The organism is Vibrio sp. CB1-14 (assembly GCF_040412085.2).
Taxonomy (GTDB): domain Bacteria; phylum Pseudomonadota; class Gammaproteobacteria; order Enterobacterales; family Vibrionaceae; genus Vibrio; species Vibrio chaetopteri.
Genome location: NZ_CP115920.1, coordinates 2,018,501 through 2,249,186 on the forward strand (window position 1 = coordinate 2,018,501; position 230,686 = coordinate 2,249,186).

A 230,686-nucleotide genomic window follows, 5' to 3' on the forward strand; every position below is an offset into this window, starting at 1 on the left:
TAACGTCGGCGACGTCGTTCTCGTGGTCGATGTGGGCGGAGGTACGACCGACCTTTCATTGGTTGCAGTGACAGAGCAAGATGGCAATCTTAATCTAGAGCGTGTTGCTGTTGGTGAGCATATCCTTCTTGGCGGCGACAACATGGATCTTGCCCTTGCCTACCGTTTAAAGATGAAGCTCGCACAAGATGGCAAAGAGCTTCAGCCTTGGCAAGTTCAAGCGATGACACACGCTTGTCGTGACGCCAAAGAAGCGCTGCTTAACGATGCTGAACTCCAATCGGTACCAATCGTCGTTCCAAGCCGTGGTTCAAAACTGTTGGGAGCAACGCTAAAAACTGAACTCACTCAGCAAGAAGTTCAACAGACACTTGTTGATGGCTTCTTCCCACAAGTTGCAGTCAATGAGCACCCAGTACAACGTGCTCGCGGCGCTCTGACTCAAATGGGTCTGCCTTACGCGCAAGACGCTGCAATTACACGCCACATCGCCGCGTTTTTGAGCCGTCAAAGCAGCGCAGCAGACAACGCATTTTCTGGCATGCCAGGCATGGAAGCGCCTGCCGAGTTTATTAAGCCGACAGCACTACTATTTAACGGTGGTGTACTTAAATCGAAGCTACTTTCTGAACGACTGTTCAACACCATCAATGCATGGTTAGAAACAGCGAATGCTGACAAAGCAAAAATGCTCTCTGGCCTTGACCTTGACCTTGCTGTTGCCAGTGGCGCAGCCTATTACGGCTGCGTTCGTCGCGGTCAAGGTGTACGTATTCGAGGCGGCATCGCCTCTAGCTACTACATCGGAATTGAAAGTGCTATGCCAGCTATTCCAGGCATGGCGCCACCAATGGAAGCGCTATGTGTTGCTCAATTTGGTATGGAAGAAGGCAGCAGTGTTCAGGTTCCAAGCCAAGAGTTTGGTCTCGTTATCGGTCAGCCAGTGCACTTCCAATTCTTTGGTTCGACTACGCGTCGTGAAGATGAAGCGGGTGTTCACCTAGATTACTGGAAACCGGAAGAGCTAGAAGAGCTTCCAGAAATTCAAGTAACACTGCCAGTTTCTGAAGGCCGTAGCATCGGAGACGTTGTGCCAGTTACCCTATCATCACGCGTCACAGAACTTGGTACACTTTACCTAGAGGCCATTGCTTCTGACAACGGTCAAAAGTGGCATGTAGAGTTCGACGTTCGCGAAGACGTGTAATCGCAAAACTAAACGGCACCTCTGGTGCCGTTTTTTATCTCCAGTATCTGCGCTATTAGCTTTATAAGTATTCTAAATGGAGCGTGTTATGGCATCCGCACAATATTTGGTCGGCATTGATTTAGGTACAACCAACACGGTTGTCGCATTCTGTGAAATTCAGGACGACCTCTCAAACTCCCCTGTTGAACTGTTCGAAATTGACCAATTAGTTGGCCCTGGCGAAGTGGTTCGTAAACCTCTTCTACCCTCTTTTCGCTATCACCCAGCCAAGCAGCAAGTTTCTGAGGCTGACTTAACCCTCCCTTGGGAGCATCAACCTGTTGTAGGCGATATCCGTAACATTATCGTTGGTGAGTGGGCTCGTGAGCTCGGCGCTAAAGTCGAAGGCCGGCAAGTCTCCAGTGCAAAAAGTTGGCTATCACACACAGCCGTAGACCGAGAAGATGACATTCTTCCTTGGGCTGGAACTCAAGATGTAGAAAAAGTGTCGCCAGTCATTGCCAGCGCAAGCTATCTCAATCATATCCGTCAAGCTTGGAACCACAGACACCATTACAACAAATTAGAAGACCAAGATGTTGTCATTACAGTTCCCGCTTCTTTTGATGAAACAGCTCGCAAGCTGACGCTGCAAGCGGCGAAGCTTGCTAGTTTACCAAAGGTTCATCTACTCGAAGAGCCACAAGCCGTATGTTACGACTGGTACGCACGCCATAAAGAAAGTGCATCGCAAGAGCTTGCTCAAGTGCCTCTTATACTCGTATGTGATGTGGGTGGTGGTACCACTGACCTTAGCCTTATTGAAGCTAAACACCATGACGATGAGTTAGAGCTTAACCGAATTGGAGTTGGTGAACATCTAATGCTGGGCGGCGACAACTTGGATTTAGCACTCGCCCACATGGCTGAACAGCGGTTCAATGAGTCGAAAAAACTCAATGCAGCAAGCCTCACTAAACTGATTCAACAGACTCGCAAAGCCAAAGAGGCATTGCTTTCTTCTAATGCACCCGCAGAAATGAAGATCACCATGCTCGGCAGTGGCTCGCGTCTAATTGGCGGAACCAAGAGTGTGGCACTCAGTCAACAAGAGGTTCATCAGATCACTCTTGAGGGCTTTTTCCCTAAAACAGATTTTGGTACGCGACCAGACAAGAAACGCAGCGCCGTGGTTGAGTTTGGCCTACCGTATGTAGCCGACCCTGCTGTTAGTAAGCATGTTTCTGAGTTTCTCCACCTTCACCAAGAAGTAGCGAAAGAGGCGCTTGGAACCGATGCAGAACCCGCAATCCCGGTCGGTTTGCTGCTGAACGGTGGTGTTTTCAACAGTGACTTAGTCACTCGCCGACTCGTTGATATTGTCGAAAACTGGAAAGGTGCGCCAATATCACTACTTTCCAACCCTCACCCGGATTGGTCTGTCGCACTAGGTGCTGTAGCGTTCGCTAAGGCGAGACGCGGCGCGCAGCTTAAAATTGGTGGTGGAAGTGCCCGCTCCTATTTCTTGCACCTCCAAGAAAAAAATAAGCTTGGTCAAGCGCTGTGTTTATTGGCGAAAGGAACCGATGAAGGACAAGAGATCCGTCTAACAGGTCGACGTTTTGCACTCACGCTTGGCGAGCCAGTAAGGTTCAATTTACTAACCTCTACGCATGATGTGTTCGGTGAGCAGCAGAAAGTACAGAATGGTCTGATGGTCAATATCGATCCGGATCAGTTTACACCGTTGCCGCCCTACATCAGTACGTTACAGGGTAGCGAATCAAAACTCCAGGCGAATCAAAAAGAGCGTGTTGAAGTGCAGTTAGCGTGTCAGCTCACTGAAGTCGGCACATTAAAAGTCGAATGTGTCAGCTCAGAAGATGAACAGCAGCGATGGGAACTTGAATTTGAAGTGCGTAATCAGCAAGGTGCTCAGGAGACGGTTAAGGCTCACCCTGGATTAGATTCGAGTAAAGAATTGGTGTCTCGCTTATACAGTGGCAACAAAAACAGTGCAGACAGCAACGAAATAAAACTCTTGTCTAAAACGCTGGAGAAAAACCTAGGTAAGAAAGACGAATGGGACTTTCATACCCTTCGCTCCTTGGTCGACAGCTTCTCTCTTGGTAGAAAACGTCGCCGTCGCTCTGAACAACACGAGAAAAACTGGTTGCGTCTGACTGGTTTTTGTATGCGTCCGGGCTTTGGAGATGCAACAGACTCTTGGCGTATGGAGCAGATTTGGGGTTTGTACCAACAAGGTATTCAATTTCAGAACGCACAAGGCTGGAGTGACTGGTGGACATTTTGGCGACGTGTCTCTGGTGGCCTAAATGAAGAGCAGCAAGAAGTGATTCTAGGTGACATTGCCAAATACCTTCATCCTGGCGCAATGAAAAACGCAAAGACCTTCCAAGGTGCAAAAGACAAGGGCTATGAAGCCATGGTAAGGCTTTCCGCCAGTCTGGAAAACCTGTATGTCGACGATAAGGTGCTCCTAGCGAACTGGTATCTGAGTAAAGCCATCAACCAATCTCAATTCGAGCAAGCTCACTGGTGGGCATTGGGTCGCCTTGCTTCTCGCACGCCCCTGTACGGCAGCCAGCACAATGTGATTCCTCGCGAGCAAATCGAACAGTGGCTACCTAAGTTACTAGAGCAAAACTGGCTCAAAGAGCCGATGGTTGCCTTTGCTTGTGTACTTATGTGTCGAAAAACCGGCGATCGCTCGTTGGATATATCTGATGACTACCGAGAGCAAGTGTCAAACAAGCTGAAATCTTCCAAGGCGCCATCTAGCTGGCTTGAATTAGTTTCAGAGGTCAAATCGTTGTCTGAAGCAGACTCCAAAAAGCTGTTTGGTGATGCGTTACCTGCTGGACTTCATTTACTTAAAGAGTAGCGAAATATGTATTTCAGCTTTTGCTTTAGGAATAACTGATATTCCAAGCAAAATACGAGACTTGGGTGTACATTGCCCGCCGAAAACATTTATAAAACAGGCGGGCTAATAATGAAAAAAATCGTCGTTGAGTTTCAACCTTTAGGGATTGGCGATTGGGTACAAGTGAAAGTCACTGCAGAAGTGGCTAGAGTGCTTGCCAAAGAGTACACCGAATACGGTTGGCCCGTGAGGGTTTATAGTTACCTTTATAGTGGAAAGACTAACGGGCTCAAATGAGCTCGTTTTTTTAATTTTTACAACACCTTACGCAGTTTGTTAGTCTATCCTTTATGTGATAAGCGTTGTTAGCAACACTAATGCTAACGCTTCATTTGTACAAGGATAGGCAATGAAACCATCGGCAATCACCACTTTTATACTCACTTCACTGATTTCGTCGGCTAGTATCGCGGACAGCTATGACGCTAACAACAAAACAACAAGCGACGACGAGTGGCAGTTCTTACTCGTATTCCCCATGATTTGGATGCCGAGTATCTCTGGTACAGCTGGTGATACAGATGGTCGCACTAATATCGATATTCCGTTCTCTAATATCGTCAGTAACCTAAACTTTGGCATCATGGGCGACTTTTACGCACAAAAGAACCGATGGCTTTTTGGGTTCCGTACCAACTACCTCCATATCAAAAGCGACACTAGCGCCACTTACACACCCAAGTTACCAATCTTTCCAGAAATAAGTGCCAACGTTGATGTGGATGCAACAATGTCACTCAATGACTTTTTTGGTGGTTATGAGGTAACGAATGGATTAGTACTGCTCACTGGGGTTCGCCATACTTACAGTAGTTTTAATGTTGGAATCAATATCAACAGCTCCCCTATCACACCTATTGAATCAACAGAGCATCAGTTTGATTGGCTGGTTGGGCTCAAATACGCGCATTATTTCAATCAAGACTGGGGATTAAGCCTAACCGTAGATACCAATATCGCTGGCGACAATGACGTCAATCGAGGTCTGAATTTAGCTGGAATTTATAGGCTGAGCGAACTTAATAATATTTGGTTTGGTTACCGGTACTTAAACCTTAAAAATGAATCTGTCCCCACTACGGTCGATGTGACGCAACAAGGGCCAATGGTAGGCTGGGCATTTAGCTTTTAAGTGTCCTAAGTTTCATCTGCAAGCTTGTCGCTAGATCTACATGTAGCCACAGCTCTTGTATGTCTTGAACACGGAAATAAACAATCATAGTGCTCCTAAGTGTTATCTCATGACGACGATGTCACAAGCCAAACTATCATTCTTGGAGCTCTATGATTTACCTATCTGCGCCACCCAATCAAAAGACGTGTATGTTTCCGGTTAGAACTGATATTTAAGGCCTGTTGATTCGAGCAGGTTGTAGATCTCTCTTTGACTTTCTGACGTTCTACCTTTAGTCCCTCCGGCTTCACGAAGTTTATTCCTCATCGAAATCCACTCTTCACTTCCCCAAAGTAATGAGTCCTCCTTAAGTAGTTCAAACTGTTGATTTAGATCTGCAATGAGCTCCTCTCCAGATAGGAAAAAACCGACTTCGTTGTTGTAGAGTAATGAACGGAAATCGAGATTGGTTGTACCAACAAAAGCGTTGTCGTCAATGATGAGAAACTTCGCATGCAACTTACCGTAGAACTGGTCGCCACCCAGCAACACTGAGTCTGGCTTACCCAATTGATAGAACTTGATTCGTGGATGATTGATGGTTTTCTTCCACGCTTCAGAGTTTAAATACGCGCGGTTTAGCTCATTCTTTTCGAGGTCATCATCCAACCATTGCTGCTTCAAAGCATCGTCAGTCATTATCATCGATGGCACAGTGTGCATGTCGATTACAGACTGCGTGAAGAAGTTATCACTGGTTAGCACTGAGTTGGTAATGATTTCAATCTTACGCTCCGGATCTTGTTCTAACCACGTAAGGGTGGTGTTGAGATCTTTATCCAAGACTCCTTCGTCTTTTAATAAATCAGATTGAAGGAAAAGATAGGGAGAGACGACACGAATGGTCTTGAGGTTACTGTTGCTGTATGCGGTTTTCGCCAGAATACCGCTAATCGAGTTAGCGTTGGCGCTTTTGTTTGTGCTGTAGCGGGATGCGACATCTTCAGCGTTGAGATTATCTAGCTCGTGCGCAAACTTTGTATCGGTAACTCGATAGCCTTGATTCACATAGCGATGAATATCAGCATACGCTTCGCTAAACTCCGAGTTGGCTTTAAGTTGATCCAGTGCGCTAAGCAGTAAGCCGCGATCACGATTGTAACTCGCCCACGTATCGAGCTTTTTGTTTCCGGGTTTGGTAAAGAGCACTGTAAAGTAATACTCACTAAGCTGCGTCGGAGATTGCTCTGGTGTCGCATCGAGCTTTGGCCTCACTAAGATTTCAATATCACGAAATGCACTGAAATCTTTTTCGCCATCACTGTCGATCCCGTAGTAATGAAGTGACATATTACGGCCACCCGTGATCAAATAAGCATACTCATTGTAGAATCCATCGACGATAAACAGTTTATCATGTGAACGTCGATTCCAGCGGGAGTCACTATCTGTCAATGCGTTGAAAACCACTGCTTGTACACGCGCTTTTTGAGTTGTCGCTTCGCCTTGTCTATCTTTGACGTACCCAGCATTTTCCTCGCACTGCATTAGCCCTTTCAAGTTGCCATTATTTGGGCTGTATGAACCAAGACTATCCACCATAATACGAATATCGACCCCACGCTCTACAGCTCGACACAGCGCTCCTAGCGTTGCTTTACCAGCCAAGTCATCAGCAAAGATGTAGTAAGTCATATCTATAGTGTGTTTGGCATTTTCGATAAGATATATCTTTGCCGCTAAACTCTTGATGGCATCTTGCTGCTCCGTGCCAATCACTTTCACATTGGCCTTTTGAACTGGAAGCAACGTTTCTGAGGCAAGTTTGAGGTAATCTTTATCGAGCTCGTCCGCCTCTCGCCAGTGGCGAGACTCCATAAGATCAGACGTCCATCCATCATTCGAGGTGACAGGAGGATGAGCGTTAGATGCACAGCCTCCCAATAAGACTAGAGAAGCTAAAACTGAGATCCCTTTCCACATATTGGTTGCTAACTACGTAACTATTTGATTAACCGGCGGACTAGCGCAATTCCATCTTCTGCATAGAGCCTAATTTCTGCACAAATCGATAGCCAACATAGCGCTGTAGAATGAGCTTGCCGCCAAATCTGATTTGATATCAAAGAAGACGTCTATTACTTCGACGCCATCATTTGCCCTTTAAACTGAAGTACTTTCCATTGACGAGTCTCGATAAAGAACGCCGCCACAACCATGTACACCGCCACCAATGCAAGCAGCCCTAGACGTATCCACATCTTTTCATCTATCACACCTGAGCTCATCAATGTGGTGCCAATTAGCACCAGCGCAGTATTGAGCGCCGTTGCATAGATAGGTGCCTTGGCGGATTCAGTGTACATTTTCTGCCCGAGAAAAATCGCCAACAACGCTATGAATAGCGTGTAAAAACCGATGTTTGGTACCAAAGCAAGGAAGCCAAACACTATGATGGCTATTACCCCACCAATAGCATTGCTAATCAATAGAAACACACTTAACTTCACCGACTTCTCGCCTGTGATCATCAGTGACAACAAGGCGATGAATATCATTGACAGCAAAGCTTCGGAAATCTGGAATACAAAAAAGACGCATACCACAGGAAAAGCCATAATCAGGGCGCGCACCGCTGAAAACCAACGAAACGAATCCGACAGTTCAACGGCTTTATGGCTTTGATACGTCTCCTCGCGCTCAGGAAGGTAGACATGCATAAGTGCAAAAATGGCGACTGAAATCGCACCAGATAAACTCAGCCCTACGGCTAAGAAGATGGTTGTTCCTGTGCTTTGAATGGCCATAAATGGCAACATCAACGTCGACATTAGTAGGATGGTCGCGAACAAATTCCATTTCGGATTAAGGAACAGGTAGTAACCCACCAGCATCAAAGCCGCGACACTGAGCAGCATCGGAATTGGATACTGCGCAAACCCAACACTCAGCACCACACCAATGGCCACTGTAACGATCATGGCTAGCAGCAGTTCATAGACAATATCAATGTGCAGCACACGTTTTTCAAACAAAAATTTTGCAGTAAAAATCGGTGCGACAAAGGCTAGAGGCCAATCTATCCACGCTGCCAAAAACGTCGCTAAAGCGATGCCAATTGTGAAACGCAATATACGAGTTTGAGTAGCATCGGAGAGCTCAGATGTTGCAACGCTCTGAGCTTCATCAATGGAACTATCTGACATAAGACATCCAACTTAATAGACGGATCCAAACTTTACCCAGAAGATTAAAGATCCCATTGTCACTGGTATAAACAACCACATCGGCTTGTCCACCGATTCTCAACAAACCCGTTGCATCTGTAGTATCAAACTCAATGGTAACCGGCAGCATCTGAGTTTGTCTCAACCAGCCGGTCTGGTTATTCGCTTGTGCCAATTTACCTGCTTGATTGCTTTGCCCCCAATCAACACCCCAATCGACACTCGAAATACGCCCCTTTACTACCTTACCCGGCGCAAAATCTAATGCAACTTCCACCTCGTTCCCTGGTTGGATATTACCTAGACTGTTCTCGCGAAAGTACGCTTCAATCCAGATACTGTCACTAGAAACGAACGTCATGATGGGTTGACCTGCACTGGCATAAAAGCCCTCAGAAAGACGGAAGTTTGATACCCCGCCATTGGTCGGCGCGCGTACGACTGTACGCTCTAGATCGAGCTGCGCTTTTTCTAATGCCAGTAGCGCTGCTTTGATTTGACTGTTTTCTTCACCTTCAGCGCCAAGTTGGCGACTTGCACGTTCTAGATCGGCTTGAGCATTAGTGACGTTAGCTCTCGCTGTCGCGAGATTGGCGCGTGCTTTATCCGCTTCAGAGTCAGACACTACGCCTTTGTCAGCTAGCCCCAACACTCGTCGAGTTTGCAGTTCAACGTTATCACGTTCAACGACTGCACTGGTGAGTCTCGCCTGAGCCGAAGCAATACTCGCCGTCTGTGCACCGACATTCTGCCCCGCAATTTCCAGATCTTGCTCAGCTTTCTTAACCGCAATCTCATAATCCACTGGATTTAGAGAAACCAAGATATCACCCTCAGAGACCAACTGATTTGGCCGCACTTGAATATCAATGACTTGCCCTGACACTTGCGGTTTGACTGGCACGACATAACCTTGAACTCGCGCGTTATCTGTTGAAGGGACAATTCTGTCAGAAACGATACTTACACCAAGGCTAACCGCAATGGCAATGATGAGGCCATTGGTTACCTTCTTGACTTTGTTCTGCTTAGCGTTTGCTTGTTGACTATCCAACTCTTTTTGCTCAGCGTTATCCGTGGGTGAGATAGCCGGTTCGCTTTTATCACTCATTGTGTCGCCCTTGTTAACAATTCTTCGACTTTAGTTTACTTAGTTATAGACTAAATAAACGGAGATTAAAAACTAATTACGTTATAAATTAGTATTTTAGCTTCATCGATCATGCATTCTATTTTCATTCTCAATCGTTGATAATGTTAACGGGCACGATATCTAAAAGTTGCCATTTCACGCCAAATGACTAAGCTAAAAACAACGCTTTTCAAGAGATTGAATCATGCCTACACCCCAAGAGCCCGCCAATCGACTGATCAAATCGAGTTATGCTCGTATCTTGGTCGAATTATTTCGTGAGTACGGAGAAGATCCACACCAAGCGATCCGCGACTCTGGATTGCCACCCGATCTGTTTGATTTAGACCAAGAGTTCTTGCCGCAAGAGCCAGTTAAACGACTGTTATATTTACTTGGCAATCAACTTGGTATGACCAACTTTGGTGATTTAGTAAGAACCGCCATCAAGCAAAAGTCACTACCAAATCTGTTAGGGCAATTCTCTGAGTGCAGTACAGTGCGAGACGCCTTGGAGCACTCGCGTGATGTGTTTACTTATGACGCTACCAACGTTAGCGTTGGACTTGAAACCGTGCACGGAAGAACCTGGTATTGGTGTAAGCGGGAGAATGATGGCAGTGACCCGTTTATTAGGTCTGAAGTCTGGGCTGTGTTGTATGCGATTGAGTTAGTGCGAGCACTGACCAAGAGTCAATGGACACCAAAACAGCTTAAAATCCAGATTGATGAAATCGAGCTTTACCAAGCGATCATTGGCAAATCGACTCAATACATCGTCAGTAATGATCGTATCGAGTGGCTAATCGAAGATGAGATTTTAGATCAGCAGCCCAACATCACGGCCAAAGATACCGAAACCCAGGCTCCACTTGTCACCTGGCATGCCAACTTTACCGACCAAGTTTTTACCGCACTGCTACCCTATGTACGAGAACATAACTTAACACTCGAAAACGCGGCCAAACTCCTTAAACTGTCCCCACGAACATTACAAAGGCGCCTCAAAGAGGAACGTACCAACTTTCGTCATATCAAAGACAACTTGGTATTCACCGTTGCCGTAGATATGATGAGTGAGGAGCTGTCTCTTACTCATATTGCCAGTCAACTTGGATTCTCTGATATTTCCCATTTCTCACGCTCGTTTAAACGCATTAGCGGCCTAACGCCCAAGCTCTACCAAAAAACGGTGTTGAACCTTAACCACAACCATAGAGCTCAGTAAGATTACATGGCAATCCATTACTAACTGTTACACATCGAGAATGAAAACTATAATTAGGACATATACATAACCGACTCATGCTGGTAGCGTGTCGGCGGTATTGAATAATGAGTTTTAGAGGTTGTTACTGTGCGTATACTTGCTTGGTTTTTTGCTGTTGTTTCGGTGAGTTCGTATGCCAATGATTGGAGTTGGCAAGATCTAGCACAGGAGATAGACGCACCAAGTTACAGCAATCATTTTAAAGACTACGACATCAGAGCCCGCTACGATTTAATGATGATTGTTGACTATCAAAATAGTCATGATGAAGAAAAATCAACGCGCGAAGACGATTATAGACAAGCCCTACTTCGCTTTGCTGAGAAAGGCATCAACATCCTTGATCTGATTGAGGAGCAAAAGCTAATCGACGAAGATCATTCAGACTGGAACATGAAGGTAAACAATGATCTGATTGGCAAACAAGGACGACTCCCGGGGTTTATCGTTCCACTTGAATTCGATAACTTAACAGTCACTGAATTTATCCTGGTACCCACTGCCGGTGCCTGTATCCACACCCCGCCCCCACCAGCGAATCAAATGGTCGTCGTTAGCTTTCCTCAAGGCGTTAAATTTAGAGGTTTGTATACCCCAGTCTGGGTGGAAGGCACGCTGGCTCAACAAACCAACTCATCTAATATTGAGCTGTCAGACGGTGCCACGGATGTGACCACCGCCTATACAATGGAAGCTCAGTCAGTAGAAGTGTACGAGTAAAACCCTAAGCGAAATTATTCGCTCCCTGTTTCAATCGTTCGTGGACGCTGACCAAGACGATAGATCTTTTCAGCGCGCGTACCGAAGAACCAAAAGCTTGCTGCGAGTACGGCAAAAAACAGTGCTTTATGCGTGCCTTCCCAAAAGTATTCAACGAATCGGGTATACAGGTTAATAAACACAAAAATGAGACCAAAGCCACGGTTTAGCTCATCGTCAAACTTAATACCATGATAAAGCGCTGCAAGCGAAGCGATCAGTAACAATACCGACCAATGGATGAGGGAAAACTGGCTCACATCCCCCCACTCTGCGAAATCGGCGTAGTTGCCAAAAATGGAGACAACCCAAAGCGACAAGAAAAACAGAATCAACCCATACGCGCGAGTCGTAATGGAAAAGTCTTCAAACTGTGGCCACTTGCGCTGCGTTACCATCCCTAACGCAACCAGAATTGCACTAAACAACACAAACCTCAGAGGCAGCGTCATGCCAAGAAAGTAACCAGACTCATCCCACTGGTAGGTTTCAATGCCAAACCAAATGCTCAGACTAAGCAAGGCACACGCCCACACCAACAAGGATGGTATCCAAAATCCAAGTAATCCATAAACAATGGATGCAAGTAAGATCAGTTTCGTTAAGTTATTGGTTTCAATGACTTGACCAATAAAATAGATAGAAATAGCGGTACTGATGATACCCAATACGAATAACGCTTCATTACTGAAGGTTTTATCTGGAGCGCTCGTCTTTCTTCTTACACCGTAGAGATAAAAGCCCGCGGCTACAACAGCAAAAAATCCACTCTTAGCGATATCAGGCGCACTAAAAATTTGTTCGATAAGCTCAATTAACCACTTGTCGAGCAAGACTGACAAGACTGAGAGTACGATACATAAAATAGCGACCCAGAATGAGTACTTAGCAATCAGTGACCAGTCAATGCTTGCAACTTCATAACTGCCTTTGAGTTTGCTGCGATCGTCATCAGTGATCACACCTTCTTCGTGCCATTGGTCAATCGCACTGCTTACCACGCGACTTTCTCTTTTTGACAGTTTCATCGCTCTATTCTTCCGTTCATTTACTTGAGGCTAACCCTCAAAATTTGTCGTCACACTATACAAATAGCTGAGACTTCGCAAACAAAACAGCGTCTCCAGATATCAGAACTTTGTCATGTTTTAGTAAGCCATAGAGAACGCCCGTTCGCGCTGAGGCTTGCAGCGCAGTTAAACTTGTCTTGTTCAACCTTTCGCCCCAATAAGGCATGAGGCCAGCGTGAATCGATCCTGTCACAGGATCTTCGTCCCCTCCATTTGCTGGCCAAAAATATCGGGAAACAAAATCATAGTGATCATCATCACTTAACGCTGTTGCGACCACATCGAAAGGCGCCAAGCGCTTTAACTGTTCATTATCTGTTTCCAAATCGAGCAAATCACTGGCTTGGTCATACACAGCAAAATAGGCTTGCTCACTTCGTAAAATATGTTTGGGTTTTATAGAAAGACCGTCTAGGAGAGGCGTTGGAATTTCTGCTACCGGGTATGGAGCGTAATTGGGAAAAGTCATTTCGATTTTTCCCTGCTCACCTTTTGATACGACTAAGTCACCGACCTTTTCCGTAGAAAACGTGATTTTGCCTGTTAGTTTGAATTGCTCAAACAGCACATATGCCGATGCCAACGTCGCGTGACCACAAAAATCGATTTCCATCATGGGGGAAAACCAGCGGATGAAGTAGTGGTTGGTACCAAGGTGTTTTAAGAAGGCTGTTTCGGACAAGTTATTCTCGATTGCGACGTTTTGCATCCAAGTTTCATTCTGGTAATCATCAACGACGATGACAGCGGCACTATTGCCTTTAAATGGAACTTGGGTAAACGCATCAACAATCCATTGCTCAGTCATTGGTATCCTTCCCTTACTTTGCTGATCCCCGCTCAACTAGCTCGATTGGTGTAGGCAATCCGCTTGCGGTAGATTCGATAAACTAGAGCAAGTAGTATACAAACAATAGCAGGTACAACAAGCGCCAAAAATTCCAAGCTCTTGAAAAGTAAAGCACCAACAATGCCGCCAAGAATAAAGCCAAGCAAAATTGTCACAAACAGCTTCGCTTTACGCTTATCGAATGTCTCTCCACGCAACGTAGAGCCAATCATAATCCCAAGATCAGTGACAATCCCAGTCACGTGCGTTGTACGAACAACCGCACCGCTAAATGTCGTTGCGAGCGCATTCTGCAGGCCACACGCCGCCGATGCAAAATAGCTACCGGCTTGCGAGCCACTAAGCAAAAAGTATGTCGCAGTGAATAAAAATAGGCTCTCGATACAAAGTAGCCATTCGTACTGTCGACCAAGCTTAAGTGATACGTTCGAAATGAATAGCCCAGAAATGGCCGACCCAACAAGAAAACTCACAACAATGGCCGACAAGTGCCCTGCCGCTGACCAATCATTGATTAGCTGAGTTCCAAGTAGCGTTGCCGTCCCTGATAGGTGTGAAATAGCTTGGTGTTGAAATCCTAGTAGACCGATAGCGTTTACGGTTCCCGCAAGCAACGCTAGAACAAAAGCTCCAGATTCAATCCAACGTGGTAGTTTAGAGATCACCTGAGTACCTCACGACAACAAAATAGGTTAACGACAAAATAGACTAGCGACGATTAAATCGAAGCGTGCATCATAGTCCTATCGAGCGGGTTTTCTTTGATTTGAAGCACATAATGTGTTGCGGACCGGCTTCTCCCCCTAAATAGAGGTCTCCAGTGTCATCAAAACCGACTTTTTGATACAACTGGTAAGCGACGGTGTTTTTGCAATTGACGGTCAGATACAAATCACAGGGCGCTATGTTAAGCCAAGAATGAAATTGTCCGGTAATGAGGTTCAGAGAAGCTTTGGCAAGCCCAAGTCCTTGATAGCGTTTATCGATAAAGTAGGCTCTTAGCCCTATCGCGCCGCTAGGTGCATCGCTCATAGTGCTTGCATAGCCTTGATCGAGTAAAAAGAATCCTACCGCTATGTCATTGGAATAAATGACCCATTGGGTCTCTAATGGCTTGGTGAGACTTTTATGAACAATTTCCGACGTGATACCCACAAATGGGAGTTGGCTGTCTTCTACCGAAAGATTGACTAACTCCTCGGTAACTGGAACGTCTATTTTTCTAATCGTTAACGTCATAAAACCAATCCATGTTCATTCCAATCAAACTCCATTTGTTTCGCCGTTTTTAACGCCACCTCTCTGCCCTTTAGCTTTTCAACCAACCTTAGGCTCATATCGATGCCCGCAGATATCCCCCCAGAGGTCACTATGCTGCCAACATCCACCCAACGTACTCCAGACTTAACCGTCAAATTCGGAAACTTCGCTTTTAAATCATCTTGGTCTTCCCAATGAGTAGTGACCGCTTGATTGGTAATAGCCCCAGCTTTGGCTAACAAAAAAGCACCGGTACACACCGAAGCGACGAAATCCGCCTGTTGCGAAACTTTGGCAATCCAGTCCATAGATTTGTCATTATTCATCTCTGGTTCGTGAATACCGCCGGGAATAATGACAACGTCAAGTTTTGGATGACTTAGAATCGAGTGATCAGACTGAACGTTAAATCCGCCGCGCGCACTTACCGTACCGTGGTTATGTGATAGCAAACTGACGCTCCACATGTCTTCATCAGACAAAAAGCGGTTTGCCGTAGAAAACACCTCAAACGGACCTGCGAAATCCAATACCTCGACGTCCCTATAGATATAAATCCCAATGTTCATGGCACCCGCCCTTTGTTAATACTCTGTTACCCACACTATTCAGATCTAACAAAAATATCAACTTCTGCGCGCACACTATTGTTTGCTGAACAAAGTGTTTGCTGAACAAAGTGTTAACTAGAGTTGAAGTCACGCTTTACGACAAACGCTTATACATCACATAACTATCAACATAACCAAGGCGACCATGGTTATAAGCTCTAGGTATCGTACCTATGATCTCGAAACCTAACCTCTTCCAAAGCTCTACCGCAATCTTATTGGACGATACAACACTGTTAAACTGCATCGCTTCAAACCCTAGCTCAATTGCTACTTGCTGAGAGTGCTCACACATTTGCCTTGCTATACCTTTACCTCGAGCATTTTCTGAAACCATGTAACCACAGTTGCAAATATGACGACTTGGTCCAGCAGCATTTGGCTTGATATAGTAGGAGCCCAATATCTCACCTTCAACAACATAGACAAAGGTCTTTAAAGGTACCTCGCACCATATTTCACGTGACTGCTCTAGCGTCATATGTGGTTCGAACGCGTAGGTTTCTTGAGCGGCGATGATTTGTGAAAAGGTAGGCCAAAATGCGTCAAAATCCTCTTTCGTCATTTCACGTAACATAGACTCTTCCTTGTCTCTAATATAAATCGGTTCAAACGCGCTCGAGATGATTCAACGGCGACCAACCCATTGCATCTTTGTCGCTGGACTTTGCACACCAAATCCAACCGTTGAGTTCAAATTCTGCAACAAGTAATTCACCCACAGATAAGCGATGCTCAATAGCCTGGTAGTCTTTCTGAACGGTTGCAATATCACTCTCTATGATGAGAATTTGCTTAGGAACCCAGCCCTTTTTGTCTTCGCCACGACAAAATATCCAATTCGGCCAATCACCGTGAGCGTCAGACTCTTCGATTACCTTGAGCTGCTCTCCTTTTGTGATGATGATTGGTTTCTCAGGGGTGTCTGTGTAGTCTTTAACGACCTTGTATTGCATATTGCATCCTTTCTTTTTCATGCGCGACCTAGATACCCTAAGAAACAAGATAAGCCAGCAAGTCTACTACTTGTTTCGGTGTCGTCGCCCATGCTTGCGCCGCACCATCGACCTCTTTCAGAGCGTGCACCAAGCTGTCGTCGTGTAATGTAAGGTTTGCCAAGTGCTGCGCAGTAACCTGCATCAAAAGCGGCGTTCCACTGTTTGTACTTATCGCCAAACCGGATAATCGCAACGTCACACGCTTTGATGGCTGTTTGAATGCGTATTGCGTTTACTTTGGCAGACTTATGATCGCGCCAAAACTGCTGAGACTCGACACCTAAGCCGTCGCCTGCAGCATCACTTGATTCATGATGGGTATTGGCAGAGGTGAAGCTGATATCAAGGCTCTTCGCTTTGCATCCCTCAATGATCTGCTCTCGCCAGTCGGTATGAATTTCACCTGATAGATAGACTTTCAACACGTACTCCATTAACACATTGATTTTTAAGTCAGTCTACCCTCAACACACGGGCTGAGCAATGATGTTATTACTTACAGAAAGTATCGATGTAGAGCGCTTCTACCTTTTCTCTCGCCCACGGAGTTCGGCGCAAAAACTTTAATGAAGATTTAATTGAAGGGTTGTTGTAAAAGCAGTTGATCTGAATTTCCGCATCCAAACCTTTCCAGCCGTAATGCTCTTGAAGACGGACTAATATTTTTTCTAACGTTAGACCATGTAATGGATTGTTGGGCTGCTCTTGACTCATGTTTTGTACCTGAAATTAGTTAACGGGCGGCAGTGTAACAGATTGTGCTTTCACAAGCCGCAGATTCATCATCGGAGTTACAAGCAACTACTTTAGTGAGTAGTTCGCATAGCCTGAACAGCTTCTTTGATCGAATTGAATCCAATTTTGATAACACATACTTGAGCCAGTGCAAATTCATGGGCTTGTACCAACGATGTCACCTCTTCAAGTGTCAGAGTTTTATACTGAGCTTTGAACGAGATGTTATGACTGGAGTCCAATTCTACCTTGAAAACCTCTCCGCTAGAGTCGATCAATATGTCTTCGTCACTGGCAATGAGTGACTCCAACTCATTAACTAAGTCAGCTTCCAATGCAAGGAATAGCAATTCATCATCACCTTCGAGTTTAAATAGACATGGCCATTGGATCATAATTGTGTTCGTTAATAACTAAAGGTATTTATACGCATTATTGTACGCTTCAATCTCTATTGGCGATTCTTGATAACCAAATATCTTTAACTGCAAGAAGTATTCACGAGTGATGCCCTCTAGGCTTAGCTCCTCAGCTTGACGCACATGGATTAATTCATGAGACAGCAGCAGTTTATCACCTTTTGCGGCATGCTTAATGTAAATGCCATAGCCATAAGTCATCCCTACTAAGTATGGCGAATCTAGCCCCAACTGCTCCATTTGAAACTTAAGAGATTCATTCTTGGGCATAGGTAATTCATCAACATACAATACCCTAACCCTCTCGGGATGCTTTATACCGACGCGCTGAGCAATGTCCATATACTGCGGCAATAATGGGACACCATTTTCTAGCGCGCGCCTTTCATTATTCTTAACAAACTCAAGCGCTAACGGCATATAAGGGTCAATTTGATCCGTGATGTATTGCGGTGGGTTTTGGTACAACTCGTGGTTGTCTTTACAACCGACTAGGCCACTAAAAAGTAATGGGATAAAGAGTACCGTTGTATACTTAAGCAATGAAAACCTACCTTAACAGATTGATTAAAAGCCATATTTAAGTCAAACAACGCTACCACAACTGTTTGAATAGCCGGAAAGGTAGGTGTGTTTCTATACTGTCTCTCGCAATTTTGGCACAAAAAAACGCGCTAGCTTAACTAGCGCGTTTTTCATCAAAATTCAATTACGCTTGAGCTGGGCGTAACATAAACCAGTAAGGGAAGTTTTCACTCTTAGAAAGGACTTCAAAACCACGTCGTTCAAACGTCTTCACGACCTTTTCACTTGAGGCAACAACATACGTTGGCTTGCCTGCCGCATCGGCTTGATCAGTGACCGTTTTAATAAGTGCACTTGCTAAACCTTTACCACCTGCTTTCGGAGATACTCCCAAGCCCCATAGCCAGTAGCAGTCTTGCATTGGAGGTACGGCAAGCATTTGTTCGCATACTTCTTTGGCAATCTCGATTCGGTTAGAACCCATCATGCGAGTAACGATAGATAACACTTCCATTTTCTGCATGACATCGGGTTGATGAGTGCCTGGCGGGCGCATGATAACGCAGCCATCCCTTTCAGGTGTTGTGTAAACTTCTCCACCAGCAAGTCCCCATTCACCAACGGCCCAACGCCAGTAACAATCATGGGCAAAATCTGCCACTTCATCTTGACGCAGTGCGGCTTGCATTGCTTCGTTGTCTGCGTATGCATCTAAGAACATGGCACATAAATCAGACACGGCAGTGTAGTCGGCTTTAATAATTTGTAATTCAGACATGCTACTTCCTCTTGGCTAATATGGGTTAGCAAGTACAACTTTCCGCTTGCTAGTCTTGAATTGTCACCTGTTTAGGTTACTTACGTGCAAAACACTTTGTCAATCATCCGACGAAGCATTTGACTACTCGCTAACCAAATCACAACACTATTTCAATATTAGCCAATGCTCTACCTTTTGTTACTAAATGTATCATCAGGACTTATAGAGATTCATTTGCAACAATAAGCAGCTATTCCGCTTCTAACAAACAGCCGTTATATCTGCTCCTGAGAGCGTTTAAGGAAAATAGCAACGACAGCCGCAATCGCGAGAGCAAAACAATAGTAAGAGTTCGCGATGACATCCAATGGCGACAAGTTAAATACCGAGCCTAGCAATAGTACCTGAGCACCGTACGGAAGCAGCCCTTGGATTACACAAGAGTAGATATCTAGTAGACTTGCCGAACGTTTTGGCTCGACTTGATACTCATCGGCCAACTCTTTAGCCACACTGCCCGACACAATAATCGCCACGGTGTTGTTCGCAGTACATAGGTTGACCATTGAAACTAAACCAGCGATACCAAACTCACTTGCTCTTCGGCTTGACGTTTTATCATGGGTCGAGCCAAAAGTGCGAATAGCTCGACTCACTAGCTTAGTTAAAAATGCCAACCCACCTTGCTGGCGCATCAGCTCACTTAAACCACCAATTAACATCGATAACAGGAAAATTTCCTGCATATTACCAAAACCAGTGTAAATATCTTGGCCGAGTGTCGTTAGACTGTAGTCATCAACAGATAGCAAACTCACTCCACCAGCAAGCAAAATACCGACAGTCAACACAACGAACACATTCAAACCAGATACCGCAAGAACAAGAATGGCCAAATAAGGCATTACTTTCAGCCACTCAATATCGCCAGTCTCAGGTAAAGGCGTCGCCGAACTATTGAAAGCAAAAATAAGCATCGCAACTAACGCAGCGGGAATCGCGATTTTGACGTTCTCTTTAAACTTGTCTCTCATGTGACACCCTTGAGAGCGCGTCGCTGCAATAGTGGTATCCGAGATAATCGACAAGTTGTCGCCAAACATCGCACCGCTAAGCACTACACCCGCTGTCAACGGAATGCTTATTCCCGCTGACTGGGCTATTCCAAGAGCAACCGGAGCAACTGCTGCGATTGTTCCCATTGACGTCCCCATTGCAGTGGCAATAAAGGCAGAAATAAGAAAAATGCCTGGCAAAATCATACTGGTTGGGATGGCCGAAAGGCCAAGATTTACCGTTGCATCTACGCCGCCCGAGGCTTTAGCGACCGCAGCAAAAGCACCAGCCAACAAATAGATCATGCACATTGCAACGATGTCTTGATGGCCAACACCACGTAAAAACTGCTCAATAGCACGGTTAAGCTTCTCTTTACTCAGCAAGACTGCTAATACCACAGCTGGAAGCGCTGCAATCGGTGCTGGTAGCTGATAGAAAGCAAATTCAACCCCTTGCCAAGATAGGTAGCTACCTACTCCAATAAAAAGAGTTAAAAAAAGCGCAAGAGGTAACAGAGCTACGCCAGAAGCTTGAACTAATTGAGAGGTTTTATGTTGTGTAGACATACTAAAAGTCGCGTCGATGACAGAAAGGCGAGCAGACTAATCTCAACCAATAGACTTGTCAACGTCTAGACGTCCAAATGGCCGATAATTAATTACGAAACGAAATGAGTTGCGTATAAGTCATTAGAGCGCTGTGGAATAGTGGTCATAGTGCCCAAGCCAAGCGATCGCCTCATTCATTGGCATCGCTTTGGCATAATAGAACCCTTGTGCAACCTTAATTCCGTACTCTCTTGCGAAAGCCTGCTGCTGTGCCGTTTCTACCCCTTCAATAACAATATCAAAGCTGAGCTCCTTAGAGAGTACAGTGATTGCTTTAATAATAGCTCTTGTTTCTGGCTTATTCGCTGCCTCTTTAGTAAAGGAGCTATCGATTTTAACGGTCGAGAATGGGAAGTTTTTCAGTAAATCTAGCGAGGCATTACCAGTGCCAAAATCGTCCAACTGCAATGAAAAGCCCATTTCATTAAGTCGGTCTAAAGAAAGCAGTGTTTCTTGCTTATTTCGAAATATCGCGGTTTCAGTAAGTTCGAGTGGAAAACGGCTCGCACTCAGTCCTGTTTCAAGCACCCTACGTTTCATAAATGGAATAAAGTGCTCATGTTCAAGTTGTACAGCAGAGATATTGATCGACACCGTATGATTGAAACCGCTGCTCTCCAACCTACGTTGAAACTCAATGCATTTTTCAAACACAAACTCGCCAACCCTTATAATATCGACGGTTCTTTCGAGCATTGGTACAAAGACAGCCGGACTCACGTAACTGCCATCACTTTGTTTCCAACGTAGCAAAGCTTCAAATCCTGTCACATTCAAGGTACCTACTTCCACTTGAGGCTGAAACCAGACTTCGAAACTGCCCTGCTCAACCGCTCTGCGGAGTTTATGGTATAAACTGAATTTACGTCGGCTCGCCTCACCAATATCAACCGTGAAACGCTGAATGCCTGATGTACTCACAGGATTACGTTTAGCAAAATACATTGCAGTATCTGCGCAGGAAAGTAGCGACTTGATCTCTACGCCGTCATCTGGAAAGCGTGCTATCCCAATAGAGCAATCAATCCGGAGTTGAGTAGATTCAAAAGTCACGGGAAGACGCACGAGCGCTTGTAACTCACGAGCAAACAACAATGCTTCTTGCTCACTATCTGCGAAATGCAGAATAGCGAATTCGTCTCCGCCTAAACGAGCGATACTGTCACGCTCATCAGAGAGCTGTGAAATAGCAGCGCTCACCGTTTTCAACAGTGTATCACCGGCTAAATGGCCTAAGTTGTCGTTCACAGACTTAAAGTTATCGATATCTAAAAAAAACAAGAACGCGCTACGGTTGTTTTCAAGAAGGACTTTAAAGCGCTCAAAAAAGCTCAATCGATTAGGAAGACCGGTAAGAAAATCGGTTCGAGCGAGAGAAACAGCGTTGCTTTCTGCCTCTTTACGCATCTCGACTTCTGCGACGAGCGCTTTTTTACTCACGGTTGTCACTTGTAGCTCCCGGTACATCTCCTCAAGGCTTTGAAACAGTTCATGCCATTCTCTAATTCGAGAGTTTTTTGATTGGGTTGCGTCATAATTGGCGTAATCCTGGCCGATTTTCTTCATTTCATGGCGCACAGTTTTAAGCGGCACAATCAACGCTGTATACAGCACAATCAAAACGACAAGTGAGAGAAACGTGGTGCTGCCCACCGCCACTGTTTGATACCAAGATAGTCGCGATACCTCGAGCGTCGCGAGCTGTCTCGCCTCTTCACTCAAGTTATGCAGTTGCGTAATCAGATTCTGACTGTAAGCGTTCAGATTGATGGTGATCCACTGAATATCCTTGTCAATCGTTGCTTCGCTCAATCGCTCAAATTGCATTCGAATCCTAGATATATCGGTAGACAGACGCTTGGCCAACATCTTCTCTTCTAGCTGAGTGATGTTGAGTAGTTGACCTGCTTGCTTCTCAATCTTGTCGAGGGTATCCGACCACTGGGTTAAAGAATCAGAACGACGATAGAGGTTATAATCAGCGACGATTACATTTAAACGTGATGCTTGTTGGCTGATTTCAAAAGCCTGTTCATCCAACGACAGTACTTCATCTCGCACCGCGTTTTGCTTTTGGGATAGGTAGGCCGTGGTTAGCATGAAAGCGGCAACCAAAGTAACAAACAGGGTTAAGATTTGTTTAATACTCGTTTTCATAGTCTAAAATCGTCTGTCTAAGCGGCGCTGCATCACGAAGCGGTTTTGGTCTTAATAGGCTTTTCGTATCTGTCGTTGAGTCTGCTGACAGTCCATGCGACTGCAACCACACGAACTCTCGATCAAACAACGCGATGAGTGGCTGGTAAAGTGACACCGATAACACGCTGTCTGCGAGAAGCTTTTGCACTTGTTTGGCATCAGCATTAAAGCTGTCCATCAGCACTTGCTTGGCATAATCAGGCTGCTCTTCAAGGACAGATTCTGCGTCAATCATCGCAAGCAGCAATCGCGATACGTCTTCATCGGAAAGGCGTCGATGCGCCAGCATCAATTCATATTGCAGGAACGTTCCGGGAAAGTACTTCACAAAGCCGGTCTGGTTTGTTTGAGAAATAAGCTCTGAAACAAAGGGCTCTCGAATGGTTATATAGTCGCATTCACCTTCAATGAGGTGACGATTGAGCTCAGAGACGGGCACAAATTTAAAGATGACATTTTGCGCGCCACTTCGTTCAGTCAAAGCTTGTCCAAAAAAGTGCAGCGCCGATACATATTGCGTACAAAGCACCTTATTTTCGAGATCCGCGAGGCTCGAAAATGGTTGCAGGCTTGCAATAGCATTGGAGTTATCTGAATCAAAGACCGTCGCCACTACACGATAATCCGGTAGTAAATTTTGACGTGCGAGATAGGCAATATCCGCGGCGAATATGACGTCAGCATCGACTTTACCATCAATCACTGAACGCAGCGCTAATGTTCCACTGGGTCTAGGTTCGATTGTCAGGTTCAGATTTTGTTTTTCAAACCTTTCCGCGGCATGGGCGAGATACAACAAGCTTGCACCGGGCTGAAGACCCGTTACCACGGTGACATTTTTAGGTAGAGATTGCGTTGTTTCCTTCTCGCCACAGCTCAAAAGCAGTGTGGCGCACAACATCATAATCGGCACACGTCCCATGTAATGTACCTCGCCTTTTTCTTTTAATATAGTAAACAATTGGCCGTATTGTATATTTCCTTCAGAAGTACAAAAGAATGAGCAATTAGGCAGCAACAATATCTTAAAAATAGATTGTTGATTGCCATGCTTTGGCAGCGGTGGTCTAATATGGACTCAACGGAAAGCCCTGATTGTAAAGGCTCTCTCTCAGAACAAAGGAAGCATGCCCCATGTCTCAGCACCAACCCACTTTTTTCTTCTTCGATTACGAAACTTGGGGGGTGAGCCCGGCGAAAGACAGGCCTTGTCAGTTCGCTGGGGTAAGAACGGATGCAGACTTTAATATCATTGGCGAGCCTTTGGTCATTTATTGCCAACCACCCGCCGATTACCTTCCTTCACCAGAAGCCGCGCTCATTACCGGAATTACGCCTCAGCTATGCCAAGAAAAAGGGCTCTCGGAGCCTGAGTTCATCGCCAAGATTCATGAACAATTAGCGACGCCAAATACCACCAGTCTCGGCTATAACAGCATTCGCTTTGACGATGAAGTGACTCGATACACTTGCTACCGCAATTTCATCGATCCTTATGCTTGGAGCTGGCAAAACGGAAACTCTCGTTGGGATCTACTCGATGTAATGAGAGCGTGTCACGCACTGCGCCCAGATGGTATTGAGTGGCCAGAAAATGAAGAAGGATTTACCAGCTTCAAATTGGAGCACCTTTCTGTTGCCAACGGTATTGAGCATGAAAATGCTCACGATGCGATGGCCGATGTCATCGCTACTATTGAGCTCGCGAAAAAAGTTAAAGCGGCTCAGCCTAAGCTGTTTGATTATTTCTATTCAATGCGCCAAAAGCGCAAATTGAACGAGTTGGTTGATATCGTCAATATGACGCCACTAATGCACGTCTCAGGAATGCTCGGGAAAGAGTGTCAGTACACTAGCTGGGTCGTACCAATTGCTTGGCATCCTACCAATCAAAACGCAGTTATTGTCGCGGATTTAGCGAAAGATCCTCAGCCTTTGCTCGATCTTGATGTTGAAGCGCTGCACCAAAGACTCTACACCAAGCGCGATGAACTCGGTCAAGATGAGCTTCCGGTGCCACTCAAACTTATTCACTTAAACAAGTGCCCAATTCTAGCGCCGGCCAAAACACTCACTGCCGAAAATGCAGCGAACATTGGTATTGACCGAGAGCAGTGTTTAAAGAACCTTGCGCTTATTAAGCAGCATCCAGAAGTTCGTGAGAAGTTGATCGGCCTCTACAGCATTGAACGTGAATATGCAGAAGACAATGATGTCGATACTCAACTCTACAGCGGATTCTTCACTCCTGCGGATAAAAGTGCGATGGATATTATTCGCGAGACAGATCCGAATAATCTGTCTGCATTAGACATTAGTTTTAGTGATCCTAGAATTGAACCTCTGCTATTCCGATATCGCGCGCGCCATTTCGCTTGGACGCTTGATGAGTCGGAGCAGGCAAGGTGGACAAATCATTGTCGTGAGTTTTTCGAAAGTCGTATTGAAGACTACATGCTAAATATGGAAAACTTAGTTCACGAACATGAGTCTGACGAGAAAAAGCTCGCCATACTAAAATCCGTCTACCGCTACGTGGAGCGTCTCGTTTCTTAACACCTTCATCCACGTAGTCGAAGGCAGCCTAATTATTCTATGTTTAGGCTGCCCACTGTATGAACACTCTATTTTTTACTAAGAGGAAGCCATGCTAAAAACCGTGCTTCGCTATGTAGCCTCTTTTGCCATTATTTTTGTTTCACTTTGGTTAGGTAACGCCCTTCAAAGCCTACTCGACGTATCCATTCCCGGAAGTGTGTTTGGCATGTTGCTTCTATTTGCCGGCCTCGCCAGCGGCGTTGTCCCGGTTCGCCTAGTGCAACCCGGAGCTCATGTGTTTATTCGCTATATGATTTTGCTATTTGTGCCGATAAGTGTCGGCCTGATGAATCACTTCGATATGCTAGTGAGCAACGCACTCCCTATTCTAGCTAGTGCTGTGGGTGGCTCTTTGATCGTATTGATTGTGCTTTCGGTGTTCCTTGATCGCTTTTTAAAGAAGGGAGACAAATAATATGTGGCTTCCTGTCACCGTTATCGTGTTTTTTATTGCTCGCTTTATCGCCATAAAAGCGAAGAATCCCATTTTCAATCCGCTTTTACTTAGCATCGCAATGCTAATCCCTCTGCTACTGATACTAAATGTACCGTTTGATACCTATTACGCAGACAACGAGTGGATTAGCTACTTGCTTCAACCTGCGGTTGTTGCCCTAGCCTATCCCTTGTATGAGCAACTTCCTCAGATACGCCAAAACTGGCGCATCATTGCCCTTGCCTGCGGTGTGGGAAGCATCGCGTCAATGTTTACAGCATCGATAATCGCCGTATCGCTAGGTGCAGACACGGAGCTTATTGCTAGCTTACTCGGTAAGTCCGTTACTACTCCTATAGCGATGGAGGTTTCTAGTCATCTCGGTGGCGAGCCTGCGATCGCAGCCATCCTTGTGTTACTTGTTGGTCTATTCGGTGCCATAATGGCCTATCCAATTTACCAACTATTAGGCGTCACCCATCCGATTGCGAAAGGCCTCACGATGGGAACGGTATCTCACGCTCTAGGCACAGCTACGAGCGCTGAAAAAGATCCTCGCGATGCCGCGTTTAGCTCTCTAGCACTGGTAATATGCGGTGTTATTACCTCCGTACTAGCCCCCTCTATGTTCGCCTTTTCAATTTGGTTAAGCCATTGGCTTGGCTAATACCTATTGCGGGTTGTCGATTCTAACAATCCGCAATTTTGTGTGACCTCACTCTTATATTGCAATATTTACAATTGTTGCACTCACACATGTGATCGGCATCACCTTTAGTTCCTTGAAACTTGCTTAGAATGTAAAAAAACACTTAATCACATAGGAAACCGCATGACTGATCGTTTTGATTCTGCGTTGGCCGACACTCCAGAGCATATTGCCACCTTTTTAAAGCCTATTTTAACGGCTCCAGATTTCGATGCGACTTTATCTAAAGAGCAGTTTGAAAAGCTCCAGGCATTGTCTGGTCTTGACGATAGCGAATTGCGTGTCGCCCTTTTACCTTTTGCAGCAGCGTATTCCTATGCGCCCATTTCAGAGTTTTTTGTCGGCGCAATCGTTCGTGGGTTATCCGGACGCCTTTATTTTGGTGCCAACATGGAAATCATCGGCGCTCAGCTTGGTCAAACCGTCCATGCCGAGCAGTCCGCTATCAGCCACGCTTGGATGAAAGGTGAAAATGGTCTGAAAGACATCACTATCAACTACAGTCCTTGCGGTCACTGTCGTCAGTTCATGAACGAACTCACCACCGCAGATTCTTTGGTTGTGCAATTACCACAACGTGATGAAATGACGTTACAAGAGTACCTACCAGAATCCTTTGGCCCTAAAGATTTGGGTATTTCTGACGCGCTAATGAGTCCTAAACAACACGGGCTAACAACCGATGAGACAGACACATTGGTTCTAGCTGCTGTCGACGCGCTTAATCAAAGCCACTCGCCATATACTAAGAACCTTAGCGGCGTTGCTATTAGCACTAAAGACGGCAATACCTACAACGGTGCTTATGCGGAAAACGCCGCATTCAACCCTAGTCTGCCTCCGCTTCAAGTTGCTTTCATGCAGCTATTACTCGCAGGGCAATCGTTCGAAGATATTAAACTCGTGGCTCTTGCAGAAATGGCCTCCGGCAAAATCAGCCACCTTGCTGATACACAAGCGACGCTTGAAGCGATCGACCCAGATATTCCATTGGAATATATCGCTTTATAGTCATCGGTTTTATTGAACAAAATCATAGCCTCGCCCTATTGCGAGGCTATTTTTTTAGCGATTCTAGTAACTCAATTAATTTTAGGCGCAAACGTTTGCTTTTTGAGGATAATCCAGTATGATCCTCGGCAATTCTTCCTCATGAACGTCAAGGATTTTATATGTTTGGTACAGCAACTCGTGAAAACGCTACACGTGTATTACTGTTGGGCTCTGGTGAACTAGGTAAAGAAGTCGCCATCGAATGTCAGCGACTTGGTTTAGAAGTCATCGCCTGCGATCGCTACGAAGACGCACCAGCAATGCAAGTCGCTCACCGTAGCTATGTACTTGATATGTTGGATGGGGAAGCGCTAGAAGCCATCATCGAGAAAGAGAAACCAAGCTATGTGGTTCCTGAAATTGAAGCCATCGCAACGGACAAGTTAGTCGAGCTTGAAAGCAAAGGACTCAATGTCGTCCCTACTGCGAATGCGACCAAGCTCACCATGAACCGTGAAGGGATCCGACGCTTAGCAGCAGAAGAACTCGGGTTGAACACCTCCCCTTACCAGTTTGCAGACAACTATGACGATTTTAAAGCAGCCGTTGAACACGTTGGTGTTCCTTGCGTCGTTAAACCAGTAATGAGTTCGTCAGGCAAAGGTCAGAGCGTTGTCAAAACCGAAGCGGACATCGAAAAAGCGTGGAGATATGCTCAGGAAGGCGGCCGCACTGGTGCTGGTCGCGTAATTGTAGAAGGTTTCATCGACTTTGATTACGAGATTACATTGCTGACAGTACGTGCGGTTGACGGCGTTCACTTCTGCGCACCTATTGGCCACCGCCAGGAAGATGGCGACTACCGCGAATCTTGGCAGCCACAAGTAATGACTGAAAATGCACGCAAAGCAGCGGAGTACACAGCAGAGCAAGTGGTTAACGCACTTGGCGGCTACGGTATTTTTGGCGTAGAACTGTTCGTTAAAGGTGACAAAGTGATTTTCAATGAAGTATCACCACGTCCCCACGATACGGGCCTAGTCACACTGATTTCTCAAGAAATGTCTGAGTTTGCACTTCACGTACGTGCATTCACTGGTATGCCAGTCAATAGCATTGCTCAATATGGCCCTGCGGCTTCAGCGGTGATTCTTGGTCAAGGCACCTCTAATAACATTCGTTTTGAGGGTCTAGATGAAGCATTGGCACTGCCACAGACTCAGGTGCGCCTATTCGGTAAGCCAGATATCGATGGTCGTCGCCGTTTAGGTGTGATTTTGACTAAACGCAAATCGCTTGAAACAGCGGTAGATGAGGCAGTAAGCTGCGCGAAGAAAGTGAAAGTCATTTACTAAACACACACGTTCTATCAATGCCAGAAAGCAGGCTCTGGAATGATTCAGTGCCTGCTTTTTATTCTCTTTCCTTTACTCCGCATTTAACGTGACGCAGACCAAACGGCGAACTCGTTGCCACTGGGTTCAGTAAAATGGAAGCGGCAACCGCCGGGAAAATCAAAGATTTCACGAATAATCACGCCTTGGTTGGCTTCGACCTTTTTGTATGTTGCCTCTATGTCGGCGCTGTAGAAGACTAGCAATGCACCGCCATTTTCAGCCGTTGAACATAGCTCTGCACGATAGAAGCCGCCATTTAAGCCTTGATTTTCAAACGCTGTATAGTCATCACCATAATCCTGAAAAGACCAGTCAAATACAGCCGTAAAGAAACGCTTTGTTTTTTCTAAATCACCGGCCGCGAATTCAACGTAGTCCAGTTTTACTTGCTCACTCATTTCAGCTCCATTGTTTGAGTCATCAATTACCGTTCATAGTAAAAGATCTATCCCTTTAGGTTTGTGAGAAGATAGGCATTTATCTCAAACCTCCTACTGATCAGCTATACACTAGGATTACGTAACAGGTAATTGAGACAAACAAAATGTTCACTCGAACCATAGGGAATCAGGTCTAGCGTGCGCACTAAAAAGATTTCGCATTTAAATAAACTTTTCGCCAAGCCACCATTACTGCTTTTTATTGCAATGATGACAGGTTGTTTTGGTGATACACCGAATGCGCGCTTTCTTGATTACCAGAAACGCATTGTCAACATTCAGCAAAGTGAACTAATCCCTGCCCCAGTTCTTAAGCCGGTCGAGCTTCCCGCAAAGCGTCAGCTTACCAAAGAAATACCACGGACGACTCTAGGTCTAGTGGATAGCTACCAGCTAAGAAAATGCAATCTATTTGGCTTAATTGCAGAGCACAACTCAGTGCTTGGTAAAGTTCAGGATCAGTTTAGAAACTTCGACTACCAGTTGCAGCTTATTGATGGGCTTGAGCGATGCCTAACCTCAAATCAAATTGAGCCAGAGCTTAAAGAAAGTCTACAGAAAATATTGGATGTGAAGTACCAGTACTTACCTGACTACTTTTTTAATCTTGTTTACACCAGTGATGCCATGCGGCTGCAACTAAGTGGTTCGGATTGGATTGTGATGCGCGATGCCAGCCATGCATTACAAATAAGGGAGCCATTGGAGGCGTTCAATACTGTTGCCAAATTCATTGCTACCAGCGAACGAGGAACACTTGAGCGCCCTCCACTACTGACTGACTATCAAGAAACACTTGAAAAACAGAACGTGATTGGGCGTTTGGCCTTTTCTTTGGAAGCGAGTGAGCGATGGTTAAAAACGGTCACAGCTCAACTGCATCAATATGACGATAGCATTCCTTGTGGTAAAAACCGCGACATGTCACGCTTTAATTATCTCGTCAACGTCTTCAACGATGTCTTTGTCAAAGAGCTTCAACCCTACCTCTCTTACCTAGATTCTGAATATCAGGCATTGTCGGCTCAAACCCTGTTTGTATCGGCGCTGCTTCACACCAAGGATAACAGCGGTTACAGTCTTGAGGCGAAGCATCTCGCCTTCAAGCAAGCAAACCGTGCACATGTCGAGTACTGGAAACGTCTTTTTAGACGCTGTGGTCGCGACTTGTCCTCAGTGGTGAATCGATAAAAGCCATATCTTTGTTACTCCGTCTCTCGTATACGATGGTATCGCGCAAAGCGCGGTATGCCGTTTTCAGTCCACCCATTATGCTTAAACGTGACCGTCTTTCCTATTGCTGGAGGATTGGCTCTCTCTTCGTCGGTAAAACCCGTACCGATATAGAGTCGAACACCATCATTTATCTCCACCAATATTGCCCCCATCATACCGTCGTACTTTCCTTTGCCAGGTTTATATCCAACGACAATTCCTTCTGTATCTTGAACCGTTTTTACTTTAATTAAGCTATTGTTTCGTCCAGGGTGATAAATTTCATGACGCTTTTTCAGCATTAAGCCTTCAGCTTCATCGTGGGTTACTTGCGTAAGTAAAGCTTGTAGATCTTTGTGCGTCTCTACTACCTTTTGTTCAACACACTGAATATGCCTATACGGCAGCGACTCACAATAGTTTTTAAGGTAACCATATCGCTGTTCAAATGAACCTAAGTGACCTGGCACATCAAACAGCATAAAAGTAATTGCTTGCCACTGTGATGAATCAGGTACTTTATCAAGTACCGTTTTTTGTACTTGTCCAAAGCCACCTCTTCCTGCCCACAACTCCCCTTCAATCGTTATCTCAGGTAAGTCCTTAATGAACCACTTGGGCGCATTTAAAATACGACCGGATCGCGTGACCAACTCCTTCCCTGTCCAAATTGCTCGAATGCCATCGAGTTTTTCGCTGACATAATAGCTTACAAGGTCGATATCTTGATGGTATTCCAAAGCGTTGGTGACGTTGGGAGCTTGATCGAGAAATTGAATACCGTGCGCGTCCACTTTTGCCACTAGTGCAGCAAAAACAACGAGTGTAGATACTTTTTCCATCGGCTTATACACGTTAACTGCCTCTCCACTCTTTCCACTTAAAATGGCGTTGAATTAGATGTTAACGACAGTCTAGAAGTTTGAAGTAAGCGAGCCACGTACGTCGATAGAAATTACGAGTTAGGTGTGAAGAAGATTCGCAGAGAGACGTATCAATTACATTAAGATTTGATGCAGCCCGAAATTGCGAGGAATACGCTTCCTTTTACTTGTTGTTACTCAAAGTAAAAGGAAGCGAACTGAAGACTACTGTATACCCAGTTCAGTTTTAAGGGTAGCAATATGGTTAAGATCCATATTGTGTACTTTGAGCATCTGTTCAATCTGGCTCAGTGATGCAGTCGCAGAATCATATCGTTCGCACGAGTCTGATTTCGCATCCCATGATGTACCCTCAAGATACAAGTCACAGTCTTGTTTCAACCTTTGCAGGTTCGGAGTAATTTGAGCACGTTCTTGCTCCAGCTTAGCAACTTCAGCTTTGAGCTGAGCCTCGCGCTTAAATAACTCTTGAGACTGTTCAAACATCGAGCTTTGAATGTCATTCTTGCGCACTAGCTGGGTGTTTTCGTTCTCTTGTTTTACCAATTGCTGCTTTTTGCTCGACAACTGATTTTGCAAATCGGTTTTGTCTTGTTCGAGCTTAGAAATTGTCTCCTCAAGAGCGGCAACTTGTTCTTGGTGTTCCGCAATCTTCTCCTCTACGGCTTTACGAAGTTTAAGCTGTGCTTGCGACTCTGCCATTGATAGCTGCTCAGTCAACGTTTGCTCATGATCTTCGGTTTGAGTTACGGTTTGTTGATAGCGAGATTCCAGTTCAGCGTAACGCTGCTGCCAATCATTTTGAGTCACAGAGGCGCCAATCAGACCACCAGTTGCAATACCAAGCACCGCAGCTATCCCTATATAGAGCCTAGCTCGATTGTCTTTTTGCTCGATGACAACAACGTCATCATTCTCGGCTTGTTGGTTTTGTTGTTGCTTATCCACACCTACTCCTGAGAGTGACCATTACTATCGTATTAATTCTGAAATCACCAGCGTCGTCACGTAGATCGCAAACGCTGATAAGGCAGTGACTATGACCACTTTCTGGACTTTTTCATTGGTCCGATAGCGAAACAGCATAAAGGCAAGCACGACAAGAAAAGCGATCGCTAACAGTCGAGTCATATACATCTCCTTGTATTGGGGGAATTCCCGAAAGCCAGATAAAACACCCTTTATGCTCACTGCACAAAGCGCCACTCTACCTCACTTCAACGAGTTTTACGTCAGAAACATTTCAAATATACCAAATGGTTGACTTTGCTACCCTATTTGCTCAAATTAAATTGTAAATTTATTCATGACATCGCTATTTAAATACGCTACGATTGCGCTCACAGATTATCTAGAATCTAGATATTTGTTCCGATGAAGACTGCAGGAGAGTGGTAATTAACCAAAATTTAACGTTTGGTTAAAACTACCCGCCGAAGAAGTAAATCTTTCAGGTGCTTTATTCTGATAAATCAGAGCTTATCAATTGGTAAGGATAAAGTGAGGACTGTAGTTGGAGGAACCTCTGGAGAGAACCGTTAGATCGGTCGCCGAAGGAGCAAGCTCATTTCTAATGAGTGAAACTCTCAGGTACAAAGGACAGAGGAGAGAATAGCAACATTGATACACTCAATTCAGTAACTGGCTCTATGCCAGTGTATAGCGATACGAGTAGTCCTCTTCGATCATGCCATGCTTGATCGTGCGTACTGCCCTTTCTCTCTTCTCCTTAAGTTTTGTTTTATTAAGGGGAAATCATGAACAATCTTCAATCTACATTGCAAACCATTGACTCATTCGTTTGGGGACCACCACTGCTTATTTTGTTGGTCGGCACCGGCGTTTACTTCACGTTTAAATTGGGTCTTTTACAGTTTCGCCACCTTCCGACCGCATTAAAGCTTATATTCACCAAAGACAAATCCGGCCAAGGTGATGTGTCTAGCTTCGCTGCACTTTGTACCGCACTCTCTGCCACAATTGGTACGGGTAATATCGTCGGTGTTGCAACGGCCATTAAACTTGGTGGTCCCGGCGCACTATTTTGGATGTGGCTAGCAGCGCTTTTTGGTATGGCGACCAAATACGCTGAATGTTTGCTAGCGGTTAAATACCGTAAAGTCGATGACAAAGGTCAAATGCTTGGTGGTCCTATGTACTACCTTCGAGATGGTGTGGGCTCCAAGTTTCTCGCCACCATGTTCGCAATATTTGCTCTAGGTGTAGCATGCTTTGGTATTGGTACTTTTCCGCAAGTTAATGCCATTCTTGATGCCAGCGAGATCTCCTTTGGCGTATCACGTGAGCTTTCAGCAGCAGTACTCACGCTGTTAGTCGCTTTCGTTACCCTGGGTGGTATTCAGTCAATTGCCAAGGTGGCTGGTAAAGTCGTACCAACCATGGCGGTATTCTATGTGTTGGCATGTCTTAGCGTCATCATCATGAACGCAGATAAACTTGTGGATGCGGTGCAACTTGTCGTTGTTTCAGCGTTTAGCAGTACGGCTGCAACTGGTGGCTTTGTCGGCGCGAGCATCATGCTGGCGATCCAATCAGGTATCGCTCGTGGCGTATTCTCCAATGAAAGTGGTCTTGGTAGTGCACCAATGGCAGCAGCGGCAGCGAAAACTGACAGCTGCGTACGCCAAGGGCTTATCTCGATGACAGGTACCTTTATCGATACCATCATCATTTGTACCATGACGGGTCTTGCATTGATTCTCACTGGAGCATGGCAAAGTGACTTTGCTGGCGCCGCAATGACCACACACGCGTTCGCGACCGGTCTTAACGCTGAGTACTTTGGTCCAATGCTGGTATCGATTGGTTTGATGTTCTTTGCCTTCACAACGATTCTGGGCTGGAACTATTACGGTGAGCGCTGCGTGGTATTCCTGATGGGCACGAAAGCAGTACTGCCCTACAAAATCATCTTCGTAGGTTTGGTAGCCTCTGGCGCATTCCTACATCTCGATATGATCTGGATTATCGCCGACATCGTTAATGGTCTGATGGCAATACCTAACCTGATTGGTTTAGTGCTTCTTCGTGGTGTCGTCATTGAAGAAACTAAGCTCTACTTTGCCGCGCAATCTCGCACAAACAAAGTCGCTGCAACGGCATAATTTCGTTAGATTGAACAAAAAAGGTCTGAATAATCAGACCTTTTTTTACATAAACATAATGTCGGCTATGCCATCTAACGTAGCATCAACTGCGCCGTTTAACTGTACTGCTACGCTAGACATAAACGCCGAACAAGCTGCAATCAAAGCGATAATCATAAAAACCTCCTCGCTAAGTCAGTCTTTATTTTATCTCTAGATTTCTATCGGTAGTTACCCTTTTACGCCACGACCTTGATGATCTTGGTTTCTAAACAGCACCATAACTAAAGCCGGAACCAGAATGAGTACGGGCGTAACGAATACTTGAAGCAACAACGAACCTATCCCGCTGTGAGATACCACGTTTTCCAACTGAAAATACCCAAGGAGTACAATAAGGATAAGAACCAGCGATAACAGCAACTCTTTTAAACACATGGTAGATCGCGGCAGTCGAACTCGACTTGCCAGTGTAAACAGTAGCATACCTAAACAGAGTCCAAACCAGCTTAAAAATGTTGGGAATGGCCAAACATAGCAGAGCGTCGCTGCCACTGTCGTAAGCACCAACCAGACTCGAGTTCGGGTGAATGTATACACTTCACTTACGGCCAAACTCAGCGAATGGCGTACAAAGTGCCAGCCCACTAGCGCACCCAACAAGGCGCCAGCCAACATATCAGAAAGGAATGCTCCACCACTGATAAACTGATAGAACACCAACACGACACTAACAGTTATAAACGCAGACAGGAACAAGGTTCGAAATCTCGTGTGGATCTGACTCATCACGATAGTGGAAATCGATACCCAGTTTGCAATAAGTAAATCCGGAAAACTGTACCCACTTCGATCAGTGTAATTGATAGAAGGTAAATAAGCATGGGGAACCGCAAAACCAAAACCCTGTTTAGCTACCAAAATAAACAAAGAGGTGGCAGTCACTGCGAACATCAACTGACCGGTAAAGTGACGCCCCCATAGCCAAATAAACAGAGGTAAGAACGCCATTAAAAACAGAGGCTGAACGAGAACATATAAAATTCTTCCCCCCCACACTACCATCTCTCGAATATGTAAAGGCGCTTGCATTAAGATCTCTTGAGCGCTCTCTAACCAACCTAGTTCGATCTGGTGAATCGTCGGTGCTGATTCAATGAGGTTATCGATGAACTGGATCGGTTGGTTACCAGCCGTCTCGTACATCGTTTTTACCAAAGGCCACTGTTGTGGGTAACGGTAGTCTTTTGGTGCAACAGACTTGGGCTGTATCAATGTTGCACTGCGAACTTCTACACCAAAGTGAGGAGCGAAATAGATAGGTAACTCAATCCCTTTTGAGAACTTTGTCGCTTCATAAGCAATAATTGCCGACTCAACATGACATTCAAAAAATACGGCTTGGCGGGTACGTCCAAGTTCTCTACCAACATCAACAACCAACCCTGCTTCTTCCCATGTTTCTCGTTGAGCAGTCAGGCGTGGATCTTCGTTATTTTCTATCGTTCCGCCAGGCAGCGACAACTTACCCGTGATGATCTCATCCACGAGCAACAACCGATCTTTACTTCTGACGATACACAAAGACCCGCGAATAGAAGGTGCAAGTGGTGCTAGCGGCAATGGGTTTTGACTGGCTTTAGGTACGGCTTGCCCTATCGCTCCCTTAGTAGATAGCTCGGGAGATGATACTGAAGATGCAGCGAAACTCAGATTTGCAGTAAAAAGCGCAAGCAAGCACAAAAAAAACCAATGGCTCAACAATTGAGTCACGAATAATCCTAATTTATATTTTTTTCTAAGACAATGAATATGAGGGAAAAATCCCTGCTTTTTATAGAGATTCAACGCTGACTGATTGAAATCCCACACTTCAACCATAAGCTGCGTTGCACCGAGCTGTTCTAGGCGTATTTGCGCCTCGATAAGTAACGCCTCAGCGATACCGTGTTGTCTCCACGATGGCGTCACAAACAGCTCATCGATATTGCCGACGAAACACGGCTTGCTAATGGGTGAAGTCAGTTCACAAAATTGAGCGGTAACGAAGCCGACAATCTTTGGGTCGTCACTTTTAGTTATAGAGGATGCAGCAACAATATTTTTTGCGGTTGCAACCAACACCAAGCAATCGGGTGAATCCAAATAGCGAGCGATACTTTTTTCTTGTTGCACTTCATCCGCGGATTTGAAGTCTGTCGGTACCGCACTATGGTGGTGATTATGTAATTCAAACATTAAATCATTAAGAATATCGAGATCTTGAATAGTCGCAGAACGAAGTGAGATGCGAGGTGAAGTCATCGGTATACGCTCGATTTAGTGGTTAAACAAACAGGTCACAAATGTGCGCATAGTGTGAGGGTTTTGTCAGGGATGTGCAAATAAAAAAACCTAACAATTGGGCGCGCCCGTCAAGCTTAGGGAAATTCTCACTATACTTGGGTATATATATAAAATTAAAAGGATTGGTTATGACACTTTCTCGTTTTTGGTTACTTGCCGCTATGCTTCCCACCGCAACCCTGAGCGCTGAACTACCGTTAAAATGCCATTTAGACACATCGGCTGATCAGTTTTGGTTCTACCAAGACCAGCTCGTCTTCAAGAGTAACCAATTTATTATTTTTCAGAACTTCAAAGGCCGTGTAGTCACTCAAGTAGACGTTAAAACTGGAAAGTTCAGCCGTACCACCCACATTGGCGAACCTTTTGTCCCAAAGTATCAAATGTTATTTGGCACATGCGAAGAACCGAACCATGTCCTAAAAATGTGGCACATGAGTTCGGTTCAAATGGATGAGAGGTAGTTTCCTAGCTCTCTAATTTACTGATTAACTCGGATGAAGCGCTTTTTCAATCTCAGATAGGCTCGAAGGATCATCTATCGTTGAAGGCACCGTGTAGGTTTCACCATCAGCGATTTGCCTAATAACGCGACGTAAGATCTTACCTGAGCGTGTTTTTGGCAGTCTGTCGACAACCAGTGCATGTTTAAAGCACGCTACAGCACCGATTTCGGAACGCACTTTACCAACAAGCTCATTTTCAAGCGCCCCACTGTCCACTTTCACGCCGTCTTTAAGCACCACAAGACCCAGTGGTAGCTGACCTTTTAAGTCATCATGGACACCGACAACGGCACATTCGGCAATCGCTGGATGACCACCAACAATCTCTTCCATTTCGCCGGTTGAGAGGCGATGCCCTGCCACATTAATCACATCATCTACCCTACCCATGATAAACAAGTAACCATCTTCATCGAGATAGCCGCCGTCACCCGAGACGTAGTAACCTTCAAATTGACTTAGGTAACCAGAATCAAATCTATCGTGATTGCGCCATACCGTGGTTAGACAGCTTGGTGGAAGTGGGCGTTTTAGTGACACAAAACCTTGCTGATTGGCACCAACAGGCTCTCCTAACTCATTCAAGATTTCGACTTTAAAACCAGGACTTGGCATGGTTGAAGAGCCTGCTTTAATTGGCATGGACTCGAGCCCCACAGGATTCGATGAGATTGCCCATCCTGTTTCTGTCTGCCACCAGTGGTCAATCACAGGTTTGTTGGTGTGGCTTTGTACCCACTCTAAGGTTGGAGGATCGAGTCGCTCGCCAGCCATAAAGATGCTGTCTAAGGTGCTTAAATCATACTTATTTAGCTCTAGGCCTTCAGAGTCTTCTTTTTTAATCGCTCGAAACGCAGTCGGAGCAGAAAACAGCACCTTCACCTGATACTCTTCACAAACGCGCCAAAACGCACCCGGATCTGGTGTTCGTACCGGTTTGCCTTCAAACAAGATTGACGTACAGCCATGAATCAGCGGCGCATAAACAATGTAAGAGTGCCCCACTACCCAACCAACATCGGATGCTGCCCAAAACACCCCATCAGTTGGCATGTTGTAGATGGCATTCATGGAGTATTTCATCGCCACAGCATGACCGCCATTATCGCGTACCACTCCTTTCGGTTTACCCGTTGTGCCAGAGGTATACAGTATATAAAGGGGATCGGTAGCTAATACAGGGACACAAGCATGAGGTAGAGCGCGTTCATATTGCTCTGCCCAATCAAGATCGCGCTCTTGGTTTAGCTCAGCTAAGCACTGCGGTCGTTGTAGCACCAGTACCTTATCTGGTTTCCAGCGGCTATCCATTATGGCCTGATCCACCAGCGGTTTGTATGGCAAAACCTTGTTGATCTCGATGCCACAAGACGCGGTCATAATGACCTTAGGCTCGGCATCTTCAATTCGAACTGCCAGTTCGTTGGGTGCAAAACCGCCAAATACCACAGAGTGAATGGCACCAAGACGGGCACACGCTAGCATTGCCATCGCCGCCTCTGGGATCATCGGCATATAGATAATGACCCTATCGCCTTTCATCACGCCTTGCGATGCAAGCATTCCTGCAATCTTCGCCACCTTGTCACGCATTACATTGTAGCTATAACGCTCTTTAATCCCTGTAACAGGTGAGTCATAAATCAGCGCGGTATTGTCACCTCGGCCTTGTTCACAGTGATAATCCAAAGCTAGCCATGCGGTATTCATGACGCCATCAGGAAACCAGCGTTCAATGCCGTTGTCGTCTTTCGCTAAGATGGTTTTCGGCGCTTCAAACCAATCAATCTTTTCCGCTTGATGCTGCCAGAAGGATTCCGGTTGTTGCTCTGCCCATTGGTACTCTTTTTGATATGCAGACATAATGCGTCCTCCAATATGTCTTAAATAGTTTGAAACGTCGTTAACTCGCTATTTCATCGTTGAGCAAGGTATCCGACGGTACACGCACCCAGCCTTCCATAAGGATCCGCGCACTTCGACTCATAATGGCTCTTTCGACCGTCCAGCCTTGCTCAGACTGGGAAGCCACAGCACCCACCTTGAGCGTTCCCGACGGGTGCCCAAAGGTCACTCCTTCACGAGCGCCACCGCCCGCGGCCATATTGACCACCGTACCTTCTACGCTCGAAGCGCATGCGATAGCAACGGCTGCCGTTCCCATCATGGCGTGATGAAGCTTACCCATCGACATTGCTCTTACTAATAGGTCAACGTCTGCTGTCTCGATAGTTTTGTTGCTTGAAGAGCGATAAGGTTTAGGTTTAGAAACAAAGGCAACTTTGGGGGTGTGCTGGCGAGTTGCCGCTTGCTCAATATCGTCAATTAATCCCATTTTTAATGCCCCATGAGCACGAATGGTTTCGAACTTTTCAAGCCAGTCAGCATCACTATTGATGTCTTCTTGCAGCTCAGTACCTTCCAGACCAAGTTCGGCAGCATCGATAAAGATCGTTGGAATGCCCGCGTTGATCATCGTGGCATTGAACACGCCAACGTCCGGCACATGAAGGTCATCGACCAAGTTCCCCGTTGGAAACATCGAGCCTCCACTGCTGCTCGGGTCAACAAACTCCACTGCAATTTCAGCCGCAGGAAATGTGACGCCGTCGAGAAGGAAATCGCCAAGCTCTTGGACTTCTCCATCCACCATCAGCACTTTAGCCACAATGGTTTTCTCGATGTTGGCTTGCCAGATCTTAATCTCTGCTATGCCATTTTCAGGCAGCACGCTTGGATCAATTAAGCCACTATGAATGGCAAACGGCGCTACTGCAGCTGATAGGTTTCCGCAGTTGCCGCTCCAATCGACAAACGCCTTATCAATGGCGACTTGACCGAATAAGTAATCGATGTGATGGTCAGGGCGGCTACTTGTCGACACAATCACCGTTTTACTGGTGCTCGATGTTGCCCCTCCCATACCATCAATCTGCTTGGCATAGGGATCAGGGCTGCCGATGACACGCATCAACAGTTGGTCACGAACTACGCCGGGCTGCTTTGCTGCTTCTGGCAAATCTTCGAGGCTAAAGAACACTCCTTTACTCGTCCCACCGCGCATATAAGTGGCAGGCACCTTGATTTGTTTGCTCATGCTACGTCCCCCTATTTCGCGAGAAAGTCTTGTGCGAATCGCTGCAGTACACCGCCAGAAGAATAAACGGCAACCTCGTCTTCAGTGTCTAGTCGGCAAGTCACCGCAATATCGAGCTTCTCACCATTGGCGCGCGTGACCACTAGGGCTAAATCACAGCCGGGGGCAATATCGCCCACGACATCGTAAGTTTCAGTGCCATCTAGACCTAAGATGTTTCTATCGGTGCCGGCTTTGAATTGCAGTGGTAATACACCCATACCAACGAGATTCGTCCTGTGTATTCGCTCGAATCCCTCGGCAACGATTGCCTCGACACCCGCTAGGCGAACCCCCTTAGCTGCCCAATCTCGTGAAGAGCCTTGTCCATAATCCGCACCAGCGACAATGATCAAAGGCTGCTGACGCTGCATGTAGGTTTCAATCGCTTCCCACATGCGCGTGACCTTGCCTTCTGGTTCAATTCGAGCCAATGAGCCTTGAACAACATTGCCATTTTCCGTGACCATTTCATTGAACAGTTTGGGGTTGGCAAAGGTTGCTCGCTGAGCAGTTAAGTGATCCCCGCGATGGGTCGCATAGGAGTTGTAGTCTTCCTCGGGTACGCCCATGCTAGTGAGGTACTCCCCTGCGGCACTGGACGCTAAGATAGCGTTAGATGGCGACAAATGGTCAGTGGTAATGTTATCTCCGAGAATGGCTAGCGGTCTCATGCCGCTCAGTGTTCGAGGCTTAGCCAGCGCTCCTTCCCAATATGGTGGTCTGCGAATGTAGGTGCTCATCTCACGCCAATCATAGAGTGGACTGGAGCTTACTGCTTCATCGTTTAGCTTGAACATTTGCAGGTAGACTTGATTGAACTGTTCTGGCTTAACGTGCGCATTAACGACCGCATCGATTTCTTCATCGCTTGGCCAGATATCATTGAGGTAGATAGGCTTGCCTTCGGCATCAACACCCAGCGAATCTCGCTCGATATCAAAACGAATCGTTCCCGCTATCGCATAAGCAACCACTAGAGGTGGTGATGCTAGAAATGCTTGCTTCGCATAAGGGTGAATACGTCCGTCAAAGTTACGGTTGCCTGATAACACTGCGGTTGTATACAAGTCGTTGTCGATGATTTCTTTTTGGATCTCAGGGTCAAGCGCACCACTCATGCCGTTACAGGTCGTGCACGCGTACGCAACAATGCCAAAGCCAAGCTTCTCGAGTTCTGGCAGCAATCCCGACTCTTGCAAGTAGAGCTTGGCAACCTTAGAACCCGGCGCAAACGAGGATTTCACCCAAGGCTTGCGCACCAAACCTAACTCGTTAGCTTTTTTGGCAATCAATCCAGCAGCTACCACATTTCGCGGGTTACTGGTATTGGTACAGGATGTGATAGCGGCAATGATTACTGCGCCATCCGGCATGGTGTCAGATTTTTGCTCCCACGTACCAGCAATGCCCTGCTCGCTAAGCTGCGCGGTGGGTAATCGGCGATGAGGGTTAGACGGCCCGGCCAAGGTGCGCTCAACGCTTGATAAATCAAACTCCAGCACGCGTTCGTATTCTGCGTTAACCAACTCATCAGCCCAAAGCCCGGTTTGTTTGGCGTATTGTTCCACCAATCTAACTTGTACATCCTCGCGGCCAGTGAGTTTTAGGTAGTTGATGGTCTGCTCGTCGATGTAAAACATACCCGCCGATGCGCCGTATTCAGGCGTCATGTTCGAGATTGTTGCACGGTCACCAATGGTTAGCTGTTTGGTGCCCTCGCCAAAAAATTCCAGATAACTAGACACCACTTTTTGACTGCGCAAAAACTCGGTTAATGCGAGCACAATATCGGTCGCGGTAATACCCGGTTGACGCTCTCCTGTGAGCTTAACACCGACAATATCCGGTAAGCGCATCATTGAGGGTCTACCCAGCATGACCGTTTCTGCCTCAAGACCACCGACACCAATGGCTATCACGCCTAGCGCATCTACATGAGGCGTATGGCTGTCCGTGCCGACACAGGTATCAGGAAACGCGACGCCGTTTTTCACTTGTACCACTGGGGATAATTTCTCAAGGTTGATCTGGTGCATAATGCCGTTACCAGCCGGCACCACACTGACATTCTCGAACGCGGTTTTACACCACTCAATAAAGTGGAAACGGTCTTCATTACGGCGCTCTTCAACGGCGCGGTTTTTTTCAAAAGCATCCGGGTCAAAGCCAGCATGCTCAACAGCGAGGGAGTGATCAACAATTAGCTGAGTCTCTACCACTGGGTTTACCGCAGCCGGATCGCCCCCTTGCAGTGCGATAGCATCACGTAGACCCGCTAAGTCTACCAATGCGGTCTGTCCCAAAATATCGTGGCATACCACGCGCGCTGGGTACCAAGGGAAATCTTTATCACGTTTTCGATAAATCAGCTGAGACAAGCACGCTTCTAGCTCAGACGGCTCGCAGCGGTGCACTAAGTTCTCAGCCAGTACTTTCGCCGTGTAAGGCAAGCGCTCAAAAGCGCCTGGCTCAATATCATTAACGGCCGCTTGCGCATCAAAGTAATCAAGCTGAGTGCCAAGAAGCGGTTTGCGATATTGATAATTCATAGTGTTATTCGACATATTCACATCCTTCCCTAGCACTAATCACGCGCTTCGATCGGCGTCCACTCTCTAGCCTCAGGACCATCATAATCAGCACTAGGGCGAATGATGCGGTTGTTAGCACGCTGCTCATAAACGTGTGCAGCCCAGCCTGTTAAACGGCTCATTACAAAAATGGGGGTAAATAGCTTAGTTGGGATATCCATGAAGTGATAAGCAGAGGCGTGGAAGAAGTCCGCATTACAGAACAGCCCCTTTTCACGCTTCATTACCGATTCAACACGCACAGAAACGTCATAGAGGTAAGTATCACCGACCGTCTCAGACAGCTCTTTTGACCAGCGCTTAATCAGCGCGTTACGCGGATCGCTTTCCCTATAGATGGCATGACCAAAGCCCATGATTTTGTCTTTATTCGCAAGCATCTGCATGATGTTCGCCTCTGCTTCATCGGCAGTTCTCCAATCTTGGATCATGTCCATTGCTGCTTCGTTAGCACCACCGTGAAGTGGTCCTCGAAGCGTACCGATAGCGGCAGTGATACACGAATGAATGTCGGATAGTGTGGAAGCGCAGACTCGCGCTGCAAAGGTAGAGGCATTAAACTCATGCTCGGCGTAAAGAATGAGTGAGCAATGCATGACTTGCTTGTGAAGTGCAGATGGTGCTTTATCGGTAAGCATTTTCAAAAAGTAGCCACCGATGCAATCTTCACTTTGATCTTCGGTATCGATGCGCACGCCATCATGACTAAATCGATACCAATAACAGATGATCGCCGGAAACAACGCAAGCATTCGCTCTGTCGCTTGTTGTTGCTGGGAAAAGTCCAGCTCTTGTTCAAGATTACCCAATACCGAACAGCCAGTTCGCATCACATCCATTGGATGCGCATCGGCTGGGATTAACTCAAGCGCTTGTTTCAGCGCCTCAGGCAGACCGCGAAGCCCGACAAGGATTGTTTTGTAATCATCCAACTCCTTTTGATTGGGTAGATGTCCACGCAGCAGCAAATGCGCGACTTCTTCGAACTGGGCATTGTTTGCCAGATCGGTAATGTCATAACCTCGATAGGTTAACCCGGTTCCAGATTGACCTACAGTACATAGCGATGTGGTACCTGCACTTTGGCCTCGTAGACCTGCTCCACCAATGGCTGAATTTGGCATATTGAACTCCTTTTCCCGCATGTCGCCCTTTCTGGGTCTTTTATAGCGGCGTTTCGTTATTGGATTAAATGTGTCTTTCTAATTTTTGGCGTTTCGATTTTTAACGGACAAATCAAGATTTGTTGTCAGCAAACAGCTGATCCAATTTGTCTTCGTAACTGTGATAATTCAGATGCTCATAGAGCTCTGCGCGGGTTTGCATTTGCGATGTCAACGCTTCTTGATTGCCCTCGGTGAGCAAGTGCTGGTAAACGTTCTCTGCAGCTTTGTTCATCGCTCTAAAGGCTGATAATGGGTAGAGAACCATATCCACACCGACACGGGCGAGTTCTTCGCAACCAAATAATGGCGTCTGCCCAAACTCAGTGATGTTGGCAAGAATAGGTACATCTTTGCCCGTCGCGCTTGAAAGTGCTGATTTGAACTGTTTGTAGTGGTCTAGCGAAGTCATCGCTTCAGGGAAGATCATATCTGCACCCGCTTCCACACACGCAATAGCGCGCTCAATGGCGTTATCCATCCCCTCTACGGCAAGTGCATCCGTACGCGCCATGATGACAAAGCTTGGATCGGTTTTGGCATCTACAGCGGCTTTTACGCGATCAACCATCTCTTGTTGAGTAACAATCGCTTTATTGGGTCTGTGGCCGCAGCGTTTTTGAGCTACTTGGTCTTCAATATGAACAGCGGCAGCACCTGCTTTTTCCATCGCTTTGATAGTGCGTGCAATGTTGAAAGCACCGCCAAAGCCTGTGTCAATATCCACCAGCAATGGCAAATCACAAGCGTTAGTAATCCTCTCTACATCCACTAACACATCGTTGAGCGTTGTAATGCCAAGATCTGGTAGACCGTAAGATGCGTTGGCAATGCCGCCACCAGAAAGATAGATAGCTTGATGGCCGACATTCTTCGCCATCATCGCGCAGTACGGATTAACCGTGCCCACAACTTGAAGCGGACTGCCATTAGTGACCGCGTCACGAAATCGTTGCCCTGGGGATAATAGTTGAACTGGTGAAGATGACATACGTGTCTCCTTGTCCGTTTGTTTTTGTGTGCTCATGGCTTGCTATGAAACTCAGGCACATCGATATTCACGTCATTGAATTAAGATTTTGTTCTATCAGGGCTTTGCTTCTTGAAATGTGTCTTCTCATCAATAGCTCGGCCAATTCCTGGTCACGATTTTTAATCGCATCCAAGATAAATAAGTGTTCTTTCAGCGCAGCCTCTGGTCTTGATTGGGTTCGTGGCGACTGATAACGGTACATGCGTAGCAAGTGGTAAAGTTCATTGCAAAGCAAATGAACCAGTTGGCTATTTTGACTCGCTTTAATAATTCGATAATGAAAGTCAAAATCACCGTGCTGATGAAAGTAAGAGGCGCCAGCGACTTCATCAATATGCTCGGAGTGGCGAGCCAATAAGCCTTCTAGCTCCGCTAGTTCTTCATCACTAATATGTGCAGCTGCTAGGCGAGCCGCCATACCTTCCAACGCTTCTCGAACCGAATACAGCTCAACGAGTTTTTGCTGACTCAGTGTGATAACTCGCGCTCCTACATGAGGGATTCGCTCAATCAGCCCCAACCCTTCGAGTCTCATGATCGCTTCTCTAAGCGGGCCTCGGCTTACCTCAAATCGCTTAGCAAGCTCTGGCTCAGAGATCTTACTGCCAGACTCAATTCGCCCTTCGACGATTTCCTCTATTAGTTGCTCTGTTAAATTTTCGGATTTCGTTGCCTCTTTAGAAGCGGCCACATCACCGATCGCAAACTCTACACTCATCTCTACACTTACCCACTCGCTCAACAATATTGTTGACAATAAATAGTAACTGATGACTATTTAAGCAACTCAGCGTCTAAATATCAATCATATTGTCGACAATGTAGACTAATGTCTAACGTTAACGTCAAGCTGTGAACTTTATGAACAAAATTGAGCTAATGCACTTTATCCTCAATATCGACGCTTTATTGAAGAGTCATTAACAATTACGTAACCTTTCGACTAACCCAAAGAGGTCACGCCAGATCCCTCCAAGCTGGCAGACAATAAAGTCAACATAAGGAACGTGAACATGTTTAACGCATTGAAACCTACCCTCGCGGCGTCTATCGTCGCTGCTACTCTCTCTTTTGGCAGCTATGCTGCGGATCTGGATAAGATTCACTTCTTGATCCCTGGCGGCGCTGGTGGTGGTTGGGATATGACCGCACGTGGCACGGGTGATGTGTTAGTGAAAGCAGAGATTGTCGACAATGTCTCTTTCCAAAACTTATCCGGTGGTGGCGGCGGCAAAGCCATTGCTCACTTAATTGAAACTGCAGAGCGTCAAGAAGATACCTTGATGGTTAATTCCACCCCGATTGTGGTTCGCTCACTCACTGGTGTATTCCCACAGTCTTTCCGCGATCTAACACCTGTTGCTGCGACTATTGCTGACTACGGTGCGATTGTCGCGCATGCGGATTCTCCCTATAACACGTGGGAAGATGTGGTCGCTGACTTCAAAGAAAACCCACGTAAAGTCAAAATCGCTGGTGGCTCGGCACGAGGTAGTATGGATCACTTAGTTGTCGCTGCTGCGTTTAAAGGCGAAGGTTTTGATGCTAAGAAAGTTCGTTACATCGCTTATGATGCAGGTGGCAAAGCCATGGCTGCGCTACTTTCTGGTGAAACACAGTTGTTGTCGACCGGTCTTGGTGAAGTGCTTGAGATGTCTAAGTCTGGACAAGTAAAGGTACTTGCCGTTACTGCTCCCAAACGCCTTGAAGCCGCTCCACACATTCCAACGCTAACGGAATATGGTAACGAAACCGTATTTGCTAACTGGCGTGGTTTCTTCGCCGCACCTGGCGCAAGTGAAGAAAAAGTCAAAGAGTGGAACGCTGCGCTGACCAAAATGTACAGCACCGATGAGTGGGCAGTAGTACGTGACCGCAATGGTTGGATTGACAACTACAAACCTGATCAAGACTTCTACAAATTCCTAGAAGACCAAGAGAAGCAAATGGGTGCGCTCATGACTGAGCTTGGTTTCCTTAATAACTAACAGTAACGGAGGGGTTCGCCCCTCCTCGATTCAAATACGTTACGTATATTCAACGTACACCAATTTTCGCCGTATATAAGCGACAATCTCGACTCCTTCAATTCTGGATTGTTCACGTTAGTAGTACTGACCCCTTAATCTCCTGGGGAAAGATTTATTCGGGTAAACGCTCTTTGTCCTGAGGCAATTTGCCCACTTGGTCGCCGCTCATCGACCCTTATATACGGTCTTTTCTTTATTCACTATTTGGAGTGAGTTATGTCCAATTTCACCTCTAAGCTGTTCACGAAAGAGAACTTGCTGTCTCGTGATCGTGTAGGTGCAATGATATTTTTGATCCTGTGTTTGTGCTACGGCTACCAAACATCGCTGATCCCAATGTTTCCAGGTGACGAATACGAACCCTTCACCGCACGTACCTTGCCTACTATCTTAACGTTTGTCGGCGTTGGCCTCTCTATTTTACTGCTGATTACCGGCCAGCCAGACAAAAAAAATGCTGACGAGCAACGCTTCAACTGGAAACTACTCATTGGCTTTTTAGTCTTGATGGCTGGATACGGGTTGGGATTAACCTATCTGGGATTTGTACTCGCGACAAGCTTCTTCCTTTTGGCAGGGTTCTATCTGTTGGGCGAGCGTCGCAAAGCAGTATTGTTTGGCGCTTCATTCCCTTTTGTTATCGCATTTTATCTATTACTCACTCAAGGTTTGGAAATCTACCTTGAGCCCGGGCTCATCTTTACGATCTGGTAGGACACCATTATGTTAGACGGAATTTTACAAGGCCTTTCCACGGCCGTGATGCCAATGAACATCATGATGGTGATCGTTGGCTGTTTTGTCGGTACCTTTATCGGCATGCTCCCAGGACTCGGCCCGATTTCAGCTATCGCGCTGATGATCCCTATCACATACGGACTTGACCCTTCATCGGGACTCATTCTCATGGCAGGCGTGTATTATGGCGCCGTTTTTGGCGGTTCAACCTCCTCCATTTTGATTAATGCCCCTGGCTGTTCGTCGACAGTGGTCACTGCTTTCGATGGCTATCCTATGGCGCAAAAAGGTCAAGCGGGTAAAGCATTGGCGCTTGCTGCTTACTCCTCATTCACGGGTGGTACATTATCCGCCATTATGTTGCTGTTTGCTGCTCCAGCATTGGCAAAAGTCTCTCTGAGTTTTCAGTCTTCCGACTATTTTGCACTGATGCTGCTTGGTCTATCTGCCGTTGCAGCGTTCGCTGGCAAAGGCCAAGTGCTGAAAGCTTGGATGATGGTGGTACTCGGACTGATGCTGTCTACAGTGGGGATCGACAAAGGCGTTGGCGTTGAGCGTTTTACCTTTGGTCTGACTGATCTTATGGATGGTTTTAGCTTCCTGTTGCTCGCAATGGCGACATTTGCGCTTGGCGAAACCTTGATGGGTATCCTAAAGCCAGAACAAGATACACGCCAAGATGAACAGAATAAGCTCAGTGACATCGGTAGCATGAAAATTACCAAAGAAGAGGTCAAAGAAGTCGCGCCTGTTTCTATTCGCTCATCTATTCTTGGCTTCTTTACAGGCGTCCTTCCGGGTGCTGGTGCAACAATCGCTGCGTTTCTCTCATACGGTATGGAGCGTAACCTTGCGCCAAAAGAGAAACGTGAAGAGTTTGGTAAAGGCAGTATTCGCGGCTTAGTCGCTCCCGAATCGGCCAACAATGCTGCGTCTAGTGGCTCATTCGTTCCACTGCTAACACTCGGTATTCCGGGTTCAGGTACAACCGCAATTATGCTGGGTGCACTGATCGCTTATGGTATTCAACCTGGCCCACGATTGTTTGTAGAACACCCCGATGTCTTCTGGTCAGTCATCATTTCGATGTACTTTGGTAACATTGTGCTAGTGATTTTGAATCTACCTTTGATTCCTTATATCTCTAAGCTGTTAGCGGTTCCAAGAACCGTGCTGCTTCCAATGATTTTATTCTTCTCTATCACTGGTGTTTATCTCGTTTCATTCAACACTATGGATGTCTTTATCATGCTGTTGATTGCAATGGGTGCGATAGCACTAAGACTGGCTAACTTCCCGCTTGCCCCGCTACTACTCGGCTTTATACTTGGTGGCTTGATGGAAGAGAACCTTCGACGTGCGCTTATGATTAGTGATGGTGAACTAAGCTTCTTATGGGAGCGCCCTATTACGCTTACCTTTACTGTGTTGGCTGTGCTGGTGTTAATCGGGCCGTCCATTTTCTCGTTGATGAAGAAGTGGTTCCATCAGCCGAAGAAGGTTGAGTCTTAATAGTACGCTTCGCCAATGGAAACATAAGCGATGCGTAGCAAGCCCTTAGCTCCTCCCCTTTATAAGGGGAGGCTGGGAGGGGTGCTCTTTTGCTCTATAGCCTTTTTAAGTTACTAGTAAAGAGCCAAGAGCACCCCCTCTAACTCCCCCTTATAAAGGGGGAGAACTACAGGCTAGCGTCTATCGCCGCTTCGCCTGAGATTATATTACCGATGCATAGCGAGCCTATTACTAACAATGCCTCCGATAACAACGCTCCGGCCTACCCACCGACCCATAACTCACATCAGCCTCAAGCTCTCCAGTACCAACCAAAAACTCCAAATACCGCCTTGCCGTCGTTCGACTCGCACCAATGCTATCCCCTGCCTCATCCGCAGTAAAACGGCTATCTTGTTTAAACAGGCCGCGAATTTTCTCCAAGGTAACACCATCAATCCCTTTCGGCAGGCGTACTTCAGAATTGCTCTCCGCACTATTGTTCTGCTGCATCATTTCATCAACGAGGGATTGATTAAGATCGTCAGCATGATGAAGCTGCTCTGTACGTTTTTGATACTTTTTAAGCGCCGCCTCCAACCTTGGGAACATGACCGGCTTTAGTAGATAGTCGATCACACCACCGCGCATCGCATGCTGCAAGGTCTCGACATCTCGCGCAGCGGTAATCAAAATCACATCGCACTCTTGGTTAAGACTGCGAATATGACCAAGTATTTCAATCCCGGTGCCATCTGGTAAATATACATCCAGCATCACCAAGTCAGGTTCCAATACTTCAAGCTGCATCTCTGCTTCTAGTTTTGAGGTAGCAATACCTACGACCTCGAAACCGCCAATCTGCTCTAAATAGCGACGATGTAGCTCTGCGATCTTGAGATCGTCTTCTATTATCATGACTCGAGTAAAGTCATTCATACTAGTCCATCCTTCGGAATGTATACGGTAACACGGGTTCCCATGGTGTTGTTGTCTACCATCTCTAACTGCCCTTGATAACGCTCCGTCAGCTGTTTGACCAAAAACAAACCCACACCTCGATTTTGGGCTGATTTACTTGAAACTCCGCGGGTGGTTAAGGCATCAACATCAAGGTGCTGTGGCAGCCCACAGCCACTATCGGTAACCTCTAGGATGACTTCGTTACCAAAATCACTGACCGATACGTCGACTTTTGAGCGCTCTGCTCGCTGATTCGGGGTTTGCTTGATAGCAGATAAGCTTGCCTCAAACGCGTTGTCGATCAAGTTACCCAATATGGTCACCAGGTCGTCAGCATTGATGCTGTCAGCCAAAGGTTCCAATCGAGATTCTTCATCAACAGTCAACGTCAAACCTAACTCACGAGCTCGCTCGGTTTTGCCCAATAACATTCCTGCTATCAGAGGGTCTTTGACTGTCTCTCTTAAAAATTCTATTAGGGATTGATAGTGCGCAGTTTCTTGTCCAATTAGGTTTTGTACTGCATCCACTTCACCCATTTGCACCAAACCACTAATCGTATTGAGTTTGTTGCGATGTTCATGAGTTTGTGAGCGCAGCATCTCTGCATAAGCTTTGGTTTGCGACAGTTGGTCAGTCAGCTCACTAATTTCATCCCTGCGACGGAAACTTGAAACGGCGCCAACCACCTTATTCTCAACAACAATTGGGCTTCTATTTGCAACGATACGCTGTTGATTGAGATAGAGTTCTATGTCGTGATCCGCCTCTTGATTATCAATCAACGACTGGAGATCGGAATTAGGTAGCGCTTTACTCAGCGGTTGGTTAAGCACCTTCCCTTTATCCAACCCTAAGATGTCACAAGCACTGGTATTGATGGAACGCAGCACCCCATTAGTATCGATACTGATGACCCCTTCTTTAATGGTACTCATGGTCACATCGAGTTCACCATATAAGCGGCCTATCTCTTCCGGTTCAAAGCCGAGAATAGCTTTTTGAAAACGTCTGGAAATGAAGTACGAAACAATCGCATTGGCTATGAGCACTAATACCGCCATTCCTAATAAGAACAGCAAGTAAGGCTCAATGCGATCTTGCAGTCTATCTAACAAATAACCGACAGAAACTACACCAATAATGTTACCGTCTTGATCAAATACAGCCGCTTTGCCGCGAACGGATTTACCTAGCGAGCCTTCTGCAAAGGACACATACGACTGACCGTGAACCAGAGCCTGGTCGTTGTCGCCCCCTTTCATAGGCAGGCCAATACGCTCATCCACTGGGTGTATTAAACGGATGCCTTGCTTGTCACCAATCACAATAAACGCCGCGCCGATCATCTCAGTGAGGCCACGATAGCGATCTTGCATAAGCGAAGCCGTGTCGTACTCAATCATGTGGATAACAGCAGAAGACTGAGCAAGAAATGTCGCCACGCCTTTGGCCTTCAAGCCCACTTCCTGCTCTTGAGATTGTTTAATATAGCTAAAGCCTGCGAGCGTTAAGACAAGCAACTGCAACAATCCCGACACTGTCATGATGATCAGCATTCGGTATCGAAAACTTATCTGGTTCCATTTCATTTACACACTCCCCCAAACGGCAATGTAACAGTATTGCAATATGCCAGCATCCATACCGAGAGCGAACTGTGAACTGCCCAACTGTTTTGACATGGTTATCATTGTGTTGTCTATTTTTACATCAGTTTACACACTCGTGATGTTGCAATCGTGTTCATTCTGTAACCTGACTAAGATCACACCGTTTTTAGGTTAAATTTAGAACTCTTGACTACCTCTTTCGTATAGTATGAAAGGTGCCTCAGTACAAAGCAGAAGAACAAGCATGTATTTATGCCCAAGACTCTAATCATACTGGTTGGCGCAACAACAAAAACAATAAGCAATGAAGCAGTAGTACCCGTAACTAATAGCAATATTAGGTATCTGATAAGGGAATTATTATGGAACGTGACTGTTTTGGAATTTGCCTTGATAAGGCTTTGCTGTCGCAACACCGACGAGCCACCTTTACTCACGTAAGGGCTTATCAAACTGCCACCTCTTTGGAAGACGATTTGGAGCAAGACGTTGTCGTCTCGTTCTCATCGCCTCAAATGTCAGGCAACGAAGTACTTAAGGTGCTGAAACAATCAAAACACTTGTTGTGGCGAGCGGGCTATCTTTGCCCTTCTCATGACTAGTGTAGTAACGAGCATCTAACGGTAACTAACAACAATAGCTAGGTAAAAAGCAACATCTCCCCAGATGTTGCTTTTTTTTCGCCCCTTCAACACACATTAATAAATACTGAAAAACAAACACATAGATGCGTAGTTTTCGCCAAAGCATCTATAGTTAAGTTATTGCACACCATTTTATTAGAGCATATACTCTAGAAAGATTTTATAAACACCTGTTTGGAGCATTCATGAAGATCAAGTCCCTGCCATTGGTCATGGGCGTTTTACTAGGATCACTTTCATTTAGTACCGTAGCCGCAGAGGTCTCTTTTGATGAAGCATGGCAATTGCTTCAGCAGAACAACAACTCCCTAGCGGCTCAACGTGCTAATGTTGAGCGATATGGCCATTTAAAAGACGCTTCAAGCAGTCTCAACCTCCCTAAAGTAACGGTGGGAGCAAACTATACGCGCCTTGACCAAGACGTCACGCTGAGCGGCCAACAGTTCGCAGACAGTTTGAGTGGCGTACCTAATATTCCCATCCCTGGTTTGGGGCAGGCTCTTGGTAATTTGCTTGGTGGCGTGACTTCTACCCTAGAGCACAAAGACATTTTCAGTTCCTCTATTCGTGCTGTCTGGCCTATCTTCACCGGTGGTCGTATTACGGCTGCACAAACTGCGGCTGAAGGTAAACAAGAAGAAGCACAGAGCCAGCTCGCGATGGAAGTCCAAGCGCGATATGAAGATCTCAGTAAATACTATTTCAGTGTCATTTTGGCCAAAAACGTCGTCGATACACGTGTGGCGGTTGAAAAAGGGCTGACTAAGCATCGCGACTTTGCCCTAAAGATGGAAGAACAAGGACAAATCGCCCGAGTGGAGCGCCTCCAAGCAGAAGCTTCATTGGATAAAGCGGTCGTTGAGCGTAAAAAAGCCGAACATAGTCTAAACATTGCTCAAGCGGCATTGACTCAAGTACTTGGGCAAATCGAGAAAGTCGAACCACGTGATGAACTTTTCATTAACCGAACTTTGCCACCGCTGGATGCTTTTATCGACCAAACACTTGATACCTACCCTGGCCTTGCGATTCTCGATGCCAAAGAGAAGCAAGCCAGCAGCTTAATCAAAGCTGAAAAAGGTAAATACTACCCAGAAGTCTATGCGTACGGTGACTACAGTCTCTATCACGGTGACTCTTTAACTAGTCAGCTTAAACCTGATTGGCTGGTTGGCATTGGCGTCAGCGTGCCACTACTGGAAAACTCTGGCCGTAGCGAGCAAATGAAAGCAGCCGGTAGCGCCGTCTCTCAAGTACAGTTTTTGCGTAAGCAAGCTCGCCAAGATTTGAGCGTGTTGGTTGAAAAAACCTATCTTGAAGCACAGCAAGCCCTTGATGAAGTTCAAGGGCTAAATTCCAGCATCAAACTGGCGCAAGAAAATCTGAAGCTGCGTCAAAAAGCCTTCTCTCAAGGGCTAGGCCGCTCTCTCGATGTGGTTGATGCAGAGCTCTACTTGGCCAGTATCAAAACTCAACAAGACGCAGCGAGTTTTCAATATCTGCTGTCTTTAAACAAACTGCTCGCGCTTTCTAGCGAGATGAACAATTTCTCCAGCTACAAATACAACGCTATCACCCCTGCCCAATTACGATCTGAGGATGCATCATGAACAAGGTAAAACCCACTTTAGTTACACTAGGCACCGTTGCCGTTATTGGTTGGGTTGGCTATAAGTTTTTCGATGCTTACCAAGCCCCGGCAATGCATATTCAAGGCCTAATAGAGTCACAGCAATACAGCATTTCATCAAAAGTACCTGGTCGTATCGATGACGTACTCGTCCGAAAAGGTGACGATGTCACTGAAGGTCAGCTCATCTTCACTATCCACAGCCCGGAAATTGAAGCTAAGCTGGAACAAGCGGTTGCAGGCGAAAAAGCCGCTGGTGCTCTCGCAAAAGAAGCAGAAATTGGCGCGAGACAACAACAAATTAAAGCCGCAGAAGACCAATGGCGTAAAGCGAAGGCCGCTGCTTCGCTAATGGAAAAGACCTACCTTCGTGTTAACAACCTCTATAAAGATGGCGTTGTGGCCGAGCAAAAGCGTGATGAAGCGCTAACCCAATGGCAAGCAGCGAAATACACTGAAAGCGCAGCGTTTCAAATGTTCCAAATGACCAAAGAAGGCGCACGAGACGAAACCAAACTTGCAGCGGCAGAAAAAGCACGTATGGCGGCTGGCGCAGTTGCGGAAGTGGAAGCGTATGCTGCCGATACTAAAATCCACTCGTGGTTTGACGGTGAAGTTTCGCAAGTGCTCCTACATAGTGGTGAGCTTGCCCCGCAAGGTTTCCCTGTAGTGACTGTTATTGATACCAAAGATACTTGGGCTGTGCTCAATGTTCGTGAAGATGCGCTGCGCCAGTTTGAAAAAGGCAGCGAGTTTGACGCTTACGTCCCTGCTTTAGACGATACAATCACTTTTAAAGTCACTCATGTGGCAGTGATGGGCGATTTTGCAACTTGGCGTTCTACCGATGCCACGCAAGGGTTTGACCTTCGTACGTTTGAAGTAGAAGCTCGTCCGGTGGATGAGGCTCCGCTTCGAATGGGTATGAGCTTGGTTGTGGAACTATAGGAACAACTATGCCACAAGAATCATCCCATACTTCAGCTAAAACCCTAGAGCAAACTCACGCTCTAGGGAAGATAGCCACAAGGCGAAAGTTGGTCAAAAGCCATTTTCGGAGTCAGTGGCATCTACTTAGGCACGACAAATGGTTATTGTCGTGCCTTACTTGGCTGCCCATCGTTTTGTGTTTATCCATCTACTGGATATTCTCTCAAGGGATAGCACATAGCCTTCCTATTGGCGTTGTCGACCTTAGCCAAAGTACACTGTCACAAAGACTTGTCCGTAATTATGATGCGACGTCGATGTTAAGCGTCGATCATCAATACAGCGACATAGGCCAAGCCAAGACAGCAATGATAGACGGCGATATCTACGCCATTTTGTACATTCCACATGGCTTTGATAAGTCGGTAATGAAATCTATGCCGCCGCAAGTAACGCTGTTTTATAACAGTCAATATATCTTGGTTGGTCGGCTAATTAATTCTGCCGCACTGCAGGCGCAAGGGACATTCAACGCACAGGTCGAAGTGGTTAAAGCGCTTGCCAAAGGCAATACCACTAGCGCCGCTGCAGTGGGTAAAGCCGTTTCGGTAAGAACGCAAATCACGCCGCTGTTCAATAAAGGCATGAACTACGCTCAGTTCTTAGTGACGGCAATTGTGCCAGCCATTTGGCAAATCGCTATAGTCTCCTTTACGGTATTAGTGCTCAGTGCCAACTATCGAGTCGCCGGAATTAAACCTTGGCTTGGCGAAACCAAACTGGTTCGTCACCTTGCAGCGACACTGATGCCCTACTTTGTTTGGTTCTCTACGCTCGGGCTTGCCTTCTTGATTTGGTTCTATGACATCATTGGCTGGCCGATGGAAGGGAGCTGGATAGTGCTGATCATCGCGCAATTGGTCACAACGGTTGCTTGCATGATCATGGGCGCGCTGTTCTTTTTCCTTACCTGTGATGCGGCTCGTGCGATGAGCTTTGCGGGCGCGTTTACGGCACCTAGTTTTGCTTTTATGGGTATCACTTTTCCTGCCACTGACATGAGCCCACTGGCGTTGTTCTGGCGTGAGCTTCTACCCATCAGCCACTATATTGAGGTTCAAGTAAGCCAAGCAAGCTACGGCGTACATGCTGCTCAATCTCTGGTGCATCTGGCTCCAATGTTGGGCTATGTACTACCTCTTGCGCTTACCGTGTTACTGATCAAAAAGCATCTCAGTAAGGAGTTGTCAGCATGACATTACTGGAGCACATCAAGCTCGAACTTCGCGCTATTTTAACCAATCCAGTCGTGGTATTGACTGTGTTCGGTGGCGTGATTTTTTACTCGTTCCTATACCCACTTCCCTACAGCCACCAAACGCCGCGTGAGCAGCCTATCTCAGTGGTCAACCTCGATAAAAGCCAAACCAGTTACCAGCTTGAACGAATGGTAGACGCTACTCCGAACGTCCATGTCGTCCAGCGTGACTACACAATAGAAGCCGCTAAACAGGCCTTTCTAAAAGGTGAAATTACTGGCTTTTTGGTGATCCCCGAGCACTTTTATAAAAATTTGATGCTCGGTAAAAGCCCTGTGCTGGCCTACGCTGGTGACGCGTCACTCTTCCTAGTTTACGGGACGGTTGTTGAAGGTTTGGCACAAGCCGGCGGTACGTTGGCCGCCAAAGCTAAGGTCTCTAAATTACTTATTGATGGTGTGCCGCTCGAACTGGCTAGTGAGCAATATTCGGCAACTAAGCTGAATTCTAAGCCCACGTTCAACCCTCGGATGGGATATGTCGATTACGTCGTGCCTGCGGTATTTGTCCTAATTCTTCAACAAACACTGGCTATGGCATCGGGTTTGGTTGGCGGTACACAGCGCCAAGGTAAAGGATATTGGAGCCTACGCCCTGTATTGAGCGTCGTCTTAGTGCGAACTTTAGTGCTCACCGCTATCTATTACTTGCTTGGTATGTTTTATTTCGGTGCCAGCTTCGATATGTACGGGATCAGTAAGCTCGCCAACCCGTTTGAAATGCTGACGTTGATGCTACCTTTCTTTTTGACGTCTTGCTTTATCGGCATTTTTCTTGGTGCCATCACGCCAAGGCGAGAGCTGGTTACCGTGCTGGTACTCATCAGCTCGATGCCTCTTATCTTCTCTGCGGGCTTTATATGGCCAGTAGAAATGTTACCTGTACCGATGCAGTGGTTTGCAGCATTATTCCCTACTCAGGCTGCTATCAGTGGCTTTTTGAAGCTAAATCAAATGGGTGCCGAATGGTACCAGATTCGAGAGCATTGGAATCATCTGTGGTTACTAGCTGCGGTTTGGGGTGCACTCGCCACTTACTGCTTTAGTAAGTACCGTAGCCAACCTACTGGCTAAGATAAAATAGTGACAATAACAAAAGGGGTCAGCGCATATAGCGCTGACCCCTTTTTGATTTTTATCGCTTATTGACTCTGTAGTTTATTGATTTAGAAACTTAGCTACGCGCCAACTCCACTTTTTCTTCTTTCTCACCTGCAGCTGGGTCATTGAATTTCTCAAGATCCAATGCACCTTCTGACTTAGCAACAATACAAGTTACTGCACTGTCACCAGTGATATTTACAGCAGTACGAATCATATCAAGTAGACGGTCAACACCCATGATTAGTGCAATACCTTCAAGCGGCAGACCGACTTGGTTAAGTACCATAGCTAGCATGATAAGACCTACGCCAGGGACACCTGCAGTACCGATTGATGCTAGCGTTGCCGTTAGAATCACTGTCAGGTAATCACCCATAGTTAGATCGATGTTGAATGCCTGAGCAATAAATGCAGTCGCAACACCTTGCATGATAGCCGTACCATCCATGTTGATGGTCGCGCCAAGAGGAATGGTGAAAGACGATACTTTATTGTCTACACCCAAACGGTTTTGCGCAGTTTCCATCGTCACAGGGATGGTTGCGTTTGATGATGCGGTCGAGAACGCAAACATCACCGCATCTTCCATCTTCTTAAGGAAGGTGATTGGGCTTAGTCCAGTGAAAGACTTAAGCATCACGCTGTAAGTAACCAAACCATGTAGCAGTAGTGTCGCTGTAAGCACTAGGAAGTACTCAGCTAGATTTAAAATGGCACCCAAGCCAAGACCTGTGAACAATTTTGCCATTAGGAAGAACACACCGTATGGGGCGATATTCATCAATAGCGCAACAAGCTTCATGATAACGTCATTCAGGTCGCGGAATGTCGCAGCAATGCGCTCACCTGGCTCACCAGCTGCACTGATCGCGATACCGAATAGCACGGCAAACACGATAACTTGAAGGGTCTTACCTTCAGCCATTGCGCTGATTGGGTTCGTTGGGAACATATCAATGATGACTTGACCCAGCGATGGCGCTTCTGTCGCCGCAAATGAACTTGCTGCAGTTAGGTCAGCGCCCGCACCTGGCTGGAATACCGTGCCCATAGTCAATGCCAGTGTAATGGCAACTGCTGTGGTAGCGACGTAGAATAGAACTGTCTTTCCACCTAAACGGCCTAGAGTGGTGACATCTTTAAGAGAGCTGGTGCCGCATACAAGCGATACGAAAACCAGTGGAACAACGAGCATTTTCAAGCTGGCGATAAAGACTTGACCACCAACCTCAAAAAGGCCGTTTACAATGTAAGCGTCTACAAATCCGTTCTCAGCAAATAGACCTCGAATAGCGAAGCCCGTCAAAATACCTGCAACCATACCGATAATCACGCGACTCGTCAGTGACATTGGTTTCTTGGCATTAGTCATAATTACTCCTTTTTTTATATTGCTTGTTGATGGAGACATCAAAAGCCGGAGCAGATTAGCAGTACCCTTTAGGCGATTAGAATCACAAATTTGTTTTCCGATCACACGACGTGACACAGATCACCAAACTTGTTATAAAACGCAAGCCACAACCAACATAAAACCCACAAAATGGTCACACGATAAGTTAAAATACAACTTTTGATAACTTATTGAGCATTATATTCTTTTCATCTTCAGATAAGTTTTATTTATAACTAAAGATTATGTAAAAATTGAATGTCAGCCAAAACGAAAAGGCCAGCATTAAATGCTGGCCTTGTTAGCTACATAGACGTTTATACTATTGTGCCTTTATCGACTCTAACTTGATATCAAAGATAACCGCAGTTTCCGCTGGAACCGTCGGGTGAGCGTCTTCTTGGTACGCAAGATGCGCGGGTACGTAAAGGCGCCAAGTCGCTCCAACTGGCATTTCTTTGAGTGCGACAATCCACGCAACAGGCGCTTGATGCAGCATGACACTCATCGGCTCAGGAAGATGAGCTGACCCATCCACCTGCTGACCATTCAAAAGCCAAGTTTTATGACGAATAAGGAACTGGCTGCTAGGATCAGATTCTTGTCGCTCTCCACCCTCATCAATGATCTCAATTTGAATGCCAGAGCTGTGAATCGTCACTTGTTCACGGGCGGCGTTACGCTCAAAGAATGTTGCTTCAAACTGTTGTTTTTGCTCAATATGCTCAGCTTGCGCTCGTTTGCGTTGCTCTTCCATTTCCTTTTTCAGCGCTTCCGCTTCACTAGGGTCAAAAGGCCATGGCTTTTGCATAAACGATTCCATGATCGCTTCTTGAATGATCTTGATGTTCATTTTTGGAAATGATTTTTGAGCAAGCTCTTTAGCAATTTCTCGGCCGTAGATATAGCTTACTTTTTGTTCTAGTGTTTCGATTTCCATAACAACCTCTTGGATTCTGGTTATGGGGTTATGATACGTATCAACCCAGAAAAGAAAAGTATGTTACGGATACTCGAAATCATCAGAAAAAGCTAAGAGCCACAATGGACCCTTAATGATTTACGCTGTTTGAGATTCAGATGCACCTGACTCGGTTTGCTCATTCACATCAATGGACTCGATGATTGGCAGGGTTTGAGCAACGTACTCACCTGGTGCCGCACCCAGAACTGGATAGTCATCATTGCCTACTGGGAATGGGTCAACTTGTTCTTCTGGAATGTATTGAGCAAGCCACTCATTCCAGTGTAACCACCAAGACCCTTTGTGATGATCGGCATTATTAATCCACTCTTCCGCTGACTCATCCAGCGTTGAGTTTGTCCAAAAGCCATACTTCTCTTTTTTGGGATGATTAACGATACCGGCGATATGCCCTGACTCACCAAGCACAAAAGTCTTGTTGCCACCCATTTTCAAAGCACCGCGATACGTGCCTTGCCACAGAGCAATATGGTCTTCTTTTGTAGAGATGAAATAGCTTGGAATACGAATCTTATCTAGGTCAATCCAAACACCGCCAATTTTAACCCCTTTGTCTGCAATCAACTTATTCTCTAAGTACAGCTGGCGTAGTAAGAAGTTGTGCGTAGCTGCAGCAACGTTCGTACTATCACTGTTCCAGTACAACAAATCAAAATCGACTGGGCTATTTCCCTTGAGATAGTTATCAACGTAGTAATTCCAGTACAAACTGTTCTCACGCAGTAGACTGAAGGTCACACTCAATGAGCGGCCGTCCATGTAACCCAGAGAATTATTCTGAAGTTCTATCGCACGAATAATAGTATCGTTGATGTAGGCACCGACTTCACCAGGCTGGCTGAAGTCTAGTAACGTCGTAAAGAAAGACGCTGATACAATGCGCTTCTTCATACGTTTAGCGGCATAGTAAGCCACGGTAGACGCCAACACCGTGCCACCAATACAGTAGCCCGCAGCATTGATCTGATCTTTACCTGTAATCGACTCAATCGCCGCTACCGCTTTGACAACCCCTTCCGTCACATAGTCGCCAAATTCTACTTTAGCTTGTGATGGACCAGGGTTTCGCCAAGACATCATAAACACCGAATGACCTTGCTCTAGAAGCCATTTCACCATCGAGTTTTTCTCACGAAGATCGAGGATGTAATACTTATTAATGAACGGCGGAACGATCAGTAGCGGTGTTGCATTCACCTTTTCAGTCAGCGGGCGGTATTGAATAAGCTCAAACAACTCATTTTTAAATACCACATCTCCAGACGTGTTCGCGACATGCTCACCAACCTGGAACGCTTCTGTATTCGTCATGCGAATTTTCAGTACATCCGCGCTCGCTTCCATGTCCTCCTGAAACTGCTGTAAACCTGCAAGCAAGTTTTCACCGTTTTGCTCAAGCGTAAGCTTTAGAAGCTCTGGGTTGGTTGCGATAAAGTTGGTTGGCGATAGTGCGTTTAAAGTTTGACGGGAGAAGAACGTGAGACGCTCTTTGATTTTCTCGTCCACACCTTCAACGGAGTTGATAGTGTCGAGGTACGTTTTACTGAATAAAACGTAAGACTGTTTGATGAAGTTGTAAAACGCTTCTTCTTTCCACGCGTCGTCTTGGAATCGACGATCGCCTTTTTCAACGTCAACAACTTGTTCTTTACTGGATTGCAGCGCGACACGCTGCCATATTTCGAGTTGCTGCATCCACCACTTGGTTTGCATATCCAACATAGCGGCGGGTTGCTTGGATGCCTTGTCCATAAACTCTGCAGTGTCCTCAGCATTGAGTTCCTGCATCGCTTTTGTCAGAGGGCTATTTACGGCTGCCTTGCCTTGCTCGAAGTCTTTCCACCATTGCTGGTTGCTCTCCTGCAGTTTCACAAGGTAGTCCGAAAAGAAGTTTTGGAACATAGCTAAAACCCTTTTCTTGGAAACAAAAAAAGGTTGCGGGAACGAGTGCCCCCGCAACCCTCTATCTATATAGGTACTGAATCTACCTAAAACTGATATTAAGCCGGTGTGCTCGCTTTAACAGCGTCAGTAGTGATAGTTTCTAGGTCTTCTTTGAACTCTTTTGCTACTTGCTGAAGCTTGTTGCTGTCATCCATCATTTGTTGTGACAGACGAGACATCGTGTTCAGTTGCTGGCTGTTGAAAACCGCCAGAGATGAAACATCTTTAATTTCTGTTGCCGCTTTCATTTGGCTAACACCCAACTCGCTGTATGCACGCATAGCATTTAGTTGAAGTTCAGTGAGTGTTTCAACATTTTTTGTCATGAGCTTGTTGAACTTTGCGTAAGGTTCAAACGTTTTTTCAGACTGCTCGTTGATTACTTTGAAAATATCCGTGTACATAATCATTTCTCCTAAGAAATATACATTCCAGTTTCTAGATCAAATCTATCCCAGTTAGTTGGGCTTCCGACAACACAATTAACAGCGCTTAACAACGACTGCAGTTCCCATGCCACCACCAATACATAAAGAGGCGACACCTAGATCTTTATTTTCTCGTAGCATCTCGTGAATCAAAGTCACGATGATGCGGTTACCTGAAGCACCCAGAGGATGCCCTAACGCAATCGCGCCCCCATTTGGGTTTGCACGTTGCAAAATTGACTCTGCACAAACGCCGTGTTCAGAGGCTAAGTTACGAATAACACCAAGGGCTTGTGCCGCAAATGCTTCGTTTAGCTCAAACACATTCACATCAGAAATTGTCAGCTCAGCTTTGGCTAATGCACTGGTCACCGCTTGCACCGGACCTAAGCCCATCACTTGAGGATCTAGACCTGTTTGAGCACTCGCCAGCAGTTCGCAAAGTGGTGTCAAACCCAAACGATTTACCGCAGATTCTGACGCTACAACCAGAGCACTTGCACCATCATTGATCCCAGATGCATTACCAGCGGTCACTGACCCTTCACGGTCAAATGCAGGTCTTAGCTTGGCAAGACCTTCCATTGTTGCATCCAATTTTGGATACTCATCCGTAGCAAACTCAACCACATTACGACGGACTTTGACTTCTACAGGGACAATCTCTTGTTCAAACTTACCCGCTTCGATAGCTGCGACTGCTTTTTGCTGACTGCTTAGCGCATAAGCGTCTTGATCATCGCGTGATATATCGACTTGCTTTGCGATGTTCTCTGCCGTCACACCCATGTGATAAGCATTGAAAACATCCGTCAAACCATCCGAGACCAACAGGTCTTTTGCAGTCATGTCACCCATTTTGTGACCACTGCGCGCTGTCGGCGGCATCGCAAAAGGTATTTGTGACATCACTTCAACACCCGCCGCAACAACCACATCGGCTTCACCAGCTTTAATATGAGAAGCAGCATCCATTAAGGTTTTCATTCCACTGCCGCACACCATATTTAACGTATAAGCTGGAACTTGTGCCGGAATACCTGCTTTAATTGAAGCTTGACGACCAATGCCCATTCCTTGATTTGCACTGACCACATTACCAACAATAACTTCATCAATGTCTTCGACTGATATCGCGGTTGACTCCAGTGCGCCTTTTATTGCCGCCGCCGCTAAGTCACCTGCTGATATATTTTTAAGGGTACCGCCAAAACTACCAATTGCAGTTCGTTTTGCTGCAACTATAAATACTTTTTCCATTGTTATCCCTTATTAGCCTTACGCCATGTATAAGCCGCCATTAATAGCGATTGTTTCACCCGTAATATAACCCGCTTCTTCACTTGCCAAATAAGCAACTGATGCGGCAATTTCTTCTGGTTTAGCTAAACGCTTTAATGGAATAGTACTCTTAATTGAATCCAATACTTCTTCACGCATAGCTTCAACCATAGGAGTACCTGTATAACCAGGAGCCACAACATTCGCGGTCACACCAGAACGAGCACCTTCCGCAGCCAAAGCTTTAGTAAAACCAATCATGCCCGCTTTCGCTGCGGCATAGTTGGTCTGACCAAACTGACCTTTTTGTCCGTTGACAGATGAAATGTTAATGACACGACCATTACCTTTTTCGCACATGGCCGCAAAGAGAGGTTGTGTAACGTTAAACACGCTATTTAGGTTGGTATTGATGACATCAAACCAGCTGTCTGAGGTCATTTTTTTGAACTGGCCATCGCGAGTAATACCGGCATTGTTTACAACAAGGTCAAAAGTACCTTCTTCTTGTTGCAGCAATCCTAGTTTTTCCTTGCACTCCTCGGTATTCGTCACATCGAGTTCGAACAAACGAACCTGATCTTCTGTAAAGCCTTTTTCATCAAACCAGCGCTTAGCACACTCATAGTTCCCTGTGCTGTACGTTGCAATGAGACGATAATCTTGCTGAACAAGTTTCGAAGAGATAGCAGAACCAATTCCGCCTTTTGATCCCGTAATTATTGCGAGCTTTTTCATTGGTGACTCCATTCCTAGCAACTAGCTTTATTAGCTATTTTTTTAAAATTATAAATAAGACGACTTAGTACGCTTTTTTACTTAGCTGAGCTGACTTTTATTATTGAAATTACATAGCTTTTATTACGATTTAAGTTTTAAATATAAATTTAAAGGAATCTTAATATTTCACCATCGAATATTTAAGTAACACGCCATAAAGTTGATCGCCATCACAAATGATAATGTAACTGACAACAAACAATGTAAACAAACATTAAAATCATCCACAACAACGCAACCCACTGATTTGGCGAATTAATTTATTTAATCGACACTTCTATAAATAAATTCTAACAATCAAATGCGCACTAAAAAAGTGCACTCACTTGTGAATTAAGTATCAACATAATAGCGTATTTTTGAATGCTAACTATCAGTTAATTTTATTAACTCCCTGAAATGCCACAGTATTAAAATAGAGCCAATAATTTAATACATCACACAATCGCAACATTAGTTAACATAAAAACAACACCCACCCCATAACAAGTCGCAATACGTCTCATTGTGGTGCTTTGCAAAATAACGTGAGCAAATTCACCCACAAAAGGCAAGGTCAATCAGAGAGGAAACTTTAGAGGATAGTCGCAATTACAAATATGTACAGAGATTGGCCATCTACACGTCAAGGTAGATAACCAATTCTTTTGGAGAACCACAGATAGTAGTTGTGACCGATGGTCACTAAATGTCCAACAAACGCATTTGAGCTTGATTGAGTCTTAGTGCTGTATGCGGTAGCAACCATTTCTTTTGATCTTGCTGTTGAATGCCGTCACGTGAGACATAAAGGCCGTGTAGCACCCGTCTTCTAGTACCGACATGGTTTATGGGAGGGATGCTACTTTTCTCTTAAACCACTAATAAAAAAGGAAAAAGAGCATAAGAGCACCCCCTCTAGCTCCCCCTTATAAAGGGGGAGAACTACTTGGCTCGCTACGCATCGCCCTATGTTTCAATTAAACGTCCCAATACGTCCTTTCTAAACCCTAAACTGCCCCACCACATCATCCAAACTCTGGCAACGCTGCTCAAGGCCAACGCAAGACGCTTCCGCACGCTTAATAATCTCTGCCATTTTATGGCTGTCTTCAGCGATTTTTTGAATACTCGCGTTTAGCTCACCACTTACCGAAGTTTGTTGCGATGCCGCCGTGGCAATGTGCGTGTTCATCTCGTTGATAATGCCGACAGAGCTTGAGATCTCGCCTAGAGCAGTCGACGCGCTTTGTACCAATGAAATTGTTTTCTCGCTCGTTGAACGGCTGGATTCCATGGCATGAACCACAACGCTGGTACCTTCTTGAAGCCGCTCAATCATAGTTTGAATATCACCGGTACTTTCTTGAGTTTTACTCGCCAAAGAGCGAACTTCGTCAGCTACTACCGCAAACCCACGTCCCTGTTCACCTGCACGTGCGGCCTCAATTGCAGCGTTAAGCGCAAGCAAGTTGGTTTGTTCGGCAATACCACGGATAACATCAAGCACAGAGACAATATTGGTCACATCTTGATTCAGTCGTTGAACACTTTCTTCAGCAGCAGAAATTTCTGTTGCTAGCCCTTGAATAGAAGTTACCGTATCACCTATACCCTGATTCGCCACAGCGGCTTCTTCAGAGCTTCTGTCCGTCGCCTGTGCGGCTTCTTGAGCATTTTGACTGACGTTCTCACTGGTCACACGCATTTCGTTAATGGCAGTCGCCACCATGTCACTTTCTTGCTGCTGAGATTGAGAAGATTCGGTGATTTCAGACGCTAGCTTAATTAAATCTTGAGTTTGTTGTCTGACTTGCGAGGTAGACTCAATGACCTCCGTCACGGTAGTTTGAATTTTGCCTACAAACAGGTTAAATGACTGACCCAATCGGCCGATTTCATCAAAGGAAGTCACATCAACACGACGTGTCAGGTCGCCTTCGCCTGAGGCTATATCAGCCATTGATTGCTCAAGACGCTGGATTGGGCTCACGATCAAACGCGTCACCCAAGCGGCCAGTGCCAGTGCAATCACAATCGCCACTAGTGTACCCACTTCAATAGCAAATTCAGCTTCTTTGACCGCTTTATCGCTATCAACGCGAGCTTGATCTTGGAGCCTCTCCATTTCATCAAGAATGACTTTCAAGTCACTTCGCATAGTCGTGAACAAGTCTACCAATCGACCTTTATCTTGAGAGAAAGCTGCCATAGACTGCTCATGATCAGCAAACATCGCTTCATAGCCGGCAACAAACTGCCTAGTGTTGCTCAGCAGCGTGTCCAAGTACGGCTGGAAACGTGAATCAAGAATACCTTGATCGATAAGCTGCTGAACAATTTCAACCCTTGGCACTGCGTTGTAAGCATTATCTTCAAATTCGAACTTTTGCTTATCAAACTCAACAGGGTCGCCATTAGCTACTAGCATCGCATAACTTGCGCCCACAACTTGGTAGTAGTCACGATAAGCATCTTCTAACGAGTTCATGACTGGGGTGATCTGGTCGTTGAGCTGATCATTTATTGCGGCTTGCTTGTTAAACAACAACACGTTGTAAACTGCGAGACCACTGAATATCACCGCCATTAACAGCACGGGCAACAGCATTTTTAGCCTTAGGCTGGTATTATCAAACCATTGCATACATTACTCCAATTATTAGACTTAACTTTATTTTTATTTCTCTGTTATCGCCTAATAATTGACGACCTTTAGAACATAGCGTGCCCTATGTTAGATTAGTCGCACTTATTTATGAAAACATAAGGATAATCCGACAACTAACCGTCTGATTTATAAATAGCTCTCATTGAATGTTTCATTTTCGTTACACCCTACAATGCGCTAAACTGAAACCTGTTTGCGGTTATTACAAGGATGTTGGGTTATGCCAGACCGTCGTTCAGACACCTCTCAATCCCTACGAAAGATTCTAATATCAGGTGGTTGCGCCATTATGGTGCTGCTCGCAATTTTCTTCTACATCGAACGCTCATTTGATCAAACCAAACAGCAACTCATCGAGCTCCAAAAAGATGTACTAAAAGCGGCAAACTCAATGCTTATGATGCGCCGTCATGAGAAGGACTTTATTGCGCGAGTTGAAAATCAATATGTCGAAAAAATGGAGTCTGAGTACCAAAGCATTCTGTCCCAAATTGGACAAATCAATACAGGAGTGATGGAATCTGGCATCAACATTGATTACAACGGACAACAAGCACTCGCCAATGTAGACGCGTATACCCAACGATTTTTCATACTCGGAGAGTTAGTGGTAGTCATTCATGGCGCAGACCAAGGACAAGGTCTGATTACGCATTTTAAAGATAAGGTTCTTGCGCTCGAACACGCGCTCATTCGCGCCAATTCAAATAACGTCGACCAGATAGCACTTGTCACTAAAGACCTTATGTATCAGTTCTTCAGCGATCTTGACCCTAGCATTTTACCGCGCATCGATCGCAATCTCGCACAGCTTCAGCAAGCGATTACTCAAGAGCAGCTAGACTTTGAAACCTTTAGCCAATTTCAAGAATTCCGACTTGCCTTTTACGCGTTGCAAAGTGCCTATGAAGAGTTTGGCTACACACATCAGCAAGGCGAACTTGGCAAACTAAGAGCCACCATCCACCAGTTGGAGCAATCACTCAATAGCTTGTTTAATGATTTACCGCCATTAATTACGGCCAAGCTCAGCGACTATGAATCCTATCGCATCCTGTCGGCGATTGCTTTGGTCACCGCTATAATCTTAGTCCTTCTTAGTGTTACGCAGCGAGTGACTGCACTTGAGAAGCAACTCATCCAAGCACGTAAGGACGAAGCGCAAGCTAGCAAGGCGAAGAGCGCCTTTCTTGCCAATATGTCCCATGAAATTCGTACTCCGCTTAACGGCATATTGGGAATGACAGAGATACTTTCTGATACTAAGTTATCCGCTAGCCAAAAGGACTACCTAGAGACCATTAACGCGTCTTCACAAACTCTGTTGATGTTGATTAATGACATTCTCGATCTATCCAAAATTGAATCTGGGCACCTTGAGGTTTGCCCTCACACCACAGCCATCAAAGAAACTATTTATGATACTGCCGCTCTTATAGCTCCCAAAGCGCAGAAAAAGTCACTGGATATCATTATCGACATAGACCCAGACGTGCCTGATTACGTTCAAGCGGATGAGCAAAAGGTGCGTCAGACCCTGATGAATCTGGCATCCAACGCAATCAAGTTTACCGATACTGGGAGCATCTCCTTTGCGTTAAAAGCCATTCAATCCAGTGACACTGAGGTCTCCATCGGTTTTAGCGTCAAAGACACTGGCATTGGTATTGACCTAGAAAAGCAGCGCCACGTATTCGAAGAGTTCAAGCAAGAAGATGCAGATACGTCTAAGCACTATGGTGGAACCGGTCTGGGTCTCGCCATCTGTGCAAAAATGGTTGAGATGATGGGCGGCGAGATTGAGCTTCAATCTAAGAAAGGTTCTGGTAGCCAGTTTAGTTTCACATTGACTTTCAAGCGTGATGACCATGAAGTTAAAAACGAAGATAGTTTGAGCATCGCCTATATTTCTCAAAAGCCGAGTTCCTTACTTACTAACGAGTTACAACGCTTTGGTTGTAACTTAATTCAACTCTCCGATGTACGCGACGAACTCTTCCATCTCAGCACAACAACCATCATTATTTCAGATGACGCACAACATCTTGCTGGGCTACAAAAAGCAGGTGCCCCTTGTCGTTTAGTGTTGCTGCGTGATAATAAGCAAGGGCAAGAAAACTCAGATATCAACGTCGATGGCTACCTGACCGTCCCGCTTTTCGGCAAAAGGATGATGAACACGCTTCGACAGATTGCAGCCGACTCCAGGGAAAACGTTAGTTCTAACAAATGTACCAGCGACAACGCTGATGATTGTAGTACAACCGTTGTTACTACCGCCGCCGAGAGTGAGAACACTTCAGCGGCTGACACATCAACAGAAAACAATGAAGAGCTAAACAGACGCCACTTCAAAATTTTGGTGGTTGAAGATAATAAGGTGAATCAGCAAATTGTCAGCCTTAATTTAAAGAAGTTGTCTATTGACTTTGTCATTGCTAATAATGGACAAGAAGCCGTCGATATTTATCAGCATCAACACGACTCTATTGGCCTTATCCTTATGGACTGCATGATGCCTGTACTGGACGGTTTTGAAGCAACGAAAGCCATTCGAGATTATGAAAAGAGTGAGGGAATTAAACAGACTCACATCATCGCACTGACCGCATCCGTACTCGACGATGACATTAAACGATGTTACGACAGTGGTATGGATGACTATCTGCCTAAACCATTTAAGCGCGATATCCTTATGGAAAAGCTCGATGCTCGTATTCAAGCCTCTTAAAACTTAATTAAGATGCTTGAATACCTAAAGTAGGCACAATCGTTAAAACTAAAAAGGGAGGCGAACATCGCCTCCCTTGCCGTTTACTAGTAGGTCACTATGCACCAATCACGCCACCATCTTTACGTGTAATCATCACCACCGATGAACGCGGCACTGCATTCCCACCTTCAGGGAAATGCGAAGGCGCTAGATCTTCACCTGGGTGCTGAACGCCAACAAACATGGTTTTGTAGTCGGGCGAGAAGGTCAAGCCAGTGATCTCACACGCAATAGGCCCGGTTAAGAAACGGCGGATTTCGCCCGTCGCTGGATCGCTACACAACATTTGGTTGTTACCCATACCTGCAAAGTCACCTTTGTTTGAGTACTTACCATCTGTTTGTATCCACAAACGACCTGATTTATCAAAACCAATGCCGTCTGGGCTGTTAAACATGTTGTCTTTGTTGATGTTGTCCGTGCCTGCCATCAAGCCAGACTTGTGGACTTCTGGATTACCCGCAATCACATAAATGTCCCACTCAAAGGTATCTGACGTATGATTCCCTGCTGTAGGGTTCCAGCGGACAATATGCCCATAAGGATTTTTTTCTCGCGGGTTAACCGCATTGATCGGCTGCGACTCTTTAACACCACGATATTTGTTGTTGGTAAGTGTACAGAACACTGACAGATTGTCAGGGTGGACGGTTACCCACTCTGGGCGATCCATTGTCGTCGCACCGACTTGCGTTGCAGCCATACGAGCAAAAACCATTACTGACGCCGCATCCGGAAAGCCATTCTCTGGCGTTAAGCCATTTTTGCCCCAAGTCAGTTCAAGCCACTGACCTTTACCTTTGAGTTCACCTTGCGTGCCTTCAAACTTAGCAACATACAATGTGCCCTCTTCCAATAGGTCACGATTCGATTCTGCACCTTCAACATACTTATTCTTAGAAACGAACTTGTATAGGTGCTCGCCGCGTTCATCATCACCCAGATACACCACAACATGGCCATCACCGTTGACAGTTAGCGCCGCATTTTCATGCTTAAATCGGCCTAGTGCACTGCGTTTTTTCGGTGTTGAATTAGGATTCATCGGATCAATTTCAACAACCCAACCGTGACGGTGAGGTTCATTTGGCTCTTTGCCCATGTCAAAACGAGCATCGTGCTTGTACCAATCGTAACCACGATCTTTCGTGTTTAGCCCATAACGTGCATAGCTTTCACCAAGCTCCGTGCCTTTAGTATCGGCAAAATAACCATTGAAGTTTTCTTCACAAGTAAGGTATGTACCCCATGGCGTTTGGCCATTCGCACAGTTGTTAAATGTACCTAGAATCTTCTTGCCTGATTTGTCTGCGCTTGTCTTTAGTAAGTCATGACCCGCGGCAACGCCTGTCATTTCCATCTCAGTATACGCGGTCACGCGTCGGTTAAGACGCCCGTCTAGGTTTACTTGCCACTGACCAAAGTTCTTTTTAAGTTCAATGACAGATACGCCGTGTGCTGCTTGCGCTTTGCGAGCATCATCGGCAGTAATACTTTTACCTTGGTGAGGATACAAATATTCGTTATTGGTGTACTCGTTATTGACCACCAACACTGCGCGATCATTATCAATTAAGAAAAATGTCATGCCATCATTGTTGTCACCAAACTGCATTTCTTGTGCTTTGGAGTCATTGTTCTGACTGAATGCAGGCGCGCCATTTTTAATCGCATCTCCCCATGAAATAAGCACGTTCGCTTGGTAACCTTCTGGAACCGTGACAGCGTCTGAAGTTGAAATCGGAATAGCATCAAAACCCATCAAAGCAGACGACGCTGGTTTTACACTTGCTACCGCTTGACTTAAAGGCGTAGCAGCAAAAAAACCAACGGTGGTAGCCGCTCCAGTCCCTTTTAGAAAACCTCGGCGCGACATCGCTGCATCGACAAACTTATTAAATTCTGGTTCTTGATCGAGTGGACGCTGATCATCGTCGTAATTAAATTGGCTCACGTTGACTTCCTTTTATACTAAACTTCGTAACTGGTCAGTTACTGTAATAATTTACGCACAATAATGATCCAGAGTCATGACAAACGCGTTACATTTCGTTGGCAAATAGATGTCAGTAACGTATTTTTATACCTTAAGCATTCAGTCAAAATTCCACATCTATAAGGATAGTTTATGGCGCATCAGCTAAAGCGGCTTGTCCCCCTTGTGACCTTATTTACTTCCCTCTCGGCTTTCGCAAATTCTCAAGCCACAGATGCATTTGCTCCAGAAATCGCCACTGGTTTAGACAAGAAATCACTCGTCGTCAGTCAAGATTGGATGGTGACAGCCGCGAACCCCACAGCAACTAATGCAGGTGCTAAGGTGCTTGAACAAGGTGGCAACGCCATTGATGCGATGGTCGCCATTCAACTTATGCTCGGGCTTGTTGAGCCTCAATCGAGCGGCATTGGTGGCGGGTCTTTTTTGGTGTATTGGGATAGCAAACAATCAAAGCTAACTACTTATGATGGCCGAGAAACGGCGCCAGCTGCCGTCGATGGCGATCTATTTATTGGCGAAGATGGCAAACCGATGGGCTTTTTTGACGCCGTCGTTGGTGGTCGATCGGTGGGCACGCCTGGCACCGTAAAACTACTCTGGGACGTACATCAGAAATACGGTAAGTTGGATTGGAACCAAATCATCGAACCTATTGCAGAGCAAGCAGAACAAGGCTTCGTGATTAGTGCCCGACTCGCCAAACTGATAGCAAATGATGTTACCTTTCTTGGCAAGCATCCTGATACTGCTCGCTATTTCTTGCAAAGTGACGGCTCACCGAAAATGGAAGGCACGCTACTCAAGAACCCACAATATGCAGAAACTCTGCGACTCATGGCGGCTAAAGGTAGTGATGGCTTCTACAAAGGCGCCGTGGCCGAATCTATGATTAATGCTGTTAAAAGTCAGTCGAAGACCAATCCTGGGCTGTTAACGCACGACGATCTAACTCGCTATCAAGTTGCTGAGCGCAGCGCAGTCTGTGCACCTTATAAACAGTTCGATATTTGTGGAATGGGTCCACCGAGTAGTGGCGCATTGACACTCGGACAAATTATGATGCTCACCGAACCACATAAGCTCGATAGACTCGGCAGTGACAACCCGGTGAGTTGGCAGATTTTAGCCGACGCTTCAAGGCTCGCCTTTGCTGACCGTGGTTTATTTATGGCGGACAGCGATTTTGTTGATGTGCCTGTAGCGGGCTTACTTGATTCCAACTATATGCGCTCACGCAGCGAACTCATTACACCAAACCGTGCGTTGGGATCAGTGGCAGCCGGTACTCCACCTTCTGTTAATACAAGCAGCCTTTCGGCCGATCAAAGTCTTGAGCTACCTTCAACGACTCACTTTAATGTGGTCGATAGCGAAGGCAATGTAGTATCGATAACATCTTCCATCGAGAATGTGTTTGGTTCACGAGTCATGGCTAGCGGCTTTCTGCTCAACAATGAACTTACCGATTTTTCATTCGTGGCCGAAAGCAACGGCAAACCCGTTGCCAATCGCGTAGAGCCTAACAAACGACCTCGCTCATCAATGGCACCCACTATTGTCATGGAGCAAGGAAAGCCTTACATGGCCATTGGCTCACCGGGCGGAAGCCGCATCATAGGCTATGTCGCTCAAACTCTGATAGCGCATTTAGATTGGGGGATGACTATTCAACAAGCGATAGATCAACCGAGAATGATCAATCGATTTGGTGAAATGGATATTGAAGTCAATACACCGCTGGCAGAGTACGCACAGCAGTTTGAGAAGATGGGCTTTAAAGTTAAAGCTCGTGAACTCAACTCAGGTTTGCACGCGATTAGGATTACTTCTGAGGGGCTTGAGGGAGCGGCCGATCCGCGAAGAGAAGGTATCGCTGTCGGGAAATGATGTATTGAGCGTTATGTTAAGGCGTTAACAAGCATTCGAACTGAGCTAGATGCAATGTTCTACCATTGACTCGCACTGGTTCAGTTCGTTCCGAGACTCTGTTGAAACCTGACTTTTCTAATACTCGTGCCGACGCAGGATTGTTAGTCGCGGCTTTCGCATAGACAAGCTGCACACCGTAATCTTTATGAAGAAGTTGCATCACTCTAGCAACCGCAAAAGAAGCGACGCCTTGTTGTTGGTAGTCTTCCGCTACTCGATAGCCTAACTCACACTCTCTAGAAGCGCACGCTCTATGAGTGGACTCCCCTGCAGTCAGTTGGGTCGCATTTATCCGCGCAATAATTTTGTCCGAGTCAACAACAACAAAAAATAGACTGGTTTCCTGCTCATGTTCGTCAAGTAGTCCTTGCTGAGCCTGACAGAACGAAACGAAATTAGAGTAGCTAGCAGGCCTTGCTGGAACAAACTGTTCAAACCAGGCTTTGTTCTCTTGTTCAAAATCGAACAACGCATCGAAATGCTGTGTATTGAGTCGCTCTACATCCATTTCTGCTACTCCACATCTCAATAAGCGCTAATAGCACCTTGGCTTCGTTTTTTTAGCTGGCTTTTTTAACGAACTTAGCGGTGATCATCATTTCACCCGCACCGTCAACTTTGCAATCCAGCTGATGGTCTTTGCCCTCAACGATACGCCTTACCACCGCTTTGGTGCCGATTTTTAACACCAGCGAGCTACCTTTGACTTTCAAATCTTTGGCTAACGTGACACGGTCACCTTCTTCAAGCTTTGTGCCGTTCGCATCTTTGATGTTCAGTTCACTATCCTCTGCAAGCTCTACAGGATTCCACTCATGAGCACATTCAGGACAAATCAATTGGTTTTGGTCTTGATAGACATATTCAGACTGGCAATTTGGACAAGGAGGCAACGACATAACTTCATCAATTCTTTAGCAAATAATGCGGGGCATTCTGCCTTATTACCAGTTACCTGTCGACCTTCTCCCCCTATCAAGCAACTCAGAAAGAATAGCTCCAACAGCTATTTTCTATTGGAACCGGATCCGCTTCACAGTTATCGCGTACCAAGTCTGGTGTGACGAACTACACTGGATTCAGCTTCGTACTCTATATAGCCCCTGCGGGGAACTATCGTTAGAACAAACAACAAGGAACCACGTTATGATTCAACAAGGTCAAACATTACCCGCCTCGACGCTAAGTGAACTCACATCTGATGGCATGGTTAACCATGAAGTAGAAACCCTATTTAAAGATAAGAAAGTCGTTTTATTTGCCGTTCCGGGTGCGTTTACACCAACCTGTTCGGAAGCGCATTTACCAGGATTTATTGTTCTAGCTGATAAATTAAAAGAGAAAGGCGTGGATTTAATTTGCTGCGTTTCAGTTAATGACGCGTTTGTGATGAAGGCATGGGGCGACTCCCAAAATGCCAGTGAACTGATGATGCTCGCTGATGGCGATGGCGCATTCACCAAAGCCATTGGCCTAGATATGGATACCGCTTCGTTTGGTGGAGTCCGCTCTCAGCGCTACGCAATGATTGTTGATAACGGTGTGGTAACCCAACTTAATGTCGAAGCACCGAGCCAGTTTGAAGTCAGCACCGCCGAGGCTATTCTAAAAGCGCTTTAATCCTAACATGCACATGATGGTGAGCCTCCTACCAAGGGATGCTCACCATCATGGCAATTAAGACACCCGCCGAAAAGCTCGGCCAATGAAATCGACTATCTTGGGCTTTGTAGTACTCTCGGTGAATCTCTTCTTGAAACGTTTTTATCGCGAGTGTTTTATCGTAGTTGTTTTGCATAGCCTGCCCTCTTTAGTTTCCCTAGATACGGGCTAAGCGTAAAACCTAAAGTTATATTGAGGTCAATAACTAATTTTCATTCATGTTGCCTGTGATCACCTTAAGCTGCGACCACTTTGTCAGCCATTGTTTTTCTTCGACTCGTTGCAGAAAAATGCTTCTGTCTCTTTTGGGATTGTGAGTAATCTGGCCAAAGAGAAGCGTTTCAAAACCAAATGCAGCGATACATTCAAACTCATTCTCAGCAAGCTTTCTTATGCCTACTGCCGTCTCTTTTTCCGGCCAGAAACTCATCGCATGTAATGTGCTTGTGTAAGGGCCATCACCGTTTCTTTGGTGCATTAAAGCTTGGTTGCGAACTTGCCATTCAAGTTGCGGCATCGCTGTAGAAAGCTGATGCTGATAATCAAGGTAAGCGTTGGGATTGGACTCACGTTCGTCAAAATAGATAACGTCGATATCATTGAGAGGCGTTGCAACAGGCTTATTATGTAAATGATCCCAAACTAGATTTCTTAAAAATCCAGCGGCGACATAACACTGAGGCAAATCTAGCCTACGGACTTGCTCTAATACCGACAGTCTTATCGGATCTTGCTTAATAAGATCAAGTATTTGCTGCATTGAGTAGTCCTAGCATGTGACGGAGCGCGCTATTGTTTCACCACAAGTAAAACTCCGCAAGAAGCGAAAATGCCACTAGAGAGTTTACTCAAACAGCGACTTGAGCGCCTACTTTTCAGTTGATCACGCATTGCGGTAGCAAAGCCAGCATAAAATGTCAGCACGCCACCCACAGCGAACATCGAAAGCATATAGATAGTGGCACTATCAACGATTGTTAGCGAACTAAGATCAACGAATGCAGGAAGAAAGCCCATGTAAAATAAAATGGCTTTGGGGTTGGAAAGCGTCATCACTAAGCCTGTCAACACACTGGAACCTGACCCCTCTGCACCACTTTGCTCAGTATTAGGATTCGAATGCCAAACCTTCCATGCCATCCATATTAGGTAGGACGCTCCAATATACTTCAAAATTGCAGCGAACTCGCCTAAGAGTGAGGCTAATGTCGTTAGCCCAAGTAGCGCCAAACTAATCAAGACTATGTCCGCGATAATCACACCGACTACCACCAGCACCCCTTGTGCCATGCCACTCGACAAACTCCTAGAGACGACAGCTAAAACACTAGGCCCCGGAATGGCGGCGGAAAGTGCCAAAGCTAAAAAAAGAGCGAATGATGAAGCGAGTGTCATAATACCGTCTCCGGAACAATCATCGGCAAATCAGTACAACCAAAATCTAAGCCTATTTGACTCAATAAACAGGTAAGTTGGCCTCTATGATGAGTTTGATGATTAAAGATATGCTGGCAAAACTGAGCGACTGTTCGCTCCATCAGTACGCCTTCTGTCGTGGTGTAGCGAACAAGTCGTTGGCAAGATTCATGCGTAAGCTGACGAGTGACATCGATATAAATGTCATCGACAGTGCTTCTTAAAGATTTTAAATGTTCGATATCTTTCACAAAGGTATCGTGGATCGATTTGGATGTAGGGAGATTGGCTAGCCTATCCTCCGCGACATCAACACACTGGTTGGCGACCAAGCGTTGTAACATGATCAGATCACCAAACAATATGTGGTTCCAATGCGCCATAATCGACGTAAAAAATGCACCGCGATCTTGGTGAAGCTCTTCATTACTCAGAGTTTCGCATACTTTTATCAGTTGCTGATTCATTCGCTGGTTGTACAGCGCCAACACTCTAAAGTTAGCTGCAATATCCATAGAGCCTCCTTGCTCTTACATAATTCACTGTTGGGTAAGCTCTTGCCCCTGGTAGTACTTTACATCGGCAAGCTCCAGCATAGGCAGATCCTCTGGGGTATCGCCATAGGCGTAAATTTTGCCAAACTGACTGATATTGAGTGAAGATTTTAGAAACGTCACCTTACGCTCTTCGCTGCAATCCCCTTGAACATAACGCCCAGTATAGCGAGCCCCCCTCACCTCTAATTGACTACAGATGAGTTTAACACCCTGTTGTTCACACCAAATCCGAAGATAAGGGTCTAGCGATGCAGAGACGACAATGACCTCATCACCTTGCTGCTGATGCCAACGGATCTTCTCGACCATTTCAGGTCTTACTACCTTGTTTAAGTACTCATGATTAAAGTGGCGAGCACAGGCAATCACATCGCTTTCTTTTCGGTGCCAATAGGCAACCTTCGATAAAATGGGGCGCGTTTTGCTCGCGGGCAACCAACCTATTTTGTAAAGAGCGATCACCGGCCACACTATACTAAGCCCAATGACAATTCGTGACTTGGAAGATGCGTAAAACAAAAAAGCAGTAAACGTATCCTCAGTGGTAATGGTGCCGTCAAAATCAAATAGTGCTAGATTCGCCACTGCTCACACCAATCGTTTAGTAAAGTAATGCTTACTGTGATTCGATGGGTAGTTTTCTAACGTCATATGACACTGGTATCCATGCTTTTCATAGAACGCTTTTGCTTGAAAACTAAAGGTATCAAGCAACACCGAGTGACATCCCACCTCTTGAGCATGGGATTCGACACGCGATAACAACTCGCTACCAATGCCGGTACCGCGAATCGACGAATCGACCCAGAGAAATTGAATAGACAGCCAATCTCCGATGATTTCTGCAGTGATTCCGGCCTTCTTCTTCCCCTGCTCAGTGACATAAAACGCGACCTTGTCATGGCGTACTGCACCCAAAAAAGGTCGGTTGTGCTCAACTAGACCTTGCCGTATCTCATTAATGTCGGCATCAGTAGGGTCGAGATCGATTTCATAGTTCATAGATGTTCCAATACCTAATGCTTGAGCCAAGCTGGAAAGATTTCATTTTACTGGGTCGATGTTAACTTCTGTATTTCATGCCCGTTCAGACTCAAAACAATAATAACAGCACCCTCAAGAGTAAACCTCAAAAATAGAATCAATAATGATTGGTAAATTGCCTCTCAAAGACTGCGCACCAAAGACCGAACGAGCATGAACCCCTTTATCTCCAAACACTTCTGCCATCAAGTCCGAACAGCCATCTAGGACTTTAGGGTGTTGTTCAAACGTCTCTGTGGCATTAACAAATCCTTGAAGCTTGACCACTCTGGCAACTCTATCAAGGCTACCCAATTCAAGTTTCACCGCAGCCAGTATGTCTAGTCCTGTCACCTTCGCAAACTCATATCCTTGCTCAGTCGTATATTCTCGACCGAGTTTACCTTTAGGGACATCATCTAGACCCGCTACGGGGCCTTTTCCAGACACATACAAAAGATTGCCAGTACGGACACAGTTACAATAGCTACCCTGAGGATCACTCGCTGTAGGTAGAACAAGTTCGAGCTCGGCAATTCGACTTTCGATAGACATAAATTCTCCTTTAAACGCGAAAACTACTCTTGCTTTAAACCAGCTCGTTCCACAATCCCTGACTCAAAACCATCAATACTTTGCTGGTTTTTCTTTCGCCAATAATTCTCAATACCGTCAGAGCCGAGTCTATCCGCCCACTTATCCAAGTCATCTCGATCACCCTCATAGTGATAGTACGGGACTGACATGCCACAAGATGCCTGAACAAGATCTATATCAACAATGAAGATTTGCCTATTAGAATGACTATGAGGAAATAACGGCGCGTAATCGCTCCAACGCTCATCATTAATATGAAGCGCTTCTGCTTGCCCGTAAGTTCTCAAAATTAGAGGGGCTCCTTCGAATGCACAAAACATCAGCGTCATACGGCTATTAAGAAGAACATGAGCGGCAGATTCATTGCCACTTCCTGTTAAATTCAGCCAAGCGATCTGTTTGTTGTTAATGACTCGTAGTGAGTCACCTCCCTTTGGCGACAAATTTACTGTGCCACTCTCAGCCGCCGTTGCCACAAAATAGATCTTCTGCGACTCAATAAACTCAACGTGCTTTTGTGTTAACTCACTAAATTTCTTTCCCATAGATCTTAATTCCCTGTGCCAAACGGATTCCTATTTTCCCCAACTTAACTGATGACACTATCATCGAGTTTAGCTTGGGTTTCTATATCCACGTATTCAACCAGTTGAATCAAAAAATGTAACCTTTGATAAGGCTAAATTTTGATCTGCCTCGGGAAGTTAGCAGAAGGTTCAACATGTAATCGAAGACATCTTAAATAGGGACATAATTGGCTGACTTACCCAAGGTTAGTCGAACTACTCAGCGCACAATTTATTTAACCTTTGTATTATTGCTGGTTTAAGAACACTTTTCTGCGCCTTACCCAACGCACTGTCGCAACAACCATAAACGAGAGTAAAAAGATCCAGTACAACATTCCGAGCATGCTCTTGGTTACAGTGAACATTGACGCGGCCTCGGCCATGAGCGGAGTTACGTCTTCATAGCTCGACAGCATCAACCAAATACTGATGTTTTCTAGGTAGTCGGCAACTGCAGAGAGTACAGGCAACATTGCCAACCATTGCCATACGCCATTGGTAATTCCGCATTTCGCAAGAAGCCAGACAAACAAAAGGTAATAAGTCATCGCAAACATTGCCGGATAGATCATATCCAGTGCTAGCTGAGTTAAATAGAATGCACGCCCTTCACCGCCAAGTGCGACCAACAAGGTCATAGCTTGATCGTAACTGTAACCCATCGGTGACATGTCAAATATTGGCAGCCCAGAGGAGTACTCCATTAGTGTGGGTATGGTATAGCCCAGCATTAATGCATAGATCAAATTAGTCACGATTAATAGAGCGATTATCTGCCTTCCTGATGGCAGTTTTGGTAAATAACGTATCATGGTTCTTTCTTGTTCACCGTATATCTTGACCCCATTTCGAGGTATCTCATGCGATGCGGATATTCAATCAGTTGACAAGCAAGTTGTAACTACACTAAGTGGGGATTTTTGAAGTGACTCTAGAATAGAGCAAAGATATGCCGTACTCACTATCAGAACTTGGGCAATACAGACTTTAGTTGGAAGGATTAAAACTTCTAGGATTATACGAATCTTGTTTATGACGGAGGCGGCAAGTCGTATTGCCACCTCAAAGAGATCTATGTCGTTATTTCTATAGCGACTATTGAAGTTCTGTCGCTTGATTTTCTACTTTTTTGTTTCCGCAAAAGGTACACGTAAGTACCAGCTCTTGCTCATCCAGTTTTTTAAGTGCCATATCTGTGTTTTCACCTATTAGCAGAGTCTCAACGACGTACTTCTTTACCCCACCCCAGAATGTATTGGGATAGTTATCTTTTGCCTCTTGAAGATGCTGTTTATGTTGAGTAACTTGACTGCACTTTTTACAATAGCTTTCCATATAGTCCGCCTTTGGTTAATTATCTCGCCAAGACTAACCAAGCACAGAACTTGTGAAAACACTCAATAATAAATTTTATGCAAAAATGTAACCACAATGTGAAGTAAGTAGTCAACACTCCGGCCATTAACAAATTTGATAGTTATATATGGCCGGAGAATTGACTACTATTTGCTATTTGCTTCGGTGATAGCCAGGAGTAATAAAAGGCCCCAACAACATGTTAAGCTTTTTGAAAAAGCCTTGATGCTCTTCTTTAAAAATCGTTTCTGCTTCTTGAGCGCTATCGGCACTAATGATCAAAGACTGTTCAATAAACCCCTGTTCAATCAACTGACTTGCCTCTTGCTTATAGGTCTCAGAACTTGTCTCTAAGTAGGTATATCCGCCATCTTTCGTAAAGAACTTAAACTCCATGAATCCCCCCAAATAGTGTCAATTCAGTACTGACGCTAACAGCTAGATTTAAGGATAGGATATTAATTTTCCCACGATACGAGTCATCACACATCCGCGACTAAAGTCTTTGCAATAGTATTTTCATTCTCTTTCAGATAGGCAATATCTGAAAGGTAGGCAAGATGATGACCGTCGTTGATATTCTCAAGAAAAGCCTGATTACCTTGATTTGCTTGTGTATGCATGAAATCTACTAACGCCTGAATTCGATTCACCATTACCTCGACTAAACACAGCCTCAACTCAACACCTAAGCTGTAGGCATCACAAAACAACTTTGCTCTCTGCATCTGAATCTGTAAATCACCGAATGCATCATCGCTGTGAGTTTTGAAAGGTGCCCAAGTATAAACGGCGTAGGCGATGTCCCAAATCCTAGAGCCTGGGTGCGCGGTATCAAAATCAAATACCCCGACTACCGAGGGTCCATTCAAGGCAACGTTGTATGGCGCAAAGTCTCCATGACAAATAACCTCTATCGGTTCTATCGTAGGTAGCATCCAACGCATAGTACTCACGTCTGCGGTCTCAACTAAACTGCTTGATGCATCATGATACGCTCGCAACAGTTGTGCCGCTGAAGCGAGTGCATCAGATAAGGCAATATCACCCTCAAGAGGGAAGTTCGTCGTTTCGCCTGGCACAAACGACAAAATTTCATTACCGTTTTCGTCAAAACCAAAAGACTTGGGTGCGGCTGAAAACCCGACGCGTTCTAGATGATTCAGTAATGTATGAACCGCTGGCGACCAAGGGCCAGCCGGCCTCAGGACTTTATCTTCCTTTCGATAGATGGCAGCACCTCTGCCACCGGATAATTCCTCTATCAAGTTCAACGCTCCCTGCATAAATCTGATAGTTAACTAAATATCTACTGCTGCTACTCTGGACAGTACTTGTTAAACATCACGCAGCAGGTTAGGACAAAAGCTAAAAATAAACTCACGCCCCAAAGACCATCGCTATAAAACGACATCTCGCCTTCGGACCATACCCTAAGACCAATGTTAAACAACTCGCCATTAATACCAAGCACCAATACTGATACCGCGAAATATCGAACAAACTCGATTGTGAGCCGTTTCGTCGTTTCTAGATGCTTAGCCAATGTCTATTCCTTATAGTGGCTATTCGAGGATGACAAACCGTAAACTGGGGGTTAATGTTCTTTAGCGTAATGGTTACTTTGCCACAAAGGCATGTCGCTGATTGGCTCATATCAACCTCCTTGTTATTTGATCGGATTTCGCTTTTTGACATACTTAAAGGCGCGAAACTCGTTATTTGGAACGGCTGCACTTTCACTGATTTTCACGTAGCCTAGTTTTTCATAGAAATGCTGGTTTCTGTATGACTTGGCAGGTGTCAGCAATTTGAAGCCAATAGCATTGAGGTAGTTCTCTTCCAACTCTGTCATCACCCATGAACCGATTTGGTTGCCTTGGAAGCTCGATGCCACAAACACATACTTAATCTCCACCAGCTCATCACTATCAAGCTCAGCACACAAACCACCGACTAACTGCTCCTGCCATATGATGAGAAAGAAGTTACCAGCATTGATTTGAGATTCTCTCCATTCAATAGATTCTATGTTTGGTGGGTAAGACCCGTATTTACGTTTATCTTCTTCGAAAGCATCGAGTGCGCAGCTTTGCAGGTTTCTAGCATCAACTATGGATGCTAATTTAAGGTTTATGTGCTCCACGATCCATTCTCCCATGGTTTTCTGCCAATACTTTCAATACCTATGGCGCAATTTGCAAAGTCATTGGCACAAATCGGATCCCATTAAATTCTGACTCAGGTCCTGTAGCAACAAAACCATGCTTCTCATAGAAACTCATCGCGTTGACTGAAGAACGTAGACTGACTTCTGCCACATCTGTGCTGCTCAACAAGTGAGATAAAATAAAGTGTCCAACTCCCGTTCCCTGTGATTGTTTAGAGACAAATAAATGTGTTAGAAATTCATTCTGTCCTTGCGTATTGAGGAGAGGTAATACATCAAGGGTCGCAACCTCTTTGACCAATGCATGTATGCTACTCAAATCATTTTTTGAAACAATTTGCGCTTCCATACTTCCCCATGCTCGTCATCTTCATGACATCGTGAAAGCCATAATTTTATGGATTGAATCTGAACTCGCGTCAATTTCAACCCACTCCATGGCTTGATAGAATTCTGGAATGTCTGTGTATGCCAGAGTTTGAGGTTGTCCCAACGCCATCACTTTTTGAGTAGCGAGCTCAACAAGTTGTTTCGCGAGACCTTTTTTACGAAATTCGGGTAAGACATACAGTGCATTTATCCATATCACCGACTTACGAGTCAAAGGGTGTGGATAATGCGTAAAAGCAATACCTGCGACAGGCTTGTTATCGACTACGACAGCTATCGGCTGTGGTAACTGAACGCTATAGTTATCGAAGGAAAAGTCCGGCCATTGCACCTTAAAGAGCCTTTCGACACCAAAGAAATATTTAGAATCTGGCTCACACTGGACTATGTTCATACCGCCTCGCTTCTTCGTGCACCTGATTAATCAAAGCTCATCCAACGTACTTGAGATCAAAGCAGAGTCTAGATAAGCCCTTACCTTTATCAGCCTTCCATGACCAAATTCACATACCCAACAATACCGGTTGTTAAAAGGTCGACCGGACTTGGTATATGAATCGGCCACGAGCTTCACAGCAACGCTCGAACCATATAGACTTCTTACTCTTTGCCTAGAGGTCTAGTTACGCATATACACAAAGTGCTCATCTTGGTTGACAACCGTAAAGCCAAATCTCTCATACAAGCTATGTACTTGATTACCTTTAAGGTAACAAAGATGGATAGTTTTCGAGCGAGATCGCGCAATACAAGCTTTCATGACAGCGCTTCCAATACCCATACCTTGATAGTCGGGCAACAAGAAGAAACGGCCGAAGTAGTAACCATCAGGTTGTACTTCGAATAGATAACTACCTATCCTTTTCCCATCAAGTTCGATTATTGTTGGCTTAGCTTCGTTCCACTCTTGTTCGTGTAATTGGCGCTGAGTTGTTTCATCCCAACCAAAGACTCTAACCACCGCGTCATACTCAGCGGCTTTCTTGAGTTCAAAAAGAAACTCAAAGTCATCATGAGAGGCCGCTCTCTCTTTGTACTTCATGCGCCAGATGATTCCCTTGTTTTCATTTTAAACAACTCTACACGCTACCTTCAATTGCGATTGCTACCCTCACATTACCCAACGAAAGTACGGCCTCTGTCCGTCCAAACGTTCCACCTCCGCTCCGAGCCTTTTATAGAACTCATGGGCTTTGTTATTGTGGGGACTAGCAGTCCACGAGATGTGGGAAACAGATGATGACATTGCTTGAGATTGTAAGGCCAACATTAGCTTATGACCGTGACCGTTTGATCTTTGATTTTCTGCCACTAAGAGATCATCAAGCCAGATGGAAGGCTCTCCACTAAAAGAAGAATATCGGTAGTGGAATAAGGCAAAGCCTAAGACGTCGTTGTCCTGCTCCAATAATAAAGCGTGCGCAAATGGATAATCACCAAACAAAGTGCGTTCAATTTTCTCAACAGTCGTAGAGATTTCACCACTAAAGCCCTTCATAGCACGGTCAAACTCCGCTTTTTGCTCGATAAGGCTCAACAGCGTACTTGCGTCACTCTTAATCGCACTCCTTACGATCACAATCATCTCCCTACCTAGAACCAATTGGTCAATATCAATCCATTTGTTAAGTGTTAGTTAGGCGCTAGCCTCAAGCTTCCAAGGTGGGTTCAACCGATTTTCTCCCGCCCAATACAGCTTAATTTTGTTGCCTGATGGATCTGTCAACGCGGCTTCTTCCCAAAGGTAAGTTTGCATAGTGATATCTTGTGTAAACTTGATGCCCGCCGCCTTTAGATCAGCGACCAATTGATGCAGGTTTTCATGCTCAAAGTAAACGACTCCACGGCAATCTAGGCCTTGTTTTTCTGTGTCTAAATAAACAGAAAACGTAGCGTCGCCATCAGGAAACGAAAAGCGAGCATAATGATCGTTACCAACAATTTGAGTCAACCCCAGTTTCTTATAAAACTCGACCGCCAACTTTATATCGTGAACGGCTAATGTAACCTGGTTTAGATTCATGTACTTTCCTTGTTTTATTTTTCACCGCTAACACCTAACTCAGCAAATTTAGCATCCGGGTCTTTCATTACATCTTCCAATAGTTGTTTTCTGCGATCAAATTCTAAGAAAAACCGCGCTATACAACAAACGCTACCAAACTAAATCGCCTAAAGCAGTAGTAGATTTTTCGCACTAATGATTAGACCATCTCCAACACACGCATATCGAGGTAAGCAATGATTTTGTGGGAAGAAGAGTCACTTAAAGATCGTGAAAACATCTTGGAGTTTCTCTATGACTTCAACCCTGATGCGGCAGAGAAAACTGACAACCTCATCGAAGCAAAAGTAGAAAATTCGCTAGAGCAGCCACTTATGAGTGTGCAGCGAGACGGTATTCGTGGGCGACTACATATAATTGCTGAGATTTTGATGGTCGTCTCCTATTGGATCGAAGGCGACATTATCCGAATTATGCGCGTGCTCCACCAGAAACAAAAATTTCCCATGGATTGATTGCTTCCCCTGGGGAACTAACGCATTGTTAAGTAGCAGCTAACTACCACTACACTCAAACTAAGCCACCGGAATCACTAAACCCAATTCAAACCAAAATCGCCGAACGTTAGCTGTCTGCTTGAGCAATTTGTTAGCTGCTAGCTCGGCTGCTTGAGAAAGACCTTTACATTATTTGGTATCTGATACCAATCCAATTTTTCACTAACCCAAACATGCGCTTGAGGTTCGAAAATATCAGTTGAAGATAGATCAATTGGTTTTAGCTTTAACTTAACTGTTTCCGGTGCATCTGGGTTGAAGTGATAAATTCTGTTTCCACAGCTTGGACAAAACATTGCGCAGTTTCGATTACCACTATCAGCTAAGCGCTCCCAGCTTCTCAGTTGACCCGAAAACTCTATTTTAGATACATCAACAACCGCAGTTATGCTAAATGGACTAGTAGATAGCTTTTGACACTCTGTACAGTGACAAGCAAAGACCATTAATGGTTTTTCATGTAATTCATAGGTAACTTGTCCGCACTGACATGCTCCTTGAAGTGGATAATCCATTAGTTCCTCCTTTGAACATGGATGGCAGCTAACGCCTTGTTAAGTAGCAGCTAACTACCACCACACCAAAACAAAGCCACCATAATCACTAAACTCAATCCAAACCAAAATCGCCGACTGTTAGCTGTCTGCTTGAACAAATTGTTATATGCCCTTACGACTTACCTAGATATGGTGTAAGAAGCTCACTAACTTGAACGCGACACAAACCAATCTCTACATCAATCCCCGCTTCCCTGAGAATTTTCACACCCTTACCACTATTGCGACGGTCTGGGTCTAACATAGCAACAACCACCCGTTTGATACCTGATTTAACAAGAGTAGTTGCACACGCTGGCGTCCAACCAATAAATGAGCAAGGTTCTAGCGTTTCATAGGCAGTAATATTATCCATCACTCCATCATACGCATTGAGAGCCTGAACTTCCGCGTGATTACCACCGACTACTTGAGTGACCCCCTCGGATACAATCTTGTCACCATCTACAAGTACGCATCCAACGGGAGGATTTGGAGTACACTCAGGTAAGGCCAATTGCGATATTTCCAATGCTCTGAGCATATAAACTTCTGACATTATTTCGTATCCATTCGACAAGGCATATAACGCCGCGTTAAGTGGTGAGTAACGTACCACAAAAATTAAATCGACCACCGTAAACATATAAGCTAACAGTTACACCAAAATTGCCTAGCGTTACGAATCCACTTGAAGCATTTGTTATGTGCGTACTAATTGGTGCAGCATTTTTATTAATTGATGCTCTCCAACTATCTCTACTTCTTGGATAAATTCAAAACCAAGCCGTTCATAGTAACTACGTAAATAGCTATGAGCATGAATTTCTATAGAGCTTACACCTTGCTTTTGGGCATACTCAATTAACTTATTTACGACGATTGAGGCGATACCACGACCTCGGTAAGCTTCGAGAACGGCAACTCTTGCCATTACCGAAGAACCATCAGTATTGATAACTAGACGCGCCGTCGCTACCGTCTGATTCGCCTCTGTAACTAAGGCATGTTCCGCAACTCTATCTAAACCATCAAAGTCCAGTTCATTCGGAATACTTTGCTCCATAGTGAAGACTTGATACCTAATAGCCTGAGCCTTTTCGATGAGATCAGCAGACTTCCCGATTGTTACTTCCATGCCAATTTCCTCGTAAGCACATAACGCCCTGCTAAGTGGCGCTAACGATTAACTTTCCAAGCGCACTTAACTTCAAACCAAAACCGCCAAGCTTATGGCGTCCACTTGAGCAGTTTGTTAGCTTTTTCGTGCAATAATGCCTGCGTTGCTCACCAAGGTTTTGAAGTAACGCTCTCCCCTCAAAACCAATGACCAACATGACGCAACAGAGTTGAACTGTCCAAAAACTCATAGCCCAAGTTGACGAAACTCAGAGGCAGCTCAAGGTTCTTTCACTGAAGCCAACAACCACGTGCGCCAATTTTTTCTTGAACACAAACATTACAACACTAAAGAAGAAGCACACTAAAATGCTGAGATTGGCACTGATTAACCGGTGAAAAGCTAGAGCGATGAATCCGTACACCAATAAACTAAACCGTGAAAGCTAACGCCTGCTTAAGTTGTGAGTGACGCATCCACCAAACTTAAATTAACCACCGTAAACACATAAACTTATATTTACACCAAAAATGCCAAGCGTTACGAATCGACTTGAAGCATTTGTTATGTGAATTCTCGATTGAAGCGGCGAACTTTTGTACGCACATTTTTCATCGGTGATGACGTATTAAACTGAATCATGCGCCCCAAAGTCCATTGTTCATACCACGTAACACCATACAGCTCATGGTCACTTAAGCTTGAAATAAGTAATAGTATCTCGTTAACCGTAAACTCAAGCTCATTGAGTAAATCATCGTATTTCCAATCACGGTACTCAGCATGGAAACTTTCTGCGAGCGAGCCTAATTGGTTCCATTTGTAACCAGTTTCTGGGAAATCAACATGTGAATTTTGAGATCTTAAATAATGCCATTTAAGAACGAGTTTACCCCAGCCAATCAAGTAAGCCACTGTATCACTAACGCTAATGACGGTACCTTTGACGTTTCCCTCAACTCCGGATTTACGAACTTGGTTTTCTGGAATTGAACGATAGTCAGCCATGAGTTTCGGAAAGATTGAATTTATGGCTAACTCCAATTCATCCTTATTTCTTGGTACAGAAGACATTTTGAGCTCCATTCACATAACGCCTTGTTAAGTAGCAGCTAACTACCACTACACCCAAACAAAGCCACCATAATCACTAAACTAAATCCAAACTAAAATCGCCAACTGTTAGCTGTCTGCTTGAACAATTTGTTAGCGCACTGACCAACACACCGCCGTTTCTGCAAAAATTTCGTGAATCTCACTAGGAGAATAGCTACCATCCAAGGTAGCAAGTGTTACTGATACTCTATTTGGATATCTCTGGCTATCAGACCACTCTATATTTGAGCCACACGTTCTACAGAATTTACGAGTAACATGTGCAGATGAACTGTATTCTGTAATTTCAGTCAGCTCTGAGATATAACGCAGGTCATTTTTAAGGACGGTCACATAAGTAGCGAATGCTGAACCATGTAGCTTTTGACACATCTTGCAGTGACAATGAGAAGCTCGAAAAGGCTCAGTTAACAACTCATATTGAACCGCACCACATTGGCAGCTACCTTTAATCAAACTACATACCTCCTAGTTGTATGATTGTGCGCTAACGCCGCGTTAAGTGGTGAACAACGCCAGCCACCAAACCTAACCAATTGTACCTTAAACACTTAACCTGACTGGAACTGAAATCGCCACGCGTTGTGAATCCGTCTTAAACGCTTTGTTAGGCTAATTCTGCCTGAAGTTCTTGAATACATGTTTGGCTTTGTTGTAAATAAAACTTAGAACAACACCGACAACGACGAACAGGGCAAAGTCGATAACAGCTAGTTTAAGACTGAATGGATCTGAAAACAGGTTATAGGTGAACCCCATTTGTGACCCGATAAATTTGGCTAAAAAGACTGTAGCGATGATTAGAAGTATATTCACTTGTTACCTGCTAAATTGACTTAAATTAGAGTTCTACAGCACATACTACTTTTGCTCACATCTCGGGCAAGAAAACAGATCTCGATTTCTCTTGAAATGGGGATGAAATATGAATTTCACCACGATTAGCCTAACGCCTTGCTAAGTTGCAGCTAACGACCACGACACTCAAGCAAAGCCACCTTAATCACTGAACTCAACCAAACCAAAATCGCCAACTGTTAGCTGTCTGCTTGAGCAATTTGTTAGCTTTTTGCGTGTGATGCAGCCAGCGTTTACCACCAAGGTTTTAAAGAAACGCTCCAAAACCGAAGCCACCGCCTTACCCGATGCAGAAGCATTGAACGTTCAACCAATTTGCGGCCAAAGATAACGACACTTAAAGGCAACTTAAGGCTCTTACTCTGAAGCTGAAAACCAAATGCACCATGCTAATAAATTGGTTCACGCTGCTTCAGCGAAAAAGAAACAGCACGTTCGATGTACCGATTTGGCACTGACGTTCAGGTGTAAAGCTAGAGTGCTGAACCCCTACTTCAATGAGCTTGACCGAGAAAGCTAACGCCTTGCTAAGTTGCAGCTAACTACCACGCTATTCAGCAAAGCCACCATAATCACTGAATTAAACCAAACCAAAAGTGCCGAGCGTTAGCTGTCGACTTGAGCAATTTGTTAGGCGCTGGTCTCAAGTTTCCACGGCGGATTTAACCTATTTTCGCCAGCCCAATACAGTTTGATTTTATTGCCTGACGGGTCAGTTAATGCCGCCTCTTTCCAAAGATAACTTTGCATGGTTGGTTCATGCGTGAATTCGATACCTTCCGACTTAAGATGTGTGACGAGTTCATCCAGTTTTTCATGCTCAAAGTAAACGACACCACGACAATCTAAACCTTGTTTTTCAGTGTCTAGATAGACTGAAAAAGTCGCATCACCGTCAGGAAATGAAAATCTAGCATAGTGCTCGTTACCAACAATTTGAATTAAGCCGAGCTTCATGTAGAACTTGGTCGCTAGTTCTATATCATGAACTGCCAACGTTACTTGATTTAAATTCATCTGCTTTCCTTGCCTGAACCTCTGTTGCGCCTAACGCCTTGCTAAGTTGCAGCTAACGACCACGGCACTCAAGCAAAGCCACGTAATCACTGAACTTAACCAAACCAAAATCGCCGAGCGTTAGCTGTCTGCTTGAGCAATTTGTTAGGTAACGAGCTCAAAGTGAGCACCTCATTTCGATGACATTTCCACAAGCGCCAGACTCAAGAAACCCTTCACGTTTATATAGTCCTACCGCTGGGTTTTCGGGAAATACCCTAAGAACTACTTCAACTGAACGATGCTGTATAGCATGCTTTTTAACTAATGTAAGACAAGTAGTCCCGATACCCATTCCTTGAACACTTTTGACCAACTGAAAGTCTCTAAGGTGAGTAGTCGTTTCTGTGTAACTAAAACGGATAACACCTACTCGTTCAGCGTTCACATGGACTTCAAAATTGTCGAAGTTTTTCCAACTATCAGCAAAAATTTCTGTGTCCCAAGATATGTCGTAACGTTGATAGTACTCTGCCATATTTGCTTTCGTTAGACTCTCAGCGAACTCCCAATCCAACGCTGGTTTGAGAAGAACTTCCATATTTACTCCTAGTTACCTAACGCCCTGCTAAGTGGCGCTGACGATTAACTTACCAAGCGCACTAAACTTCAAGCCAAAACCGCCAAGCTTATGGCGTCCACTTGAGCAGTTTGTTAGCTTTTTCGTGCAATAATGCCTGCGTTGCTCACCAAGGTTTTGAAGTGACGCTCTCTCCTCAAAACCAATAACCAACATGACGTAACAGAGTTGAACTGTCCAAAAACTCATAGCCCGAGTTGACGAAACTCAGAGGCAACTCAAGGTTCTTTCACTGAAGCCAATAACCACATGCACCAAATTCTTGCTTGAATGCAAACACTCCAACACCAAAGAAGAAGCGCACTAAAACGATAAGATTGGCACTGATTAACCGGTGGAAAGCTAGATCGATGAACCCGCACACCAATAAACTAAACCGTGAAAGCTAACGCCCTGCTAAGTGGCGCTAACGATTAACTTTCCAAGCACACTTAACTTCAAGCCAAAACCGCCAAGCTTATGGCGTCCACTTAAGCAGTTTGTTAGCTTTTTCGTGCGATAATGCCTGCGTTGCTCACCAAGATTTTGAAGTAACGCCCTTCCCTCAAAACCAATAATCAACATGACGTAACAGAGTTGAACTGTCCAAAAACTCATAGCCCGAGTTGACGAAACCCAGAGGCAACTCAAGGTTCTTTCACTGAAGCCAACAACCACATGCACCAATTGTTTGCATGAACGCAAACACGACAACACCAAAGAAGAAGCGCGCTCAAACGATGAGGTTGACACTGATTAACTGGTGAAAAGTAAGAGCGATGAACCCGCACACTAATAAACTAAACCGTGAAAGCTAACGCCTTGCTAAGTTGCAGCTAACGAACACTACACTCAAACAAAGCCACGTAATCACTGAACTCAAACAAACCAAAATCGCCAAGCGTTAGCTGTCTGCTTGAGCAATTTGTTAGCTATGCTTTTCCAACGTGCTCCGGAGTTTAGCTATCGTATGCTGACTGTAGACTTTAATACCATTACGCTCCAACAATGCTGTAGCGACCCCTGCTCCATCGATTTTAATCCCGTTAAATGTTCCATCGTGAATTTTTGAACTACCACAAGAGGGGCTGCCTTCTGCGAGTACAGCGTATTTTATTTGGTGCTTTTGACATAGTTCTAAAGCGTTCTCCGCCCCACGTACAAATTGCTTCGTAACATCAATACCATCATTTCCAACAACGTTTGCCAAACCATCAAGTACATCAGTGCCATTTCCTGAGATAATTTCAGCAGGTGCTCTCGGTGTAGGCAGATCTGCCGATACCTCAGGACAAAAGACCACTAGCTCTACGTTTGATTTGAGCCAGTGCAATTCAAACTCTGAAATTGATAAACAACTCGCGTTGTACCTTACTTTATTACCAACCAGGCACGAGCTAACAAGAACTTTTACCACTGGAACTCCTTTACATACGAGACGTAGCTAACGCCTTGTTAAGTAGCAGCTAACTACCACTACACTCAAACAAACCTACCGTAATCACTAAACTAAATCCAAACCAAAATCGCCAACTGTTAGCTGTCTGCTTGAACAATTTGTTATGTGCTTGCCAAATGCGCCTGTGCAACTTTCCAAGCTTTTATCGCAATAAGCATTGATATTGTAAATGCTGTCAATACAGCCCAATGAATACTGTACGCAAACAGCATGAAACCAGCCAAAAATGCAGCCATACTTAATAGCAAACATGTATTATGTATTCCTTTAACCCTCTTATTAATCGGACTATTAAACACATCCATCTCTTGATTGATCATCAACATCGCTACAGAAAATGTAACCGCAACAAATAAGCAGCCTATTGCCCATAACCTCAATGTCGAGTCCCCTGCTTCCATGTCGGGAATAAAGACAATTAGCGCAAGGCTCGTAGACGCAATACCTGCACCAACCCAACGAAAAAACACTTTACGCTGATCTGATATCATCTTTTCCTCATAAGCACATAACGCCTTACTAAGTGGCGCCTGAGATGAACCCGCAAACCCCAATGAACTCCAAGCCAAAACCGCCGAGCGTTTGGCGTCCACTTGAGTAATTTGTTATATCAACGCTAACGATTAACAATCGACGTTAGTTTACGCACAAATTCGCCAAAACAATAAAAGCAAAGTACTGATACCAAAATAAAGCCCAACATTGCGTTTATCGAGAAGTGCCCAATTAAACAAATGAATGCGAGTACTAAACAGCAAAAGCCTCCAATCGTAACTCTCTTGACCCAATATTCGTTCAGGGCTTCATCGCAATGTTCCACTCTTGCGTTAAGTTCTGACATGAAAACATGTGCAAAAGCGAAAGTTGCAAATGTAGGTAAACATATAGCAAAAAACAGTGTCGATAATTGAAGAAATATCGAATCGTCAATAGAAGACGAACCACTAAACAAAGCCAAAAAGTATGCCGCACAAAGACCACTAAGTGCAGAGTACATCCACTTCAACTGGGTATATTTATGATTGCTACTCGTTGTCACCACACGATCTCCAAAATTCAAACAGTTGATATAACGCCTTGCTAAGGTGCGGCTAACTACCACAGAACGTAAGCAAAGCCACCGTAATCCCAAAACTCAACCAAACCAAAAATGCCAAAGGTTAGCCGTCACTCTTAAGCAATTTGTTAGTTTTACTTATATATAGGCCTATACCGCTCCATTAAATCTTGCTTTTTCCTACGTTGTATTTGACCTAGCAATTCATAATTTACCATTGGAACTTTTTCTAGAATATCGACAGCTTGCGGATATTCAGCATAACTTGGTAATGCTGGTTTAATTTTACCACCAAATTTTTTAAGAATCTTTCGGTCGATTTTACCTTCTACAGCGTTAGAAAAGCCGATCAAAAAACAACTAACCTCAACCAGTAAATCATCGGTCATATGCAAACACCTTTCAGTTAAATCAGATAACAATGCCATATTCCCAACCCCTATTAGGCTTTGTATATCTCCAAGCTTGAGCGGCTTGCCATAAAGCTCAGACAAGCTAGGCATAAGTTCCTCGATTTTTGCGTTCCTCTTTTCCCAAACCTTTATCGCAGTATTAAAATTCGAGACAATCGTGGCTATGTAATCTAACGAAGACCACTTATTAAAATCGAGCGAATCACTCTGCACAATAAATGAAAGAGATGGCAAATCAAATTCTACCCTCGTTTCCTTTAGTAACACCGGAGGTACAGCTAACATTCTATCTATGGGCTCATCACTCAAAGACCCAAAGTAATTTGATTTAATACTAATTAGACTAGAACGAAGTTCTAAAGCAGCCAGTAGTGTTCTATTAACCGTTCTGATTTTCTCCAGCTCAATTTTAGTGAACTCTTGCTGGTTCACGGTGTAATATGCCACTCCAGCACCAAGAAAGCCCGAAACTAAGACACTGCCTATAGGAAAAATATAGTCCTTTATGAAACCACTATGAAGACCTTCAATAGCCGTAACTATTAACTCAACGTCACTACTCAATCTTACCTCTCAACTTACATGTAAAACTAACGCCTTGTTAAGTAGCAGCTAACTACCACCACTCTCAAATAAGACAACCGTTGTAGTGGTCAACAAATTCCGGACACTAACTTAAGCCGATTTTCGGCAGTAACTGGCGATAGCCCATCATTTGCTTGATGAGGCCGTTGCCTATTGTAGTAATCCATCAAGTAATAGCTGATATCCTTCTTTGCCTGAGTTTGGGTCAGGTATCCAGTAGCTGGTATCCATTGGTTTTTAAGCTTCTAAATAGCCTCTCCATAGGAGCATTATCCCAGCAGTTACCTCGACGACTCATGCTCTGAGTTATGCGATATCGCCAAAGCCTTTGACGGTATTTAAGGCTACTGTATTGGCTTCCTTGGTCTGAGTGGAACATCACGTTGCTAGGCCGTCCTCGTTGTTCCCAAGCCATATCCAAAGCTTTGCAAGTCAACTCTGCGTTGGGTTTGTCTGATAGCGCCCAACCCACTACTCTGCGACTAAATAAGTCGAGTACAACAGCCAGATAACTCCACTTTGAACCGGATCAGATGTAAGTAATATCGCCACACCAAACGTCATTTGGAGTGGAAACTGAGAACTCACGCTTCAATCGATTGGGGATATCTGGTCGCTCTAGCTTAGCTTGCTTATAGCGATGCGAGCCTGGTTGTTTGCTCATCAGCCCGGCTTCTTGCATAAGCTTGCGTACTTTGAAGCGTCCGACATCGAAGCCTTCAGACTGCAGCATAGAAGCAAGAGTCCGACTTCCGGCAGAGCCACGACTCATGTTAAAGAGCTGCTTAACTCGGCTGACTAACCGAATACGATTGGCATCCGGCTTTCGTTGTTTAAACTCGTAGTAGCAGGAAGAAGCTACATCGAACAGCTCACAAAGAACTTTGACCGGTTCATGCTCCCTCAACTGGTCAATTAGCGAGAACGTTCGAGTTCGTCCGACATTAAGAGAGCTGTGGCCTTTTTTAGTATGGATTTTTCTCTTTCCAAGCGATTAATCCTAGCTTCTAACTCTTGGATCTTCTGCTGTTCTGGCGTTAGAGCTTTAACCGCTGGCGTTTCTCCGCCGCGCTCAATCTTTAGTTGATCTACCCAGCGTCGTAAGGCCGTATCGCCGATATCTAAGGATCGTGCCGCCTCAGATATTGAGTAACCTTGATCAAGAACCAAGCTTGCGGCATCTACTTTGAACTCAGGAGAAAATGTACGTCGTTGTCGTTTTGTCATTGAACACCTCATTTACGGTGGAGACTTTACCACCTAATTTGGTGTCCGGGATCATTAAACCACTACACGTAATCACTAAACCTAACCAGACCAAAATCGCCAAACGTTAGCTGTCTGCTTGAACAAATTGTTAGGTGCGAACTCACAGAGCTGCACCGTCGATATGAACTACAGGCAGGCTACTAAGGTCAATTCCTTTAACACACCTCAGATTCACCGCCCAACCAGTGAAAGGAACCATACCATTTGCAATCTCGCGCTTTGTCGGATAGCTAGGTTTACGAAACGGCATGACACCGCAGTTATTACAAAAGTAGTCAGTAGCGGTTCGGCTACCCCATTTGTATTGCGATAGATTGCTTGGAGAAGAAATTAGTCGGAATGAGTCTGTCGGTACCCGAAAATTCAATGTCCCTCGGACAGAACAAATTGAACAATTACATTCACGAACGTTATCTATCTGCGCCTCAAATTCGAACTGAACAAGACCGCAATGACAAGAGCAAAAATGAGTTTCCAATTGAATATCCTCTAAGCGCCTAACGCCTTGCTAAGGTGCAGCTAACCACCACCAGACCCAAGCAAAGCCACCTTAATCACTAAACCCAACCAAACCGAAAATGCCAAAGGTTAGCTGTCATTCTTAAGCAACTTGTTAGGTATCTAGCCACCTTTAACCCGAAATTAGACCCACTTTCAAGTCTTTCGCTTCATAGATGACGTTACCATTGTGTATTACAACACCGTCAGCAATTCCTAAAGGCATCGGTTTTGTAAACACGCGCTTTATGTGTAGTTTAAACTCGATGCTACCCGCATCTGGATAAATTTGCCCCGAAAACTTCACTCTACCAACACCTAACGCACGCCCTTTACCTTGCAAGCCAGACCAACCCAAATATACCCCAAGCAATTGCCAAAGTGCATCAACGCCTAAACAGCCGGGCATAACTGGATCTCCTTTAAAGTGACATTTGAAAAACCAATGATCAGGCTTAATGAACAACTCAGCGTCTAAAATACCCTTATTAAACTCGCCTCCAGTACTAGAGATGTAGTTAATTTTGTCAATCATGAGCATCAACGAATTAGGTAACTGAGCATTACCTGCACCGAAGAATAATCCATTGGACATTGCCATAACTTCTTCATTTGAAAACTGCATTTGAATCTCCTCATCAATAGAAAATACAGTTTTGCCATTTATTCATCTGATTTATTGTAAAAATCGGACGTCAAGCGAGAAAACAGACCAGTAGGATTAGTTCTGATTCGTTTCCTATAGTCATTCAATAGATGAGATTGGTCGAAATAGCCAAGATCAAGTGCTAATTCTGAATTACTACTATCTTCTCTCCATGCTATTTTGCACGCAAACTGAATTCTAATTATTTGAATGAAAGATTTTGTACTTAACCCTGTATATGACTGGACAATACGATTGAGATGCCTACTACTTAAACCTACTTTATCAGCTAATTCACCAACTGCGATATTGCCACACGTTTTGTAAATCTCTAATAATATTGAATCAAACTTCGATGACTGAGACGGCTTAAGTTTTTGAAGTAACCACTCATCACAGAATTTAATACGTGTATTAAAATCAGGATATTGATAGAGCTGATTGTGAAAATCTAGTTTTTCACCATCGTTAAATACCAGAACAGCATCCATAATTTTTGATGAGATCAAGTTAGATGCAATATCAAAGAAGCATTGCAACCCACCAGGATGGAAACGAATACCAAAATACTGCCCTGGTTTGCTGAGATTGAGGTCAAATGCATTCTCTTGAAAACCGCTAATTAACACACCACAGGAAGAAACATAAAACGCCTCCATACCATCTGGCACGACCGAGTATCGTATTGGTTTTGTTGTTGTAACTTGCAAGTATGAATGTACAACACCACTTAATAATTCTGATGGCTGATGCTGTTCCAAAATCACACCACAGCTTTCGAGAACTTCATAAGTCAGAAAAGGTTGAAACGGCTCATACTTCCCGTCAAAAAAATTCAACATATCTTCCTACCAACATATGTACGCTGCACGTTGATACCTAACGCCTTGCTAAGTTGCAGCTAACGAACACAATACTCAAGCAAAGCCACGTAAACACTGAACTCAACCAAACCAAAATCGCCAAACGTTAGCTGTCTGCTTGAGCAATTTGTTAGCTTTTTTCGTGCGATGAAGCCGACATTTGGCACCAAAGATTTTAAAGAAACGCTCCAAAACCAACGCAGCCGACGTACCCAATGCAGAAGCAATGAACTCTCCACCAACTTGCTGCCAAAGATGGCGATACTTAAAGGCAACTCACGGCTCGTGCACTGAAGCTGACTGCCAAGTGCATCATAATCGAAGTCGATTGACGCCCTTTCCAAGCAAAAGAAACAGCACGTGCAGGTTTGCGATTTGGCACTGACGAGCAGGTGTAAAGCTAAAACGCTGAACCCACACACCACAATACTTAACCGAGAAAGCTAACGCCTTGTTAAGTAGCAGCTAACTGCCACTGCACTCAAGCAAAGCCACCTTAATCACTAAACCCAATTCAAACCAAAATCGCCGACTGTTAGCTGTCTGCTTGAACAATTTGTTATACGATTGTTCACGCTGAGCTTTGACAGATGAAACGAATCAAGTAGCCGTCTGGGTCTTTAACTATGGTTTGCCTAACAACAGTCTCCACATCCCCAGTTTGATAAGTTTCAGTTTGCAACGGTAAGAAGACATCATTTGGAGAAAATGCCATTGAATCAAGCCACTCCGACGTAACTTTGAATGTTAGGTTCATACCAAGGCCAAAAGGAGCGACAAGTTCTCCATTTACCCAAGAATCCGGCTTTAGTTGAGTGATCATTAGTTGGGTACTGTTGAATGATAAGAAAACAAAACCATCTCGTCGAAAAGCCACACTAAAACCCAACTCGGCAGTATAGAATTCTTCGCTTACACCAATATCGGTCACAAGTAGTTCTGGTATTAAATCGTTAAAGTCCATGCTTGCTTCCATTCGTATAACGCCTTGTTAAGTAGCAGCTAACTACCACTACACTCAAACAAAGCCACCGTAATCACTAAAACCAATTCAAACCAAAATCGCCAACGGTTAGCTGTCTGCTTGAACAATTTGTTATGCCTATTGGTCACGATAGACATTTGGTTGCCAGATTTGCATTAATATCTCTGGATTTTCTACTGGTCTAAAACCGAATTGAGCATAGAGCCCGTGAGCATCCCTAGTAGCCAAAACCATCCTACGGAGTCCTTTTACATCAGCGTGTTCGACTATCGTTTGCACTAACAACTTGCTCAGACCTTTCCCTCTATGACAATCTTCAATAAACACATCCGCAAGGTAAGCGAATGTAGCTCTATCTGTTATGAGTCGAGCAAAGCCCACTTGATCGCCAGTGTCAGTAAAAACACCAAAACAAAAAGAGTTTGATATGGCCTTTTTCAAAGTGTCTCTTGGAATCTCAGAAGCCCAATAACTACGTGAAATAAATCTATAGATAAACTCAAAGTCGAGGTCTTCATTGTTTGTGCTTACTTTGTATCCTTGCATTGCTCTCTATCCCTGAGGCATAACGCCTGCATAACACGTTTACTACCATGCGATTATACTTGAAATTGACGCCCTAAAACGAGAAACACCCGACAACCTGAGATGCCGAGTGTAGTAAATCGTGTTGATGCAATTGTTAGGCATTTTGCTCATTTGGTTCAGGCCATTTAGTCGCCTCTACTTCAAAAGTATAAGGGTCAAAAGCCAAATATTCATTACGCTCAAAGGGCATAAGCGCGCGACCAGAAAAAGCCACCTGACCAGAGTCTTTACTTGGCCAATAAATGTTATATGGAAGAACATTCATGTGAGAATACACTTTGTATATTTGAGGGGCTCCACCAATATAAGGTTTACCTTCGTCACAAATAAACTCCCTTAAAACCTCAAAAGGTTCCATTTGCATACCAATCTCTTCCACTCGACTTCTTTCGCGTAATAGTGCATATGCTCGCTCATTTGCTAAATTAGCGTCATCGCCAATAAACGCAAAGTACTTATTTCCCCCTCCTTTTTTTCGGTGATTCGAGGCACTTCTGAACCGAAACTCATTATTTTTGTTATCAAAATACACAGTCCAAATGCGGAAGTCTTGAACTTTCCAAGAATAACCGGCGAGAATAAACTTAACTGCTGCCGGATCAGGGCGAGACTGCCCAAAAGGTAAATTTGATATATTACGCCACATGCTATTGAATATGTTCAATAAATGACCTCTCAGAATTGTTAGGTCATAACCTCTTGAACGCATTTTAGGGTGCATCTGTACAGCATTTTGCAGCTGTAACATTAATGGGTAAGCATTGTCAGTATTCCCAGCGAACGCTATGATCGCATCACCACGCCCCAAATCTAATACCTTAGCGCCAATATCCCACTCCCGCCCACCGCTTAGCCTTGAATCACTAGACACATATAACTCTTTTGTTTGGTTATTATGTCTAACCCATGCTGCCACTAACGTCATTAAATTCTCCGAACTATTTATGATGCCTAACGCCTTGCTAAGTTGCAGCTAACGAGCACAACACTCAAGCAAAGCCACGTAATCACTGAACTCAACCAAACCAAAATCGCCGAGCGTTAGCTGTCTGCTTGAGCAATTTGTTAGCTTTTTTCGTGTGATGCAGCCAGCGTTTGCCACCAAGGTTCTACAGAAACGCTCCAACCCCAACACCGACGATGAACCTAATGCAGAAGCATTGAACTTTCCACCAACTTACTGCCAAGATGGCGACACTTAAAGGCAACTCAAGGCTCTTGCGCTGAAGCTGACAACCAAGTGCACCATACTCAAAGTTGATTGACTAAGTTTCAAAACAAGAGAAGCAGCGTTCTCGATGTACCGATTTGGCACTGATGTTCAGGTGTAAAGCTAGAACGCGAAACCCCTACTCCAATGAACTTAACCGAGAAAGCTAACGCATTGTTAAGTAGCAGCTAACTACCACTGCACCCAAACAAGGCCACCGTAATCACTAAATTCAGCCAAACCAAAATCGCCAAACGTTAGCTGTCTGCTTGAACAATTTGTTATGGCTTCAAGCCTCCGTCACTAAAGCATTTAACTACAGACAGAACAAGCCAGTATACTGCCGATTGTGCCACAAATGTTGGGATAAACCATGTCAACCAAATAAAAATCGCATAGAAATAATCAAAACTGCATTCACTAGTATCGATTTCTTTGCAAAAGACTTCCATTGTATTATGTTCAATGGCAATAGATAAAACCATACTGGCAATAATGATCGAAACAATGACTGAAAATATTAATAACTTTTTCATTGTGCACAACCCTTTAATTTCCAAGGTTGAGTTAAATAAACCTTTGAAACTCTTGCACCATAGTCAGTTACTTTCTCGGCCCCAATAAAGTTATATATTGAGGCTATTTTTTCTATTGTCGGATTATTAATACGCTCTTGTATACGCTTTAGAATTATTACACCAAACTCAATATTATAGTGGGGGCAGTTGAGACTATTTTTTGTAACTCCCAATTCTCGCCAATATTTATAATGGATATTCATTGGCAATATACTTTTTCTTAAAGGAAAGACTTCTTCTAAAAAATCAGGATAAAGCCTCTCATAATAGCCATGAGTAGTTTCCATGTACATAATTGCCATAGTCAATCGAGGATCAACACCATGTTTTTTTGATATTTGAATTATTGAGCCACACCATCGTCCAACTTCGCTTTGAGAGTCAGCTTCAAACCAAGGTGCCGACCCATTAGCATTTTCATTAGATGTAATTTCAAAAATTGCAGGAGTATTCTGTACAATACTTTCTTTACGATCATCACGCATATTTAAGATGGGAGTATTCATCGCTCATTCTCTCCTTATAACAGTAAAAGACAGAATCATACCAATATGGGTGCATATCAAATAACTGTATGGATAGATATGCGAGTTAAATCACTTCTGAGCCATAACGCCTGCTTAAGTGGTGAGTGACGCACCACCAAACTTAAATCGACCACCGTAAACATATAAGCTGACAGTTACACCAAAATTGCCTAGCGTTACGAATCCACTTGAAGCATTTGTTATATGCCTTACGACTTACTACATTGAAACCGCTTCTATCTTGTTACCATCAAGGTCTCGGACGAAAGCAGCGTAGTAGCTTTCTCCATACTCCGGACGTAAACCGGGCTTCCCTTCGCATATTGCACCTAACTTAACGGCTATTGCGTAAAAGTTATCAACTGCCTCTTGATTGCAAGCATTAAAGGCTATGTGAGTTCCATTACCATTTGACGCATAACCTTCCGACGGTAGACCAACCCAAAACTCGAAGTTGGTACCGTAAGCTGCCGCGACACCTTCAATTAGGTGCGTTCGATTAATAGATAGAGTTTCAAACACAGCGTCGTAGAAATTCACTGCTGATTCGATATTTCTAACTCCAACGGAGACATGATTTAAAATCATTGAAATTCCTTTTATTCATCAAAACTCAAGAGGCATATAACGCCCAATTAAGTTGTGAGCAACGCTGCCATCACACTCAAACACTGCACCGTAATCACCAAACTAATTGAAACCGAAAGCGCCGAGCGTTGCGAATCAGCTTGAATTGTTTGTTATGTTTTTGGTTTAGCCATTTCTTCAACAAGCTCCATGACCAGTTCTGGAAAAGTGTTCTCTACTAGTTGCTGAGCTTTATAAATTGCAGGCCAAAGTATATCCCCTTTGCCACCTTGGACTAAAGATACCCAATAAGTAGGAAAATACCTGACAAGCATACTCATATAGAAAGAAGAGATGTACAACAGACAAATTTCAGATAACTGCCCAACACCATTCACTGGAGGTGATATTGCAAGCCTCGGGATAGAGCCAAATTGTTTGCTTAAAGACGAATGCGTAAATAAGGCAGTTTTATTTGAGAACACTTCAGCTGTTGCCTTAATATTTTTGTCAGTAACTACTTCATATCCTAGATTTTCAAACTGTTCACGAACGCATTCAGTAATAGGGCTAACGGTCGCATTTAGGCCAGACTCAGCGTTATAAGTCATTTCATTTACAATAACTGACATTGAAGCATGCCCAGCAATTTTTAGTTCATGCGTTAAGTCTGGTAATCTAGTGAGTACATCACCAAAGCTCATTGATAAGTTGCTTTCAGGTTTATCATAATTCAAAGTCCAATCGACCCCTGACGAGTTCACGTGAACACATGACATATTGTTCGTACCTTCCAAAAGGTCCACAAATAAGCCCTTGCATAGGTGAACTTTTAAATCTAAAAGACCTTCAAGTCCTTTATGTAACTCACCGGAGAAGTTTTTCCTCCAATCTTCTGCAGTTAAACCATGCCCCGCAGTAAGAGTTTCTTCACCACCTTTTGACTTTAAAAGTAAGATCAATGCTCGGCTTAAGCTGGCAACCCCGTAGAATGTGAGCAAAGGACGAACAGAGTAGTTAGATGAAAAAGCATTACGAAAATATTCTCTTGCTTGCTTAGCTGCATTGTTTATTGCAATAGTTCTATTAGCAGAAAGCTTCCTATTATGAATCTGCGTATAAAGCCTATCTACTGCATCTCGGCTCTCTAACACAAGTAGCTCTTGCCAGACTTTACTATCCAATATGACCACCTCAAATTTAAATAAAAAAACATAACGCCTTGTTAAGTAGCAGCTAACTACCGCTGCTCTCAAACAAAACCACCGTAATCACTTATCTCAACCAAACCAAAACCGCCAACTGTTAGCTGTCTGCTTGAACAATTTGTTAGCACTTTTCAGCCAAAGACGTTTGTAAAAAGTCATCGCTGACTTCGAGTTTATATACGGTATTTGATTTAACTAAACACTCTCGCATTTCCTTACGTGAGATCTCGAAGAGTTCATCTGTGAATTGATGGTCTTTTTCCCATTGCTCACGACTTGGCCATTGGGCATAACCTACCATTACATTTGGCTTGTCTGAACGATGAAGACGAGAGCCAAAGCTGCCACAGTGCTGGTAGATTGACTTTGTAACTTCAAGCCATGCTTCGCGAAACCTTGATTCCGTTCCATCACGAATTTCAAACTCATAGACTGCGATAAACATCCGGTTTCTCCTCTGAGTGCTAACGCCCTGCTAAGTGGCGCTGACGACCAACTAACCAAGCGCACTAAACTTCAAACCAAAACCGCCAAGCTTATGGCGTCCACTTGAGCAGTTTGTTAGCTTTTTCGTGCGATAATGCCTGTGTTGCTTACCAAGGTTTTGAAGTAACGCTTTCCCCTCAATACCAATGAGCAACATGACGCAACAGAGTTAAACTGTCCAAAAACTCATAGCCCTAGTTGACGAAACTCAGAGGCAACTCAAGGTTCTTTCACTGAAGCCAACAACCACATGTGCCAAATTCTTGCTTGAACGCAAACACTCAAACACCAAAGAAGAAGCGCGATAAAACGATGGGATTGGCACTGATTAACCGATGAAAAGCTAGTGCGATGAACCCACATACCAATAAACTAAACCGTGAAAGCTAACGCCTTGCTAAGTTGCAGCTAACGAACACAACACTCAAGCAAAGCCCCGTAATCACTAAACTCAACCAAACCAAAATCGCCAAGCGTTAGCTGTCTGCTTGAGCAATTTGTTAGCTTTTTTCGTGCGATGCAGCCAACGTTTGCCACCAAGGTTTTAAAGAAACGCTCCAAAACCAACGCCACCGATGTACCAAATGCAGAAGCATTGAACTTTCCCCCAACTTGCTGCCAAAGATGGCGACACTTAAAGGCAACTCACGGCTCTTGCACTCAAGCTGACAGCCAAGAATGCCATGCCCAACAGTTAATTTATGGTTGTTCAAAGCAAAAGAAACAGCGTGCTCGATTTAACGATTTGGCAATGACGAGCAGGTGTAAAGCTGGAACGCTGAACCCCTACTCCAATGAACTTAACCGAGAAAGCTAACGCCTTGTTAAGTGGCAGCTAACTACCACTGCACTCAAACAAAGCCACCATAACAACTAAACTCAACCACACCAAAATCGCCAACTGTTAGCTGTCTGCTTGAACAATTTGTTATGTTTCTTTGCTTTTGTGTGCGAGTTTATAAGCATGTTGCTCCCACTCTCTGCCGTCAAACTCCGATACCGAAACCTTTGAAACTGGAGTGTCTATACAGTTGATATTAACGTCCACTCCATCGGGGTTTGATCGCGGAATGTAGAAAGGTTTGCAGCCACATATGGTGCAAAAAAAGTGCTTTGCGACATTCGTATTAAACGTGTAAGTGCTTAAACTGTCCCGCCCCTTTAACAAAGAAAACTTCGAGTTAGGTACAATCAAATGAAGAAAGCCAGACTTTTTACAAATTGAGCAATTGCATAAGTCAGCCTCGATAATTTCAGGAGCTTCAACTGAGAACTGAACCTCTCCACAATGACAACTTCCTCGATATTCCATCATTTCCTCTTTGAAACATAACGCCTTGCTAAGTTGCAGCTAACGAACACAGCACCCAAGCAAAGCCACGTAATCACTGAACTCAACCAAACCAAAATCGCCGAGCGTTAGCTGTCTGCTTGAGCAATTTGTTAGCTTTTTTCGTGCGATGCTGCCAACGTTTGGCACCAAGATTTCAAAGAAACGCTCCAAAGCCGACACCACCGATGTACCAAATGCAGAAGCATTGAACTTTCCACCAACTTGCTGCCAAAGATGGCGATACTTAAAGGCAACTCAAGGCTCTTGCACTCAAGCTGACAGCCAAGAATGCCATGCCCAACAGTTAATTGATGGTTGTTCAAAGCAAAAGGAACAGCGCGCTCGATTTAACGATTTGGCACTGATGAGCAGGTGTAAAGCTAGAACGCTAAACTCCTACTCCAATGAACTGAACCGAGAAAGCTAACGCCCTGCTAAGTGGCGCTGACGACCAACTAACCAAGCGCACTAAACTTCAAACCAAAACCGCCAAGCTTATGGCGTCCACTTGAGCAGTTTGTTAGCTTTTTCGTGCGATAATGCCTGCGTTGCTCACCAAGGTTTTGAAGTAACGCTCTCCCCTCAAAACCAATGACCAACATGACGTAATTGAGTTGAACTGTCCAAAAATTCATAGCCCGAGTTGACGAAACTCAGAGGCAACTCAAGGTTCTTTCACTGAAGCCAACAACCACGTGCGCCAATTTTTTCTTGAACACAAACATTACAACACTAAAGAAGAAGAACACTAAAATGCTGAGATTGGTACTGATTAACCGGTGAAAAGCTAGAGCGATGAACCCGTACACCAATAAACTAAACCGTGAAAGCTAACATATATTAGGCCGCACCACGCGCCTATAACTCCCCCCACGCTACCGCCCCTGCTTCAGAACAGTAAAATACCAATTTAACATGAACATCCAATGCAATCAGTTCCTTACGTCACCTCTTAATGTGACATCACTCACGATAAGCAACATTATGCTTATATAACTTCCTGCATACCCTAAAATCAAAGATACTGTTTATTTATACATATTTTATTTACTATGAAATCACTTTATCTCTTACACATCTCTGAATACATGTACACCAGGCAGTACGCAAAGCGAACGATTGAAGCGTACTTATATTGGATTAAGCGATTCATCATTTTTCATGGTATGAAGCACCCTAGAGACATGGGCTCTGAGGAAGTCGAGGCTTACCTTACTTTTCTAGCGACAAAATTACACCTAGCCCCAAAGACACAGAAACTCGCACTAAATGCTCTGCACTTCTTGTATAAAGAAATACAAAAAACACCCTTAGACAAGGAACTGAAGTTTAAGCGTTCAGTCCAGGAGACCAAGCTGCCGGTAGTTTTAACTAAACAAGAAGTATCTCAATTAATTAAATGCACAAATCCTAATTTATTACTACCGATGCAACTTATGTATGGTTCCGGGTTGCGTGTAATGGAATGCGTGAGGCTAAGAGTCAACGATGTTGATTTTGATTATGGCGCTTTGCGTGTATGGCAAGGAAAAGGGGCTAAGAACAGAGTGGTCACCCTTGCCAATGAACTGCGTGGTTCGCTGGAGGAGCAAATTAATAGGGCGAGAAACTATTATCAAATGGACTATCGAACACAGGGGTACGCCGGTGTCTATCTACCGCATGCTTTAACGAGAAAATATCCAAATGCACATCTTGATTTCGGTTGGCACTATTTATTTCCTTCGGCCAAGTTAAGTGAGGATCCAAGGAGCAACTTGCTTCGAAGGCAGCATGTACACCCTTCGACTTTGCAAAGAGCTGTCAGAGCAGCGGCTAAAAAGGCGAACTTAAGTAAAACCGTCACATGTCATACGCTGCGTCATTCTTTCGCGACACACTTACTGGAAAGCGGAGCCGATATTCGCACTGTTCAAGAGCAGCTCGGCCATAACGACGTGAAGACCACACAAATATACACTCATGTGCTAAACAGAGGGGCAAGCGGGGTTACCAGTCCACTATCTAGTATTCTATAGATACACAAAAAAGGAGAGCTTACGCTCTCCTTTTACATAGACCTAAACTGCTAATTAAAGAGCAGCTTTCGCTTTTTCAACTAGAACTGCAAATGCAGCTTTGTCGAATACCGCGATGTCAGCAAGGATCTTACGGTCGATCTCGATAGATGCTTTCTTAAGACCGTTGATGAAACGGCTGTAAGATAGACCATTTTGACGAGATGCCGCGTTGATACGTGCAATCCACAGTTGACGGAATTGACGTTTCTTGTTGCGACGGTCACGGTAAGCGTATTGACCAGCTTTAGTAACTGCTTGGAAAGCTACGCGGTAAACACGTGAACGTGCACCGTAGTAACCTTTAGCTTGTTTTAGAACTTTCTTATGACGTGCACGAGCTTGTACACCACGTTTTACGCGAGGCATTATGTCTCTCCTAAACTAAACGATTGATAAACTAAAAAGAATTAAGCGTATGGCATCATACGAACAACTGCAGCCACTTCACACTTAGGAAGGATTGCATTTGGACGTAGCTGACGCTTGTTCTTAGTAGTACGCTTAGTCAGAATGTGACGTTTTGTAGCGTGCTTAAATTTAATACCACCAGCAGTTTTCTTAAAACGCTTAGCAGCACCTTTGTTGGTTTTCATCTTAGGCATGATGAATAACTCCGCATTGTTGAGTTGTTAAACAATTGTAATTAGGGCGAACAAAACCCAGCCATTCAAGAACGGTTAGGTTTTCTTACTTGTAAAGCCGTTAATTACTTCTTCTTAGGGGCCAATACCATGATCATTTGGCGGCCTTCGATCTTAGTCGGGAAAGACTCTACTACAGCTAAATCTACAGTATCTTCTTTCAGACGGTTAAGAACGTCGACACCAATGTCTTGGTGAGCCATTTCGCGGCCACGGAAGCGAATTGTTACCTTCACTTTGTTGCCGTCTTCTAGGAAACGCGTCAGGTTGCGTAGTTTTACCTGATAGTCTCCAATATCAGTTCCAGGACGGAATTTTACTTCCTTAATCTGAATCTGCTTTTGCTTCTTCTTCTGCTCTTTCGCAGCTTTGCTCTTCTCGAAGAGGAACTTGCCATAGTCCATCACACGACAAACTGGTGGCTCGGCGTTAGGGCTGATCTCTACGAGATCCATACCAGCTTCTACAGCGGCATCCAGTGCTTCTTGAATCGATACGATACCGACAGGTTCACCATCTGCGCCAGTTAAACGAACTTCACGAACGCCACGAATTTCACCGTTCAAACGGTGCTGGTTTTGTTTGGCCGGTTGTTGGCCACGTCTTCCGCCTTTAATAGCTTATTCCTCCAGATTGAGCTTACGGCTTGAAACTTCGGTTTGGATGTATGAAATGAGGTCATCCACTTTAAATTTACCGAGGTCTTTACCTTTGCGTGTACGTACTGCAATTTCGCCGGCTTCCATTTCTTGGTCACCACAAACAAGCATGTACGGGATACGCTTCAAAGTATGTTCGCGGATTTTAAAGCCAATCTTCTCATTTCTCAAGTCCGCTTTGGCTCTAATTCCACTTTTTTGCAGTTTTTGTGTTACTTCTTGAACATAATCAGACTGTTTGTCAGTGATATTCATGATAACAGCTTGTTCTGGCGACAACCACGTTGGGAAGAAGCCAGCGTATTCTTCGATAAGAATACCGATGAAACGCTCAAGAGAACCTAGAATTGCGCGGTGAATCATAACAGGAACTTGACGTTCGTTGTTTTCATCCACGTAAGTTGCACCTAGACGACCCGGTAGGTTGAAGTCTAGCTGAACTGTACCACATTGCCATGCGCGATCTAGGCAGTCGTATAGAGTGAATTCGATCTTAGGACCATAGAACGCACCCTCACCCTCTTGAATCTCGAATGGAATGTCCATCGCTTCAAGAGATTGTTTGAGCGCTTCTTCAGAGCGATCCCAGATTTCATCGCTACCAACACGCTTTTCTGGGCGAGTTGACAGTTTTACTACGATATTGTCGAAACCGAATGTGTTGTACGTATCGTACACCATCTTGATGCAAGATGTTACTTCATCTTGAATTTGGCTTTCAGTACAGAAGATGTGAGCATCATCCTGAGTAAAGCCACGTACACGCATAATGCCGTGCAGTGCACCTGATGGTTCGTTACGGTGACATGAGCCAAACTCAGCCATACGTAGCGGTAGATCACGGTACGATTTTAGACCTTGGTTAAAGATCTGTACGTGACCTGGACAGTTCATCGGCTTAATAGCATATTCACGGTTCTCTGAAGACGTCGTGAACATCGCATCAGCGTATTTGTCCCAGTGACCAGAACGCTCCCAAAGAACGCGATCCATCATAAGCGGACCTTTGACTTCTTGGTAGTCATATTCTGTCAGTTTTTCACGAATGAATACTTCTAAGTCACGGAATACAGACCAACCGTTGTGGTGCCAGAACACCATACCCGGTGCTTCTTGCTGCATGTGGAATAGATCCAACTGCTTACCAATTTTACGGTGGTCACGCTTTGCAGCTTCCTCTAGGCGAGTTAGGTGCGCCTTGAGAGCCTTCTTATCGTGAAACGCAGTGCCGTAGATACGTTGCAGCATCTTGTTGTCACTGTTACCACGCCAATATGCGCCAGCAACGTTCAGCAGTTTAAAGTGCTGACAGAAGCTCATGTTTGGCACATGAGGGCCACGACACATATCGATGTATTCTTCGTGATGGTATAGGCCTGGACGGTCGTCTTTAGAAACGTTCTCGTCAAGGATTTCCATCTTGTATGTTTCGTCGCGACTTTCGAATGTGTCGCGCGCTTCCTGCCAGCTAACCTTTTTCTTGATAACTTGATACTTGGTTTTTGCTAGCTCTTTCATGCGCTTTTCGATTTTTTCCACGTCTTCCATAGTGAGAGACTGGTCTAAATCAACGTCATAGTAGAAACCGCTGTCGATCGTTGGACCGATCGCCATTTTGACGTCTGGGTATAGCTGCTTAATCGCGTGACCAAGCAAGTGAGCACATGAGTGACGAACGATCTCAAGACCATCTTCGTCTTTTACTGTGATGATTTCTAAGCTCGCGTCATTTTCAATCAGATCGCACGCATCAACACGCTCGCCATCTACACGACCAGCGATGGTTGCTTTCGCAAGACCAGGACCGATAGATAGAGCAACATCCATAGTGGATACTGGGTTATCAAATTGACGTTGGCTACCGTCAGGAAGAGTAATTACAGGCATATAAAGTCCTATTACAGTGGTCTTGCACACCAAGCAAGACATGCTTTATTGTCTGGCAATTGAGTTGATAATAATTGCCGCGTTTTCATATGAATGGTTGCCTTTTTTGATGCAAATACGGATGCACCATCCAAAGCAAGCGGCCATTTTAACCAATGCGTACGAAATAACAATCGTAATTTCATAAACTATGAAATCAGGGAAGAAGTTTGATGAGCCTAAATCTGGTCACGCCATTGTTTTCACTAACAGTGACGTCATCCATCAACGCATTGAGAATGTAGAAGCCGCGGCCCGAAGTGGCCCAGCTTAACGGATCGTCTAGATCTAGCTCTTGAAGCTGTGCACTCAACATTTCATTCATAACGTCAGACTCTAAAGATAAACCTTCGTGGTTGATTGTTATCTCTATTTGTTTGGCAGCGACACGGCAGCCGACTTCAATCACTTTGTCGTCTTTCTCTTGATACCCATGCTCGTAAACATTGTTCGCCAACTCTACCACACACAATTCAAGATCATGAATAATAGGTGTTTGAACGCCCTGCTGCCCCCAAAATTCCAACAGCGCAGTGGCTATCTCTCTTGACGCGTCAGTCGATGATTCAAACTTCCTAAGAAATCTAGTCATTACCTTCCCCGCTTCGACGCACGGCCAACAAACTAACATCATCATCGAACTCTTGGCTTCCTATCATCGTTTTTACCTGCTGCATTACCAGCGACGGCTTGTCCTGCATCACAGCTCCGCGAGTAGAAGCAATCAAGTTCTCTAACGTCTCTTCCCCAAGCATCTCATCATCCATCTGCGCTTCAGTGATGCCATCAGTATAAAACCAAACTTCATCACCCTGTTCTAAGACCAGAGAAGTCGACTCATACGTTGCAAAGTCAAACATACCAATCACAAACCCACTCTCTCCTATCCTCTCAATCGAGCCTGACGACGCCTCCACTTTAATGAGTGGAGGATGACCGGCAAACGCAACATCTAGCTCACCGGTTTTTCTATCAAGCACCGCGTAAACCATAGTGGCGTACAAACCATGGTTGTCATTGATGGTGTAAGTTCTATTGAGGGATGCCAATACGTCACACGCTTTTCTTACTTGACGTTTTCCTTGGAGATCCGTGTACATAGTCGCGGAATCGCCTTGTAAGGTATTTAAAGTATGGTGAATAGAGAAAGAAAGCAGTGCCGATGCGACGCCATGTCCAGAAACATCAAAAATATAAAACGCAGCATAGCGGTCATCAAGCTCAATACAGCCTAACATGTCACCGCCAATCGCCGCTGATGGTTGGTGAACATAGGCCAGTTCGATATCAGAATACGCTCTTTTGATAGGCAGCAGCTTACCAATCAAATCACTCGCAACCATGAGGTCGCTATTGATTTGTGCGTAGGCCGTATTGAGGGCATGGTTTTTCTCAACCAGCTGATTATGCAAATCAAGCGTTCGAAATCCCGCTTTAATTCGCGCATCAAGCTCATCTACAGGCGTATTTTTAGCAACGAAATCATCGGCTCCAGCGTTAATACCGAGCGTTATCGACTTATGATCGTCTTGAGATGAAAGTAATACAAAAAACAGATAGCGATTGTAGTCGTTGGACTTCACTGACTGGCAGAGTTCGACGCCGTCCATATTGGGCATCACCCAATCACTGACAACAAACTGAATATGCTCATGTTTTTCAAGCAGCGATAGCGCTTCAATACCATCACACGCCACTATAATCTCATAGCCGCGTTTTTCGAGCAGTAAACGCAACCTTGCGCGCATGACAGCATCGTCTTCGACCAGCAGAATCGAATACTTTCGCAAAGAAGAGAGAGTACGGCTCGTTAAAATAACGCCACCTAAATTTTAAAGGACTGTTATTTCAAGAATAGTTGGCTCAAATAAAAAAACAACACCATGAGTGAGTCATGATGTTGTTACTATCCAATATGTTAGCTTGCGCTAGAAAAGTATTATGACTGCAGCGCCAACAGATCTGGACGCTTAGTGCACAAAGAAACTGTACTGACTACATTGAGCCCTTCTAGCTCACAGGCTTGAACGCATAAATCAATATTGCTATCACTGGCAACGACAACCACATTGCGGCCGATTGAGCGCTCTAAAACTTGTTGTGCCGTTTCACAATGTGATGCATTCACATCCATTGGTAGAGTACTTACCGCCGATTGACGAGACACACTCAAGTCGGCAATCGTGGCATCGCAGTACACATCCAAAAACGAATAAGACTCACAAAACTCACGCTTAATTGCCGCGAACATTTCAAGTTCGTGCAGTGAAGCTTGTGAAGAGAACACCACCACGCTATGAGCATTCATTGGCTCACCGACAACGGACACAGACGTAGGGAGAGAAAGCGCGTTGGTCATCATTGAAGTGCGAGATGCCTCCAATTGATCAGAAAAAGAAGAACCAACGAGAGAAGAACCGATTTGATACGTTTGCATAGCAACACCTATTTGTTGAGTGTGCCATCCATAGAGTTATGTACATCCTTTGATACGGGAATAATAACAAAATTATATAATTAAATCCCTTCTCATTAACGCCCTGCGTCACAACAATGTAACGCTGGGCGTCAAATTTACTTATGGTAACGAATACCTATAGTGCTCTCACATTAAACACATGCTCGACACCACTGATCGCCGATAACAACTCGTCAGTCGGCTGATTCTCGATATCCAAAATGGTATACGCCACTTCGTCACGGCTCTTGTTAAGCATATCCAACACGTTAATATTAAGATCGGCCAATAGAAAGAGCACCGTACCCAGCACCTTAGGGACGTTGTCGTTGGCAAATGTGATCCTGTAGCCCTCGGCTCGCTCTAGGGTAATCTGAGGAAAGTTGACTGAGTTGGTAATGTTGCCGTTCTCCAAAAAATCAATGAGCTGCATTGCCCCCATCACAGCGCAGTTTTCTTCCGCTTCTGCCGTTGACGCACCGATATGCGGCATCAGAATGACTCCCTCTCGCCCTATCAAAGATGGCGTTGGAAAATCGGTTACATACTGCCCAACTTGACCATTTTCAAGCGCGGTAACGACCGCATCAGTATCAACGATTTCTTTACGAGCAAAATTCAGTAGCACTAGGCCAGGTTTGGCCGCAGCCAATAACTCGCTGCTAATCAATCCGATAGTGGCAGGTAGCGCAGGAACATGTACGGTGACAAAGTCACATTTACTAATCAGTGATTGCAAGTTTTCAGCACGTTGAATACGGCTCGACAAGCGCCACGCAGCCTCAACACTCAGCGCAGAGTCAAACCCAATGACCTCCATGCCTAAATCAATCGCCGTGTTCGCTACTGAAGCACCTATTGCCCCCAAGCCAATAACACCCAGCGTCTTACCTTTGATCTCAGATCCAGAGAAGCGCTTTTTCTCTTTTTCTAACAGCTTGTCCATCGCCGTCGCGTCAGAAAGTTCAGTGAGAGACTGGGAGTACTGCATACCACCACAAACATCACGCGCAGAGAGCAACAAACCTGTTAATACTAATTCTTTAACGGCATTCGCATTGGCACCCGGTGTATTAAACACCACAATGCCATTTTCGGTGCAGGCCTGGATAGGAATGTTGTTCACCCCCGCCCCGCAGCGCGCAATGGCTTTGACACTCGGTGCAATCGGTTCATCATGCAGTTTTTGGCTTCTTAAAAGAATCGCGTCAGGCGCACTAAACTCGCTCGAGACTTCGTAAATATCACGAGAAAATTTATCTAGTCCTTTATTCGCAATCGCGTTGTAGGTTTTTATTTGTTTCATTATTGGTTCCACTTTAAGTTGAAAATCCTTTTCTACCCATCAGTGCACTTTACTCGTCCCAATACTGGCGTTTTTTTGTTGTGCCAGAGACAACAAAGCACCTGATAAGCAGGTGCTTTGTTCTTTATTTAGTGACTTCTGCGTAAGCCCAATCTAGCCAAGGTAGCAATGCTTCAATATCCGCAGCCTCGACCGTGGCACCCGCCCATATCCTTAAGCCGGCCGGCGCATCACGATACGCACCAATGTCATAAGCGACTTGCTCTTCATCAAGCAGCTTAATCAGCGCTTTTACCTGCTCTTCCGTCGCATCTAGTGTCAAACACACGCTTGTGTTAGAGCGCTGATCAGGCTGTTTCGCTAAAAATTGAATCCAATCTCGTGATTCAACAAAATTGGTCAGTACCGTTAGGTTGGCTTGAGACTTCTCAATTGCCGCGTCTACACCGCCAATTCCATCAACCCAATCTAGCGCATCAATGTAATCCACCACACACAGCATGGAAGGCGTATTAATGGTGGCACCTTTGAAAATGCCTTCGATTAACTTGCCGCCTTTCGTCATACGGAAGATCTTCGGTAGAGGCCATGAAGGCGTGTAGCTCTCAAGGCGCTCTACCGCTTTGGGACTCAACACAATCACGCCGTGACCGCCCTCCCCACCTAGCACTTTCTGCCAGCTGTAGGTCACCACATCGAGTTTTTCCCAAGGCATTGGCATTGCAAAAACCGCTGAGGTTGCATCACAAATCGTTAAACCTTCGCGCTCTTCACTAATCCAATCACCATTAGGTACTTTTACGCCAGACGTAGTACCGTTCCAAGTAAACACAGCGTCATGGCTTGGATTAGCCAAAGATAAATCTGGCAGCTCACCGTAATCGGCCAGATAGCTGTTCACATCATCTAACTTCAGCTGCTTAGTGATATCAGTTAACCAACCAGAACCAAATGATTCCCAGTGGAAAACATCGACTGGACGTGCACCTAGCATCGACCACATCACCATTTCCATCGCACCTGTATCAGAGCCTGCAACAATACCAACGCGGTAGTCATCAGGAATGCCTAAAATTGCTTTGGTTTTTGCGATAGATTCAGCCAGCACCGCTTTACCTAATGATGAGCGGTGACTGCGACCCAGTGAGGCGGTATCTAAACTTGATAACTGATAACCAGGGCGCTTGCTGCAAGGCCCAGATGAGAAATTGGGATTAGCGGGTTTAATTTGCGGTTTCATTTGGCTTCCTGCCTGTAACTAATTGAATAACTATTCAACACCTTGTCTGAAAAATAGCCGAAACGCAAGCCCACAAAAGGTAAAACACGATGCTACCAATGATTTTAACGCATAAAAAAAGCAGCACCCAAAGGCGCTGCTTTTACAACTTAATGATGAGTGGCAGCTGACTAGCCGACAACACCCACAGCGGCTTGCATAATGATGCCGCAGATATAAGCACCATACGTACCGAGCGCATAGCCTAGTACAGCCATCAAAATACCCACAGGCGCAAGTGACGGGTGGAAAGCAGCCGCTACCACAGGCGCAGATGCTGCACCACCAACGTTTGCTTGGCTACCCACTGCCATAAAGAACAGCGGCGCTTTAATCAGCTTCGCAACGCCAATCATTAGCAGTGCGTGAATCGTCAACCAAGTGATACCAATAAAGAAGTAACCTGGATTATCTAGAATCGCTGTCACATCCATTTGCATACCAATAGTCGCGACGAGAATGTAGATGAATGCAGAACCGATTTTTGATGCACCCGCATGCTCAAGAGTGCGCGCTGACTTGAACGTAGAAGCAATCAGTGCGAACGTAGTCACTAATACGATTAACCAAAAGAAACCAGAGGTTAAGCTGTATTTCTCAAGCTCTGGAGCATTAGTCGCAATCCAAGGAGCGATAAGATCTGAGCCGAAATGTGCCAAACCAGTTAGACCAAACGCAATAGCGACGACTTTCATCATATCCGTTGTTGTGATTGGACGAGAGTTCTCTTCTTCGTACTTCGCCACTGTTTCTTTTAGCTCATCAATGGATGTGGTGTCTGCTTTTAACCACGCGTCCATTTTCTTCTGACGACCAGCCATAATCAGTAGGATTGCCATCCAAATGTTGGCGCAAATTACGTCAACAGTGATCATTGCAGAAAACAACTGATCACCCACACCGAATACTTCTTTCATCGCTGCTTGGTTTGCACCACCACCGATCCAAGATCCAGCCACCGTAGTAAGACCGCGCCAAACGTCCCCAGAAACAAGATCAGGGTTGATGAAGTTTAAAATAACAATGGCAACTGGTCCGCCGATGATGATACCAAGTGTACCGGTCAAGAACATGATCACGGCTTTAGAACCGAGACCGAATATCTTTTTCAGATCAGCCGAGACGATTAACAGGACGAGAGCACCTGGTAAAAGATAGCGACTTGCAACGAAATACAAGTTAGACGCTGAGCCATCAATCAAACCAGTAGTATTGAGCAATGACGGTAGAAAGTAACACAGCAACAAGCCAGGGACGATGGAATAGAATTTTTTCCAGAACGGGTTATTGCTGCTTTCGGTAATAAAAACAGCGCCTAGGATAACGGCTAGCAAACCCATAATGACAGCATCATTAGCGATCATGTCGATAAATCTCCTTAACTGATGTCTTCTTGAAACAATTAGACACATTTTCGTAGTTGGCCGAGACTATACCGACAACGCTCGCCTGTCACAAACTTTAACAATCTTTACGCAGTAAGCATGAATAGTTAACCAGTCATTACACTAAGCAATACTTTACTCATAATGATAATCTGTGAAAAACATTGTTCAAAAAAGCACCTTAATTAACTATTAATCATTATTTTCAGTTAGTTAGAACGAACACCTGTAATTTTAACACCTTGATAACCCGCAAAATAAACCATAGCAAATGAATAGCTAACCAAATGCAATTAACTGCAGCACTTTTGTTAAAGCGCTCAATTTATGTACCCTCACACAATCACAATTGTTTGATCCAGGTCACATATCGTAGTCAGGTTTTGCAACTTTTAAGTCAAACTTGGCTCAATCATAGTCCGCAATTTCGCATCTTGCGGTCTTCTTCGCACAGAACCTCCAATGAATAGCTTCGAATACTGGATCTTTGTACAGCTACTACATATACTGGTATTACATACAGTAATTCATGAGGTGTAGTTATGTTGCAAGAAAGACTAGAACGCATCAACGAGCTGCGTAAAAAAGCGATGGCCAATCCTGAATTCATGAAATCCGCGCAAGCTCATGCTGAAGCATTAGAAACTGAATATCATCCAGCGCAGCCAAAACGTAGCAAAAAACCCAAAACCTTATCCGATATCTACCAAGGCTACGATTTCGGCATCTAAAACAAACTCTATTTGCTTTCAGAAGGAGGGAAACTCCCCCTCCTTCTCACTCCCTTACATCTGTTAGTCCCCTCCTCCTTGCTGCCAATATTGCTGGTCGTCTCACAAAAGCTGGTCGTAGTGGCTATTTGTATACAAAGTGAAGTATTATTGTCTTAACAAGGAAAGAAAACTGTAGAGTGCTGTAAGCCAATGGGAAACTTGAAAAACTCAGTCAATAAAGGTGTCAAAACCAAAGTCGCGGGACAGACACAAGACGACGTGGTCTATTGCCATATTTTCGATGCTATTCTCGAACAACGATTGCCACCCGCCACCAAACTTAGCGAAGAGGCATTAGCCGAGATCTTTGGCGTCAGCAGAACCATTATCCGCCGTGCCTTATTGAGACTTTCTATCGAAAAGGTTATAGACATCAAACCCAACCGAGGCGCGACGGTTTCAGCCCCTTCTGTTGAGGAAGCGAAACAGATATTCAAAGCGCGGGAAGTACTAGAAGTCGCAATCATCGAACTGGCTGTAGAGAATGCAACCAAGTTGCAAATAGATGAATGTCGAAAGCTAGTAGAAGAAGAAAACCAAGCCTTTGCACAAGATGACTACGGTAAAGGGCTGAGACTTTCCGGTGAGTTCCATATCAAACTCGCAGAAATGGCAGACAATGCTCCCCTATTGGCATTCCAAAGAAGCATCGTATCGCAGTCTTCTCTGCTAATCGCCATGTATGAAACTGGCAACCACTCTAATTGCTCTCAAGATGAACATAGTGAATTGCTCAACGCGATCGAGACTGGTGATAAGCAACAAGCGCTGGATCTAATGGGCGAGCACCTTGAGCATATTCGCTCTAAGCTCAACTTAGATGACAGCACCGCTTCCAATGACCTGCATGTCGTGTTCTCAGATGTTTTGAAGAACAAAGCGAGCTAATTCCGAGGCCAGCATTCAATATGCTGGTCTTTTTACATTCCCTTCTTATCTTGATGAAACGACAATTCAACTGTACTTTGCATCGATGATTTATAGTATCAAACACGCCGTTCTTCGCCTCTCTGCAACCCCCGTCAAACCAACAACCTAGCCCCAATCTCCAATTTGACCTCGATCTCAACCCATTAGAAATGTTGCTAACTTGTAAATTAATAGTTGACCTCGTGGTCAATTTAGCCAATTATTGACCCGAAGGTCAGAAAAATAATTTCAAGAATATACTGTACAAGGAGGTCTCTTGATTACCTTTTTACTCAATCAAGAAATCAGACAGGAAGTAAATGTCTCCCCAAACATGACGGTGCTGAACTATCTGCGCAATCATGTGAATAAAACAGGCACCAAGGAAGGATGCGGTTCTGGTGATTGCGGTGCATGTACCGTGGTTCTCGGTGAGCTCGTCGACGGCAAACTCGAGTATCGCAGCGTTAACTCCTGCCTGACGTTCATTTCTGCTCTTCATGGCAAGCAACTTATCACGGTAGAAGATCTGCAAGCCCGTGATAAATCACTTCACCCAGTTCAACAAGCCATTGTCGACTTTCACGGCTCTCAGTGCGGCTACTGTACGCCTGGATTCATCATGTCGATGTTCGCGCTTACTAAGAACAAGCCGAATGCAAACAAGGCCGATGTGATGGAGTCTCTAGCTGGCAATCTCTGCCGCTGCACGGGTTACCGACCTATCGTCGATTCTGCATTGTCACTGTGTTCGGAACAACAAATCATTGACCAATTTTCAGAGCTTGAACGAGCGACCATCGCTAAACTTGAAAAGATACAAACTGAGGAAGCAAGTCTTAGACTTGGGCACCTTACTGCGTTTTCTCCAAAGAACACTGAAGACCTTGCCAAACTATATAAAGCTCATCCACAAGCAAAACTGGTTGCCGGTGGTACCGATTTGGCGCTCGAAGTTACCCAATTCCACCGCGAGATAGAAACGCTCATCAGTGTGAATCTAGTGGAAGAGATGAAGGTATGCCAAGAGACAGAAGACAGCCTAGAGATTGGTGCAAACCTGCCAATCAGCGATGCCTATACACTACTAAACAAGCACTACCCCGATTTCGGCGAACTTTTGCACCGCTTCGCCTCTTTGCAAGTTAGAAATCAAGGTACCATAGGTGGCAATATTGCTAACGCTTCTCCTATCGGAGACACACCTCCTCTGCTCATCGCTCTTGATGCAAAAATCCAATTACGCTGCGGTGCTGAAACACGCGTCATGCCCATTGAGGACTACTTCATCAGCTACAAAGTCACCGCGCAGCAACCTAGCGAGTTCATTGAAAAGATAATTATACCTAAGCCATCATCAAGCACATTCCGAGCTTATAAACTCTCGAAACGTCTAGATGACGACATCTCTGCAGTTTGCGGTGCATTCAGTATTGAAGTGAAAGATAACAATGTCGTGAGTGCTCGTATCGCCTTTGGCGGCATGGCTGCAACACCTAAACGAGCAATATCTTGTGAGCAGACGTTGGTCGGACAGCCTTGGAATGAAGAAACCATTGGCAAGGCAATGGAAGCACTTAGTAATGACTTTGAACCCCTTTCGGATTTTCGCGCAAGCCAAACTTACCGAAGCCTCACTGCCGCCAATATGCTCAAGCGCTATTACATCGAAACAAACAACACCAACAACCTGATTGAAACGAGGGTAACATCTTATGTCTAATGTGAATCATCAGCAGCTGACTCACGAAGAGATGGTTGCTATCGTCAAACAAGATCTTAAAACAGGTGTTGGTAAAAGCGTTAAGCACGACAGCGCACCAAAACAAGTGACGGGTGACGCTGTCTATATCGATGACAGACTTGAGTTCCCTAACCAGCTTCATGTCTACGCGCTACTGAGTACGCAAGCACACGCAAAAATCACTAAGATAGACGTCTCTCCTTGTTATGACTTCGCTGGTGTTGCTATTGCGATTACATCCAAAGACGTGCCAGGACAGCTTGATATTGGCGCTATCCTTCCAGGTGATCCTCTGCTTGCCGATGGCATCGTCGAGTACTACGGTCAACCCGTCATCGCAGTGGCGGCGAGCGATCTAGAAACTGCCAGAAAAGCAGCGCACGCAGCCATCGTTGAATACGAACCGCTGCCTGCCATTCTGGATGTCAAAGAAGCACTCGCGAAAAAGCATTTCGTGACAGAAAGCCACCAGCAAAAGCGCGGTGACTCAGTCAAAGCACTTGCCAACGCTAAGCACGTCATCGAGGGTGACATCGAAATTGGCGGTCAAGAACACTTCTACCTCGAAACACAAGTTAGCAGCGTTATGCCAACCGAAGACGGCGGCATGATTGTCTATACCTCTACGCAAAACCCGACAGAGGTGCAAAAGCTGGTCTCTGAGGTACTTGGGGTTGCGATGCACAAAGTCGTTATCGATATGCGCCGCATGGGTGGCGGTTTTGGTGGTAAGGAAACGCAAGCGGCTGCGCCTGCTTGTATGGCGGCAGTTATCGCGCATTTGACAGGTCGACCAACCAAGATGCGACTGCTTCGTAATGAAGATATGACCATGACCGGTAAACGTCACCCATTCTACAACCAATATAAGATTGGGTTTGATGATAATGGCGTGATTCAAGGTGCCGATATTGTTGTCGCGGGTAACTGTGGCTACTCGCCAGATCTTTCGAGCTCGATTGTCGACCGTGCCATGTTCCACTCTGACAATGCTTATTACTTAGGTGATGCGACCGTTACCGGACACCGCTGCAAAACCAATACGGCGTCGAACACCGCTTACCGTGGTTTTGGTGGTCCTCAGGGGATGATGACCATTGAACACATCATGGATGAGATCGCACGCTACCTAAACAAAGACCCGTTAGAAGTCCGTAAAGCCAACTACTACGGCGAAGAAGGTCGAAACGTTACTCACTATTATCAAACCGTAGAAGATAACTTCCTTCCTGAAATCACTGAGCAGTTAGAGCAAAGCAGTGATTACCACGCAAGACGAAAAGAGATCGCTGAGTTCAACAAAAACAGCCCAATTTTGAAAAAGGGATTGTCGATCACGCCCGTCAAATTTGGTATCTCGTTTACCGCCACCTTCCTAAACCAAGCCGGCGCACTTATTCATATCTATACTGATGGCAGTATTCACCTAAACCACGGTGGTACTGAGATGGGTCAAGGTCTGAATATCAAAGTGGCGCAAATCGTTGCAGAGGAGTTTCAAGTAGATGTTGACCGTATCCAAATCACCGCTACCAACACCGACAAGGTGCCGAACACCTCGCCCACGGCGGCCTCATCGGGCGCCGATCTCAACGGTAAAGCCGCACAAAACGCCGCAATAACCATTAAACAGCGTCTGATTGAGTTTGCTTCTTCTCACTTTAAAGTCACCCCTGAAGAAGTGCTGTTTAAAAATGGCATGGTACAAATTCGTGAGCAGATCATGACATTTGCCGACTTTGCAAAACTAGCGTGGATGAACCAAATCTCACTATCGAGCACAGGTTTTTATCGCACGCCTAAAATTTACTATGACCATGAGAAAGCACGTGGCCGCCCATTCTATTACTACGCTTACGGCGCGTCGTGTTCAGAAGTCATCATCGACACCCTCACTGGCGAGTACAAAATCTTGCGCGTGGATATCTTGCATGATGTAGGCGCATCACTGAACCCTGCGATCGATATTGGTCAGGTTGAAGGTGGATTTGTTCAAGGTGTGGGGTGGTTAACAACTGAAGAGCTCGTCTGGAACGAGCAAGGACGATTGATGACCAATGGCCCAGCAAGTTACAAGATCCCAGCCATTGCTGACATGCCTATTGATTTTAGAACGCATCTGCTCGAAAACCGAAGTAACCCTGAAGACACAGTGTTCAACTCCAAAGCGGTGGGTGAACCGCCTTTCATGCTAGGCATGTCGGTATGGAGCGCACTAAAAGACGCCATCTCATATGTCGCCGTTGATGGTGCGATTCCTAAACTGGATACACCAGCAACACCGGAGCGTGTGTTAATGGCGGTACAGGCCGTGACACAAGGACAAAGCGTTAGCACGGCATCCTTCACGGAAACCAATTAACAGGAGGTCACTATGTTTAAGGATAACTGGATTCATGAGCTTGCTAGGCTAGAAGAACAACACGAACCTTGTGTCATGGTGACGGTACTTGAAGATCGCGGCTCCGTGCCGCGAGATGCGGGTACAAAAATGCTAGTAACTCGCGATAACATCATCGCGACCATTGGTGGCGGTCATTTAGAGCATGTCGCCTCTAAAATGGCACGAGAAATGCTTCTTTCTGGAGAGCAAAGCCTCAAAGTAGAAAGGTTTAATTTGGGTGCTCGGTTAGGTCAATGCTGCGGTGGTATGGCAACACTCAGCTTTGAACCCATTGGCACTTCGCAAAAGCATTTGGTACTTTTTGGTGCAGGTCATGTGGCAAAAGCACTGGTTCATATTGTCGCTACCCTGCCCTTTAGAGTAACGTGGATTGATGAGCGTGAGGCGGAATTTCCAGAAAACTTGCCGCAAGGCGTCAACAGGCTCGTTACCGACGATCCGGTGGGCGAAATCGCTCAGATGCCACCAAACAGTTATTACCTAGTGATGACTCACAATCATCAACTCGATTTTGACCTAGCTAAAGCGATTATCAAGCGCGGTGACAGCACTTATTTTGGAATGATTGGATCACTGACCAAGCGTAAAAAGTTTGACTTCCGTTTGGCACAACGTGGCTTTGATCAAGATGAGATCAACACCATGACCTGCCCGATCGGTATCGGAGCAGTCACTGGCAAGCACCCAGCAGAAATTGCAGTCTCGGTTGCTGGTGAGCTGATCTCTCACTATCAAGGTAACGCGATAGAGCAAAAGCGCCCAGCGCACACTCGCCAAGAGCAATCACGCCAAGAACTATACCAAGCAGGCTAAAAAGCCGCGAAAGGATTAAAATAATAATACTGCCCAGAAATTTCAGGCGGAGAAAGGAAGTGTCATGACAACACAACGCAAGGCCTACCGTGCCAGCATTTTACATAGCATTGCTGACCCCAAGGATGTGGGGCTGGAAAACTCATACCAATTTTTTGAAGACGGCATGATCGTCGTAGAAAACGGTCACATCGTCGACATCGGCAGCGCAACCGACATATTGGCTAGACACACAAAGCCAATGAAGATTAGAGCTTATAAAGATAAGCTCATCACCTCCGGCTTTATTGATACTCATATCCACTACCCACAAACCGGAATGATCGCCTCTTATGGGGAACAGCTTTTAGATTGGCTGGAAAACTACACCTTCCCAGAGGAACGTCGTTTTAAGAACCCTATTTACGCGCTTAAAGTCGCCAAACTTTTCTTAGACGAACTCGCCAGTAACGGTACGACCACAGCGCTCGTCTTTGGCACCGTGCACAAAGAATCCGTCGACGTGTTTTTGGTGAGGCAGAGAGACGTAACCTTCGTATGATTTGTGGCAAAGTATTGATGGATCGGAACGCTCCTGACTACTTGACCGACACACCAGAGTCAGGCTATCAAGCCTCTAAAGAGCTCATTGAGAAATGGCATAATCGAGGTAGGCTTCACTACGCTGTCACGCCGAGATTCGCCCCAACCAGTACACCAGAGCAACTCGCAATGGTTGGTAAACTTCTCGAGGAATACCCAGATGTTTACATGCATACGCACCTCTCTGAAAACAAAAAAGAGATCGAGTGGGTTCTCGACTTGTTCTCAGAGCGAGACAGCTACTTAGATGTTTATGATCACTACGGTCTACTTCATAAACGCTCTGTTTTTGCTCATGGTATCCATTTGTCTGACTGTGAGTGTCAACGACTCGCGGATACTGAGTCCGCTATTGCATTTTGCCCAACATCCAACCTATTTCTCGGTTCCGGCTTATTCAAGCTCAATAAAATGGAAGACAAAGGGATCAGAGTCGGCATGGGAACCGACGTAGGCGCAGGAACAAGTTTCTCTATATTACAAACCATGAGTGAAGCGTATAAGATTATGCAGTTGCAACAGGAAAAACTTCACCCTATTAAATCTTTGTATCTCGCAACACTCGGTGGCGCGAAAGCCCTGCACCTCGAGGACAACATCGGTAACTTAGAGGTAGGTAAAGAAGCAGATTTCGTCGTTCTCGATTTGCATGCTACACAGCTAATGCGCTTCAGAATGAACCAAGCAACGACGCTTGAAGAGAAGCTATTCGTATTAATGAGCCTTGGTGATGATCGAACCGTTTGTGAGACGTATATCTATGGCGACCTTGCCTATGATGCCAAAGGTGAACGTGACAAGCGATTAGTAAGCTAAGCGGAGACAACTGCACTACAACAAATAGTCTCCCTCCATTCCCTCCTTGCCTACACAGGCAAGGGGCTTCTTTAAGCGCCCACCAAGTCTCGAGTAGATTCCTGCCTGCGTAGGCGCACGGCCAGTGGAATGACGTTGCGCAAAGTACTAGCTCCAAAACACTTCGTCACCCCTGCGCAGGCAGGGCTCTCGCACCAAACCTCAACAAGATTCCTGCCTACGCAGGAATGACGTGATTGGTGAGTTCATCGTAAACCCAATTGTCGTCACCCCTGCGTAGGCAGGGGTCTTTTTTAAGCGCACACCAGGCCTCAACAAGATTCCTGCCTGCGCAGGAATGACGGGATTGGTGAGTTCATCGTAACCCCAATTGTCGTCACCCCTGCGTAGGCAGAGGTCTTTTTTAAGCGCGCACCAAGCCTCAACAAGATTCCTGCCTGCGCAGGAATGACGAGGTTTTACCCCGAAAAACAAACTTTTTTAAACTTTTTTAAACTTTTTTCGAATATGAACGAATTCTGAATATTCGTTTCAAGGTTAGTTAATCTAGACAGGCGCATACTGACATCGTCAACTAAACAAAGATGTCTAAATCGAGGTTATCATGAAAAAAGTTATCATCGCTACAGCACTTATCCTAACGTCTGGTTTCGCAGCAGCTAAATCTATGCCTGCTCAAGGCGGTTTTAACGGTCCTGCTCTTGGTGCACAAACGACGGTTGCTCAAGCGCTAGAAGCAAAAGACGACACACCAGTTCAAATTACGGGCAATATTACCCAATCTATTGGTGATGAAGAGTATCAATTCACCGACGGTCAAAACACCATCGTGATTGAAATCGACAACGATGACTGGCGTGGTGTGGATGTAACACCAAACGACAAAGTGATTATTTCTGGTCGTGTAGACAAAGACGCATTTGAAGACACTAAAATTGACGTAAAACGTGTTGCTATCGCGGGTTAATCATTAGAGAAGTTCAACTGCCTTTGCTGGGGTGATAAGCAACCAATATTACCCCAAGCACTATCAATATCGCCCCACCAATCCGCTGGGGCGATAGTTCTATTTTGGGGTAACCCAGAAGTCCATACTGATCGTACAAAAGTGACGCCGTCACTTGACCGCAAACAATCGCTATCGCCAATGCCAACGCGCCTAGTTTGGGCGCTAAGTAGATTGACATCGCTATGTTAAACGCCCCTAAAAACCCTCCTAACCAAGCCCACCATGGCAAGGTTTTTAGGGTTCCATTTGGAAACCAAGGCTTCCCTTCCAACATAACCAGCGTACCCAGTACTAATGTCCCAATAACGAATGAGATAAACGCTGCTTGAAGCGGTGACCCTAATCCAGTACGAAGCTGCGCATTAACACCAGCTTGTGAGGCCAACGTCGTTCCTACCACGACGCTGAGCAAAACAAGAATCACACCAGTAAAATTGGCCACTGTTCATTTCCTTATCACTACACTCTTTCAAGCGTAGCACTTCATTCCCAATTATTTTCCTGTACAGTAATACGAGCACAATTCAAAAATAGGGACATAGGATGAGTAAAAAGGTATTCGCAGTGATTGGGACAGGTGCGATAGGTGGTTATTACGGTGCACGACTCCATCATGGCGGTCACGATGTTCATTTCCTTTTTAATAGCGACTACCAACATGTGATTAATAACGGACTAAAAGTCGACTCTCACTACGGTGACTACTCCATCACTGCCAACGATATCAATGCTTACGAAAAGTCTGCAGATATGCCTAAAGCCGATGTTATTCTCGTCGCACTAAAAACCACCCAAAATCACCTGCTCGAAGCCCTCATTCGTCCTTTATTAAAACCAGACACCTTGGTCATGTTGCTGCAAAATGGTATTGGAGCGGAACAAGAAGTAGCAGAAGCGTTTAACCTCCCATACGTCGGTGGTGGCTTGTGTTTTATCTGTTCAAATAAAGTCGCACCTGGGCACATTGACCACATAGATTATGGCCGCATAACCATCGGCGTATACGGCGAAGATGGAATCGCACCACTGGAATCATTCGCTAAAGACCTAACCGGTTGCAGTGTGGAAGTGGATATAGACCCAAAGATCATGGATGCACGCTGGAAGAAGCTTCTCTGGAACGTACCATTTAATGGCCTGTCAACTGTGCTAGATAGTGACACCGCACAAATAATGGACTGCCAAGAACTGGTCAACCTATCAAAAGACATCATGATGGAAGTACAGCAAGCCGCACAAACCACCGATACTGAAATCCCAACCTCACTCATCGATACCATGCTGGGCAATACCGCCAAGATGAAGCCGTATTTAACTAGTATGCTGCTAGACAGGCGCAATGGCCGAGAACTTGAGCTGCAGTATATGTACAAGAATGCGATTGAACTTGGAGCAAAAGGTGGCGTCTCGATGCCAAAGACAACGGCGCTTTATGAACAGTTGTGCTTTATTAACAAGCGTATCGTCTCCACAGTTCAATAGCGCTCGTTTGATAACGTAAAAAAGCCGCTCTATCATTGAGCGGCTTTTTAATTGGTATTAACTTTTATTGCAACTGAGCCCCCTGCTCAACCCATTCTCCAATGAGAGTACGTTCTTCATCGGTCATTTGAGTCAGATTACCCAATGGCATAACTTTGGTCGTGACCGTTTGAGCGACAATACGTGGCACATTCACTTTGATCTCCTCTGGCGTATCGAGTATCACGCCGCCCGGTGCAGTTTGGAATGCGGCGTGTGTTGGCGTTGCCGAGTGACAGACTGAGCAGCGCTCTTGAATCACTTGGTTGATCTGTGAAAAAGGAATGGCGCCATCTGCTGCATGTTGTGAAGCTTGCGCTAACTGATCGTTACTATCCCCGGTTTGTTCAGTTGTGCTTTGCGTTGTCGGAGCTTTTGCCACTGGTGCTGACGACTTATTTGCGTAAGGTGAGCTGACAAAAGCAAGCGTGATCATACCTAGTGCCGCTGCCGGAATCGTCCATGCAAATTTTTGGCTACCGTGGCGCGTATTGAAATAGTGTCTAACCAAAATACTAAACACTGACAAGCCCGCTAGAATCGCCCAGTTGTACTCGTGACCGTAGGTGCTCGGGAAGTGATTACTGATCATAATGAACAGCACAGGCAGCGTTAGGTAGTTATTGTGTCTAGAGCGCAGTAATCCTTTCGCCGGCAATGCTGGGTCAGGCTCTTGGTTGTTTTCAATCGCTTTTACCAAATTACGCTGAGCCGGCATAATAACGAAGAAAACGTTACCGACCATGATAGTACCGATAATCGCACCGACGTGAATATAAGCACCGCGACCACTGAATACCTGACTAAGTCCATACGCAGCTGCCACCAGGCCAACAAACAATACAATGCCTAAGACGATTGGCGTTTTACCTAGAGGGGAGTTACACAAAAGGTTGTAAATGACCCACCCTGCAACCAAAGAGGCCACACCAATCATAATTGCGCTGGTCGAATCGATACCTGAGCCTGGTGCGACTAGGTAGATTTCTGCGTTTAAGTAGTACACCACACCCAAAAGCAGCACACCGGTGATCCAAGTGAAATACGCTTCCCATTTAAACCAGTGTAAGTTTTCTGGCATCTTTGGGGGCGCGAGTTTGTACTTTTCAAGATGGTAAATACCACCACCGTGAATCGCCCAGAGATCGCCCGATAGGCCATCACGTGGATTGCTGCGATTCAAATTATTCTCTAACCATACAAAGTAGAACGACGCACCAATCCATGCGATACCTACTATCATGTGAACCCAACGAATAATCAGGTTCAGCCATTCTGTTACGTGCGGATCCATAACACACTCCTCGTCAGCAGCTTAGACAGAGACTCGCTGCTCATCCTTATCTTGTTGCATCTTATCGGCGAAGCTAGGGAGATCATCAAGGCTTATTTGAATGAGCCCTTCATTGAAAAACACTTCATCGCAATTGTTTCCATCCCCAGCTCTATCGACTATTAAAAACTGGTCTTGGTCTGTAAGAGCCAATACTGGATGATGCCAAACGCCTTTATGGTAATTCACCCCTTGCTTACCGTTGCTGAGAAAAGCACGGCAGTTCGCTAACGACGGGGTATCTCCCTTTGGCGCGACGACGATAAGATACGGTTGTCCAAGTAATGGTATGAATGCTTGCGACCCCAAAGGATGCCTTTCCAGCATTTCAATCGTCAGTGGATACTGCAAAGGCGTCGCTTGAAAGATACTAATGATGGCTCTGCCACCCTGATCTGCCACATCAGCCTCAGAAAGCTTATGATAGCGACGTGTTGACCCGTTATTGATCATAAAGTAGTCGCTATTGTCCACCTCTATCACATCCCCAAACTCGGCAAATGTACGCTTGTCCAGAAGCTCTATTTTGATTCGACGTATACCATTACTCATATAAAATCCCTCTACTAAGTTTAGTCCGCCTTGGTGCCAAAGAGGCGCAAGCGACTAACACCGCCATCAGGGAAAATGTTCAGTCGTACATGGGTGATAGGGCCTATCTCATTTACCTCTGACACAAACTCATGAATAGAGTGCGCATCTAGCTTTTGAGATGGCAGAAGCTCCTTCCAAAACAAACTTTGTGTCGCGACTTGATCGTCGGTGCCACCTTTCACGTAAGCGGCTTGAATAGAGCAGCTATCTGGGTAGTTACCTTTAAAGTGGGCGGTATCCACCACCACGCGTCCGACATTACCGGCATGCCCTAATGCTACGATGACCCAGTCATTGCCCGGCGTTCTTCGGCGTGCGGTCTCCCAACCATCACCCATATTTTCACCGCGACCTGGACCTAAGATGTTCGACTTGTTGCCATAGTGCTCGTCGCTGCATGCTAATGCTCTGCCACCATGTTCTACGCTGGCAAGATCGATTTGTTGCAGTTCATCGATGGCATCCCAATCGACACTCGGTGTGCCATACACACGTAGGCGTGCTACACCGCCATCAGGATAGATGTTCAGTCTTACGTGGGTGTAGACTTTTTCACTCGCTATCTCGCTAATATGGTGCTTATCACCAGACAAGCTCTGAGACGGTAAAATCTCTTCCCACTCTTGCGAGTTTGTCGGATCGGCTTCTGGACTGTAAATAGCATCGATTGACGCTGATGGCGGATAGTTACCCGTGAAAAAGAGGTATCAATATCGATGCCAGCAATGGTGCCGGCTAAACCGAGTTTAACGATACAGTAGTCGTACCCTTCACCACGTTTACGACGGCTCTCCCAGCCATCCATCCATTTACCGTTGTCATCATAGACGCCTTCTTTCCATTGCGGATCTAATCGACTGAGCAATCGGCTCTTGTCTGCGAAAAAGTCATCCGTGGCGTAGAGCGCTTCAGCGCCCAGTTTGTCGTCTGCTAAATTAATGTATTGTTCAATTTTCAAAGACATTTGTTGTCATCCAGTTCAATTATTCAATAAATAATAAAATGAGAGAGATAGCTGCCGTTTCCCTGACTTACATATCTCTTAAGCGAAATAACGCTATCTTGTTGATTTCGTTAAGCGCCGTAACAAACTCAGTTTCACTATCATTGCCTAATCGCTTCTCGAACGACTCAAGAATTTGGTAACGATTGGCTCCCTTGACTGCCATAATGAAGGGAAAGTTGAAGCGACTTTTGTAGCTGTTGTTGTAGGTGGTAAATTTGGCAAACTCTTCCTCTGAACACTGGTCAATTCCGGCACCAGCTTGTTCAGCCGTCGAGGCCGCGGTTAATTCGCCATTTATGGCGGCTCGCCCAGCTAAGTCGGGGTGAGCATTAATCAAATCGAGCTGTTTAGACTCGGCTGCATTTAATAGCGCCATCGACATCTTTAAATGCAGGCTTTCGATATGGTCGTCATCTGGATCAAGTCCTGAATCAAACACAGACTCAGCGACCCAAGAACTATGTTCATAAATATCCGCAAAGCATGAGACAAACTCATCTCGAACCATTTCCGTTGGCTTACAGCTTTTAAATTGCGTCATCACTTTGCTCCTTGTGATTGTTCTTATGGATTCGGGTTGTACGGGTGATGCTGATGCCAGTGTTTCGCTATATCGACCCTACGGCATAGCCATACGTCTTCATGCTGACTGACATAGTCTAAAAAGCGTCGAAGAGACGCAATTCTTCCTGGGCGACCAATCAAACGACAATGTAATCCAACCGACATCATTTTCGGTGCGTGTTCGCCCTCTTCGTATAAGGTGTCAAACGTATCCTTGAGATACTGATAGAACTGCTCACCAGAGTTAAAACCTTGCGTCGTGGCAAAACGCATATCGTTCACATCTAGTGTATAAGGAATCACCAGCTGAGGTCGGCCTGTCTCTGTATGCCAATACGGAAGGTCATCATCGTAAGCATCTGAGTCATACAAGAAGCCACCTTCTTCAGCGACTATCCGGCGAGTATTAGGACCGGTACGTCCGGTGTACCAACCCACAGGGCGCTCACCCGTGACTTCTCTAATAATCGAAATCGCTTTTGCCATGTGATCACGCTCTTCGGATTCATCCATATACTGATAGTCAATCCAGCGATAACCGTGGCTGCAAATCTCGTGCCCAGCCTCCTTCATCGCCTTTGCCACCTCGGGATAGCGCTCAACGGCCATGGCAACAGCAAAAATCGTGAGAGGGATATCGTATTGTTCAAACAATCGAAGCACACGCCAAACACCTGCGCGGCTACCGTATTCGTAGATAGACTCCATGCTGATGTGACGTTCACCTTTTATCGGTGTTGCCGCTGGGATCTCAGAGAGAAATGCTTCCGATTCATCGTCACCGTGCAAAATGCAGCGCTCTCCACCCTCTTCGTAGTTCAATACAAAGGATACGGCGATTCGAGCATTGTTCGGCCACTTGGGGTGTGGAGGGTTGGCTCCATAGCCGATGAGGTTGCGCGAATAGTCCTTATTCATCCACTGACTCCTTTACCATCTCGGTGAACTTGCAACTGCATGTTCAATTACTCATTTCGTTAACTTAATTGTATACAATAATTTATCTTAATGTAAAGATTTTGTTTGTTGAGTTAAATTGTTAGATTAACCCTTATAAAATCAATAATTTAAGTTAAATACCTCTGTTAAACGCTCAGATCTAGTGCACCCTGCACCATCACAAAGCAGAGGAATAGATCAACATTTTTGTAACTCAAAACTTTACTAATCGACTTAATTGTGTACATATTAATATCAGTAAAGGTCTTGGTACGAGCTCGTTGTATACAAGATGGAACGATCAATTAAAGGAGCGTACGAAAGTACGAGAGTGATATGGGAAGACTGACAACACATGTATTGGATACGACCAACGGCGTTCCAGGCGCCGAGATCCAAGTAGAATTGTTTCGTGTACAAGGCGACACTCTTCAGTTCATCAAGCGTGTTTACACCAACTCCGATGGGCGAACTGACTCGCCAATTTTGGAGGGTGAAGCCTTTGTCTCTGGAAAGTATCAGCTCGTGTTCCATGTCGCTTCCTACTACCAAACTAAAGGCATTCAGCTCGATGACATTCCATTCTTGGATGATGTAGTGATCCGATTTGGACTCAATGATGAAGACGCCCACTATCACGTGCCTTTGTTGGTTTCCCCTTACAGTTTTTCGACCTACCGAGGCAGCTAACTCGGTGTCACTCGTCTCTTAAAAGTTGTCAACACAGCTTTGTATGAGCGGCGCATCAATACAATGCGCACAACCAACAAATTGAAATGAACCACCTCTCTCGAGGCATGGCTCTTTGCTTACGCTTATTGTGTCTATGCGGAGTCAGGGGTACTGCTGTTTTCAATTTAAGGATAAGCAATAGTAATTTTACCCACTCAACCTTCAGGGTAATGCGAAAAGGACTTACTCAAATGAATGAAACCAAAGCAGAAGTGCTCAATGAAGCATCCCAAAACGGCCTCTTAGAGCGCTATTTTAAGATCAAACAACACGGTTCAAGTGTTAAAAACGAACTCTTAGGTGGCGTTACCACCTTTGCCACCATGGCCTACATCATCTTTGTAAACCCAAGTATCATGGCCGCATCAGGCATGGATCAAGGGGCGGTATTTGTCGCGACCTGTATAGGCGCAGCAATAGGCTGTTTACTGATGGGCTTGTTTGCCAACTGGCCTGTGGGATTAGCACCAGGCATGGGTCTCAATGCGTTTTTCTCATTTACCGTCGTAAGTGAAATGGGTTATAGCTGGGAAGTGGCGCTAGGTGCGGTATTTATCTCGGGTGTGTTGTTTGTTGGGATGAGTTTCTACAAGATACGACAATGGATTATTGAGAGTATCCCAGAAAGTCTTCGTTACGCAATGACCGCGGGCGTCGGTCTATTCTTGGGGCTAATTGGTCTTAAAACTGCAGGTATCGTCGTCGAAAACCCAGCAACACTGGTCTCTTTAGGTGATTTTACTAAACCAGACGCGCTGCTAGCAGCTGTGGCGTTTCTGATCATTGCCGTGCTGAGTGAACGCCGCATTTTCGGCGCCGTCCTTATCGGCATTCTAAGTGTCACTATGATCGGCATGATGATGGGAATAGTTCAATACAATGGCTTTTTCTCAGCGCCTCCAAGCATTGCACCAACCTTCCTTGCTATGGATATTACCGGTGCGCTTAATGTCTCTATGGTGAGCGTTATTCTGGCGTTCCTATTCGTCAACATGTTCGATACTGCGGGTACGCTGATGGGCGTGGCTGAGCGTGCAAATCTCGTTAACAAAGAAACCGGTAAAATCGAAGGCTTAAGCAAAGCACTCAAAGCGGACAGTATTTCTAGTGTCGCCGGCGCTTGCGTAGGTTGTCCACCGGTAACCAGTTATGTTGAAAGTGCTGCAGGTGTCGCTGCGGGGGCGAGAACCGGTCTCTCTGCCATTGTCGTTGCTGTACTATTCCTTGCGGCTATTTTCCTATCGCCTCTTGCAGGTATGATCCCCGCTTACGCGACCGCTGGCGCTCTTATTTACGTGGCCTTTGTCATGATGAGCAGTATGCAGCATGTTGATTGGAAAGACTTTACTAACGGTGCACCTGCTGCTATTACCGCACTCATGATGCCGCTGACCTTCTCAATAGCCAATGGTATCGCGCTTGGCTTTATCACCTACACAGTGCTAAAAGTCGCCACTGGTAAAACCAAAGATGTCTCGATCTCAATGTATATCCTGAGCGCCGTGTTCATCGCGAAACTGGTCTTTATTGGCTAAGCTATCGCTTCCAAAAACACGTTTCCACACTCTCATTTCCAGAATGAGATAAACAGAAAAGCAAAAAGCGGCAAACGTAAATTCGTTTGCCGCTTTTCTATGGTTCATCGCGAATTGGTGTAATTCTGTATACCAAAGCCACGAACTAACGGCTTTTCACTCCGCACCCTTGAATCACCATCTTAGTTAGAAACGTCGCCGCCTCGTCAAAATCACTGTCGGTTAGCGCTGGCTTATCGAGTACGCTGCATATCTGCCAGCTAAAGTCCGCATACGTTTGAGTGGACGACCAAATAGCAAACATGAGGTGATGGGGCGGTACGTCATCCATTAGCCCCTGCTCAGCCCAATTGGCGAACTTCTCTAATATAAGTTGTGACTGCTGAAACAGCTTCGAGCGAATACTTTCTGGCAACACCTTAGCACCCGACATCACTTCACTGGCAAATACACGGGACGCGTGCGGGTGGTCTCTGGAAATCATCAGCTTGGTGCGAATGTATTGGGTGAGCGCTTCAACCGGATCATCGAGTTGCTCGATAGGTAATGATGCTTCAAGAAGGGGCTGGGTAACGGTTTCTAGCACCGCATAATAGAGTTTATCTTTAGAGCTGAAGTAATAGAACACATTAGGTTTGGGAATATCCGCCGCCTTGGCGATGTCGACCATTTTTGTCGCCGCATACCCGTGAGTAGCAAACTGCTCACTGGCCACTTCAATGATCAAATCTTGATTCTTCCGTCTAATGCGCGACATGCTTGTCCTTACGATCGTTATTTTATACTTGGTATTTAACCTATCTTAATGAATTTAAATACTAAGTACAAAGCTTGAGATACGTAACTCCGAGCGAGCGCAAGACATAAAAAATCCCGAAGCCAATACCAACTGCGTCTGATTGTTGAAGTTTGAAGCCGTAAACCTCAACGCAGTGGAATAACTTCGGGAACGCGTATAAAAGGAGACAAAACTACGCGATTAAGACGGAAACGTTTTAGATAGGTAACCTGTAATTAATTTACTCAGTCGTTACGAATTGAGTGGCCTGAGCGCATTTCAAGCGCTTTAATGAGCGCTGAATGATCCCAGTTCTCACCACCTTGGTCAGCACACTCATCAAAGAGGGCTTGAGCCGTTTCAGTATTCGGCAATGCAACCCCAAGTTCTTTAGCACCGCTAAGCGCAAGGTTGAGGTCTTTTTGGTGCAGCGCAATTTTAAAGCCCGGATTAAAGCTGCCTTCAATCATTCTTTCGCCGTGAACTTCAAGAATTTTTGAGCTGGCAAAACCACCTAATAAAGCTTGGCGTACCCGAGCTGGATCAGCACCGGCTTTCGAGGCAAACACTAACGCTTCAGATACCGCCTCGATGTTCAGTGCCACAATGATTTGGTTTGCCACTTTGCAGGTTTGTCCTGCACCGCTATCACCCACCAGTGTGATGTTTTTGCCCATGACCTCAAATAGAGGCCTAGCCGCGTCAAAAGCCTGCTGTTCACCACCAACCATGATGCTAAGTGTCGCATTCACAGCGCCCACTTCTCCGCCGGATACTGGTGCATCTAGGTATTGAGCGCCACTCTCCTTAATACGTTTTGCAAAAGATTGCGTCGCTATAGGTGAGATAGAACTCATGTCAATGACCAGCTTGTCTGTACTGCCCGCCAAGCCCGCTTCTACACCATCTGTGTCAAATAGAACGTCTTCAACTTGCGGCGTATTCGGCAACATGAGTATCGTAATGTCCGCAAGTTGCGTTGCCTCTTTCGGTGAGTGACACACAGTAGCACCGCGTGCGACTAGCTCTGCTGGAGGCGGCGTAAAATGATCGGAAAGCACCAACTCATAGCCTGCATTTTGCAAGTTCTTTGCCATTGGCAGTCCCATTATTCCTGTTCCGATAAATGCAACTTTCATAGAATATTCTCCTTAATGTTCTCTATTGCTGAAAAGCGTTTAACCACGATAGTCCTTGGTGAGTGCCCGCTTTCGGTTTGTATTCGCAACCGATCCATCCTTGGTAGCCAAGCTCATCAATGTGTGGCAACAAGAAGTCATAGTTGATTTCGCCGGTACCAGGCTCATGTCGACCTGGGTTATCCGCTAACTGGATATGCGCTATCCTAGAGAGATTGTTTGCAATCGTTGGTGATAGATCGCCCTCCATGATTTGCATGTGGTAGATATCGTATTGAACAAACACATTGTTACTCCCAACTTCAGCAATAACTGACTGAGCTTGCTGTGTTGTGTTCAAGAAGAAACCGGGAATGTCTCGGGTGTTGATTGCTTCAATAACTAAGGTGATGCCCGCTGCCTCTAGCTGCTGAGCGGCATAGCGAAGGTTGATAATGAAGGTCGTGTGCGCGTCTTGTTGCGTCACACCTTGGGGCACAATGCCGGCAAGACAGTTCACTTGTGTGTTCCCTAATACTTTCGCGTACTCAATCGCTTTCGCGACACCGAGTTGAAACTCTTCGATTCGATTCGGGTCAACCGCGATACCTCGGTCGCCGGCATCCCACTCACCAGCAGGTAAGTTGAATAAGACCTGTTGTAGTTTGTTTTCTTCTAGCTTCGTCTTAATGATCTCGACATCAAAATCATACGGAAATAGATATTCAACCCCGCGAAAACCGGCTTGTGCCGCTTGATCAAAACGTTCTAGAAAGTCGTACTCGGTAAACAACATAGATAAGTTGGCAGCAAATTTTAGCATTGCTCTCTCCTTGATAAACGCATTGTGGACAACGGCTACTGTGATGACTTAATTGATGCCATCGAGGTCGGTGCATCATCGTCAGAATCGGCCAATGGCTCGAACTCATTGATTGCGTTGATCTCTGTTCCCATGGAAATGTTAGTCACGCGCTCTAAAATCACTTCGACGACAACCGGTACTTGATGCGCAGCCATTAATGAACGAGCTTCTGTAAAGGCGTCCTGAATTTTTGCAGGATCGGTAACTCGAATCGCTTTACAGCCAAGCCCCTCAACTACTTTCACGTGATCGACACCGTAGCCTTCCAGCTCTGGTGAGTTTTGGTTTTCAAACGCCAGTTGCACGCAATAATCGATATCAAACTGACGTTGTGCTTGGCGTATCAACCCAAGGTAAGAGTTGTTAACCACAACATGGATGTACGGCAGATTAAACTGTGCCCCTACAGCCAACTCCTCAATCATGAATTGGAAATCATAGTCGCCGGAAATCGCGACAACATCGCGCTGCGGATCCGCCACTTTTACACCAAGAGCCGCAGGAATCGTCCAACCTAGCGGCCCTGCTTGTCCGCAGTTAATCCAGTGTCTTGGCTTATAAACATGAAGAAACTGCGCCGCAGCAATCTGAGACAAACCAATCGTGCTGACATAGCAAGTATCTGCACCAAATGCCTGATTCATCTCTTCATACACGCGCATCGGTTTAATCGGTGTGTCGATGAAATGCGTTTTGCGAAGCATGGTGGCTTTACGGTGTTGGCACTGTCCAACCCAAGCTGATCTGTCTGGGAGTATGCCTTTTGCCGCTCGCTCTTTAGCGACATCGACCATCAGCTCAAGCGCCGCTTTGGCATCAGAAACGATACCGAGATCTGGACAGAACACGCGGCCAATCTGCGTGGGTTCAATATCGATATGAACGAATTTTCGACCTTGGGTATAGACGTCTAACGAGCCAGTGTGTCGATTGGCAAAGCGATTTCCGACACCAAATACAAAATCGGAATCAAGCAGCGTTTCATTACCGTAGCGATGTGCCGTTTGTAGCCCAACCATGCCTGCCATGAGTTCATGATCATCAGGAATAGAACCCCACCCCATAAGAGTTGGGATCACAGGCACCCCTGTTAGCTCGGCAAACTGTTTCAACAGCTCAGAGGCTCCCGAGTTAATAACCCCACCGCCTGAGACAATCACCGGTTTGTCCGATGCGGCTAACATGTCCAGCGCTTTCTCGACTTGTTCACGACTAGCGGAAGGTTTAAACGCTGCTAGAGGTTCATAGCTATCAATATCAAATTCAATTTCTGCCAACTGAACATCGAGAGGTAGGTCAATGAGAACTGGACCTGGGCGACCCGAACGCATGATGTGAAAGGCTTTTTGAAATGCGCGTGGCACCTGAGCAGGTTCAAGTACTGTTGTCGCCCACTTAGTCACAGGCTTAGCGATGGATTCGATATCAACGGCCTGAAAGTCTTCCTTATGCAGACGTGCTCTTGGGGCTTGACCCGTGATACATAAAATTGGGATCGAGTCCGCTGACGCGGAATAAAGGCCAGTAATCATATCCGTACCAGCAGGACCCGATGTTCCAATACACACACCGATATTATCTTGGTCAGTGCGCGTAAACCCTTCTGCCATATGCGAGGCACCCTCTACGTGACGTGCCAATACATGCTCTATACCACCCAGCGCTTTCATCGCTGCATACATAGGATTAATAGCAGCGCCTGGTACACCAAAGGCAACGTGCACCCCTTCTTTTTTTAGTACTGCTACTGCTGCTTCTATTGCTTTCATTCTTGCCATTCCAACCCCTCCATTAGATTGTGTACAATTTTCGATCACTTTGTGTACTATGAACCAATTCCGAGCATTCGCAAGTCTTAAATTCACAATATTTTCACATGGAGCTCATGCACTAAGTGGTTACTTACCCCGTATCTACTGAATATAAATACTTTACATAAATTATCTTAACGTAAAAATACTTTCAAAAAACCCACTCGTTAAATTAATGAAAAATAGTCTTTGATCATTTGTAACTTTTCTCATATAAGTAGAAGTAAGATACATCTTTGTATACAAAAAATAATAATATTGTGTAAAGGAGACAGGCAATGGCTGTAATCGAAGGAATGAACACTACCGCTGCAAATCGGTTGAATGTAACAGGCGCGATGAACAATCGTGATTACCAAGCAATACTCAGTGAAGAAGCCGTCGCGTTTCTCTCTACACTTGTAGAGCACTTTGGTGATCGTAGAGATCAACTACTCGCGCAAAGAGACATTAAGCAAGCTGCGTACGATAAGGGAGAGCTGCCTGGATTTCGCAGCGATACTGAGTCGATTCGCAACGACAAAAGCTGGCGCGTGAACCCAATTCCTGAGCCATTGCTGGATCGCCGCGTGGAGATAACCGGGCCGGTCGATCGAAAAATGGTCATTAATGCACTCAACTCCGGCGCCAAAGTATTTATGTGCTGTTTTGAAGACGCCTCTGCACCGACTTGGGCGAATATGATTGAAGGCCAAATCAACCTTAGAGATGCCAACCTGGGTACCATCAGTCATTACGATGAGAATAAAGACAAGGACTACAAGCTAAGTAGCGATCCTGCTCTTCTTATCGCACGCCCAAGAGGCCTACATTTACCGGAAAAATCGATAGTGTTTGATGGCAAACCGATCGCCGGTTGCTTGATGGATTTTGCACTGTATTTCTTCCACAACCATCAATCACGCGCCGACAAAGGGCTTGGTGTGTACTACTACATTCCCAAACTAGAAAGCATGGAAGAAGCCAAATGGTGGGATGATGTCTTCGCATTTACTGAGGCCTATTTTGGTGTTCCTACTGGCACCATCAGAGCCACAGTGCTGATTGAAACGCTCCCTGCGGTATTCCAAATGGACGAGATTTTGTACGCAATGAAAGACCACATTGTTGCTATGAACTGCGGCCGCTGGGACTACATTTTTAGCTACATCAAAACCCTTAAGAATCATCAAGACCGTATTCTGCCAGATCGCCACGGCATAGGTATGGATCAAGCCTTTCTTAATGCCTATAGCCAATTGTTAGTGAGAACTTGTCACGCTCGAGGCGCCCTTGCGATGGGTGGCATGTCGGCCTTTATTCCCGCGAAAGAGCCACAAGAAATGGCTCGCGTCACTGCAAAAGTGATTGAAGACAAACAGCGTGAATCTCAAAACGGCCATGACGGCACTTGGGTTGCACACCCCGCTCTGGTCAACTTAGCCATGTCGACATTTGATGAGCATCTAAAAGGCAAAATTAATCAGCTCGACTTCGTGAGTCCTGATACTGAGATAACTCCAGAAACACTCCTTGAGCCATGCGAAGGAACTCGTGACGAAGCCGGTGTTCGCAAGAACATTCGCATCGCGCTCTATTACATTGAAGCGTGGATCCAAGGCCAAGGCTGCGTCCCTATCTACGGTCTGATGGAAGATGCGGCAACGGCAGAGATCTCCCGAGCCAATATTTGGCAATGGATTCATCACGGGATCACTCTTGATGATGGCCAACCTTTTACCGCAGAGCTCTTTCATACATGGCTCTACCAAGAGCTCAATACCATTCAACAGGAAGTGGGCGATACGCGTTATTATGCCGGGCGCTTTAACGAAACCGCTGACCTTTTCTACGAGCTGTCGACATCTAAACAGTTCGCTAGCTTCCTGACCTTACCTAGCTATTCCCTGCTCTAAGCGTCGATAGTGGGCTAACTTGTTTTGAGGGAGCTCACTATCAATCGGGAAAAGCGCAAGCGACTAGACGACGAGGAAACAACATGGGAAGTTTAACTCTTAACCAAGCACTGACGATTATTGACGCGACCTTCAATGCAGGAAAAAGCCATGAATGCGCACCATTAACTGCGGCAGTACTGGATAGCGGCGGCAAGCTCATCTCTCTGCAGCGCCAAGACGGCTCCAGTATGATGAGGCCAGATATCGCCATAGCTAAAGCTTGGGGGGCACTCGCTCTCGGTTGTTCGTCTAGAAAGTTGGCACAAGATGCCGATGTTAGACCGGCGTTTATCTCTGCAGTGAACGTTTTGGCAGATGGCAACATGGTCCCTGTGCCCGGTGGTCTGCTGATTCGAGACAAGGACAAGCATGTAATTGGCGCAATTGGTGTGAGTGGCGATTTGTCCGATACCGATGAGCGCTGTGCATTAATCGGTATCGCTGCAGCAAACTTGTTTAGTGACGAGCTAGCTGCATAACGCCAATTTACATAAAGACAAAAAAAGAGGTCTATTTTCCTAGACCTCTTTTTCTATTCACATTCACTGATGCTACTCGTATTGGCTCAGCCATACCTTAAGCAGTTGATTGGCTTGTTTCTTCTGCGCCGCTGTCATGGACTTTACTAGACTCTTTTGCACATCGGCATGTTCTTCAATTAACTTATCAATCAGTACAAGGCCGTCTTGGGTTAATTGTACGGTGACACTGCGGCGATCTTCTTTGCTGTGCTCTCTGGAAATTAACCCTTTATTCTCGAGCTTATCGAGGCGGTTCGTCATCGCACCGGATGTGAGCATCATAGTATCAATGAGCTCAGAAGGCGTTAATCGATAAGGCTTACCGCTACGTCGAAGCGTCGCCAACACGTCAAATTCCCCCAGCTTTAGGTCGTACTTCTTGTGCAAATCTGCGACTTTGGTTTCCATATATTTGGCAATGCGCATCAGTCGTCCCATCATTGCCATCGGATCTGTATCCAGCTCTGGCTTTTGTTTTGCCCACTGTTCGACCACTCGATCTATCGCGTCCATTCCAATATGTTCTCGCTGTTTAGTTATAAGAATACAAGGCTCAATAAAACTAGTTTAACATAAAGATACTTTACAGACAGCTCAAAGATGGTTAAAGTGGCGGCAGATATCTTAACGTAAAGATAAATTACATGAACATACTTCTAGCAATGATTCCCGCCTTTTTCTGGGGCACAACCTACGCGGTCACGAAGTTTACCCTTCCTGACTGGCCGCCAATTTTGCTGGGTGCTCTTCGCGCACTGCCAGCAGGTTTGCTATTGCTACTCGTTAAACCGTCATTACCAAAGAAAGGTGAATGGCGAACCTTGTTCATTCTCGGTACGGTAAACATCGCCACCTTCTTCGGCCTTATCTTTGTAATGGCACAAACGTTACCTTCGACCATATCCGGTGTTGGCATGGTGTCTGTACCCGTATTTGCCATGTTGTATCAATGGTTAGTGAACCGCAAACGCCCAAGCTGGTTACAAACGTTAAGTGGATTCGCGTTGGTACTGTTTGCCTTCTTCCTGTTCTCACCGGGCTCGATTTCTCTTAATCCAATTGGCCTTGGTGCCATGCTCGCCGCCATTATGTGTATTGTTGTCGGCAGCGGCATGACTAAAACGCTCGGTAGTCGTATCCATTGGTGGACGATTCTAACTTGGCAGTTGATCTTAGGGGGCGCAGTACTCGGTCTCGCATCCGGTGTCCAAGCAGCGCTTGAACCGCAAATCTATGTATCGGTTATCGACAATTTTTCGACTCAGAACCTAATGGGACTGCTTTGGGTCGTGGGTCTAAATACCGCATTAAGCTACGGTATGTACGTTTGGTTGCTACAACGCATGAGTGTGGTCGACTTTACCTTTGGCGGTATCGCCAACCCTATCGCGGGTATTGTCTGTGGCATGGTGCTACTAGGTGAGTCATTTACGCAAACCCAGTACGCATTGATGATTGGCATGATCATGATGTCTTTGGTTCCGCAAACACTACAAGCGGTTAAACAACACAGATTAGCCAGCTTGGCGAAACAAGGTTAACCAAGCGATTAAAATCGAAAGTGGCTTGAGGTTCTTAGTCGAACTACGTACCATACGGCCACTTTTTCATTACAGCGCGATCAATATGAAACGACTTGTCCTCTACGTTAAAGACAAATGCCCGCATTGCAAAGATGCTCAACGCTACCTAGACAGCAAAGGCTATAAATATCGTCTTACCAACGCAAAAATGCAGCGCGGCCGTAAAGAGCTCGACGCCATTGGTGCCCGTTCATTGCCTGTATTGAAGATTGGTGACCGCTATATGATTGGCTGGAACCCAAACAATTTTGAGAAAATGTATAGCAGCAATTAACTCACGATTTCCTATACTGCCCCTATCTCGCAAAGCAACTCGCTAATCACAAGGGGCATTGGATGTACCATTCTTTTCCAACGCGGTTTCTGACGCGTCTTTTAGGCGTAATATCGATAGCCCTAACAAGCACCTTCACAAGCGCCACCCTCCCCCTTGATGAAGCTCGAATCGCCAATCAACGGCTTTACATGTTGCAGTTCAATGAGGCCAACGATCCGTCGTTAAACTGCTTAGCGATTCAAATCGGCAATAAGACTCTTGTAACCCCTGCGCACTGCTTGGTATCAAAATCAGACGCCACACTCTACCCTTTAAGACACCTTCGTCTTACACCGCTATTTTCCCAAGATGAACGCTATACCTATGCACATGTGGTGTCTGTCACCACCGATCATCACAAGTTGGCACAAGTCACGACTGAGCAAGATTGGGCAATTTTAGAGGTCAACACCGATCTAGGCTGCCACCAGCAATTGCATTCACTGCTGGTGATGCCTAAGCAAGGCTGGCAGTCGGAGCCTGTTCAACTGGCCGTTTGGGACAGGGCTCGCGATGCTCTGTCGGTGGAAACGTGTCTACTTGATTCCAATGAAAACAAACAGCTCACCTTGAGCAATTGCGACGAAATGAGCGAACTCATCGCAGGTACGCCTGTTATCAGCCTCATTGGTGCGACAAACACCTTGGTTGGCTTGGTTACCAGCAGTAGTAAACACAATGACAGTACTTATTATCATGTAACACCGATTGAGGCGGCACTGAGCCGGTTAGAGCCTAGTCAGCTCTGTACTGCATCTGCTTTTTAGTAAAGTCGATAAAGCTTCTATCAGCCCGAGATAAATAACCATCTTTACGCCAAGCCAATGCCAAATCGACAAACACTGGCGGTTCAAATGAAATGCCTTTCACTTCTGGCTCGTGTTCCGTCACCAGTTCAAGTAGCGCAGTGATCGCGTATTCATGTTTCACAATAGAGAGGATCATTGGCAACAAATTGGTTTCGAATGAAAACTCGGCCTCAATCTGTCTGCGTTTGCGCTCTTCATCGATAAAGTCTCGATGAAAGTAACCCGGTTTGAACATCACCAGCTCTTCATCAAAAAACTCATCAAAATCTAATGAAGTTCGGCTAGCAAAATGATGATGCTGACTAACGACAGCCACCATTTCAGAGCGAAAAATCTGATCCACTTCGAGATCATCCGGAACGTCTTTGTTTCTGATGACACCGAGATCGATTTCACCACTTAGCAGCATCCGACGAATGTCTTGGGTTCCCGCCTCAACCACCGTCATTTTAAGGTGGGGATAAGCACTTTTAAACGCCATTACGATTTCAGGGAAAAAGTACGACCCCATCATGCTTGGCGTCCCTAATCGAACCTCTCCTTTTAGCAGGCCTTTCATTTCGTCTACGGCAAGCTTGGCATCCTCTATCTGCTGCAACACCTTACGAGCGTGAGGCTCAAGTGCTCGACCTTCTTGAGTGAGACGTACTTGTTTGTCGATTCGAGTGAATAGTTGGATGCCAAGCTGCTGCTCGAATTTACGGATAGAAATACTCAACGCGGGCTGAGCGATCATTACGGCTTGCGCGGCTCGGGTAAAATTTTGGTGGTCGACCACTGCAAGAAAGTGAGTGAGCTGCTTAACGTCCATCATTAATAAAATATATTCAAACCATATTTTTAATATATTTCATTAATCAAAATAGCAATGCTAGTTTGATCACATAGTTAACCATTTTTGCAGTAAGGCTTTACCGTGATTGAATTGCACTCTCCTCAATATCGACGTATTACCCTCGCTCTCGCATTGGGCTCGTTTTTGGTGTTTTGCAATCTTTATGTGTTTCAACCAATCTTGCCTCAGTTAAGTAGTCACTTTGAGGTGTCTGAAACGGAAATCAACTGGGTATTTGCTGCCTCGACTCTCGCACTATCCCTATGCTTGGTTCCTTGGGCAATCACCTCAGAAAGTGTTGGTCGCCGTGCCGTAATGATTGGTGGCCTAATGTCGCTGCCTGCCATCGGTTATGCGATGATGTTAACCGATAGCTTAACCACGATTGTCTTATTGAGAGCTGCGGTGGGCGTTGGGCTAGCGGCCTTTGCCTCTGTCGCCGTTGCCTACATGGTAGAAGAACTGTCACCCGATGCGTTCACTAAAGCAATTGGCGGATATATTGCTGCAAATTCACTAGGTGGTATTGCTGGGCGCGTCGCAGGCGGAGTGTTGACCGACTATTTTGACTGGAAAACGGCGGTGTTTGTTATCGCCACTTTCACACTGATTTCTACTTTGGTGGTCATCGCGATGCTACCTAAACAGCAGCACTTTAAACCCGCTCGGGGGCTGTTCTACCATCACAATCGCAGTTTAGTTATCCACATCTCAAACCCAACGATTTGGGTGGCGATGCTCATTGGCGGCATTAACTTTGCGCTGTTCGTCAACCTCTACTCGGTGATGGGATTTCGCTTGGTCGAGGCTCCGCACAACCTACCCATTGCGCTTAGCTCACTCATTTTCCTATGCTATTTAGCGGGGACGGTGTCATCAAAACTCAGCGCAAACTGGCGCAAAAAGTTTCCACCGATTCCAGGAATGGTATTTGGAACCTTGTTGAGCCTACTGGGTATGCTGGTCGCCTTATTTGAATCCATCCCTATGATGCTGCTAGGCCTTCTACTCATCAGTGGCGGCGCATTCTTCACACATACGTTGGCCTATGCATGGGTAAGTCAAAAGGCGACACAAGCAAAAGCGACCGCCACTGCCCTCTATCTGGTGCACTACTACATTGGCGGTAGTTTAGGCGGGTTTTTCTTACTCTATTGTTGGCAGGTGGGTCGATGGCCGGGTGTCGTCGAAGGTGGCGCATTACTCTATGCGGCGCTATTTGGACTTTGCTACAAACTGTATCACATCGACCAGCGCAGCATAGTTGCCGTTAAGCCTATTGACCATCGGTCTTAGTCAATCAATTAGGGCTAGGCAACGAGATTACGTTCGCTATCGCCGCCATAGCAGCATATAATTGCCGTTGTATTAAATATGGTAAATGTTATGTCGTTACGTGAAGAAGTAGTAAAGATTGAACAACAAGTTCAGCAATGGCTAAAGGACGTGGTCATTGGTTTAAACCTATGTCCATTCGCAGCCAAGCCTGAGCGCAATAAGCAGATTAAGACTTTTGTTAGCCTTGCTGACAAAGAAGAAGGCCTGCTAGAAGATATTCTCAGTGAGCTTATGCTGCTTGAACAAACCGATGCGAAAGATCTTGAAACCACACTAGTGGTCGTCCCTAAGATGCTGCATGACTTTGTTGACTACAACTTCTTCATCGACTGGGTCGAAGCCCTCATTAAGCAAAATGACTGGGAAGGTATTTATCAGGTTGCTACCTTCCACCCAAACTATTGCTTTGGTGGAGTCGAGCCTGAAGACCCAGAAAATCTAACCAATCGCTCTCCATACCCAATCTTTCACCTCATCCGTGAAGAGAGCATGGAGCGTGTTCTTAAGCACTACCCTGATCCAGAAGCGATTCCAGACAACAACATTGCGAGGGTCAGTGAACTTGACGAGCACGAGAGAAAACGCCTGTTCCCCTATCTTTTCTCTTAAAACATCGACTGCATAGCGGGTTATTCGCAATAGATCGGCTCAATATTAGGTTGCGATAATGTAGATACTCAATAGCGCCTGTCGCTGCTAAGGTATCGATATTAACCTATTGAGAGCATCACCATGAAACCTTGGATCAAATTTATCCCGCTTTGCCTTTTGGTCGGCTATGTCGTTATTTATGATGTCATCGATCAATACGACCACAGTCAAGCGGCTGAACAGCAAGTTATCGTTTCGCAAACGGTCGCGAAGCAAGCGAGTCCTGAGTAAACACCCACAGAGCAAACTACTCACTCTCTATTTTCCCAGCTTTTGGCAGTCATTCTCGACAATCCCCTACGCGACGAGTAAATCGGCTTAAGTGGGGGAATTGATGGAATTCTTACATTCCTTTACTTCCACAATCACCCCTTGATTGATAGTCTTGTTGAATAATAAACACCGCACAATACGGGTGACCAATGAGTCTAGCACTCACAATTTTTACTAACGTTGGCAAAACTGGTGTCGAGCTGGCCAGTTATCAAGCACCCTCTGCAACACGCGCTGTCGATATCTGGGACAAGATACCCAGTGCTTCAGAAGTCACTCTGCATTACTTAGTGATTATGGAAGGCAGCAATCATATCGACAGCAAATTTATCGATACTCGTTACGTTGGACAGTTGCTTGAGATGTGGGGACAGTTTGATACGTTTTATCAACAGTTCCAAGAAAACTAGTTCCAAGAAAACTGTTAAAAGGCCACCTCGAAAGGTGGCCTTTAAATACGACGACTCGGGACCCTAATCCGAAACGACGTTTTCCAAAAAGTACGTGTACTCTTTGAAACTGTTGGCATGATGACACAAACGATTAGGTCATCACCCAAATAGACGTATTGGCGATATTAACAATTCAGTCAACCACTTGAATAGTTTAAGAATCCTACCTTTATTCGTGCCTAAAAACAATATCAGAGTAAAAGACTGACCGGTGTTCGATATTCGAGTCTCAAGAAAATGACCATCGGTGTAGCGCATAAACCTCTGCTCTGATAGGATCTCGTTACCAATTATCAATCAGCAAAATCGATGAAACTAACCAAACTTACCCAACCGATCTTTGATCACCTATACCGCGATATTACCGAGTTCCGTACTACGTTTGATCTTCCCGTCAATGATGCTAGCTCACTAGATGATGCAGCAGACACGCTACATAGCTCACTCGCAATCGAAGAAATGACAGAGCTTGCAGAAGCGGACTCGAAAGTTGAACAAGCGGACGCAATCATCGATTCAGTGTATGTCTTGATGGGTCGTTTGGTTCATCTTGGCGACAGCAAAGTAGAAGACAACGTTGCGATCAGCTACCTAATTGAACTGCTTCTGCACGTTGCAGCAAACCGCGACATCGACTTCATCAAATGCTGGGATGAAATTCACTCAAGCAACATGAGCAAAGTATGCCGCAACGAAAAAGAGTACCAAGAAACAGAAGCACACTACGCTGAGCAAGGCATCAAGCTGATGGCCGTCACTAAAGGCGAATACATTATCGCTAAATGCGCAGAAGACTTCGTTTCAGAAGCGAAGACTATCCGTAAAGGTAAAGTGTTAAAGTCGGTCTACTACCGCCCTGCGGACTTATCACCGCTTGTATAAAACCTTTTAAAGAAACGGCCTCATCAGAGGCCGTTTTTCATCGTATAGATTTTCCAATCACCTAAATTTTAGCTTCATTCATTGAAGATCAATAACGGCTTGCCGTTCACTTCTATCTTGCTGACCGAGGTTTGATACACGGATTCAATATTCTCCGGCGTCAATACTTCATCGCCCGTCCCGACGGCTTCAACGACACCATTGTTGAGCATTACCACATGATCCGCACGTCTTAGCGTGGTATTTAAATCATGGTTTGCCACCACGACTGAAAGCCCTTGAGACGTCACTAGCTCAATTAACTGATTGAGATATTTCTCTTGCCCAACGTCCAGTGGCGCCGCTGGCTCATCAAGAATCAAGACTTTAGAATGAGGGTTCAATGGGCGCCAGATCTGCAAGCAACATGCAGCGAGTCTGACTCGCTGCCACTCACCACCCGACAAATGATGCACCGTTCTCGACAGCATGGTATCGAGCTTCAAAAGAGCGGTGATATCAGAGATTGCCTGGTTCAGGGTTGCTTCACTAATCTTTCCTCTGGAGCCATTCTGATCATTGGGAATGGATAACGAGAGATACTGATACACCGGCATGTTAAAGGCAGGCCGCGCAGCCTGTGGCAAATACGCGCGTATTGTCGCCATATCAGGGAGTGACATCTCGGCCAAGTCCATGCCAACAATCTCCACCTGACCGTTGTAATCAAGCACACCAGCTAGTGCAGCGAGCAAGGTACTCTTGCCACTACCATTTGGACCGATGACATGGGTAAGCTGCCCTTCTGGAAATGAAAGGCTAGCGGGCAAAAGTCGAGTACCAATGGCGAGGTTATGAACTTGAATCATGGTTTCTAAGAAGCATCCAAATAAACACAGGAGCACCGATAGTCGTCGTCATGACGCCAACAGGCAGCTCTGCGGAGTCTAGCACCGTTCTCGCCAAGATATCAGATATCACCAACAAGGCTGCTCCGGTCAGCGCTGACAACGGCAGCAAGTATCGATTCTCAGTACCAAACGCCAAGCGCAAAAGGTGTGGCACGACCAAACCAACAAAGCTGATAACACCGCCAAGAGCCACAGAGCCACCCACCAACAGAGAGACGGCGAGTATTAGCTGCCAACGAATGCGAAGTACATCGATACCGAGTTGCTTAGCGTGGATTTCCCCCACCATTAGCTTATCGAGCGTTGCGCCTTTGCTGCACAGCCAAATAGCCACAGGAATCATAGCAATGGTGAGTGTGTGCTGATACCAACTCACGCCACCAACACTACCCATGAGCCAATACATGAGCTGGCGAATGCTTAAATCATCGCTAAAGTAAAATGCCCACGTCACCACAGCACCGGACAAAATACCTAATGCCACCCCGACTAACAGTAAGCGAGTCGTGGTCAGCCGCATAGTTTTTGCCATCGAGACAAGAATAAGCGTAAAACCAAGCGCTCCAAGAACGCCGGCGAGCATAAATCCTAACGGCGTCGCAGCAGCCGGGAAAGCAAACAACACCAGCACCATGCCCAAACTGGCACCACCGGAAATACCGAGCACACCCGGTTCGGCCAACACATTACCCAATAGAACTTGAAGCGAAGCACCAGAGAGTGCCAGCGCAGCGCCTATCGCGGCAGCGGCAAATAGCCTAGGCATACGCAGATCGTAAAGAAGACGAGACTCTAGCGCCGATTGCGGAGAAAAAGGATTGATAAATACTTCGCCAACAGAGAGATGAAGTAGCGCACAAGTAAATAAGACGCCTGACATCACTATCATTAGGATGTGCCAGCGTCTTTGGTTTTGATTCAGTAACTGATTGAATTCCATTAGGGAAGCATAACAGCCGCGCTCAAGAACGCCACTGATTTTCTATTAATCGTAGACCAGTTGGTCATCCTCATAGCGAGTTGCCACTTTAACCACCATTAGAGCCGCTCTTTGCCCTATCACCACTTTGCGATTTGGGAATACAATCGCTTCGTGATCGTTTTTCGCCATCAACGGCTTATCTCCATCATGACCGAATACTTCCCCATGCTTAAACTCCGTGAAGTTCTCGACATCATCGTCAAACAAGAAGTCGAAGTCGTCATGGTGACGAACAACGGTGCGAGAAACGCGATAGATGATCGGCGTCTTGGCCAAGTGTTCAGGCTTCTCAGCAGCCAGCAAGTCTCTAGTCGCTAAATCAAATGCCAGCAATTTGGTCAGATCGTTCTCGCCAATGCGAGCCACGCGACCTAACTCCATTGTCAGCGCCTGTGCACCGTAGTTCTCGGCTGAGAACCAACTGAAGGTACTAGACGGAGCGTTAGACAGCAGCACAGCGTCCATATGAGCGCTGGACACATAGTCAAACAAGGCTTTACTGCGCACAGCATGGCGCGTCTTAGGACTCACCACAAAAGAATAGTGCTTAGACTCTCGGATAGCGCAATGCAGGTCAAGGTGCCAACGACGCGCAACGGCCGTGTCTTGATAGAAGTCGTTCACAAGTTTTTTAAGGTGCTTTGCTATCGCGACTTCGCGGTTCACAGTGCCCTCTTTATTACCGAAAAGGCGGTTCAGATTCTCATCGATAAAACGCGTGTGACGGTTGGTGGCTTCTGGGTGTGCGATGATAAACAAACAACGCGCCTTGAGCTTTAAAAAACCCGATTCAATATCGTCAACGATCTTATCGACTAACTCCATTGGCGCAGTCTCATCACCGTGGATCCCACAAGAGATGATGATGTGCTCACTGTCCTCGTCAAGCTCACAAGGTGTGATTTCCAATACACCACGATAGCGGTGATCGAACTTTACTCCGTCGTCGGTAGTTTTTGATATTGCGGTGAATTCAGTTTCGGTTTCTAAAGTATCTTTTAGAAATGACTGGCGAAAAAACGATTTCGTCATGCGCTGCTCCCTATCTAACAGCGGTATGGTAATGAAACAAGAGAGAAAATTATACGAATATGATCGCGTTTATCGAAGTAAGTCGCGTTACTTGGGGAGAAAAACTCCAAACTGTTCAAAAAACAGGCCACCTAAAGCCAGTTTGCCCCCACCAGCAGTAAAACCTTAATACTGGTGAGGGCTAAGCAGTGCTATCAACCAACCTCGTTGAGAAGTGCCTCAAACTCATCAACTTTCATCGATAAGCTTTGCATACTTTGTTCCCAAAACTCCGATTGCGTGAGATCTTTGTTCATGTGTTTAAACACCACATCTTCCGCAAGATGCGAACCAGTATCTCGAAGTAGCGCCACGTAATCAGGATAGAAAGACTCTCCTTTTTGCTCACGCTGCGCATACACCCCCTGACTAAACAAGTAGCCAAACAAGTACGGGTAGTTGTAGAAGCTCAGTTCAGAAATACTAAAGTGCAGTTTACTCGCCCAGAAGTAAGGGTCTGTGCCCTCCATCGAATCACCGTACCACTCTGACCATGTTGTCGACATCAGCTCGCATAGCTGATCCGCATCGACCTCACTCTCCTGACGCGCTTGATAGAACGCTTTTTCAAACTCAAAACGAACCGGAATATTAATGGTAAGTGCATAAGCAGACGACAACTCTTCCCACAACATTTCCAGCTTTTCTTCACTGGTTTTTGCTTGCTCCAGCAAATAATCGCGCACGATATTTTCAGCAAAGATAGAGGCGGTTTCCGCCAGGGTCATTGGATAGCTAGTGCGACATAGCGGCAGGTCTCGCATCACCCAATTGTGGAATGCATGGCCTAGTTCGTGAGCAAGCGTCAGCAGATCAGAGCGGCTGCCACCCCAAGTCATGAACACAAGAGGTGTACGAGTGGCGGCCAACTGCGTGCAGTAAGCGCCAAGGCGACGGTTTTCTGATGGCTGAGCATCTATCCAACCGTTATCGACCATAGTTTGTACAAACTCAGCCATCTCTGGATTCACTTGCTCAAAGGCACATTTTATCACTTCAATGCCTTCTGGAAACTCGTAGACTTTGGCTTCGCCGTTGCCTAATGGCGGCATAGCAGCAAGGTGGTTCCACGGCGTCATACTTGGCAAGCCATGGACTTTCGCCATCAACTTACCCGCTTTTTGACCGATAACACGATGGCTTTTTGCCACCGACATCATTGCTTCTAAGGTCTCACGTTGAATGCGATTCGCTCTGAGGCTTGGGTCGAGAAAGTGCTCTTCGCTATTCTGAGAGCGCTTTTTTCCCTCATTATGACGCCAGCCAGCAAGCGCATTCACGATGGCTGCAAAAGAAGTGTCGTTGGCCTTCATTGCCGCTTGAATCCCTTTCCAAGCCGCTTCTTGTTTTGCAAACTCGCCACCATACAAAAGGCTTGCTGCCGCTGAGAAGCCTAACGTTTCTTTGCCCTGCTCCGTTTCAATAGCGATGCTAAGTGAGCCAGTAATGTTGTCATAGAGGCGTCCCCACGCGTCGCGGCCATCAACCTGCATTGCCGACAGCAACTGCTCTTCAGCAATGCTGAGTTGAGTCTGTGCCTTGCGCTGTAGAAGTTCGATTTGAAAACCTTGCCCCGCTACAGAAGGGTTATCATGATCGAGGACTTGCCGAATAAAGGATACGTCTGCAAACGCCAGAACATTTTCATAAGGGCTGAATGCTTGCTCCAACTCCGAGCTCAATTGAGACAAACGACCAATCAACTGTTTAGCTTGCGTGTTTTGGGCATTGGTCGAGGCATGGCAGTTTGCCAGAGTGCTTACCGTATTGAGCAAGGTGCTCGCCGCTTCCATGGTCTGAATAGCGTTTTGCATCGCAACCACGTGCTGACGTTCTTCTTGATGATGAGTCAGTAATGAAATCGAGCGTTGAATCAGCTCAATGTCTTGTTCAACCTTGGGGTCATTCAATCCTTGATAGGCAATCGATAAATCCCAAACCGCGTTTTTCATAAGCTTTCCCTAGTAGATCGTTATGTGATTGTGCATATAGCAGTACAATACGAACTAATATGGAGACAGCATCATCAAGTTTCAATGCTTAATAATTTTCAATCAGTTAGGAAGATCGTGTGGTATTGGATAAGGTGGTTTCAGATTCAACCCATCAACGTAAAAGAAGCGATAGGCTGCCCAATCACCTTAACATTGATCATCATCGGGTAGCGAGAGTCAAACTGCAGATGTGTCACGGTCGCATTGCCAATCGCAAGCGCCGCGTAAAGCTTAGGGTTGCGCCAATCAAGGCCGAGCACATCGGCTAGAATTTGGCGAATAACCCCGCCGTGACAGACAAGAAGGGTGTGTTGATTGGTTTGAATTAGCTGCTGCCAAGCCTTACTCACTCGAAGGTGAAAATCATCAAGCGTTTCTGCATTGGGTAACTGGCATGTTGCGGGTGTTGACCAGAACGGCTCTAACGTTTGCCACTCCTTTTTTGACATACGATCAAAAGGCACGCCATCGTAATCACCAAAGTCCATTTCAGCGAATGCGGGTTCGATGCTAAGTTCGATGCCAGATTGTTCGCTGAATGGTTTTGCAAGGTTCATGCACCGCGACAGTGGTGAGCTAATGACTCGACTTACGTTAAGTGATTCACTCAATAAAGCTTGTAGCGCTTGGTTATTTTGCTCAGCCTTCACACCAACATCGGTATGGCCATAAAGGGCAGCGGCACCATCAACTTTTGCGTGACGCAGTAAAAACACGTTCACTTTCATTGAGCAGCCCCCTTTAACACCAAGGGCAATCCTGCCGCCACCAGAGTCACTTGCTGCGCAATAGCAGCGACGCGCTGATTCATTCTTCCGGCATTGTCGACAAACAAACGCGAAACTTCGCCTAACGGCACCACGCCAAGGCCAACTTCATTGGATACCAAAATAATGTAGGCTTCACAACGTTCTAGGCTTTCGACTAACGATGCAATAGCGCGCTCAATCTCTCGCTCTACATCACCCCCGTTCTGCTGTGCATAATAGATGACATTGTTGAGCCACAAGGTTAAGCATTCAACTAAAACTACATCACGACTAGACAACGCCATTAGTGTCGCTGATAGATCTAGAGGAACTTCCCACTCTGTCCACCCGTCACCGCGCTGCTGCTGATGATGAGCGATACGTTGCTGCATTTCCTCATCCAGCGGCTCAGAGGTTGCTAGATAATGTTTGGTCATGCCACACTGACTACGACCACCCGACTCACATAACGAAAAGACTCTTTGCTCAGCAAAGCGCGACTTACCAGAACGGGCGCCGCCCAACACTAACTCCACCGTCATCGCTATCTCACTACACCATCAAAACCAATAACATGAGTACGTAGGTCATTAGCTCAACCAACTGTTGAGCTGCACCTAAGCAGTCACCGGTAAAACCACCTAAACGTGCCAGAAGCCATTTCGTAAATACCAATCGAAATACCAAGGCAAAAGCAATTAGAATTGCTGCCAACGTCATGTCGTACATCAAGGCAGGTAACACGCCACACAGTGCCAAAAATACAAGTTCACCTGGAGTCTGTGTATTGGCAAGGGGTTTACTCTTACTCCCTTTCGGATCGGACACATAAGGCATCGCGGAAATAAGTGAAGCGGCAACGGCGCGACTAAACGCGTAACCGATAACGAAAACGGCAAATAGGTTAGCTTGTGTGAAAAGCTCTACCAAAGTGGCATATTTCAAAAGCAGAGCCATGACTAGGGTCGACACGCCGTAAGTGCCAAGGCGACTGTCTTTCATGATCTCGAGGCGGCGCTCTTGCGTCATCCCTCCGCCAATACCGTCTGCCATGTCTGCGAGCCCATCTTCGTGAAACGCACCTGTGAGCAGCAGGCTAAACACCATGGTAAGGACTATCGCGATACTGGCTGGCAAGAGCTCGCTAACAACCGTGAAAAACCCACCGCATAAGGCACCCAATAACACGCCAACCAAAGCAAAATAGCGCCCTGCTCTATTCATTCTTTCATTAGAATATGGGATGTTGGCTGGTATCGGCAGCCTTGAGAAAAAACTCAGTGCCAAACAGAACAGTTGCCACTGGTAGCGCCAAAACGATGCTCGCTCACTCACACTGTTACCCCTGCACTCTCAAAGCTCACCATTTCATTGTAAAACTCAACCGCGCAACGAATGAGAGGTAGCGCCAAGGCTGCTCCCGTACCCTCACCAAGACGCATGGACAAATCAAGTAGCGGAGAAGCGTTAAGCTCATCCAAAACAAAACGATGCGCACCTTCATTTGAGACATGAGAGAAAATCAGATACTCGCGTACTGCTGGTTCAAGCTTGCACGCGGCTAACGCGGCAACTGATACAATAAAGCCATCGACAAGTACCGGAACCTGCTGCTCGCTCGCTTGCAAAAACGCGCCAACCATGTGAACAATTTCAAACCCACCTAACTGCGCTAGAACCGTCATCACATCTCGTTCATCAAAGCGAGATAACGCTTGTTCAACCAAAGCCGTCTTTCTCACCAGTTGCTCTGGATTGATACCGGTACCAAGACCTACACTTTCAGCCACCGAAAGATCGGTCAACGCAGAAAGCAGTGCTGATGCCGAACTTGTATTGCCTATCCCCATCTCACCAAAAATCAACAGATCAGCTCCATCCGCCACGCACTGACTCACCACCGTTCTTCCACCCTCTAAACCTTGCGCGAGTTGAGATGGACTCATTGAAGGCTGAGTAGAAAAGTCCTCGGTTCCACAGCCAAGACGACTTAGTATCAATTGAGAAGACGGCGTATCAGTAGCCGCTAGCATGCCACAGTCGACCACTTGAAAATCAATATTGTTCACTCGACAAAAACAATTGATCGCTGCACCACCGGCAAGAAAGTTTGTGACCATCTGCTGCGTTACCGCACTTGGCGCAATACTAACGCCCTGCTCTGCGATACCGTGATCGCCTGCGAACACCACCACCTTAGGGTTGGACAGGGCTATTTTATTTACAAACTGACCAGAAGAGTGACTTTGAATTTTGGCGAGCTGCGCGGCGACGTTCTCTAACTCACCAAGAGCACCAAGAGGTTTAGTTTTTTGATCGATATGATTTTGAATCTGAGGGTCAAATTGATTGCTTAGCATTGTGTCCATTTCGCTATATCTGTCTCAAGCCGGTTTGTCTCAAGCAAGTTTTGCTCTCGCCTGAACCTTAATGGTTTTTTGCTAGTGTACGCGTGTCGGGCTTTCAAACCAAATGAAGTTATATCTGTAAGTGCATGAAAAGAAATCAATAGCAGAGAGACAGGAGTGGATTAAATAACGAGGTTAAAGAGTAAGCGACCAACAGCGGCGATTATCGAGAATCGATAGCAAGGCTAGATTGCTAGACGTTTGGGTTAGTAGCTTACTCACATAAAACACTAAATCTAAAACTAAACCGCTTCCTCTTCGCGTAACTCTGAAAACAAGATCGCCAAACCGTCATCAGAGACTCGAGGCTTTGCCAGATTACACGTTTTACAGCACTCCTTATCCATTTTGCAGTGCTGCCCCATCAATAAGCTATCTAAATTACGAGTGCCCGCTTTGCAGTCCAACTCTAGTGACTTAAAAATACGACAATCATTGCTTTCTGGGGAATCAACAAGGCCAATAATTGAAACGCCTTGAGACTTAGCGAGCAACAATAACTCTTCGATCTTTTGTTTGAGTTCTGTATTCATCCTGTTGTGTCCAAACAATTATTAATTATTCTTAACGCTAGCTTAGACTAAAGTTTAATGAAATGTGTTAATAGCACTCACTATTGTCTAAAAATGATAGAAGACTCGTACTTTCGATTTTGCAATAAATTTATAAATCACACCCTCACTGTAAAGTATTTGTAAAGATGCTAAGTAACAGGCTATTTGTTACATTGATTTTTTGACTTAAAATCACACAAACAAACAATACTTTTAATTACAGTCAAAACCACTATCCATAACATTGCCATGACCTAATATCCGGATTAAATCAGGTAAATCAGTGGATTACTCTGATGAGTATCAAATATATAGTAGCCTCCCCTAAAGTACCATAAGCCAAGCACCCGTAAACTAATTTGAGAAACCTAAGTTTACAATGGCATCAATGATCTTCTTCTATCGCTCTCAAACGCAATTATCATATTTATAAATAGCCGAATAAGCTGTTATTTCAATATGATACAAATCAACGTTTTTATCAGTCAAAAATACAACCATTATAAGAACGATTCTTATTTTCTATAAGTAGCCAAATACTCACCCTAGGATGCGCCAAAATGTTACAAACATGTGCAATTACTTGATAGGCGTACGCTGTTCATTGTTACGTAGTTATAGTAATTTATAGTCTTGACGTGAGCATGTATTCACATCAATTATAAGACTAATAATAAACCAATGACGCAGTTGGTAAGGGGTTAATTTGAAACTTGAAGGAAACCGTGCTCAACGAAGCTCCACACACAAGGACGACACTGCCAATATTGGTACTAGCTACTTTAAACAGGTATCAAACCACAATCTGCTCACCGCCGAAGAAGAAAGGCTCATAGCACGTAAGGCTCGTACGGGCGATGATGAAGCAAGGCAGCGTTTGATTAACGCCAATTTACGCCTGGTCATCAAAACTGCAAAACGCTACGCCAATCGAGGACTCGACTTTTATGACCTCATTAACGAAGGCAACATTGGCCTCATTCAGGCTGTCGATAAATTTGACCCTGAACTTGGCTACCGCTTTTCAACCTACGCTGTTTGGTGGATCCAACAATCTATAGACCGCGCTATTATGAACCAAGGGCGCACTATCCGCGTTCCCGTTCATGTAACCAAACAAATTCGTGAATGCAGCAAGGCTGCCCATCAACTTCGAAGAGAAGGCAAACATGAACCTACCTTTGCAGAAATCGCGGAGAAAACCGGCCGCTCTGCAGGCGAGGTAAGTAAATTACTTAAGCTGTCAGAACAATCTCTATCTCTCGACAATGGTTGGGATGATGATGGTGACAAAAAAGATCACTTGCAGACTATCGATGACGATGACGTTTTTGAACTACCAGAACGTGACATTGTCACACAGAACTTAAACAAAGAATTGGTTAGCCTAGTTGATGGTCTGCCAGATAAACATAAGACCATTCTATACCACCGTTTCGGCCTTCTTGATGATGAGCCTAAAACACTAGAAGAAGTGGGCAGTATTGTTGGCGTGACACGCGAACGAGTGCGACAAATTCAGAAAGTGGCAATGGAAACGCTTCGAGAGAAGTTAAGAAAACAGGATTTAACGGCGGCGGAAATCGATTAGTTTCAGCTATATGTCTATGTAATCACAACACGTTAGCCAGATTTTGACTATAGTCCCACTACATCTTGATGAGTGGGACTTTTTTATGCAGCACAGCTACAACGCGATTATTGCCGGAAGCTCAGGACTGGTTGGTAGTAAATTGCTTTCCTTACTTGAGGAAACGTCGCATATCGATACTGTTTACGCACTGTGCCGCGCCCCGCTTGAAAGTACTCATCATAAAACACACCAAATCATGGACGGCGCGCTTAGGATCACCGATTGGGATGATACCCATCCTACCCCAACCCTTGGCTTTATCTGTCTGGGTACCACCTTAAAAAAAGCTGGCAGTAAAGCCGCATTGGAAAAGATCGACCTCGACTTGGTCTGCGACGTTGCTCAAACCATGAAGATGGTTGGCGTTAAACGTATCGCTATCGTGTCGAGTTTAGGCGCTTCACCTCGCTCCCTGTCTCACTACTTAAAATGCAAAGGCAAAGTGGAACAGCGCATCAATCAAATGGGCTTTGAGCATGTCGTCTTTGTCAGGCCAGGCCCACTGGCAGGGCGTGAAATCGACACTCGCAGCGACGAAGTATTGGTGCAAAAACTCTTCACGCTGATCTCCCCTATTATGATCGGCTCACTGCGCGCCTTCACTCCAATCCCTGCAGAGCTTGTTGCAAAAGCCATGCTATACAGTGTATTACAGCCTAACAATGCCAAATCCGTCGCATACAACTCAGCAAACATGCGCGATCTACTGAGCGAATACGCCAACTGACTCGCAAAATATTTCTAACAATCTCGCTCTATATAACTTACACCTCTAAGTAATAACTTTTACTTATTGTCATCTGTGCACTGCAAGCGTTACTTTAGCCATCCACACTTCCATTTCCCACACCTTATGTGGGGACTTCGTCAGTTGAAAAAAAAAGGACTCTTTATATGTCAATTGCGGTTATCGCGTCGCTCGCGGTATTTTTAGGCATTCTTTATTTCTTATACGGACAGCAGCAAAAAAGCCACACACTCTCTCGCTTAGTTCTTTTCGGATTGGTTTTGGGTAGCGCATTTGGTCTTGGCCTACAGCTTCTGCTTGGTGAAGGTCATGCAGCTATTGGCGGTACTCTAGAGTGGGTCAATGTTGTCGGTCGCGGCTATGTTGGTCTTCTGAAGATGATCATCATGCCACTTGTACTAGTCTCTATGATTGCAGCAGTAGTGAAGCTTGAAAAAGGCGGCTCACTAGGCAAAATCAGTGGTCTGACAATCTCCATTCTTCTGGCGACAACCGCTATCTCTGCACTCATTGGCATTGTTGTCACCCAAGCCTTTGGTTTAAGTGCCGAAGGACTGACTGAAGGCGCGCGTGAAACGGCTCGTATCGCTGTTCTTGAAAACCGTGTTGGTAGCGTGAGTGATCTAACCATCCCACAAATGCTGGTTAGCTTCATTCCAACGAATCCTTTTGCTGATCTGACGGGTTCACGCTCAACGTCTATTATCGCCGTTGTTATCTTCGGTGTTCTCACCGGCATCGCAGCACGTAAAGTGATGGCCGAAAAAGAAGAGCTAGAATCACCAATTCGCACCTTTGTTGAAGCAACTCAGTCTATCGTTATGCGTCTGGTTAAGATGATCATGGCACTAACGCCATACGGCATCGCGGCTCTGATGGCAAAAGTAGTAGCAACATCAAGCGCTGGCGATATTCTTAACCTTCTAGGTTTCATCGTTGCATCTTACCTAGCTATCTTCTTAATGTTTGTTGTTCACGGCCTACTGGTTTCACTTGTTGGTGTGAGCCCGAAAGAGTACTTCCAAAAAATCTGGCCTGTACTGACTTTCGCATTCTCATCTCGAAGCTCAGCGGCAACGATTCCTTTGAACGTGGAAGCTCAGGTGACAAAACTCAATGTGCCACCAGCGATTGCAAACCTTTCAGCTTCATTTGGTGCCACAATCGGCCAAAATGGCTGTGCAGGCATCTACCCTGCTATGCTAGCAGTCATGGTCGCGCCTTCGGTTGGTATCGATCCAATGGACTTTAACTTCATTCTTTCGTTGATTGCTATCATTACCATCAGTTCATTTGGTATTGCAGGCGTTGGCGGCGGCGCAACCTTTGCTGCGCTCATCGTACTACCTGCTATGGGGCTTCCAGTTACGATTGCTGCTCTATTGATTTCAATCGAGCCACTGATTGATATGGCACGTACGGCACTAAACGTATCAGGCGCCATGACAGCGGGTACCATTACCAGCCGTCTACTCAAGAAAAAACAACCCTCGCTCGAGGAAGCCAACGCATAGTCTCACGACTCCTTCCAAACGAAACAGCGCCTTATGGCGCTGTTTTTGTATGAATTCAATAAGTTAAAATTTATTTCTAGTTTTATCGAAATAAAGCTTGATCTCAGCTCGGTTATTTCTATAATTCGAAACATATCGAATTATTCGGAGAAGCTAATATGAGCCCTGAATTCCTTTCAATGGCCAAAGAAACCGCCAACATGTTCGCCTTCTTAGCGACCGAGTTAATTATTCTATTTTTGGCTATCAGCTACATTGTTGGTGTTCTGCAAGAGTTCCTAACACCAGAAAAGATCCAATCTATTCTTAGCTCAAAGAATGGTAGAGGTTACTTTGTCGCTGCACTACTTGGTTCCATCACTCCATTTTGCTCGTGCTCTACGATTCCTTTCTTGAAAGGGTTGCTGCGCGCTCGCGCTGGATTTGGACCTATGATGGTGTTCTTGTTCGCCAGCCCACTGCTAAATCCAGTAATCATTGGCCTGTTTGTCGTAACATTCGGCATTAAAGTCGCCGTTTTTTACTTCGCGATAGCCATGTTTGTGTCGGTTACTGCTGGCTATGTACTAGAGAAGTTAGGTTTCGAGCGCTATGTAAAATCTGAGGCGTACGAAGCACAAACTGCAAGCTCATGTGGTACCTCTTGTGGTGACACTAAACCAGCTGCGACTCAAGAATCATCATGTGCAACGTCTACAAGCTGTGGCACTCCAAAGGTTGAGTCTTTGAAGCCAGCAGCAGCTAGCTGCGCGGCAGACAGCTCTTGCTCAACACCTGCACCGGCAACATCATGCTGTGGAGAAAAAGAGCCAGAACCAACTCTTGCTAGCATTAATGCAGACGGCAGCGCGTGTTGCGACACTACAGTAGCAACACCAAAAGAAGACAATCGTTGGGTTCGTATTTGGAAATCGACTTGGAAAGACTTTAAGCAAGTATTCCCATACCTAATGGTGGGCATTCTACTAGGGTCATTCATTTACGGCTTTATTCCAACAGACCTTATCGCACAATACGCTGGTGAAGGGGTTTGGTATGCGATTCCTATCGCGGCAGTCATTGGTATTCCACTGTACATTCGTGCTGAAGCAGTGATTCCTTTGAGTGCCGCACTAGTGCAGAAAGGTATGGCGCTAGGCTCAGTGATGGCTCTGATTATTGGTAGTGCGGGGGCAAGCCTGACTGAAGTTATCTTGCTTAAATCTATCTTCAAAAACCAGATGATTGCAGCATTCTTGGTGGTAATTTTAGGTATGGCGGTGAGTGCAGGTTACCTGTATAGCTTTATGTTTGGTTAATCGTACTAAAGATAAAAAAACTGCATGTAGCTGCAAAAGCTCTATTGCAAAAAAGACCTGTCTCGACAGGTCTTTTCGTTTACAAGCAATTACCGCATTAACCTTTGACAGCACCGGCAGTCAGTCCATCGATCAATCGACGTGACGCCATGATGAATAGGAACAGCAAAGGCAGTACTGCTATCGTTGCACCGAGAGAAACCGCACCCCATGGGACTTGCCCAGCAGTACCCTGCAAAGCACGAAGTGCTAGAGGGATTGTGAACATCTTCATGTCGTTCATAACGACTAAGGGCCCCATAAAGTTGTTCCACGAGCCGATAAACGTTATCAAACCTAAGGTGCCAAACGCCGGTTTAATCAATGGCACAATCACTCGATAGTAGATCTTAAACTCACCACAACCATCCATTCGCGCAGCTTCAACCAGCTCTTTAGGAATTGAGCTAGCAATAAACTGTCGCATCATGAAAATACCCATCGCACCGCACGCTGCTGGAACAATCAGTGCTTTCGGATCGTTCATCCAGCCGATAGTCGACATAATCATCGCGGTAGGAATCATACCTAGAAATGGGGGTAACAACATAGTGGCCATAATGCCGATAAACATTAGATTCTTAAACCGGAATTCAAACATGGCAAACGCATAGCCCGCCAACGAGCAAAACAGCAAGTTGAGTACGGTAACAACAACCGCAATGTACAAGCTCAGCCCCAAGTTGTGCCAAAAGTACGGTAGAAAGTCGACCAGAACTCTTAAGTTGTCGAGCAAATGCTCTCCAAACCAAATTGGTGGTGGTACTGACAAAATGCCACTGTTTGATTGAGAAGAGAAAATAAACATGAAGTAGAATGGCGCTAACATTATCAAGCCACCAAGTGCGACAATAATGTAAGCAATCAGTTTATCCTTTGACATATTCTTCATTATTGATTGTCTCCACCTAACAATTTGTTATTCACCCAAGTAAGTCCTGCGATCAACATAAACAGAATCCACGATATCGCTGACGCCGTACCAAAATCACTCTCTACGAACGCGGTTATATACATGTGCATAGCCGCTGTCTTACCCGCTTGATCGATGCCACCCGTACCTCCCGTAATAATGAACGGTTCTTCAAACAGTTGCAGGTTGCCGATGATAGTCAGCGTTACTGCAAAGAAAGCCATCGGCTTAAGCATCGGCAGCGTTATGTGCCAGAATTGCTGGTATCGACTTGCGCCGTCCACAGTAGCTGCTTCGTAAATGTCCTTTGGAATCGTTTGAAGCGCTGATAAGTAGAGCACTGTATTCCAACCAACAAAACGCCAGAACACCACAAATGAGATCATGTCTTTGGTGTATTCAGGACGATTCCAATCTATGTTCTGTGTTGGGAACAACCAAGACAGGACTTTAATATCACCGATGGTAAAGTTACCCAAAGAGGTAAGAACTTGGTTTATCATCCCAAAATCACGAGAAAACAGAGTGGTAAAAACTAGAGAAATCGCGACCGTCGATGTGATATAGGGAACAAAGTACACCCCGATCACTGTGTTACGCATTCGACTGAAGCTCGTGTGAATAAAGTAAGCTAAAGGAAGTGCGATTGCGTGCTGTGGAATACCTGATTTCAACGCAATAATGAATGTGTTGTAGACCGATTTCTGGAACCAGTCATCTTCGAGGGCAAACACATAGTTTTCCCAACCCACCCACTCCATTGAGGCGAGCCCCATTGCAGGCTCCCAGTAATGGAAAGAAAGGTACAATGAAAAAAGCAGTGGAAACAGTCCAAAAACTCCAAAGACAATGAAGAATGGGCTGACAAAAAGGTAAGGCGCAATTTTATTGCCCTTTCGAAGCCAGAAGTTCCCATTTCGGGAGGTTCTAGCTTGGTTTGATTCAGCGATAGTACTCATTTTACTTATCCCAACTAACTATCGAGCCAGCGCCATATCGATGCTGGCTCTCATTACTCTTAACGGCGACGCGCGCGACGCTGAATTTGCTTCTCGGCTGCAGCTAACACTTCGTCGATGTCAGCATCGTGCTCAAGCACTCTTTCTAGGGCATCATCGATAACCTGACGCGCAACTGGGTCATATCGGTCAACACCGACTGCCGGAATGAGTTCCGCCGATTCTCTCCAAACATGACGCGCCTGTTGATCACCTAGGTACGCAAGTTTTTCATCGAAGAATGGGTTTTGGTGAGTCGACGTTAGTGCAGGGAATGCGTTTATTTCTTTGAACCCAATTAACTGAGCCTCTGGTGAAGTCGCCATAAACTCGATAAAGCGCCATGCTTCCTCTTTGTGTTTGGCTTTTTTAGGAATGCTGTAGAAAGAACCACCCCAACTTGCTAAGGCGTGATTTGGAAGCGCTGATGTACGCCATAAGCCTGACGCTTCGGGCGCAATGTAATCCTCTAGGTGACCGCCTAGCCAAGCCCCCATCATTTGCACCGTAATCGTGCCGCGGCGTAGACTCTCTGACCATTCATTCGACCAAGCACTTAACTCAGCATCAACACCCGCATCGCGTGCTTTTTTAGCTAAGCGAAATGCTTCTTTGAAGCGTTCTGAGTTAACCAGCACATTGTGGTCTGTATCAAAGTAGATCCCTTCTCCTGGTTTTAGGTCAGAACGAATATAGATATCTTTAATGTCATTGGCATTGGATAGTAGGTAGCTGCCTGTTTTCTCTTTGATCTTCACACCCGACTCAATAAACGAGTCCCAGCTTTTAAGTAGGTCTTCTTCTGACACACCGGCTTTATCAAGAATGTCTTGGCGGAAGAAGGTGGCACCCGGACCGATATCAGTAGGAACTCCAGCTAACTCTCCCCTCGAATTTGTTACCTGTGCAACGGAATAAGGGATGAGGTTTTGAGTAAACGTGCCTGCTTTGTAGTTATCGCTGTTTAAATCTTCAAGACCACCGGACTCGATAAAGCGTCCCACATACGCATTCTCGATACCCATTACATCTGGTAGGTTCGCCCCAGTAGCAAGTGCTGTTGTCATCAAGTTATGGTGATCATTGTAAGAAAGCACCACCAGCTTTACCTTGATGTCCGGGTTTGCCTTTTCAAACACAGGGATGGCAGCCTCTGCGACTTGGTTAAAGTTCGGGAAAGACGCGACTGTAATCTCTACTGGCTCAGCAAATACACTGGTAGAAAAGACGGCAGCAATAGAGAGTGATACCGCCTTTAAACTTATATTCTTCATGGGGGAATTCCTTTTTACTGTAAGGTGGTTTGTTCTTTGGAATCAAAGTAATGAACGTTGCGTTTATCGAAGTAGAGCGTCTGCTCACCATTAATTGGGTCTTCGGAATATTTTGTTTCCGCAATAAATCGTTTGTCACCGAAGCTACACCCGAGTTGAATCACGGAACCTAGTACCTCGTTTTCATTAACCTGGACTTTCATCTCAACACAATTGCTTTCGTCGATATCTGCTCGGTCTAGGCTAAAATCTTGAGCTCTGATACCCACCGATTTAACTGAGCTAGAGAGATCTGAAATACAGCTCTTGATATCGCTAGAATCTACATCGAATAAGTTGATCTCTGGGCTACCAATAAATCGAGCGACGAATTGGTTTTTTGGTGTTTTGAAGATCTCTTCCGGTGTACCTATCTGCTCAATGTGCCCGTTGTTCAATATCACCACGCGATCGGCAAGCGTCATCGCTTCGACTTGGTCATGAGTAACGTAGATAACGGTCGTTTTCACTTTTTCATGCAAGGCACGTATTTCTTTGCGCATTTGGCCACGCAGCTTAGCGTCAAGGTTGGAAAGTGGCTCATCAAACAGAAAGACTTTCGGGGTGCGCACCATCGCTCGTCCCATCGCCACTCGCTGCCTTTGTCCACCAGACAGCTCTTTTGGCTTGCGTTCCAACAAAGGAGTGAGCTCTAAAGCCTCGGCAACATCTTGGATCATTTGCTGTCGCTCTTCTTTTGGTACCTTCATGTTCTCTAAACTAAATCCGATGTTTTCACCCACCGTCATGTGGGGGTACAACGCATAGCTCTGAAACACCATTGCAATATTGCGCTCTATGGGGTGTAGTTCATTGACCAACAGCTCATCAATAAATACATCTCCATCCGTTATCTCTTCTAACCCCGCTAGCATTCTCAAAATGGTCGATTTACCACATCCTGATGGACCCAAAAGCACTAAGAACTCACCGTGTTTAATATCAAGGTCTATATTTTTAACGACTTGAGTTTCACCATAGTCCTTTACTAAATTTCTAAAAGTTACCGATGCCATCATGCCACCTAAATTAATTTGTTCATTTCAATATTCTTTACACATCAACAAAACCCTTCCTTACCATAGACATAGCCTTAGAAATAGATCGTTTTGTTTTTGCCATTCTGACAGGTTAGCCAATGGAAATATTGACACCTTGTTCATCGAATATATGTAGACGAGAATTGTCGATATACATTTCCACTCTTTCTCCCACAGTAATATCTGCACTGGAATCTAACTCTATTGTGATATCAATTCCATTTAGGCGACCATAGACTAGTTTGGTGGTTCCAAGTAGTTCGCTAGTTTCAACATCGATTTTAACCGACATTGAAGTGCTGGTCTTTTTTAGGCTAATGTCACTTGGTCTAATACCAAGCTTACCTTTCCCTGAAGTATTACCGACATTATTCTTTCTAACATCGAAGACTTGATTATTCAGAAGAATTCGGATTTCATCGTCATCACATTCAAGGTTCACAGGAACCATGTTCATGGTTGGACTACCAATAAAGCCCGCAACAAACTCATTTACTGGGTAGTGATAGATCTCTTTTGGCGTACCCACTTGCTCAATTAAACCATCACGTAAAATCACCACTTTGTCCGCTAGAGTCATCGCTTCAATTTGATCATGAGTCACATACACCGTGGTTTTTTTGTGTTTTCTGTGTAGCTGTTTTATCTCAGAACGCATGACGTTTCTGAGCTTTGCATCGAGGTTCGACAGGGGTTCATCGAACAGAAAAACCTCCGGCGTTCTTACCATCGCTCTACCCATAGCGACACGTTGACGCTGTCCACCGGACAGGGCACGAGGTTTTCTTTTCAGCAAAGGGGTAAGTTGTAGCATGTCGGCTACGACCCTCACCTGCTTATTGATTGCCTCTTTACTTTGGCCTTCCATCTTCAAGGAGAAACCAATATTGTCGAAAACCGTCATGTGCGGATACAAAGCATAGCTCTGAAACACCATGGCGATATTTCGCTCCTTTGGTGATAAATCATTTACCACCGAGTCACCGATGAGTATTTCCCCGGCGGAGATCTCCTCTAGCCCGGATAACATGCGTAGAGTCGTTGATTTTCCGCATCCCGAGGGGCCTAGAAAAACAACGAACTCTCCATCCTCAATGTACAAATTGAATTTCTTTACAATGTGAGCATTTCCCGAGTAAATCTTATCTACATTTTTAAATTGAATCGTTGCCATGGCCTACCCTGATATGTCAATCAAACACGCTTTGTTATCTTATATGTTCAATTTATACCCGCCTAAATACAATTATGTTTTTTACTTCTATTGTTAACGTATTTAACGAGTGAGAATTTGATCACGACTAATGCATCAGAGACATTATTGACTATAAAATTGGTGTGATCGGTGACACACTTACAAAATAAAGAAATACCAAAGTTAAATATGATAACCGCAGAGTAATTACTCTTAAGTTCACTATGAAGATTTTATTTATTGTGATTAATCTTTTAGGTAATGTGACAATTCTTGATCTGATTCACATAAATATCTGACAAGAATTTTCTAACCAAGTGACATTTATTTGGTTAAAGAGTACAGGTACAGTAGTCGCATGCAAGATTGGTAGGCGTGACGAAGCATACCTCGCTATATACTCTCTTCAACTAAATCTGGTATTTAGCAGTCGAATATACAAGTTCGAAGTATTACTGAGGAAATATCATTACTAATAAGGGCTTACACCGAATTGACCGGTCAAGCCCTCATATTATTCACTGATTAAAACAAGTCCTTCAGCTGTTGATATAGCGCTTGATAGACCAAACGTTTCTTTTTGTATTGTTCTACCGCTACTGAGTTTGGCTCATGTCTTTCAACCAGCTTTGGTGTCGGACAAATGTCATGCAGTGTTGCCCCTTCTAACGTGCCCAGAATCGCCAGTCTAGCCGCTCCTAGGGCTGGGCCTACATCACCACCTTCACGATAAACTAGTGGCATGTCTACGATATTGGCAAGCATTTGACGCCAATACTGACTGCGGGCTCCACCACCAATCAATGATACTTCTTCCGGTATATTCTTAGTCACATGCAACGCATCAAAGCCATCAGCGAAAGCAAAGCCTACCCCTTCCATTACGGCTTGCGCGAGCTCCAAACGAGTCGTTGTATGCGTCATTCCGAAGAATACACCTTTCGCATCTGGGTTGTTGTGCGGCGTTCTCTCGCCAGAAAGGTAAGGTAAAAATACGACTTCAGATTCCTTGTCCGCTGACTGCTCAACTTGCTCAATCATGTCACCGACATTGTCGAAGTTCGTGAGTTGGGCAACCCACTTCAGACACGATGCAGCGCTCAAAATGACTGACATTGTATGCCAGGTATTCGGCAAAGCATGACAAAAGCTGTGCAGCGCAGACTCAGGATTAGAAATAAAGCCATCACTCACAGCAAAATACACCCCTGATGTTCCAAGTGACAGCATGGCTTGTCCAGGCTGAGTTATCCCAACACCCACGGCTCCAGCAGCGTTGTCACCCCCACCCGCAATAACCGGAACTGACTGCATTCCCCACTGCTTGGCAATGGATTCTGATAAATAACCGGTGACGTCTTTACCTTCAAACAACGCCGGCATTTGCGCTAATGTTAACCCAGTGGCCTCGAGCATTTCAGTACTCCACGCTCTTAACTCAACATCAACCCAACCCGTGCCAGCAGCATCAGACAAATCGCTAGCAAAATCGCCCGTCATTTTAAATCGGAGATAATCCTTTGGAAGCAGCACCTTATCAACCTTTGCAAAAACCTCGGGCTCGTGATTTGCAACCCACTTCAACTTTGGTGCAGTAAAGCCAGGCATCATAATGTTGCCTGTAATCGTTCTAGAATCCGGCACCAAAGATTCAAGTTCATTACACTCTGCAGCGCAGCGGCCATCATTCCAAAGGATAGCGGGTCTCAGTACACCTCCATTCTTGTCGACAAGCGTTGCGCCGTGCATCTGACCAGAAAGGCCAATCGCTTTCACTCGGCTCAAATCAACAAGATCTCGTAAACCTTCAATGGACTCACAAGTCGCTTTCCACCAGCTTTGCGGATCCTGCTCAGACCAGAGTGGCTTAGGTCGAGACACATCGATCTCCACCGTTGTCGTTGCGAGGATTTCTCCTGACACCGTCATCACAATAGACTTTACACCCGACGTTCCTAAGTCGATTCCAATATACATACCCTCTCCCGCACTTTGTCATATTTGTTTGCAATAATTACGCTGCGCTCAGCGTCTGCCCTTGATACCCGGTAAACGCTATCAATCATAAGCTCATGGTCTGTTCAGACAATTACGTTTTTTAGTAGCGTATTTCACGGATTTCACGACTGCGCCCGTGATCACACCGTTTGGTTATTTAGGCTGATAGAATCCCTCATGGTTTTGGCTAGCACATAAAAAGACACAAACATGGATAAACATTTTCGAGTTACCCTACTTTTCAACGCCAACAAGGTTTACGACCGTGAAGTGATTGAGGGGATTGGAGAGTATTTGCAAGCATCACAGTGTGATTGGGATATTTTCTTAGAAGAAGAGTTCACTACCAGCTTGGATAACTTCCATAACTGGCAAGGTGATGGGGTTATCGCTGACTTTGACGACCCTAAAATCGTTGAGCTTCTCAAAGATTCGGACATTCCAATTGTCGGCGTTGGAGGCTCTTACGAAAACGAAGACGACTACCCCAATGTACCCTACGTGGCGACGGATAACGAAGCTTTGGTAGAGCTGGCATTCCAACATCTCAAAGAAAAGGGACTTGAAAACTTCGCGTTTTACGGCAAGCCACTTGATGAGAATACCCGTTGGGCGCTTGAGCGTGAGAAGGCCTTCTCTAATATCGTCAGTCGTGAGGGCTATCCTTGCTCCATTTACCGCGGCAATGAAACCAATCCAAGTACTTGGCAATACGACATGAACCGCTTGGCCGACTGGCTTCAGCGCTTGCCTACGCCTACAGGGATCATTGCGGTAACGGACTCCAGAGCGAGACACTTACTACAAGTCTGCCAACATCTAAACATTATGGTGCCTGACAAGGTCTCGGTCATTGGTATTGATAATGAAGAGTTAGCACGATACCTAACCAGAGTGTCTCTAAGCTCTGTTGGTCAAGGTACCAAGGAAATGGGTTATCGCGCAGCAAAAATGCTCCACAAGCTGCTCGAGTCAAAGCAACAAGAACCGAGAAACAGCTCTGTATTGAAACATGCGCGTGTGATGGTACCACCAACTCAAGTATTTGAACGTCAAAGCACCGACTTCCAAGCACTCAAAGACCCTTATGTTATTCAAGCGATGCACTTTATCCGCCACAACGCCTGTAAAGGCATCAAAGTCGACCAAGTGCTGAGCTACGTCGGGATTTCTCGCTCAAACATGGAAGCTCGATTTAAAGAAGAGTGCGGTCACTCCATTCACCAAGAGATTCATAACTCCAAGCTACGACGCGCTTCTAATCTATTGTCGAGCACCTCCTTACCCATAGTCGAAATCGCAGAACTATGTGGCTACCCGTCGCTCCAATATATGTATACCGTGTTTAAGAAAAACCTATCCCAAACACCAAAAGAATATCGCGAATCAGGTGGCATACAACCTTGCCCTGCATAGCCTGACTTAATAAGCTATATCAAAAAATTCCCCTTGCTAGCACCACACTAACAAGGGGGGATGTTTATTGAGTCATTTATTATTGTACGACCAAAAACTCAGCCACCAAGGCTAAGCCATGACCTCACTCTCTACCTGAGCAGAGCTCTCAACCTCGATATGGCCCTCACAAATCATTCTCCACGCCCTTGGTAAGACACGAGTTTCACCCTTCAGGGTGACGGTTTGCTTGAATAGAATGTCATCAGAAGATCGACCAATCATAATGTCAAAATCACCGGCTTCAACAATACGATTATGCTTGCTGTCCGTGAAGTTGAGCATGTCAACCGGGAGCGCAAACGTAACTTTCTTTGACTCGCCTGCCTTCAAAGATACCTTGCTAAAGCCTTTTAACTCCCTCACCGGGCGAACGAGCGAGCTATAAACATCACGTACATATAATTGAACGACTTCTGTGCCGTCTCTATCGCCAGTGTTCGTTAGGGTTAATGACACATCGATAGTGTCTTCATGTTCCACTACTGCATTGGCTACATTGAAGTTTGAGTACGTGAAGTCGGTATAACTTAACCCAAAACCAAAGTTGTATTTTGACCCGAAGTGATAAGCGATCGGTGTACCACCGCTCTTGAGTTTATGATTGTAGTAATACGGCACCGCACCAACAGACTTAGGAATCGATAGTGTTAGCTTGCCACTTGGGTTTACTGTACCAGTTAGTACATCAGCAATGGCATCTGCACCTTCTTGCCCAGGAGCCCAGCCGTAGACAATTGCCGCCGCTTCTTGCTCTGCGCGTCCTAGATTATATGGTCGTCCGCCAGTGACCAAAACGACCACTGGCTTGCCACTATCAAGCGCAGCGTCCACCAGAGATTGTTGAATGCCCGGCAGTGAAAGAGACTCTACATCGGAGCCTTCACCGACGGTTCCAGTTTGGAATAGACCCGCCAAATCACCGACACACACCACAGCCACGTCAGACTGAGCAATTGCACTTGCGGCATCACCAATCAAGCTTTCGTCCATACTAATCGGTGAAGTCTGCGTTTGTGATAGTGCCAAGTCAACATCACCGGGGAATACCGGAGCATTCGCGTGACGCTCCGTTAATATCTCACAGCCTTTTGCATAGAAAGTAGTGTTAAATCGCTCAGCGATTGCCTCACGAATGGTTTTTGCTACTTTTTCATCACTTTCCATACTCGACAGAATCAGGTGAACAGGGAAGCTGTACCCTCCCAAAAGAGCCAACTGGTCATCCGCGGTCGCACCGACAATCGCCACCTTTTTCTGTGTATCCAAAGGCAAAGTACCATCATTTTTTAGCAGAACAATTGACTCACTGGCCACTTGATACGCAAGTGCTTTGGACTTGGAGTTACTTAGAGGCTCATCGGGTTCTTCGCAGTAAGGGTTTTCAAACAGCCCTAACTCAAATTTCTTAGTTAGAATTCTTGAAACAATTTCGTCTAGCTTCGCTTGAGAAATAAGACCTTTATCCAAAGCAGCCTGAAGACGTGAAGCGCAAGCATCATCTGGTAGCTCGATGTCTAAACCGGCGTTAAATGCCAGCGCTGCCGCTTCCTCTTCCGTTGAGGCTACAGCATGATGAGCACGCAGCAAGTCGATGCCACCGTAATCAGCAACAATCAGTCCGTCAAAGCCCCATTGGTTGCGTAGCACTTCTGTCAGTAGATATTCTGATGAATGACAAGGCTCGCCATCGATATCATGATACGCAGGCATCACCGAACCTGCATTGGCAAGCTTTATTGCCATTTCGAATGGCAGCATAAAGGTGTCATTCAGTTCTTTTAAACCAAGATTAACCGGAGCATGATTGCGAGCACCCTCACTGAAGGAGTGACCAACGTAGTGTTTTAGCGTGGCTAGGACATCACGTTTTTCACCCTGAAGACCGCGCACATAGCTCGTTGCCATAACCCCCACGTGATAAGGATCTTCACCTAAAGTTTCTTCGGTGCGACCCCAACGAACATCCCGTGACACGTCTAGTACCGGAGCCAAACCTTGCTGAGCACCCGCCGCTCGGACTTGACGACCAATATCTTGCGCCATTTCCTCAATAAGCTTGTCATTCCATGTATGACCATAATTGAGCGACGATGGATAAAGTGTTGCCTCTTTCGACATTAGACCTACCAAACACTCTTCGTGCGAAATAGCAGGGATCCCAAGACGAGTTTCTTCAACAAGATATTTCTGTAATTTGTTCAATGCTGCGACACCAGCCTGAGGCGAAGTCACGTGTGTACCTAATGGTCGAGTAATTTGTCCCAAACCATGTTTCAGACGCTCTTTTACTGGCACACGAGTCTGCTCACTCGCCATCTCTAGTTCGCGGTCTTGATGGTCGCCGTCCTCTTTGAGGATTAACCACTGCGCCCCAAGTTGGGCAAGTTTTTCTTCATTGGTCATGCGGCTAAGTAAATCTTGGACGCGCTCAGTAACAGGCGCTGTACTCTCTTTATAGATCATCGGTGTCACCATTTTTTCTTAATCAGAGCAAGCTCGCTCTATATTCTTAGGTTCTTGTCGCCTTACAATTTGTCGCAAGGCGTTAATTCGGAGAAAAAGCCCCGCTTCAGCAGGGCTAAAACACTTCGTCAGGAGCGACATAGCGTTTTGGGGGTTCGTTTTAACCAAGTTCAGCATTGTGTGAAGCAGGCTTAACCTGTTCTTTTTGCTTAGCATCGAGCGTCAGCATCGCTTTGATTTGATCAAGTTTTGCATTGTCTAACTTGTAGAACATCATGAAGATGGCAACCGACGCATAGAACACTCCAGGGATAACCGTAAACAGTAAGTTGATAGCCATTACCGCACTCTCGGTCTGAGTCTCAGCGCCGCCAACATAACCCGAAGCCGCAAGCAACCAACCTACTGATGCTCCGCCCAGTGCAATACCGAGCTTGATAGCAAACAAATTCGTCGAAAACACCATGCCGCTGAGCGAACGATTACTTCTGGTTTTCTCATAATCGACGATATCTGACATCATGCTCCATAAGATCGGAGTTGTACTCATCTGTACCACACCCAATATGATGACCAATGCAAACACCATAAACACGTTTTGAGGATCAACTAAGAACAACACAGCAGATAGGAATCCTGACGCAACAATTAGCACGCGATAAATTTTAGGCTTATCTAAGTGGCCAAGTAGTGGAGCTGAAATCATGGCACCCGCAATGTTGGCTAGCATGCCTGCGACCATAAACATTGTTGCTAGATCAGGTCGACCCATCACAGTGTTGACGTAGTACATGGTAGACGCCCCTTTTAGCACCACACCGGTAAGGAGAATCACATTGACGATGAAAAGAATGCGCCATTGATTGTTCTTCATTAGAAGCTTAAGGTCATGAAGTACCGATTGCTGAGCCTCTTGGCTTGGAACGTAACGCTCTTTCGTATTAGCAAAGCTAAAAAAGAAAAGTCCAATTGCACCTAAGCCCATGATAGCCATTGCACCAAGGTAGCCCTTTTGCACGTCTCCTTGCCCAATGACATCGACCAGTGGTAACGCCAACATAGCAACAACCAAGCCACCTGCCGTACTCAATGCAAAACGATAAGACTGAAGTGACGTTCTCTCTTTAGGATCATTGCTTAATGCATTTGCCATTGCGCAATAAGGAACATTGATTGCGGTATACATGAGCGTGAGGAAAATATAGGACACGTAGGCATAAACTACCTTGCCTGTAGGTCCAAAATCAGGGGTAAAGAATGCTGCCATACAAGCGAGTCCAAATGGGATAGCCATCCACAATAGATATGGTCGATAGCGACCATGCTTTGAGCGGGTTCTATCCACAATTGAGCCCATAATTGGGTCGGTTACCGCATCAATAAAACGGACAAGAAGAAACATGGTTCCCATGTGTGCCGGTGATAGACCATAAATATCTGTATAAAAATAAGCCAAAAACAACATTACGGTCTGCCAAACAAAATTACATCCCGTATCGCCTAATCCATAAGCCACTTTTTCCCTTACGGACAACCTAACTGCGTTCATATTTAACTCCACCAAATTTCGCTTGGAAATTATTCTTCATGGTTAGAGGCGCTTAATCAACTTACCCTATTTGGTTATCAAATTACGATATTTCCCATCTGTGATGCTTATCTACAACCGCGACACCCGTGTAATTTTTAATTATTAATAATCAACAAGTTAAGTTCATTACGCATTTTCAACTCTATTTAATTAACGTCAATTTTGAGAACTAGAGCACATTTAATAAATAGGTGAATTTTGGTATCAAAAATCGTAATTGATGACCCTCTTGAAAAATAACAAGATGAATGCGAACAAAGTCCACAACCACGATTTGGAAATTAGGCTATGAGTGAATATTTCAAGAACATTAAGAAAATCAATTTTGAAGGTAAGGATACAACAAACCCTTTAGCATTCCGTCACTATGACCCGGATCGTATGATTCTGGGCAAGTCGATGAAAGACCACCTGAGGTTTGCAGCGTGCTATTGGCACAACTTCCGCTGGCCAGGTGCTGACATCTTTGGTGATGGTACTTTCAATCATGAGTGGTTAAAGGCTTCGGATCCAATGGAACAAGCTCGCATGAAAGCGGACGCAGCATTCGAGTTTTATACCAAGCTGAATGTGCCTTATTACTGCTTCCACGACACGGATATTGCGCCAGAGGGCAACTCACTAAAAGAGTACGTTAATAACTTCCAAACAATGGTTGACGTATTTGAGCAAAAGCAAGTAGAAACAGGCATGAAGCTACTTTGGGGTACGGCAAATGCGTTCTCTAATCCTCGTTACATGGCTGGTGCAGCAACGAACCCAGATCCTAAGGTATTCGCTTACGCTGCAACACAGATTTTCAATGCAATGAATGCAACTCATCGTCTGGGTGGTGAAAACTATGTATTGTGGGGCGGCCGTGAAGGCTACGAAACTCTGCTAAATACAGACCTTCGCCAAGAACGTGAGCAACTTGGCCGTCTAATGCAGATGGTCGTTGAGCATAAACACAAGATCGGTTTCAAAGGCGCAATTCTGATTGAACCAAAACCTCAAGAGCCGACGAAGCACCAATACGACTATGACACAGCAACAGTGTACGGCTTCCTAAAACAGTTTGGTCTAGAGAACGAGATCAAAGTAAATATCGAAGCAAACCACGCGACTCTAGCAGGTCATAGCTTCCACCACGAAGTGGCAACGGCTACGTCTTTAGGTCTGTTCGGCTCTATTGATGCGAACCGCGGTGATGCACAACTTGGGTGGGATACAGACCAGTTCCCTAACAGTGTTGAAGAAAACACATTGGTTATGTACGAAATCCTGAAAGCAGGTGGCTTCACTACCGGTGGCTTCAACTTCGATGCTCGCGTACGTCGTCCATCTACTGACCTAGAAGATTTCTTCCACGGCCATATTGGCGGTATGGATACGATGGCGCTAGCGCTAGAGCGCGCAGCAGACATGATTGAAAACGATGTGCTTTCTAAAAATATCGCGCAGCGTTACGCAAGCTGGAATGAAGACCTAGGCAAGAGAATCCTTGGTGGTGACCTAAATCTTGAACAGCTAGCGACACTTTCAGTTGAGAAAAACATCTCACCGGTTAAGGAGTCAGGTCGTCAAGAGTACCTAGAGAACATCGTTAACGGTTTCATCTATAAGTAGTCTCTCGTTATTGTTACTTCTCATTTGCCTAAGTTAATCGTCGATTAGCTTAGGCTTTTTAGCTCACTGATTTGGAATATGACTATGCATCAAATTAATAATCCGGTTTTACGAGGCTTCAACCCTGATCCATCCATATTGCGTGTTGGTGACGACTACTACATCGCGACTTCGACCTTTGAGTGGTTTCCGGGTATCCAAATACACCACTCAAAGGATCTTGTGAACTGGAGTCTGGCCGGCCATGTTCTCACCCGAAAGTCACAATTAGACATGACGGGTATGGATAACTCTGAAGGGGTCTATGCGCCAACTCTGAGCTACTCTGATGGTAAGTTTTGGGTCTGTTATGCCAATGTACATTCTTGTAAGGGCGGTACTTGGATGGCAACACCAAGCTTTGTGGTCACAGCCGAAAGCATCGAGGGACCATGGAGTGAACCTATGTCGATTGGCAACTATGGCTTCGACCCCTCTTTGTTCCATGACGATGATGGCAAAAAATACATGCTAAATATGGTCTGGGATGGGCGTTCAAACACTAACTTCTTTGGTGGCATAGTCCTGCAAGAGTTCGATGCAGAGGAAGAAAAGTTAATAGGGTCGGTGCACAACATTTTCCCCGGCACACATTTGGGCTGTACGGAAGGCCCACAGATGCTAAAACGCAATGGCTACTACTATCTTATCACTGCAGAAGGTGGTACCGAACGCAATCATGCAGTCACTGTATGTCGCTCAAAAAACCTATTAGGTCCATACGAAGTGCATCCTAAGAACCCGATTCTAACGAGTCGCTTTCAAGAAGATGCCGAGTTATCGCGAGCGGGTCATGGCTTCCTAGTAGAGACACAAAACGGTGAATGGTACTTGAGCCATCTTTGTAGTCGACGAATCCAGAACCCAGAGGGTTATCAGTTCATCCCTAAATATGACAATGGCTTCTCTATTCTAGGAAGAGAAACAGCACTGCAAAAAGCCCACTGGCTGGACGACTGGCCATATGTCACATCTGGCAAGACACCTCTGATTACAGTAAAGGCGCCGGAATTGACGCCTTCCCTTTGGCCAGTCGAGCAAGAGAAAGACGACTTTGACGATAGTCAGTTAAACATTAACTTCCAAACACTCAGAGAGCCCCTAGATGAATCTTGGGGATCATTAACCGAGCGTCCAGGTTTTTTAAGATTGAAAGGTCGTCAATACCTCTATTCTCGTTATCAAAACAGCCTTATTGCGCGCCGCTTCCAAAGCCACTACGCACTGATTGAAACTAAGATGGAATTCGCTCCTACGTCCCCCTATCAGATGGCCGGGCTATGTGCTTACTACGCGAGAAACGGCCACTACTTTTTGAAAATGACCAAAGATGATATGGGGCAAAACGTACTACAGGTCGTTGGGAACATTAACGATCAGTATCAAGAATATGGTGAGCCTCTATCCATTAAAGATACCGACACCGTATACATGCGGCTAAGCCTCGAAAAACAATGGTATCAGTTCAGCTACTCCCTCGACGGCGAACGCTGGTCAAATCTCGGCGCCGCTTTGAACAGCACTCCGCTATCCGATGAAGGCGGCCCAGATATCTTCCGATTTACTGGAAGCTTTGCTGCACTATTTGCCTGTGATATCACCGGCCAAAATGCACCTGCCGACTTCGATTACTTTATTTATCGTGAGCTTGATTAAAGGTCTCGAAGAGAGTCTACAAGCACCGTAACTTTTTAAATTCATACCAATAGAGATAACGTTATGACCCATGCTACCGCTGAAAAAAAACCGACAAAAGCAATATCAGAGCCACTGGTAACGCATATCTATACTGCTGACCCTTCGGCGCATGTCTTTAACAATAAAATCTACATCTATCCTTCCCACGATGTAGAGAGCGAGATGCCGCAAAACGACGCAGGGGATCACTTTGATATGCGTGATTACCATGTCATTTCACTTGATGACGTGGGTGGAATCACCACAGACCATGGTAATGCCCTCGACATCAATGATGTTAAATGGGCTGAACGACAAATGTGGGCACCTGATGCTGCGCAAAAAGACGGCAAATACTACCTCTATTTTCCTGCTAAAAACTATCAAGGCGTGTTCCACATTGGTGTAGCGGTTAGTGATAGTCCAACCGGGCCATTCATCCCTGAAGATACCCATATCGAAGGCACCTTTAGTATTGATCCAGCCGTTTTCCAAGATGATGATGACCAATACTATATCTACTTTGGCGGGATCTCTGGCGGGCAACTTCAAAACTGGACTGAAGGTAAGTTTGGCGACGAGCAATACCCTTCACATGATCAAACAGCGCTTTGTCCATTAGTTGCTAAACTTGCTGGTTCAATGGTTGATTTGACAGAAACGCCTAGGGATCTGGTGATCATCGACGAAAATGGTGAACCTTTGTTAGCTGGTGATAACGAGCGTCGCTACTTCGAAGGCCCGTGGATGCATAAACACAATGGCAAGTACTACTTCTCATACTCAACTGGTGACACTCACAAAATCGTCTATGCGACCAGTGACTCGCCTTATGGTCCCTTCACCTATCAAGGCGTTATCCTAGAGCCAGTCGTCGGTTGGACTACACATCATTCCGTAGCCCAGTATCAAGGCAAATGGTATTTGTTTTATCACGATAGTTCGCTGTCAGGTGGTCAAACACATTTGCGCTGCATCAAGATGACAGAGCTTGTTCATGATGAAAATGGTCGCATTCAAACGATCTCACCTTACAAAGACCTCTAGTCGTTAATAAAAAGTGATAACGATTAAGCGGCGCCGCTTTTTTTGGTTTCGTTAACACTGGTCGTTTCGCTAAAATAAAAAAGCGCGTGAAACTCATTCACGCGCTTGTTCACTGTATTAGAGCTAACACAATACTCTAGTGATTGTGTCTTGGAAGCGTCTTAGACAACCTATCAAATTTAAGAGCACTATCGAACACCGCACCTTCATCCATTTGTGTTACCGATTGACGATAAATCTCTTGCCAAGGGGTCTGACTTGCAGGCACTGATGGTAGACCTCGTGATGCTTTTCTCTGCTGCCACTCTTGCTCAGAAACTAAGACGTTGCACCGGCCTTTATTGAGGTCAACTTGAATCCTATCCCCAGTATCAAGATAGGCTAATCCACCACCCGCTGCGCTTTCCGGAGACGCATGCAGAATCGAAGGGCTGTCTGAGGTACCAGATTGCCTGCCATCCCCCAAAGTCGGTAGGCTTTGAATACCACGCTCTAACAGATGCTTGGGTGGTTGCATGTTGACGACTTCAGCAGAGCCAGGCCAGCCAAGAGGTCCGCAGCCGCGAATGACCAATATGCAATTTTCATCGATATTCAGACTCGGATCATCGATACGTCTATGGTAGTCCTCGGAACCATCGAAGACGATGGCTCTCGCCTCAAACACGCCTTCCTTGCCAGGGACTTGCAGATACTTTTGTCTGAATTCATCCGTGATTACACTGGTTTTCATAATCGCGAAGTCAAACAAGTTGCCCTTCATTACGATAAAGCCAGCGTTGTGTTTCAGTGGCTCAGAATATGGATAAATCACCTTACGGTCATTCGTTTCTCGACCCTCAAGGTTTTGGCTGATCGTCCTGCCCGTAACCGTCAGCGCATTTCCATCAAGCTGGTCGTTTTGCAACAGCTCCCACATCACCGCAGGAACACCTCCTGCTCGATGAAACGCTTCACACAAATATTCCCCCGAAGGTTGCACGTTGGCGAGTAGCGGAATTTTATGTGAGTATTGTTCCCAATCCTCTGCGGTTATCTCAATTTGAGCATGTTTCGCCATCGCGACCAAATGCGGCTGAGCATTAGTAGAACCACCAATCGCAGAGTTCACTCGAATCGCATTCAAAAAGGCGGGTTTGGTCAAAATCTTCGACGGTCTTAAATCCTGATACGCCATCTCTACAATCTGCTTCCCAGTGTAATAGGCCATCTGTCCCCTTTCCCTATAAGCAGCAGGTATAGCTGCACTGCCGGGTAAAGTAAGACCTAGAGCTTCCGCCATCGCGTTCATCGTTGAGGCCGTGCCCATGGTATTGCAGTGACCAACTGAAGGCGCAGACTTCATAGCAAGATCCATAAACTGCTGCTCATCAATCTCCCCAGCAGCAAGCTTTCTACGCGATTGCCAAATGACTGTTCCCGAGCCTACTAACTTATCCTCATGGTGGCCATCTAGCATGGGACCACCGGAGAACACGATAGCGGGAATGTCTACCGTCGATGCTGCCATCACCGCTGAAGGCGTGGTTTTGTCACAGCCCGTGGTTAGCACGACTGCATCGATTGGGTAACCGTAAAGGATCTCCACTAATGAAAGATAAGCTAAGTTACGGTCAAGCGCTGCCGTTGGGCGCTTGCAGTTTTCAAATAGTGGATGTGTTGGGAATTCCAAAGGAATTCCCCCCGCCTCTCGAATGCCATCTTTAATGCGAGATGACAGCTCTAGCAACACGCGATTGCAAGGCGACATATCACTCCCTGATTGAGCAATACCTATGATGGGTTTACCCGAATGCAGCTCCTCAGGGGTCAATCCCGAGTTCATAAATCGCTCAGAGTAGAGCGCTGCTAAGTCAATGTGTTCTTCGTTGCAAAACCAATCTTGCGAACGAAAGCGCACATTGGGGCGATCGTTATTTCGGCTCATAGCTAAATTCCTCAAAATCAGCATGGCAGCCAAAGCCACTGATATCCGCGCAATGCAAACCGACAAAGGCGCCGGTAAAGAAGCCACGACCATCAATGTAATCATCAGATAGACGCCAAGCATCAAACACTACTGGCACGTCATGCCAATTTGTTCCGTCGAAAGAGTAGCTGTACTGATACGTCAATCCATTGACATTGACTCGCATCCAAATTGACGTCGTATCATGCTGTACGATAATTGGCTCATCGTACATATGGAAGCTCGCCGCTTGCTTGTCTACCTGCATAACACGAATACAGTTCTTCTTGAGTTCTTCGTCAAATTCAACCGCAAGGTAAGTCCAGTTGCTGGTGTTGTAGTAGCAACAAAGGCCTGCTGATTGCTGGAAGTTGGTAGAGTTAAACTCTAGCTTGGTAGAAGCGACAAACTCATGGTGTCGCCAACGAGTTGCCACCGTTGACTGCTCAAACAGAGATAACAGACTGTCGTTACCACGCAAACGCAGGTAGCCTTCGCGTTCATTTAGGCTGCCCAGTTTATCGCTAAACGGAATACGCAGCGTTTGCCAATGACCTTGTAGCGACTCACTGCTAAAGTCATCATAAATCGCTTCACTTTCAGCTTCGCTTGTAACGCCGAAGTCGGCTTCTGGTATCTCAAGTTTTGCAAAGTTACCACCGACCACCATCGGCCAGCCATCTTTCCACTCCAAACGGTCAATGCCCGTCTCACGTCCCATAGAACATGCTCCGCGCCCCCATCTTGCAAGTCTTGGACGGCCAGGGAACTTAAGTGGGCGACTCACTAGATAGGTGATATACCATTCGCCATCAGGAGTCTCTACCAATGACCCGTGACCTGCTTTTTGCAGTGGGTTGTTTGGTGTGTGCCACGTAGACATAAGGGCACCATGCGGAGACAGCTCATAAGATCCATAGATGTCTTTAGAGCGAGCAACTGTTACATGATGTTCAAAGCTCGTGCCACCCTCTGCAGTGATGAGATAGAAATAATCATCCTTTTTGTAGATGTGTGGTGCTTCCGTGTACTTGAGATCGGTGCCATCAAAGATTGAGCGTCGGTCTGTGACAAACTTATGTGTCTCTGGATCGTACTCTTGAATCACGATCTCGTTGATTGGGTCGCTGTGATTTCGTGGCCCCCAAGTTCGATAAACGTAGTACTTCTTACCATCTTCACCGTGGTGTAACGAAGGGTCAAAGCCACCATTACCCATCGGGATCGGGTCACTCCAAGGACCTTCGATATTGTCCGCGGTTACTAGATAGTTACGACCATTTTTCCATGGTGCATCGATGACTTTTACATCGGTATACAGTAGCCAGAATTTACCGTCAGCATAGCTAAGTGCCGGTGCCCAGATGCCGCCTGAATCAGGGTTACCTTTCATGTCCAACTTTTCTACCGTATCGAGCGGCATCGACGCCAGTTTCCAGTTTTTCAGATCCTTAGAGTGGAAAATACGCACGCCCGGAAACCACTCAAACGTTGATGTTGCGATGTAGTAGTCATCCCCTGCTCGGCAAATACATGGGTCTGGGTGAAAGCCTTTAAGAATTGGATTATTGATCATTGTGGGTTCCTTACTTAGCAACTGCAGGTGTGAGTTCTTCTTGGTCATTGTCTGTCGTCTGATTCTTGCGTTTCGCTTCAAGAGTCGCAGCGACCTCGTTAATTGTTTTGGTATCTAGTCTGTATATGGACAGCATGTAGTACATACCCGCGTAGAGAATTACTGGCGCGACACAGAACAAGAACTTAATAGTTTGTAGAATATTGTCTGGTTGAACATCGAGTGAGGCGTCATAACTCATCCATGCGAGAACCCAGCCGATTAACGCACCACCGATTGCCAATCCCATTTTTAGGCTGAACAGGTATGTCGCGAAGACCAGCCCATCTAGTCGACGGCCACTTCTTACTTCTTCATAGTCAATCACGTCAGAGGCCATTAGCCATTGCACCGGTGTTGTTGTGTTGAAGATAAATAGGTAAACAATGTTGATAGCAAACAGCATTACCGTGTATTCCGCTGGTGCAAAGTACAGTGCCAAGCTCAGAATTGAGTAAACGATGATAATGATCTTGAACGATTGGATTCGGTCATACTTAGCGAGTAAATGTGCCGATAGAAGCGATCCCAGCATCGCAGCAATACTTCCGTACAACAGGAACTGACTGGTCAGCTCTGGGCGCTCCATTACGTACTTAACAAAGTACAGCGTCACACCACCACGAATAACGTTTGAACACGTTGCCATGGATTTAAACAGACACATGATGCGCCATTCACGGTTAGCAAACAGTAACTTAAAGTCCTTAGAAACGTTAACTGAGCTTTCTTCATCAAACACGTTTCTTTCGCGTGTCGTCTTAAAGCTAATTGTCAGTAGGATGGCGCCAACGACACCCAAAATACACATTGCGCCAAAATAGCCTCGTTGTGCATCACCCTGACCGATAATGTCTACTAACGGTAGCGCAACACCGGAAATAACAAGGCCACCAGCCGCTGCACAGAAGAATCTAACTGATTGTAACGAGTGACGTTCTTGTGGATCATTGGTGATCGCTCCTGGCATCGCACAATATGGAACGTTGATAAAGGTATACACCAGCGTCAACGAGATATAGGTGATGCTGGCGTAGATAATCTTACCTATCTCAGAGAAGTCCGGCGTATAGAAGGTCGCCATACTCGTAAGTGCAAACGGTATGGCACCCCACAATAGGAAAGGACGGAAGCGTCCAAACCTGGTGCGAGTTCTATCGACCAACGATCCCATTAGAGGGTCTGTAATCGCATCCAGAATACGAGAGACAAGAAACAATGTCCCCATTATCCCAGCAGGTATGCCGAAAACATCAGTGTAAAAGAACGCAAGAAGTATCATGGTTGCGTTCCAGATAAATCCACAAGCCGTATCACCCAAGCCGTAGCCGATTTTTTCTTTGAGGGAGATCTTTTCCATTTTTTACCCTTTGATGATGTTGGTGGTTTGCAATAGTTCACGAATGCGAACGGCAGCGCTGTCAGAGATTGAATCGCAAGGAGCCATCGTGCCTTGACTGAACTCGACCCCAACTAAGTTGATCGCTGCTTTGACGACTGGAAAGAATGGCGCCTGAATCTGGTACATCTCACTAAGCTCAGACACTCGACGATGCTGGTTCATAAACGTGTCCCAGTCTCCCTTTTGGAAGGCTTGATACACACCGCACGTCAGACTTGGCGCGAAATTGGAGGAAGAAGGAATCGCGCCGTCACCACCAATGAGCAAATTGTTAGCCAAATGCTCATCAAACCCAGACAAGATACGGAAGTTAGGATGTTTCGCCTTTACCTTCATCACATAGTTACGTGTGCTTACAATCTCATCAACGGTATCTTTGATGCCGATGATGTTCTCGACATCGTTCGCAAGGCGCTCAACAAGTTCTACCGATAGAAATTGAGATGTTAGCTTAGGGAAGTTATACAGAAATACTGGTGCATGTATCGACTCAGCGACGGAGCGGTAATAAAGGTAAAGCCCTTCATCACTGTATTTCACATATGACGGATTGACGACGATGACCGCATCTGCACCAGCCTCTTCCGCATGCTGTGCGAGTTCAATCGTTTCAGCAATCGAGTGAGCAGCCACACCAATCATGACGGGTTTACGCTTATTGGTATGTTGAATACAAAATTCAGCAATTTGCTTTCTCTGTTCCTTTGGCATCGCGCTAAACTCGCCAATGGTACCGAGAAATAGCATCCCGTTTACCTCAGACTCCACTATGTGATCGATTAATATAGCCATGTCTTTCGGTACAAACTGTCCCGTCGCATCGATGGCCGTTGGAACTGGAGGAATAACTCCTTCCCAGCTATTTTCCATTGTCATGTTTGACTCCGTGATTCACTTTACTTTTACAGTTAGTGACCAAACAAACGATTTTCTCAACATCGAAAACTAGACCTAGAGCTTGATATTAATCGTTGGTCACAGGGTGGTTACCGGTAACATCTGGAGCTACTATATTGATAATTTGCTCGGAGTAATGAGATTCGAATTTGATAAGCAAAAAAAAGAAAAGGCCAAACAAAAAAACGGTATGTGCAGACATACATTGTCGTTTTTCGGCTCACTTTAAGTGTTCAAATAAATTTCTATTCGTAGAAAGAGAGGTGCTGTCGATATGGAAGGGATACAGGTGCCTAGTAGTAATAGCGAGTTGTGAAGGCAAGGTAGTAAGGCAACGCTCACTTCTCTTCCCTAGCTCTAATGCTCCTCTTATCAGCTAATCTCTGAATTAACAGTTACGCCAAATTAAAGTTCAATGGAAGTAAATTACGGACATTGATCACACTTTTGTTTCATAGTATAGTTAATCCACTAACTTTGGTAACAAATTACAAGAAATGTTAATATGTTGTCAGTGATTAAAAATTTATTTGTACCAACTAAAGACTATGCGGGTCGTAACATTGATTCAGTCATTGAAAGACTAGCAGCACAAACTCATACCGATATCCATGCTTGGTCATACCTTAATGAATCGGCCGTGTATGAAAATACAAGAACGGGTATGCGCGTTTATCGTCACGAGGTATCGAAACGTGCCGCGCAATAGCAAAGCAGTGACTTCATGTCATCTAGCTTTTATAGCAACACATATAACTAAGCCCGCTCAACATGAAGCGGGCTTTTAGAATTTGAGTTAACTTGAACGACTCACATTAACGCGCTATTTAACATGGTCGATCCCCCTCTCTCACCACCCACTTACCGTCAGAGGTACGCTTCACATCACTTGAACATTGCCATGAATGTCACGAATCGCTGACAAGAAATCTGGCAAGTTCAGACTTGAACTCATCCAACTTCGTTTGCGACCTTAAACCAAAAAAGTACAAACGCGAGATGTATCAGTACTCGCGAATTCTTTCTGCTATTGATGCGCTCTCTTGCTCACTGGCTTTAAACATCTCATAACCAACGACTGCTTCCACATACCAACACCTGTCAAAGCAAGCGCTGGGATGAACCCCCATAGCGTCGCGGCCACATATGCTTCATTACTTGCTAACGGCGAGTAGAACGCAGCACCAACCAGTAGTGCTAATGCTATATGTGTCCATCTCAATACGATTCTTATGTTCTTACCATTCATAACGCTTTCCTTCGGCTCTGAGTTTCTAAGCACCAAGATAAAGTGATTATCTCGACGGCTCTTATACGTGCGACAAACGGTATTGACAGGTCGTGAGTTGCTCTACCAGAGGATAAATAGTGAATGGGAGTAATCAGAATAAAGAGATCAGGTTATTGGAAGTGGGTAGAAATGCCACACGGCTTTGTTGTTGATATCGGCCAAAGTGCATGCGCTAGTCAGCTGCTTTGTAGCGAGACTTCAGCATGACATCAAAATTAGTGAACGAATATCATGAAACTGATCGTAAGATTCTGATTTAGTTAATTATGCTTCGGAAACAAAGCCTGCTGGTTAATTAGAGCTCCCTAACTTATCAAGGACTAATCTGACATTCTCAATAAACAATCGAGACTTTTTAGGCAAGTACTCTCTACTGGGATAAATAGCGTAGATAGCAAATGAAAACTGTTGTGGCTCGATACACGCAAGAGCGAGCTTTCCTTGCTTTACTAGTTCTTCAGCTAGAAATTTGGGTAACCTAGCAATACCATGATTTGAAAGTGCGAGCTCTAAAGCAAGTTCAGGGCTGCCAACGTTGTACCTGGGCTTAAGTTCAATGATTTTAACTTCTCCTCCAATGGTAAGCTTCCAATTTTTTGTTGCATCCGGATCCGCCGAGGAGTAAATAATGCCCAGTCGATCGATATCGTCGGTGGTGCCAATTCTCCCGTTTTGCGCGAGGTACATTGGGCTAGCATAAAAATCCAACTCTACATCTCCAAGATATTGGCCAATCATCTCGCAGTCATTCGGCGTATCAATATGCAGCATGACATCATAGACTACTCTATTTAACTGAGCCTGCCTTCCTTCGCTTAACACCCAATTAACCGTCATTTGCGGAGCATTTTTCGATAGATCATTGATAACTGGCATAACCAACTTTGCCATTCCAAGCGAGGAAAATACCGTAAGCTCACCCGAGAATTCTGATTGATGACTGCGAATTTCTCGTGTCGCCTGTCCAATTTTGTTCACAATAGCTTGCGCATGTTTAAGAAACAACTCACCGCTTTGCGTCAATGTGATACCGTGCGAATCACGAATCAATAATTGAGATTGCAGCGACTTTTCCAGCGATTGAATTCGGCGACTTAAAGCCGAGGGGGATAAGCTTAGGTGGGTCGATGCTCGTGTATAACTTTTGTACTCTACGACGGTAACAAAGGCTTCTATATCATTGGTGTTCATTACAACCTCCCTGTTTATCTCTGCAGATTATCACAGTTTGGTTGCAAGCAAACTCACAGCACCGACCTATTAACGATTTGAAATATATTACCTTTTACTGATGAATTAAAGTTTGTTCACGACGCCAAATGAGGTAGTTATCTAAGCTTATTTCGTGTGCATTTTTTGAGTATGCAATGAGCAGTTGAAAGAAAACAAAATGTATACCAGGCCAAACGACGCCTGACATTATAAAAGTGAAGTTTAGAAAACAGGCAACATAGCAAATCAACACGCGATAATAACCAATGATCAGCAAAATACCGATGAACACTTCTAATACTGGGATAAGGATATTGAGCATCGGCGCTAGCGGTATAAACAAGCTTTCAACAAACCAAAGCCAGATGGATGCGCCCCACTCCCCTTTTGCGGCTTGAAATTGCACGATGCTGTGTTCGCTAAGCACAAAGTAATTGAAAAAGCCTACGATACTGAAATCAGAAGTTAGTTTATTGTAACCAGCGATAAACCATAGATATCCGTAGTAAACTCTAATCAAAGAAAAGACATAACCAATCGTCCGGTTATTGGTCAAATTTTGGTTTAGGGTGTCTATGTGTGCCATACATTCTCCATTGTCACACGATTTTGCAGTGACATCGATTATCACTAATCGCCGAATGTAGGAGAACAGAAAGTGATGCAACCTTGAATTGCGAATCCTGCAACCAAGCACCAAATCATCATTCAATTTGACCTAAAAACTGTTTCGGTGTTAACCCCCTTTGATTCTTAAACATTCTATTGAAACTCGCTACATTGTCATAGCCAATGGATTCAGCAACAAATTTGGGGGGATGACCCAACAACATTTGCTCGATAGCAAAATGACTTAAAACGTGACCGCTTAGCACTCTATAGCTCAAATCTCTCTTAGTTAGCTCCCTTTGTAGTTGCTGTATCGAACACCCTGCAAGCGTCGATACCCTAGAAATAGTAGGGAATCCATAGTGGCGACTGTACTTGATTAACTCTGATATCGTTTTGATACTGTCATCTGGGTTGGGCATATCAAGCAGGTTATCTAAATCGCTATAGGTCATTGCGAGATTAGAGCTCAGCCTCGATTGAGTTTGAAAGGGAAGAAATCGATAATGTGAAGGAAACCAAATCTCCGATTGAGCACTGCCCCATGTGACATCACAGCCGAAAATATCCTCATAGACAGCGCTGTTGTCACGATATCCGCAAAGAAACACCCTATGCGGTTTGTAATCTTCACCGAGGTAATATTGCATGATTTTGAGCAGAAAAAGGCCGTGACGAATGCTGTCATGAATCTGAGCAATATTGCTTAATGATGTGGTCGTGTATGTCCACTTTACGATGTTCCCCACGATTGCAGTACTCAAGTTCGCCCCCGAGTTGGTGCAAGGCATACCATTGCTTAAACGACGCAAACACATAGCGAAGTCAGTCGCGGAAAGTACCCACCTTCCCAGTGAACCCAATCTGTTTATCGGTAAATCAGCCATGGTATTGATGACAAAGTCATGGTCAGGCACAAGTGCGTCAAGCTCCTCATACAGCTTAGAAAGTTCGTTCAAAGGCACCAGTGACATTGAGTCTTTAAAAACTTGAGGCGGAATTGACAGTTGTTCTGGGGCAAGCCGATAACGATTTAGCACCTGTTTATAGAAATCGATAAAATCAAACGCTCTTACAAAGCACACCCTATTCATAACACTTTACATCAACATCTGTATACAATGAACATAAAATGTCACTAATCATTTATTGATGCAAGTATCAAAGCAGAATTCGCTCAAATTCATGACAAGAGGTAAAACCATGGTTTTACAGCAAAGTCCTTTATTCGTAGGAACCAGTGCTGACTTCGCTATACACATTGTGGCATTGGTTGCATTGCTTGCGTCTGTCGGAGCGGGTTTATATGGTTTTTGGCGAGTCCACGAACTCCCTATCGACAAAGCCCACCGACAAAATCACAACCAAGTGGGTCTTATCACAGTACTAACATGGATTGGGTTTATATGGCATTGGGTCTGGGTAGTCGCGGTTTTCCTCGCATTTATTGATCTAGAAAAAGCCGTAATTTCTATAAGAGATACGTGGCACGGAGCGTCAGACAACAAGTTGAACGATCGAGAGGTATAATATGTTAGAAGGTTTAGCTGTTTGGGCTCTATTCATCTATCTTTTGCGTTGGGCTGGCATGCCTTGGAATCGCTTTACTAAAGTTTTCGCTTATCTTGGCGGTACAAGCTGGTTAATGTTTGTCTGGGTTGGTTTACTTAACTACGCTCCAATGGATTTATCGGGAGGTGCGTTGGTTCAATCTCCTCATATCCAACTTCGACCAGATTCAACCAATGTGACAGGAAAAGTAACCTCAATAGAGGTCAAACCCAATCAAATAGTGAGCAAAGGTCAGTTGGTTTACACAATCGATGACACCTTGTATAAGTCGAAGCTGACTCATGCTGTGGCGGTCACGGAAGCGGCAAAATTAGCCGTTGAGCAAGCGTATAAAGATACTGATATAGCCCACGCATCCTATGGGACTGCCCAGCAGAAGATAATTACAGCCAGGGCACGAATAGATGGAGCTACAACCGATCTTGATTATCAAACCGCTATGCTGTCTCGCTACAAAAAGCAGAACAAAGCATCTAGTAATTCAATCACGCAAAGCGATATTGATAAGCAAGCTAGTCTAACCAAATACTCTGAGTTAGCTCTAGAGGCATATGAGGCTGAGCTGGCCGCTTTAGAAATCGAGAAATCTAAAGCACGCTTTAGTGTCGAAAAGGCACAATCCACTATTGAGGTGCGACTTGCCGAACTTGATAAATCGATTGAACTTCAAGACCAAGCCGCTTGGGATCTGAAAAGCACAAAAGTGCGAGCCCCGACCGATGGTTTTGTCACTAACTTTATTCTACGAGAAGGGCAACGGGTCTCGGTCTTACCCCGAATTCAAATGTACACGGATGAAAAGTATGTTTTGATGAGAGTGAATCATCAAGCTATTCGAAATATTGCTTTCGGCGCGCCAGCAGAGTTCTCTTCCTCAGTGTATCCAGGGAAAATATTCGCAGCGGAAGTAGAAGGGATTGTTGAGGCAACAGGTGAAGCGCAAAGCAATTTGTTTGGTTGGGATCAAAATGTAAACAATGTGGCACAGAAAAACCTTCATAACAAAACACATTTCGTCCGTTTAAAGATCGTCGAACCTGAAGGTTATGACATACCGGTGGGTTCCGTGGGGCATGCGTGGGTTAGTGGGCGTAAACCCGTCGCATTAATGAGTTTTTTAGATATGATTAGGGCAATCATAATTCGCATGAACTCACAGCTCTATTATTTTTACTCGGTTTGAAAAACTCACACCCCCTGACAAGCTAGTATCGACTTACCTGCTAGTGGCGATAAGCACATCTTTTGGCAATGGTGCGTACGACACAAGGAATTGCCATGATGCCATACGAATTAAGCGAGCTATACTCTTTGTGGAATCATTATATAATTTTCAATGAAGACTATTAATTAACGCATACCGTCACCCAAACCATGAAAATAAAATCTCATATAACCTCACTCACAAGATCATCATTTGATAATGATCATGATATATATTTCATATATTACATGATTTTGAAACCTTTCATAACCATCATCATTTAACACATAGCATCAATTTAAAAACCTGTGATTGGTCGCTTTCTAATCCATGAAACGAAACCGCATTCAAAAACATCCTCAACTTTTTATATGATAAATTACCACAATAAAATCAACAGGTTATGGTCAAATCTCGAAAATCAATTTGTTTCATAGATTAATTACCCCTAATTAGATGTGAAGCCAATCTATATTTTCATTCATTTCATTCCTTAAGATTATTGATAACAAAAACAACCAAGTATCAAAATAAACTTATAAGGAAATAGTATGTACCATCTTAGAAAACTTCCTGTTGCCGTAGCAGTGGCTGCATCTCTGGTCTCTTTTTCATCTTTTTCAGAAACTGAAAGTAACAATTCGGCTCAAATTGAAGAGCTTACAAAACGTATTCAAGAGCTGGAAACTAAAGTTCAAGAAACGGATTATATTTATGACCAACAGCCAGCCGTTCTCACTCCGGATTTTGAGCCACCTCAAGGCCTTATTTTCTCTGGTTATGCTCGTTATGGCATGCACTATTCAGATAGCGACTCAGCTTATATTGATGTCGGTAGTTCTGGTCGCTCAGTGGGTCGTCTTGGTAACGAAGCAAACGGTGGTGAAATCCAGTTTGCGTACGCTAAAAAAGCAGATAACGGCGCGGTATGGGACATTGTTGCCATGTTTGACCAATGGGGCAACCGCGCCTGGGGCTCAGAAGGTGGTGTGAACCTTAAGAAAATGTACGCAGGCGTAACTAATGTCTTCGAAAGCCAACCAGAGCTATACATGTGGGCTGGTCGTGACTTCCACCAACGTCCTCAACAGGGGCTAAACGACTACTTCTGGATGTCACATGATGGTCAAGGTGGTGGTTTCAACAACTTAAATCTTGGTGGTGTCAAACTTGATATGGGTATAGTGGGTCAGGTCGATTCTGAAACGGGCGCACTAGGCAACGACAACGGCAAGTACGCACTAACGTCAAAACTACACGGCATTGACTTAGGGATTGGCGCTCTGGATCTCTATGCTAACTACGGCTTTGCATCGAAGCAGGCGGATGTATCTGTTCAAGACAATAATTCTTGGCAACTGGGTGCGACGTTGGGTCTTGGTGCATCAAACAAGTTCGTTTTTAAGTATGCGGACAACTCAGACAACAGCGCTTTCGATTTGAACGATGATCTTAAAGTCATCTACGCGAGTTTAGAAGGTGGTATTAGCCCGACGGATGCATTTAAAGTGGATTACCTAGCCTCTTTTAAACAACTAAACGGTGAAGACACGTCGGATCGCAATGAATACTCTGTTATTGCTCGTCCTATGTACCAATGGGATGACGTTCATTCTACCTGGTTAGAAGCGGGTTATGCGATGGAAGATCACGATGACAACACTGAGAAAAAAGGTTGGAAAGTGACGCTCTCTCAAAACGTATCACTTGGTGGTTTGCCATGGAGCCGTCCAATGCTGCGCTTCTACGTAACAGCAGGCGACGTTAAAGCAACTGACGTTGAGAAAGTTGATACGTTAGCAGCTGGCGCAATGTTTGAAGCATGGTGGTAATTAACAACTAGGGTTCCCACTGTTTGGGCCTGACAAGTCAGGCCCTTTTTTCCCACTATTTGTCTGCACTACGAACTCCACATTCACACCATTTGTATTGACCACCTAGGAGTTTATTCGATGAAACTGTCATCAATCGTCACTCGAATTTACATTAGCTTCTTTATTCTTATCGCCATTATGATGGCTTCATCTTGGTATGCGATTCAGTCTACTTCGAAAATGACTGATCGAATTGAATCCATCACTCATGAATCAACACCACTTATGATGCACACATCGGCGTTGACCATAGCTTTCCTTGATATTAATCGAAGCCTTACCCGCTACTTGGCCGCAATGTACATCGATGAGCTTGAACCTTTAGCCACGGACATTAAAACAAAAAATGCCTACTATCACACCGAGGAGCAATGGATATCACAACACTTAGAGTTCAATACAAGCACCCAAGAAACACTCTCTATTATTAAGTCTGGTAGTGCTGAAGTGCTGAAACAAATCGCGAATGTAACCGACTTGTATGAACAATTCCTCGACCTCAAGGATCAAGATGACTTCCAGCAATCAAAGTTTCAGCCGATTGTTAATCAACTGACTTCTGATCTCGTCAGTGGATTATCCAATGCAAGCAATTCGAATGAGCGCGCTGCTATCCAAGGTCTACTATCACAACTGAGTGTGCTCAGCGTGGATGCCAACAAAGCCTTTTCGATGCAAGATATTGTCGAGCTCAATGCATCAAAGCGCAACTTCTCCTCTCGCCAAGAGCGCTTTCAACAAGCCGTCGATGTGTTGCGAACCGCTTCCCCTGCTCTTTCTCGCTCTACTGAACAAGCAACTAAACTATTCTCAACTCATCTATTTAGTAAATCTGGTGCAATGAGCCTGCATATTAAGGCTTACGACCTATTCGACCAACTATCGACACAAAGAGCACACTTAACTACATTAATCGACACTCACCTAACAGCCATTCAACAGCTCTCTGACTATGCAGACTCGAGCACAAAAACCGTAGAAACGGAGGCGATAACCAGTGCTCACCACGTGGTTTCTGTCTTGATTGGCGTGCTTATTTCGTCAATCCTCATTGCTCTTGTTATTGCCATTCGCCTTGCTACCTCAGTTAGGAGGCCAAGCAAACAAGTACAAAATGCACTAGAACACCTAGCACAAAAAGATCTCTCGGCAAAAGTAGAATGTCAGAGCCGCAACGAGTTTGGAAGCATTGCCAACAAAGTGAACCTGGTTTTGGAGCACTTATCTGATGTAATATTCCAATTGCGCAGCTCTGCAGATCAACTTAATCAAGCATCTATTGAGAACCAACAAACCAGTGACCAACTTACCGAAGACATAACGCGTCAGACGATGCAAACCACTCAAGTTGCGACCGCAATGAAGCAGATTGAATGTGCTGTCAAGGAAATTGCTCAATCTGCCAACGATACGCTTTCTACTGTAACAGAAGCAGTTGACCTATCTTCTCAAGGACAAAGTGCGATTAATGCCAATGCTAATCTGCTAGGCACTCTGTCCTCTCGACTTTCGGAGTCAACGGCGACGATAGAAGAGTTGGAACAAGAAGTTGCAAGTATCGAAACAATTTTGGAAGTCATCTCAGGGATTTCAGAGCAAACAAACCTACTGGCACTCAATGCCGCCATTGAAGCCGCTCGTGCGGGCGAACAAGGAAGAGGATTTTCAGTTGTGGCTGATGAAGTACGAGTACTGGCTGCAAAAACCACCAACTCGACCTTTGAAATTAAGCAGAAAATAGAGCAGCTACAAACCAGTACTGAATTTGCGGTCTCACAAATCAACCTCTGTGCTCATGATATGAACCAATGTATCACTCAAGCAGGTAGTGTCGAACAGAATCTAAAGGGCATACACCTTCTACTTAACGACATTGAAAATCGCAGTACCAACATCGCTTCAGCAACAACGGAACATCAATCGGTTGCCAGTGAGGTAACAAGCAGTGTCAATGATATTTTCAAGCTATCAGAATCGAGTGCTGACAAATTTAAATCCCTCACTCAACATGGGCTTAGTTTAGAACAAATGGCAGAAAAACAGTTAACACTCACCGCTAATTTCAAGCTTCCGCTAGATAAAAGATTAGTACCATTACCAGAATTGAAATAGTCAAGGAAAATACGAAAATACAGCGAGAAAGAATGAAACAAAAAACTGCCAATAGTTAGGATTAGTTACACAGCTTACATTCACTACACTTATGAAAGATCCATATGCTGGGTATATCAAGCTATCTTCATAAACACGAAATAGCTTGATACTCCGCACAAATCGAGTAAATCAAACTAACTAAAAATTGGGTAATAATATTAATATCACTTTATACCTTCGCTATGCTGCTTAAGCCATAATAATGAAAAAGAAAAAAAAATCCGCCACGGTTTACGATGTGGCTAAACTCGCCGGTGTGTCACCCAGTACTGTCTCACGCTTTCTTAACCGTACCACCTACGTATCAGATGAGAAAAGTGAACGCATTGAGGATGCGGTTAAAAAGACCGGATACAAGCCTAGTTTCCAAATGCAACAGGATTTGAGTCGACGTTCAATGACTATCGGCGTGTTAGTACAACACCCAGATAGCCCTTATACCTCTACTATCGTCAACGATATGGAGAAGACGCTGATAAGCAAAGGCTACTCTTTAGTTATGGCCTCTGGACACTGGCAAAACAAGCTGGAAAATCATGCGCTTGACTACTTAATTAAAAGCAATGTTGACGGCATAATTATTGTTACTGGGAACTTAGACAACCAAAAAATAATCTCGACAGCGAAGTCGATTCCTGTTGTTACGGTTGGTTACGATATTAAGGGAGACAGCATTTGTTCGCTTAACCTTGATAATGTCATGGGTGGTTACATCGCTACTCTTCATTTACTCCAGCAAGGCCACAAAAATATTGCTCATATCAAGGGATTATCATCACAACCTGATGCATCTGCACGTTTTGAAGGTTATAAACAGGCACTTAGTGAAGCCAGCATCCCGGTCAACTCCAAACTGGTCAAAAGAGGCGATTTTGGTATGGATTTGGGCTACAGTGCAACAAAAGAGTTAATCGACTCCAACATCTATTTTTCCGCAATTTTTGCAGCCAATGACCTTACCGCCTATGGTGCTATCAAGGCACTGCATGACAACGGCCTTAAGGTTCCTCAAGATGTTTCCGTGGTTGGTTTTGATGACTTACCGACTTCAAAATACTTTACGCCCGCTCTCACCACGCTAAGGCAGCCGATTGAAGAGATAGGAACTGTATGTGCAAACTCTATTCTGAGTATGGTTTTAAAAGGCCAATATGAAGCTAGAATGCCACCTATAGATTTAATAATTCGTCAGTCAACAAGCTCTATATTTAATAAAGGCTAGCTTATAAAACCAGAATAAAAGCCCACGTAACCATACGTTGGCTTTTATTTTTAAACCAACTATTACTAGCGTGCGTGATCTAAATCAAATAATAAAGTCAGATACATTCAACTAACGGTTCAAGCTCTCCAATACACATCCACACAAGTTCACAAAATTCCTACAAACGCATATTTATCATCTATTACAAACTTTAACCCTCTTCTTACCATTGCTATTTTTATTATTGAAAGAAACGCATCATTAATAAGGAAATCATTGGTTATGAAACGCACTAAATTATGTAATTTATCGATAGGAAAAAGAGTTCTTTCCTTGACGTTACTGGCAGCTTCCACTCAGTTGGCATATGCCGTTGAACCGCTCACTGTTTCTGGCAACCAGGTGTTAGCTGGGGGCGTCGCTCAGAGCTTTGCTGGCTCAAGTTTATTCTGGAGCAACACCAATTGGGGTGCAGAGCGATTCTACACTGCCGCGGATGTTAAAGCTGCGAAGACAGAACTCGGGGCAACGTTAATCCGCGCTGCAATAGGCCATGGCGCAACCGGGGGTCTAGAAGATGACTGGAGTGGTAACATGGCAAGGCTCGAAACCGTTATCGAAGCCGCTATTGCTGAAGATATGTATGTCATCGTTGATTTCCACAGTCACTATGCTCATAACGACTGGGCTCGTGCTGAAGCGTTTTTTACCCACGTAGCAACCAAATATGGCCACCATGACAATATCATTTATGAGGTCTACAACGAGCCACTCCAAGTCAGCTGGAGCAATGATATTAAGCCATATGCCGAGTTCATCATCGACAAGATTCGAGCTATTGACCCTACGGGAATCATCGTCGTCGGCACGCCTAACTGGTCTCAAGATGTGGACATTGCCTCTTACGACCCTATTAATCGCCCTAACATTGCTTATACCATCCACTTTTACGCGGGCACCCACGGTCAATCTCTGAGAAACAAAGTGCTCACCGCCTTAAACAATGGCATTGCCCTATTTGCTACTGAGTGGGGCACCGTTAACGCAGATGGTGATGGTGCGGTCAATCAAGGTGAAACAGATGCCTGGATGGAGCTGTTCAAGACATACAACATTAGCCATGCGAACTGGTCGGTCAATGACAAAGCAGAAGGCGCATCTATGTTCACTCCTGGTGGTAGTTGGGGCAACTACACGGAATCGGGTTTGAAGGTAAAAGAGATCATTTCTAACTGGCCAACGAGTGCTGGAGGCGGTGGTGGCGAAAGCGATCTCACGGGTCCTTGTAGCGTAACTGCCCTTCCGGGTCGCATTGATGCGGAAAGTTTTTGCTATGCGAAAGGGTTAAAATTTGAAGATACAACCGACGCAGGTGGAGGCCAAAACCTTGGCTTTACCGATGACGGTGATTGGATAACATTTGACATTGATGCTCCTAAGGCAGGCAAGTACGAAATCACTTACCGAGTCGCTTCTGAGCACGCAAATGCTGGTGTGATTCAGATAGAGCAAGGCGGTGGAAACGTAACGTATGGTGAAATTACGGTAAGTGGTACCGGTGGATGGCAAAGCTGGCAAAACATCACTCATACCATTTCACTGCCGGATTCAGGTCAACATACCGTGGCGCTATTCGTTAAAACTGGTGGTTGGAACTTAAATTGGTTCGAAATGAAACCAGTTGATGGAGACGTTACTCCTCCTACCGGATCTTGTGACAACGTCACTACTCATCCAAACTGGCTTCACGCTGACTACGAAGGCGGTCCAAATACGCACTTGCTTGAAGGTTTATGAAGGCAGTAAGTATCGAGCCAATTGGTATACCAGTTCGATTCTAGGAAGCGACGCCTCTTGGTCACTGATTGGAAGCTGCCAATAACTAAACTGCGTTTTTAATTACATGAGCTGGCTCGGGTAGCCAGCTCAAATTACTTTTTGTGAGCCATCCCCTTTTTAAACATCGATAACGTGCTAGTTTATTGTTTTAATTGATTTTATAAGTTGAATGCCAAGCTCAAAACCTACCCTCAATGACATTGCGCTAGCCGCATCTGTCTCTATATCGACTTTGAATCGCTATATTCATCAGCGTGGCTTCGTGAGCCGTGATAAACAGCTAAAAATACAGAAAGCCATGGCCACTCTAGGCTATCAGCCGAAGCCAACAAAATACAAAGTGACAGACAAATTAAATTATCTGGTTGGCGTGCTTTCTCCGTACGCACTTTGTCCACACAGCAATGCCATTTTGTCAGGTCTTGAGGGTGAGCTAGGCAAATATCAGCTCTCCCCTGTTGTCATGATAGGTAACTGGAACAATGCACAAGAACTAACACGCGTTAAGCAACTAATTCACCAAGGGGTGGATGCTCTTGTCGTAATTGGCAGCAGCTTAACCGCCCCACAGCTTACCGATATCGCCCTACAACTTCCTATCATTACGATTGGTGGCCACGATATCAAACACCCAAACATTCACTGCATTAGCAATAGTGGATTAGTCGGGGGGTACATGGCGACAAACCACCTGTTAAGGCTCGGTCATACCGACATCGTCTACCTTTCAGGCTTAGTCTTTCACCCAGATTCTCAGCAGCGACTTCTCGGCTACAAGCAGGCACTTGATAAAGCCGGTATTGATTATTGCCCCGAGCGAGTCGTCAATGGGAAGTTCGATGTAGCCAGTGGACGCGATGCAGTGCGCAAGCTCCTTTGCCAAGGCGTGCAATTTACCGCCATTTTTGCTGCCAATGATCAAATGGCCTTTGGAGCGATCAGTGCGCTCAAAGAGGCCGGTATACAGATACCGCATCAAGTTTCCGTTGTCGGATTCGATGATCATGAAGTGTCTGCGGTATTTACCCCGGCGTTAACCACCCTTCGCCAACCGTCCCTCCAGTCCGGTCGACTTGCGGCTACACAAGTTGCTAGCGCTCTTGGCCTCTTCGTTGAAGAAGAATATCAAACCAGCGAGGATGACTTTGTTCGCTTGATCATCCGCGACTCCTGCGATGAAAACAATAAAATTAAAGACGAAAAAAAGGGTTAGGATATCCTCCTAACCCTTTGTATCAATCTATTGATATCTTTTCTCTGCTTTCTGCAATTAGTATAAATAAGAGAAAATCATACCCGGTCTGAAGTAGCGCCCAGCGGTGTATTTGAGCCCTGTATTGAGCAACCAAGTATGTAGCTTGACCGCCTGTTCGTCAGCCATAGCTTCTGTAAACACGCTACGAAACTCAGCAAAGTCCGACGTCAAATCTGGATTTACTCTGCCATCAGTCAAAATACAATTTGTTGCTTTCAGACTTTGCAGCCATTGTTCAGCCGTGGATTCCGCTACGCCAAATTGCTCGACTAAATCAGACTGAGAAACAGCCACTGAGCAGTTAAACCCTTCTGGTGCGGCGAATGGGATCTTCGCGTAGTGGTAGAGCGCTGTATAGACAGAATCAATCAAAGCCTCAGCTTGCTGCTGTTTTCCTGCAAGTTTTAGCGCCGTTGCAGTACTGAACTGCACACCAATCCAAACGTCTTGTGCCTGAAACGCATCATGGGGTGCGCCATCGCATAGGGTCATGTTAGCCACACCCAACTTCGGACTATTCTCTCTGAAGTTTGTACGGTAGATGTAATCAAGGGTACGAGCGACTTTGTCATCTTCAAACAGCCCTTTATCACCAATCAGTTTCAAATAACTGTCAGCAAGCAAGGCATCGCCAAAGCTGTTATCTGAGTCAAGTAAGATGTCCTTGTACGCAGTGGTAAATACATCCGGGGCAAGCTCTAGCAAACGATGCTTTTTAGATACTCGCTGCTCGAACATGCTCAGCTCAGACTCAAGGTCAACACTATCTAAGTAAGCGTTGATTGCCTTTTTATCTTCAGTTTTATCGCCAGTTAGTGTTAGGCCTAATGACTGTAGAGAGTCATTCGTTTGACCCGTTAAATGCTTGGCTTGGACTGGCGTTGCGAAGAAGTGGTAGTAGCCATTTCTTTCATCCCACAATGCGCGCTCCAACGTGTCTAACGCAGCAGACGAGCGTTGTTGATACCAATCTGCTAAGTCGTTTTCTTCCATCAATTTAGCCAGTTTACTGGCGGCTTTGAGTCCGGCAGACCACAAGCTAGCACAGTAAATGGAGATACCATGAGAGGCCAAGTTATCGAAGGTATCATCCGTACCACGCGTCAGCGGCAGTGTGTCACCCTCTTCAATGAGCGCCGTCAAATACTCAACGCTTTCCACAATGGCAGGCCAGCAGGCTTGAACGACCGACAAATCGTTAGAATGCACATAGTGACGGTAAACCATTAGAATGTATTTGGGTGCAAGATCTTTCCACTCTTTCACGTTATGCCAATCATAGGCGTCTGGCTGAATGTCGTAAGGACTACCTAAGTCATGGATAACCGCACCTTTGATCGCTCGCACGCCTTCATACTTGGTATCACATAACTCTGCGTTTGGCTTTTCGGCGTACTCCCAATAGCGACGCTTGGTTGGATCGGATGCCATAATTGCGTCAGCAAACTCGCGCATGACAACACCATCAAGCTCAGGCAGTAGATAAAGCAGAGAGAATGAGCCATAGAAATACACATCAAGAGAGTTAAAGAACGGATAGTCCACGCACTCTTTCACCAAAAACTTATCCTGACAATCCCACACTGTCGATTCTGCTAGAAACGACAGTGTATTCATTGCCATTGTAGTAAAGCGGGCTGCGCTCTCACTGCTTTCAAAGTTCGCTTGAGCTTCTTGGTAAAATGCCTCCTGCTGAGAGACAATTCGATGCTCGATATCGCTTAGTTTTGGCAGAGTATCTTTAAGTATTGACTGTGCAGGGTGTGATTCTTGGTAGAATTGAGCGTACGATTTTCTCGATTCCCATCCATCAAGGGAGATTTTGCTGTGATCCATGACCTGAACGAAACGAAGATCGACCGTTTGACCTGGCTCAAGCTCCACTTGAACACAAACCAGACCCTGTAAGCATTCACGGCCACTGTATATGCCTTTGTCGAACAACTGATTGGTTCGGCCAGTTTTTAAGCTGGTTTCCAGCGCTTTTTGGGATTGTGTGATATAGAGCGACGGTTTTATGGAGACGGTGACTTTGCCGCTTTTAAGTAAATCCGAGTCCGATTGAACACCAAAGCAAACTTCTCCCTCAATATCAGACGCATAAGGTGACTGACTTGTCTGTGCCACGCCCTTAAATACCGAATTATCCGTTGTAATGGTGACAGGACGGTGCGACTGATCGATTGGGTTTTGCGTAAGAGTACAAAATGAATCTTGCACACCATCGCGGCCTTTGCGGTAGGTAGAGCCAATAAGATTAGTGAGTGGCTGAACAATCGTCACTACTTTTGTTTCATTACTGCTGTTTTCTACTGAGAACAGATTCCAGTGCATCGGCAACGAGCACAGTGTTTTGTCACCCTTAACAATAGGTGACACTACATTTCGAGTCAGTTTGATATCTTCAAACGACGAATACTGATACTGCGCAATGGGATACATGGCTTGGTAATGAATGTCTTCACGAGCCACACTTTCGATCGCCGACTGGCCAACCGCATTTAACGAGCGAAGCTGGGCTGTATTGTTGACCAAATGTCCATCAAAAAAATCAACAGCAACTCGCACCTGTGTCGAGACACTATTTGCATCAAGCTCCAAGTTATGCAGTGTTTTATCAGAGAACTCAACGTTCCATTTTAAAAAACCATCTTTATTTTCACTATAAAACGTAGCATCAATCAGAGAACGTTTAATTTCACTCTCTATATCTTTTCTTGAAATATCGGTCGCTATCTTTCCATTCAGCACAACCGGGTAATATTTAAGATATTGAATCAAACCATCCAAATCAGTTATTGCTAAATTTTCAACCGTCGGAATATCCATAACTGAAACGTGGAAATCGTTAAAGTTTAATTCCTCAGATTCAACATCGATAAAAATCCCCGGAACAAAGCTAAAGTTTGGTGTAGAACCAAGCGGCGTCAGCGTGAATGCGCTGCCAATCCCACCTACTGCCATTCCTGTGTTGTCTGGGGTTGTTGAGATAGGCACGTACCACGGTTGAATAAATTCAACCGCATTTCCCTTAGCACACAGTTCATTCACTGTGCCCTTGTAAGTAGTATTTTCTATATTAAGAATCATAACAATCCCTTATTGAATATCTTTTTTATTGTGATAGCATCAAATAAAAATGGAGTCGAAAATGTTTAAAATAACCCAAGATAAATTTGGCCACTTTGGTTCATTGCAAATTAAAAACTCAAAATGCGGTATAATATTGGAAATCATCCAAGACTTTGGCGCAGTAATAAATAAACTCATTATCAACAACAGTCCTTTCTCATTTATTCAGGGCTATCAGAGTGCGGAAGAATTAACCAAAACTCATCCGTTCTTTTCTCGTAGCGCCAAACTGTTTCCATTCCCAAACCGCCTAGAAAAGGGGCAATACTTATTCCAACAGCAAACATTTACCCTACCCGCTAACTTCCCTTGGTCTCAAGATGCTGTTCACGGGTTACTTTACAATCAACCATTCTCAATCCTTCATACCGATGCCAATGTTGACTATGCCGAAGTGACCCTTCGCTACAACACCGAGCACCTTTGTGCTGGTTTCCCACACAGCTTTCTATTAGATGTCATCTACCGTATCGATATTGATGGTGTCTTAACTTGCACCACCGAAATCACGAATACCGGCGTTAACTCTCTGCCCTATGGTGATGCATGGCACCCATATTTCTCTTTAGGCTGCGAGCGTGACCAAGTAAAACTAAACATGCCGTCTAGCCAAGAACTCGTTTCAGAATCGGGCCTTCCTACTGGTTCATTCAAACCATTTGACCAGTTTGCCCATGGCGCTTGGTTAGGCGACGCGGAGCTGAATCACTGTTTTCAGTTCGAGCTGTCACGCCCTATCGCTTTGTCTCTTGAGCGAGCAGATCAACGAGCCTCTATTCGTTACCAGCAAGACGCAAGCTACCCATTCATCCAACTCTATACACCCAACTCAGAGCCCACGTTGGCTATTGAACCCATGACTTGCCCGGCGAATGCGTTTAATAATCAAATCGGTCTTAAAGAGCTAAGTCCCAACCAGCTGGAGCGTTTTACTTGGCAATGTCAGATTAGCTATCAAGCCTAAACCACCATACCGTCATAAGGGGCGCTAAGCGCCCCTTTTTTTATTTAACCGAGTGTCACTTCGATTTGGTGTTCACCTTCTGCAAGCACCGGGATCTTGTTACCGTCAATCAGTTCGCCATTAACCTTCACTTTCGTAACCCCTTTCGAAACATGCTCTGGGTTAGTCACTTCAATGCAGTAAGTTGCTCCGCGGAACTGACGTTTCACTTTGAATCCAGGCCAGGCTTTCGGAATACATGGGTCGATGATTAGGCCATCGACATCTGGTCGAACGCCTAAAATCCACTGTGTACCCGCCACATAAGTCCAAGACGACGTACCCGACAACCAAGCATTTCTTCCTAAGCCAAATTGCTCATGCTCATCCCCTAAAATGTTCTGCGGATAGCAGTAGGGTTCAGATTCAAACACATCAATGTGATCGTTTTTCGATGCAGGGTTAATTTGACGATAGTATTCATAAGCTCTATCACCATTGCCCATTTTCGCTTCAGCGATCATGACCCATGGGTTAGAGTGCAAGAATATACCGCCATTCTCTTTCGCGCCCGGAGGATAAGTGGATACACCGCCCAATTTTGGATCAAACCCGTTGTAGCCCGGTGTCGACAACTTAATACCATTACGTGTATTGAGTTTTTGATACACGGAATCTAACGCTTGAGTCGCACGCTCTTCAGTAGCAAAACCTGAAATAACCGGCCAGCTTTGGCCATTAGTGTATATCTGCCCTTGCTGATTCACATGTGAGCCGATCGGCTCGCCTTTCTCATCAAAGTAACGAATGTACCAATGCCCATCCCAACCAAAGTCATTGACGATACGCTGCATCTCTTTATAGTACTCTTCAAAGCGCTGCTCTAACGCACTATCCGTACGCAGTTTGCAGAGGTCGAGCATATCCAGTAGCGCCTTACCGTACATATTGGCGATCATCATAGACTCAGCGCCCGTCGGCAAGTTCACCGTATCATTCCAGTCCGCAAAACCTAACAGCGGCAAACCATGCTGGCCACGATTGCTGTAAGTAAACTCAATCGCGCGACACAAGTGATTCCAAATGCTCGCCGACTCAATAGGGTTGCCGTGTTTATCTTTTTGATAATAAGGTAGCACCTTATCTAGGAACGCGGCATTACCGGTCTCTTTTACGTACTGAGTGACCGCAAAGATAATCCAGAGGTGATCATCACCGTAATAATCTGGACGGTCTTCTTCCTCCCGTGAGTCACCTGCATTCGCTTCCATGGTTGACGGGAAAAACTGGTGCATAGCCGAACCATCGGTGTTTTGTACTGTTAGCAATCGCTCAATCAACTCGCGAGCTTCTTCTGGCATATGTGAAATAACACCCAAGGTATCTTGAGAAGAATCCCTAAAGCCAATACCGCGCGCACCATAGCCCAGTTGATACAGCGACAAGTAACGCGACCAGTTTTTCGTGGTGTGACACTGACGCGGGTTGTGCACATTTAACATTGAGTTCATTGCCGGATCAGGCGTGTCGACGTGCAGTGTTGCTAAATACTGCTCCCAATGAGAAACCAACGCGTTAAACGCCTCATCGACCGTTTGGTGATCGCGATATTTAGCAAGCAGATCGGTCGCTTGTTCTAAACTTTCCATCTGAGTTAGCTGCACCACAGTGCGCTCTTGCTGTTCTGGCTCTAGCCAGCCTAATCTTAGGTTCAGTGCACCAATGTTGTCACCACGCAGACATTCAGAATTGTTCAGCTCTTGGTGATTTAACGCTTGCGGTGCTGCCCAACTTCCATAGCTCATATTGCCAAGAAATTGCTGACGATCACCATCAAATGAAGTCGCGATTCTGTCTGCCGTCATTAGGTTTACGGCAAAATCTCGCTTCATAAAGGCGTATTGTTCCAGCACAGTATGACCGCTCTGTTGCTTGTGCGCTTTCAGCGTCATGGTTTGTGGTACCCAGTCAGCATTAAGGAGCTGCTTTAAAGCATCAAAGTGAGTGAACTCATACACTGGAATCACATCTACATGCAGTGGTTTGTCAGAGATGTTGGTAACTTTAATATCCTGTAGCAAAACGGGATCGTTGTGCGGTACAAAGAACGTCGCTTCACAACGCACCCCATACCCTTCCGATACGATGGTGGTGTACGACAAGCCTGTATGGTTTTCATAACGCTCCAGAGGCTTGAGTGTCGGCGTGTAGAAAGGCGAGAAAATTTCTACATTACCATCAGCGTCTTGAACCTTAATATAGGTCGTAGACCCTTTAAAATCGGAGTTTGGCAGCTGGGCGATGTATTTGGTGACCCTGTTGAGTGCTGGGTCCCCCTTACACAGCAGCACTCCACCATTACTATCCACCAAGCCGCCAAAATTGAGCGTGCCCACATAATTACACCATTTAATCGGTGTGCACGGTGTCGTGGCGACATATTCCTTTGCTGCGTCATCAAAATATCCAAATTTCATCGTCGTGTTCCCTAACCCCTTAACTCTCAAAGGGGTTTATTCAAAGTTAAATTAAAATCGTTCGCTTGCGGACTAGTCGATGGCGAGTGAGTTTTCGCTTAAGGCATCGAACAAGTGGATTGCATCTAAATCCAGATAAAGAATGAGATCGTCAACGTCGACTTCTGCCGCTTGCGTTTCAACTACAAATGGCTGACCAGCCACTTCGGTCTTCAACAGGATGCTCGCGCCAAGTAGTTCCTTGTCTTTGATTGATACAGGGATTGGGAGCACACGGTCATGGTCGACTTGCTCAGGGCGAAGATAAAGATCTGTTGGACGTACACCAAAGTGCAGAGCAACATTTTTTGAAGCGTGCGCTTTAAAGCGTTCTGGCAGTGGAATATGTACATCACCAAGCTCAACGAAAAATTCGCCATCGATGTCGACAAGCTGTGCGTCGAGCATGTTCATTGATGGGTTCCCAATAAACTGAGCAACAAACTTGTTGGCTGGACGTTTAAAGACATCCGTTGGTGTGCCAACCTGTGCAACGTAGCCATCCTTCAGAATGACGATGCGATCAGCGAGCGTCATGGCTTCGATCTGGTCGTGAGTCACGTAAATGGTTGTGGTCTGTAGTTTACGATGCAGTTCTTTGATTTCTTCTCGCATTGTGCCGCGCAATTTGGCATCCAAGTTCGACAATGGCTCATCAAACAAAAATACCTTCGGTGTGCGTACCATCGCACGCCCCATCGCGACACGTTGACGTTGGCCGCCAGACAGTTCTTTCGGCTTACGATCGAGCAGTGGCGTTAGCTCTAGCATGGTCGCGGCTTTGCGAACTTCAACATCGATATCACGCTTAGCCATGCCCTTTAGTTTGAGAGCAAAAGCAATGTTTTCATACACTGTCATGTGGGGGTACAAAGCATAACTTTGGAACACCATCGCCAAGTCTCTGTCTTTTGCGTCCACTTTGTTCATGCGCTTGTCGCCCACAAAGATATCACCTGATGTGATGTCTTCTAAGCCAGCCAGCATTCTTAAAGTTGTTGATTTTCCGCAACCCGAAGGGCCAAGAAACACCACGAACTCACCGTCCTGGACGGTAAAGTCGAACTCTTTTACGACTTCTACGTCGCCGAATGATTTTTTGATATTACGAAATTCTACTTTAGCCATTTTTGTTCTCCTCAGAGCGCGCTAGAAGCATATTGCGATAGGCAATCGCACTCTGTTTCAGTGTTCTTTTTTGTGTTTGATAGTCGACATGTACAATGCCGAATCGCTGGACGTAACCGAACGCCCATTCAAAGTTGTCCATTAAGCTCCAAGCGAAGTAACCGTGGACGTTAACGCCGCTTTCTATCGCCTTATCTAGAGCAAGCAAGTGCTGTTGCAGGTAGCGTTGACGCTGTTCGTCATCCACCTTTCCTTCAATACACTCATCATTGCCTGCGGCGCCATTTTCAGTAATGTAGATCGGTGGCAGGTTTGGATAGCGTGACTTGATTCGAACTAACAGATCGGTCAGTCCCTGCGGGTAAATTTCCCAACCGATATCGGTGTGCTCTGATTCGGATTGAGGAACTGATTCGATATCGCCATTTTCATCAAAACGCACTACGCCACGTGAGTAGTAGTTAATACCGATGTAATCTACCGGTGCAGAAATAATCTCTAGATCCCCTTCTAGCACCATAGGTTTGTGGGCGTACTCGCGCTCTAGTACTAATTCGGGATAACTTCCCTTAAGCACCGGATCCATAAACCAGTGATAATTCGCGGCGTCTTTGTACATAGCCGCACCTTCGTCCTTTTCGCTTTCTGGATAGAACGGTGTGGCGTTGTAAACAATCCCATGCAATGAATCAGGCGCGTTTTCACGCAGTACTGGCATTGCTAGACCATGTGCCAGTAATAGGTGATGCGACGCTAAAAGCCCTTCAGACTCCCCGACTACGCCAGGTGCATGCATCCCCCAGCGATAACCAAGGAAAGCGGATACAAACGGTTCGTTTAGCGTGGTGTAGACATCGATCTTATTACCAAAGTAGCGACTTACTACCTCAGCATAGTGAGCAAACTTATACGCCGTTTCACGATTAAGCCATCCACCTCGGTCTTCTAAATATTGAGGCAAATCCCAGTGGTAAAGCGTGACGTAGACTTTCATACCGAGAGCATGACACTTGTCGATAATGCGCTCATAAAACGCTAAGCCTTGAACGTTGACCGCGTCTTCTTCAGGCAGGATACGCGGCCATGCAATTGACAGCCTGTAGGCGTCGACACCAAGAGAATGAATCATCTCGATATCTTGTTCCCACAGGTGGTAATGGTCACAAGCAATATCGCCATTGTCACCGTTGTCTACCTTGCCCGGTTGTCGGCAAAACGTGTCCCAAATCGAATCGCAGCGCCCGCCTTCTTTCGTCGCGCCCTCAATTTGATAAGAGGAGGTAGCAACACCAAAGACAAACTGTGGGTCACGCATTTTTGAGCCAAGTGGCAATTGAAACTGTGGCATCATTTACCCCTTAACTGCGCCAGATGTTAAGCCGCTAATCATCTGTTTAGAGGCAAACAGATAAGTCACAACCAGTGGAAGAATTGAGATAGTGGTACCAAGCATTACTGCGCCCCATGGGGTATTTGGTATGCCCTGCACACTTCTTAGTGCCTGAGTAATCACGTAGTTTTCAGGTGAGTTCAGAACTACCAAAGGCTGCATGAACATGTTCCAGAAGAAAACGAACTGAACAATCGCAAGTGTGGCAAGCGCGGGTTTCATCAGCGGTAGTACCACGCTCCAGTAAGTACGCAGTTCACCAGCACCATCTAGTTTGGCCGCTTCAAGAAGCTCACGTGGAATCGAGGCCACCACGTGCTGACGCATCAGGAAAATACCAAACGGCGTCGTGGTAAATGGAAGCCATACCGCAACATGGTTATCGAGCAATCCTAGAAACTTCACGATCATAAAGTAAGGAATCAAGCTCAATACTGGTGGAATCATCATCGAGCCTACCAGCATGCCAAATAAGATGTTCTTACCCTTGAACTTGTGAACCGCAAAAGCGTAACCACCCATGCTACAGAACAGCAGGGAAATGGTGGTACCTACAAAGGCCACGTAGACAGAGTTAAACATCGCCTGCCAGAAAGGCATGATTTCTTGTAGCTTCGCGTAGTTAATCGCCAAGCTATCTCCGATGGCAAAACTGATACCAGTTCCAAAGATTTCGCTGCGGTCACGTGTCGACAGTAGTGCCGACCAAATAAACGGGAACACGGTAATAATTGCAGAGACGATAAGTATCGCTGCAAGCAGCACCATTAACGCTTTCACCAGCAGCTCTACAGTGCGATCGCTCGGTTTTAGTTTTGCCATTACGGCATTCGAGTTATGCGTTAGAGTCGTCATATTAGTGCTCCCCTAAACCTTTCTTACCAAAGAATAAAAATTGAATTGTTGTACATCCGGCGATGAGCGCGAACAGTAGCCATGAAATTGCAGATGCTGTGCCCATTTCTAGCCATTCCCAACCCACTTTGTACAAGTACATAGAGATGGTTAGACCCGCCTGACCAGTACCGCCGCCACCGCGAGTCAGTACGAAAGGTTCTTCGAACAACTGCAAGTTACCGATGATGGTCATGGTGACAGCAAAAAAGACAAAAGGACGAATCATGGGTAGTGAAACATGCCAGAAGCGACGAAGCGCGTTAGCACCATCCATTCGTGCAGCTTCTAAGATATCTTTAGGGATCGTCATTAAACCTGTGGTGTAAAGAACGATGTTAAAACCGGTGTATTTCCAAAAAACCATGATGGCAATCGATGGTTTGATTAGCGTTGCATCGTCAAGCCAGCGGATAGGTTGATAGTCATTGACCCACGCAAATGCCCAACCAAGAACCGTGGTATCAGCCAAGTAAATCAACGTTTGGTTGATGATGCCTGAGCTTGGCGAATACATATTGAAGAAGATAAGTGACGCGGCGACTGTTGATGTGATGAAAGGCAAAAAGTACGCAGACGTCAGCCAATGGCGAAGTCTGTCGCCAAGGGAGACCAAAATATAAGCCACTGGAATCGCGACTAAGTGCTGCGCCACACCAGAAGTGATTGCTAGCCAAAATGTGTTCTTAAGGGAGCGCCACAACCACGGGTCGGTAAGCGCAATGTGGTAGTTTTCTAGTCCCACGAAGTTCATCGCGCCAAGACCTTCTACTGGGTTCCATTCGTGAAAAGAAAGGAACACTGAAAATAGAAGTGGAAAAATACCAAATACAGAAAAAATAATTAGGAACGGCAACAAAAACCCATAGGGGGCTAATGCCTTGGCATTAATACGAGCAATAATACTCTGCCTTGATGTTGCTTCCATGACGTTGCTCGCTGAATGACTCATAGTAACGACCTCTTAAAGAAGGAAGCGCGCTAGCACGCTTCCTTAAATCAAACTCAAAAACGGATTAAAGGTTACGCGTTCTGCGTTTAATTAGGCGCTCAGCCTCGGCCAATGCAGTTTTGATGTCTTTATCTTCATCCAATACTTCCATCAGTGCATTTTCTAGAACAATTGAGCGAGCAACGTGGTCACCTTTCGCTGGTGCAACCGGTTTGATGTTGTTCGCTACTTCAGCAAATAGCTGACGCGCTTTTTGACCACCAAGGAACTCAACTTCTTGGTCAAACAGTTTGTCGTCGTAAGTCGTTACGTTAGCTGGGAACGCAGCAATCGTCTCAAAGTGCTTAAGCTGTGAGTCACGATCTGCTGTCATGAATTCGATCAGCTTCCAAGCTTCATCTTGGTGCTGTGACTGAGTAGGGATAGAAAGGAAAGAGCCGCCCCAGCTGCCGTAGATGCCATCAGGTAGATTTGATACTGCCCACTTACCTTTTGTTTCTGGTGCAATCCAGTTATTCAAGTGACCAAGCAGCCATGCACCCGACTGTTGAGTCGCAAACGTGCCATTTCTAAAACCTTCATACCACTCGTTTGACCATGCCAAAATGCGGCCATCTAGACCTTTTTCACGAATTTTCTTCGCGACTTCAAAAGCGTGTACAAAACGCTCAGAGGTAACGACTGGCTGACCGTCTTTATCGAAGTAAAGACCTTCGCCTTCAGGTACTGTGGTGTAGATGATTGCTTGTGCAACATCCGCTGCAGAGGCGATCAGTTGAACGTTTTGTTGCTTCAGTTTTTCACCTGCAGCAATGTAAGAGTCCCAATCTTTGATGGCATCTTTCACGTCGATACCCGCTTTTTCAAATAGATCTGTACGGTAATACATAACGCCAGGGCCTAGATCCACTGGAATGCCGTACATGTTGCCATCAGAGCCCTTACCTTGCGCCCATGCGTAGGGAGCAAAACGCTCAGCGTATTTATCTGCACCGTATTTTTCAGAAAGGTTGACCAAACCACCAGACGCTACAAATGGACCAATTTTCTCTACATCAACAACGATGACGTCACCCGCACCTGAGCCCGTCGCTAGGTTAGTTGTCAGTTTAGTGTGATGGTCACCATGGTTGTTCATCAAGTAATCAACCTTGATGTCATTTTCCTTTTCAAACTCAGGTAGCAGAACTTTCAAGCTGCTGTCAAAATCTGGAAAACCATCAAAACGAATCGCTTCTTCTGCATTAACAGCGGTAATTGTTCCAAGCGAAATCGCACTATAAAGTACTAAACTCTTTAATTTCATGTTATATCCTTAATAGAATTATAGGGTAGTAAGTAGATCCTTAACTGAATTTCTAACCACTAGTGAAGGGAGTAGTTTAAAATTAACGTCGCACTTATTATTCCCCAATTTTTGAATAACAAGCTGTACAGCTTCCAAACTCATTTGTTCAATTGGGAAGTTCATTGTCGTTAATTTTGGCGTTAAATAACGAGCGAACAAAATGTCATCAAATCCAATGAGTGACACTTGTTCTGGCACTGAATATCCTTGCTCTGCCAGCACCTCATACGCACCTAAAGCCATATGATCATTAGTAGCAAATACTGCGGTAAAGTGGCATTTCCTCCTTATTATTTTTTCCATTGCACTGGCACCACTTTCTTCGGTAAATGACGCTTCGGCAACAAGCACTTCATCATATTCAATACCTGCGTCAAACAGTGCATTTCTATAACCTTGCAGACGTCCTCTAGCATCGGATTTATCTAAAGGACCTGTAATACAAACAATATCCGTGTGACCCATTTTAAGGAGATATTGTGTTGCTATTTTTCCACCAAGTTCATTGTCGATGGTGATACAACTTGATTTCATTTCCGGAATGAATCGATTGATAATCACAAGCGGAATACCTGACTCTTCAATTTGAATTAAGTAGTCATCGGGAACATTTTGCGCATGAACAATCAACGCATCGACTCGGCGGCTAATTAAAAACTCAATCGACTCTTTTTGACTCGCTTCCGTATTCGAACCCGCACTGACGACGACATGATAGCCAAAGCGTCTAAGGTGCTCTTCCATGTTGTGAAGTATCCCAGAATAAAACGGGCCGCCTAGTTCCGGTACCATGATACCGACACTTCCGGTGCGACTAAACGCAAGCGCTTGGGCGATTGAGTTGGGTTTATAAGCCAGCTCTTTAATGGCTTTTTCAACCTTCAGCTTTTTGTCGTGACTCACTCGGCTGGTACCGTTGATGACTCGTGATACTGTCGCCTGAGATACACCTGCTAACTCTGAAACATCTTTGATAGTCGCCAAAATAACCTCGATACGCCCCTGCATGAAACCGTTTTCAAGCTGAGTATTTCTTATATGAGGTCCGTTAAGCGTGATATAACTCACATGGAATTGAAGGGAAATTTTTGAAATTGCTGAATATTGAGTGCAATGGCAAGTTTTTCATTGGCCATGAAACTCTTTCATGAAATCAAATTTGGAAATAGTGACCTAAGTAGTAAAGATGCCCATGCAAACACCAAAGAAGCGTGTGCATGGGCTGTAATGATAAGAATGATCTTGTCTATAATCCTAGCTTTTGTCGAGCCACCTGATACTCATCTTCAATAGTATCAATGACATACTGACTTGGCGCTCTGTCAGAGACGTATCTCGCGCGTACTTCTATGTTCTCAAGTTGTGCGCTCCGCCAGTTTTCTAGCGCCTGTTCTATATCGCTTTTTGACATACTACTTTTGATCGATTGTATGGTCATATAATCCAGCGCATCCTGGCTAGTGGCTGTAAATGAAACCGCTGATGCAATAATGGTCAACGTAATTAACTTTGCTCTCATAACAATATTCCTTAACCTTATAAAAGACGAATAAGACACGTTGAAACACGAAACCGGTTTCAAGAAAATATGCCCTAACATCGACATTAACTAATAAGAAAATGTCAATACAATAGTAGTACAGAACTGTGAAATATCCATTTTCGTGACGATGTTCACGTTAATTTCTTATGAGTAATTGTTTAGGCTAACCTTGCTAGGTCGAGATGCGCTTTCATGGCTACATAAATATTTTCATGAAAACAATTCACCAGCACGATAGCCGTTGTATATTTGTTCACAGTTATAATGCTAAGCATTTATTTAAATTCAATTTTCCACCAATCTTCCTTGCCTTAAGCACTACCCAATATATGGTTAGACAAAATAATGGAGGACATATGACAAAACTAAACAAGATAAGTGCTGTTATTCTTTGTGCCGCATTTCATTCTTCAGCCGCGCTGAGTGATGAGATGATTCGTAATGGTAATTTTAGTAGTGCTCTCGACGGTTGGTGGACCGCAGGTGCAAGCGCAACGCCAAAGGATGGCTTCGCTTGCATGGATATAAAGAGTACAGGTAGTGACGCTTGGAGCGTGATCTTAGGTCACGCCGGAGTGGGTTTGGAACAGGGCGAGAAGTACTCCATTCGCTTTGATGCCTACGCTAGTGTCGATACCCAAATGAAAACCCTGATACAACATGAAGGTCCTCCTTATACTCATTACTTCCTCACAGAAACCGTACTTTCCACCAAACCGGAGTCGTATCAGTATGAGTTTACACATCAGCTTGATAGTGATGCTGGAGGCGAATTCCAATTCCAAATGGGCGCACAGAAAACAGGCTCTGTGTGTGTGGCCAATGTCTCAATCGAAGGAAAGCCCTATTTTGAGGTGTCTAAGACCTCGCCCATCCGCACTAATCAAGTCGGCTTTTATCCTCAAGCGGATAAGCTTATCTTTATCACTTCTGACTCCAAGCAACCTTTACGCTGGACGCTTAAAAATGCTCAAGGCATCAACATCGATCTCGGTCGAACATCAGTCTTTGGTTTAAACCCAGCCTCTGGTGAGCATCTTCATCAAATCGACCTATCAAACCTAACCACTGAACAAACCGGACTGACGATCTCGGTTGATGGCGAAGACAGCTATCCATTTAGCATCCAAAAGAACCTTTACCAGTCGCTTAAACACGATGCTTTCTCCTACTTCTATCAAAACCGAAGTGGTATTGAGATCCAAAAAGAATATGTTCAAAGAGCCGATTTAGCGAGGCCAGCGGGGCATACTAACGACCGCGTAACCTGCTTTGATAAAGAGGATGCGTGGGGAAATCAGTGGCCAGGTTGTGAGCTTTCTATCGACGTGACCGGAGGTTGGTATGATGCGGGCGATCACGGAAAATATACGGTTAATGGCGGAATCACTACATGGACACTACTCAACCTATATGAACGCGGGTTATGGCTCGACAATGCCAAGCTTCCGTTTAGCGGCGAAGAGGTAAAGATCCCCGAAGCCTCGCAAGATGTTAATCCAGTGCTGTCGGAAGCGCGCTGGAACGTTGAGTTCATGCTGGCAATGCAAGTACCCGAAGGACAAAATGTTAGCGTTCCTATTGGCGATCAATCTGCTAGTAAAGCACTTGAGCTGACCGCCATTGATGCTTCTCATCTGGCGTTTCATAAAGTCGCCGACGAAGTGTGGACTGGTATGCCATTACCACCGCACAAAGACGATAAAAAGCGCTATGTCGGCCAGCCAAGTACGGCTGCGACTCTTAACCTTGCGGCGATTGGCGCTCAATGTGGACGATTATGGAAAGATATCGATCCTAGCTTCGCCAAACGTTGTCTAACCGCTGCCGAAAAAGCGTGGACAGCAGCTTTAGCGCATCCGGACATTTTTGCCTACGACAACTTCACCGGCTCAGGCCCATATGATGACTTGGTTTTGAGTGATGAGTTCTATTGGGCGGCGAGTGAACTGTTCATTACCACGGGTAACGCTCAATATCGCGACTTCTTGAAAAGCTCTCCACACTATCTAGAGACACCAAAAGGTAACATTGCCACCGACGGCGATATTTTCTGGCAATACACTGCGCCACTCGGCACCATCAGCCTTGCCGTTGTTCCTAATAACCTAGGGAAAGAAGCGATTTCACAAGCTAGAACTAACATCATTCAAACGGCCTCTAACTACGAAGCACAAGTGACTAAAGAGGGTTACCACATTCCTTACTCTGTCGAAGAGTACCCTTGGGGGTCAAACTCAAACTTGGTTAACCGAAGCTTATTCTTAGTATATGCCAATGACTTCAGTGGCGAAGTGAAGTTTCTAAAGGCAGCAGCGAACGCGATGGATTACATACTGGGGGCCAACCCGATGAACATTTCCTATGTTACCGGTTATGGCAGCCACGCGGCGCAAAATCCTCACCACCGTTTTTGGGCAAAGGCGGCAGATGAAAACTCTCCGGCTCCTGCACCTGGTGCTTTAATTGGTGGGCCTAACTCGATCAGCTTTTCCGACCCCATTGCGGCAACAATGAAAGGACAATGCATCGGACAAACCTGCTATCGAGATAACATTGGTGCATGGTCACTCAATGAAATCACCATTAACTGGAATGCTCCGCTGGTTTGGGTTGCGTCAGCTTTGGACGAGGGAAATCTGCACTAATACTGAGCTTTTTTGAATCAATCCAAATGGCCAGCCTCTAGGCTGGCCTATTGTCTACTTTTAAGAGGTTCATAATGACCACAATGTTAAAACTCGTTTGGCTTATCCCTGCGATACTGATCACCGCTTGCAGTTCAGAGAGCAAAACACCGCCGCAAGTCAACGAGGGCACTTCCCCCTCCTTCAATACTGCAGATCAACCTTTGTATGGCGCTGAGGTGTTTAGTCACGACAAAGTACTGTTTGGAAAGTTCGTTATCCGCATGAAAATGGTCTCTAGTCCCGGCGTCATTTCATCGTTCTTTACCTATGACAACGAAAGCTGGGCAGGGGGGATACCTTGGCGTGAAATCGATATTGAGTCGGTAGGAAAACGAAAGGATTTGCTGCAAACCAACTTAATCACTGGTGAAGCAAGCCATCGTATCCACTCAGAACAGCTCCACACTGTTGATGATATCGATGAATTTCATGAACATACTCTTATCTGGACACCGGACGAAATTACCTGGCAAGTTGATGGCGTGACCATACATCAAGAGCTGGCTTCGCAGTCTCTGCAAGTTCAAGACATGCGTGATACTCCACAAAGCTATCGCATGAACCTTTGGGTTGCAGATTCCATCGATTGGGCCGGGCGATTCAATATAGACAACCTACCGCTGGAGCAAACCATCGATTGGATTAAGTACTACGCCTATGACAATGGGGAATTTACTCTTGAGTGGCGTGATGACTTTACTTACTTCGATAGCAACCGCTGGGGTAAAGGAGATTGGAGCTTCGCTGAAAACCTCGCGAACTTTAGGCCAGACAACGCAGTCATTGTAGACGATGCCCTGGTATTACGATTGACCCGCTAGGTTATTTCATTTCAACCAAAATATTCCATGTAACTAAATCAAAAAGCCCGTGACAAAAACGGGCTCTTTTGATTACGCGCAGAAAATACAATTAGCTCGGACGGCTCATCTTAACGCGCTGTTTCACTCGGTCAATGCGCTCTTTGTTGATGCGTTCTTTTAACTGAGGCTTAATATCTGCTACTGGAACAGCCTTCCATTCACCCTCATGATAGACAACGATATAAGATGCACGACTGATTTCCTCACGTACCACCCACTTACCGTCATCGATACGTTTCACATCGCCACGAACATTCCCATCGGGTCCTCGGACAGTCCAAATGCCATTGTCATTTTTGCTACCGGTAATCGTATGCTCCGTGTGCAGCGAAGAGATAGTAATCACATCATCTTGAACCAAGATTTCACCAATACGAACGCCATTATAAGTAATGGAGTACAGAGTCTCACCTTCTGTTTCACGCTCTTTGACCGTAGAGATCTTCGCATCTGGGTTAACCGGTGTTTCATATTCCGGTAAGTGCACAGGGACATCTTGGTCTAAATCTGGGATATACACATAGCCGAAGTCAAAGCCTAAACCTGGCTCTGTTGGCTCAGAGTCCTCTGGTACACTATTACCATAGCCTGGATCCACATTTTCAAAACCCAGGTCGCCATCAAACTCAGGCAGTGGTTCTGTCGGCGATGAGCTTCCACCACTTGATGAGCAGCCTGCAAGTAAAGCGACAGCAAGTGCAGAGCAAAGTAGTTTAGATTTTCGAATCGAGGTAAATTTCATGATGTTTTGCCTTCATGTTTTAAGATGAGCAAAGCTTAAACGCCTCGACCTATTCAAACTATAGGGCAAGAAGTAATTCTGATATTTATGTACTGAATATCGAAAACTCTTAGGTGTTAAAAAGTTAGCGGTTTGAATCAGGAGAAAGGCAGCATGTTAGTCATCATTGGGTAGCAGGCATGAGATTGTGAGACAATGGAGAAAAGTCATAACGTGCAGATACAAAAAAGCCCGCTTCAAAAGCGGGCTTTTTCGAAATTTGGTGGGTCCGGGCGAACTCGAATCGCCGACCCCCGCCATGTCAAGGCGGTACTCTAACCAACTGAGCTACGGACCCAAATTTTGTTCCATTCTGAATAAGCATTCAGAGAAGGATGGTGGGTCCGGGCGAATTCGAATCGCCGACCCCTACCATGTCAAGGTAGTACTCTAACCAACTGAGCTACGGACCCATCTCTCTGGAACGAGAAGGATATTAACCAGACTACCTTAGCTCTGCAAGCACATTTTTGTATTTTTGATGCCGTTTGGTCTAATCGCCATCAAATCGACTCTTTTTTATGCGTCAGAGCCTAAAAAATGTGAAGGCTATCAGCTCTTTGGCGAATAATTATAATCAACAAACTAACGAATTATGCCGATTGCTCGTCGTCGAACACCACATTATAGTTCTCTGTGTACTGACACAGCGGTTGGCGGCTACATGTGAAAAAGCGTCGACCTTTGAACTCCCCTTGCATGGCGGTCTTAATTGTCATTGGACTGCCACAACGCTTACAGAAGCGAACCTCTTTGTCTGGTTCTATCAAATCAATATGGGCAGCCAGTAAACGGCGAATTTTACCTACTTGATAGCTAAGCTTTACCGAAGCACCAATCAGCGGAACGTTCGCCGATTTACACACTTGCATGATCAGTCGCTGACGCTCAATTTTTCCTTTATGTAGCTTCTGACCATTATCATATTCTATGATCACGCGTGGTTGCATCGTTCTTGGGTCACAGACGACGAAATCAAAATAGCTTTTGGCGATCACGTTATTTGCGATAAACCACTGCTTCTTGCTTTTCATTTGCTGCGGTGTCACAACATTTGCCATGCTAACTTTAGTCAGTATCACCCCATGATCGCCCACGGCTTCTTTTAACGCATTATAAAACGCCGTTTGTGCTGAAGATAAAATGGGACCTTTCACTTTGTATTGATACGATTTGGTATCTTCCTGTTTTACAAAGTATTTCAGCGCTACCATGGAAAAACCCACCAGCAAAGCAAAGACGATAAAAATCTCAAACATGTTTTTAGCAATACCCAATGGCTAAGTAGACAATACTTGCTCAGATTAAGCGCAATACCTAATAGATGCAATCTTTGTAGTCTTACCGACACAAAATGACGTATATTCAATAAGTAACCAAACTATTAGAGGTTTTAGGATGAAACTGCTACGTCAATGTTTGCTGATTTCCATCAGCGTGGTACTCCTTGGCTGTACCGGCATGCCAGAAAGTGTTAAACCCGTCTCCAACTTTGAACTAAACCGTTACCTCGGCAAATGGTATGAAGTCGCGAGGCTAGACCACAGCTTTGAGCGTGGTTTAGATAATGTATCTGCCACCTACTCGCTCAATGAAGACGGCAGTGTAAAAGTACTCAATCGAGGTTGGGATACAGAGGATTTGGAATGGTCTGAGGCCGAAGGTAAAGCTAAGTTTGTTGAATCTGAAGACATTGCTCACCTAAAAGTATCCTTCTTTGGGCCTTTCTATGGCAGTTATGTTGTCTACTACCTAGAACCTGACTATTCAGTCGCATTGGTAAGCGGTTATAACTCGGATTATTTTTGGATCCTTTCTCGAACACCATCGATTGAATCTAAGCAGCTTGAGAAGTATGTTGAGCGCGCGAACATCGCTGGATTTGATACTGAGAACTTAATCTTCCCAAAACACGACAAAGCTCAAGTGAATTAACGCTTGCTCGCTAACCCCTAGCGAGCAAAGATTTTACCAAGCTTTTAAGTTTAATCTTCGTCACGCGCCAATGAGTGACCGGTCTTCTTGGTGCTGTTTCGAGGATATGTTGCTTAGCCTTTTCATCAAACGAGACGGGACCACGATGAGCAAGTAACACCCGCTCAGCATTGAGCTTGTATATTTTATCAATCGAATTTCGATATTGATTGGGATGAAATACAGGAAAAGGCGCAATTAAACGCTGCTTGACCTCCACCATAAGATCCGCCACATAAACCGTCGACTGCTTGGCATTGTAAACAGAAATGTCGCGATCTGTATGGCCTGGTGTTGTGAGTACCTGCCAATCGTCAAAATACGGTAAAGTATCACCATCGCCCACGGCATGATCGACTTTGAGTTTGCGTTGATACCATAAGTTGCGCTTGGGCTTACCCATTCGATTCGCCATATACCGGGCCAAAATCAAATCCGTTAGGTGCATAGCCACACCATCAATGCCCGCATACCAAGCTTTTGGCTGCTCACTGGAGACAATGTCCGCTCCAGTCAACGCTTTCAACCTATGAGCCGCTCCGGCGTGATCCGGGTGCATATGCGTGACGACGATGGCTTTGAGATCAGAAACAGGACGATTCAGTTCGTCCCGAATATAGCGTAAAATCGTGCCGACATCGGCTCGGCTTGCGCCGTCCAGTAACAGCAATTTATCTGGATACTCAGCGAGATAAATCTGTTGGATATAACCTGAAATCTGATGGATTTTCATAAGCCTTGCTAACTGGTCAGACAACCTTGATGCAAGATAACCTGATATTAACAACATTGCAACAAACCCTATTATATATAGCGATAGACGTCGCTTTCTGAGGTTCATTTATGAGTGTAATTTATGTTGGTCATAGAGGTGTAGCAGGGACTCACCCAGAGAACACCATGGTCAGTATTCAACAGGCGCACGCGCTAGGATTGCAATGGATTGAAGTGGATATTCAACCAACCAAAGACGATGTTTTAGTGGTCTGTCACGACCATACAGTGAACCGCTGCAGTAACGGAAAGGGGCGCATTGACGAGCAAACTATCGAGCAGCTCAGTAAGCTTGATTTTGGTGCTTGGAAGTCAGAAGCGTTTGAGCAAGAACGCATCATGACACTAGTACAGTTGCTCGATTTTTGTCACCAGCACAATATGTGCATCAACCTTGAGGTCAAGATCGATAGCCACGACGCCAACCATGTTGTCTCTTTGCTCAAATCGGTACTGGATATCCATTCTATAGATAGAGAATGTCTTATTATCTCCAGCTTCAGCGCTGAAGTAATGCAAGTACTGTTCGAAGCAAAATTGGGAACACGTCTTGGTGTGCTTGCCAAACGATTGAACCGCAAAGCCATTGCCAGCATTCAAAACGTCAACGCATTCAGTTGCCACTTAGACTACAAATGGCTAACCGCTAACCACCTTAATATGCTGCGTGAACTTGAAGTAGAAATTTGGTGCTATACAGTAAACAACCCAAAATCGTTCAAATACTTAGATAAAGTAGACGCCATCTTTACTGACTATCCAACGCGCTTTATTTAATCGAGATCCTGCGGAGCTTAACTTACCGCTCCCCGGTCAATCTAAGGCTCTGGGTTTAGTGATGCGACCATAAAGTCGATAAACGCGCGTCTTCGAGCCGGCATGAATTTCGACTGAGGAAACTGCAACGTGATCTCACCTTGATAGCGTGAGATTACTCGCCATTCTGGAAGCACTTGAATGACTTCACCGTTTTGAATCGCCTCTTCAACCACAAATTCTGGGAATATGCCTATTCCCAACCCTTGCTTAACTGCGTTAAGGCGAATTTCTGAATGGTTGACCGAGTATGGTCCTTCTACCTCGACTTTGACATCCTCTCCACCCTTTGAAAAACGCCAAACATTGTCATTTGGCTGCTCATTAAGGTACAGGCAATCATGCTGCGATAAGTTGTCTGGATGAAAAGGAATACCATGCGATTGCAAATAGCTTCGACTGGCGCACAACACTGCATTAGTATGCCCTAGCGACTTCGCAACCAGGTTTTCCCTCGGGAAGTGAGTCAGTTCAAACACAAAGTCAAGGTTATGCCCAAACGGGTCAACAAACTCATCACTGACCATCAAACGTAGTTTGGCTTTTGGGTATTTGGCTAAAAATTCAAGCATCAGTGGTTGTAAGATACGGCGGCTAAACGCTTTAGGCGCTGCAATGCGCAACTCGCCTGTCACCTCACCTAACTCTTGGCTCGTCACGTGAACTATATCGTCAGCTGAATCAATGATCTTCTGACTGAATTCGTAAACCACTTTGCCCATTTCCGTTGTCACTTGCTTTCTCGTCGTGCGCTCTAGCAAATCTGCATTTAAAGCGGCCTCTAGGCGACTGATCTGACGGCTAACACCTGATGGGGTTACTCTCAATCTTTGCGACGCTGCTGTAAAGCTACCTGAATCAACAACCGTGACGAACGCCACGATGTCCGGCAGTAATGCCATGAGCTTATTTGTGTCCATTAGTCACAAGTCCTATGAAGTTTGGAAGTATTATCACGCCTATATTCATAAGCTAGCATAGTAGAACATATACTTGCATTGAACTTTATTACAACGACGCATATGGAAACAAATTTCGCTAACAAGATCTCATTTCATTGGGCAATCATAGGATTACTCGTAGTTTCAATCGTTTGGGGCACAAGCTACGGTGTGTCCAAACAAATATTGAATCAACTCACTGTGGTCGAACTGCTTTTGATTCGGTTTGTTATTAGCTGCGCCGTCCTGCTGAGCGTTATCTATTTCAAGCAACAAATCAGAATGTTCACTTCGCAGTGGCGTCGCTACCTACAAGTCGGCATTTCCACTGGGCTTATCTTAAGCTGCATTTTCTTAACCGAAACATGGGCGGTTAAACTGGTTCAAGCTGGGCAAGTCGCTGTATTGATTAGTCTATGCGTGCTCTTTACACCATTACTCGAAACTGCATGGCTCAAAGTCAAACTTCCCAAAGGAATCATGCTGTTTTGCAGTATAGGTTTTACTGGCCTGGTGATGATAGCAAGCCCTAGTGAGCTGAGCATAGATCTTGGGGTTGGTTTGGTGATCATCGCAGCCCTACTTCGAGCCGTGATGGTCGTTACGTGCCGTAAAGCATTTACTAAAACACCATTGCAAATAGAAATTATCACCCTAATTCAACTGTCAGTAGTTACGCTTATCAGTTTCTGTCTCGTCCTATTAGATTCAGAGAGACCCGCACTGATAAGAACTCTACAAACACTCAATAGTCAGGATTGGGCGAGCCTACTCTATCTAGCGCTTTGTTGCACATTACTGGCGTTCTTTGTACAAAATTACGCAGTGAAACACTTGCCAGCTAGTCAGGCATCATTACTTATGGGTACTGAGCCAATGTTTGGTTTGCTGTTTGCTAGCCTGTTTCTAAGTGAAACCATGACCCCAGTGCAATGGTTAGGGTGCTTCATTGTCATAACCACTACGATTGCAGCTTGTTACAAATTTTCAGCACAAAAATAGTCCAAAAGACAGTCAGATTGACTGCAAGGCGACACTTTTATTGATTTACCTCAGGTCTTAGGATGTTCAGTAACGTGTAAAGTGGTCTTCCCTGTTTCATAACGTGAAGTGACCCCATGACTCAAGTAAATACAGAGCGCCTCGTAAACCATTTTTGTGAACTAGTAAAAATCGACAGTGAATCTGGCAACGAAAAAGCCGTTGCTGAAGCGATTGCTGAGCAACTTGGTGAGCTAGGCTTTGTGGTAAGCAAATTGCCAGTACCAGAGCAATACACCAATGGCTTTAACGTCTACGGACGCTTAGAGGGCAAACAAGAAGGCAGCATCGTCTTCAGTGCTCACATGGACACAGTCACACCGGGCATCGGTATCGAGCCTATCATCGAAGATGGCATCATCCGCTCAAAAGGCGACACGATCCTTGGTGGTGATGACAAGTCAGGTATCGCGGCAGTGATGGAAGCCGTTCGTTGCTTACAGGAGCAAAACCGCGAACACAAAACGATTGAAGTTGCATTCACGGTTCATGAAGAAGGTGGTCTGTTTGGATCTGAGCATTTCGACATGTCTTACATTCAATCGAAAAACGCTATCGTATTGGATACAGGCGGTCCTATCGGCACTATCGTTACTGGTGCACCTGGTCAGCAAAAAATCGTCGCTAAGATCAAAGGTCGTCCAGCTCACGCAGGTCTTGCGCCAGAAGAAGGCATCAGTGCCGCTATGGTTGCAGCGGACGCTATCGCTAACATGAAATTACTGCGCATCGACGAGCAGACCACAGCAAACATCGGTTCAGTACACGGCGGTCAAGCAACAAACATTGTTATGCCTGAGCTAACAGTCGTTGCAGAAGCGCGCTCTCTAAATAGCGACAAACTTACTGCTCAAGTTAACCACATGGTTGAGACATTCCAAGCATCAGCAGAGAAGTTTGGTGCAGAGGTGGAGATTGAGTCAACTCGCGCTTACGACGCGTTTGTTATCGCTGAAGATGATGCTCACGTTCTGAAAATCAAAGAAGTGTTTGCGTCAAACGGTGTTGAAGCAAACACTAAGCATACAGGCGGTGGCAGCGATGCTAACAACTTCAACGAGAAAGGTTTAACGACAGTAAACCTATCTACAGGTATGTCTAAAGTGCACACCACAGAAGAGTTCATCGCTGTTGATGACATGGTGAAGATCACCGACTTTGTGATTAGCTACGTAACCGCTTAATCATACAGTAAAAATAGAAGCCGCCTCTGCTCACAGCGAAGCGGCTTTTTTATCATCACAAATCTTCAAATTCATCAATCGCAGCGCGAGCCTCTGCCAGCGTGCACCCAGATTGATACATCAAATCAGCGACCGTGATCTCAGGCTCCCGCTCAAGGACTTCTTGAATGGGTGACTTGTAGCCATCTAGCACTTTATTTATCGCAACAGAAATCCAGCCGACATTGGCCTCGATGGAAAATTTCAATAATGCAGAAGGCTCTCCGCTCAGTGTCCAGTTGCGTGAGCGTCTAATACGTTTTAGCGTACAGCCATACTTCACAGCACAGGCCATGACGATAGCTTTATCTTCAACGCGGTGAACAAAGCTATTCAGCTTTACCGACACTAAAAACCGCGACGTTTCCAAAACTGACCTTCATCTCTTGCTGTGACTTTAAAGGTTTTTTCTGCGATGGTTTTACCCTGCATCTCGATCACCATGCGCCAATCGCCTAAGTTACTCTCAAAGCCATTGATAGGATCAAGTAACTGAATAGTATCGCCAAGGTAGAAGTCCCAGTCATTGCTACCGACGTGTTCATCGCCATCAAAAGGCGCTAACACCTGCCCTTTTTTACTCAGCACGCCAGGGTGATAGATACAATATCGAACCTTCTCCCCTTTGGCCTTTTTGATGTTCACAATAAAGCCAAACTCAATATGCTCATCCGCAGGTACGATAGTTGTGAATTCTTGAATTTTAGGGAGATCTTTGGAGCCTGAATCCCAAGTGGAGTAAATGCCATAAGAGGTCATTTCTACGACAGGTGAACGCTTCGCCATGGTAAATTTTCTTTTATTTTTCTGTTCTAATGGTTGGGGTTAATCTTGCCAGCGTTTTTGCATAGACGCTATGACATCATCACTAACACCATGAATATTTAGATACCGACCTCGGCAAACGATGATCTCTAGTTCAGCCTTATAACGCTTAGCGAGTATTTTGTAAGCTTTCATCTCCCACAAGCGAACAAACGTATTGGCGACCACCACGTCTTGATTGTCCGCAAGCGCAGATTCCACTTGTTTTTGGCACCAATCATGGGCGTCGGCGATTTTGCTCACATCATAATGATACTCGCCATCAGCATTCAAAAAATACATATCGGCCTCGTAGTGAGCCGCATTGAACGTCTTGGCTAAGGTACTTTTCCCAGAACCAGGTAAGCCACGAATGAGCGTTAGTTTCAAACTCGTTTCCGCTATCAGTTTATGCAAAGGCATTATTGTACCTTGTCTTGGCATCATTAGTAGCGCACTTGCACACTAACGTAAGCTAAAATTAATTATCGACAAGAAATAACGTTTGCGTTAATTTAGATGTATAGACGTCCAGAAGACCAAAACAGAGCTTAGGGAGAAAGCTGTGCCAATTAAGATCCCCGATCAACTGCCTGCATCAAATGTATTGCAACAAGAGAACATCTTTGTAATGTCGGAAACACGTGCGGCGACTCAAGAAATTCGCCCACTTAAAGTGTTGATCCTCAATTTGATGCCAAAGAAAATTGAAACTGAAACTCAGTTTTTGAGGCTACTCTCTAATAGCCCACTGCAAGTTGATGTAGAGCTACTGCGCATTGATGATCGCCCAAGTAAAAATACGCCAACGGAACACCTAGACACCTTCTATCGTCAGTTCGAAACCATCAAAAACCGCAACTTTGATGGACTGATTATTACTGGTGCACCACTCGGTCTCGTACAGTTTGAAGATGTGATTTATTGGGAGCATCTACAAACCATCATGAACTGGGCAAGCAAACACGTCACGTCAACACTTTACGTGTGTTGGGCGGCACAAGCGGGCTTGAAGCTACTGTTTGATCTTCCAAAGCGCACGCGAAAAGAAAAGCTATCCGGTGTATATCACCATGAAATCCACGATCCACACCACCCTATCCTTCGCGGTTTTGACGACACCTTTTTAGCACCGCACTCCCGATACGCTGACTTCTCACCGGAGTATCTAGACTCACACACGGATCTCGATATTCTTGCAACCTCTGATGTCGCTGGTGTGTATCTTGCGGCCACGAAAGATAAGCGAAATGTATTCGTAACAGGTCACCCTGAGTATGATTCTCATACGCTACATAATGAATATGTGAGAGATTTGGGGGAAGGTATGGAGCCAGCTATTCCAATTAACTACTACCCTAACAACAACCCAGACAATAAGCCGATTGCTAGCTGGCGTAGCCATGGTCATTTGCTGTTTGCGAACTGGCTTAACTACTGTGTTTACCAGCAAACACCTTACGATCTTGACCACTTTAGTGAAGCTGCATTTACAAAAGACGAATAGCCTTCATCTGCAATGCCTCCCTTTAAGGAGGGAGGCATTAGGTATTTCACTTCGCTAACATCGCGACTTTCTTTAAAAAACTATCACGTAAGTGCTCTTGGTCGTATTCAAGGTGATAGGTATTGTGAAAACCCACTTTAAGTTCCACACCATTACCCCGCATATAAACGTTGTACCCATCGTAATCGGAATAGGCTTCAACGCCTTCGTAAATTTTGCCAAATTCGGTGTCTGTACCGTTCTCCATCACCGCGTCATACGCTCGAAGAATTTTGTTGGGATCAAGTTCGTTTCTCATCGCTATCTCCTTCAAACAAAAAAAGCCACATTTAAAGTGTGGCTTAGTAGTGCGTATTGCGCCAGTTTGGTGGCTAATTGATCTGAAAATTCAGTTCTACTGATCGCGTAGCTCGCGCCTTAAAATCTTGCCTACGTTGGTTTTTGGCAGCTCATCCTTAAATTCAATAAAGGTTGGAATCTTATAGCCGGTCAAATGTTTACGGCAGTGCTGCTTAATTTCATCCGCAGTCACGTTGCCGTTAGCAACGACAAACAGCTTCACCCGCTCGCCGGCAATATCATCTGGAATACCGACCGCAGCCGCCTCAGTCACTTTCGGATGTAGGGTTGCAACTTCTTCAACTTCTGTTGGGAACACATTGAAGCCAGACACGAGAATCATGTCTTTTTTGCGATCTTCAATGTAGAAAATGCCTTCCTCATCCATTCGGCCAATATCACCAGAATAGAGCCAACCGTCTTCTGCGAGGATCGCTTGGGTTTCAGCGTCTTGCTTCCAGTAGCCTTTCATCACCTGTGGGCCGCGAATTTGTATTTCACCCACTTGATTCACTCCAAGCGCCTGACCCTGATCATCAACAATACGCAGTTCAGTACTTGGCAACGGCACTCCAACCGCTGCCACGTAGGCTTGTTGAGTATGTACACCGCCCGCTACGACAGGTGAACATTCTGTCAGACCATAGCCCTCAATGATTGGCATTCCCGTGATTCTTTGCCATTCCTCTGCAACATGCTTTTGAGTCGCCATGCCGCCAGCAATGGTGAATTCTGCGTTAGAAAAATCGAGCGTTTTAAACTTCTCATGCTTGTTAAGCGCCGCAAGCAAGGTATTCAAACCAAAGATCATGGTAAACGGATACTTGCTCAAGTCATTGACAAAGCTGTTTAGATCACGAGGGTTAGTGATCAATAGATTGCTTGCCCCCATGTACATCATCAGCATCATGCTGACCGAGTTAGCAAAAATATGATAAAGCGGTAATGGTGTCACTGCGCGCTCTTGCTCTTTCGCAGTGCGCGGACCAAAATGTCCAAAAACCTGAAGCACATTGGCAATAATGTTGCGGTGTGTCAGCATCGCGCCTTTAGCGAGCCCAGTTGTCCCACCTGTATATTGCAAGTACGCCAAATCATCACGGGTTAATTCTGGCGCAACAAAGGTCATTTGTTTGCCATCAGTCAATGCACGACGAAGGGAGATAGCACCTGGTAAGTTGTATTTAGGAACCATCTTTTTTACATACTTAACGACAAAATTCACCAAGGTGCGCTTATGAGGCGCTAGTGCATCACCGATACTGGTTAAAATCACGTGCTTGATGCTGGTCTTTTCAATCACTTGTTGCAAGCTATTGCCAAAGTTGGTTACCGCAACAATGATGGTGGCGCCTGAGTCACGAAGCTGGTGTTCAAGCTCACGCGGTGTGTACAGCGGATTGACGTTCACTACCACAAGACCTGCTTTTAGCGCACCCAAGATAGCAATAGGATATTGCAGAAGGTTTGGCATCATCAGTGCAATGCGATCGCCCTTTTTAGCGTGAAGCTCCGTTTGCAAATAGGCCGCAAATGCTTCGCTCTTTTCATTCAATTCACGATACGTTAGAGAATGCCCCATGTTCACAAATGCAGTGTTATCGGCAAACTTCTCAAAAGGCGCTTTAAACATCTCATTGATGTTGGTGTACTGGTCAACATCAACAAATTCAGGCACATCACTTGGGTAAGTCTTTAGCCAAGGTTTATGTCCGTTTCGGTTCGCATTGCTCATCAAATTCATACCTTCATAGTTAGACCTAGCTACTTTATCTAAGAAGGGGTGACGACTAAAGAATTGAGTGATTATTCTAATTTGATCGCTTGTTTTATAAGCAATTATGTCATTCAGAGATCAGAGTTTGTGCTGTGTGTCGCAGCAACATACCTTCACCTCCCCGAGAGTTCAGCCCCGCTTTTAGAATAATCACAACTATCAATTTATGAGCTAGAAACGAATGAAACTCAGTTTGGCAATGCTATCTACGCTTTTTATTTTGTTTACATCAGGGTGCGTGACTGTTAGTGAAGAGTCTAAGGTGACAGCAGCCCCAATGGATGCCGCCGAAACGCGCATTGAACTTGGGCTTGCGTACATGAAAAGAGAGCAATACAGCCGTGCCAAACAAGACTTCGAAAAAGCGCTGGAGTTCGCTCCTAAGTACTACCGAACTCACCTTTCTATGGCTTATTATTTCGAGGCTGTAGGTCAGTTTGAACAAGCCAGCGATGCTTATCAAACCGCGCTACAAGTCGCGCCAAGTAATGGTGAAGTCTACCACAACTACGGTACTTTTCTTTGTAAACGCGGTAAATACGATCTAGCTGAAACAATGCTAGTCGCAGCCACAGAGCAGCCAAATTACTACCAAATCGCCGAAAGTTACGAGAACGCGGGCTTGTGTGCCCTCAAAGCAGAACGGTCAAATGAAGCAAGAAGGTTTTTTGAAAAATCATTAGAGCATGACCCTTATCGGCCCAACGCGACTATTCAGCTTGCAGCCATTGAAGTTAATGCCGGCGATTACAGCAAGGCGCGCGCGAGACTTTTAAAGTTCCATCATAGATTTGGATTTCAAAAACCGAGCTTGACCGTGCTTCGTAATTTAGAGCGAAAGGTTGGGAATGTGGTTATGGCTGAGAAATATCAAGCGCTGTTAGATGACTTAACAAATGATAGTTAACGGGCGTGGAGTTGGCTCGCACAAACTGAGGACAACACTCGCTGACAACGATCCTCGCTTTCACGAGGATGACGCTGCCTTATGTAACCAATAGCATCAATGAATAGCTACTTACAACAAATGCCCACTCACAGCCAGACGTTGCTCGTGACTCATAAACGACCATGCCAAAAAACGGCTTTTCTTCTGGCCTTGAGCCATTTCTTGGATCAGGACATG

Annotated in this window: 218 protein-coding genes, 2 tRNA genes, 4 pseudogenes and 1 riboswitch (2 of these 225 cut by a window edge); of the genes and pseudogenes, 73 read left to right on the plus strand and 151 right to left on the minus strand. The window is 45.3% G+C overall.

Translation table 11 applies throughout. The annotated features are described in order from the left end of the window. From PG915_RS09055 to PG915_RS09070, 4 genes are all read left to right on the plus strand, one after another. Positions 1-1,207, plus strand: the 3' portion of a protein-coding gene (locus PG915_RS09055) for an Hsp70 family protein (protein ID WP_353496228.1). It extends 674 nt beyond the left edge of the window; only the last 1,207 of its 1,881 coding nucleotides appear in the window; its start codon lies off the left edge, out of view; it ends in the stop codon at positions 1,205-1,207. A gap of 88 nt (positions 1,208-1,295) precedes the next feature. Next, positions 1,296-4,094, plus strand: a complete 2,799-nt coding sequence (locus PG915_RS09060; protein ID WP_353496229.1) for an Hsp70 family protein — start codon at positions 1,296-1,298, stop codon at positions 4,092-4,094. A gap of 111 nt (positions 4,095-4,205) precedes the next feature. Then, positions 4,206-4,373 carry a hypothetical protein gene (locus PG915_RS09065; protein ID WP_353496230.1) on the plus strand — a complete coding sequence of 56 codons (168 nt, stop codon included), beginning with the start codon at positions 4,206-4,208 and terminating at the stop codon, positions 4,371-4,373. 112 nt (positions 4,374-4,485) lie between these two features. Then, the gene (locus tag PG915_RS09070) at positions 4,486-5,268 is read left to right on the plus strand and encodes a hypothetical protein (protein WP_353496231.1); all 783 of its coding nucleotides are present in this window, start codon (positions 4,486-4,488) and stop codon (positions 5,266-5,268) included. Between the two features lie 201 nt (positions 5,269-5,469). On the opposite strand, the gene PG915_RS09075 is transcribed toward PG915_RS09070, so the two are convergent. The 3 genes from PG915_RS09075 to PG915_RS09085 form a co-directional block, all read right to left on the minus strand. Further along, positions 5,470-7,233, minus strand: coding sequence for a phospholipase D family protein (locus PG915_RS09075; protein ID WP_353496232.1), 1,764 nt, complete (start codon positions 7,231-7,233; stop codon positions 5,470-5,472). A gap of 155 nt (positions 7,234-7,388) precedes the next feature. Beyond that, positions 7,389-8,456 (minus strand): DUF2955 domain-containing protein, encoded by a 1,068-nt coding sequence (locus PG915_RS09080; protein ID WP_353496233.1) that lies wholly within the window; start codon positions 8,454-8,456, stop codon positions 7,389-7,391. Continuing rightward, the gene (locus tag PG915_RS09085; RefSeq protein ID WP_353496234.1) at positions 8,446-9,588 is read right to left on the minus strand and encodes an HlyD family secretion protein; all 1,143 of its coding nucleotides are present in this window, start codon (positions 9,586-9,588) and stop codon (positions 8,446-8,448) included. The genes PG915_RS09080 and PG915_RS09085 overlap by 11 nt, the downstream gene beginning before the upstream one ends. Before the next feature lie 226 nt (positions 9,589-9,814). Here PG915_RS09085 and PG915_RS09090 point away from each other — a divergent pair, with 226 nt between their 5' ends. Further along, positions 9,815-10,837, plus strand: coding sequence for a helix-turn-helix domain-containing protein (locus tag PG915_RS09090; protein WP_353496235.1), 1,023 nt, complete (start codon positions 9,815-9,817; stop codon positions 10,835-10,837). 129 nt (positions 10,838-10,966) lie between these two features. Then, on the plus strand, positions 10,967-11,599 hold the full coding sequence (locus PG915_RS09095) for a DUF3299 domain-containing protein (RefSeq protein WP_353496236.1): 633 nt from the start codon (positions 10,967-10,969) through the stop codon (positions 11,597-11,599). A gap of 14 nt (positions 11,600-11,613) precedes the next feature. Here PG915_RS09095 and PG915_RS09100 read toward each other — a convergent pair whose 3' ends face one another. The 15 genes and pseudogenes from PG915_RS09100 to PG915_RS09170 all read right to left on the minus strand — a co-directional run bounded on the left by PG915_RS09100 (position 11,614) and on the right by PG915_RS09170 (position 23,654). After that, positions 11,614-12,666: a hypothetical protein gene (locus tag PG915_RS09100; RefSeq protein WP_353496237.1), complete on the minus strand. Its 1,053-nt coding sequence runs from the start codon at positions 12,664-12,666 to the stop codon at positions 11,614-11,616. A 55-nt stretch (positions 12,667-12,721) separates the two neighbouring features. After that, entirely contained in the window at positions 12,722-13,516 is a 795-nt protein-coding gene (locus tag PG915_RS09105) for a PhzF family phenazine biosynthesis protein (protein ID WP_353496238.1), read from the minus strand. Positions 13,517-13,548: 32 nt separating this feature from the next. Next, the gene (locus PG915_RS09110; protein WP_353496239.1) at positions 13,549-14,223 is read right to left on the minus strand and encodes a YoaK family protein; all 675 of its coding nucleotides are present in this window, start codon (positions 14,221-14,223) and stop codon (positions 13,549-13,551) included. Between the two features lie 70 nt (positions 14,224-14,293). Then, the gene (locus PG915_RS09115) at positions 14,294-14,797 is read right to left on the minus strand and encodes a GNAT family N-acetyltransferase (RefSeq protein ID WP_353496240.1); all 504 of its coding nucleotides are present in this window, start codon (positions 14,795-14,797) and stop codon (positions 14,294-14,296) included. Then, positions 14,794-15,387, minus strand: coding sequence for a DJ-1/PfpI family protein (locus PG915_RS09120; RefSeq protein ID WP_353496241.1), 594 nt, complete (start codon positions 15,385-15,387; stop codon positions 14,794-14,796). The genes PG915_RS09115 and PG915_RS09120 overlap by 4 nt, the downstream gene beginning before the upstream one ends. A gap of 136 nt (positions 15,388-15,523) precedes the next feature. Continuing rightward, positions 15,524-16,006 (minus strand): GNAT family N-acetyltransferase, encoded by a 483-nt coding sequence (locus tag PG915_RS09125; RefSeq protein ID WP_353496242.1) that lies wholly within the window; start codon positions 16,004-16,006, stop codon positions 15,524-15,526. 31 nt (positions 16,007-16,037) lie between these two features. Next, positions 16,038-16,385 carry an SH3 domain-containing protein gene (locus PG915_RS09130; protein ID WP_353496243.1) on the minus strand — a complete coding sequence of 116 codons (348 nt, stop codon included), beginning with the start codon at positions 16,383-16,385 and terminating at the stop codon, positions 16,038-16,040. 37 nt (positions 16,386-16,422) lie between these two features. Then, positions 16,423-16,861 (minus strand): annotated as a pseudogene (locus PG915_RS09135) (YtoQ family protein). A gap of 58 nt (positions 16,862-16,919) precedes the next feature. Further along, a complete protein-coding gene (locus tag PG915_RS09140) occupies positions 16,920-17,141 on the minus strand; it encodes a VF530 family protein (protein ID WP_353496244.1) in 222 nt (73 codons plus the stop codon). 92 nt (positions 17,142-17,233) lie between these two features. Next, positions 17,234-17,557, minus strand: coding sequence for a DUF4144 family protein (locus PG915_RS09145; RefSeq protein WP_353496245.1), 324 nt, complete (start codon positions 17,555-17,557; stop codon positions 17,234-17,236). 18 nt (positions 17,558-17,575) lie between these two features. Then, positions 17,576-18,124 (minus strand): hypothetical protein, encoded by a 549-nt coding sequence (locus PG915_RS09150; protein WP_353496246.1) that lies wholly within the window; start codon positions 18,122-18,124, stop codon positions 17,576-17,578. A 166-nt stretch (positions 18,125-18,290) separates the two neighbouring features. Next, a complete protein-coding gene (locus PG915_RS09155) occupies positions 18,291-18,884 on the minus strand; it encodes a GNAT family N-acetyltransferase (RefSeq protein ID WP_353496247.1) in 594 nt (197 codons plus the stop codon). 257 nt (positions 18,885-19,141) lie between these two features. Next, positions 19,142-20,491 carry a Na+/H+ antiporter NhaC family protein gene (locus tag PG915_RS09160; protein WP_353496248.1) on the minus strand — a complete coding sequence of 450 codons (1,350 nt, stop codon included), beginning with the start codon at positions 20,489-20,491 and terminating at the stop codon, positions 19,142-19,144. Between the two features lie 123 nt (positions 20,492-20,614). Continuing rightward, the gene (locus PG915_RS09165) at positions 20,615-22,690 is read right to left on the minus strand and encodes a putative bifunctional diguanylate cyclase/phosphodiesterase (RefSeq protein ID WP_353496249.1); all 2,076 of its coding nucleotides are present in this window, start codon (positions 22,688-22,690) and stop codon (positions 20,615-20,617) included. After that, positions 22,674-23,654, minus strand: a complete 981-nt coding sequence (locus tag PG915_RS09170; RefSeq protein ID WP_353496250.1) for an ABC transporter substrate-binding protein — start codon at positions 23,652-23,654, stop codon at positions 22,674-22,676. The genes PG915_RS09165 and PG915_RS09170 overlap by 17 nt, the downstream gene beginning before the upstream one ends. Positions 23,655-23,866: 212 nt before the next feature. On the opposite strand from PG915_RS09170, the gene sbcB reads away from it, so the two are divergent. The 5 genes from sbcB (at position 23,867) to purT (ending at position 28,823) form a co-directional block, all read left to right on the plus strand. Further along, positions 23,867-25,288 (plus strand): exodeoxyribonuclease I, encoded by a 1,422-nt coding sequence (gene sbcB, locus PG915_RS09175; RefSeq protein WP_353496251.1) that lies wholly within the window; start codon positions 23,867-23,869, stop codon positions 25,286-25,288. A 91-nt stretch (positions 25,289-25,379) separates the two neighbouring features. Then, on the plus strand, positions 25,380-25,745 hold the full coding sequence (locus PG915_RS09180) for a CidA/LrgA family protein (protein WP_353496252.1): 366 nt from the start codon (positions 25,380-25,382) through the stop codon (positions 25,743-25,745). A 1-nt stretch (position 25,746) separates the two neighbouring features. After that, entirely contained in the window at positions 25,747-26,433 is a 687-nt protein-coding gene (locus tag PG915_RS09185) for a CidB/LrgB family autolysis modulator (RefSeq protein ID WP_353496253.1), read from the plus strand. Between the two features lie 165 nt (positions 26,434-26,598). Further along, the gene (cdd, locus tag PG915_RS09190) at positions 26,599-27,486 is read left to right on the plus strand and encodes a cytidine deaminase (RefSeq protein ID WP_353496254.1); all 888 of its coding nucleotides are present in this window, start codon (positions 26,599-26,601) and stop codon (positions 27,484-27,486) included. Between the two features lie 161 nt (positions 27,487-27,647). Further along, positions 27,648-28,823, plus strand: a complete 1,176-nt coding sequence (gene purT / locus PG915_RS09195) for a formate-dependent phosphoribosylglycinamide formyltransferase (protein ID WP_353496255.1) — start codon at positions 27,648-27,650, stop codon at positions 28,821-28,823. Between the two features lie 83 nt (positions 28,824-28,906). Here the strand turns inward: purT and PG915_RS09200 are convergent, their stop codons facing one another. Then, positions 28,907-29,263 (minus strand): VOC family protein, encoded by a 357-nt coding sequence (locus tag PG915_RS09200; RefSeq protein WP_353496256.1) that lies wholly within the window; start codon positions 29,261-29,263, stop codon positions 28,907-28,909. A gap of 180 nt (positions 29,264-29,443) precedes the next feature. On the opposite strand from PG915_RS09200, the gene PG915_RS09205 reads away from it, so the two are divergent. Beyond that, positions 29,444-30,496 carry a DUF3080 family protein gene (locus PG915_RS09205; RefSeq protein ID WP_353496257.1) on the plus strand — a complete coding sequence of 351 codons (1,053 nt, stop codon included), beginning with the start codon at positions 29,444-29,446 and terminating at the stop codon, positions 30,494-30,496. A 14-nt stretch (positions 30,497-30,510) separates the two neighbouring features. Here PG915_RS09205 and PG915_RS09210 read toward each other — a convergent pair whose 3' ends face one another. The 3 genes from PG915_RS09210 to PG915_RS09220 all read right to left on the minus strand — a co-directional run bounded on the left by PG915_RS09210 (position 30,511) and on the right by PG915_RS09220 (position 32,535). Continuing rightward, complete coding sequence (locus PG915_RS09210; RefSeq protein WP_353496258.1) at positions 30,511-31,362, minus strand: DNA ligase; 852 nt, start codon at positions 31,360-31,362, stop codon at positions 30,511-30,513. A gap of 246 nt (positions 31,363-31,608) precedes the next feature. Continuing rightward, positions 31,609-32,352, minus strand: coding sequence for a chromosome partitioning protein ParA (locus tag PG915_RS09215; protein WP_353496259.1), 744 nt, complete (start codon positions 32,350-32,352; stop codon positions 31,609-31,611). A 24-nt stretch (positions 32,353-32,376) separates the two neighbouring features. Next, complete coding sequence (locus tag PG915_RS09220; protein WP_042501352.1) at positions 32,377-32,535, minus strand: hypothetical protein; 159 nt, start codon at positions 32,533-32,535, stop codon at positions 32,377-32,379. 384 nt (positions 32,536-32,919) lie between these two features. Continuing rightward, a riboswitch (glycine riboswitch) is annotated at positions 32,920-33,017 on the plus strand. Positions 33,018-33,161: 144 nt separating this feature from the next. Between PG915_RS09220 and PG915_RS09225 the strand changes: the two genes are divergently transcribed. Next, a complete protein-coding gene (locus PG915_RS09225; RefSeq protein WP_353496260.1) occupies positions 33,162-34,529 on the plus strand; it encodes an alanine/glycine:cation symporter family protein in 1,368 nt (455 codons plus the stop codon). Between the two features lie 213 nt (positions 34,530-34,742). Here the strand turns inward: PG915_RS09225 and PG915_RS09230 are convergent, their stop codons facing one another. Next, positions 34,743-36,815 (minus strand): GNAT family N-acetyltransferase, encoded by a 2,073-nt coding sequence (locus PG915_RS09230; protein WP_353496261.1) that lies wholly within the window; start codon positions 36,813-36,815, stop codon positions 34,743-34,745. A gap of 170 nt (positions 36,816-36,985) precedes the next feature. On the opposite strand from PG915_RS09230, the gene PG915_RS09235 reads away from it, so the two are divergent. Further along, positions 36,986-37,321 (plus strand): hypothetical protein, encoded by a 336-nt coding sequence (locus PG915_RS09235; protein WP_353496262.1) that lies wholly within the window; start codon positions 36,986-36,988, stop codon positions 37,319-37,321. 24 nt (positions 37,322-37,345) lie between these two features. Here PG915_RS09235 and PG915_RS09240 read toward each other — a convergent pair whose 3' ends face one another. From PG915_RS09240 to PG915_RS09265, 6 genes are all read right to left on the minus strand, one after another. Then, positions 37,346-39,226: a propionyl-CoA synthetase gene (locus tag PG915_RS09240; protein WP_353496263.1), complete on the minus strand. Its 1,881-nt coding sequence runs from the start codon at positions 39,224-39,226 to the stop codon at positions 37,346-37,348. A 40-nt stretch (positions 39,227-39,266) separates the two neighbouring features. After that, entirely contained in the window at positions 39,267-40,460 is a 1,194-nt protein-coding gene (gene prpF / locus PG915_RS09245; RefSeq protein WP_353496264.1) for a 2-methylaconitate cis-trans isomerase PrpF, read from the minus strand. 11 nt (positions 40,461-40,471) lie between these two features. Continuing rightward, entirely contained in the window at positions 40,472-43,066 is a 2,595-nt protein-coding gene (gene acnD, locus PG915_RS09250) for a Fe/S-dependent 2-methylisocitrate dehydratase AcnD (RefSeq protein ID WP_353496265.1), read from the minus strand. 20 nt (positions 43,067-43,086) lie between these two features. Next, positions 43,087-44,217: a bifunctional 2-methylcitrate synthase/citrate synthase gene (gene prpC / locus PG915_RS09255; RefSeq protein WP_353496266.1), complete on the minus strand. Its 1,131-nt coding sequence runs from the start codon at positions 44,215-44,217 to the stop codon at positions 43,087-43,089. A gap of 112 nt (positions 44,218-44,329) precedes the next feature. Continuing rightward, complete coding sequence (prpB, locus tag PG915_RS09260) at positions 44,330-45,247, minus strand: methylisocitrate lyase (protein ID WP_353496267.1); 918 nt, start codon at positions 45,245-45,247, stop codon at positions 44,330-44,332. Positions 45,248-45,314: 67 nt separating this feature from the next. Then, positions 45,315-46,007 carry a GntR family transcriptional regulator gene (locus tag PG915_RS09265; RefSeq protein WP_353496268.1) on the minus strand — a complete coding sequence of 231 codons (693 nt, stop codon included), beginning with the start codon at positions 46,005-46,007 and terminating at the stop codon, positions 45,315-45,317. A 295-nt stretch (positions 46,008-46,302) separates the two neighbouring features. On the opposite strand from PG915_RS09265, the gene PG915_RS09270 reads away from it, so the two are divergent. The 3 genes from PG915_RS09270 (at position 46,303) to PG915_RS09280 (ending at position 49,569) form a co-directional block, all read left to right on the plus strand. Then, positions 46,303-47,277: a tripartite tricarboxylate transporter substrate binding protein gene (locus PG915_RS09270; protein ID WP_353496269.1), complete on the plus strand. Its 975-nt coding sequence runs from the start codon at positions 46,303-46,305 to the stop codon at positions 47,275-47,277. A gap of 258 nt (positions 47,278-47,535) precedes the next feature. After that, entirely contained in the window at positions 47,536-48,033 is a 498-nt protein-coding gene (locus PG915_RS09275; protein WP_353496270.1) for a tripartite tricarboxylate transporter TctB family protein, read from the plus strand. Between the two features lie 9 nt (positions 48,034-48,042). Then, positions 48,043-49,569, plus strand: coding sequence for a tripartite tricarboxylate transporter permease (locus tag PG915_RS09280; RefSeq protein WP_353496271.1), 1,527 nt, complete (start codon positions 48,043-48,045; stop codon positions 49,567-49,569). Positions 49,570-49,800: 231 nt separating this feature from the next. Here the strand turns inward: PG915_RS09280 and PG915_RS09285 are convergent, their stop codons facing one another. Beyond that, positions 49,801-50,487 carry a response regulator gene (locus tag PG915_RS09285; RefSeq protein ID WP_353496272.1) on the minus strand — a complete coding sequence of 229 codons (687 nt, stop codon included), beginning with the start codon at positions 50,485-50,487 and terminating at the stop codon, positions 49,801-49,803. Further along, entirely contained in the window at positions 50,484-52,103 is a 1,620-nt protein-coding gene (locus tag PG915_RS09290) for a sensor histidine kinase (protein WP_353496273.1), read from the minus strand. Before PG915_RS09290 ends, PG915_RS09285 begins: the two co-directional genes overlap by 4 nt. 383 nt (positions 52,104-52,486) lie before the next feature. On the opposite strand from PG915_RS09290, the gene PG915_RS09295 reads away from it, so the two are divergent. The 5 genes from PG915_RS09295 to PG915_RS09315 all read left to right on the plus strand — a co-directional run bounded on the left by PG915_RS09295 (position 52,487) and on the right by PG915_RS09315 (position 57,720). Continuing rightward, complete coding sequence (locus PG915_RS09295; protein ID WP_353496274.1) at positions 52,487-52,726, plus strand: cation transporter; 240 nt, start codon at positions 52,487-52,489, stop codon at positions 52,724-52,726. A 254-nt stretch (positions 52,727-52,980) separates the two neighbouring features. Further along, entirely contained in the window at positions 52,981-54,378 is a 1,398-nt protein-coding gene (locus tag PG915_RS09300) for a TolC family protein (protein WP_418642278.1), read from the plus strand. After that, the gene (locus PG915_RS09305; protein WP_353496276.1) at positions 54,375-55,346 is read left to right on the plus strand and encodes an HlyD family secretion protein; all 972 of its coding nucleotides are present in this window, start codon (positions 54,375-54,377) and stop codon (positions 55,344-55,346) included. Before PG915_RS09300 ends, PG915_RS09305 begins: the two co-directional genes overlap by 4 nt. Positions 55,347-55,354: 8 nt before the next feature. After that, entirely contained in the window at positions 55,355-56,584 is a 1,230-nt protein-coding gene (locus PG915_RS09310) for an ABC transporter permease (RefSeq protein ID WP_353496277.1), read from the plus strand. Continuing rightward, a complete protein-coding gene (locus PG915_RS09315) occupies positions 56,581-57,720 on the plus strand; it encodes an ABC transporter permease (protein WP_353496278.1) in 1,140 nt (379 codons plus the stop codon). The genes PG915_RS09310 and PG915_RS09315 overlap by 4 nt, the downstream gene beginning before the upstream one ends. A gap of 100 nt (positions 57,721-57,820) precedes the next feature. Here the strand turns inward: PG915_RS09315 and PG915_RS09320 are convergent, their stop codons facing one another. From PG915_RS09320 to PG915_RS09350, 7 genes are all read right to left on the minus strand, one after another. Beyond that, positions 57,821-59,122 (minus strand): dicarboxylate/amino acid:cation symporter, encoded by a 1,302-nt coding sequence (locus PG915_RS09320; RefSeq protein ID WP_042499845.1) that lies wholly within the window; start codon positions 59,120-59,122, stop codon positions 57,821-57,823. Positions 59,123-59,465: 343 nt separating this feature from the next. Next, complete coding sequence (locus PG915_RS09325; RefSeq protein ID WP_353496279.1) at positions 59,466-60,083, minus strand: FKBP-type peptidyl-prolyl cis-trans isomerase N-terminal domain-containing protein; 618 nt, start codon at positions 60,081-60,083, stop codon at positions 59,466-59,468. A gap of 120 nt (positions 60,084-60,203) precedes the next feature. Then, positions 60,204-62,030, minus strand: coding sequence for a class I poly(R)-hydroxyalkanoic acid synthase (phaC, locus tag PG915_RS09330; protein WP_353496280.1), 1,827 nt, complete (start codon positions 62,028-62,030; stop codon positions 60,204-60,206). 98 nt (positions 62,031-62,128) lie between these two features. Continuing rightward, positions 62,129-62,476, minus strand: coding sequence for a phasin family protein (locus tag PG915_RS09335; RefSeq protein ID WP_353496281.1), 348 nt, complete (start codon positions 62,474-62,476; stop codon positions 62,129-62,131). Between the two features lie 78 nt (positions 62,477-62,554). After that, complete coding sequence (locus tag PG915_RS09340) at positions 62,555-63,760, minus strand: acetyl-CoA C-acetyltransferase (RefSeq protein WP_353496282.1); 1,206 nt, start codon at positions 63,758-63,760, stop codon at positions 62,555-62,557. A gap of 18 nt (positions 63,761-63,778) precedes the next feature. Then, positions 63,779-64,519, minus strand: a complete 741-nt coding sequence (locus tag PG915_RS09345; RefSeq protein WP_112460850.1) for an SDR family oxidoreductase — start codon at positions 64,517-64,519, stop codon at positions 63,779-63,781. Between the two features lie 1,024 nt (positions 64,520-65,543). Then, positions 65,544-67,187: a methyl-accepting chemotaxis protein gene (locus tag PG915_RS09350; RefSeq protein ID WP_353496283.1), complete on the minus strand. Its 1,644-nt coding sequence runs from the start codon at positions 67,185-67,187 to the stop codon at positions 65,544-65,546. Between the two features lie 244 nt (positions 67,188-67,431). Between PG915_RS09350 and PG915_RS09355 the strand changes: the two genes are divergently transcribed. Continuing rightward, positions 67,432-69,942, plus strand: a complete 2,511-nt coding sequence (locus tag PG915_RS09355) for a hybrid sensor histidine kinase/response regulator (protein WP_353496284.1) — start codon at positions 67,432-67,434, stop codon at positions 69,940-69,942. Positions 69,943-70,039: 97 nt separating this feature from the next. Here PG915_RS09355 and PG915_RS09360 read toward each other — a convergent pair whose 3' ends face one another. Beyond that, entirely contained in the window at positions 70,040-71,860 is a 1,821-nt protein-coding gene (locus tag PG915_RS09360; protein WP_353498697.1) for a PhoX family protein, read from the minus strand. Between the two features lie 252 nt (positions 71,861-72,112). Between PG915_RS09360 and ggt the strand changes: the two genes are divergently transcribed. Then, positions 72,113-73,870 (plus strand): gamma-glutamyltransferase, encoded by a 1,758-nt coding sequence (gene ggt, locus PG915_RS09365; RefSeq protein WP_353496285.1) that lies wholly within the window; start codon positions 72,113-72,115, stop codon positions 73,868-73,870. Positions 73,871-73,886: 16 nt separating this feature from the next. Here the strand turns inward: ggt and PG915_RS09370 are convergent, their stop codons facing one another. Both PG915_RS09370 and PG915_RS09375 read right to left on the minus strand, forming a co-directional pair. Further along, a complete protein-coding gene (locus PG915_RS09370) occupies positions 73,887-74,420 on the minus strand; it encodes a GNAT family N-acetyltransferase (protein WP_353496286.1) in 534 nt (177 codons plus the stop codon). A 52-nt stretch (positions 74,421-74,472) separates the two neighbouring features. Beyond that, complete coding sequence (locus tag PG915_RS09375) at positions 74,473-74,811, minus strand: zinc ribbon domain-containing protein YjdM (protein ID WP_112460837.1); 339 nt, start codon at positions 74,809-74,811, stop codon at positions 74,473-74,475. A 247-nt stretch (positions 74,812-75,058) separates the two neighbouring features. Between PG915_RS09375 and PG915_RS09380 the strand changes: the two genes are divergently transcribed. Beyond that, the gene (locus tag PG915_RS09380) at positions 75,059-75,532 is read left to right on the plus strand and encodes a peroxiredoxin (RefSeq protein ID WP_353496287.1); all 474 of its coding nucleotides are present in this window, start codon (positions 75,059-75,061) and stop codon (positions 75,530-75,532) included. 28 nt (positions 75,533-75,560) lie between these two features. On the opposite strand, the gene PG915_RS09385 is transcribed toward PG915_RS09380, so the two are convergent. The 19 genes from PG915_RS09385 to PG915_RS09475 all read right to left on the minus strand — a co-directional run bounded on the left by PG915_RS09385 (position 75,561) and on the right by PG915_RS09475 (position 85,675). Further along, complete coding sequence (locus PG915_RS09385) at positions 75,561-75,710, minus strand: hypothetical protein (RefSeq protein ID WP_353496288.1); 150 nt, start codon at positions 75,708-75,710, stop codon at positions 75,561-75,563. 69 nt (positions 75,711-75,779) lie between these two features. Then, positions 75,780-76,334: a nucleotidyltransferase family protein gene (locus PG915_RS09390; protein ID WP_353496289.1), complete on the minus strand. Its 555-nt coding sequence runs from the start codon at positions 76,332-76,334 to the stop codon at positions 75,780-75,782. A 29-nt stretch (positions 76,335-76,363) separates the two neighbouring features. Beyond that, positions 76,364-76,969 carry a LysE family translocator gene (locus PG915_RS09395; protein ID WP_353496290.1) on the minus strand — a complete coding sequence of 202 codons (606 nt, stop codon included), beginning with the start codon at positions 76,967-76,969 and terminating at the stop codon, positions 76,364-76,366. Next, a complete protein-coding gene (locus tag PG915_RS09400; RefSeq protein WP_353496291.1) occupies positions 76,966-77,505 on the minus strand; it encodes a DinB family protein in 540 nt (179 codons plus the stop codon). Before PG915_RS09400 ends, PG915_RS09395 begins: the two co-directional genes overlap by 4 nt. A gap of 24 nt (positions 77,506-77,529) precedes the next feature. Next, positions 77,530-78,132 (minus strand): HAD family hydrolase, encoded by a 603-nt coding sequence (locus PG915_RS09405; RefSeq protein ID WP_353496292.1) that lies wholly within the window; start codon positions 78,130-78,132, stop codon positions 77,530-77,532. A gap of 3 nt (positions 78,133-78,135) precedes the next feature. Continuing rightward, a complete protein-coding gene (locus PG915_RS09410; RefSeq protein WP_353496293.1) occupies positions 78,136-78,549 on the minus strand; it encodes a GNAT family N-acetyltransferase in 414 nt (137 codons plus the stop codon). A 114-nt stretch (positions 78,550-78,663) separates the two neighbouring features. After that, positions 78,664-79,125: a RidA family protein gene (locus PG915_RS09415; RefSeq protein ID WP_353496294.1), complete on the minus strand. Its 462-nt coding sequence runs from the start codon at positions 79,123-79,125 to the stop codon at positions 78,664-78,666. 23 nt (positions 79,126-79,148) lie between these two features. After that, positions 79,149-79,712, minus strand: a complete 564-nt coding sequence (locus PG915_RS09420; protein WP_353496295.1) for a pyridoxamine 5'-phosphate oxidase family protein — start codon at positions 79,710-79,712, stop codon at positions 79,149-79,151. Positions 79,713-79,981: 269 nt separating this feature from the next. Beyond that, entirely contained in the window at positions 79,982-80,548 is a 567-nt protein-coding gene (locus tag PG915_RS09425) for a hypothetical protein (RefSeq protein ID WP_353496296.1), read from the minus strand. Positions 80,549-80,831: 283 nt separating this feature from the next. Continuing rightward, entirely contained in the window at positions 80,832-81,071 is a 240-nt protein-coding gene (locus PG915_RS09430) for a hypothetical protein (protein ID WP_042499796.1), read from the minus strand. 174 nt (positions 81,072-81,245) lie between these two features. Further along, entirely contained in the window at positions 81,246-81,488 is a 243-nt protein-coding gene (locus tag PG915_RS09435; protein ID WP_353496297.1) for a hypothetical protein, read from the minus strand. A gap of 86 nt (positions 81,489-81,574) precedes the next feature. Beyond that, a complete protein-coding gene (locus PG915_RS09440) occupies positions 81,575-82,357 on the minus strand; it encodes an aminoglycoside phosphotransferase family protein (RefSeq protein WP_353498698.1) in 783 nt (260 codons plus the stop codon). 53 nt (positions 82,358-82,410) lie between these two features. Beyond that, the gene (locus tag PG915_RS09445; RefSeq protein ID WP_353496298.1) at positions 82,411-82,638 is read right to left on the minus strand and encodes a hypothetical protein; all 228 of its coding nucleotides are present in this window, start codon (positions 82,636-82,638) and stop codon (positions 82,411-82,413) included. Between the two features lie 123 nt (positions 82,639-82,761). Continuing rightward, positions 82,762-83,253 carry a GNAT family N-acetyltransferase gene (locus PG915_RS09450; protein WP_353496299.1) on the minus strand — a complete coding sequence of 164 codons (492 nt, stop codon included), beginning with the start codon at positions 83,251-83,253 and terminating at the stop codon, positions 82,762-82,764. Positions 83,254-83,278: 25 nt separating this feature from the next. Then, positions 83,279-83,611, minus strand: coding sequence for a GNAT family N-acetyltransferase (locus tag PG915_RS09455; RefSeq protein WP_353496300.1), 333 nt, complete (start codon positions 83,609-83,611; stop codon positions 83,279-83,281). A gap of 21 nt (positions 83,612-83,632) precedes the next feature. Continuing rightward, the gene (locus PG915_RS09460; protein ID WP_353496301.1) at positions 83,633-84,046 is read right to left on the minus strand and encodes a GNAT family N-acetyltransferase; all 414 of its coding nucleotides are present in this window, start codon (positions 84,044-84,046) and stop codon (positions 83,633-83,635) included. A gap of 225 nt (positions 84,047-84,271) precedes the next feature. Next, positions 84,272-84,694: a GNAT family N-acetyltransferase gene (locus tag PG915_RS09465; RefSeq protein ID WP_353496302.1), complete on the minus strand. Its 423-nt coding sequence runs from the start codon at positions 84,692-84,694 to the stop codon at positions 84,272-84,274. A 69-nt stretch (positions 84,695-84,763) separates the two neighbouring features. Beyond that, positions 84,764-85,237 carry a GNAT family N-acetyltransferase gene (locus PG915_RS09470; protein ID WP_353496303.1) on the minus strand — a complete coding sequence of 158 codons (474 nt, stop codon included), beginning with the start codon at positions 85,235-85,237 and terminating at the stop codon, positions 84,764-84,766. 51 nt (positions 85,238-85,288) lie between these two features. After that, positions 85,289-85,675 (minus strand): VOC family protein, encoded by a 387-nt coding sequence (locus PG915_RS09475; RefSeq protein WP_353496304.1) that lies wholly within the window; start codon positions 85,673-85,675, stop codon positions 85,289-85,291. A 218-nt stretch (positions 85,676-85,893) separates the two neighbouring features. Between PG915_RS09475 and PG915_RS09480 the strand changes: the two genes are divergently transcribed. Then, positions 85,894-86,172 carry a type II toxin-antitoxin system RelE/ParE family toxin gene (locus PG915_RS09480; RefSeq protein WP_353496305.1) on the plus strand — a complete coding sequence of 93 codons (279 nt, stop codon included), beginning with the start codon at positions 85,894-85,896 and terminating at the stop codon, positions 86,170-86,172. 140 nt (positions 86,173-86,312) lie between these two features. Here the strand turns inward: PG915_RS09480 and PG915_RS09485 are convergent, their stop codons facing one another. The 23 genes and pseudogenes from PG915_RS09485 to PG915_RS09595 all read right to left on the minus strand — a co-directional run bounded on the left by PG915_RS09485 (position 86,313) and on the right by PG915_RS09595 (position 105,713). Then, positions 86,313-86,729 carry a GFA family protein gene (locus PG915_RS09485; RefSeq protein ID WP_353496306.1) on the minus strand — a complete coding sequence of 139 codons (417 nt, stop codon included), beginning with the start codon at positions 86,727-86,729 and terminating at the stop codon, positions 86,313-86,315. A 154-nt stretch (positions 86,730-86,883) separates the two neighbouring features. Continuing rightward, entirely contained in the window at positions 86,884-87,309 is a 426-nt protein-coding gene (locus tag PG915_RS09490) for a bifunctional diaminohydroxyphosphoribosylaminopyrimidine deaminase/5-amino-6-(5-phosphoribosylamino)uracil reductase RibD (RefSeq protein WP_353496307.1), read from the minus strand. A 144-nt stretch (positions 87,310-87,453) separates the two neighbouring features. Next, complete coding sequence (locus tag PG915_RS09495) at positions 87,454-87,888, minus strand: GNAT family N-acetyltransferase (RefSeq protein ID WP_353496308.1); 435 nt, start codon at positions 87,886-87,888, stop codon at positions 87,454-87,456. 546 nt (positions 87,889-88,434) lie between these two features. Beyond that, positions 88,435-88,944 carry a ClbS/DfsB family four-helix bundle protein gene (locus PG915_RS09500; RefSeq protein ID WP_353496309.1) on the minus strand — a complete coding sequence of 170 codons (510 nt, stop codon included), beginning with the start codon at positions 88,942-88,944 and terminating at the stop codon, positions 88,435-88,437. 132 nt (positions 88,945-89,076) lie between these two features. Next, positions 89,077-89,442 (minus strand): GFA family protein, encoded by a 366-nt coding sequence (locus PG915_RS09505; protein ID WP_353496310.1) that lies wholly within the window; start codon positions 89,440-89,442, stop codon positions 89,077-89,079. A gap of 1,032 nt (positions 89,443-90,474) precedes the next feature. Then, a complete protein-coding gene (locus PG915_RS09510; RefSeq protein WP_353496311.1) occupies positions 90,475-90,861 on the minus strand; it encodes a VOC family protein in 387 nt (128 codons plus the stop codon). Positions 90,862-91,018: 157 nt separating this feature from the next. Next, complete coding sequence (locus PG915_RS09515; RefSeq protein WP_353496312.1) at positions 91,019-91,441, minus strand: GNAT family N-acetyltransferase; 423 nt, start codon at positions 91,439-91,441, stop codon at positions 91,019-91,021. 946 nt (positions 91,442-92,387) lie between these two features. Further along, on the minus strand, positions 92,388-92,876 hold the full coding sequence (locus PG915_RS09520) for a DUF523 domain-containing protein (RefSeq protein WP_353496313.1): 489 nt from the start codon (positions 92,874-92,876) through the stop codon (positions 92,388-92,390). Between the two features lie 143 nt (positions 92,877-93,019). Then, complete coding sequence (locus PG915_RS09525) at positions 93,020-93,511, minus strand: hypothetical protein (RefSeq protein WP_353496314.1); 492 nt, start codon at positions 93,509-93,511, stop codon at positions 93,020-93,022. 598 nt (positions 93,512-94,109) lie between these two features. Beyond that, on the minus strand, positions 94,110-94,952 hold the full coding sequence (locus PG915_RS09530; RefSeq protein ID WP_353496315.1) for a hypothetical protein: 843 nt from the start codon (positions 94,950-94,952) through the stop codon (positions 94,110-94,112). A gap of 89 nt (positions 94,953-95,041) precedes the next feature. Beyond that, positions 95,042-96,200, minus strand: a pseudogene (locus tag PG915_RS09535) (IS3 family transposase). 142 nt (positions 96,201-96,342) lie between these two features. Beyond that, positions 96,343-96,720: a GFA family protein gene (locus PG915_RS09540; protein ID WP_353496316.1), complete on the minus strand. Its 378-nt coding sequence runs from the start codon at positions 96,718-96,720 to the stop codon at positions 96,343-96,345. A gap of 153 nt (positions 96,721-96,873) precedes the next feature. Then, entirely contained in the window at positions 96,874-97,365 is a 492-nt protein-coding gene (gene fabA, locus PG915_RS09545) for a bifunctional 3-hydroxydecanoyl-ACP dehydratase/trans-2-decenoyl-ACP isomerase (protein ID WP_353496317.1), read from the minus strand. Between the two features lie 38 nt (positions 97,366-97,403). Next, a complete protein-coding gene (locus tag PG915_RS09550) occupies positions 97,404-98,228 on the minus strand; it encodes a helix-turn-helix domain-containing protein (RefSeq protein WP_353496318.1) in 825 nt (274 codons plus the stop codon). Between the two features lie 592 nt (positions 98,229-98,820). Then, on the minus strand, positions 98,821-99,213 hold the full coding sequence (locus PG915_RS09555) for a hypothetical protein (protein ID WP_353496319.1): 393 nt from the start codon (positions 99,211-99,213) through the stop codon (positions 98,821-98,823). A gap of 138 nt (positions 99,214-99,351) precedes the next feature. Then, positions 99,352-99,780 (minus strand): GNAT family N-acetyltransferase, encoded by a 429-nt coding sequence (locus tag PG915_RS09560; RefSeq protein ID WP_353496320.1) that lies wholly within the window; start codon positions 99,778-99,780, stop codon positions 99,352-99,354. A gap of 136 nt (positions 99,781-99,916) precedes the next feature. Continuing rightward, positions 99,917-100,747, minus strand: coding sequence for a hypothetical protein (locus tag PG915_RS09565; protein ID WP_353496321.1), 831 nt, complete (start codon positions 100,745-100,747; stop codon positions 99,917-99,919). Between the two features lie 566 nt (positions 100,748-101,313). Then, positions 101,314-101,568, minus strand: a complete 255-nt coding sequence (locus PG915_RS09570) for a hypothetical protein (RefSeq protein WP_353496322.1) — start codon at positions 101,566-101,568, stop codon at positions 101,314-101,316. Further along, on the minus strand, positions 101,565-102,116 hold the full coding sequence (locus tag PG915_RS09575) for a hypothetical protein (protein WP_353496323.1): 552 nt from the start codon (positions 102,114-102,116) through the stop codon (positions 101,565-101,567). Before PG915_RS09575 ends, PG915_RS09570 begins: the two co-directional genes overlap by 4 nt. A 240-nt stretch (positions 102,117-102,356) precedes the next feature. Further along, positions 102,357-102,725, minus strand: coding sequence for a VOC family protein (locus PG915_RS09580; protein ID WP_353496324.1), 369 nt, complete (start codon positions 102,723-102,725; stop codon positions 102,357-102,359). A 152-nt stretch (positions 102,726-102,877) separates the two neighbouring features. Next, the gene (locus PG915_RS09585; protein WP_353496325.1) at positions 102,878-103,888 is read right to left on the minus strand and encodes a YaaC family protein; all 1,011 of its coding nucleotides are present in this window, start codon (positions 103,886-103,888) and stop codon (positions 102,878-102,880) included. Positions 103,889-104,033: 145 nt separating this feature from the next. Next, positions 104,034-104,357: an antibiotic biosynthesis monooxygenase family protein gene (locus PG915_RS09590; RefSeq protein WP_353496326.1), complete on the minus strand. Its 324-nt coding sequence runs from the start codon at positions 104,355-104,357 to the stop codon at positions 104,034-104,036. A gap of 969 nt (positions 104,358-105,326) precedes the next feature. Beyond that, positions 105,327-105,713 carry a GFA family protein gene (locus PG915_RS09595; protein WP_353496327.1) on the minus strand — a complete coding sequence of 129 codons (387 nt, stop codon included), beginning with the start codon at positions 105,711-105,713 and terminating at the stop codon, positions 105,327-105,329. A 1,070-nt stretch (positions 105,714-106,783) separates the two neighbouring features. Here PG915_RS09595 and PG915_RS09600 point away from each other — a divergent pair. After that, positions 106,784-107,749 carry an integron integrase gene (locus tag PG915_RS09600; RefSeq protein ID WP_353496328.1) on the plus strand — a complete coding sequence of 322 codons (966 nt, stop codon included), beginning with the start codon at positions 106,784-106,786 and terminating at the stop codon, positions 107,747-107,749. Positions 107,750-107,803: 54 nt separating this feature from the next. Here PG915_RS09600 and rplT read toward each other — a convergent pair whose 3' ends face one another. From rplT to PG915_RS09650, 10 genes are all read right to left on the minus strand, one after another. Further along, positions 107,804-108,157 carry a 50S ribosomal protein L20 gene (gene rplT, locus PG915_RS09605; protein WP_004401084.1) on the minus strand — a complete coding sequence of 118 codons (354 nt, stop codon included), beginning with the start codon at positions 108,155-108,157 and terminating at the stop codon, positions 107,804-107,806. 41 nt (positions 108,158-108,198) lie between these two features. Beyond that, positions 108,199-108,393 carry a 50S ribosomal protein L35 gene (gene rpmI, locus PG915_RS09610; RefSeq protein WP_019275792.1) on the minus strand — a complete coding sequence of 65 codons (195 nt, stop codon included), beginning with the start codon at positions 108,391-108,393 and terminating at the stop codon, positions 108,199-108,201. A gap of 104 nt (positions 108,394-108,497) precedes the next feature. Then, entirely contained in the window at positions 108,498-109,049 is a 552-nt protein-coding gene (gene infC / locus PG915_RS09615; RefSeq protein WP_103879584.1) for a translation initiation factor IF-3, read from the minus strand. 3 nt (positions 109,050-109,052) lie between these two features. After that, complete coding sequence (thrS, locus tag PG915_RS09620) at positions 109,053-110,978, minus strand: threonine--tRNA ligase (protein WP_353496329.1); 1,926 nt, start codon at positions 110,976-110,978, stop codon at positions 109,053-109,055. A gap of 196 nt (positions 110,979-111,174) precedes the next feature. Beyond that, positions 111,175-111,609 (minus strand): ATP-binding protein, encoded by a 435-nt coding sequence (locus PG915_RS09625; RefSeq protein ID WP_353496330.1) that lies wholly within the window; start codon positions 111,607-111,609, stop codon positions 111,175-111,177. Then, positions 111,602-112,807 carry a PP2C family protein-serine/threonine phosphatase gene (locus PG915_RS09630; protein ID WP_353496331.1) on the minus strand — a complete coding sequence of 402 codons (1,206 nt, stop codon included), beginning with the start codon at positions 112,805-112,807 and terminating at the stop codon, positions 111,602-111,604. The genes PG915_RS09625 and PG915_RS09630 overlap by 8 nt, the downstream gene beginning before the upstream one ends. A gap of 149 nt (positions 112,808-112,956) precedes the next feature. After that, positions 112,957-113,454 (minus strand): hypothetical protein, encoded by a 498-nt coding sequence (locus PG915_RS09635; protein ID WP_353496332.1) that lies wholly within the window; start codon positions 113,452-113,454, stop codon positions 112,957-112,959. Positions 113,455-113,611: 157 nt separating this feature from the next. Continuing rightward, complete coding sequence (locus PG915_RS09640; RefSeq protein ID WP_353496333.1) at positions 113,612-114,781, minus strand: phosphoglycerate dehydrogenase; 1,170 nt, start codon at positions 114,779-114,781, stop codon at positions 113,612-113,614. A 124-nt stretch (positions 114,782-114,905) separates the two neighbouring features. Beyond that, positions 114,906-116,021 (minus strand): phosphoserine transaminase, encoded by a 1,116-nt coding sequence (locus tag PG915_RS09645; RefSeq protein ID WP_353496334.1) that lies wholly within the window; start codon positions 116,019-116,021, stop codon positions 114,906-114,908. 170 nt (positions 116,022-116,191) lie between these two features. Beyond that, the gene (locus tag PG915_RS09650) at positions 116,192-117,424 is read right to left on the minus strand and encodes a DUF819 domain-containing protein (RefSeq protein WP_353496335.1); all 1,233 of its coding nucleotides are present in this window, start codon (positions 117,422-117,424) and stop codon (positions 116,192-116,194) included. Positions 117,425-117,987: 563 nt separating this feature from the next. Between PG915_RS09650 and PG915_RS09655 the strand changes: the two genes are divergently transcribed. The 7 genes and pseudogenes from PG915_RS09655 (at position 117,988) to PG915_RS09685 (ending at position 126,453) form a co-directional block, all read left to right on the plus strand. Next, entirely contained in the window at positions 117,988-118,176 is a 189-nt protein-coding gene (locus PG915_RS09655) for a hypothetical protein (protein WP_353496336.1), read from the plus strand. Between the two features lie 192 nt (positions 118,177-118,368). Next, positions 118,369-119,106, plus strand: a complete 738-nt coding sequence (locus PG915_RS09660) for a GntR family transcriptional regulator (protein WP_353496337.1) — start codon at positions 118,369-118,371, stop codon at positions 119,104-119,106. Between the two features lie 355 nt (positions 119,107-119,461). Then, a complete protein-coding gene (gene xdhA / locus PG915_RS09665) occupies positions 119,462-120,850 on the plus strand; it encodes a xanthine dehydrogenase small subunit (protein WP_420884620.1) in 1,389 nt (462 codons plus the stop codon). Then, the gene (gene xdhB / locus PG915_RS09670) at positions 120,843-123,233 is read left to right on the plus strand and encodes a xanthine dehydrogenase molybdopterin binding subunit (protein WP_353496339.1); all 2,391 of its coding nucleotides are present in this window, start codon (positions 120,843-120,845) and stop codon (positions 123,231-123,233) included. Before xdhA ends, xdhB begins: the two co-directional genes overlap by 8 nt. Before the next feature lie 12 nt (positions 123,234-123,245). Beyond that, the gene (gene xdhC / locus PG915_RS09675) at positions 123,246-124,088 is read left to right on the plus strand and encodes a xanthine dehydrogenase accessory protein XdhC (RefSeq protein ID WP_353496340.1); all 843 of its coding nucleotides are present in this window, start codon (positions 123,246-123,248) and stop codon (positions 124,086-124,088) included. A gap of 64 nt (positions 124,089-124,152) precedes the next feature. After that, positions 124,153-125,486, plus strand: a pseudogene (gene guaD, locus PG915_RS09680) (guanine deaminase). A gap of 604 nt (positions 125,487-126,090) precedes the next feature. Then, positions 126,091-126,453: a YgiW/YdeI family stress tolerance OB fold protein gene (locus PG915_RS09685; RefSeq protein WP_353496341.1), complete on the plus strand. Its 363-nt coding sequence runs from the start codon at positions 126,091-126,093 to the stop codon at positions 126,451-126,453. Positions 126,454-126,466: 13 nt separating this feature from the next. Here PG915_RS09685 and PG915_RS09690 read toward each other — a convergent pair whose 3' ends face one another. Further along, the gene (locus PG915_RS09690; RefSeq protein ID WP_353496342.1) at positions 126,467-126,937 is read right to left on the minus strand and encodes a DMT family transporter; all 471 of its coding nucleotides are present in this window, start codon (positions 126,935-126,937) and stop codon (positions 126,467-126,469) included. A gap of 101 nt (positions 126,938-127,038) precedes the next feature. Between PG915_RS09690 and PG915_RS09695 the strand changes: the two genes are divergently transcribed. Next, positions 127,039-127,977, plus strand: coding sequence for a 2-dehydropantoate 2-reductase (locus PG915_RS09695; protein ID WP_353496343.1), 939 nt, complete (start codon positions 127,039-127,041; stop codon positions 127,975-127,977). A gap of 64 nt (positions 127,978-128,041) precedes the next feature. On the opposite strand, the gene PG915_RS09700 is transcribed toward PG915_RS09695, so the two are convergent. The 5 genes and pseudogenes from PG915_RS09700 to puuE form a co-directional block, all read right to left on the minus strand. Next, the gene (locus PG915_RS09700; RefSeq protein ID WP_353496344.1) at positions 128,042-129,310 is read right to left on the minus strand and encodes a urate hydroxylase PuuD; all 1,269 of its coding nucleotides are present in this window, start codon (positions 129,308-129,310) and stop codon (positions 128,042-128,044) included. Positions 129,311-129,331: 21 nt separating this feature from the next. Next, positions 129,332-129,901 carry an ureidoglycolate lyase gene (locus tag PG915_RS09705; RefSeq protein WP_353496345.1) on the minus strand — a complete coding sequence of 190 codons (570 nt, stop codon included), beginning with the start codon at positions 129,899-129,901 and terminating at the stop codon, positions 129,332-129,334. 20 nt (positions 129,902-129,921) lie between these two features. After that, positions 129,922-130,907 (minus strand): annotated as a pseudogene (alc, locus tag PG915_RS09710) (allantoicase). 67 nt (positions 130,908-130,974) lie between these two features. Next, on the minus strand, positions 130,975-131,490 hold the full coding sequence (gene uraD / locus PG915_RS09715) for a 2-oxo-4-hydroxy-4-carboxy-5-ureidoimidazoline decarboxylase (protein WP_353496346.1): 516 nt from the start codon (positions 131,488-131,490) through the stop codon (positions 130,975-130,977). 23 nt (positions 131,491-131,513) lie between these two features. Further along, complete coding sequence (gene puuE, locus PG915_RS09720; protein WP_353496347.1) at positions 131,514-132,431, minus strand: allantoinase PuuE; 918 nt, start codon at positions 132,429-132,431, stop codon at positions 131,514-131,516. Positions 132,432-132,788: 357 nt separating this feature from the next. On the opposite strand from puuE, the gene uraH reads away from it, so the two are divergent. Together uraH and PG915_RS09730 are read left to right on the plus strand one after the other, a co-directional pair. Further along, the gene (uraH, locus tag PG915_RS09725; RefSeq protein WP_353496348.1) at positions 132,789-133,142 is read left to right on the plus strand and encodes a hydroxyisourate hydrolase; all 354 of its coding nucleotides are present in this window, start codon (positions 132,789-132,791) and stop codon (positions 133,140-133,142) included. A gap of 233 nt (positions 133,143-133,375) precedes the next feature. Beyond that, a complete protein-coding gene (locus PG915_RS09730; protein ID WP_353496349.1) occupies positions 133,376-134,719 on the plus strand; it encodes an NCS2 family permease in 1,344 nt (447 codons plus the stop codon). Positions 134,720-134,864: 145 nt separating this feature from the next. Here the strand turns inward: PG915_RS09730 and PG915_RS09735 are convergent, their stop codons facing one another. The 4 genes from PG915_RS09735 to gcl all read right to left on the minus strand — a co-directional run bounded on the left by PG915_RS09735 (position 134,865) and on the right by gcl (position 139,258). Next, positions 134,865-135,476 carry a TetR/AcrR family transcriptional regulator gene (locus PG915_RS09735; protein WP_353496350.1) on the minus strand — a complete coding sequence of 204 codons (612 nt, stop codon included), beginning with the start codon at positions 135,474-135,476 and terminating at the stop codon, positions 134,865-134,867. A gap of 266 nt (positions 135,477-135,742) precedes the next feature. Beyond that, positions 135,743-136,636 carry a 2-hydroxy-3-oxopropionate reductase gene (locus PG915_RS09740; protein ID WP_353496351.1) on the minus strand — a complete coding sequence of 298 codons (894 nt, stop codon included), beginning with the start codon at positions 136,634-136,636 and terminating at the stop codon, positions 135,743-135,745. A 22-nt stretch (positions 136,637-136,658) separates the two neighbouring features. Beyond that, a complete protein-coding gene (gene hyi / locus PG915_RS09745; protein ID WP_353496352.1) occupies positions 136,659-137,438 on the minus strand; it encodes a hydroxypyruvate isomerase in 780 nt (259 codons plus the stop codon). Between the two features lie 35 nt (positions 137,439-137,473). Further along, a complete protein-coding gene (gene gcl / locus PG915_RS09750) occupies positions 137,474-139,258 on the minus strand; it encodes a glyoxylate carboligase (protein WP_353496353.1) in 1,785 nt (594 codons plus the stop codon). 329 nt (positions 139,259-139,587) lie between these two features. Between gcl and aceB the strand changes: the two genes are divergently transcribed. After that, positions 139,588-141,186: a malate synthase A gene (gene aceB, locus PG915_RS09755; protein WP_353498699.1), complete on the plus strand. Its 1,599-nt coding sequence runs from the start codon at positions 139,588-139,590 to the stop codon at positions 141,184-141,186. A gap of 83 nt (positions 141,187-141,269) precedes the next feature. Next, the gene (locus tag PG915_RS09760; protein WP_353496354.1) at positions 141,270-141,707 is read left to right on the plus strand and encodes a GlcG/HbpS family heme-binding protein; all 438 of its coding nucleotides are present in this window, start codon (positions 141,270-141,272) and stop codon (positions 141,705-141,707) included. Positions 141,708-141,779: 72 nt separating this feature from the next. Here PG915_RS09760 and PG915_RS09765 read toward each other — a convergent pair whose 3' ends face one another. Next, positions 141,780-142,262 carry a MarR family winged helix-turn-helix transcriptional regulator gene (locus tag PG915_RS09765; RefSeq protein ID WP_042499692.1) on the minus strand — a complete coding sequence of 161 codons (483 nt, stop codon included), beginning with the start codon at positions 142,260-142,262 and terminating at the stop codon, positions 141,780-141,782. Positions 142,263-142,393: 131 nt separating this feature from the next. On the opposite strand from PG915_RS09765, the gene PG915_RS09770 reads away from it, so the two are divergent. From PG915_RS09770 to PG915_RS09780, 3 genes are all read left to right on the plus strand, one after another. Beyond that, positions 142,394-143,290: a DMT family transporter gene (locus PG915_RS09770; RefSeq protein WP_353496355.1), complete on the plus strand. Its 897-nt coding sequence runs from the start codon at positions 142,394-142,396 to the stop codon at positions 143,288-143,290. Positions 143,291-143,375: 85 nt separating this feature from the next. Beyond that, positions 143,376-143,606, plus strand: coding sequence for a glutaredoxin family protein (locus PG915_RS09775; RefSeq protein WP_353496356.1), 231 nt, complete (start codon positions 143,376-143,378; stop codon positions 143,604-143,606). A 62-nt stretch (positions 143,607-143,668) separates the two neighbouring features. Further along, the gene (locus PG915_RS09780; RefSeq protein WP_353496357.1) at positions 143,669-144,415 is read left to right on the plus strand and encodes a hypothetical protein; all 747 of its coding nucleotides are present in this window, start codon (positions 143,669-143,671) and stop codon (positions 144,413-144,415) included. On the opposite strand, the gene PG915_RS09785 is transcribed toward PG915_RS09780, so the two are convergent. Next, positions 144,384-145,268 (minus strand): LysR family transcriptional regulator, encoded by an 885-nt coding sequence (locus PG915_RS09785; protein ID WP_353498700.1) that lies wholly within the window; start codon positions 145,266-145,268, stop codon positions 144,384-144,386. The genes PG915_RS09780 and PG915_RS09785 overlap by 32 nt on opposite strands. A 105-nt stretch (positions 145,269-145,373) precedes the next feature. On the opposite strand from PG915_RS09785, the gene PG915_RS09790 reads away from it, so the two are divergent. The 5 genes from PG915_RS09790 to PG915_RS09810 all read left to right on the plus strand — a co-directional run bounded on the left by PG915_RS09790 (position 145,374) and on the right by PG915_RS09810 (position 148,888). Continuing rightward, complete coding sequence (locus tag PG915_RS09790) at positions 145,374-146,588, plus strand: MFS transporter (RefSeq protein ID WP_353496358.1); 1,215 nt, start codon at positions 145,374-145,376, stop codon at positions 146,586-146,588. A gap of 90 nt (positions 146,589-146,678) precedes the next feature. Further along, on the plus strand, positions 146,679-147,239 hold the full coding sequence (locus tag PG915_RS09795; RefSeq protein WP_353496359.1) for a DUF1415 domain-containing protein: 561 nt from the start codon (positions 146,679-146,681) through the stop codon (positions 147,237-147,239). A gap of 123 nt (positions 147,240-147,362) precedes the next feature. Further along, positions 147,363-147,512, plus strand: coding sequence for a hypothetical protein (locus tag PG915_RS09800; protein ID WP_353496360.1), 150 nt, complete (start codon positions 147,363-147,365; stop codon positions 147,510-147,512). Positions 147,513-147,703: 191 nt separating this feature from the next. Further along, complete coding sequence (locus PG915_RS09805; RefSeq protein WP_353496361.1) at positions 147,704-147,964, plus strand: hypothetical protein; 261 nt, start codon at positions 147,704-147,706, stop codon at positions 147,962-147,964. A 351-nt stretch (positions 147,965-148,315) separates the two neighbouring features. Further along, positions 148,316-148,888 carry a nucleoside triphosphate pyrophosphohydrolase family protein gene (locus PG915_RS09810; protein WP_042499678.1) on the plus strand — a complete coding sequence of 191 codons (573 nt, stop codon included), beginning with the start codon at positions 148,316-148,318 and terminating at the stop codon, positions 148,886-148,888. A gap of 74 nt (positions 148,889-148,962) precedes the next feature. On the opposite strand, the gene btuD is transcribed toward PG915_RS09810, so the two are convergent. The 9 genes from btuD to PG915_RS09855 all read right to left on the minus strand — a co-directional run bounded on the left by btuD (position 148,963) and on the right by PG915_RS09855 (position 157,515). Continuing rightward, entirely contained in the window at positions 148,963-149,736 is a 774-nt protein-coding gene (gene btuD / locus PG915_RS09815; RefSeq protein ID WP_353496362.1) for a vitamin B12 ABC transporter ATP-binding protein BtuD, read from the minus strand. After that, positions 149,720-150,718, minus strand: a complete 999-nt coding sequence (gene btuC, locus PG915_RS09820) for a vitamin B12 ABC transporter permease BtuC (RefSeq protein WP_353496363.1) — start codon at positions 150,716-150,718, stop codon at positions 149,720-149,722. Before btuC ends, btuD begins: the two co-directional genes overlap by 17 nt. A gap of 45 nt (positions 150,719-150,763) precedes the next feature. Further along, positions 150,764-151,792: a succinylglutamate desuccinylase gene (locus tag PG915_RS09825; RefSeq protein WP_353496364.1), complete on the minus strand. Its 1,029-nt coding sequence runs from the start codon at positions 151,790-151,792 to the stop codon at positions 150,764-150,766. Positions 151,793-151,986: 194 nt separating this feature from the next. Continuing rightward, entirely contained in the window at positions 151,987-153,783 is a 1,797-nt protein-coding gene (locus PG915_RS09830; protein ID WP_353496365.1) for a M3 family oligoendopeptidase, read from the minus strand. Between the two features lie 146 nt (positions 153,784-153,929). After that, positions 153,930-154,553 (minus strand): histidine phosphatase family protein, encoded by a 624-nt coding sequence (locus PG915_RS09835; protein WP_353496366.1) that lies wholly within the window; start codon positions 154,551-154,553, stop codon positions 153,930-153,932. Then, complete coding sequence (gene cobU, locus PG915_RS09840) at positions 154,550-155,116, minus strand: bifunctional adenosylcobinamide kinase/adenosylcobinamide-phosphate guanylyltransferase (protein WP_353496367.1); 567 nt, start codon at positions 155,114-155,116, stop codon at positions 154,550-154,552. The genes PG915_RS09835 and cobU overlap by 4 nt, the downstream gene beginning before the upstream one ends. Before the next feature lie 10 nt (positions 155,117-155,126). Next, a complete protein-coding gene (locus PG915_RS09845; protein ID WP_353496368.1) occupies positions 155,127-155,909 on the minus strand; it encodes an adenosylcobinamide-GDP ribazoletransferase in 783 nt (260 codons plus the stop codon). Further along, entirely contained in the window at positions 155,906-156,934 is a 1,029-nt protein-coding gene (cobT, locus tag PG915_RS09850) for a nicotinate-nucleotide--dimethylbenzimidazole phosphoribosyltransferase (RefSeq protein ID WP_353498701.1), read from the minus strand. Before cobT ends, PG915_RS09845 begins: the two co-directional genes overlap by 4 nt. Positions 156,935-157,224: 290 nt before the next feature. Further along, positions 157,225-157,515, minus strand: coding sequence for a hypothetical protein (locus PG915_RS09855; protein ID WP_353496369.1), 291 nt, complete (start codon positions 157,513-157,515; stop codon positions 157,225-157,227). A gap of 727 nt (positions 157,516-158,242) precedes the next feature. Here PG915_RS09855 and PG915_RS09860 point away from each other — a divergent pair. The 4 genes from PG915_RS09860 (at position 158,243) to PG915_RS09875 (ending at position 162,729) form a co-directional block, all read left to right on the plus strand. After that, positions 158,243-159,127: a sigma-70 family RNA polymerase sigma factor gene (locus tag PG915_RS09860; protein ID WP_353496370.1), complete on the plus strand. Its 885-nt coding sequence runs from the start codon at positions 158,243-158,245 to the stop codon at positions 159,125-159,127. Between the two features lie 85 nt (positions 159,128-159,212). Beyond that, the gene (locus PG915_RS09865) at positions 159,213-159,896 is read left to right on the plus strand and encodes an NAD(P)H-binding protein (RefSeq protein WP_353496371.1); all 684 of its coding nucleotides are present in this window, start codon (positions 159,213-159,215) and stop codon (positions 159,894-159,896) included. A gap of 167 nt (positions 159,897-160,063) precedes the next feature. Next, positions 160,064-161,431, plus strand: coding sequence for an L-cystine transporter (locus tag PG915_RS09870; RefSeq protein ID WP_353496372.1), 1,368 nt, complete (start codon positions 160,064-160,066; stop codon positions 161,429-161,431). Between the two features lie 158 nt (positions 161,432-161,589). Then, complete coding sequence (locus tag PG915_RS09875; protein ID WP_353496373.1) at positions 161,590-162,729, plus strand: permease; 1,140 nt, start codon at positions 161,590-161,592, stop codon at positions 162,727-162,729. A 97-nt stretch (positions 162,730-162,826) separates the two neighbouring features. Here PG915_RS09875 and PG915_RS09880 read toward each other — a convergent pair whose 3' ends face one another. The 6 genes from PG915_RS09880 to xylB all read right to left on the minus strand — a co-directional run bounded on the left by PG915_RS09880 (position 162,827) and on the right by xylB (position 170,204). Beyond that, the gene (locus tag PG915_RS09880; RefSeq protein ID WP_353496374.1) at positions 162,827-163,660 is read right to left on the minus strand and encodes a carbohydrate ABC transporter permease; all 834 of its coding nucleotides are present in this window, start codon (positions 163,658-163,660) and stop codon (positions 162,827-162,829) included. Further along, positions 163,660-164,640 (minus strand): carbohydrate ABC transporter permease, encoded by a 981-nt coding sequence (locus tag PG915_RS09885; protein ID WP_353496375.1) that lies wholly within the window; start codon positions 164,638-164,640, stop codon positions 163,660-163,662. The genes PG915_RS09880 and PG915_RS09885 overlap by 1 nt, the downstream gene beginning before the upstream one ends. 59 nt (positions 164,641-164,699) lie before the next feature. After that, entirely contained in the window at positions 164,700-165,953 is a 1,254-nt protein-coding gene (locus tag PG915_RS09890) for an ABC transporter substrate-binding protein (RefSeq protein ID WP_353496376.1), read from the minus strand. A 14-nt stretch (positions 165,954-165,967) separates the two neighbouring features. Further along, positions 165,968-167,008, minus strand: a complete 1,041-nt coding sequence (locus tag PG915_RS09895; protein WP_353498702.1) for an ABC transporter ATP-binding protein — start codon at positions 167,006-167,008, stop codon at positions 165,968-165,970. Between the two features lie 115 nt (positions 167,009-167,123). Continuing rightward, the gene (locus PG915_RS09900; protein WP_353496377.1) at positions 167,124-168,206 is read right to left on the minus strand and encodes an ABC transporter ATP-binding protein; all 1,083 of its coding nucleotides are present in this window, start codon (positions 168,204-168,206) and stop codon (positions 167,124-167,126) included. Between the two features lie 546 nt (positions 168,207-168,752). Next, on the minus strand, positions 168,753-170,204 hold the full coding sequence (gene xylB / locus PG915_RS09905; protein ID WP_353496378.1) for a xylulokinase: 1,452 nt from the start codon (positions 170,202-170,204) through the stop codon (positions 168,753-168,755). Between the two features lie 231 nt (positions 170,205-170,435). Here xylB and PG915_RS09910 point away from each other — a divergent pair, with 231 nt between their 5' ends. After that, on the plus strand, positions 170,436-171,641 hold the full coding sequence (locus PG915_RS09910) for a XylR family transcriptional regulator (protein ID WP_353496379.1): 1,206 nt from the start codon (positions 170,436-170,438) through the stop codon (positions 171,639-171,641). A gap of 111 nt (positions 171,642-171,752) precedes the next feature. Here PG915_RS09910 and PG915_RS09915 read toward each other — a convergent pair whose 3' ends face one another. After that, a complete protein-coding gene (locus tag PG915_RS09915) occupies positions 171,753-174,146 on the minus strand; it encodes a glycoside hydrolase family 3 N-terminal domain-containing protein (RefSeq protein WP_353496380.1) in 2,394 nt (797 codons plus the stop codon). Between the two features lie 160 nt (positions 174,147-174,306). Further along, positions 174,307-175,695, minus strand: a complete 1,389-nt coding sequence (locus tag PG915_RS09920) for a glycoside-pentoside-hexuronide (GPH):cation symporter (RefSeq protein ID WP_353496381.1) — start codon at positions 175,693-175,695, stop codon at positions 174,307-174,309. Between the two features lie 330 nt (positions 175,696-176,025). Between PG915_RS09920 and xylA the strand changes: the two genes are divergently transcribed. The 3 genes from xylA to PG915_RS09935 all read left to right on the plus strand — a co-directional run bounded on the left by xylA (position 176,026) and on the right by PG915_RS09935 (position 180,108). Beyond that, positions 176,026-177,345, plus strand: a complete 1,320-nt coding sequence (gene xylA / locus PG915_RS09925) for a xylose isomerase (protein WP_353496382.1) — start codon at positions 176,026-176,028, stop codon at positions 177,343-177,345. Between the two features lie 84 nt (positions 177,346-177,429). Next, positions 177,430-179,040: a glycoside hydrolase family 43 protein gene (locus PG915_RS09930; RefSeq protein WP_353496383.1), complete on the plus strand. Its 1,611-nt coding sequence runs from the start codon at positions 177,430-177,432 to the stop codon at positions 179,038-179,040. 63 nt (positions 179,041-179,103) lie between these two features. Then, complete coding sequence (locus PG915_RS09935; protein WP_353496384.1) at positions 179,104-180,108, plus strand: glycoside hydrolase family 43 protein; 1,005 nt, start codon at positions 179,104-179,106, stop codon at positions 180,106-180,108. Positions 180,109-180,244: 136 nt separating this feature from the next. Here PG915_RS09935 and PG915_RS09940 read toward each other — a convergent pair whose 3' ends face one another. The 4 genes from PG915_RS09940 to PG915_RS09955 are packed head-to-tail and all read right to left on the minus strand — an operon-like array spanning position 180,245 to position 185,949. Then, the gene (locus tag PG915_RS09940; protein WP_353496385.1) at positions 180,245-182,035 is read right to left on the minus strand and encodes an IlvD/Edd family dehydratase; all 1,791 of its coding nucleotides are present in this window, start codon (positions 182,033-182,035) and stop codon (positions 180,245-180,247) included. Continuing rightward, positions 182,022-183,632: a glycoside hydrolase family 43 protein gene (locus PG915_RS09945; RefSeq protein WP_353496386.1), complete on the minus strand. Its 1,611-nt coding sequence runs from the start codon at positions 183,630-183,632 to the stop codon at positions 182,022-182,024. The genes PG915_RS09940 and PG915_RS09945 overlap by 14 nt, the downstream gene beginning before the upstream one ends. Positions 183,633-183,642: 10 nt before the next feature. Further along, on the minus strand, positions 183,643-185,031 hold the full coding sequence (locus tag PG915_RS09950) for a glycoside-pentoside-hexuronide (GPH):cation symporter (RefSeq protein WP_353496387.1): 1,389 nt from the start codon (positions 185,029-185,031) through the stop codon (positions 183,643-183,645). Positions 185,032-185,034: 3 nt separating this feature from the next. Beyond that, positions 185,035-185,949 (minus strand): dihydrodipicolinate synthase family protein, encoded by a 915-nt coding sequence (locus tag PG915_RS09955; RefSeq protein WP_353496388.1) that lies wholly within the window; start codon positions 185,947-185,949, stop codon positions 185,035-185,037. A 526-nt stretch (positions 185,950-186,475) separates the two neighbouring features. Between PG915_RS09955 and PG915_RS09960 the strand changes: the two genes are divergently transcribed. Then, positions 186,476-186,679 (plus strand): hypothetical protein, encoded by a 204-nt coding sequence (locus PG915_RS09960; RefSeq protein ID WP_353496389.1) that lies wholly within the window; start codon positions 186,476-186,478, stop codon positions 186,677-186,679. A gap of 318 nt (positions 186,680-186,997) precedes the next feature. Here PG915_RS09960 and PG915_RS09965 read toward each other — a convergent pair whose 3' ends face one another. From PG915_RS09965 to PG915_RS09980, 4 genes are all read right to left on the minus strand, one after another. Further along, on the minus strand, positions 186,998-187,219 hold the full coding sequence (locus PG915_RS09965) for a hypothetical protein (protein ID WP_353496390.1): 222 nt from the start codon (positions 187,217-187,219) through the stop codon (positions 186,998-187,000). A 333-nt stretch (positions 187,220-187,552) separates the two neighbouring features. Then, entirely contained in the window at positions 187,553-188,452 is a 900-nt protein-coding gene (locus tag PG915_RS09970) for a LysR family transcriptional regulator (protein WP_353496391.1), read from the minus strand. Positions 188,453-188,546: 94 nt separating this feature from the next. Beyond that, on the minus strand, positions 188,547-189,059 hold the full coding sequence (locus PG915_RS09975) for a hypothetical protein (protein ID WP_353496392.1): 513 nt from the start codon (positions 189,057-189,059) through the stop codon (positions 188,547-188,549). A gap of 118 nt (positions 189,060-189,177) precedes the next feature. After that, positions 189,178-190,176 (minus strand): AraC family transcriptional regulator, encoded by a 999-nt coding sequence (locus PG915_RS09980; RefSeq protein ID WP_353496393.1) that lies wholly within the window; start codon positions 190,174-190,176, stop codon positions 189,178-189,180. Positions 190,177-190,285: 109 nt separating this feature from the next. On the opposite strand from PG915_RS09980, the gene PG915_RS09985 reads away from it, so the two are divergent. From PG915_RS09985 to PG915_RS10020, 8 genes are all read left to right on the plus strand, one after another. Continuing rightward, positions 190,286-190,612, plus strand: a complete 327-nt coding sequence (locus PG915_RS09985; protein WP_353496394.1) for an MFS transporter — start codon at positions 190,286-190,288, stop codon at positions 190,610-190,612. Between the two features lies 1 nt (position 190,613). Next, entirely contained in the window at positions 190,614-191,837 is a 1,224-nt protein-coding gene (locus PG915_RS09990; RefSeq protein ID WP_353496395.1) for an HlyD family secretion protein, read from the plus strand. 572 nt (positions 191,838-192,409) lie between these two features. Further along, positions 192,410-193,690 (plus strand): carbohydrate porin, encoded by a 1,281-nt coding sequence (locus PG915_RS09995; RefSeq protein WP_353496396.1) that lies wholly within the window; start codon positions 192,410-192,412, stop codon positions 193,688-193,690. A gap of 120 nt (positions 193,691-193,810) precedes the next feature. Then, complete coding sequence (locus tag PG915_RS10000; protein WP_353496397.1) at positions 193,811-195,844, plus strand: methyl-accepting chemotaxis protein; 2,034 nt, start codon at positions 193,811-193,813, stop codon at positions 195,842-195,844. A 244-nt stretch (positions 195,845-196,088) separates the two neighbouring features. Beyond that, on the plus strand, positions 196,089-197,108 hold the full coding sequence (locus PG915_RS10005) for a LacI family DNA-binding transcriptional regulator (protein ID WP_353496398.1): 1,020 nt from the start codon (positions 196,089-196,091) through the stop codon (positions 197,106-197,108). A 264-nt stretch (positions 197,109-197,372) separates the two neighbouring features. Then, positions 197,373-198,887: a cellulase family glycosylhydrolase gene (locus PG915_RS10010; protein WP_353496399.1), complete on the plus strand. Its 1,515-nt coding sequence runs from the start codon at positions 197,373-197,375 to the stop codon at positions 198,885-198,887. After that, positions 198,874-198,972, plus strand: coding sequence for a cellulose-binding domain-containing protein (locus PG915_RS10015; RefSeq protein WP_353496400.1), 99 nt, complete (start codon positions 198,874-198,876; stop codon positions 198,970-198,972). The genes PG915_RS10010 and PG915_RS10015 overlap by 14 nt, the downstream gene beginning before the upstream one ends. A 126-nt stretch (positions 198,973-199,098) precedes the next feature. Next, a complete protein-coding gene (locus tag PG915_RS10020) occupies positions 199,099-200,142 on the plus strand; it encodes a substrate-binding domain-containing protein (RefSeq protein WP_353496401.1) in 1,044 nt (347 codons plus the stop codon). A gap of 57 nt (positions 200,143-200,199) precedes the next feature. On the opposite strand, the gene PG915_RS10025 is transcribed toward PG915_RS10020, so the two are convergent. After that, positions 200,200-203,274, minus strand: coding sequence for a GH116 family glycosyl hydrolase (locus PG915_RS10025; RefSeq protein WP_353496402.1), 3,075 nt, complete (start codon positions 203,272-203,274; stop codon positions 200,200-200,202). Positions 203,275-203,335: 61 nt separating this feature from the next. On the opposite strand from PG915_RS10025, the gene PG915_RS10030 reads away from it, so the two are divergent. Continuing rightward, complete coding sequence (locus PG915_RS10030; protein ID WP_353496403.1) at positions 203,336-204,280, plus strand: aldose 1-epimerase; 945 nt, start codon at positions 203,336-203,338, stop codon at positions 204,278-204,280. Positions 204,281-204,324: 44 nt separating this feature from the next. Here PG915_RS10030 and PG915_RS10035 read toward each other — a convergent pair whose 3' ends face one another. The 8 genes from PG915_RS10035 to PG915_RS10070 all read right to left on the minus strand — a co-directional run bounded on the left by PG915_RS10035 (position 204,325) and on the right by PG915_RS10070 (position 214,006). Further along, positions 204,325-206,736 carry a GH36-type glycosyl hydrolase domain-containing protein gene (locus PG915_RS10035; RefSeq protein ID WP_353496404.1) on the minus strand — a complete coding sequence of 804 codons (2,412 nt, stop codon included), beginning with the start codon at positions 206,734-206,736 and terminating at the stop codon, positions 204,325-204,327. A 72-nt stretch (positions 206,737-206,808) separates the two neighbouring features. Beyond that, complete coding sequence (locus PG915_RS10040; protein WP_353496405.1) at positions 206,809-207,903, minus strand: ABC transporter ATP-binding protein; 1,095 nt, start codon at positions 207,901-207,903, stop codon at positions 206,809-206,811. Then, positions 207,896-209,251: a GH1 family beta-glucosidase gene (locus PG915_RS10045; protein WP_353498703.1), complete on the minus strand. Its 1,356-nt coding sequence runs from the start codon at positions 209,249-209,251 to the stop codon at positions 207,896-207,898. Before PG915_RS10045 ends, PG915_RS10040 begins: the two co-directional genes overlap by 8 nt. 3 nt (positions 209,252-209,254) lie before the next feature. Further along, positions 209,255-210,115: a carbohydrate ABC transporter permease gene (locus tag PG915_RS10050; protein ID WP_418642273.1), complete on the minus strand. Its 861-nt coding sequence runs from the start codon at positions 210,113-210,115 to the stop codon at positions 209,255-209,257. Positions 210,116-210,149: 34 nt separating this feature from the next. After that, the gene (locus PG915_RS10055) at positions 210,150-211,139 is read right to left on the minus strand and encodes a carbohydrate ABC transporter permease (RefSeq protein ID WP_042499607.1); all 990 of its coding nucleotides are present in this window, start codon (positions 211,137-211,139) and stop codon (positions 210,150-210,152) included. Between the two features lie 64 nt (positions 211,140-211,203). Beyond that, positions 211,204-212,445, minus strand: coding sequence for an ABC transporter substrate-binding protein (locus tag PG915_RS10060; RefSeq protein WP_112461087.1), 1,242 nt, complete (start codon positions 212,443-212,445; stop codon positions 211,204-211,206). 18 nt (positions 212,446-212,463) lie between these two features. Next, on the minus strand, positions 212,464-213,471 hold the full coding sequence (locus PG915_RS10065) for a LacI family DNA-binding transcriptional regulator (RefSeq protein WP_353498704.1): 1,008 nt from the start codon (positions 213,469-213,471) through the stop codon (positions 212,464-212,466). Positions 213,472-213,733: 262 nt separating this feature from the next. Then, a complete protein-coding gene (locus PG915_RS10070; protein WP_353496406.1) occupies positions 213,734-214,006 on the minus strand; it encodes a hypothetical protein in 273 nt (90 codons plus the stop codon). A 380-nt stretch (positions 214,007-214,386) separates the two neighbouring features. On the opposite strand from PG915_RS10070, the gene PG915_RS10075 reads away from it, so the two are divergent. Beyond that, on the plus strand, positions 214,387-216,678 hold the full coding sequence (locus PG915_RS10075) for a glycoside hydrolase family 9 protein (RefSeq protein WP_353496407.1): 2,292 nt from the start codon (positions 214,387-214,389) through the stop codon (positions 216,676-216,678). Between the two features lie 74 nt (positions 216,679-216,752). Further along, positions 216,753-217,541, plus strand: a complete 789-nt coding sequence (locus PG915_RS10080) for a family 16 glycosylhydrolase (RefSeq protein ID WP_353496408.1) — start codon at positions 216,753-216,755, stop codon at positions 217,539-217,541. Positions 217,542-217,632: 91 nt separating this feature from the next. Here PG915_RS10080 and PG915_RS10085 read toward each other — a convergent pair whose 3' ends face one another. The 4 genes from PG915_RS10085 to PG915_RS10100 all read right to left on the minus strand — a co-directional run bounded on the left by PG915_RS10085 (position 217,633) and on the right by PG915_RS10100 (position 219,623). Further along, complete coding sequence (locus PG915_RS10085) at positions 217,633-218,325, minus strand: hypothetical protein (protein ID WP_353496409.1); 693 nt, start codon at positions 218,323-218,325, stop codon at positions 217,633-217,635. Between the two features lie 260 nt (positions 218,326-218,585). Further along, positions 218,586-218,662: transfer RNA gene (locus PG915_RS10090), tRNA-Val, on the minus strand. 38 nt (positions 218,663-218,700) lie between these two features. Continuing rightward, positions 218,701-218,777: transfer RNA gene (locus PG915_RS10095), tRNA-Val, on the minus strand. Positions 218,778-218,957: 180 nt separating this feature from the next. Beyond that, the gene (locus PG915_RS10100) at positions 218,958-219,623 is read right to left on the minus strand and encodes a DUF2726 domain-containing protein (RefSeq protein ID WP_353496410.1); all 666 of its coding nucleotides are present in this window, start codon (positions 219,621-219,623) and stop codon (positions 218,958-218,960) included. A 139-nt stretch (positions 219,624-219,762) separates the two neighbouring features. Here PG915_RS10100 and PG915_RS10105 point away from each other — a divergent pair, with 139 nt between their 5' ends. Further along, positions 219,763-220,299 (plus strand): lipocalin family protein, encoded by a 537-nt coding sequence (locus PG915_RS10105; RefSeq protein ID WP_353496411.1) that lies wholly within the window; start codon positions 219,763-219,765, stop codon positions 220,297-220,299. A 10-nt stretch (positions 220,300-220,309) separates the two neighbouring features. Here PG915_RS10105 and PG915_RS10110 read toward each other — a convergent pair whose 3' ends face one another. After that, positions 220,310-221,071 carry an MBL fold metallo-hydrolase gene (locus tag PG915_RS10110; protein ID WP_353496412.1) on the minus strand — a complete coding sequence of 254 codons (762 nt, stop codon included), beginning with the start codon at positions 221,069-221,071 and terminating at the stop codon, positions 220,310-220,312. 110 nt (positions 221,072-221,181) lie between these two features. Here PG915_RS10110 and PG915_RS10115 point away from each other — a divergent pair, with 110 nt between their 5' ends. Continuing rightward, on the plus strand, positions 221,182-221,889 hold the full coding sequence (locus PG915_RS10115; protein ID WP_353496413.1) for a glycerophosphodiester phosphodiesterase family protein: 708 nt from the start codon (positions 221,182-221,184) through the stop codon (positions 221,887-221,889). Positions 221,890-221,930: 41 nt separating this feature from the next. Here PG915_RS10115 and PG915_RS10120 read toward each other — a convergent pair whose 3' ends face one another. Beyond that, on the minus strand, positions 221,931-222,848 hold the full coding sequence (locus tag PG915_RS10120) for a LysR family transcriptional regulator (protein ID WP_353496414.1): 918 nt from the start codon (positions 222,846-222,848) through the stop codon (positions 221,931-221,933). 102 nt (positions 222,849-222,950) lie between these two features. On the opposite strand from PG915_RS10120, the gene PG915_RS10125 reads away from it, so the two are divergent. Together PG915_RS10125 and PG915_RS10130 are read left to right on the plus strand one after the other, a co-directional pair. Then, on the plus strand, positions 222,951-223,871 hold the full coding sequence (locus PG915_RS10125; protein WP_353496415.1) for a DMT family transporter: 921 nt from the start codon (positions 222,951-222,953) through the stop codon (positions 223,869-223,871). Between the two features lie 116 nt (positions 223,872-223,987). Then, positions 223,988-225,094 carry a M20/M25/M40 family metallo-hydrolase gene (locus PG915_RS10130; RefSeq protein ID WP_353496416.1) on the plus strand — a complete coding sequence of 369 codons (1,107 nt, stop codon included), beginning with the start codon at positions 223,988-223,990 and terminating at the stop codon, positions 225,092-225,094. A gap of 55 nt (positions 225,095-225,149) precedes the next feature. On the opposite strand, the gene PG915_RS10135 is transcribed toward PG915_RS10130, so the two are convergent. Genes PG915_RS10135 through PG915_RS10145 form a run of 3 tightly spaced genes read right to left on the minus strand, consistent with a single transcriptional unit; the run spans position 225,150 to position 226,360 of the window. After that, complete coding sequence (locus tag PG915_RS10135; RefSeq protein WP_353496417.1) at positions 225,150-225,482, minus strand: ribosome recycling factor family protein; 333 nt, start codon at positions 225,480-225,482, stop codon at positions 225,150-225,152. Continuing rightward, positions 225,482-225,919: a DUF3859 domain-containing protein gene (locus tag PG915_RS10140; protein ID WP_353496418.1), complete on the minus strand. Its 438-nt coding sequence runs from the start codon at positions 225,917-225,919 to the stop codon at positions 225,482-225,484. The genes PG915_RS10135 and PG915_RS10140 overlap by 1 nt, the downstream gene beginning before the upstream one ends. Before the next feature lie 39 nt (positions 225,920-225,958). Continuing rightward, positions 225,959-226,360 carry an AAA family ATPase gene (locus tag PG915_RS10145; protein ID WP_353496419.1) on the minus strand — a complete coding sequence of 134 codons (402 nt, stop codon included), beginning with the start codon at positions 226,358-226,360 and terminating at the stop codon, positions 225,959-225,961. Positions 226,361-226,502: 142 nt separating this feature from the next. On the opposite strand from PG915_RS10145, the gene metA reads away from it, so the two are divergent. Next, positions 226,503-227,444, plus strand: coding sequence for a homoserine O-acetyltransferase MetA (metA, locus tag PG915_RS10150; RefSeq protein ID WP_353496420.1), 942 nt, complete (start codon positions 226,503-226,505; stop codon positions 227,442-227,444). 46 nt (positions 227,445-227,490) lie between these two features. Here the strand turns inward: metA and PG915_RS10155 are convergent, their stop codons facing one another. Both PG915_RS10155 and PG915_RS10160 read right to left on the minus strand, forming a co-directional pair. Next, a complete protein-coding gene (locus tag PG915_RS10155; RefSeq protein ID WP_042499564.1) occupies positions 227,491-227,742 on the minus strand; it encodes a DUF3081 domain-containing protein in 252 nt (83 codons plus the stop codon). Positions 227,743-227,838: 96 nt separating this feature from the next. Next, the gene (locus PG915_RS10160) at positions 227,839-229,518 is read right to left on the minus strand and encodes an AMP-binding protein (RefSeq protein WP_353496421.1); all 1,680 of its coding nucleotides are present in this window, start codon (positions 229,516-229,518) and stop codon (positions 227,839-227,841) included. Positions 229,519-229,741: 223 nt separating this feature from the next. On the opposite strand from PG915_RS10160, the gene pilW reads away from it, so the two are divergent. Continuing rightward, positions 229,742-230,467: a type IV pilus biogenesis/stability protein PilW gene (gene pilW, locus PG915_RS10165; protein ID WP_353496422.1), complete on the plus strand. Its 726-nt coding sequence runs from the start codon at positions 229,742-229,744 to the stop codon at positions 230,465-230,467. Between the two features lie 111 nt (positions 230,468-230,578). Here the strand turns inward: pilW and rlmF are convergent, their stop codons facing one another. After that, a protein-coding gene (gene rlmF / locus PG915_RS10170; RefSeq protein WP_353496423.1) for a 23S rRNA (adenine(1618)-N(6))-methyltransferase RlmF crosses the window boundary here: on the minus strand, positions 230,579-230,686 show its 3' end. It continues 948 nt past the right edge of the window; the window shows 108 of its 1,056 coding nt (coding positions 949-1,056); its start codon lies beyond the right edge, outside the window — the gene reads right to left on this strand; its stop codon occupies positions 230,579-230,581.

Excerpts from the sequence above, each read along its gene's own strand:
- PG915_RS09060 (WP_353496229.1), top strand. The coding sequence starts at position 1,296 with ATGGCATCCGCACAATATTTGGTCGGCATTGATTTAGGTACAACCAAC.
- PG915_RS09065 (WP_353496230.1), top strand. The coding sequence starts at position 4,206 with ATGAAAAAAATCGTCGTTGAGTTTCAACCTTTAGGGATTGGCGATTGG.
- PG915_RS09070 (WP_353496231.1), top strand. The coding sequence starts at position 4,486 with ATGAAACCATCGGCAATCACCACTTTTATACTCACTTCACTGATTTCG.
- PG915_RS09075 (WP_353496232.1), bottom strand. The coding sequence starts at position 7,233 with ATGTGGAAAGGGATCTCAGTTTTAGCTTCTCTAGTCTTATTGGGAGGC.
- PG915_RS09080 (WP_353496233.1), bottom strand. The coding sequence starts at position 8,456 with ATGTCAGATAGTTCCATTGATGAAGCTCAGAGCGTTGCAACATCTGAG.
- PG915_RS09085 (WP_353496234.1), bottom strand. The coding sequence starts at position 9,588 with ATGAGTGATAAAAGCGAACCGGCTATCTCACCCACGGATAACGCTGAG.
- PG915_RS09090 (WP_353496235.1), top strand. The coding sequence starts at position 9,815 with ATGCCTACACCCCAAGAGCCCGCCAATCGACTGATCAAATCGAGTTAT.
- PG915_RS09100 (WP_353496237.1), bottom strand. The coding sequence starts at position 12,666 with ATGAAACTGTCAAAAAGAGAAAGTCGCGTGGTAAGCAGTGCGATTGAC.
- PG915_RS09105 (WP_353496238.1), bottom strand. The coding sequence starts at position 13,516 with ATGACTGAGCAATGGATTGTTGATGCGTTTACCCAAGTTCCATTTAAA.
- PG915_RS09115 (WP_353496240.1), bottom strand. The coding sequence starts at position 14,797 with ATGACGTTAACGATTAGAAAAATAGACGTTCCAGTTACCGAGGAGTTA.
- PG915_RS09120 (WP_353496241.1), bottom strand. The coding sequence starts at position 15,387 with ATGAACATTGGGATTTATATCTATAGGGACGTCGAGGTATTGGATTTC.
- PG915_RS09125 (WP_353496242.1), bottom strand. The coding sequence starts at position 16,006 with ATGTTACGTGAAATGACGAAAGAGGATTTTGACGCATTTTGGCCTACC.
- PG915_RS09130 (WP_353496243.1), bottom strand. The coding sequence starts at position 16,385 with ATGCAATACAAGGTCGTTAAAGACTACACAGACACCCCTGAGAAACCA.
- PG915_RS09140 (WP_353496244.1), bottom strand. The coding sequence starts at position 17,141 with ATGAGTCAAGAGCAGCCCAACAATCCATTACATGGTCTAACGTTAGAA.
- PG915_RS09145 (WP_353496245.1), bottom strand. The coding sequence starts at position 17,557 with ATGATCCAATGGCCATGTCTATTTAAACTCGAAGGTGATGATGAATTG.
- PG915_RS09155 (WP_353496247.1), bottom strand. The coding sequence starts at position 18,884 with ATGTCTGAATTACAAATTATTAAAGCCGACTACACTGCCGTGTCTGAT.
- PG915_RS09160 (WP_353496248.1), bottom strand. The coding sequence starts at position 20,491 with ATGTCTACACAACATAAAACCTCTCAATTAGTTCAAGCTTCTGGCGTA.
- PG915_RS09165 (WP_353496249.1), bottom strand. The coding sequence starts at position 22,690 with ATGAAAACGAGTATTAAACAAATCTTAACCCTGTTTGTTACTTTGGTT.
- PG915_RS09170 (WP_353496250.1), bottom strand. The coding sequence starts at position 23,654 with ATGGGACGTGTGCCGATTATGATGTTGTGCGCCACACTGCTTTTGAGC.
- sbcB (WP_353496251.1), top strand. The coding sequence starts at position 23,867 with ATGTCTCAGCACCAACCCACTTTTTTCTTCTTCGATTACGAAACTTGG.
- PG915_RS09180 (WP_353496252.1), top strand. The coding sequence starts at position 25,380 with ATGCTAAAAACCGTGCTTCGCTATGTAGCCTCTTTTGCCATTATTTTT.
- PG915_RS09185 (WP_353496253.1), top strand. The coding sequence starts at position 25,747 with ATGTGGCTTCCTGTCACCGTTATCGTGTTTTTTATTGCTCGCTTTATC.
- cdd (WP_353496254.1), top strand. The coding sequence starts at position 26,599 with ATGACTGATCGTTTTGATTCTGCGTTGGCCGACACTCCAGAGCATATT.
- purT (WP_353496255.1), top strand. The coding sequence starts at position 27,648 with ATGTTTGGTACAGCAACTCGTGAAAACGCTACACGTGTATTACTGTTG.
- PG915_RS09200 (WP_353496256.1), bottom strand. The coding sequence starts at position 29,263 with ATGAGTGAGCAAGTAAAACTGGACTACGTTGAATTCGCGGCCGGTGAT.
- PG915_RS09210 (WP_353496258.1), bottom strand. The coding sequence starts at position 31,362 with ATGGAAAAAGTATCTACACTCGTTGTTTTTGCTGCACTAGTGGCAAAA.
- PG915_RS09220 (WP_042501352.1), bottom strand. The coding sequence starts at position 32,535 with ATGACTCGACTGTTAGCGATCGCTTTTCTTGTCGTGCTTGCCTTTATG.
- PG915_RS09225 (WP_353496260.1), top strand. The coding sequence starts at position 33,162 with ATGAACAATCTTCAATCTACATTGCAAACCATTGACTCATTCGTTTGG.
- PG915_RS09230 (WP_353496261.1), bottom strand. The coding sequence starts at position 36,815 with ATGACTTCACCTCGCATCTCACTTCGTTCTGCGACTATTCAAGATCTC.
- PG915_RS09235 (WP_353496262.1), top strand. The coding sequence starts at position 36,986 with ATGACACTTTCTCGTTTTTGGTTACTTGCCGCTATGCTTCCCACCGCA.
- PG915_RS09240 (WP_353496263.1), bottom strand. The coding sequence starts at position 39,226 with ATGTCTGCATATCAAAAAGAGTACCAATGGGCAGAGCAACAACCGGAA.
- prpF (WP_353496264.1), bottom strand. The coding sequence starts at position 40,460 with ATGAGCAAACAAATCAAGGTGCCTGCCACTTATATGCGCGGTGGGACG.
- acnD (WP_353496265.1), bottom strand. The coding sequence starts at position 43,066 with ATGTCGAATAACACTATGAATTATCAATATCGCAAACCGCTTCTTGGC.
- prpC (WP_353496266.1), bottom strand. The coding sequence starts at position 44,217 with ATGCCAAATTCAGCCATTGGTGGAGCAGGTCTACGAGGCCAAAGTGCA.
- prpB (WP_353496267.1), bottom strand. The coding sequence starts at position 45,247 with ATGTCATCTTCACCAGTTCAACTATTATCCCCAGGGCAACGATTTCGT.
- PG915_RS09265 (WP_353496268.1), bottom strand. The coding sequence starts at position 46,007 with ATGAGTGTAGAGTTTGCGATCGGTGATGTGGCCGCTTCTAAAGAGGCA.
- PG915_RS09270 (WP_353496269.1), top strand. The coding sequence starts at position 46,303 with ATGTTTAACGCATTGAAACCTACCCTCGCGGCGTCTATCGTCGCTGCT.
- PG915_RS09275 (WP_353496270.1), top strand. The coding sequence starts at position 47,536 with ATGTCCAATTTCACCTCTAAGCTGTTCACGAAAGAGAACTTGCTGTCT.
- PG915_RS09280 (WP_353496271.1), top strand. The coding sequence starts at position 48,043 with ATGTTAGACGGAATTTTACAAGGCCTTTCCACGGCCGTGATGCCAATG.
- PG915_RS09285 (WP_353496272.1), bottom strand. The coding sequence starts at position 50,487 with ATGAATGACTTTACTCGAGTCATGATAATAGAAGACGATCTCAAGATC.
- PG915_RS09290 (WP_353496273.1), bottom strand. The coding sequence starts at position 52,103 with ATGAAATGGAACCAGATAAGTTTTCGATACCGAATGCTGATCATCATG.
- PG915_RS09295 (WP_353496274.1), top strand. The coding sequence starts at position 52,487 with ATGGAACGTGACTGTTTTGGAATTTGCCTTGATAAGGCTTTGCTGTCG.
- PG915_RS09300 (WP_418642278.1), top strand. The coding sequence starts at position 52,981 with ATGGGCGTTTTACTAGGATCACTTTCATTTAGTACCGTAGCCGCAGAG.
- PG915_RS09305 (WP_353496276.1), top strand. The coding sequence starts at position 54,375 with ATGAACAAGGTAAAACCCACTTTAGTTACACTAGGCACCGTTGCCGTT.
- PG915_RS09310 (WP_353496277.1), top strand. The coding sequence starts at position 55,355 with ATGCCACAAGAATCATCCCATACTTCAGCTAAAACCCTAGAGCAAACT.
- PG915_RS09315 (WP_353496278.1), top strand. The coding sequence starts at position 56,581 with ATGACATTACTGGAGCACATCAAGCTCGAACTTCGCGCTATTTTAACC.
- PG915_RS09320 (WP_042499845.1), bottom strand. The coding sequence starts at position 59,122 with ATGACTAATGCCAAGAAACCAATGTCACTGACGAGTCGCGTGATTATC.
- PG915_RS09325 (WP_353496279.1), bottom strand. The coding sequence starts at position 60,083 with ATGGAAATCGAAACACTAGAACAAAAAGTAAGCTATATCTACGGCCGA.
- phaC (WP_353496280.1), bottom strand. The coding sequence starts at position 62,030 with ATGTTCCAAAACTTCTTTTCGGACTACCTTGTGAAACTGCAGGAGAGC.
- PG915_RS09335 (WP_353496281.1), bottom strand. The coding sequence starts at position 62,476 with ATGTACACGGATATTTTCAAAGTAATCAACGAGCAGTCTGAAAAAACG.
- PG915_RS09340 (WP_353496282.1), bottom strand. The coding sequence starts at position 63,760 with ATGGAAAAAGTATTTATAGTTGCAGCAAAACGAACTGCAATTGGTAGT.
- PG915_RS09345 (WP_112460850.1), bottom strand. The coding sequence starts at position 64,519 with ATGAAAAAGCTCGCAATAATTACGGGATCAAAAGGCGGAATTGGTTCT.
- PG915_RS09350 (WP_353496283.1), bottom strand. The coding sequence starts at position 67,187 with ATGCAATGGTTTGATAATACCAGCCTAAGGCTAAAAATGCTGTTGCCC.
- PG915_RS09355 (WP_353496284.1), top strand. The coding sequence starts at position 67,432 with ATGCCAGACCGTCGTTCAGACACCTCTCAATCCCTACGAAAGATTCTA.
- PG915_RS09360 (WP_353498697.1), bottom strand. The coding sequence starts at position 71,860 with ATGTCGCGCCGAGGTTTTCTAAAAGGGACTGGAGCGGCTACCACCGTT.
- ggt (WP_353496285.1), top strand. The coding sequence starts at position 72,113 with ATGGCGCATCAGCTAAAGCGGCTTGTCCCCCTTGTGACCTTATTTACT.
- PG915_RS09370 (WP_353496286.1), bottom strand. The coding sequence starts at position 74,420 with ATGGATGTAGAGCGACTCAATACACAGCATTTCGATGCGTTGTTCGAT.
- PG915_RS09375 (WP_112460837.1), bottom strand. The coding sequence starts at position 74,811 with ATGTCGTTGCCTCCTTGTCCAAATTGCCAGTCTGAATATGTCTATCAA.
- PG915_RS09380 (WP_353496287.1), top strand. The coding sequence starts at position 75,059 with ATGATTCAACAAGGTCAAACATTACCCGCCTCGACGCTAAGTGAACTC.
- PG915_RS09385 (WP_353496288.1), bottom strand. The coding sequence starts at position 75,710 with ATGCAAAACAACTACGATAAAACACTCGCGATAAAAACGTTTCAAGAA.
- PG915_RS09390 (WP_353496289.1), bottom strand. The coding sequence starts at position 76,334 with ATGCAGCAAATACTTGATCTTATTAAGCAAGATCCGATAAGACTGTCG.
- PG915_RS09395 (WP_353496290.1), bottom strand. The coding sequence starts at position 76,969 with ATGACACTCGCTTCATCATTCGCTCTTTTTTTAGCTTTGGCACTTTCC.
- PG915_RS09400 (WP_353496291.1), bottom strand. The coding sequence starts at position 77,505 with ATGGATATTGCAGCTAACTTTAGAGTGTTGGCGCTGTACAACCAGCGA.
- PG915_RS09410 (WP_353496293.1), bottom strand. The coding sequence starts at position 78,549 with ATGAACTATGAAATCGATCTCGACCCTACTGATGCCGACATTAATGAG.
- PG915_RS09415 (WP_353496294.1), bottom strand. The coding sequence starts at position 79,125 with ATGTCTATCGAAAGTCGAATTGCCGAGCTCGAACTTGTTCTACCTACA.
- PG915_RS09420 (WP_353496295.1), bottom strand. The coding sequence starts at position 79,712 with ATGGGAAAGAAATTTAGTGAGTTAACACAAAAGCACGTTGAGTTTATT.
- PG915_RS09425 (WP_353496296.1), bottom strand. The coding sequence starts at position 80,548 with ATGATACGTTATTTACCAAAACTGCCATCAGGAAGGCAGATAATCGCT.
- PG915_RS09430 (WP_042499796.1), bottom strand. The coding sequence starts at position 81,071 with ATGGAAAGCTATTGTAAAAAGTGCAGTCAAGTTACTCAACATAAACAG.
- PG915_RS09435 (WP_353496297.1), bottom strand. The coding sequence starts at position 81,488 with ATGGAGTTTAAGTTCTTTACGAAAGATGGCGGATATACCTACTTAGAG.
- PG915_RS09450 (WP_353496299.1), bottom strand. The coding sequence starts at position 83,253 with ATGGGAGAATGGATCGTGGAGCACATAAACCTTAAATTAGCATCCATA.
- PG915_RS09455 (WP_353496300.1), bottom strand. The coding sequence starts at position 83,611 with ATGGAAGCGCAAATTGTTTCAAAAAATGATTTGAGTAGCATACATGCA.
- PG915_RS09460 (WP_353496301.1), bottom strand. The coding sequence starts at position 84,046 with ATGAACATAGTCCAGTGTGAGCCAGATTCTAAATATTTCTTTGGTGTC.
- PG915_RS09465 (WP_353496302.1), bottom strand. The coding sequence starts at position 84,694 with ATGAAGTACAAAGAGAGAGCGGCCTCTCATGATGACTTTGAGTTTCTT.
- PG915_RS09470 (WP_353496303.1), bottom strand. The coding sequence starts at position 85,237 with ATGATTGTGATCGTAAGGAGTGCGATTAAGAGTGACGCAAGTACGCTG.
- PG915_RS09475 (WP_353496304.1), bottom strand. The coding sequence starts at position 85,675 with ATGAATCTAAACCAGGTTACATTAGCCGTTCACGATATAAAGTTGGCG.
- PG915_RS09480 (WP_353496305.1), top strand. The coding sequence starts at position 85,894 with ATGATTTTGTGGGAAGAAGAGTCACTTAAAGATCGTGAAAACATCTTG.
- PG915_RS09485 (WP_353496306.1), bottom strand. The coding sequence starts at position 86,729 with ATGGATTATCCACTTCAAGGAGCATGTCAGTGCGGACAAGTTACCTAT.
- PG915_RS09490 (WP_353496307.1), bottom strand. The coding sequence starts at position 87,309 with ATGTCAGAAGTTTATATGCTCAGAGCATTGGAAATATCGCAATTGGCC.
- PG915_RS09495 (WP_353496308.1), bottom strand. The coding sequence starts at position 87,888 with ATGGAAGTAACAATCGGGAAGTCTGCTGATCTCATCGAAAAGGCTCAG.
- PG915_RS09500 (WP_353496309.1), bottom strand. The coding sequence starts at position 88,944 with ATGTCTTCTGTACCAAGAAATAAGGATGAATTGGAGTTAGCCATAAAT.
- PG915_RS09510 (WP_353496311.1), bottom strand. The coding sequence starts at position 90,861 with ATGAATTTAAATCAAGTAACGTTGGCAGTTCATGATATAGAACTAGCG.
- PG915_RS09515 (WP_353496312.1), bottom strand. The coding sequence starts at position 91,441 with ATGGAAGTTCTTCTCAAACCAGCGTTGGATTGGGAGTTCGCTGAGAGT.
- fabA (WP_353496317.1), bottom strand. The coding sequence starts at position 97,365 with ATGCAGTTTTCAAATGAAGAAGTTATGGCAATGTCCAATGGATTATTC.
- PG915_RS09550 (WP_353496318.1), bottom strand. The coding sequence starts at position 98,228 with ATGTTGAATTTTTTTGACGGGAAGTATGAGCCGTTTCAACCTTTTCTG.
- PG915_RS09555 (WP_353496319.1), bottom strand. The coding sequence starts at position 99,213 with ATGGACTTTAACGATTTAATACCAGAACTACTTGTGACCGATATTGGT.
- PG915_RS09560 (WP_353496320.1), bottom strand. The coding sequence starts at position 99,780 with ATGCAAGGATACAAAGTAAGCACAAACAATGAAGACCTCGACTTTGAG.
- PG915_RS09565 (WP_353496321.1), bottom strand. The coding sequence starts at position 100,747 with ATGACGTTAGTGGCAGCATGGGTTAGACATAATAACCAAACAAAAGAG.
- PG915_RS09570 (WP_353496322.1), bottom strand. The coding sequence starts at position 101,568 with ATGAAAAAGTTATTAATATTTTCAGTCATTGTTTCGATCATTATTGCC.
- PG915_RS09575 (WP_353496323.1), bottom strand. The coding sequence starts at position 102,116 with ATGAATACTCCCATCTTAAATATGCGTGATGATCGTAAAGAAAGTATT.
- PG915_RS09580 (WP_353496324.1), bottom strand. The coding sequence starts at position 102,725 with ATGATTTTAAATCATGTCTCCGTTGGAGTTAGAAATATCGAATCAGCA.
- PG915_RS09590 (WP_353496326.1), bottom strand. The coding sequence starts at position 104,357 with ATGTTTATCGCAGTCTATGAGTTTGAAATTCGTGATGGAACGGAATCA.
- PG915_RS09595 (WP_353496327.1), bottom strand. The coding sequence starts at position 105,713 with ATGATGGAATATCGAGGAAGTTGTCATTGTGGAGAGGTTCAGTTCTCA.
- PG915_RS09600 (WP_353496328.1), top strand. The coding sequence starts at position 106,784 with ATGAAATCACTTTATCTCTTACACATCTCTGAATACATGTACACCAGG.
- rplT (WP_004401084.1), bottom strand. The coding sequence starts at position 108,157 with ATGCCTCGCGTAAAACGTGGTGTACAAGCTCGTGCACGTCATAAGAAA.
- rpmI (WP_019275792.1), bottom strand. The coding sequence starts at position 108,393 with ATGCCTAAGATGAAAACCAACAAAGGTGCTGCTAAGCGTTTTAAGAAA.
- thrS (WP_353496329.1), bottom strand. The coding sequence starts at position 110,978 with ATGCCTGTAATTACTCTTCCTGACGGTAGCCAACGTCAATTTGATAAC.
- PG915_RS09625 (WP_353496330.1), bottom strand. The coding sequence starts at position 111,609 with ATGACTAGATTTCTTAGGAAGTTTGAATCATCGACTGACGCGTCAAGA.
- PG915_RS09635 (WP_353496332.1), bottom strand. The coding sequence starts at position 113,454 with ATGCAAACGTATCAAATCGGTTCTTCTCTCGTTGGTTCTTCTTTTTCT.
- PG915_RS09640 (WP_353496333.1), bottom strand. The coding sequence starts at position 114,781 with ATGAAACAAATAAAAACCTACAACGCGATTGCGAATAAAGGACTAGAT.
- PG915_RS09645 (WP_353496334.1), bottom strand. The coding sequence starts at position 116,021 with ATGAAACCGCAAATTAAACCCGCTAATCCCAATTTCTCATCTGGGCCT.
- PG915_RS09650 (WP_353496335.1), bottom strand. The coding sequence starts at position 117,424 with ATGATCGCTAATGATGCTGTCATTATGGGTTTGCTAGCCGTTATCCTA.
- PG915_RS09655 (WP_353496336.1), top strand. The coding sequence starts at position 117,988 with ATGTTGCAAGAAAGACTAGAACGCATCAACGAGCTGCGTAAAAAAGCG.
- PG915_RS09660 (WP_353496337.1), top strand. The coding sequence starts at position 118,369 with ATGGGAAACTTGAAAAACTCAGTCAATAAAGGTGTCAAAACCAAAGTC.
- xdhA (WP_420884620.1), top strand. The coding sequence starts at position 119,462 with ATGACGGTGCTGAACTATCTGCGCAATCATGTGAATAAAACAGGCACC.
- xdhB (WP_353496339.1), top strand. The coding sequence starts at position 120,843 with ATGTCTAATGTGAATCATCAGCAGCTGACTCACGAAGAGATGGTTGCT.
- xdhC (WP_353496340.1), top strand. The coding sequence starts at position 123,246 with ATGTTTAAGGATAACTGGATTCATGAGCTTGCTAGGCTAGAAGAACAA.
- PG915_RS09685 (WP_353496341.1), top strand. The coding sequence starts at position 126,091 with ATGAAAAAAGTTATCATCGCTACAGCACTTATCCTAACGTCTGGTTTC.
- PG915_RS09695 (WP_353496343.1), top strand. The coding sequence starts at position 127,039 with ATGAGTAAAAAGGTATTCGCAGTGATTGGGACAGGTGCGATAGGTGGT.
- PG915_RS09700 (WP_353496344.1), bottom strand. The coding sequence starts at position 129,310 with ATGGATCCGCACGTAACAGAATGGCTGAACCTGATTATTCGTTGGGTT.
- PG915_RS09705 (WP_353496345.1), bottom strand. The coding sequence starts at position 129,901 with ATGAGTAATGGTATACGTCGAATCAAAATAGAGCTTCTGGACAAGCGT.
- uraD (WP_353496346.1), bottom strand. The coding sequence starts at position 131,490 with ATGACGCAATTTAAAAGCTGTAAGCCAACGGAAATGGTTCGAGATGAG.
- puuE (WP_353496347.1), bottom strand. The coding sequence starts at position 132,431 with ATGAATAAGGACTATTCGCGCAACCTCATCGGCTATGGAGCCAACCCT.
- uraH (WP_353496348.1), top strand. The coding sequence starts at position 132,789 with ATGGGAAGACTGACAACACATGTATTGGATACGACCAACGGCGTTCCA.
- PG915_RS09730 (WP_353496349.1), top strand. The coding sequence starts at position 133,376 with ATGAATGAAACCAAAGCAGAAGTGCTCAATGAAGCATCCCAAAACGGC.
- PG915_RS09735 (WP_353496350.1), bottom strand. The coding sequence starts at position 135,476 with ATGTCGCGCATTAGACGGAAGAATCAAGATTTGATCATTGAAGTGGCC.
- PG915_RS09740 (WP_353496351.1), bottom strand. The coding sequence starts at position 136,636 with ATGAAAGTTGCATTTATCGGAACAGGAATAATGGGACTGCCAATGGCA.
- hyi (WP_353496352.1), bottom strand. The coding sequence starts at position 137,438 with ATGCTAAAATTTGCTGCCAACTTATCTATGTTGTTTACCGAGTACGAC.
- gcl (WP_353496353.1), bottom strand. The coding sequence starts at position 139,258 with ATGGCAAGAATGAAAGCAATAGAAGCAGCAGTAGCAGTACTAAAAAAA.
- aceB (WP_353498699.1), top strand. The coding sequence starts at position 139,588 with ATGAACACTACCGCTGCAAATCGGTTGAATGTAACAGGCGCGATGAAC.
- PG915_RS09760 (WP_353496354.1), top strand. The coding sequence starts at position 141,270 with ATGGGAAGTTTAACTCTTAACCAAGCACTGACGATTATTGACGCGACC.
- PG915_RS09765 (WP_042499692.1), bottom strand. The coding sequence starts at position 142,262 with ATGGACGCGATAGATCGAGTGGTCGAACAGTGGGCAAAACAAAAGCCA.
- PG915_RS09770 (WP_353496355.1), top strand. The coding sequence starts at position 142,394 with ATGAACATACTTCTAGCAATGATTCCCGCCTTTTTCTGGGGCACAACC.
- PG915_RS09775 (WP_353496356.1), top strand. The coding sequence starts at position 143,376 with ATGAAACGACTTGTCCTCTACGTTAAAGACAAATGCCCGCATTGCAAA.
- PG915_RS09780 (WP_353496357.1), top strand. The coding sequence starts at position 143,669 with ATGTACCATTCTTTTCCAACGCGGTTTCTGACGCGTCTTTTAGGCGTA.
- PG915_RS09785 (WP_353498700.1), bottom strand. The coding sequence starts at position 145,268 with ATGGACGTTAAGCAGCTCACTCACTTTCTTGCAGTGGTCGACCACCAA.
- PG915_RS09795 (WP_353496359.1), top strand. The coding sequence starts at position 146,679 with ATGTCGTTACGTGAAGAAGTAGTAAAGATTGAACAACAAGTTCAGCAA.
- PG915_RS09800 (WP_353496360.1), top strand. The coding sequence starts at position 147,363 with ATGAAACCTTGGATCAAATTTATCCCGCTTTGCCTTTTGGTCGGCTAT.
- PG915_RS09805 (WP_353496361.1), top strand. The coding sequence starts at position 147,704 with ATGAGTCTAGCACTCACAATTTTTACTAACGTTGGCAAAACTGGTGTC.
- PG915_RS09810 (WP_042499678.1), top strand. The coding sequence starts at position 148,316 with ATGAAACTAACCAAACTTACCCAACCGATCTTTGATCACCTATACCGC.
- btuD (WP_353496362.1), bottom strand. The coding sequence starts at position 149,736 with ATGATTCAAGTTCATAACCTCGCCATTGGTACTCGACTTTTGCCCGCT.
- btuC (WP_353496363.1), bottom strand. The coding sequence starts at position 150,718 with ATGGAATTCAATCAGTTACTGAATCAAAACCAAAGACGCTGGCACATC.
- PG915_RS09825 (WP_353496364.1), bottom strand. The coding sequence starts at position 151,792 with ATGACGAAATCGTTTTTTCGCCAGTCATTTCTAAAAGATACTTTAGAA.
- PG915_RS09830 (WP_353496365.1), bottom strand. The coding sequence starts at position 153,783 with ATGAAAAACGCGGTTTGGGATTTATCGATTGCCTATCAAGGATTGAAT.
- PG915_RS09835 (WP_353496366.1), bottom strand. The coding sequence starts at position 154,553 with ATGAAAGTGAACGTGTTTTTACTGCGTCACGCAAAAGTTGATGGTGCC.
- cobU (WP_353496367.1), bottom strand. The coding sequence starts at position 155,116 with ATGACGGTGGAGTTAGTGTTGGGCGGCGCCCGTTCTGGTAAGTCGCGC.
- cobT (WP_353498701.1), bottom strand. The coding sequence starts at position 156,934 with ATGCTAAGCAATCAATTTGACCCTCAGATTCAAAATCATATCGATCAA.
- PG915_RS09855 (WP_353496369.1), bottom strand. The coding sequence starts at position 157,515 with ATGAATACAGAACTCAAACAAAAGATCGAAGAGTTATTGTTGCTCGCT.
- PG915_RS09865 (WP_353496371.1), top strand. The coding sequence starts at position 159,213 with ATGCAGCACAGCTACAACGCGATTATTGCCGGAAGCTCAGGACTGGTT.
- PG915_RS09870 (WP_353496372.1), top strand. The coding sequence starts at position 160,064 with ATGTCAATTGCGGTTATCGCGTCGCTCGCGGTATTTTTAGGCATTCTT.
- PG915_RS09875 (WP_353496373.1), top strand. The coding sequence starts at position 161,590 with ATGAGCCCTGAATTCCTTTCAATGGCCAAAGAAACCGCCAACATGTTC.
- PG915_RS09880 (WP_353496374.1), bottom strand. The coding sequence starts at position 163,660 with ATGAAGAATATGTCAAAGGATAAACTGATTGCTTACATTATTGTCGCA.
- PG915_RS09885 (WP_353496375.1), bottom strand. The coding sequence starts at position 164,640 with ATGAGTACTATCGCTGAATCAAACCAAGCTAGAACCTCCCGAAATGGG.
- PG915_RS09890 (WP_353496376.1), bottom strand. The coding sequence starts at position 165,953 with ATGAAGAATATAAGTTTAAAGGCGGTATCACTCTCTATTGCTGCCGTC.
- PG915_RS09895 (WP_353498702.1), bottom strand. The coding sequence starts at position 167,008 with ATGGCATCGGTAACTTTTAGAAATTTAGTAAAGGACTATGGTGAAACT.
- PG915_RS09900 (WP_353496377.1), bottom strand. The coding sequence starts at position 168,206 with ATGGCAACGATTCAATTTAAAAATGTAGATAAGATTTACTCGGGAAAT.
- xylB (WP_353496378.1), bottom strand. The coding sequence starts at position 170,204 with ATGTATATTGGAATCGACTTAGGAACGTCGGGTGTAAAGTCTATTGTG.
- PG915_RS09910 (WP_353496379.1), top strand. The coding sequence starts at position 170,436 with ATGGATAAACATTTTCGAGTTACCCTACTTTTCAACGCCAACAAGGTT.
- PG915_RS09915 (WP_353496380.1), bottom strand. The coding sequence starts at position 174,146 with ATGATCTATAAAGAGAGTACAGCGCCTGTTACTGAGCGCGTCCAAGAT.
- PG915_RS09920 (WP_353496381.1), bottom strand. The coding sequence starts at position 175,695 with ATGAACGCAGTTAGGTTGTCCGTAAGGGAAAAAGTGGCTTATGGATTA.
- xylA (WP_353496382.1), top strand. The coding sequence starts at position 176,026 with ATGAGTGAATATTTCAAGAACATTAAGAAAATCAATTTTGAAGGTAAG.
- PG915_RS09930 (WP_353496383.1), top strand. The coding sequence starts at position 177,430 with ATGCATCAAATTAATAATCCGGTTTTACGAGGCTTCAACCCTGATCCA.
- PG915_RS09935 (WP_353496384.1), top strand. The coding sequence starts at position 179,104 with ATGACCCATGCTACCGCTGAAAAAAAACCGACAAAAGCAATATCAGAG.
- PG915_RS09940 (WP_353496385.1), bottom strand. The coding sequence starts at position 182,035 with ATGAGCCGAAATAACGATCGCCCCAATGTGCGCTTTCGTTCGCAAGAT.
- PG915_RS09945 (WP_353496386.1), bottom strand. The coding sequence starts at position 183,632 with ATGATCAATAATCCAATTCTTAAAGGCTTTCACCCAGACCCATGTATT.
- PG915_RS09950 (WP_353496387.1), bottom strand. The coding sequence starts at position 185,031 with ATGGAAAAGATCTCCCTCAAAGAAAAAATCGGCTACGGCTTGGGTGAT.
- PG915_RS09955 (WP_353496388.1), bottom strand. The coding sequence starts at position 185,949 with ATGACAATGGAAAATAGCTGGGAAGGAGTTATTCCTCCAGTTCCAACG.
- PG915_RS09960 (WP_353496389.1), top strand. The coding sequence starts at position 186,476 with ATGTTGTCAGTGATTAAAAATTTATTTGTACCAACTAAAGACTATGCG.
- PG915_RS09965 (WP_353496390.1), bottom strand. The coding sequence starts at position 187,219 with ATGAATGGTAAGAACATAAGAATCGTATTGAGATGGACACATATAGCA.
- PG915_RS09970 (WP_353496391.1), bottom strand. The coding sequence starts at position 188,452 with ATGAACACCAATGATATAGAAGCCTTTGTTACCGTCGTAGAGTACAAA.
- PG915_RS09975 (WP_353496392.1), bottom strand. The coding sequence starts at position 189,059 with ATGGCACACATAGACACCCTAAACCAAAATTTGACCAATAACCGGACG.
- PG915_RS09980 (WP_353496393.1), bottom strand. The coding sequence starts at position 190,176 with ATGAATAGGGTGTGCTTTGTAAGAGCGTTTGATTTTATCGATTTCTAT.
- PG915_RS09985 (WP_353496394.1), top strand. The coding sequence starts at position 190,286 with ATGGTTTTACAGCAAAGTCCTTTATTCGTAGGAACCAGTGCTGACTTC.
- PG915_RS09990 (WP_353496395.1), top strand. The coding sequence starts at position 190,614 with ATGTTAGAAGGTTTAGCTGTTTGGGCTCTATTCATCTATCTTTTGCGT.
- PG915_RS09995 (WP_353496396.1), top strand. The coding sequence starts at position 192,410 with ATGTACCATCTTAGAAAACTTCCTGTTGCCGTAGCAGTGGCTGCATCT.
- PG915_RS10000 (WP_353496397.1), top strand. The coding sequence starts at position 193,811 with ATGAAACTGTCATCAATCGTCACTCGAATTTACATTAGCTTCTTTATT.
- PG915_RS10005 (WP_353496398.1), top strand. The coding sequence starts at position 196,089 with ATGAAAAAGAAAAAAAAATCCGCCACGGTTTACGATGTGGCTAAACTC.
- PG915_RS10010 (WP_353496399.1), top strand. The coding sequence starts at position 197,373 with ATGAAACGCACTAAATTATGTAATTTATCGATAGGAAAAAGAGTTCTT.
- PG915_RS10020 (WP_353496401.1), top strand. The coding sequence starts at position 199,099 with ATGCCAAGCTCAAAACCTACCCTCAATGACATTGCGCTAGCCGCATCT.
- PG915_RS10025 (WP_353496402.1), bottom strand. The coding sequence starts at position 203,274 with ATGATTCTTAATATAGAAAATACTACTTACAAGGGCACAGTGAATGAA.
- PG915_RS10030 (WP_353496403.1), top strand. The coding sequence starts at position 203,336 with ATGTTTAAAATAACCCAAGATAAATTTGGCCACTTTGGTTCATTGCAA.
- PG915_RS10035 (WP_353496404.1), bottom strand. The coding sequence starts at position 206,736 with ATGAAATTTGGATATTTTGATGACGCAGCAAAGGAATATGTCGCCACG.
- PG915_RS10040 (WP_353496405.1), bottom strand. The coding sequence starts at position 207,903 with ATGGCTAAAGTAGAATTTCGTAATATCAAAAAATCATTCGGCGACGTA.
- PG915_RS10045 (WP_353498703.1), bottom strand. The coding sequence starts at position 209,251 with ATGCCACAGTTTCAATTGCCACTTGGCTCAAAAATGCGTGACCCACAG.
- PG915_RS10050 (WP_418642273.1), bottom strand. The coding sequence starts at position 210,115 with ATGGCAAAACTAAAACCGAGCGATCGCACTGTAGAGCTGCTGGTGAAA.
- PG915_RS10055 (WP_042499607.1), bottom strand. The coding sequence starts at position 211,139 with ATGAGTCATTCAGCGAGCAACGTCATGGAAGCAACATCAAGGCAGAGT.
- PG915_RS10060 (WP_112461087.1), bottom strand. The coding sequence starts at position 212,445 with ATGAAATTAAAGAGTTTAGTACTTTATAGTGCGATTTCGCTTGGAACA.
- PG915_RS10070 (WP_353496406.1), bottom strand. The coding sequence starts at position 214,006 with ATGAGAGCAAAGTTAATTACGTTGACCATTATTGCATCAGCGGTTTCA.
- PG915_RS10075 (WP_353496407.1), top strand. The coding sequence starts at position 214,387 with ATGACAAAACTAAACAAGATAAGTGCTGTTATTCTTTGTGCCGCATTT.
- PG915_RS10080 (WP_353496408.1), top strand. The coding sequence starts at position 216,753 with ATGACCACAATGTTAAAACTCGTTTGGCTTATCCCTGCGATACTGATC.
- PG915_RS10085 (WP_353496409.1), bottom strand. The coding sequence starts at position 218,325 with ATGAAATTTACCTCGATTCGAAAATCTAAACTACTTTGCTCTGCACTT.
- PG915_RS10100 (WP_353496410.1), bottom strand. The coding sequence starts at position 219,623 with ATGTTTGAGATTTTTATCGTCTTTGCTTTGCTGGTGGGTTTTTCCATG.
- PG915_RS10105 (WP_353496411.1), top strand. The coding sequence starts at position 219,763 with ATGAAACTGCTACGTCAATGTTTGCTGATTTCCATCAGCGTGGTACTC.
- PG915_RS10110 (WP_353496412.1), bottom strand. The coding sequence starts at position 221,071 with ATGAAAATCCATCAGATTTCAGGTTATATCCAACAGATTTATCTCGCT.
- PG915_RS10115 (WP_353496413.1), top strand. The coding sequence starts at position 221,182 with ATGAGTGTAATTTATGTTGGTCATAGAGGTGTAGCAGGGACTCACCCA.
- PG915_RS10120 (WP_353496414.1), bottom strand. The coding sequence starts at position 222,848 with ATGGACACAAATAAGCTCATGGCATTACTGCCGGACATCGTGGCGTTC.
- PG915_RS10125 (WP_353496415.1), top strand. The coding sequence starts at position 222,951 with ATGGAAACAAATTTCGCTAACAAGATCTCATTTCATTGGGCAATCATA.
- PG915_RS10130 (WP_353496416.1), top strand. The coding sequence starts at position 223,988 with ATGACTCAAGTAAATACAGAGCGCCTCGTAAACCATTTTTGTGAACTA.
- PG915_RS10140 (WP_353496418.1), bottom strand. The coding sequence starts at position 225,919 with ATGGCGAAGCGTTCACCTGTCGTAGAAATGACCTCTTATGGCATTTAC.
- PG915_RS10145 (WP_353496419.1), bottom strand. The coding sequence starts at position 226,360 with ATGCCTTTGCATAAACTGATAGCGGAAACGAGTTTGAAACTAACGCTC.
- PG915_RS10155 (WP_042499564.1), bottom strand. The coding sequence starts at position 227,742 with ATGAGAAACGAACTTGATCCCAACAAAATTCTTCGAGCGTATGACGCG.
- PG915_RS10160 (WP_353496421.1), bottom strand. The coding sequence starts at position 229,518 with ATGAGCAATGCGAACCGAAACGGACATAAACCTTGGCTAAAGACTTAC.
- pilW (WP_353496422.1), top strand. The coding sequence starts at position 229,742 with ATGAAACTCAGTTTGGCAATGCTATCTACGCTTTTTATTTTGTTTACA.